Source organism: Streptomyces sp. NBC_00009, from assembly GCF_045040855.1.
Classification (GTDB): domain Bacteria; phylum Actinomycetota; class Actinomycetes; order Streptomycetales; family Streptomycetaceae; genus Streptomyces; species Streptomyces aureus.
In genome coordinates this window covers 5,769,270-5,997,986 of sequence record NZ_CP108312.1, presented here as the reverse complement: position 1 = coordinate 5,997,986, position 228,717 = coordinate 5,769,270, and the positions used below count along the sequence as shown (strand labels likewise).

Sequence of the window (228,717 nt, the reverse complement as noted above, 5' to 3'; positions counted from 1 at the left end):
CCTGCACGGCCCCGGCACAGGCCCGAGCGGCTTCTACGGCCTGCGCGAGGCCGCCATCGCGGAGGCCGACATCCCGTCACAGGGCGGCAAGGAGAAGGAGTACCTCGACATCTTCCTCGACGTCCGCCGCAAGGCGATGAAGGCGAAGAAGCCGGACCGCGACACGACCCGCATCGACACGGCCCAGCGGCAGTTCCTCTACGACGGCAATCTGACCCTGAAGACACCGCTGGTGTGGAAGGTGTACGGGGAGACGTACCGGGTGCCGTAACCGCCGAAGCGGTGGGCCCACGACACAGACGCATATGACGCCCACCCAAGTCCCAGTTCACATGCCCCTCACTGGCACCACCTGCACAGGTGTCACCCCCACCAACTACCCTCGAACGTGCGTATGGGTTGCGCACGCACTGGCGGCCGCACCACGGGGGAAGGCAAACGGGGATGGGCTACACGATTCCGGGCTGGCTTGACGAGGTCCTGGAGTTCATCGGGATCAACTTCCCGAACGTGGACGAGGACGACTACCGCGAAATGGCCACAGCCATGAGGGAGTTCGCGGAGAAGTTCGAGGGCCACGGCGGGGACGCGCACAAGGCTTTCTCCCGGATCCTGTCCACCTCCGAGGGCTGGGCCGTCGACTCCATGGAGAAGCACTGGAACCAGGTGAAGGCCAGTCACCTGGAGAAACTCCCCGAGCTTGCCCGGCTGTTCGCGGACGCCTGCGACGCCCTCGCCGAGATCGTCTTCTGGATGAAGACCAAGGCCGAGGCAGAACTCGCCGTCATGGCCGGCACCGTGGGCCTGTCCATCGGCCTGGCCTGGGTCACCGGCGGCCTGTCCGCCGTCCTCGGCGCCGCCGAGATCGCCGCGATGCGACAGGTCGTCAAGCGCATCATCGACGAGGCCGTGGACCGGATCGTCGACGAGGTGATCGCCAAGGTCACCGAACCGGTCAACGCCAAACTGGAGGCGATGGTCGAGGACATGGTCCTGGACCTGGCCGAGGGTGCGTTCTCCGTGCCGCCCGCCGGCGGCAGCGGTGGCGGTGGCGGTGGCGGGCATGACGGCAAGGGCGGCATGCATCTCGCCTCGGCCGGTGGTGGCGGCGGCGGCGGCGGCGGCGGCGGCCCACAGAAGCGGACCCGTATCGACCACGTCGAGTTCGAGGACGGCGCCGGAAAGGTCTCCCGGCACGGCGGCGAACTGCGCACGGCCGCCTCCGACCCGCTGGGCCGGGTCCGAGGAGCATTCGGTCGCAGCAAAGGCCGCGACCCCTTCACCCAGGTCTTCGACAGCGTGCTGCACGGCGCGATCAAGGGCTCCGAGAAGGCCCTGAAGAAGATCACCAAGCACATCACGGAGACCGTCCCGGAGCGGGTCAAGGGCGCCTCCCGCATCCATAAGGGTAAGGACCACGACGTCCGCGACAAGGTCAACGCCATCGCCGGCGGCAAGAAGGACGGCGGCAAGGACGACGAACGCACCCGCCTGGACGGCACGGGCAAGCGTCGGCCCGGCTCGCTGAAGGACGCCATGGCCAACGCGCGCGAAAGAGCCATCGCCCTGACCCGGCGCCGCTGCAAGACCGACCCGGTCGACGTCGCGAGCGGCGAGATGGTGCTGCCCCAGAACGACCTGGGACTGCCGGGCGTGCTGCCTCTGGTGCTGCGGCGCACTCACATATCCGGATACCGCTACGGGCACTGTTTCGGGCCGAGCTGGGCCTCCACCCTCGACGAACGCCTGGAGCTGACGGGAAGCGGCGCAGTCTGGGCGCGAGAGGACGGCTCGCTGCTCGCCTATCCCCAACTGCCGCGCGAGGCGGGCGAAGAGGTGCTGCCTGCCGAGGGCGAGCGCGTACCGCTCACGTATGTCGACCGGAACGCGCTGGGTGAGATCACCTACGCCACGACCGACCCGTACTCCGGCCGTATCCGCCGGTTCGTCGGCAGCCCCTACACCTCCGGCGGCCTGTACTGGCTCGGCGAGATCGAGGACCGCAACGGCAACACCGTGCACATCGTCCGGGACGACGAGGGCCTGCCGAGCGCTGTCGTCCACAGTGGCGGCTATGACGTGCGGGTGACCTGTGACCGGGCGCTCGGCCGCGTCGCGGCCCTGGACCTGCGAACTGCGGAGGGATCCGTCCGCGTCGCCTCCTATCGCTACGAAGACGGCGACCTGACCGGGATCACGTCCTTCTCGGACACCGCCGCACTGCGCTTCACCTACGACGACGAGCACCGCGTCACCTCGTGGACCGACCGCAACGACCACACCTACGCGTACGTGTACGCCGCCGCGGGCCGGGTCGTGGAGACCATCGGCCCCGACGGTGCGCTCTCCTCCCGCTTCGCCTACGACACCGCCGCCCGTGAGACCCGCTTCACGGACTCCACCGGCGCGGTCACTGTCAACCGGCACAACGCGCTCGGTCAGACCGTCTCCGAGACCGACCCGCTCGGTCACACCGTCCACTTCGTCTGGGACCGCCACGACAACCTGCTGGAACGGACCGACCAACTCGGCCACACCGCCCGCTTCACCTGGGACGAACGGGGCAACCTGACCGGGATCACGTTGCCGGACGGCACCGAGTCGACGACCCGCTACAACGGCCTCAACCTGCCCGTGGAGGTCATCGAGGCCGACAGCACGACCTGGCGCCAGGACTTCGACGAGCGCGGCAACCGTGTCCGGGTAACCGCGCCGGACGGCACGCAGACGCACTTCACCTACGACGCCAGTGGTGCACTGCTCGCCCTGACCGACCCGACCGGCGCGAGAGAGCACCTCACGCACGACGCGGCGGGCCTCGTGCTGTCCCGCACCGATGCCCTCGGCCACGCCGCCTCGGTGGACAGGGACGATTTCGGGCGGCCGATCCGCGCCATCGCCCCCGGCGGCGCGACCACTCACCTGGAATGGCTGCCCCAAGGCTGGCTCGCCCGCAGTGTGGCACCCGACGGCGCCGAGGAGCGCTGGACCTGGGACGCCGAGGGCAACTGCAGCTCGCACACCGGCCCCACGGGCGCCGTGACCCGGTTCGATTACACGCACTTCGACCGGCTCGCCGCCCGCACCGGCGCGGACGGTGCCCGCTACTCGTTCGCGTACGACACCGAACTGCGCCTGACCGAAGTCCTCAACCCGCAGGGTCTGAGCTGGAGTTACACCTACGATGCCGCGGGCAACCTGACCTCCGAGTCCGACTTCGACGGGCGCGCGGTCCATTACGCGTACGACCCGTTGGGCCGGCCCGTCGTGCGCACCACGCCGCTCGGCGCGCGCATCACCAGCGCGTACGACGGGATGGGCCGAGTCACCGAAAAGGTCGTGGCGGGCCGCCGCACCCGTTACACGTACGACGCGGCAGGGCGAATCGGTTCCCTGGACTCGCCGACCTCCACGCTGACGCTGGAGCGGGATGCGGTCGGCCGGGTCGTCGCCGAGACCGTCGACGGGCGCACCACCCGATTCGCCTACGACGCCGCGGGCCGCCGCATCACCCGCACCACGCCCACCGGCGCGGTGACGCACTCGGCCTACGACACGGTGGGCAACCGCACCGGGCTGCTCAGCGACGGCCGTTCCCTGACCTTCACGCACGACGCGTGGGGCAAGGAACTGACCCGTAGCTTCGGCCCCGCTCACGCACCGGTCACGCTCACCTCCGGGTGGAACGAGATGGGCCGGCTCACCTCACAGCAGCTGACCGCCGACGGCCGCACGCTGCGCGACCGCACCTACGCCTACCGGGCCGACGGCTACCTGGAACGGATCTGGGACCAGCAGCTCGGCACGGGTCGCGACTTCGAACTCGACCCGGTCGGCCGCCCGCTGCGCGTCACGGCCGAGAACTGGTCGGAGTCGTACGCGTACGACAGCGCGGGCAACCAGGTCAGCGCCGAATGGCCCGACCGAGCCGCTCGCACCGAGGCCCGGGGAGAGCGCACGTACGAGGGCACTCGCGTCCTGACCGCGGGGCGGGTCCGCTGCGAGTACGACGCCGCGGGGCGCACCACTGTGCGACAGAAGACGCGGCTCTCGAAGAAGCCGGACACCTGGCGCTATACCTGGGACGAGGAGAACCGCCTGGTCGCCTGCGTCACCCCGGACGGCATCCGGTGGGCCTACACCTACGACCCGTTGGGGCGGCGCACCGCCAAGCACCGCATGGGCGACGACGGCCGCACGATCGTGCACTCCGTCCACTTCACCTGGGACGGCACCCGGCTCGCCGAACAGACGGACACCGCCCACCACATCACCACCACCTGGGACTACGAGGGCCACCGCCCCCTGACCCAGCTGGAGCGCCGCATCGGCCCCGGCAGCGGTCCGCAGGACGAGGTCGACTCACGGTTCTTCACGATCGTTACGGACCTGGTGGGCGCGCCCAGCGAACTCGTCGACGAACAGGGCGAGATCGCCTGGCGCGGCCGGTCCACCGTATGGGGCGGCACCGGCTGGAACCGGGACGCGGACGTCTACACCCCCCTGCGCTTCCCCGGGCAGTACGACGACGCCGAGACCGGATTCCACTACAACTGCCAGCGCCACTACGACCCCGACACCGCACGCTACGCCAGCCCCGACCCGCTCGGTCTCGGCCCCGCGCCCAACCCCGTCGCGTACGTCACCAACCCGCACACCCGCATGGACCCCGAAGGCCTGATCGCCAAGGGGTGCACGGAGAGCGGCGGTTGGTACAGCGGCATGAAACCCGCCAACCTCCTGGACGAGGACAAGAAGCGCATCAACCCCGTCGACCAGGAGATCAACCACATCCCCGCGAAGGCGTCCTACTCTCACCTGGACATGGCTGGGTTCCGGACGAACAAGAACGGCGGCGGCGCCGGCATGGGCCCCGCGATCCGTATGAACGCCGAGGACCACCGTGAGCTGAGCAGCACGGGCTCCAGCAAGGAGAGCGACGAATGGCGGGCCAAACAGCGGGAGCTGATCGACGCCGGGCGCTGGGACCAGGCCATGAAAATGGACATCGACGAGATCCGGGAGCTGTACGGCGACAAGTACGACACGCACATCAAGGACATGATCGGCAGCCTGGAGAACAACAAGAAGTTCCAGGCAATGTTGAAGGAGAAGGACTGGAAGATAAACTACGACATCCTCAAATGACCTGTGACGTCGTCGACCGGCCATGTCATGACAGAACGAGAGGCAAGAGGTAACCGATGGATCTGGTACTCGACCCGCCGCGCGGAGTCGCGCCGATCCTGCTGGGCATGACGCTCGACGAAGCGCTCGCCGCGGCGCCCGACAACTGGGGCGAGTCCCGCGTGCTGCGCCGTCCCAGCCGGAACTCGGCGAAGGCTTCCTGGACCCTCGACCACGTCGGTGTACAGGCCCTGGTCGAGGGCGGCACGGCCGTCACCGCGATCGAGCTGTGGTGGCCCGGCGAAGGCCGCACGTCCAGCACCCGCGTCCTGCTTGATGGGGACGAGGTGTTCACCACCCCCGCCCAGAGCCTCTTCACGCGCGCCGCAGAGCGGGGCTGGACGGTCGACACGTCGCAGCCCGAGTACCCGGTGATCCCCGGGGTGTCCCTCGGCTTCACCCGGCAGACCTCGCAGGAGGTCGAGCGGGACGCCGACGGTCTGCCGCGGTGTGTCACCTCGGTCCTGGTCGGCGGCAAGGAGTACTACAACTACCGCTACGAGAATCGCGGTTGAGCGGGTCTCTGATTCGTACGCCCGCCTAGCCGGAAAGGGACGACGTCCCTCTGCCCGTGCGCGACCTGGCGGATTAGCGGCAGACGAGACCCGCTTCACCTGGGACGGCACCTGCCTGGCCGAGCAGGCGGACACCGCCACCGGCATCACGCTCCCCTGGGATCACGACGGCTTCCGGCCGCTCGTCCAGTACGAGCGCAGGCCGCTGTCCGACGGCGAGGTCAACTCCCGCTTCTTCGCCATCGTCTCGGACCTCGTCGGCACCCCCACGGAACTCGTGGACGAGAGCGGCACGATCGCGCCTATGGCAACCAGGGCTTCGAGCTGACCGGCTGGCTGGACAATCCCGCCGCGGGGGTACGCACCGCGATCCCCGGCTGGAAACCCTGAGCGGATCCCGAAGGACAGAGTCCCCTCCGCCCTCGCCGACCGACCGTGACCGACACCCGATGCCCGGGAGCCCTGACCCATGCCGCGCACCACCCCGCCCCGCCCTGTCGACGTCGAAGCGCTCTTCCCCGAGCTGGGTGCGCTGCGCCGCTCGGCGACCCGGCTGCATCCACGGCACGGTACCCCCACGGTGCACGACAGCTCGGTCGGCGGTCCGGTGCTCTGGCCCGCAGGAGAGCCGTGGCCGGTCTGCACGATCCCGCACAAGCGGTCCAGCGGCTACCGCTACGCCTATGTCCTGCGCGAGCGGGAGATCCTGGACCGGGCCTGGCGGCGCGATCCGCGGTCCGGCCCGAACGCCGAGGAGCGCGCCGAACTCGCCGGTTTCAAGCGTGGCCGGCACGCCCCGGACCTGACCGACAGCGAGCCGATCCCGCTGCTCGCCGTCGCCCAGCTCCACCGCCGTGACGTCCCCGGCCTGCCGTTCCCCGAAGAGGGCGATCTGCTCCAGGTGTTCTGGTGCGGCTACGAGCGGCACGGCAAGTCCCGCCACGAGCCGCACGTCCACCTCCGACGGCGTCATGCCGCGGACGTCACCGAGCCGCTCTCCGATCAGCCGGTGCCCGAGGTCGTGGGCCGCGAGGAGCTCGTCCCGAGTGCGTGCGTCCTGCACCCCGAAGTGGTCACCGAGTATCCGTGGTTCGAGGAGCTCGGCCCCGGGCTGCAGGAGCGCATCGAGCGCTGGGCCGCGCCCGACGGCGAGGAGGAGGACGAGGACGAGGTCTACGTGTCGGACCTGTCGACGTCCCCCGGCTGGAAGGTCGGCGGTCACATCGCCTGGAACCTCACGGGGCCGACCCGCCTGAACTGCGCCGCCTGCGACGCGGACCTCTTCCCGCTCCTGACCGCGGCAGCCACCGAGTGGGATCCCAGCAGGACCAGCTGGATCCCGTACGAGGACCGGCAGGACAGTGGTGCCCGGGGCGCCAACACCCCGACCCGCGTCTCCCCCGGCCGCGGCCGCCTGACCATCGCCGTGTGCCCCCGCGACCCGCACCATCCGCTCCGGCTCGTCACGCAGTGAGTGACCGCGGCGCGGCAGAGGACCGACGCACCGCGACGCCCGCCCAGGCGTCCGGTCGGGGACAGTTCGGGCGAGCGTCGCGCTCAGTTCCGTACGCCGTTGTACGGGACGTCTTTTGAGGGGCCCTCAGGCCGCCGTCGCGTCGGTCAGACGGTCAGGGAGCGGTCCGTCGGGCGGATCGGGGCCGGCAGTTCGCTGACGCCGGTCAGGAAGCGGTCGACCCCGCGGGCGGCCGAGCGGCCCTCCGCGATGGCCCACACGATGAGCGACTGGCCGCGGCCCGCGTCACCGGCGACGAAGACGCCGGGGACGTTGGTCTGGAACTCGTCGTCGCGCGCCACGTTTCCGCGCGCGTCGAGGTCCAGGGCGAACTGGGAGACGAGGCCGTTGTCCTGGTCCGTGCCCGTGAAGCCCATCGCGAGCGTGACCAGCTGGGCGGGGATCCTGCGCTCCGTGCCCGGCTTCTGCGTCAGCTTGCCGTCGATGAACTCCACCTCGACGAGGTGCAGGTACTGGACGTTGCCGTCCTCGTCGCCCTCGAAGTGGGTGGTCGACACGGAGTAGACCCGCTCGCCGCCCTCCTCGTGCGCGGACGTCACCTTGTAGAGCATGGGGAACGTCGGCCAGGGCTGGCCCGCGCTGCGGTCCTCGCCCGGACGCGGCATGATCTCCAGCTGCGTGACCGAGGCCGCGCCCTGGCGGTGGGCGGTGCCCACGCAGTCCGCGCCGGTGTCGCCGCCGCCGATGACGACGACGTGCTTGCCCTCGGCGGAGACGGGCGTGGTGACGTAGTCGCCCTCCTGGACCTTGTTGGCCAGGGGCAGGTACTCCATCGCCTGGTAGACGCCCTTGAGTTCACGTCCCGGGACCGGCAGGTCGCGGGCGGTCGTGGCACCGGCGGCGATGACCACGGCGTCGTAGCGCTTGCGCAGCTTCGCGGCGTCTATGTCGCGGCCGATCTCCACGCCCGTACGGAACTTGGTGCCCTCCGCGCGCATCTGCTCGATGCGGCGGTTGATGTGGCGCTTCTCCATCTTGAACTCGGGGATGCCGTAGCGGAGCAGGCCGCCGATGCGGTCGGCGCGCTCGTAGACGGCGACCGTGTGGCCGGCCCGCGTCAGCTGCTGGGCGGCGGCGAGGCCCGCCGGGCCCGAGCCGATGACGGCGACGGTCTTGCCGGAGAGGCGCTCCGGGGCCTGGGGCGCGACATCGCCGCGGTCCCACGCCTGGTCGATGATCGAGACCTCGACGTTCTTGATGGTGACGGCCGGCTGGTTGATGCCGAGCACGCACGCCGACTCACAGGGCGCCGGGCAGAGGCGGCCGGTGAACTCCGGGAAGTTGTTGGTGGCGTGCAGCCGCTCCTGCGCCGCCGACCAGTCCTCGCGGTACGCGTAGTCGTTCCACTCGGGGATCAGGTTCCCGAGCGGGCAGCCGTTGTGGCAGAACGGGATGCCGCAGTCCATGCAGCGGCCGGCCTGCTTGCTGATGATGGGGAGCAGGGAGCCGGGAACGTAGACCTCGTTCCAGTCCCGCACGCGCTCGCCGACCGGACGGGTCTTGGCGACCTCGCGGCCATGGTTGAGAAAGCCCTTGGGATCAGCCATTGGTCGCCGCCTCCATCATCTTCTCGGTGGTCTCGGACTCGGAGAGTCCGGCTCGCTCGGCGGCGTCCTTGGCGGCGAGCACTGCCTTGTACGTGCTGGGGATGATCTTGCTGAAGCGGTCCACCGCCACCGTCCACTCCGCGAGGAGCTTCTCGGCGACCGTCGAGCCGGTCTCCTCGGCGTGGCGGCGCACGACGTCGTGCAGCCACTGCTTGTCGGTGTCGTCCAGGGCCTCGACTGCCGTCTGGGACGAGGCATTTACGTTGTCGAGGTCCAGGTCGACGACGTACGCGATGCCGCCCGACATGCCGGCCGCGAAGTTGCGTCCGGTCTCACCGAGGACGACCGCGCGGCCACCGGTCATGTACTCGCAGCCGTGGTCGCCCACGCCTTCCGAGACGACCGTCGCGCCCGAGTTGCGGACACAGAAGCGCTCGCCGGTGCGGCCGCGCAGGAACAGCTCGCCGCCCGTGGCGCCGTACGCGATCGTGTTGCCCGCGATCGTCGAGTACTCGGCGAGGTGGTCGGCGCCGCGGTCCGGGCGGACCACGATGCGGCCGCCGGACAGGCCCTTGCCGACGTAGTCGTTGGCGTCGCCCTCCAGGCGCAGCGTGACACCGCGCGGCACGAACGCGCCGAACGACTGGCCCGCGGAGCCGGTGAAGGTGATGTCGATGGTGTCGTCGGGCAGGCCCGCGCCACCGAACTTCTTCGTCACCTCGTGGCCGAGCATGGTGCCGACCGTGCGGTTGATGTTGCGGATCGCGACCTGGGCGCGGACCGGCTGGGCGTCGGCCTGCGCGTTCGCGGCGAGCGCGTCGGCGGCCAGCTTGATCAGCTCGTTGTCCAGGGCCTTCTCCAGGCCGTGGTCCTGAGTGATCACCTGGTGGCGCACGGCGCCCTCGGGCAGCTCGGGGACGTAGAAGAGGGGCTCGAGGTCGAGGCCCTGGGCCTTCCAGTGGTCCACGGCCCGCTCGGTGTCGAGGAGTTCGGCGTGGCCGACGGCCTCCTCGATGGTACGGAAGCCGAGCTCGGCGAGGATCTCGCGGACCTCTTCGGCGATGAACTCGAAGAAGTTCACGACGAATTCGGCCTTGCCGGAGAACCGCTCGCGCAGGACGGGGTTCTGCGTGGCGATGCCGACCGGGCAGGTGTCCAGGTGGCAGACGCGCATCATGACGCAGCCGGAGACGACGAGCGGCGCGGTCGCGAAACCGAACTCCTCGGCGCCGAGCAGCGCGGCGATGACGACGTCGCGGCCGGTCTTGAGCTGGCCGTCGGTCTGGACGACGATGCGGTCGCGCAGGCCGTTGAGCAGCAGGGTCTGCTGGGTCTCGGCGAGACCGAGCTCCCAGGGACCGCCGGCGTGCTTGAGGGAGGTCAGCGGCGAGGCGCCCGTACCGCCGTCGTGGCCGGAGATGAGCACCACGTCGGCGTGCGCCTTGGAGACACCCGCGGCGACCGTGCCGACGCCGACCTCGGAGACCAGCTTCACGTGAATCCGCGCCTGCGGGTTCGCGTTCTTCAGGTCGTGGATCAGCTGGGCCAGGTCCTCGATGGAGTAGATGTCGTGGTGCGGCGGCGGCGAGATGAGCCCGACGCCCGGCGTCGAGTGACGCGTCTTGGCGACCCACGGGTAGACCTTGTGGCCGGGCAGCTGGCCGCCCTCGCCGGGCTTGGCGCCCTGCGCCATCTTGATCTGGATGTCGTCCGCGTTGACCAGGTACTCGCTCGTGACACCGAAGCGGCCGGAGGCGACCTGCTTGATGCTGGAGCGGCGCGCCGGGTCGTACAGCCGGTCCGCGTCCTCGCCGCCCTCACCGGTGTTGGACTTGGCGCCCAGCTGGTTCATGGCGATGGCGAGGGTCTCGTGCGCCTCCTTGGAGATGGAGCCGTACGACATGGCGCCCGTGGAGAACCGCTTGACGATCTCGCTGACCGGCTCGACCTCGTCGATGGAGATCGCTTCGCGGCCGCTCCTGAAGCCGAAGAGGCCACGCAGCGTCATCAGACGCTCCGACTGCTCGTTCACGCGGCCCGTGTACTTCTTGAAGATGTCGTAGCGGCGGCCCCGCGTCGCGTGCTGGAGGCGGAAGACCGTCTCCGGGTCGAACAGGTGCGGCTCGCCCTCGCGGCGCCACTGGTACTCGCCGCCGATGTCGAGGGCGCGGTGCGCGGGCGCGATGCCGCTCGCCGGGTACGCCTTCGCGTGGCGGGCGGCGACCTCCTGGGCGATGACGTCGAGACCGGCGCCGCCGATCTTCGTCGCCGTGCCGTTGAAGTACTTCTCGACGAAGGCCTCGTCGAGGCCGACGGCCTCGAAGACCTGGGCGCCGCGGTAGGAGGCGACGGTCGAGATGCCCATCTTGGACATGACCTTGAGGACGCCCTTGCCGAGCGCGTAGATCAGGTTGCGGATGGCCTGCTCGGCCTCGATGCCGGGCAGGAACGTGCCGGCGCGGACCAGGTCCTCGACGGACTCCATCGCCAGGTACGGGTTGACGGCCGCGGCGCCGAAGCCGATGAGGAGGGCCACGTGGTGGACCTCGCGCACATCGCCCGCCTCGACGAGCAGGCCCACCTCGGTGCGCTGCTTCGTGCGGATGAGGTGGTGGTGGACGGCCGCGGTGAGCAGCAGCGACGGGATCGGCGCGTGCTCGGCGTCGGAGTGCCGGTCGGAGAGCACGATCAGGCGGGCGCCGGCCTCTATGGCGGCGTCGGCCTCGGCGCAGATCTCCTCGATGCGGGCGGCGAGCGCGTCGCCGCCGCCGGAGACCCGGTACAGGCCGGACAGGGTCGCGGCCTTCATGCCGGGCATGTCGCCGTCGGCGTTGATGTGGATGAGCTTGGCCAGCTCGTCGTTGTCGATCACCGGGAAGGGCAGGGTGACCGAACGGCAGGAGGCCGCGCTCGGCTCGAGCAGGTTGCCCTGCGGGCCGAGGGTGGAGCGCAGCGAGGTGACGAGCTCCTCGCGGATGGCGTCCAGCGGCGGGTTCGTGACCTGCGCGAACAGCTGGGTGAAGTAGTCGAAGATCAGCCGCGGGCGGGCGGAGAGCGCCGCGATCGGCGAGTCCGTGCCCATGGAGCCGAGCGGCTCGCCGCCGGTCTTGGCCATCGGCGTGAGGATGACGCGCAGCTCTTCCTCGGTGTAGCCGAAGGTCTGCTGGCGGCGGGTGACCGAGGCGTGGGTGTGGACGATGTGCTCGCGCTCGGGGAGGTCCTCGAGCTCGATCTCACCGGCCTCGAGCCACTCGGCGTACGGCTTGTCGGCGGCCAGGCCGGCCTTGATCTCGTCGTCCTCGATGATGCGGTGCTCGACGGTGTCGACGAGGAACATCTTGCCGGGCTGGAGGCGGCCCTTGCGGACGACCTTCGCGGGGTCGATGTCGAGGACGCCGACCTCGGAGCCGAGGACGACGAGGCCCTCGTCGGTGACCCAGTAACGGCCGGGGCGCAGACCGTTGCGGTCGAGAACGGCACCCACCTGCGTACCGTCGGTGAAGGTCACGCACGCCGGGCCGTCCCAGGGCTCCATCATCGCGGAGTGGAACTGGTAGAAGGCGCGGCGGTCGGCCGCCATGGAGGCGTGGTTCTCCCAGGCCTCCGGGATCATCATCAGGACGCTGTGCGGCAGGGAGCGGCCGCCGAGGTGCAGCAGTTCGAGCACCTCGTCGAAGGACGCCGAGTCCGAGGCGTCGGGCGTACAGACGGGGAAGATCCGCGACAGGTCCTCGGCCCCGAACAGGTCGGAGGCGAGCTGCGACTCGCGCGCCTTCATCCAGTTCCGGTTGCCCTTGACCGTGTTGATCTCACCGTTGTGCGCGACGAAGCGGTACGGGTGCGCGAGCGGCCAGCTCGGGAACGTGTTCGTGGAGAACCGCGAGTGGACGAGCGCGATCGCAGATGCGAATCGGCGGTCCGACAGGTCGGGGAAGAAGGGCTCGAGCTGGCCGGTGGTCAGCATGCCCTTGTAGACGATGGTGCGGGCGGAGAGCGACGGGAAGTACACGCCGGCCTCGCGCTCGGCGCGCTTGCGCAGGACGAAGGCCTTGCGGTCGAGCGCGATGTCCTTCGCGGTGCCGTCGGCGTCCGAGACGAAGATCTGGCGGAAGGCCGGCATCGTCGAGCGGGCGGTGGCGCCGAGGAGCTGCGGGGCGACCGGCACCTCGCGCCAGCCGAGGACGGTGAGGCCCTCCGCGGCGGCGATCGTCTCGATCTGTGAGACGGCGGCGGCGTGGTCGGCCTCGTCGACGGGCAGGAAGGCGATGCCGACCGCGTACGCACCGGCGTCGGGCAGATCGAAGGAGACCGCGGCGCGCAGGAAGGCGTCCGGGACCTGGGACAGGATGCCCGCTCCGTCACCCGAGTCGGGCTCGGAACCGGTGGCACCTCGGTGCTCCAGGTTGCGCAGAACCGTGAGCGCCTGTTCGACCAGCGCGTGGCTCGCCTCGCCGGTGAGGGTGGCCACGAAGCCGACGCCACAGGCGTCGTGCTCGTTGCGGGGGTCGTACATGCCCTGGGCGGCAGGGCGAGCATCCATGTACGGCTGGTTCATGGAGTGCTGGGACGGCTGGCGCGGCGTGCGCATCGGCTCTCCCGTCGTCGTTTTTCGTGGCATATGACATCTGCCGAGGGACGACGTTGGCCCTCTGCTGGGGTGCAAAATTTCGTGCAGGTTACATGATGGAACGAGTCTCGGGAACCGGATAGTCCGTTCCAACATGCGGACACCGCGGTCGCGGTGAGTGCCGCTCCCGTGGACGGAACAGGAGCGGAATCAGGAAACCTTCACGGGCAGATCGATGTCCGCGGGTCCATGAGCGAGGCGGGCGTCATTGCCCGCAGCGCTTACGGCTCATGCCCCGCCGTTAAGCAATCGAAACCGCCAGGTAACGGCTACTTATACAGAGACCCGTATAGCCATCACTGGGGCGTCATCCTACGGCCGTACCGAACAGGCTGCCCAGGAGATACGTCACACCCGCCGCGGCACCACCGAGAGCCAGCTGGCGCACCCCGCTGAACCACCAGGACCGCGCCGTCACCTTGGCCACGATCGCCCCACAGGCGAAGAGGCCGACAAGCGCGAGCAGGACCGCGGGCCACAGGGCGCTCGCACCCAGCAGATAGGGCAGCAGCGGAAGCAGGGCGCCGAGCGCGAAGGACCCGAAGGAGGAGACGGCGGCGACGGTCGGCGACGGCAGGTCGCCCGGGTCGATGCCCAGCTCCTCGCGGGCATGGATCTCGAGGGCCTGCTCGGGATCCTTCGAGAGCTGCCGCGCAACTTCCCTGGCGAGCTCAGGCTCGACGCCACGCGAGACGTACAGCTCGGCGAGCTCCCGCTCCTCGTCCGCGGGGTGCTTCCTCAACTCCCGCCGCTCGACGTCGAGTTCGGCCTCGACCAGCTCGCGCTGGGAGGCGACGGAGGTGTACTCGCCGGCGGCCATGGAGAAGGCGCCGGCGGCAAGGCCGGAGAGCCCGGTGATGATGATCGTCTGCTGCGAAACGGCGCCGCCCGCGACACCGGTCATCAGGGCCAGGTTCGAGACGAGTCCGTCCATCGCGCCGAACACCGCGGGGCGCAGCCAGCCACCGTTGACGTCGCGGTGCGTGTGGTTGTCGCGGTGCGCGTCGTGCAGCGTCGCTTCGGTCTCGATGATGGCCATTTCGCCCAGTGCTCCTCTCGTACGGAGCCGATGCCACGCAGCGTTCCCGCGGGCCCGGTCTCCCCCCTCAACAGCATCGAAAGTACGCACGGATTCGGGCCCCCGCCAGCAAGGAAGGCCGTACTTACCAGGGCTTTCGACCGCTTTGCCCACCCGCTCGAACGGCCCTCACCGTCACCCGAGAGATGGATCACATGATCTGAGCGTTGACGGACGGGGGAAACATCGCCGCAACACCTGTAAACGTTTCCAACTGCGGTGAGGAGCGACCCCATGTCTCCGGTGCCGGGCGGCGGCCAGCCGACGATCGTGTCGATCGCACGGCAGGCCGGGGTCTCCATCGCGTCGGTCTCCCGTGTCCTCAACGGCCTGGGCGCGCGGCGGGAGACCGTCGAACGGGTGGAGCGCGCCGCGTCGGAGCTCGGCTACGTACCCAACGCCGTGGCCCGCTCCCTCAAGGACGGCAGGACCCGGCAGCTCACGTTCGCGCTGCCGGACATCGGCAATCCGGCCTACGTGGCGATGGTCCGCGCCGTCCAAGGCGTCACCAAGAACCATGGCTACCGCCTGCTCCTGCACTCCACGGACGCGGTCGTCGACGACGAACTCGCCGTCCTGCGCAGCCTCGGCGACCGCACCAGCGACGGCCTGATCATCTGCCCCATCCGCATCACCGACGACCACATCGACGCGCTGACCTGCGCGGCGGGCCCCGTCGTGGTCATGGGGTCCCTGCCGTCCGGGGTGCCCGTGGACAGCGTCCGCGCCGACTCGGTGACGGGCGCGGCCCTCGCCGTACGCCATCTGCACGACACCGGCTGCCGCCGCATCGCGTTCATCAACTGCCCCTCCGACACGGTCCCCGGCCGGCACCGAGAGGAGGGCTACCGCGCGGCTCTCGCCGAGTGCGGACTCGTGTACGACGACGCGCTGGTCATCGAGACCGGCTTCGGCATCGAGGCAGGCGCCCGGGCCGCCGGAGAACTGCTCGGCCGGCGCCCCGACGCCGTGTTCTGCGCCAACGACCAGCTGGCGCTCGGCGCGGCCCGCGCACTGCACGCGCGGGGCCTGCGCATACCGCAGGACGTAGCGGTCGCGGGGATGGACGACAGCGTGCTCGCCCAGTCCGTGTGGCCCCCGCTGACCAGCGTCGACCTGGGCTCGGCAGAACGCGGGCGGCGCGCGGCCGAACTCCTGGTGGAACGCCTGGACGGCACGGCCCCGATCCCCCGCGGCACCACGGCCACGGCCCCACCGCGCCTGGTGGTCCGCGCATCCACAGCACCGCCGACCGAGAACACGAGGTCCACATGAGTGCCCACCGCACCTCGCAGAGCCCGAACACGCCATGAGCGTCAGCCTCGACCCCGACCCGTCGCCGGGCGCGGAAGGTCCCCGAAGGCTCGGCACGGTCCCGCACCGCCAGCCGCCGGCCGCGATCTCCCTGCGGGACCGCGCCCGGGGAGCCCTGCTCGGCCTCGCGGTGGGCGACGCACTCGGCGCGCCCGCCGAGAACATGAAGCCGTCGCAGATCCGCGAACGATGGGGCCGTATCGAGGGCTTCGTCTCGCCGGACCCGGCGGGCACGGACGACACCGAGTACGCGATCTTCTCGGGCCTGCTGCTCGCGGACCACGGTTCGGCACTCACCGTGGGACATGTCGAGGCGGCCTGGCACACATGGATCGCCGACCGCGACGAGGGCCCGTTCCGGGGCGCGGGCTTCAGCGAGAGAGGAACCCTGGAGAACCTGCGCCGGGGCCTTGCGGCACCCATCTCGGCGCAGCACCGCCACGCGTGGAGCGACGGACTCGCCATGCGGGCGGCCCCGTTCGGGGTGTACGCGGCGGGCCGCCCGGCGGAGGCGGCACGCCTCGTAGCGGTGGACGGCTCGGTGTCGCACGACGGGGAGGGCATCCTCGGAGGCCGGGCGGTGGCGGCCGGGGTCGCGGCGGCGATGGTGAGCCACAACCCGGACACGGTGGTCCAGGCAGCCCTGTCCGCGATCCCCGAGGACTCCTGGACAGCGCGCTCGCTGCACCGCGCGGTGGCGGCGGCCCGCAGCGCCCGCCGCGACCCCGACGGCACCCAGCTCTCCATGGAACGAGAGGTACGCCGGGCCGTGGTGATCGGCGGCTACCCCTGGCCGGACCTGGCCCCCGAGGCGGTGGGCCTGGCCTTCGGCGCGTTCGCCGCGGCCCGGGGCGAGTTCAGGGAGTCGGTCCTGATGGCGGTGAACATGGGCCGCGACGCGGACACGACGGCAGCGGTGGCGGGCGCCCTGGCCGGCGCGCTACGCGGCGAACGCACGATCCCCGCCGACTGGGCGACGACGATCGGCCCGGCCCGGGGCAGCTGCCTCCCGTCGATAACGGGCCGTCACATCCTGGACATCGCCAACACCTTGACCCCCAAACCGCCCCTCCCACCCGAACCCCCAGCGGGGGCCACACCATGACCCCCACCCCCACCCCCACAGCCCACACAGAGCGGCCACCCCACCACCCCGCACCCACCCACGTACACGAGCGGAGGCCCCCGCCCCCCACCCACATAGACCCCGCCCACATCCCCCGCCCACATAGGGGGGTCGACGGACCCCGGCCCCAACGCAGTGGCACCCGCACCCGCACCCGCGACCGAACGGAAGGGGCCGGGCCGGTATGTCCGCCCGGAGCCGGCACACACAACTGACGCCTACGAAATCCGACGCCGAACCATCCAAGCGAGGACGGACATACCGGACCGGCCCCGCACCCACAACGGGCGCGAGCCACAAGCCGAGAACAGGCCCGCACCCACAACGGGCGTGAGCCACAAGCCGAAAACAAGCCCGCACCCGACAGCCCGCCCCAGAGAGGCCCGCATCATGACGCCCCCCACCGTCACCGCCGAAACGAAACCCCGCGCCACAGCACCCCCCACCACCCCCCGCCGGATCGAGGGCCTACTACTGGGCATCGCCGCAGGCGACGCCGCAGGCTGGCCCTCAGGCCGACACCGCGCAGCCCGCCTCCCCGACTGGACCCGCCGCCTGACCCGAGAACTGGACACGTTCGCGGAGCAGAACGCGACCACGACGCTCCCCGTACCGATCGCGCTCAACCAGCCCCCGGAACCCCTGCGCCTGGGCCCGTCGGACGACGCGGAATGGGCGGCGTTCACGGCAGCCTCGATCCTGAACGCCACCAAGGCGAGAGCCCGGAGCACGAACCTCGCCCCGGACGACCACGTACGCACGGCACTCGCCCTCGCCTGGAACACCCTCGCCGCCGAGGTGGCCGAGGCAACGGCCCGAGCGGACGAGATCGAGTCGGCGCGCATGCCGATGCGGGCACGCATCTCTGTAAGAGCGGGCCTGGGCAACCTGGCGGCGGGCCTGAGCCCCCCGGCCACAGGACACGACAACCCGCACTACTTCGACGACGCGGCCTGCGTACGCGCGGCCGTACTGGCCGTGGTCCACCCGGGCGCCCCCGAACTCGCCGCGGAACTGGCGGAGTTCGACGCCCGGTACACCCAGGACGGCGACGGAGTGCACGGCGCCAGAGCCATGGCGGCGGCCGTAGCGACAGCGCTGGGCGGCGCACCGGTGGACGCCTGCGTGAACGCCGCGCTGGCCCAGCTCCCCGAGGGAACCGAGATCCGCCGCAACGCGCTGCACGCGGTGGACCTGGCGCGAAGGGCGGCCGCGGCCCGCCCCGGCCTGCCGGGAAACGCGTTCGCGCTGGTCCCGGTCCTGGAGCACGAGATCGTCGACCACGTCTACAGCTACGGCATCGCGGCGGCGGAAACGGTCCCGGTGGCCCTGGCCGTGGCGACCGCGGCCGGCGGCGACGTGACGGAGGCGGTACCCACGGCGGCGTGCCTCTCGCGGGTGGCGGACTCGGCCCCGGCGCTGGCGGGCGCGCTGACCGGAGCGATCGGCGGAGCCGACACGCTCCCGGCGAGCTGGCGGGACGCGTGCCGCATGCTCGCGGGCTGCGCACTGCCGCGCCTGACAGGAACGGACCTCGTGGCCATCGCTGCAGACCTGACCAGGGCAGCAACCACACCGAAAGGCCCCTGATGACCACCCCCACAACGGCCACCCCCACACCCACCCCGAAGCGAACCCCAAAAGGAACCCCCACCCCCACCCCCCGTTCCCTGGAGGACCGCACCACCGGAGTCCTCCTGGGCGCCGCGGTGGGCGACGCGCTGGGCGGCCCGGTGGAGGGCTGGACGCCGGAGGCGATCGCGGAGCGCCACGGCGGCCGGGTCCGCGGCATCGTGGAGCCGTTCCACAAGGACGACTGGCGTACGGCGCGCCCGATCGCCCCATACCACAAGGGCGACGGTCACGTCACCGACGACACCTTGATGACGCACGCGCTGATCAGGGTCTACGAGAACGTACGGGACCACCTGGACGCGTACGCGGTCGCAGACCACCTCGTCCCCGACCTGATCACCAACACGCGCTGGATCCCGGAGCTGGAGGCGGAGGCGCTCCCGCTGCAACGGATCTTCCTGGCCGAGAAGTGGATCGTGGCGCGCATCCACTACGGCCATGTGGACCCGCGCGAGGCGGGCGTGGGCAACATCGTGAACTGCGGCGCGGCGATGTACATGGCTCCGGTCGGAGCGGTGAACGCGGGCAACCCCGGCAGGGCGTACGAGGAGGCGCTGGACGTCGCGGGCGCGCACCAGTCGTCGTACGGCAGGGAGGCGGCGGGCGTCTTCGCGGCGGCGGTCGCCGCGGCGTTCAGGCCGGATGCGACGCCGGAGTCGGTGGTCGAGGAGGCGCTGGCTCTCGCGAAGGACGGCACGAGGTCGGCGATCGAAGCGGTGTGCGAAGTGGCGCGTGACCACACGGACTTCGAGGACGCGCTGGGACCGCTGCGGGAGGCGGTCACGCCGTTCGACACGGTCGGCCCGGAGTACCGCAAGCCGTCACTCGGGGCGCGCCGCCCGTCTCGGCTGCACGCGATCGAGGAGCTGCCGATCGCGCTCGGGATGCTCCTGGTCGGCCGAGGCGACTTCCGGCAGACGGTCCTCGGCTCGGTCAACTACGGCCGTGACTGCGACTCGATCGCGACGATGAGCGGTGCGATCGTGGGTGCGCTGTACGGGGAGTCGGCGGTGCCGCAGGAGTGGAGCGGGGAGGTGGCCCGCGCGAGCAGACTCGACCTGCACACGCCGGCGGCCTCACTGGCCCGGGTCACGCGCGAGGTCTTCGCCAAGGACATGACCCGCCGCCGGTCCCACGAGGCGGCGTTCGCCGAACTCACCGCGACCGCGGGGTCGTGATGCTGCGCCTCACCTGGGTCCAGCCCGAGGACCTGCTCGGCCACGAGCTGCGCCAGGCGGCACAGGACGGCCGGAACGCGAGCGGGGTGGAGCGCCGCTGGCGCGAGGCGGGCGGCCACCCGCCCCCCGAGCGCGCGGGAGCGTCACCGCCGCCCCAGGACCCAAGACTACGAGCACTGGCGAACACGCTCCTGGACGAACTGGCCTCAGCACAGAGCCCGCTGAGGGCACTTGAGCCAACGCCCCTGAGCGAGATCAAACGACTCACGCCGAACTGGCCGGCGCCCCGGGCCCTCCACCCAGCCCGTCCGGCGCTTGAGGACAAGGGACGCGGGGGCCTGGGGGCAGCGCCCCCAGAAACCCCCGGAACGAAAGGCCTGCATGCATCCTGGCTGGGCAGAGCGGTCGGCTGCCTCCTGGGCAAACCCGTGGAGAAGCTCCCCCTGGACGGCATCCGGGCCATCGCGAAGTCCACGTCCAACTGGCCCCTGAACACCTGGTTCACGCACCGGAACCTCCCGCGGGATGTGGCGGAGCGCTACCCCTGGAACCGCCGCTCCCGCCCCACCTCCCTCGCCGAGAACATCGACGGCATGCCGGAGGACGACGACCTCAACTACCCGCTCCTCGGCCTGCTCCTGCTCCAGCGCCACGGCGCCGAGTTCACCACGGCGGACGTGGCGCAACTGTGGCTCGACGAGTTGCCGGCGGGCCGCACGTTCACCGCGGAGCGCATCGCGTACCGCAATCTCCTTGACGGCATGGAGCCCCCGGACACGGCCGTGCACCACAACCCGTTCCGGGAGTGGATCGGCGCCCAGATCCGCGCGGACGTCTTCGGCTGGACGAACCCCGGCGACCCCGCCCGGGCGGCCGAACTGGCCTACAGAGACGCGACGTTGACGCACACGGCGAACGGCGTCTACGGAGAGATGTTCGTAGCGGCAGCCATCGCCCACGCAGCAGCACGAACCGCCACGACAACCCATACAGCAGCACCAACCGCCACCACGCCCCACACCGCGACACCACACCGCACCACCCCCACCACAGTCACCACCCCCACAACCCCCACCGCCCCCACCATCCACACCACCCTCAACGCCGGCCTCTCCGTGATCCCACCCGACTCGCGCTACGCCCAGGCAATCCGCTTCGGCATCGAGACGGCCCGCGCCGAACCCACCGGCACCCCGGCAGGCTTCGCGTCCGCGGTCGACACGCTCCACGCCCGCTACGCCCACGACCACCACTGGGTGCACGTCCTGCCCAACGCGGCGCTCCTCGCCGCCGCGCTCACCCACGCCGACGGCGACTTCACGGGGTCCGTCTGCCGTGCGGTGTCGGGTGGCTGGGACACCGATTCCAACGGCGCGACGGCCGGTTCGATCGCCGGCCTCCTCGCCGGCTCCCCCGACGCGATCGACGACCGCTGGACCACCCCGCTCAAGAACCGTCTGGCGACCTCGGTCGCCGACTTCGACGGGATCGGCTTCGACGAACTGGCCAGGCTCACTCAGGAGGCCCGCACATGAATTCCGATCACAACCAGCACCCCGCTACCCCCACGCCCACCACCCCCACGCCCAACACACCCACCCCCAGCACCCCCACCCCCCAACACCCCGCCCCCCTGCAGGGCCTACGCGTCCTCGACCTCGCCACCCTCTTCGCCGGTCCACTCGCCGCGACCATGCTGGGCGACTTCGGCGCCGACGTGATCAAGGTCGAGCATCCCCGTAAACCGGACCCGTCCCGAGGCCACGGCCCGTCGAAGGACGGCGTCGGCCTGTGGTGGAAGCTCCTCGGCCGCAACAAGCGGAACATCACCCTCGATCTCTCCACGCGGGGCGGGCGCGAGATCCTCCTCAAGCTGGTCGCGGACACGGACGTACTGATCGAGAACTTCCGTCCCGGCACCCTGGAGAAGTGGAACCTCGGCTGGGAGGAGCTGAACGCCGCCAACCCGCGCCTGGTCCTCACCCGCGTCACCGCCTTCGGCCAGTTCGGGCCGTACTCGCGGCGCCCCGGATTCGGCACGCTCGCCGAGGCGATGAGCGGCTTCGCGGCGCTCACCGGCGAGCCCGAAGGCCCCCCGACGCTCCCGCCGTTCGGCCTCGCGGACTCGATCGCCGCCCTCTCCACGTCGTACGCGGTGATGGCCGCGCTCCAGGGCCGCGAGCGGACGGGGCGGGGCCAGGTCGTCGACATGGCGATCATCGAGCCGATGCTGACGGTCCTCGGCCCGCAGCCCATCTGGTACGACCAGCTCGGCTACGTACAGCCGCGCACCGGGAACCGGTCCACGAACAACGCCCCGCGCAACACCTACCGCACGAGCGACGACAAGTGGGTGGCGGTCTCCACGTCCGCCCAGTCGATCGCCGAGCGCGTGATGCGCCTGGTCGGCCGCCCCGAGCTGATCGACGAGCCGTGGTTCGAGACGGGTTCGGGCCGCGCGGGCCACGCCGACGAACTCGACGCTGCGGTCGGCTCCTGGATCGCCCGGCACTCGCGGGACGACGTCCTCGCGGCCTTCGAGAAGGCGGAGGCCGCCATCGCCCCCGTCTTCGACATCCGCGACGTGATGGAGGACGAGCAGTACCAGGCGCTCGGCTCGATCACCGAGGTGCCCGACCCCGAGCTGGGCACGGTCAGGATGCAGAACGTGCTGTTCCGCCTCTCCGAGACCCCCGGCGCGATCAAGTGGGCCGGCCGCCCCCACGGTGCCGACACGGACGAGATCCTTACGGGCCTCGGTCTTTCCCCCTCGGAGATCACCACCCTCCGCGAGGCGGGCGCGCTGTGACCGCCCAGTCCTACGAGACGTTCCTGACCTGGCTCTACGCACCGGGAGACCGGCCGGAGGTCGTGGCGAAGGCGCTCGACTCGGGCGCCGACGTGGTCCTGATCGACCTGGAGGACGCGGTCGCCCCCGACCGCAAGACGTACGCCCTCGACGCGACCGCCGAGCTGCTCGCCGAGAAGCACCCGGTGCCGGTGCATGTGAGGGTCAACGCGCTGGACTCGCCGCGCGCCGAGTCCGAGGTCAGACGGCTCACCCCGCTCCCGGGCCTCGGCGCCCTGCGCCTCCCCAAGGTCCACGGCCCCACCGACCTGGACCGTGTCTCGGACTGGTCGGTCGAGGTGCCGCCCCTGTACGCCCTCCTGGAGTCGGCGCTCGGCGTCGAGCAGGCGTACGAGATCGCGCGGCATCCCGGCGTACGGGGCATCGCGCTGGGCGAGGCGGATCTGCGGGCGGAGCTCGGCGTGACGAACGGCGAGGGTCTGGCGTGGCCACGCGGGCGGGCGGTCGTCGCCGCGCGCGCCGCGGCGCTGCCCCCGCCGCCGCAGTCCGTCTACCCGGACGTCCGCGACACGGTGGGCCTGGCCCGCTCCTGTTCGCATGGCCGGGCGCTCGGCTTCTTCGGCCGTATGGCGATCCACCCACGCCAGCTCCCCGTCATCGAGGCGGCGTTCCTGCCGACGGCGGCGGAGGTCGACGCGGCGACGGAGGTCGTCGGCGCCGCCGCCACGGAGGCGGGGGCCCTGGCGCTGCCCGACGGCCGCTTCGTCGACGCGGCGATCGTGTCGGACGCGCGCCGGGTCCTCGCGCTGGCGTCACTCCGTCGCGGGGGCTGACCGGGACAGCGCGACGGGGGCGCCGGATCGCATCGATCCGGCGCCCCCGTCGGCGTATGGGTGGTGAGGCTCAGCTAGCTCTTCCGGCCTTCGTGGCCCCTGCCTCACCGTTGGCCTCGTCCTTGTCCGCGGCCTCGTCCTTGTCCGCGGCCTCGTCCTTGTCCGCGGCCTCGTCCTTGTCGGCGGCCTCGGTGGACTCGGCATCGTCACCCGCTGCCTTGTCCTCCGCCTTGACCTCAGCCTTGTCCCGGGGATCGGCGTCGTCACCCTTGGCCTTGGCCTTGGCCGTGTCCGTATCATCGTCACCGGCGCCCGGCTCCACGATCGCTTCGCGGCCGGGGCGCATCTTCGCCGAGATCACGATGTAGATCACCGCGAGCAGGAAGACACCCATCGCGGTCCAGTCGTTGAGCCGCAGGCCGAGGATGTGGTGGGCGTCGTCGACGCGCATGTACTCGATCCAGAAGCGGCCCACGCAGTACGTGGCGACGTAGAGCGCGAAGGCCCGCCCGTGGCCGAGCTTGAAGCGGCGGTCCGCCCAGATCACGAGCAGCGCGACACCGATGCACCACAGGGACTCGTACAGGAAGGTCGGGTGGTACGTGCCCGGCACGCGCCCGTCCGCCGACGACGTGATCTTCAGGGCCCACGGCAGGTCGGTGGGCTTGCCGTACAGCTCCTGGTTGAACCAGTTGCCCCAGCGGCCGATGGCCTGCGCGATGGCGATGCCGGGCGCGATGGCGTCGGCGTAGGCGGGGAGCGGGATGCCGCGCCTGCGGCACCCGATCCACGCGCCCACCGCGCCGAGCGCGATGGCACCCCAGATCCCGAGGCCGCCCTCCCAGATCTTGAAGGCGTCCACCCAGTCGCGGCCCTCGCTGAAGTACAGCTCGTAGTCCGTGATCACGTGGTAGAGCCGGCCGCCGACGAGGCCGAACGGCACGGCCCAGACCGCGATGTCGGCAACGGTGCCGGATCGCCCGCCGCGGGCGATCCAGCGCTTGTTGCCGAGCCAGACGGCCACGAAGACGCCGATGATGATGCAGAACGCGTAGCCGCGCAGCGGAATGGGTCCGAGATAGACCACTCCGTGAGCCGGGCTGGGGATGAAGGCAAGAGTCATGGCAATGTCGACGCTACCGTGCCGGGCCGTGGCGGCGGCAACCAGCCCGGCTACGGGTCCATAACGAGACCCTCGCGTCTGCGGCCGCTCCTACGGCTTGTCGGCCGCCTGCACCATCTGCTTCAGCTTCGCGGGGGTCAGCGGGTTGGCCTGGTCACCGAACACGTTCTTCCCGTTCAGGAGCACCGTCGGCGTGCCCTGGAAGCCGCCGTCCTGGAACGCCTGGTTTGACTTCTTGACCCAGCTGTCGTGGCTGCCGTCGTCGACACACTTCCTGAAGTCCGGCGTCACGAGGCCGCCGACCTTGCCGGCCAGCTCGATCAGCTTGCCGTTGTCGGCGAAGGCGTCGTCGGTCTCCGGGGGCTGGTTCTCGTAGAGGACGTCGTGGAACGGGGGGAACTTCCCGGCGTCCTGGGCACACGCCGCCGCGTTCGCCGCGCGCAGGGAGCCGCTGCCGCCCATGTTCTTGTCGATGAGCGTGGCCAGGTGGTACTCGACCTTGAGCTGTCCGGAGTCGGTCAGCTCGTGGATCGTCGTGCGGTAGGCGTCCTCGAAGGCCTTGCACGCGGGGCAGCGAAAGTCCTCCCACACCGTGAGTGTCGACTTCGCACTGTCCTTGCCGACCGGGATCGCGAGGCTGTCCTTGCCGACCGCACCCTGCGGGGCGACGACGGGAGCCGAGGCGTCACTCTTGTCGTCACCGGAATTCGCCGCGATCACGCCGATCACGGCAGCCAGCGCGAGGACACCCACGACGGCGCCCCCCACGATCACGCCCCTGCGGCGCCTGTCCTTGGCTCTCTGCTTCTCGCGCTCCTCCGCCAGCCGGTCACGGGCGGTGCGCTTTCCCTCACGGTTCTTCTCGCTCACACCCGCCAAACGAACCGGGGAGGCACCAGCGTGCCTCCCCGGTCCCAGTTCCACCCATACGGGTTACGGCCCGATGGGTTACGACGTCATGGGTTACGCCTTGACGCGCACCCCGTCCGCGAGGTCCGCCGCGAGAGCCCGCACGGCGGCGAGTCCGGCGGCCTCATCGTCCGCGTCGAGCATCAGCTTCACGAACGCCGAGCCGACGATGACCCCGTCGGCGAACCCGGCGACCTCGGCCGCCTGCTTCGCGTTCGAGACGCCGAGGCCGACGCAGACCGGCAGGTCGGTGGTGGCCTTGGTGCGGCGCACAAGGTCCTGGGCCTGGTTGCCGACGGACTCGCGGGTGCCGGTGACGCCCATCAGGGAGGCGGCGTACACGAAGCCGGAGCCCGCGGCGGTGATCGTCGCGAGGCGCTCGTCCTTGCTGCTGGGGGCGACGACGAAGACGGTCCCGAGGCCGTGCTTGTCCGCGTGCTCCCTCCAGGTCGCCGACTCCTGGACGGGCAGGTCGGGCAGGATGCAGCCCGCGCCGCCCGCCTCGGCGAGCTCGGCGGTGAACCGCTCGATGCCGTAGCGGTCGATGGGGTTCCAGTACGTCATGACGAGGACCGGCTTGGCGGTCGCCGCGTGGGCCTCGCGGACCGTACGCATGACGTCGGCGATCCGGACGCCGCCGCGCAGCGCGATGTCGTCCGCGGTCTGGATGACGGGCCCGTCGAGGACGGGGTCGCTGTGCGGCAGCCCGACCTCCACGACGTCGGCGCCGCCGTCGAAGACGGCCTTGATCGCCTCGATACCGCCGTCCACGGTCGGGAACCCGGCCGGGAGGTAGGCGATGAGGGCGGAGCGGCCCTCGGCGCGCGCGGCGGCGAGGGTGTCGTTCAACAGCTGGATGTTGCCGCTCACTTGGCGTCTCCCTCGATCTCCGCAGCGGTCCCGGCCGCGTCCGCCGCGACGGCGGCGTCGGTGTCGTACAGGCCGAAGTAGCGGGCGGCCGTGTCCATGTCCTTGTCACCGCGCCCGGACAGGTTGACGATCATCAGCCCGTCCTTGCCGAGCTCCTTGCCGACCTCGATGGCTCCGGCGAGCGCGTGGGCGCTCTCGATGGCCGGGATGATGCCCTCGGTGCGCGACAGCAGGCGCAGGGCCTGCATGGCGGCGTCGTCGGTGACCGCGCGGTACTCGCCGCGGCCGCTGTCCTTGAGGAAGGCGTGCTCGGGGCCGATGCCCGGGTAGTCGAGGCCCGCCGAGATCGAGTAGGGCTCGGTGATCTGGCCCTCGTCGTCCTGGAGGACGTACGACCGTGAGCCGTGCAGGATGCCGGGCTCGCCCGCGGTCAGCGTCGCGGCGTGCTCGCCGGTCTCCAGGCCGTGGCCGGCCGGCTCGCAGCCGATGAGGCGCACGCCGGCGTCGGGGATGAAGGCGTGGAAGAGGCCGATGGCGTTCGAGCCGCCGCCGACGCAGGCCACGGCCGCGTCGGGCAGGCGTCCGGCGCGCTCCAGGATCTGGCGGCGGGCCTCGACGCCGATGACGCGGTGGAAGTCGCGGACCATCGCCGGGAAGGGGTGGGGTCCCGCGACGGTCCCGAAGAGGTAGTGCGTGCGGTCGACGTTGGCGACCCAGTCGCGGAACGCCTCGTTGATGGCGTCCTTGAGGGTGCGGCTGCCGGACTTCACGGCGACGACCTCGGCGCCGAGCATCCGCATGCGCGCCACGTTGAGCGCCTGGCGCTCGGTGTCGATCTCGCCCATGTAGATGGTGCACTCGAGGCCGAAGAGGGCGCAGGCGGTGGCGGTGGCCACGCCGTGCTGGCCGGCTCCGGTCTCGGCGATGACGCGGGTCTTGCCCATGCGCTTGGTCAGGAGCGCCTGGCCGAGCACGTTGTTGATCTTGTGCGAGCCGGTGTGGTTGAGGTCCTCGCGCTTGAGGAACATCCGGACGCCACCGGCGTGCTCGGCGAACCGGGGCACCTCGGTGAGGGAGCTGGGCCGTCCCGTGTAGTTGACGAGCAGGTCGTCGAGCTCGGCGGCGAAGGCCGGGTCGTTCTTGGCCTTGTCGTACTCGACGGCGACCTCATCGACGGCTGCGACGAGCGCCTCCGGGATGAACTTGCCGCCGAACGCGCCGAAGTACCCCTCGCTGGTGGGGACTTGACCTTCGGGGTCGGGAATGAAGAAGTTACTGGGCATGCGAAACCTCATGGTGTGAGCGGTGTGGACACTACGCGCCATGGGGGCAGGGTTACTTGTCGGCAGCGGGCTGCCTGTGGCCGCCCGCGCCGTTCACCGCGCCCCTTATGGGGCGCAGCACCATCGCATCCCGTTGACCTGACCCGGCTCGTCGCCGATGACGTAACGCACCCGCCGCCCGTGCACACGCCGCGCCGGCGCCCGGCAGCCGCGAGGGCGGCAGCCGGGTCCGAGGCGGGCGGCAATGGGCATCGGGAAGGTCAGCTCCTGCCGTGACGCAGGGCCGGGTGGGCGCCCGCGGCGACCAGGTCGGAGACCGCGGTGCGCGGGTCGCGGCCGGTCACCAGGGACTCGCCCACGAGGACGGCGTCGGCGCCCGCGTTGGCGTACGCGATGAGGTCGTGCGGGCCTCGCACGCCCGACTCGGCGATCTTGACGATGTGGTCGGGGATCTCCGGGGCGACCTGCTGGAACGTGTCGCGGTCGACCTTGAGCGTCTTGAGGTTGCGCGCGTTCACGCCGATGATGCGGGCGCCCGCGTCCACGGCGCGCTCCACCTCGTCCTCGTCGTGCACCTCGACGATCGGCGTGAGCCCGATGGACTCCGCGCGCTCGATGAGCGACTCGAGGGCGGGCTGCTCCAGGGCGGCCACGATCAGCAGCGCGAGGTCGGCGCCGTACGCCCTGGCCTCCCACAGCTGGTACGAGGTGACGATGAAGTCCTTGCGCAGGATCGGGATGTCGACCTTGGCGCGCACGGCCTCCAGGTCGGCGAGCGAACCGCCGAACCGGCGCTGCTCGGTCAGTACGGAGATGACGGCGGCGCCGCCCGCCTCGTAGTCGGCGGCGAGGCCGGCCGGGTCGGCGATCGCGGCGAGCGCGCCCTTGGACGGGCTGGAACGCTTGACCTCGCAGATCACCTTGACGCCGTCGCCGCGCAGGGCGGCCACCCCGTCCTTGGCGGCGGGCGCCTTGGCCGCGCGCTCCTTGAGCTCGTCGAGGCTGACGCGCGCCTGCCGCTCCGCGAGGTCGGCACGGACTCCGTCGATGATCTCGTCGAGCACACTCACGCGAGCGGCCCCCTTCCTGACGGTGGAGCGGTGGAAGCTGATTGCCCCGAAGAGCAATCCACTGGTCACAGCGATGATATCCGGAGGAGGGCGAAGGCTCCGCATCTGGTTGACGCCGGTCCCACTACCTGGACAAATACTGTTGATCAAGGATGGAGCCAGCCACCCAGCGGCAGGTTCCGGACAACCGTGAAGACAAGGACCACGGCGCCCACGGCCCACAGGTGGGGGCGTCCGAGATCGATCCGTACGGTCAGTCCCCGTGCCACCCGTACGGCCCATACGGCCCACAGGACGGCGAAGAGGGCGTAGCCCGCCACAGCGAGCGCGTTGTCCCCCAGAGCGGCCGTGAGGTCGCCGTGGACGAGCGCGTGGGCGCTGCGCAGACCGCCGCAGCCGGGGCAGTAGATCCCCGTGTAGTGGAGCAGCGGGCAGGCGGGGTAGTGGCCCGGCTCGTTCGGGTCGACGGACCCGACGTACGCGAAGCCCATACCGACCGCGGCGAGGACACCGGCGGGGACGGCAAGCCGCCGCAGCGAACCGGCGGCGCCGCTGGTCAGGGCGGCCGCGGAGGGGTCCGTTTCGGCGTTCACCCGTGAATTGTGCAACGGGCCCGCCGGGTCCGCCCGTCGGCGCGCAGCGCGTGGAAAGCGTGAGAGGCGGCCCGGCACCAGGTGCCGGGCCGCCTCTCACGACGTGGGTGAAGCTCAGGCCTCCGCGGCGACGGCCTCGGGCGAGACGGCCGGCAGCGACTGCGGCTTCTGCTTGCCGAGACCCGCGGCGCTCATGGCGCCGCCGACGACCGCGGCGATGGCGAGCAGGGCCATGCCCGCCCAGAAGCCGACGGGGTTGGCCATCACCATGAAGGCGCCCGCGACGCAGAAACCGATGAAGGCGATGATGACACCGGTCCAGGCGGCCGGGGTGTGTCCGTGGCTGCTGTCCGCCATGGTTGCTCCTCGTTGCTCAATGCGTGGCTGATGCGTGGCCTCGCACCCCGCGCGTGGCACCGTGCTGGGTGGTGAGCCGGACGCTCGTGCCCATTGTCCCGTACTCGCGGGCATGGGCGGCACTCGGGGTCCGGGGCCCCGCTATGCCTCGTGTGTGGGGTCCTCGCCCCGGTCGAGGGCCTTCCACAGCTCCTCGGGGCGCTCCGGGTCGACGGGACGGGCCGCCTTGCGGGGCCGCGGGGTGCCGTCACGCTCGTAGCGGCCGCCCATCGACGGCCAGGAGCGGCCGTAGCGCAGGGCGAGCAGGCCGGCCAGGAGGATGAGCGCGCCGCCCGCGGCACCGACGTACGGCCATACGGTGTGGCCGAGGGAGCCGATGGTGGCGGCGGTGTTGCCGGAGACCTCGGCGGCCTTCTCGTCGAGGGCCGCGCTGTCGCCGGCGCCGAGGACGGCGGCGACGACGGCGCCCGCGCCGCTGAGCGCGAGGAGCCCGGCGACGAGCGTGCGCCCGGCGCGGCGGACCGCGAAGACGGCGACGAGGGCCGCGAGCCCCACTATGGCGAGGGCCGCGGGCACTCCGGTGACGTCACTGCCCTTGGCGGCGAGCGGGAAGCTGCCGCCGGGCACGGTCGCGGACCCGGAGGCCCACTCCTGCCGCGAGGAGAGCAGGGCCACCGCCGCGCCGACGGCGCCGAACAGGAGCGCGGCGGCGAGGCTGCGGCGGCCGTTGCGCGCGGCGGCCGTCTCCGGGGAGGCGGTCCCGGCTTCGGTTCGGGGGGATGGCACTGCGGAAGTCACCTCACCACTATCCCCCACGTCGTCAGGCGTCGTGCATCCGGTTGGCCGTGTGCACGGCGCGCAGCACCGCCGCCGCCTTGTTGCGGCATTCGGTGTCTTCGGCGACGGGATCGGAGTCGGCGACGATACCCGCTCCGGCCTGCACATATGCGGTGTTGTCGCGCAGGAGCGCGGTGCGGATGGCGATGGCCGTGTCGGAGTCCCCGGCGAAGTCGAGATATCCGACACATCCGCCGTACAGACCGCGCCGGGAGGGTTCGAGCTCGTCGATGATCTGCATCGCGCGCGGCTTGGGCGCGCCCGAGAGGGTGCCCGCGGGGAAGCAGGCGGTGAGGACGTCGAAGGCGGTGGTGCCCGGGGCGACCCGGCCGGTGACGGTCGACACGATGTGCATGACGTGCGAGTAGCGCTCGACGGACATGAAGTCGACGACCTCGACGGAGCCCGGTTCGCAGACGCGGCCGAGGTCGTTGCGGCCGAGGTCGACGAGCATCAGGTGCTCGGCGCGCTCCTTGGGGTCGGCCAGGAGCTCGTCGGCGAGCGCCTGGTCCTCCTGGGGGGTGGCGCCGCGGTGCCTGGTCCCGGCGATGGGGTGCACCATGGCGCGCCCGTCCTCGACCTTGACGAGGGCCTCCGGCGACGAGCCGACCACGTCGAACCCGTCGAAGCGGAACAGGTACATGTACGGCGACGGGTTGGTGGCGCGCAGGACCCGGTAGACGTCGAGCGCGCCGGCCGTGCACGGCGTCTCGAAGCGCTGCGAGGGCACGACCTGGAAGGCCTCGCCCGCCCGGATGCGCTCCTTGATGTCCTCGACGGCCTCCTGGTAGTCCGTGCCGCCCCACAGAGCGGTGAACTCCGGGAGTTCGGAGGGCGGGAGCGCGGCGGGGGCCTGGACGACGGGCCGGGAGAGGTCGGCCTCCATCGCGTCGAGGCGGGCCACGGCGTCCGCGTAGGCCTCGTCGACGCCGGTCTCGAGGTCGTTGTGGTTGATCGCGTTGGCGATCAGCAGGACCGAGCCGTCCCAGTGGTCGAGGACGGCGAGGTCGCTGGTGAGCAGCATCGTCAGCTCGGGGAGCTTCAGGTCGTCGCGCTCGCCGGGGCCGATCTTCTCCAGGCGGCGCACGATGTCGTAGCCGAGGTAGCCGACCATGCCGCCGGTGAACGGGGGCAGGCCCTCGTAGCGGGGGGTGTGGAGGGTCTCGACGGTGGCGCGCAGGGCGGCGAGCGGGTCGCCGTGGGTGGGGACGCCGACGGGCGGGGTGCCGAGCCAGTGCGCCTGGCCGTCGCGGGTGGTGAGGGTGCCGGCCGAGCGGACGCCGACGAAGGAGTAGCGGGACCACGAGCGGCCGTTCTCCGCGGATTCCAGGAGGAACGTGCCGGGGCGTTCACCGGCCAGCTTGCGGTACAGACCGACGGGGGTGTCGCCGTCCGCGAGGAGCTTGCGGCTGACGGGGATCACTCGGCGGTCGGTCGCGAGCTTGCGGAAGGTCTCGAGATCCATAGGAAGAGCTTAGGGCGTGTCCGGACAGGTCCGGTGCGCCGCCCGGTCCGTGGAACGGGCGGCGCGGCGGTGGTCTCAGGCGCCGGTGCCGGTCACCGTCAGCTCGCCCGCGTCGAAGCAGGTGCGGTCGCCGGTGTGGCAGGCCGCGCCGACCTGGTCGACCTTCACCAGGAGGGTGTCCGCGTCGCAGTCGAGGGCGACCGACTTCACGTGCTGGAAGTGACCGGAGGTGTCGCCCTTGACCCAGTACTCCTGGCGGCTGCGGGACCAGTACGTGCAGCGGCCCGTCGTCAGCGTGCGGTGCAGCGCCTCGTCGTCCATCCAGCCCAGCATGAGCACCTCGCCGGTGTCGTACTGCTGGGCGATCGCGGGCACCAGGCCGTCGGCGCTGCGCTTGAGGCGGGCGGCGACGGCGGGGTCGAGGCTGCTGGGCGGGGGCGTGCTGGTCATAGGGACCATTGTGCCGCGCCCCGCGCGCCCTTTCGGGCGGGCGTCCACTGATTGAGAGCAGCGGCGCGGAGCGCCACGTTGAGGGGCGGAGGTCGGGTGACGGGTGGGCGGACCGGTCATGCGGTCGTACGCTGGCCGTATGTCGACCCATGCAAAGCGTGAACGACTCCTCCTCGCCGACCTGTTGGAGGCGGCGGGCCCAGACGCCCCGACCCTGTGCGAGGGCTGGAACGCCCGTGATCTCGCAGCCCATGTGGTGGTGCGCGAGCGCCGTGCGGACGCCGCGGGCGGGATCCTGATCAAGCAGCTGGCGCAGCGTCTGGAGCGGGTGCAGGCCGAGTTCGCCGAGAAGCCCTATGACGAGCTGATCCAGCTGATCAGGACGGGCCCGCCGCGCTTCTCGCCGTTCTCCCTCAAGCAGATCGACGAGGCGTCGAACGCGGTCGAGTTCTACGTCCACACGGAGGACGTGCGCCGCGCGCAGCCGGACTGGACGCCGCGCGAGCTCGACCCGGTCTTCGCGGACGTGCTGTGGTCGCGCCTCGAGCGGATGGCCCGCGTGATCGGCCGCAAGTCGCCGGTCGGCCTGGTTCTGCGCCGCCCGGACGGCCGTACGGCGGTGGCGCACAAGGGCACGCCCGTGGTGACGGTGACCGGTGAGCCCGCCGAGCTGCTGTTGTTCGCGTTCGGCCGGCAGGACGCGGCGCGGGTGGAGACGGAAGGCGAGAAGGACGCGATCGGGAAGCTGCACGAGGCGAAGCAGCTCGGGATCTGATGCGGGTTCAGGCCGGGAGTTCGGCGCGGCGCAGCGGCGTGCGGCACAGGCCGTAGACGCCGGCGAGGGCGCAGATCGCGGCGCTGGCCACGAAGACGGGACCGGTGCCCCACAGGCCGACGGCCGCGCCGGTCAGCGGCATGGTGAGCGGGACGAGGCCGAGGCTGGACAGGCTCGTGACGGCGGTGACCCGGCCGATGTAGGCCGGGTCCGCGTGGGTCTGCGTGAGCGCTCCGCACAGGGCGCCGCTGAGACCGGCGAGCAGCCCGATGGCCAGCGCGACGGCGACCGCGGCGGCGAGGTGCGGTACGAAGGCGAGCGCGCCGATGGCGACGGCGCCGCCTCCCATGGTCGCGGCGAGGACGAGACCCGCGCGCGGTACCCGGCCGCGGACGGCGAGGAGCAGCGAGGCCGCGCCCGCGCCGACGCCAAACCCGGCGAGCACCGAGCCCATCCCTGAGGCGCCCCAGCCGCGCTGGTCGGCGAGGAGGGTCAGGCCGACGTTCAGGGGGCCGACGAAGCCGAGGTCGCTGAGGGCGATGACGACGACCAGCGGGGCGAGGACGCTGTGGCGGCGGATGTAGCGCAGGCCGTCCGCGAGGCCGTTCCTGGCCGGGGCGCCGCTCTTGCCGTTGTCGTCGGGCAGGTCCCGGATGCGCAGGGACATCAGGAGCGGCAACGAGATCGCGAACAGCAGTCCGGCCGCGCCGAACGCCGCCGCCGGGCCGCCGAGTGCGACGCCGAGACCGCCCAGGGGCGCGCCCACGACGTTGGCGAGGCGGACCGCGAGTCCGCGCATGCCCTGGACCCGGGCGAGCTGGTCGCGTCCGGTGACGCGGGCCGGCAGTGCGCCGACGGCCGGCAGGAAGAGGGCGTCGACGATGCCGAAGACCAGGCCGAGGAAGGTGAGCGGCCACAGGCCCGGCTGGGTCGCGAGGAAGAGCCCGGCGACGCCGAGGACCGCGGCGCTGCGCACGGCGTCGCTGGCTATGACGATGCGGCGCGGCCCGAGCCGGTCGGCGATCACTCCCCCGCCGAGCATCAGCAGGGCCCGGGGTGCCGCGCTCACCGCCATGACGAGCCCGGCCTGCGAAGGGCTGCCCGACTGGACGGCCGCCCAGGACAGGGCGACGTAGTAGATGTTGTCGCCGATCATCGAGGCGCCGTAGGCACCGAGCCAGCGCAGCACGTTGCCGTCGCGGTGGGCGGGCTTCCCGGGGGCGGGGGTGTGGGTGAGGGGCGCGGTCACGGTCATGGGAGGTGGTCCTCTCAGGCGCGGAACGGGAAGCCGTACATGTGCAGCGCGACGTTCTCGCGCCCTTGGGTGTCGCCCGCGGCCTGTGCGGCGCGGCCCTGCGCGTCGTACTTCCTGATGACGGCGAGCAACTCACTTGTCAGCTCGGTCAGTTCGGCCGCCGTCAGAGGCATCAGGGCCTCGGAGTCCGAGGACGCGGCGCGCCACTCGGGGGCCCAGGTGGAGCGCTCGTCGAGGTAGCGGCGGTAGAACTCGCTGCGCTGTTCGTAGAAGAGCCGGGTGGCCGCCTGGTGCGCCGCGGCCTTCTCGGGGGCGTCGCCGAAGTCCGCCTCGTGGATGCTGACGCCGTCGGACGCGGGCTGCCACCAGCGCTCGCGGCCGTCCCGCTGCGCCCCGGGCGCCTCTTCGATGAGCCCGGCGTCCGCGAGCTTGCGCAGGTGGTAGCTGACCAGCGAGACAGCCCCGTCGACCTGCTCGGCGAGCTGCGACGCGGTCGCGGTGCGGGCGACGACCAGGGCGCGGTACAGCTGCGAGCGCAGCGGGTGGGCGAGCGCCTTGAGGGTGCCGAGGTCCGTGATGCGGCGGGTCTGTTCGTCGGTCATGGCATGAGCCTAGATACGAAAGAAATATTGCGCAACAGAAATTGCGCAACCGATCCTGTGCATCGGACGGAAGTAAACGGAAGTAAGCCGAGTAAACCGAAGCAAAAGGCCCCGGCCACCCTGAGGGTGACCGGGGCCTGAGAGCGTGCGCTCCCGGTGTCAGCGGACGGGGTGACCCGCCTCGCGCAGCGTCTCCTTGACCTCGCCGATCCGCAGATCGCCGAAGTGGAAGACGGACGCGGCGAGCACCGCGTCGGCGCCCGCGGCGATCGCGGGCGGGAAGTGCTCCAGGCGTCCCGCGCCGCCGGACGCGATCACGGGCACCGTGACGTGCTTGCGGACGGCCGCGATCATCTCGATGTCGTAGCCGTCCTTCGTGCCGTCGGCGTCCATCGAGTTGAGCAGGATCTCGCCCGCGCCGAGCTCGGCGGCCTCGTGCGCCCACTCGACGGCGTCGATCCCGGCGGACTTGCGGCCACCGTGCGTCGTCACCTCGAACGTGCCGGACGGCGTGCGGCGCGCGTCGACCGACAGGACGAGCACCTGGCGGCCGAACCGCTCGGCGATCTCGCGGATCAGCTCGGGGCGGGCGATGGCGGCCGTGTTCACGCCCACCTTGTCCGCGCCGGCCCGCAGCAGCTTGTCCACGTCGTCCGCCGTGCGGACGCCGCCGCCGACGGTGAGCGGGATGAAGACCTGTTCGGCGGTGCGGCGCACCACGTCGTAGGTCGTCTCACGGTTGCCGGAGGACGCCGTGATGTCGAGGAACGTCAGCTCGTCGGCGCCCTCGGCGTCGTACACCTTCGCCATCTCGACGGGGTCGCCCGCGTCGCGCAGGTTCTGGAAGTTGACGCCCTTGACGACCCGGCCGTTGTCCACGTCCAGGCAGGGGATGACCCGTACGGCCAGCGTCATGACGGTGTGTCTCCTCGGTACGCCTCCACCTCGACCTCGACGACCAGGCTCGGGTCGATGAAGCCGGAGACGATGATCATGGATGCGGCGGGGCGGACGGCATCGAACAACTCCTTGTGGGCCCGGCCCACGTCGTCCACATCCCGCGCATGGGTGATGTACATACGGGTGCGCACCACATGCTCGCTCCCGAGCCCCAGAGTCTTGAGCGCGTCGAACGCGACCTGGAACGCGTTGAGCGTCTGCTCGTACGGCGTTCCCGCGTCAATGACGCCGTTGACCACGGACGTACAACCGGACACCAGGACAAGGCCGTTGGGCAGTTCGACCGCGCGCGAGTAGCCCACGGCCTCCTCCCACGGCCCGTCCGAGTTGACCCTGCGTACGCCGTCGATCATGACGCCACCGCGGCGAGGGCCTCTTCCAGCGTGAAGGCCTTCGCGTACAGCGCCTTGCCGACGATCGAGCCCTCGACGCCCAGCGGGACGAGCTCGGAGATGGCGCGCAGGTCGTCGAGCGACGAGACGCCGCCGGAGGCGACAACGGGCCGGTCGGTCACGGCGCACACGTTGCGCAGGAGCTCCAGGTTCGGGCCCTGCAGCGTGCCGTCCTTGGCGATGTCGGTGACGACGTAGCGGGCGCAGCCCTCGGAGTCGAGGCGCGCGAGGGTCTCGTAGAGGTCGCCGCCGTCGCGGGTCCAGCCGCGGCCGCGCAGCGTGGTGCCGCGCACGTCGAGGCCCACCGCGATCTTGTCGCCGTGCTCGGCGATGACCTTGGCGACCCACTCGGGGGTCTCCAGGGCGGCGGTGCCGAGGTTGACGCGGGTGCAGCCGGTGGCGAGCGCGGCGGCGAGCGTGTCGTCGTCGCGGATGCCGCCGGACAGCTCCACCTTGATGTCCATGGCTCGCGCGACCTCGGCGATCAGGGCGCGGTTGTCGCCCGTGCCGAACGCGGCGTCCAGGTCCACGAGGTGCAGCCACTCGGCGCCGGAGCGCTGCCACGCGAGGGCGGCCTCGAGCGGGGAACCGTAGGAGGTCTCGGTGCCGGACTCGCCGTGCACGAGACGTACGGCCTGGCCGTCGCGGACGTCGACGGCGGGGAGGAGTTCGAGCGTGCGGGACATCAGAGGGTTCCGATCCAATTCGTGAGGAGCTGGGCGCCGGCGTCGCCGGACTTCTCGGGGTGGAACTGTGTCGCCCACAGTGCGCCGTTCTCGACGGCGGCGATGAACGGCTCGCCGTGCGTGGCCCAGGTGACCTTCGGCGGGCGCATGTGGACGTTGCCGACCTCGAAGTCCCACTGCTGCACGGCGTAGGAGTGCACGAAGTAGAAGCGGGCGTCGCTGTCGAGACCGGCGAAGAGCTCGGTGTCCTGCGGCGGGCGGACCGTGTTCCAGCCCATGTGCGGGACGATCTCGGCCTTGAGGGGCTCGACGGTGCCGGGCCACTCGTCGAGGCCCTCGGCCTCGACGCCGTGCTCGATACCGCGCGCGAAGAGGATCTGCATGCCGACGCAGATGCCCATCACGGGGCGGCCGCCGGCCAGGCGGCGGTCGATGATCCAGTCGCCGCGCGCTTCCTTGAGGCCCTTCATGCAGGCGGCGAAGGCGCCGACGCCGGGGACGAGGAGGCCGTCGGCGTTGAGTGCGGTGTCGAAGTCGCGGGTGATCTCGACGTCCGCGCCCGCGCGGGCCAGGGCACGCTCGGCGGAACGGACGTTGCCGAACCCGTAGTCGAAGACGACGACCTTCTTGCCGGCTGTACCGGCGGGCTTGGCTGAAGTCATGGCTGGCTGCTCCCTGCCCCTCAGTTCCAGTAGTCGAGCCGCAGGACACCGGCGACCAGACACATGGCCGCGGCGATGGAGAGCAGCGCGATCAGGCTCTTGGGCAAGCCCTGCTTGACGAAGGAGATGACGCCGCCGATCAGGAAGAGACCGACGACGATGAGGACGGTGTTGAGGCCGTTCATGGGTTAGAGGGCGCCCTTCGTGGACGGAAGGATGCCCGCGGCGCGCGGGTCGTGCTCGGACGCGTAACGCAGCGCGCGGGCCAGCGCCTTGAACTGGCACTCCACGATGTGGTGCGCGTTGCGCCCGTACGGGACGTGGACGTGCAGCGCGATCTGGGCCTGCGCGACGAACGACTCCAGGATGTGCCGGGTCATCGTCGTGTCGTAGGAGCCGATCATGGGGGCCATGTTCTCGGGCTCGGTGTGCACCAGGTAGGGGCGGCCGGAGAGGTCGACCGTGACCTGGGCGAGCGACTCGTCCAGCGGGACGGTGCAGTTGCCGAAGCGGTAGATGCCGACCTTGTCGCCGAGCGCCTGCTTGAAGGCGGCTCCGAGCGCGAGGGCGGTGTCCTCGATGGTGTGGTGCGTGTCGATGTGCAGGTCGCCCTCGGTCTTGACCGTGAGGTCGAAGAGGCCGTGGCGGCCGAGCTGGTCGAGCATGTGGTCGTAGAAGCCCACGCCCGTGGAGACTTCGACCTTGCCGGTGCCGTCGAGGTCGATCTCGACGAGGACCGAGGTCTCCTTGGTGGTCCGCTCCACCCTGCCTACGCGACTCATGCGTTCCGCTCCTTCTTGATTGCGCGTACCGCATCGAGGAACGCGTCGTTCTCGTCCGGGGTGCCCGTGGAGACACGCAGCCACCCGGGTACGCCGTTGTCCCGGACCAGGACGCCCCGGTCGAGGATCTTCTGCCACACGGCGTGCGCGGCGCCTTCGCCTTCGAACCGGCCGAACTGCACGAAGTTGGCGTCCGAGTCGGTCACTTCGTAGCCGGCCGCCCGCAACTCGGTCACCAGGCGGTCGCGTTCGTCCTTCAGCTGCTCGACGTAACCGAGGAGCGTGTCGGTGTGCTCCAGGGCGGCGAGTGCCGTGGCCTGGGTGACGGCCGACAGGTGGTACGGCAGGCGCACCAGCTGGACGGCGTCGACGACGGCGGGGGCGGCGGCCAGGTAGCCGAGGCGCAGGCCCGCCGCGCCGAACGCCTTCGACATCGTGCGCGAGATGACGAGGTTCGGCCGGCCTTCGAGCAGCGGGAGAAGGGACTTCCCGTGGCTGAACTCGATGTAGGCCTCGTCGACGACGACCATGGACGGCTTGGCCGCCTGCGCGGCCTCGTACAGGGCGAGGACCGTCTCGGGCGGGACCGCGCTGCCGGTGGGGTTGTTGGGCGTCGTGATGAAGACGACGTCCGGGCGGTTCTCGGCGATGGCCTTCACGGACGCTTCCACGTCGATAGTGAAGTCCGCGCTGCGCGGCCCGGAGATCCAGCCGGTGCCGGTGCCGCGCGCAATGAGGGCGTGCATCGAGTACGAGGGCTCGAAGCCGATGGCGCTGCGGCCGGGGCCGCCGAAGGTCTGCAGGAGCTGCTGGATGACCTCGTTCGAGCCGTTGGCGGCCCAGACGTTCTCGATGCCGACGTGGTGGCCGCCGGTGCGCGTGAGATAGCCGGCGAGCTCGGTGCGCAGCTGGACCGCGTCCCGGTCAGGGTAGCGGTTGAGGTCGCGGGCGGCCTCGCGCACCCGCTCCGCGATCCGCTCGACGAGCGGCTCGGGCAGCGGGTAGGGGTTCTCGTTCGTGTTCAGGCGTACGGGTACGTCGAGCTGGGGGGCGCCGTACGGGGACTTGCCGCGCAGCTCGTCCCGCACGGGCAGATCGTCGATGCCGGTCACTGGCCGGGAACCTTCCATTCGAACCTTGCCTTGATCGCCGCGCCGTGCGCGGGCAGGTCCTCCGCCTCGGCGAGCGTGACCACGTGGTGGGCGACGTCGGCGAGGGCGTCGCGCGTGTAGTCGACGATGTGGATGCCGCGCAGGAAGGACTGGACAGACAGACCGGACGAGTGGCAGGCGCAGCCGCCGGTGGGCAGCACGTGGTTGGAGCCCGCGGCGTAGTCGCCGAGGGAGACCGGCGCCCAGGGGCCGACGAAGATCGCGCCGGCGTTCTTCACGCGCTGGGCGACCGCGGCGGCGTCGGCGGTCTGGATCTCCAGGTGCTCGGCGCCGTACGCGTCGACGACGCGCAGGCCCTCGTCGACCCCGTCGACCAGGACGATCGCGGACTGCCTGCCGCGCAGGGCGGGGACGATCCGGTCGTCGATGTGCTTGGTGGCCGCGACCTGCGGCTCCAGCTCCTTCTCGACGGCGTCCGCGAGCTCCGCCGAGTCGGTGACGAGGACGGCGGCGGCGAGCGGGTCGTGCTCGGCCTGGCTGATCAGGTCGGACGCGACGTGCGCCGGGTCGGCGGTGGCGTCCGCGAGGACCGCGATCTCGGTCGGGCCCGCCTCGGCGTCGATGCCGATGAGGCCGGTGAAGTAGCGCTTGGCCGCGGCGACCCAGATGTTTCCGGGGCCGGTGACCATGTTCGCCGGGGCGCAGGACTCGGTGCCGTACGCGAACATCGCGACGGCCGTGGCGCCGCCCGCGGCGTACACCTCGTCGACGCCGAGCAGCGCGCACGCCGCCAGGATCGTCGGGTGCGGGAGGCCACCGAACTCGGCCTGGGCCGGCGAGGCGAGGGCGATCGACTCGACCCCGGCCTCCTGCGCGGGCACCACGTTCATGATCACGGAGGACGGGTAGACCGAGCGGCCGCCCGGCGCGTACAGGCCGACGCGCTCGACGGGCACCCACTTCTCGGTGACCGAGCCGCCGGGGACGACCTGCGTGGTGTGGGTGGTGCGGCGCTGCTCGCGGTGGACGATGCGGGCCCGGCGGATCGACTCCTCCAGGGCCGCGCGGACGGCGGGGTCCAGCTGCTCCAGGGCGTCCTGGATGGCCTTGGCGGGAACCCGTACGGACTCCAGCTTCACCCCGTCGAACTGCTCCGCGTAGTCGATCAGTGCCGCGTCGCCACGATGATGCACGGCCTCGCAGATCGGACGCACCTTCTCGAGGGCGGCCTGAACATCGAAGTCGGCTCGGGGCAGCAGGTCGCGCAGTGCGGGGCCCTCGGGGAGGGCGTCGCCGCGCAGATCGATTCGGGCCATCGGCAGAAATTGCAGCACGTGCTCAATTCTCGCAGACGTCACATGAGCGACCGACGTCCGTATCAATGGCTGATACGGATCACCGCGCTGGACGGGACGAAGACCTTCACCAGTAGCGTTCAGGCCGTCACTCAGCGGGCATGAACAGTTGTACTAAACCCACGAGTAGCGGAGCCGTACCGGGACGTACGGGCCCGCGGGGATCCGTGGGGTCTACGGGGAGGACGAGAATTCGTGGTCGACGGTACCGGCATCGGTGACCCGCCGGACGGTCTCACGGGCGCCGAGATCGGCATGTGGCAGGCCTTCCGCAACGGCAGTGTCTACGACCTGAGCTCGGGCGACCCGGACGTGGACGACCCGCACGGCGGACAGGCCTGGGGGCCCGGACGCAGCGTGCGGGCGCGGATCGTGGCCTGGCTGCTGCTCGACGGGCCGCCCGCGCTGTCCGGGCGTGTCGCGTCGCTCAAGCTCAAGGGCGTACAGATCACCGACGCGCTCGACGTCTCGGGCGGCGGCGTCGTGCCGTACGTCGAGCTGAAGCAGTGCCGCTTCGAGAAGGAGATCCTGGTTCCCGAGGCCCGGTTCACCACCCTGCGCCTGGTCGACTGCTCGATCCCCCGCCTGGAGGGCGCCCGCGTCCACACGGAGGGCGATCTGCATCTGCCGCGCTGCCGCTTCCACGGCGGTGTACGCCTCACCGACGCGCACATCGGCACAGACCTGCTGCTCAACCAGGCCGTCGTGTACCGCGACCGGCGCGGCAAGTCGATCATGGCGGACGGCATGTCCGTCGGACAGGACCTCCAGGCCGAGATGCTGGAGACGCACGGGGAGCTCAGCCTGCGCGGTGCCCAGATCGGCGTCTCGCTCAGCCTGCGCGGCAGCCGGCTCTCCAACGCGTACGGGAGCCGGGCGCTCAACGCGCCGCAGCTGACGGTCGAACGCTCCCTCTACCTGACCCCCGCCGGTGTCGGCAATCCGCTCCAGACCAGCGGCACGACACCGGCCCGCGGCACCCGCGTGCAGCGCTTCGAGTGCCAGGGCGGGGTGCGGCTCGACGACGGCCGGTTCGGCGACGCCGTCGACCTCGACCAGGCGCGCTTCCACCTGGAGAACGACCAGGAGGTGTCGCTGCGCCGCATCCAGACGCCCGAGCTGCGCTTCCTGTGCGAGCGGCCGCAGCGCGGGCGGATCGTCCTGTCCGGCGCGAAGGTCGTCAACCTCATCGACAGGGCGGCGAGCTGGCCGGGCCCCGGCGGTCTGCGCGTGGGCGGCTTCACGTACGAGAACCTCATTCCCTCCGGCCCGTTCCCGCTGTCGCGGCGCCTCGAGTGGCTGTCGGCCGCGACGCCGGAGTACAGCCCGGAGCCGTACGAGAAGCTCGCGACCGTGCTGCGCAACAGCGGCGAGGACGCCGACGCGCGGGAGGTGCTGCTCGCCAAGCAGCGCCGCCGCCGCGAGACGCTGCCGCCGGCCGCGAAGATCTGGGGGTACATCCAGGACTGGACGGTCGCCTACGGGTACCGGCCCGGGCGGGCCGCGGTGTGGATGGCCGTGCTGTGGGCGGCGAGCACGCTGGCCTTCTCCCACGCGTCGCATCCGGCCATCAAACCGGGTGAGGCACCGCACTGGAGTCCGGCCCTGTTCTCGCTCGATCTCATCCTGCCGGTCATCGACCTGGGCCAGGACGGCTACTGGCAGCTGCGGGGCGGCTGGCAGTGGGCCGCGACCGTGCTGATCCTGCTCGGCTGGATCCTCGCCACGACGGTCGCCGCGGGCGCCACCCGGCTGCTCCGCAGAAACTGACCGGGCACCCTCGCATTTTTTGCCGGACCGCGGGCAACCATGGGCGCATTTCAGCCGTCATCCCAGCGCAACCATCAACCGAGCGACGGGGAGCGGGGTCCACACCTTGGCACTGCTGCGCGCCCTCATCCGCACCGCGCGGATGGTCCGCCACACCTCGGGTCTCGCGGCCGGGCTGCCCGCCGACGACGACGTCCTCCTGGACGTCCCCGACGAACGCCTCGCGCCCGCGCTCGTCGCCGCGGGCCGGGGCGAGTACGAGGCGGCCGCCAAGCTGCTCGCCGCCACCCGCGAGGCCGGCGAGTGGGAGAACCGGGACCGCTACGTCACCCGGCTCGCCGCCTTCGCCAGATCCCGCGGCGAATGGTTCGACGACTGGCGCTTCGCGGCGCCCCACGACCCGGACGCCCTCCTCGTCAAGGCCGAGCTGGAGGTCGCGCGCGGCTGGGAGTCCCCCGCCCGCGCCGAGCTGCTGCGCGAGGTGACACCGCTGATCACCGCCGCCGCCGAGGGCGACCCCGGCGACCCGGTGCCCTGGCGGGTCGCCCTCGACCACGCGCGCGGCACGAACACCTCGCACACCGTCTTCGAGAGGCTCTGGGCCGAGGCCATACGGCGCTCCCCGCACCACTACGGCTGCCATGTGTCGGCGCTCCAGTACCTGTCGGCCGCCTGGTACGGCTCGCACCGCGAGTGCTTCGACTTCGCCGAGCGCGCGGCCCAGGACGCCCTGCCGGGATCCCTGGTGCAGGCGCTGCCGGTGCGGGCCGCGTTCGCGTACCTGACGAGCGGGGAGGGCCCGGGACCGGCCGCCAAGGTGTCCCGCGAGCGCCTTGACGAGGCCGCCGACCTGGCGATCGCCCTGTCCCGCGAGTACGCCGCCGACGACCCCTGGCCCGCCGAGGTCCGCAACCTCCTCACGTACGTCCTGGTCCGCCTGGAACGCTGGTCCGACGCCCTGGAACAACTGCGCCTGACCGGTCCGTACGCGACGTCGTTCCCCTGGGACCGGATCTCGGACGACCCGCTCGGGCAGTTCCTGGAACTGCGTGACGGCGTACGGATCGAGGTGGCCGCGGCCCGTCCGCTCGGCCGCCGCGGGACCGTTCGCGAATCCCTCACCTCCGGCTCCCATTAGGCTTGACCGTCGTGACCACCGTCCGGCTTCCGCTCTTTCCGCTCAACTCGGTGCTGTTCCCGGGACTCGTGCTCCCGCTGAACGTGTTCGAGGAGCGCTATCGCGCCATGATGCGCGACCTGCTGAAGACCTCCTCCGGGGGTTCCGAGGCCTCCGGCGACCCCGCCGACTCCGACGAGCCGCGCCGGTTCGCCGTCGTGGCGATCCGCGACGGCCACGAGGTCGCGCCCAGCGCCCCCGGCATGCCGGACCAGGCGGCGAAGACCGCCGCCGAGGCGGGCCCCGCGGCCGGCTTCGGCGACGACCCGATCAAGGCCCTGCACGGCGTGGGCTGCATCGCGGACGCCGCGACGATCCGGGAGCGCGCCGACGGCAGCTTCGAGGTGCTCGCCACCGGCACGACCCGCGTGAAGGTCCACTCGGTCGACGCGTCGGGCGCCTATCTGACCGCCGAGGTCGAGGAGCTGCCCGAGGAGTCCGGCGACGAGGCGGGCGCCCTCGCCGAAGGGGTGCTGCGCGCCTTCCGCTCCTACCAGAAGCGGCTCGCGGGCGCCCGTGAGCGCTCCCTGGCGACGGGCGCCGACCTGCCGGACGACCCGTCCGTCGTGTCGTACCTGGTGGCCGCGGCGGCCGTTCTCGACGTGCCGACCAAGCAGCGCCTCCTCCAGGCCCCGGACACCGCGTCGCGCCTGCGCGACGAGCTGAAACTCCTTCGCGCCGAGACGGCGATCATCCGTAATCTGCCGTCCTTGCCGGCCGGCGACCTGACCCGGCAGGCGACCAGCCTCAACTGACGTGGCCGGTCCCGACTGACGTAAGGCATGAGGACGTTGGCGAAGAAGTCCAAGAAGCAGCAGTCCGGGGGAACGCCCGCGACCGTGGCGCTCACCGCCGCGGGTACACCCTTCACGACGCACGCGTACGAGCACGACCCGGCCCATCCCTCGTACGGGGACGAGGCGGCGGAGGCGATGGGCGTCTCCCCCGACCGGGTGTTCAAGACGCTCGTCGCCGACGTGGACGGCGAGCTGACCGTCGCCGTCGTGCCGGTGGCGGGCCAGCTCGACCTGAAGGCCCTGGCGACGGCCGTCGGCGGCAAGCGGGCAGCGATGGCCGATCCGGCGGCGGCGGAGCGCACCACGGGCTATGTGCGGGGCGGCATCTCCCCGCTGGGCCAGCGCAAGAAGCTGCGTACGGTCCTGGACGACTCGGCACGGGCGCACGACACGATCTGCGTCTCGGCGGGCCGCCGCGGCCTGGAGGTGGAGCTGGCCCCCACGGACCTGGCGACGCTCACGTCAGCGGTGCTGGCCCCCATCGGCCGCACCTGACCCCGACCGGAATCGCCGCCACCTCTCGACGCACGACATGTCCTCGGCCAAGTACCGAGGACATGTCGAAGAGGACGCGCAAGCGGAAGTGGCGGATCAGGAAGCACAAGGCCAATCACGGGCGCAGGCCCGCCTGAGAGCCCGCACTCAGGGCGCCGGAGGGGTGTCCTGCGGGTAGTGGATGTCGAAGTACGGGTCGGGATCGCGGGGCCCGAACAGGCCGGTCAGGCCGACGTGGACGATCATCGCGGCGAGCGGCCAGGCGAGGAGCGCGCCCTTCGCCTTGAGTTCGAGCGGCGCGTCGAACGTGACGCCCTTGCCGACCTCCTTGGCGTGGGCCGCCACGTCCTGCGTGGGGCCGAGCCAGATCCCGAACCGCCAGGCGAGGAGCCCGCCGAGAAGTCCGCCGACGGCCAGGGCGATGACGAGCGGTACGCCGCCACGCTTGCGCCACAGGAACACGGCGACCGCGCTGACCAGGCCGAACGCGAGGCCGAGCAGCGTGAACGTTCCGTCTACTCCGACGGCCTGCTCGCCCTCGGTGTCCTTGAGATAGACGGCCTGTGCGTCCGCGATGAGCGGCACCTGCGGCGCGAGCCACATCCACAGCGCGCCCAGGAGCAGCCCGCACAGGGCCAGCGCGACCGTGACGACGGCGGCCTCCCGCAGCTCGGTCCTCATCCCTGGCCCGTCCTCCTGGTGCTCGTGAGCGTGAGACGGCACAGCGCCCGCGGGCCCGGAGGCCTGCCAGGGGTCGTGCTGGGGTTGCTGGGGTCGTGGCGTCAGCGGTGCGGTCACTCTGCCATCGTGCCAGGCCCCTGCGACACGCGCGTCACCGGACGGCTGCCCGGCGGTACGCCCAGGTGGCGAGGGCCAGCGAAGCGACGCCGACACCCGCGCAGACACCCAGATCGAGGAGCACGACGCCCCAGTCCGGATGCGCCCCGAAGGTGCGGGCGAAGGCCTCGACGCCGTACGTCGACGGCAGCAGATCGCGCGCGTACTGGATGATGTCCGGCATGCGGTCGGCCGGCAGGACGCCGAGCAGGAGCGCCGCGGACATGCCCAACTGGCCGAGCAGCGTGGCCAGTTCGGGCCGCGGGGCGAGCAGCCCGAGCGCGGCGCCGAGCCCGGAGAGCGCGGCACCGGCGAGCGGGATGACGGCGGCGAGCACCCACAGGTGCGCGAGCGGAAGCTGGAACATGACACAGCCGACGACGGCGGTGACCACGGTCCCGGGCACGGTGAAGGAGGCGTACGCGCCGGCGGCGCCCAGCACCACGGCGGCGGGCGGCACGGGCAGCGTCGCGTAGTGGTCGAGCCCGCCGGCGGCCCGCAACTGCCCGAAATACTGCGCGAGCAGATTGAGAGCAACAAACGCGACAACCAGAACACTCGCCCCGGCGACAACAGCCTGCGCCTCCCGGCCCCCCTCCACCACGCCGCGCATCAGAACCATGATGCCGACGGACTGGAAGGTGGCGACGAAGAGCAGCGGGATCCTGGCGACGCGCGCCCGCGAGAGCTGCGCGCGGTACACGGCAGCGAGGGACGGCAGCAGCCGGGCCCTCGGGGCGAGCTCGCCGACGGCGTCACCCTCGGCGCTCAGCCCGCTCGCGCCCACCCGGGCACCGCCCTGAAGGACCTCAGCGGGTACGACACTCACGGTGCGCGACTCCTGTCGTGACTGTTCCGTCGGGTACTACGTCCATGGGGGCAGCCGTGTTCAAGACTTCACCAGCCCCTTGGCCTCGCCGCCGAGCGCCAGGTACACATCTTCCAGGCTCGGCGTGGTCAGGGAGAAATCGTCAAGGGCGGCGAACGCGGGGCCGCCGGTGACGGCGGCGACGGCGGCCCGCGCCTCGTCGGGGCCGAGCCGCAGCGACCAGCGGCGCCCGGACTCGACAGCAAAAACCCGCAGCGCGGCGACGGCGGGCACGTCCAGCGGCGCCCGCTCCCGCCACACGAGCTCGACGCGCACCTCGCCGGCGACCTTCTCCTTCAGCCCGGCCGGGGTGTCGCAGGCGATCACGCGCCCGCGGTCGAGCACGGCGACGCGATCGAGCACGGTCTCGGCCTCGATGACGTTATGGGTGACCAGCACGACGGTGGCGCCGCTCTCGGCCCGCCGCCGGTCGACGGCGGCCCAGACGGCACGACGGGCGACGGGATCCATCCCCGTGGTCGGCTCGTCAAGCACCAACAACGGCCGCTCCCCCACGAGAGCAGCAGCAAAGCAGGCAAGCCGCCGCTGCCCGCCGGAAAGCTTCTTCAGGGGCCGCGACGCAATCGCCCCGAGCCCCAGCTCCTCCACCACGGCGTCCCGCTCGGCCCGGGCCGCACGCAGATCGAGCCCTCGCAGCCGCCCGGTGGTCTCGGCGGCGAGCGACACGGTCAACTCGTCCAGAGCGCTCGACTCCTGCCCCAGATACGCCAGAATCCGCGAGGCCCGCTCCGGATAGCGCACGATGTCGTGCCCCAAAATCCCGACGCTCCCGCTGTCGGGCCGCATCAGCCCGGTCAGCTGCCGTACGAGGGTGGACTTACCGGCGCCGTTGGGCCCGAGCAGCCCGAAGATCTCCCCGCGCCGGATCTCGAGGGACACCCCGTCGGTGGCCCGGATCGCAGCGCTCCCGGGCGCTCCGCGACGCCCGCGGGTGGCGGGATACGTACGCACGAGATCCCGCACGACGCACACCACATCCCCCCGTCGCCCTCTGGGGGCCGCCTGTGCCGTGCGCGTACTCACGAAGGACGAGACTACGGGGTCGCGCCCTCCCGACGACGCCCGGGTAGGGACATGCCACCGAAAACGGGACGCGCTCCCGCCCCCACGCAGCCGCACCCGCGAACATATGTCCGCCCGGAGCCGACACACGCTGTCGCACCCACCCACATACACGGCCCGACGGACACCGGCCCCCACGCAGCCGCACCCGCGACCGAACGGAAGGGGCCGGGCCGGTATGTCCGCCCGGAGCCGGCACACACAACTGACGCCTACGAAATCCGACGCCGAACCATCCAAGCGAGGAGCGACATACCGGACCGGCCCCGCACCCACCACGGGCGCGAGCCACAAGCCGAAAACAAGCCCGCACCCGACAAGGGGCACCCGGCACCCGCACCCGCACCCGCACCCGCACCCGCCAAGACCACCACCCCGGAGCAAGACCACTCCGCCCCCGACTACTCCGCGGTCACCCTCTCCGCAGCGCTACGCACATCAACCTCCCGCCAGAACCCGGCCCGAATCGCATACCGATCGTGCTCGTCGATCTGATCGTCCTTGTGGGCGAGCAGCCCGAACCGCGCGGCATACCGCAGCAACTCCCCGTCGATACGATGCGGCACCCGCGGATACATGGTGGACAGCTTCTGCAGCTGAACCTGGTCCCCCAGCCGCTCCATCCACCGCCGGGCGAACACCTGCCCCACCTCGAAGGGGTCACCGCCGACGGTGGTGATGTCCTCCTCGCGGTCGGCCCACCGCTGCTCCGCGGTGGTCAGCTGGGCCAGCGTCGGCAGGGACGCCGCGTCCGCCGACTCCCCCACGACCCCGGGCCGCTCGACCCACCCCTTGTCGGACGACCACCGCAAGGTGGCGTTGGCGGGGTGCTGCGCGGGATGAACCTGAGGATGCACCCCAAGCCCAGGAGCGGCGCCGGGTCCGCGCAGGGCGGCAAGGTCCTTGGGCGTGGGGACACCCTTCCCCGCACCACCCCGCTCGTCCTCGGTCCCCCCACCGTCACCCTCGCGCGCGGCCACCCCATGATCGACACCGTCACCGACCGGGGCACCCCCCTGCCCGGCGCCGCCACCCCCCGGCACATCGGAGAGATCCGCGGAGTGCCCCGCCGCGGAGGCAAGCGCCGACTCAGGCAGCGGCGCGGACAGAATCGCCGCGATCTCCGGCCGCGGAGCGGGCTGCGGCGCGCAGATCCCGCCGACTTCCTTGGCCCGCACGGCCTTGGTGATCCAGGCCCGGTCGAGCACGCGCCGCTCATCCGCCTCGGCGACGAGGTCCTCGGACTGGTTGTAGTCGCCGTCGGCGGCCTGCACGGCCCACAGGTGCACGGCGACCCCGTGCTCCTTCGCGGCCATCATGCCGGGCAGCAGATCGCCGTCGCCGGTGACGAGCACGATGTCGGAGCAGGCGCGGTTACGGGCGAGTTCGGTCAGCTCGGCGTGCATCGCCGCGTCGACCCCCTTCTGCGCCCAGCGCCCGTCGCTACGGGTAAGCGCACCGAGTCGCACGGTCACGCGGGGCATCACGCGAAGCCGGCGGTGCTCGGGCTGGGGCACCCGGTCCGGCGCCCCGTCGAACCAGTAGATCCGCAGAAGTGGCCGCTCGGTGTCGGATTCGGCGCGCTCACGCAGCCCTTGGATGAGGGCGACATGATCGACGGTGATCCGGGACCGGGACGGCTCCCCCGCGAGGAGACTCGCGGCGGCCCCGAGCAGGTAACCGGCGTCCACCAGGACGATACAACGGTCCACGCGATCCACCCTCTTTCGCTGAATTACCGGCGTCCGGAGGTCCCACGGTGTCGACGATCGCGGGTTCGCCTCGGGTTTCCTTCGAGTCTGCCCGACCACACGGGGGTTAACGGCCCGAACTCGATCTTCGGCGTGGCGGATCGGACGAATTCCCGAAGCGGCCCGCTCACAGAACTCCCGTCGCGCTCCTAACAACGCCCTGACAGCGCTTATTACGCACGGTAATTCTCTGAAATGCGTGCCTCGTCAGCATATGTGAATCTGAATCCGGCCCTGGCCCCTAGACCCCCCGCAGGAGGCAGTCACCATGGCCAAGAACAAGAACCGCAAGCAGGGCGACCAGCGCAGCCGCGCCTCCGCCTCCGAGCAGGCTTCCGAGCAGGCCAAGTCGGCCGGTATGGAAGCACAGTCGGAGATGCAGTCGCAGGCTCAGGGCACGCCCGCGGATGTTGCCCGTAAGCACCAGCGCCGCTTCGGCCACAACTGACGCCTTCCGTAAGGCAAGTGGCCCTTTGGGCACACAGTGAGGGGCGCTCCCGGAGGAATCCGGGAGCGCCCCTCACTCACGTAATGACCAAATCCTCAGGGCCCTTCAGCCCGCGTCGGCCCGACTCAGCCCGCCAGACAGGACGGCCCGAGCAGCACCTTCAGGTCGCCGAAGAGCGCGGGGTCGGGCTGCACGCGATGCCGGTCGAGCCGCAGCACCGTTGTCTTACGGGCCCCTTGGAGCTTGATCCTCACCTCGCTGTTGCCCTTGTGGTGACTGAGGATCTCGCCGAGCCTGCTGACCATCGGCGGGGTCACCTTCACCGTGGGGATGGTGATCGTCACGGGCGCGTTGGTCCCGGCGTTCGACAGGTCGGGGACCATGAGTTCCATCGCGACGAGGCGCGGCACGTCCTCGCGCTTGTCGAGGCGGCCCTTGACGAACACGACGGCGTCCTCGACGAGTTGGGTCGACACCAGCTGATACGTCGCCGGGAAGAACATGCACTCGATGGAGCCGGCCAGGTCCTCGACGGTCGCGATGGCCCAGGCGTTGCCCTGCTTGGTCATCTTGCGCTGGAGGCCCGAGATGATGCCGCCGATAGTGACGATCGAACCGTCCGAGTAGTCGCCGCCGGTGAGCTGCCCGATGCCGGCGTCGGCCTTGTCGGACAGCACGTGTTCGAGGCCGAACAGCGGGTGGTCGGAGACGTAGAGACCGAGCATCTCGCGCTCCTGGGCGAGGAGATAGGTCTTCTCCCACTCGTCCTCGGAGAATTCGACGTCGAGCCCGAATCCCGGCTCGCTGCTGTCCTCCTCGCCCATGCCGCCGAAGAGGTCGAACTGGCCCTCGGCCTCCTTGCGCTTGACCTGCACGACGTTGTCGATCATCGGCTCGTACTGTGCGGTGAGGCCCTTGCGGGTGTGCCCCATCGTGTCGAACGCGCCTGCCTTGATCAGCGATTCGGTGGTGCGCTTGTTGCAGGCGGCGGCCTCGACCTTGTCGAGGTAGTCGGGGAAGGAGGCGTACTTCCCCTTCGCCTTGCGGCTGCGGATGATCGACTCGACCACATTCGTACCGACGTTACGGACGGCGGAGAGGCCGAAGAGGATCACGTCGTCGCCCTGGGCGGCGAAGTTGTGTTCCGACTCGTTCACATTCGGCGGGAGGACCTTGATGCCCATGCGGCGGCATTCGTTCAGATAGACCGCGGACTTGTCCTTGTCGTCCTTCACCGACGTGAGCAGCGCGGCCATGTACTCGGCCGGGTAGTTCGCCTTGAGGTAGGCGGTCCAGTAGGTGACGAGACCGTACGCGGAGGAGTGCGCCTTGTTGAACGCGTATCCGGCGAACGGCACCAGGACGTCCCACAGGGCCTGGATCGCCGCGTCGGAGAAGCCCTTCTTCTTGGCACCGGCCTGGAAGAGGACGAAGTTCTTCTCCAGCTCCTCGGGCTTCTTCTTGCCCATCACGCGGCGCAGGATGTCGGCCTCGCCGAGCGAGTAGCCGGCGATGATCTGGGCGGCCTTCTGCACCTGCTCCTGGTACACGATGAGGCCGTAGGTGAGACCGAGGGTCTCCTTCAGCGGCTCTTCGAGCTCCGGGTGGATCGGGGTGATCTCCTGGCGCCCGTTCTTGCGCTCCGCGTAGTTCGTGTGCGAGTTCATTCCCATCGGGCCCGGCCGGTACAGGGCCGAGACGGCGGAAATGTCCTCGAAGTTGTCGGGCTGCATCTGGCGGAGCAGCGAACGCATCGGACCGCCGTCGAACTGGAACACGCCGAGCGTGTCACCGCGGCAGAGCATCTCGTACGTCTTGGGGTCGTCCAGCGGCAGGGAGAGCATCTCCAGGTCGATGCCCTTGTTGGCCTTCACCATCTTGACGGCGTCGTCCATGATCGTGAGGTTGCGCAGGCCGAGGAAGTCCATCTTCAGCAGGCCGAGCGACTCGCACTGCGGGTAGTCCCACTGCGTGATGGTCACGCCGTCCGAGTGCCGGACCCAGATCGGGGCGTGGTCGACGATGGGCTCGCTGGACATGATGACGCCGGCGGCGTGGACGCCCATCTGCCGGACCAGGCCCTCGACGCCCTTGGCGGTGTCGATGACCTTCTTGACGTCCGGCTCGTTCTCGTACATCCCCCGGATCTCGCCCGCCTCGCTGTAGCGCGGGTGGGCGGGGTCGGTGATGCCCGACAGGTCGATGCCCTTGCCGAGGACGTCGGCGGGCATCGCCTTGGTGAGGCGGTCGCCCATCGCGTACGGGTAGCCGAGGACGCGCGCGGAGTCCTTGATCGCGTTCTTGGCCTTGATCTTGCCGTAGGTGCCGATCATGGCGACCTTGTCGGCGCCGTACTTCTCGGTCACGTACCTGATCACTTCGACGCGCCTGCGCTCGTCGAAGTCGATGTCGACATCGGGCATGGAGACGCGCTCGGGGTTCAGGAACCGCTCGAAGATCAGGCCGTGTGTGATCGGGTCGAGGTCGGTGATGCCCATGGCGTACGCGACGATCGAGCCGGCCGCGGAGCCTCGGCCGGGGCCGACCGCGATGCCGTTGTTCTTCGCCCACATGATGAAGTCGGCGACGACCAGGAAGTACCCCGGGAACCCCATCTGGATGATGATGTCCATCTCGTACTCGGCCTGCTTCTGCCGGTCCTCTGGGACGCCGCCCGGGTAGCGGCGCTCCATGCCGACCCGGACCTCCTCCTGGAACCAGGTGACCTCGGTGAAGCCCTCCGGGATGTCGAACTTCGGCATGAGGTCGCGCTTCTCGAACATGCCCGTGGTGTCGATCTGCTCGGCGACCAGGAGCGTGTTGGCGCAGCCCTCCTGCCAGGCGTCCGAGGAGTCGACGGCGTACATCTCGTCGGTCGTCTTGAGGTAGTAGCCCGTGCCGTCGAAGCGGAAGCGGTCCGGGTCCGAGAGGTTCTTGCCGGTCTGGATGCACAGCAGGGCGTCGTGCGCGGTCGCCTCGTGCGCGTACGTGTAGTGCGAGTCGTTCGTCACCAGGGGCGGGATGCCGAGCTTCTTGCCGACCCGCAGCAGGTCGTCGCGGACCCGGCGCTCGATGTCGATGCCGTGGTCCATCAGCTCCAGGAAGTACCGGTCCTTGCCGAAGATGTCCTGGTACTCGGCCGCCGCCTTGACCGCCTCGTCGAACTGGCCGAGGCGCAGACGCGTCTGGAGCTCACCGGACGGGCAGCCGGTCGAGGCGATGAGCCCCTCCGACCACTGGGAGATCGTCTCCTTGTCCATGCGCGGCCACTTCTGCAGCCAGCCCTCCGCGTACGCGTCCGAGGACAGCTTGAAGAGGTTGTGCAGGCCCGTGCTGTTCGCCGCCCAGATCGTCTTGTGGGTGTAACCACCCGAACCGGAGACGTCGTCCCGCTTCTGGTGCGGCTGGCCCCACTGGACCTTGCGCTTGTTGCGCCGGGACTCGGGGGCGACGTACGCCTCGATCCCGATGATCGGGACGACCCCGGACTTCTTCGCCGTGTGGAAGAAGTCGTACGCCCCGTGGAGGTTGCCGTGGTCGGACATGGCGATGTGCGTCATGCCCATTTCATTGCAGGCATTGAACATGTCCTTGAGCCGCGCGGCACCGTCCAGCAGCGAGTACTGGGTGTGGACGTGCAGGTGCGTGAACGGCGGCTTTGACACGGTTTCGGCCTCCAACGGAAACGGACGGATACGGACCGGCGACAGGCTGCAGGCAGTCGGGCGGACAGCTTGGAAGTCTACGGGTGGGCACTGACAACCCGCGGGCACTCGGGGGTACGGTCGGGCGTTGGACAGAGCAGGACAGCTGTCCCCCATGGCACGATCCACGGTCACCATCCGTCGTCACCCCCGACGGCACAGCCCGCACCAGGAGGCACCCCGCGATGTCGGTCCCCCAGCCCACCGCAGAGCAGCGCGGCGAGCAGATCCTCAGCGTCTTCGACACCGCGTTCGGCGAGCTCCTGGCCGCCGACCCCGCCGCGTTCCGGGTGAAGTTCCGGAAGATGGCCTCGTCGGCCTTCGCGTTCTACCGCGGGACGGCGTGCCTGTTCTACGCGGACCTGGAGCGCGAGCGGCACGGCGGCCCGTACCTGGACGACCGCACGGGCCGGGTGTGGATCCACGGCGACCTGCACGCGGAGAACTTCGGCACGTACATGGACTCCACGGGCCGCCTGATCTTCAATGTGAACGACTTCGACGAGGCGTACGTCGGCCCCTTCACCTGGGACCTCAAGCGCTTCGCCGCCTCCGTGGCCCTGATCGGCTACACGAAGGCGCTCAGCGACGAGCAGATCACCGACCTGGTGCGCACGTACGCGGGCGCGTACCGCGAGCGGATCCACGCGCTCGCGACGGGCGCCAAGAGCGACGAGGTGCCGCCCTTCACGCTCGACACGGCCGAGGGCCCGCTCCTGGACGCGCTGCGCGATGCCCGCTCCCTGACCCGCTTCGGGCTGCTCGACTCGATGACGGAGATCCGTGACTTCGAGCGCCGGTTCGCGTCCGGCGGCGGCACCATCGAGCTCGACGCGGCGACGCGTTACAAGGTCCTGGCGGCCTTCGACGGCTATCTGGAGACGCTCCCGGAGTCGTCCCTGACGCGTCCGGACTCGTACCGCGTGAAGGACGTGGTGGGGCGGCGCGGCATCGGCATCGGCTCCGCGGGCCTGCCCTCGTACAACATCCTTCTGGAGGGCCACAGCGACGCCCTGGAGAACGATGTCGTGATCTATCTCAAGCAGGCCCAGACGCCGGCCGTGTCGCGGCACATCACGGACGCGGCGATCCGGGACTACTTCGAGCACGAGGGCCACCGCACGGTGATCTCGCAGCGCGCGCTCCAGGCGCACGCGGACCCGTGGCTCGGCTGGACCGAGCTGGACGGCTCGGGGCAGCTGGTCGCCGAGGTGTCGCCGTACGCGGTGGACCTCGACTGGTCGGACATCGACGACCTGGAGGAGATCGCCGCGGTCGTCGCCGACCTCGGCCGGGCCACGGCGACGATGCACGCGGCGGCCGACGACCTGTCCGGGCAGTCCCTGGTGCCGTTCTCCACGGAGCGGGCCATCGACGCGGCCATCGCGGCGGACGAGGACGGCTTCGCGGGTCTCCTGGTCGACTTCGCGCACAGCTACGGGGCACGCGCGCGTGCGGACCACCAGATCTTCGTGGACCTCTTCCGCAACGGCCGGATCCCGGGCCTGTAGGCCACAGGGGCCGACAACGCTCCCGTAACGCACAGCGACCCTTTAGGGGTCCCTTACAGGAACGCATGGCACACTCCTCCGCGATGGACGACATATCCGGAACCCAGCTCAGAGCCGTGCGCGCGGCGCTCTTCACGGCTCTCGTCGTGATGCTCTCCGCCGCGTCGCACGTCCTGCTGTCCCGGGTCCCCCTTCCGGTGGTGACGGTGGCGGCCACGGCCTTCGCCGTCTTCGTCCTCGCGTACGCGCTGGCGGGGCGCGAGCGGAGCTTCGGCCGGATCGCGGCCCTGCTCGTCCCGCTGGAGCTGGCCGCCGACACGGTGTTCACGACGGGCCAGCACGTCTGTTACGGCGCGGCGGGCGGGCCCGTCGCCGGGCCGCTGCGCGCGGTCGGGCTCGACGTCCTGTGCGGCGGCAGCGTCGGTACGCCGCTGGCGCGCATGGCCGGCGGCAACACCGACAAGGCTGCCGCGCTCCTCGCGCACACCGACCCGGCCGCCGCCTGGCTGCTCCTCGGCGCGCATGTCGCCGTGGGCCTCCTCGCCGCCGCCTGGCTGCGCCGCGGCGAGCAGGCGCTGGCCCAGCTGCTGCGCGCGGTCGCCGGGTTCACCTTCCGGCCGCTACTGATCGCCTTCGCCGCTGTACGGGCCCACCTGGAGCCCGCACGCCGCCTGCCGCGGCCCGCGCGCCGGGTCCGGGCCGCGCGTACGCGCCTGTGGGTGCACTCCGTGGGACGACGCGGACCGCCGTGCGTGGCCCTGGCCGCCTGAGGCCCGGGCCCGGCACAGCAGTCCCCCTTTGAAGACTTCGCAGCACCCACACGGAGAACGATCATGAGCCAGAGGAACAGCCAGGCCGCGAAGACGGCGGCCCGCGAGCGGCTTCGCGTCGAGCGCGAGAAGCAGGCCAAGAAGGAGAAGGCGAAGCGCCAGGCGATCGTCGCCGGCGGGATCGTCGCGGTCCTCGCGATAGCCGGCGGCATCGGCTTCGGCGTCATGCAGATGAACAAGCCCACCTACTGGGAAGCGGCGAAGGACGACAAGCTGGTCGCGCCCAAGAACACCACGGGCAAGAACAACACGACGGTGACCCTCGGCGAGGACTCCGCCAAGAAGACGATCATCGCCTACGAGGACTCGCGCTGCCCGGTCTGCGCCGCCTTCGAGCAGACGGTCGGCACGACGGTGAAGAAGGACCTCGACGACGGCAAGTACAAGATCCAGTACATCGGCGCCACCTTCCTCGACAAGAACCTCCAGGGCGAAGGCTCCAAGAACGCGCTCAGCGCGCTCGGCTCCGCCCTGAACGTCTCCAAGGACGCCTTCTGGGACTACAAGGAGGCGCTGTACTCCAAGAAGTGGCACCCGGAGGAGACCACCGACAAGTTCAAGGACGACGCGTACCTCATCAAGGTCGCGAACACCGTCCCGGAACTGAAGAACAACTCGGCCTTCCAGAAGGACGTCAAGGACGGCACCTTCGACAAGTGGGCCCTGGAGATGTCGAAGAACTTCGACAACAACAAGTACGGGGTCGAGGGCACCCCGTCGTTCGTGATGGACGGCAAGCAGCTCACCGGCCCCGACGGCAAGACCGCGCCCAGCACCGTCGCCGACTACAACACCGCGGTCGACAAGGCCCTCAAGGGCTGACGCCGACGCGCTGACGAAGTGTGGGCGAACTCTTCGGAGTTCGCCCACTTTTCGCTTTTACTGGTCAGTAATGTGATCACCTGTGACCAGTCGACTCAACATAGCCAGCCTCAACACCCTTGCGCCGAGCCGCCGTACGGTCGTGAAGGCCGCGGCCGCCACGGCCGGCGCCTCCACCCTCGCGGCGCTCGCCACCGCCCCCGCCGCGCACGCGGCCGACGGCCCCGCCTTCCTGCACGGCGTCGCGTCGGGCGACCCGCTGCCCGACGGCATCCTCCTGTGGACGCGCGTGACGCCCACCCCCGACGCCGTGCCCGGCTCCGGAAAGGGCCCCGACGCGGACGTCCGCTGGGAGGTCGCCCAGGACAAGGACTTCCACCAGGTCGTCGCCCACGGCACCACCACGGCACGGGCGTCCGCCGACCACACCGTCAAGGCCGATGTAAGGGGCCTGCTCCCTGCGAGTGTCTATTACTTCCGCTTCTCCGTAGAGGGCGGAGAAGGCGGAGAGGGCGCCGTCTCCCCCGTGGGCCGTACGCGCACGGCGCCCGCGCTCGACGCGCAGGCCGCGGGCGTCCGGTTCGGAGTGGTCTCGTGCGCCAACTGGGAGGCCGGCTACTTCTCCGCGTACCGCCATCTCGCCGCCCGCACCGACCTGGACGCGGTGCTCCATCTCGGCGACTACATCTACGAGTACAAGACCGGCGAGTACCCCGAGGCCAAGTACGTCGTACGGCAGCACGAGCCGCGCCACGAGATCCTCACGCTCGCCGACTACCGCGTGCGCCACGGCCTGCACAAGACCGACGCCGACGTGATGGCCGTACACGCCGCGCACCCGCTCATCGCCATCTGGGACGACCACGAGTTCGCCAACGACGCCTGGTCGGGCGGCGCCGAGAACCACACGCCCGGCACCGAGGGCGACTGGGCGGCGCGTCAGCAGGCCGCCAAGCAGGCCTACTTCGAGTGGATGCCGGTGCGCCCGTCCACCGCGGGCACCGTCTACCGCCGCCTGCGCTTCGGCAAGCTGGCCGATCTGCACCTGCTCGACCTGCGCTCGTTCCGCTCCCAGCAGTCGACCGTCGGCAACGGCGACGTGGACTCCCCCGAGCGCTCGATCACCGGCCGCGCCCAGCTCGACTGGCTGAAGGCGGGCCTGGCCGCGTCCGACGCCTCGTGGAAGCTCGTCGGCACCTCGGTGATGATCTCGCCGGTCGCCTTCGGCTCGCTGCCGGCCCATCTGCTGGAGCCGCTCGCCGAGTTGCTCGGCCTGCCGACCGGCGGCCTCGCGGTCAACGTCGACCAGTGGGACGGCTACACGCACGACCGCAAGGAGCTGATCGGGCACCTGCGGGACAAGGCGATCCGCAACACGGTCTTCCTCACCGGCGACATCCACATGGCCTGGGCGAACGACGTACCGGTGACGGCCGGAACGTATCCGCTCTCCCCGTCCGCGGCCACGGAGTTCGTCGTCACGTCGGTGACCTCCGACAACCTCGACGACATCCTGCACGTGGCTCCGAACACCATCTCGACGGTGGCGGAGGGCGCCATCAAGGCGGCCAACCGCCATGTGAAGTGGCTGGACATGGACGCGCACGGCTACGGCGTCCTCGACGTCACCGCCGAGCGCTCGCAGATGGACTACTACGTCGTCTCCGACCGCAAGGATCCGGCCGCGACGACCTCCTGGGCCCGCTCCTACCGCACGCTCAGCGGCACGCAGAAGGTCGAGCGGGTGAACACACCGGTGCGCTGACCCGGACCCCAGGTGGCGGACGAGGGGCCAATTCCAGCCACTCGTCGGCGCGTTAAGAACGGATCACAGCACTACGGCGGGTGGTGCTGTCCGCGGACCGAATGCGGACACACCACCCGTCGCGGTAACCGCTCCCGTTACGTATGGATCTCAAACTCCGGACGCCACACGAAAATTTCTTCCTGTTGCCCCGAATTGCCGGAGGAAGAGCGGCAATTGATTGGGCCAGAACACCGCTCTTCAAGGACTGACATGGCCACGTAATCTCCCCGCGGCGGCGAGGAAGTTCCTCCCCCACCCCGTCCGCGAGGAGTCCGCATGACCGCGCTTGCCCGAATATCTCCGCTGATGCGCCGCCGCCTGATCGGCACCGCGCTGGTGGCCGGAACCCTGGCCATCGCCCCGCTGTCCGCCCCGTCGGGCAGCGCCGCGACCGCCAAGGCGTCGGCCTCCGCGCAGAAGTGCGCCGACAGCGGCAACGCCGTGGCACGCGAGAAGAAGCCCACCGGCGCCGACCACGCGCAGGAGCCGAACGAGGTCAGCGCGGCCAAGGCCAAGTCCATGGACGCGGACATGCAGCGCAGACTCGACAAGATGCGCGCCGACGGAACGCTCTCCAGAGGCCTCGCCGCCGCGTCGACCACGATCCCGGTCTACGTCCACGTCATCCACGACGGCGCGACCGGCAATCTCTCGTCGACCGACATCGCCAAGCAGATCGACGTCCTGAACGCGGCCTACAGCGGCCAGGGCACCGGCAACAACGACTCGGGCTTCACGTTCACGCTGGCCGGCACCGACTACACGGACAACGCCGCCTGGTACAACGGCATCACGCCGGGATCCGCCGCCGAGAAGTCCATGAAGTCCACACTCCGCAAGGGCGGCGCGGGCGCGCTGAACTTCTACACCGCCAACCTCGGCCAGGACCTGCTCGGCTGGGCGACGTTCCCGTCCTCGTACAAGTCGAACCCGTCCGACGACGGCGTGGTCGTCCTCGACACCTCGCTGCCGGGCGGCTCGGCCACCAACTACAACGAGGGCGACACGGGCACCCACGAGATCGGCCACTGGATGGGGCTGTACCACACCTTCCAGGGCGGCTGTAACGGCAACGGCGACTACGTCGCCGACACCCCGGCCGAGAAGAGCGCCGCGTTCCAGTGCCCGACCGGGCGCGACACCTGCGTCAACAAGACGGGCGTCGACCCGATCCACAACTTCATGGACTACACGTACGACTCCTGCATGTACCAGTTCACCGCGGGCCAGGTGCAGCGGATGAAGGACAGCTGGACGGCGTACCGCGCGGGCTAGCGGACCGCAGTACGGCCTAGAGCGAATCGAGGAAGCCGAGCGCCACCCGCCAGGTGGCCTCGGCCGCCTCCGCGTCGTAGTCCGGCAGTTCGGGGTCGGTGTAGAGGTGGCCGGCGCCCGGGTAGCGGTAGACCTCCACGTCGGCGCCGGTCCGGCCCATCTGGAGGTACCAGGCGCTCAGCCAGTCGTCGGTCTCGAACGGGTCGGGCTCGGCGACGTGCAGCTGGACGGGCAGTTCGTCCACGGAGGCGTTCTCGGCGATGTCCGAGGTGCCGTGCAGGAGCAGCAGGCCGCGCGCCTTGTCGTCGCCGAGTGCCAGGGTCTGCGCGATCGAGGCGCCGAGGGAGAAACCGGCGTAGACGAGCCCGCGCTCGGAGTAAGGGGCGGCGGCGAGGATGGCGCGCTTGAGCAGCTCGTCCTTGCCGATCTCCTCGTTGAAGGCCATGCCGTCCTCGACGGTGTCGAAGGTGCGGCCCTCGAAGAGGTCCGGGGTCCACACCTCGTGTCCGGCAGCCCGCAGCCGGTCGGCCGCGTCACGGACGGCGGGACGCAGGCCGTGCGTCGAGTGGAAAAGCATGATGTTCATGTGGCCCATGGTGCCATCCGGGGGCGCCCGTGCCCGTCAGCGGCCACGCTCCTCAGCGCAGGCTGCGCACGTCGAGGTGGCGCAGTACGCGGTCCACGATCTCGGGGTCGGCGCCCGGCTCGCTGCGCGCCGCGAGCACCTCGTGGCGGGCGGCGGAGAGCATCTCGTTCTGGATGCGGCGCACGCGCTTGATTCTTGAGACGCGCTTGGCGTGCGCCTCCTTGCGTTCCTCGCTGCCCAGTTCGGGGTCGATGCGCAGTCCGATGTCGTAGGCCCTGCGCGCCATCTGGTCGGAGAGGTCGTCGGGCAGTTCCTCGACCTCCTCGATCTCCTTCAGCCGCCGCTTGGCGGCCCTGGCCGCGCGGAGCGCGAGCTGCTGCTCGAACTCCTTCTCGGCCTCGGCGTCCGCCTTGACCCCCAGCTTCTTCACCAGCCAGGGCAGGCTCAGCCCCTGGAGCACGAGGGTGCCCATGATGACGCCGAACGCGATGAAGACGATCTCGTCGCGGTCGGGGAACGGTGAGTTGTCGTCCATGGTGAACGGGATGGCGAGGGCCAGGGCGACGGAGGCGACCCCGCGCATTCCCGCCCACCACATGATCACGGTCTCGCGCCAGGAGATGGGGATGTCCTCGTCGAGATCCCGCCGCGCATGCAGACGCCGCGTCAGCCAGGTAGCCGGAAGCAGCCACAGCAGGCGTACGAAAATGACGACCGCCACGACGGTGCCGGCCCAGCCGAGCATCTCGCCCCAGCGGCCGGCCGCGGTCCTGATCGCGTTGTGCAGTTCGAGTCCGATGAGGCCGAAGGCGACGCCAGTGACGAGAGTGTCGACGATGTCCCAGAAGGCGCGGCCGGTCAGCCGGGTCATGACGTCGTCCGCGTCGAAGGCGTACTCGGCGAGGAACAGCGCCGTGACGAGTACGGCGAGGACCCCGGAGCCGTGCAGCTCCTCGGCCAGCACGTACGAGGCGAACGGCATCAGGAGCGTCAGACCGATCTGGAGCGTGGAGTCGTCGAGGAAGTCCAGCAGCTTGTTGGCGGTCCAGCCGATCACGAGCCCGACGACGAGCGCGACGACGGCGGACAGGAGGAGCGAGACGACGGCCTCCGGCCAGGAAAAGCTGCCGCTCACTACGGCGGCGATGGCCACGTGGTACAGCACGATCGCGGTCACGTCGTTGAACAGGCCCTCGCCCTCCAGGGTCGACACCAGGCGGCGGGGCAGGCCGAGTTGGCCGGCCACGGCGGTCGCGGCGACGGGGTCGGGCGGCGCTACGAGGGCGCCGAGCGCGACGGCCGCGGCGATCGGCAGGCCCGGCACGATGGCGTTGGCGACGAACGCGACGGCCGCCGTGGTGACGAAGACCAGGGCCACGGCGAGCAGGAAGATCGGTCTCTTGTTCGCCGCGAACTGACGCCATGACGTGCGCTTCACGGCCGCGTAGAGCAGGGGCGGCAGGAGGATCGGGAGGATCAGATCGGGCGGAACCTCGACGTTCGGCACGAACGGGAGGAGGGCCAGACTGATGCCGAGCAGCGTCATCAGGACGGGCGCGGGCAGCCCGAGCCGGTCTCCGAGTGGCACGCTCAGCACGGCCCCGAGCAAGAGCACGAACAGCAGGGCCAACTGATCCACGGTGCGCACCCCGGCGAGTAACGGCGGTCAAGCCATCGGACGATCAAGTCCCCAGCGTGCCACGCACATCGCTCTGTGGTGATTTGTGGCGCGAGTCGGCGCCGTGGAGACCAGGCCCTAGGGGGCGTCCGGCTGCCCCAGCGCCTTCCGCATCGCCCGGTGCGGAATCCCCGCGTCGGGGAACTCCGGCCCGTACACGGCATAGCCGAGGCGCTCGTAGAATCCCAGCGCTTGCGTCTGCGCGTGCAGGTCCACGGCGACGAGCCCACGCTCCGCCGCGGCGTCCTCGATGGCACGCACGAGGGCCGCGCCCACGCCGAGCCCGCGCGCGGCCTTCGCGACCGCGAGCCGTCCGAGCGCGCCGACCCCGGCGTCCCCGCCGTTCTTCGCCACGGCGGCGGCGCCGGTCAGCAGCCGCCCCGTGCCGAGCGGCTCACCGTCGGCGCGCAGCGCCAGCACGTGCACCGTGCCGGCCCCGCCGTCGTGCTCGTCGTACTCGAGCTCCTGAGGAACCCGCTGCTCGATGACGAAGACCTCCTGGCGCACCGCGAAACACGCCTTGCGGTCGGCCTCACTGTCGGCGACCCGCACCACGTATGAGGAAGAGGGCTGCGGCACGGTCACGAGCTCTCCGCCCGGACGCGGTCCAGGGCCGTCTGCAGGTCCTCGGGGTACTCGCTGGAGAACTCAACCCACTCGCCGTCGGCCGGGTGCTCGAAGCCGAGCCGCACGGCGTGCAGCCACTGGCGGGTGAGGCCGAGCCGCTTGGCGAGCGTCGGGTCGGCGCCGTACGTCAGGTCGCCGACGCAGGGGTGCCGGTGGGCCGACATGTGCACGCGGATCTGGTGCGTACGCCCCGTCTCCAGCTTGATGTCCAGGAGGCTGGCGGCGCGGAACGCCTCGATGAGGTCGTAGTGCGTGACGGACGCCTTGCCCTCGGCGGTCACGGCCCACTTGTAGTCGTGGTTCGGGTGGCGCCCGATGGGGGCGTCGATCGTGCCGCTCATCGGGTCCGGGTGCCCCTGGACCAGCGAGTGGTAGCGCTTGTCGACGACGCGCTCCTTGAACTGCCGCTTCAGCGTCGTGTACGCGCGCTCCGACTTGGCGACGACCATGAGGCCGGAGGTGCCGACGTCGAGCCGGTGGACGATGCCCTGGCGCTCGGCGGCGCCGGACGTGGAGATCCGGTACCCGGCTGCGGCGAGGCCGCCGATCACGGTCGTCCCGGTCCAGCCGGGGCTGGGGTGCGCGGCGACGCCGACCGGCTTCATGATCACGACGATGTCGTCGTCGTCATGGACGATCTCCATGCCCTCGACGGGCTCGGCGATGATCTGCACCGGGGCGGGCGCCTGCGGCATCTCCACCTCGAGCCAGGCCCCGCCGTGCACGCGCTCGGACTTGCCGACCACAGAGCCGTCGACCGCGACCTTCCCCGCCGCGGCGAGCTCGGCGGCCTTGGTGCGGGAGAAGCCGAACATGCGGGAGATGGCGGCGTCTACGCGCTCGCCCTCCAGGCCGTCGGGCACGGGCAGGGTTCGGATCTCGGGAATCGTGCTCACCCATTGAGTATGCAGGAGCCCGCCGACACTCCGGACCGCGCAAAGGGAAAGCCCGTGGTCCCTCAGTCCTTGTGGACGGTCCCGTCCGGGTCGAGTCCCCGGAACGAGAGGAGCACGATCAGGATGCCGCCGCACACGATCGCCGAGTCGGCGAGGTTGAACACGGCGAAGCTCTTCGGCGCGATGAAGTCGACCACGGCCCCTTCGAAGACGCCGGGCGAGCGGAAGATCCGGTCGGTGAGATTGCCGAGCGCCCCGCCGAGGAGCAGCCCCAGGGCGATCGCCCAGGGCAGGCTGTAGAGCTTGCGGGCGAGCCGGGCGATCACGACGATCACGGCCGCGGCGATCACGGTGAAGATGATCGTGAAGGCCTCGCCGATGCCGAACGCGGCGCCCGCGTTCCTGATCGCCTCGAGCCGCAGCCAGTCACCGAGGAGCTCGATCGGCTCGTGGTGCTCCAGCCTCGCGACCACGATCATCTTGCTGACCAGGTCGAGGGCGTACGCGAGGGCGGCCACCGCGAACAGCACGGCGATCTTCCGCTTGCCCTTGGGCCGCTCCTGGGCCTCCCCGCCGTTGTCCGGCCCGTCTGCCCCCGCATCCGGGGTGTCCGGAGTACCGATGACGCGCTCCGCCTCTGCCACGTGAGTCCCTCAACCTAGGTACCTGACTGAGGACGAGAGTACGGCACACACGTACGCCCTCAGCAGCCCAGGAGCGACTCCATGACGCCGCGCGCAGCGGGGTCAGTAACGGCGCTCCTGCTTCTGCTTGCACTCGACGCACAGGGTCGCCCGCGGGAAGGCCTGCATCCGAGCCTTGCCGATGGGGTTCCCGCAGTTCTCACAGATCCCGTACGTCCCCGCGTCGAGCCGCTCCAGGGCGCGCTCGGTCTGCTGGAGCATCTCCCTGGCGTTCGCGGCCAGCGACAGCTCGTGCTCCCGCGTGATGTTCTTCGTGCCGGTGTCCGCCTCGTCGTCGCCGGCGCCGTCCCCGGAGTCCCTCATGAGCCCGACGAGTGCCTTCTCCGACGACTCGATCTCGCTGTTCAGGCGCAGCGCCTCGCTCTGGAGCTCCGCCCGCGCCTCCGCGACCTCGGCCGGGGTCCAGGGGTCCTCGCCCGGCCGTACCGCGAGCTCGCCCGGCTCCACGGCCGCGACCCGCGCATTCGGCACCGCGCGGGACTTCTTCGCCGTGGCCGTGCCAGGGGTCTTCTTCGCAACCACAGTCGTGGCTCCCGTCGTCTCCGCGGCCGACGCCGCGCCATCGGCCGCGGACGCGACCGCCTTCTTCTCCGCGGTCTTGTGGCCGGTGGCCTTCTTGACCGCGCTCTTCCTGGCGCCCGTTCTCCCGGCCGCGCCCTTCTCGGCGCCGGCACTCTCCGCTTCCGCGGAAGCCTGCGTGGACGTCGTACTCGTGGCGGCCTTCGCCGCCTTCGTCGACTTGGCCGTCTTGGCCGTCTTGGTGGCCTTGGTGGCCTTGGTGGCCTTGGTTACGGGCTCGGCGGCCGGCTTCGCGGCCTTCGCCGTCTTCTTGGCGGCCGCGTTCTTCGTACCCGCGCTCTTCGTAGTGGTCTTCGTGGCCGCCGTGCTCTTCTTGGCGGCCGTCTCCGTCGCGGTGCTCTTCCTTCCGGCGGCCGGCTTCTTCGCGGCCGGAGCCGCCTTGGCCGCCACCGTCACGGGCACCGCCTCCTCGGTCGCGGCCCTCACGCCGGCGGATGCCTCACACACCCCCGCCAGACTCTTTTTCGCCACCATGGCCGCGGCCCCTTCACATTTTGTGATCTTGCTCGCGAATCGTGCTGGGACGATAAATCGACTTCTGACCCGCGGCAACGGGGCACACCGCCCGATGCGCCCGCCCCGCACGTCCCGCGCGGCAGACTTGCAAGCGTTGTGCCCAGCTCCCCGCCGGGTAATCCGCCGAGGCCCCGGCCCGAGGATCCGCCGCGCCCCATGTCGCCATTCGGGTCAGCCCACGCGGCCGTGACCAGCCCGGCGAAAGCCGCTGACGAGCCCGCCCCGCAGGGGTCCGGAGGAATAAACTGGGGCAGAAGCGGAGAAGGTGCATCATCATGCGCAAAGTAGTGGACTGTCGCGACATGCCGAGCGAGACGAACTGCACGCTCGCCATCACGGGCGAGGAGGACGAGGTGGTCCGCGCCGCGGCCGAGCACGCCGTGTCCGTCCACGGTCACACCGACACCCCCGAGCTGCGGAACATGATCCGCAGCGGACTCAAGGACGAGACCCCTCAGCACGTCTGACACCTGCCGCCCCGGGTCGCCTCGCCGCCCGCCCCAAAACCGGTCGGCCGCGTGCGCCCGGGCCCCGTACACTGGGCGGAGCGAGAAGCGTGGATGGGGCCGAGTAGCGGCGTACGCAGCCATGAGCGACCCGGGGACGGTGGAAGCCCGGGGGCGAGCGCGACGCGAAGATCACCCCGGAGCCGCCGGAAGAAAGCCCCGCTCGCGGGGCGAGTAGAACTGGCATCGCGACCCCAATGAGGGGGCTCACCGGAGCAGTCAGCGCCCCGGAGGGCCAAGGAGGGTGGTACCGCGGGAGCGCGCCGCACACGGCGTATGTCACAGACGAAGCTCTCGTCCCTCCGACGGAGACGGAAGAAACAGTGTCCGCCGGAGGAAGATCGATGACGTACCGCCAGGTGCCCGCCCAGGTCGACCTGCCCGCCCTCGAGCACGCCGTGCTCGACTTCTGGCGCGAGCAGAAGATCTTTGCCAAGAGCTTGGAGCAGTCCGAGGGACGCCCCGAGTGGGTGTTCTACGAGGGCCCGCCCACGGCCAACGGCATGCCGGGCGCCCACCACATCGAGGCCCGCGTCTTCAAGGACGTCTTCCCGCGCTTTCGCACCATGCGCGGCTATCACGTGGCCCGCAAGGCCGGCTGGGACTGCCACGGCCTGCCCGTGGAGCTGGCGGTCGAGACGGAGCTCGGCTTCAGCGGCAAGAAGGACATCGAGGCGTTCGGCATCGCCGAGTTCAACGCCATGTGCCGCGAGTCCGTGACCCGGCACACCGACGCCTTCACCGACCTGACGACCCGCATGGGTTACTGGGTCGACCTCGACGACGCATACCGCACGATGGACCCCGAGTACATCGAGTCCGTCTGGTGGTCGCTCAAGGAGATCTTCAACAAGGGCCTGCTGACCCAGGACCACCGCGTCGCCCCCTGGTGTCCCCGCTGCGGCACCGGGCTCTCGGACCACGAGCTGGCGCAGGGATACGAGACGGTCGTCGACCCCTCCGTCTACGTCCGTTTCCCGCTCACCTCCGGTCCGCTGGCCGGCGAGGCCTCGCTCCTCGTCTGGACGACGACCCCCTGGACGCTCGTCTCGAACACGGCGGTCGCCGCGCACCCCGACGTCCGTTACGTCGTCGCGACGGACGGCAACGAGAAGGTCGTCGTCGCCGAGCCCCTCGTCGAGAAGGCGCTCGGCGAGGGCTGGGAGAAGACCGGCGAGTCCTTCACCGGCGCCGAGATGGAGCGCTGGAAGTACCAACGTCCGTTCGAGCTCGTGGAGTTCCCGGCCGAGGCCCACTACATGGTCAACGCCGACTACGTCACGACCGAGGACGGCACCGGTCTCGTCCACCAGTCCCCCGCGTTCGGTGAGGACGACCTCAAGGTCTGCAAGGCGTACGGCCTGCCGGTGGTGAACCCGGTCCGTCCCGACGGCACCTTCGAGGAGGACGTCCCGCTCGTGGGCGGTGTCTTCTTCAAGAAGGCGGACGAAAAGCTCACCGAGGACCTCAAGGACCGCGGCCTGCTCTTCCTGCACGTCCCGTACGAGCACAGTTACCCGCACTGCTGGCGCTGCCACACGGCGCTGCTCTACTACGCGCAGCCGTCCTGGTACATCCGCACCACGGAGATCAAGGACCGCCTTCTCCAGGAGAACGAGAAGACCAACTGGTTCCCTTCGAGCGTGAAGCACGGCCGCTTCGGCGACTGGCTGAACAACAACATCGACTGGGCACTCTCCCGCAGCCGCTACTGGGGCACCCCGCTCCCGCTGTGGCGCTGTGAGGACGACCACCTCACCTGCGTCGGCTCGCTGGCCGAGCTCAGCGAGCTGACCGGCACCGACCTGGCGAACCTCGACCCGCACCGCCCGTTCATCGACGAGGTCACCTTCGCGTGCCCCCAGTGCGAGAAGACGGCCACGCGCGTGCCCGAGGTCATCGACGCCTGGTACGACTCGGGTTCGATGCCGTTCGCGCAGTGGGGCTACCCGTACAAGAACAAGGAGCTCTTCGAGAGCCGGTACCCGGCGCAGTTCATCTCGGAGGCCATCGACCAGACCCGCGGGTGGTTCTACACCCTCATGGCGGTCGGCACGCTCGTCTTCGACAAGTCGTCCTACGAGAACGTCGTGTGCCTCGGCCACATCCTCGCCGAGGACGGCCGCAAGATGTCCAAGCACCTGGGGAACACCCTCCAGCCGATCCCGCTGATGGACCAGCACGGCGCGGACGCGGTGCGCTGGTTCATGGCCGCCGGCGGCTCCCCGTGGTCCGCGCGCCGCGTCGGCCACGGCACGATCCAGGAAGTGGTCCGCAAGACCCTCCTGACGTACTGGAACACGGTCGCCTTCCAGGCCCTGTACGCCCGTACGTCGGACTGGTCGCCCAGCGAGGCCGACCCGGCCCCCGCCGACCGCACCCTGCTCGACCGCTGGCTGCTCTCCGAACTGCACGCGCTCACCGACCAGGTGACGCAGTCCCTGGAGGCGTACGACACCCAGCGCGCCGGCAAGCTGCTCTCCTCGTTCGTCGACGACCTGTCGAACTGGTACGTGCGCCGCTCGCGCCGCCGCTTCTGGCAGGGCGACAAGGGGGCCCTGCGCACCCTGCACGAGGTCATCGAGACGGTCACGCGTCTGATGGCGCCGCTGACCCCGTTCATCACGGAGCGGGTCTGGCAGGACCTGGTGGTTCCCGTCACGCCGGGCGCCCCCGAGTCGGTCCACCTGTCCACCTGGCCGGAGGCGGACCTCTCCGCCGTCGACCCGGACCTGTCGCGGCAGATGGTCCTCGTCCGGCGCCTCGTCGAGCTGGGCCGGGCCACGCGCGCGGAGTCGGGCGTCAAGACGCGTCAGCCGCTGTCCCGCGCGCTGGTCGCGGCCGCGGGCTTCGAGACGCTCAACCCGGAGCTGCACGCGCAGATCACCGAGGAGCTCAACGTCTCCTCGCTGGCGTCGCTCTCCGAGGTCGGCGGCTCCCTGGTCGACACGACCGCCAAGGCGAACTTCCGCGCCCTGGGCAAGCGGTTCGGCAAGGGCGTCCAGGCGGTCGCGAAGGCGGTCGCCGAGGCGGACGCCGCCGCGCTCTCGCTCGGCCTGCGCGAAGGCACGGCGTCGGTCGAGGTGGACGGCGAGACGATCACGCTGGCGCCCGACGAGGTCATCATCACGGAGACCCCGCGCGAGGGCTGGTCCGTCGCCTCGGACTCCGGCGCGACGGTCGCGCTCGACCTGGAGATCACGGAGGAGCTGCGTCAGGCGGGCCTGGCCCGTGACGCGATCCGCCTGATCCAGGAGGCCCGTAAGAACAGCGGCCTGGACGTCGCGGACCGGATCGCCCTGCGGTGGACGTCCACGGAGCCCGCGGTCGTCACGGCCCTGTCCGAGCACGCCACGCTGATCGCGGACGAGGTCCTCGCCACGGACTTCGCCCAGGGCGAGGCCGACGACACCTACGGCGAGACGTTCACGGACGAGCCTCTCGCGTTCGCGTTCCGCCTCCGCAAGGCGTAACCCACGACCGAAGGCCCGGTCCCGCCAAAGATCTTGGCGGGACCGGGCCTTCGGCGTTTCGTACTCACGCACAGATGAACGTTTCTGCACCGCGCCCGAGGCAGCATCCGCGCGTGGCTCACAGCGGTGTCCGCACCTGACCCACGGCGGTATCTGCCTCTGGTCATCGGCAACTTCTGCACCCTGACCACGGCAAAGGGCCGGGCCCCCGGAAATCCGGGGGCCCGGCCCTTGAACGCTGCCGACGCCTAAGGCGTGGTCACGCCCGTCAGTTGTCGTCCTCGTCGATGAGGAAACCGCGCATCGGCGACGGAGCCTGCTGCATCGGCGCGGGACCCTGCGGCCGCACCGGCGCCATCGGCTGGGTCATCGCCGGCGACATCTGCTGCTGGCCGCCGTAGGACGGACCGGCCGCCTGCTGGTTGCCGCCCATGGTCTGGTTGCCACCGTAGGACGGGGCACCCGCACCGGCCGACGCCATGGAAGGCGCGGGCGACGGCGGCAGCGACGCGGTCGCCGGCGTCCGCGGGGGAGCCAGCGAGTCGTCGGCCTGGGTCTCCAGCTGACGCAGCTGCGACTCGAGGTAGGACTTCAGACGCGTGCGGTACTCGCGCTCGAAGCCACGCAGGTCCTCGACCTTGCGCTCCAGCGTGGCGCGGGCGGACTCGAGGGAGCCCATCGCGACGCGGTGCTTCTCCTGCGCGTCCCGCTCCAGGGCGTCGGCCTTGGCACGGGCGTCACGCTCGAGACCCTCGGCGCGGCTGCGGGCCTCGCCGACGATCTTGTTGGCCTCGGAACGGGCCTCCGCGATCGCCTGGTCGGCGGTCTGCTGCGCAAGGGAGAGGACACGGGCGGCGCTGTCGCCACCGGGGCCCTGACCGGGCTGCGGCATCTGCGGACCGTGACCGCCCATGGGGCCACCCATGGGACCGCCCATCGGGCCGCCCATCTGCTGCTGCATCTGGCCCTGGCCCATCTGGCCCTGACCGAGCTGGTTCTGGCCGGGGTGACCCTGGCCCATCGGACCCTGGCCCATCGGACCCTGGCCCATCGGGCCGGGACCCTGCGGACCGGGACCCTGCGGACCATGTCCACCGGGGCCTGCGGGCAGCTGCGGCGCACCGCTGGGCAGCTGGGGCGGGCCGCCCATGGGGCCACCCATCTGCTGCTGCGGCTGCACCGGCTGCGGGCCCGATATTGCGGCGGGCACCGGCGCACCGGGACCGCGCTGGTCCTGCGGTTCCGGAGGCTTGCGCATACCGCCCTGCTGCTGGTTCTGCGCAGCGGCGCGGGTGGCTGCGGCGAGCTTCGCGCGCAGGTCCTCGTTCTCTCGGAGAAGGCGAGTCAGTTCGCCTTCGACCTCGTCGAGGAAGGCATCGACCTCGTCCTCGTCATAGCCTTCTCGGAGGCGGACGGTCGTGAACTGCTTGTTCCGCACGTCCTCGGGGGTCAACGGCATCTCTTCACCTCAACGTAGTCGTCGGCATTCGGCAAGACCGTATCGTTCACAGCCGGCTCACGACGGAGATCAGGATGTAGACGATGATCATCAGTACGAAGAAGGACAGGTCGAGCGCCACGCCCCCGAGACGCAGCGGCGGAATGAACCGCCGCAGAAGCTTGAGCGGTGGATCAGTGACAGTGTAGGTGGCCTCAAGTACGACCACCATCGCCTTGCCGGGTTGCCACGAGCGGGCGAACTGGAAGACGTAGTCCATGACCAGCCGGAAGATCAGCACGATGAGGAAGCACATCAGCGCGATGTAGACAACATCCAAAAACACGCGCATGTCCGCGGTTCCCTCTCCCCTGTGTCTCGTGACCAGTACTGCACCGGCACTTCACCGGTGCCGCGTCTCAGCTCTGGTTGAAGAACCCGCCCTCTGCGATGCGGGCCTTGTCCTCTGCCGTGACATCGACGTTAGCAGGCGACAACAGGAACACCTTCTGCGTCACCCGCTCAATACTGCCGTGCAGACCGAAGACGAGACCGGCGGCAAAGTCGACAAGTCGCTTCGCGTCGGTGTCGTCCATCTCCGTCAGATTCATGATCACCGGAGTGCCCTCACGGAAGTGTTCCCCGATGGTACGGGCCTCGTTGTACGTCCGGGGGTGCAGCGTCGTGATGCGGTAGGGCTCCCGCTCGGACACAACCTTGGGCATGATCACCGGTGCGTTCTTCTCCAGGCTCTGGCGTTCAGGTGTGATGGATGCCACGGGGGCGATTCGCGCCGGACGTCCGGATTCCGCGGGCAGCGGAACCGGTTCGCGCTGGGCGGGAGGCTGCACCACTCGTACCGATTCGTCCCGTTGGGACTGGTGTGGCTGATGAGTGTTGTGCGACTGATGCGACGGTTCGTGGCGCCTGCGGTCCCGCTCGGGTTCGGGGTCCAGCTCAGGCTCGAAGTCGTCGTCGGGGTCGAACCCCCGGCCGTCGTACCCATCGTCCTCCACGAGGCCGAGGTAGACCGCCATCTTGCGCATCGCGCCGGCCATTGCTCTGAGTCCTCCGCTCTGTGGTGGATCGGCTGACGTCAACCAAAGTGCCTGCGATCCACGCGATCTCCCCGCCCATCAGCGAGAATGACCATATTTTCTGCTGTGGTCCGACTTCTTGGCGACGTTACCCGAGCCTGGGTCGGACTCCGAGTACCGCCGTACCGACGCGCACATGTGTCGCTCCGGCCGCCACGGCCTGTTCGAGGTCCGCACTCATCCCTGCTGACACCATGTTCGCAGCCGGATGAGCCCGGCGCAGGTCAGTCGACAAATCCATCAGCCGCTCGAACGCTGCCTGTTGGCGGTCCGCGTACGGACCGGTGAGCGGTGCGACCGTCATCAGACCGTCGAGGCGCAGACCGGGAGAGTCCGCCACAATTGCGGCCAACTCCTCGATTCCGCCCGGCCCTACGCCGCCGCGCTCGCCCCGCCCGTTCTCCCCGGCGTCGAGTGCGACCTGGATCAGGCAGCCGAGTTCACGCTCCGCGCGCACGGCCGCCGTCGACAGTGACGTGACGAGCTTCGACCGGTCGACGGACTGCACGACGTCGGCATAACCGACCACGGAGCGAACCTTGTTGGTCTGCAGCTGTCCGACAAAGTGCCACCGGAGCGGCAGATCCGCACATTCCGCAGCCTTGGGCGCCGCGTCCTGGTCGCGGTTCTCGGCGACATCGCGCACACCGAGTTCCGACAAGATCCGCACATCGCTCGCGGGGTACGTCTTGGTGACCACGATCAGGGTCACTTCCTCGCGCTTACGGCCTGCGGCGGCGCACGCCGAAGCGATGCGTTCCTCCACCTGTGCCAGATTTGCTGCGAGTTGAGCCTTACGGTCCGTCATGTCCCATCAGTCCAGCCAGACATAGCCGGCGAGCCGACCAGTGGTGCGGTCGCGGCGGTACGAGAAGTGGTCGTGCGACTCCAGGGTGCACACCGGCGACTGCTGCCGGTCACGCACCCCGAGCCGCTCCAGCTGGGCATGCACTCCGGCGGTCACATCGACGGCAGGGGTGCCCCAGCTGGTTTCGGCGTACGCCGCGGGTTCCGCGGCGGCCACCTCGGCACGCATCCCGTCCGGGACTTCGTAGCACTTCCCGCAGACGGCAGGGCCGGTGCGGGCCACGATGCGGGCGGGTTCGGCGCCGAGCTCCACCATCGCCTCGACCGCCGCGGGAACGACTCCGGCGACCATGCCGGGGCGTCCGGCGTGGGCGGCGGCGGCGATTCCCGCGACGGGGTCGGCGAGCAGTACCGGGGTGCAGTCCGCGGTGAGCACCGCGAGAGCGAGTCCGCGCCGTGCGGTGACGATCGCGTCGACGGACGGGATGTCGGCCGCCGGACCCCAGGGTCCGTCGACCACCGCGACATCCGGTCCGTGCACCTGGTTCATCCAGACCACGTGCGCCGGGTCGAGGCCGAGCGACTGCGCGGCGCTGCTGCGGTTGGCGTGGACGGCGGCCGGGTCGTCGCCGACCGCGCCGCCGAGGTTGAGCTCCTCGTACGGAGCGGCGCTCACCCCGCCCCACCGGTCGGTGAAGGCGAAGTGGGCGCCGCTCGCGTGGTCGCGCTGTCCTATCACTTCAGGAGTTCACTTCTGCAGGTCACTTGTGCCGGTCACTTCAGGAAGTCCGGCACGTCCAGCTCTTCGGCCTGGCTGTCCTGGTAGGGACGGGCCGGCGGAACCTGCGGCGGGGCGACCGGGGCGGACTGCATCTCGCTCGCAGGGGTGGCCTCGACGGGCTCCGGAACCTTCGGTTCGTCGCGCGGGGTGACGCTGCCGAGGCTGCCGAAGGACGGACGGGCCTCGGTGGCTCGCGGCGCCGGCTCCTCGCGCTTGGCGGACGCGCCGCCGATCACGTTGTCCCGCTTGGACGGCGGCTGTCCGCCGTCGAAGCCGGCCGCGATGACGGTGACCCGCACCTCGTCACCCAGGGCGTCGTCGATGACGGCACCGAAGATGATGTTGGCCTCGGGGTGCGCGGCCTCACTGACCAGCTGCGCCGCCTCGTTGATCTCGAAGAGACCGAGGTCGGAGCCGCCGGAGATGGAGAGCAGCACGCCGCGTGCGCCGTCGATGGAGGCCTCGAGGAGCGGCGAGGAGATCGCCATCTCCGCGGCGGCCACCGCGCGGTCGTCGCCGCGGGCGGAGCCGATGCCCATGAGCGCCGAACCGGCCTCGGACATGACCGACTTGACGTCGGCGAAGTCGAGGTTGATCAGGCCGGGCGTGGTGATCAGGTCGGTGATGCCCTGGACACCGGACAGGAGGACCTGGTCGGCCGACTTGAAGGCGTCGAGGACGGAGACCTGCCGGTCCGAGATGGACAGGAGACGGTCGTTGGGGATGACGATGAGGGTGTCGACCTCTTCGCGGAGCTCGGCGATGCCGTCCTCCGCCTGGTTCGCGCGGCGCCGGCCCTCGAAGGTGAACGGCCGGGTGACCACACCGATCGTCAGGGCGCCCAGCGAGCGTGCGATGTTGGCGACGACAGGTGCGCCGCCGGTGCCGGTGCCACCGCCTTCGCCGGCGGTGACGAAGACCATGTCGGCCCCCTTGAGGACCTCCTCGATCTCCTCGCGGTGATCCTCGGCCGCCTTGCGTCCGACGGCCGGATTGGCTCCGGCGCCGAGTCCGCGGGTGAGTTCACGGCCGACGTCGAGCTTGACGTCCGCGTCGCTCATCAACAGGGCTTGCGCGTCGGTGTTGATGGCGATGAACTCGACGCCCTTGAGACCGACCTCGATCATCCGGTTGATGGCATTGACACCACCGCCGCCGACACCGATGACTTTGATGACTGCGAGGTAGTTCTGCGGTGCTGCCACGTCGAAGGCCTCTCGCCTCGAGTTACGTGTCGCCGCCTCGCATTGGTACGTTGCGACGACTGATGCCGAATTGGGGCGGCCCGGACTACTTGTCTGCCGACCCGAACCCTAACGCTGAAGTTTAGGGTTACCAGTGTGTCTGTTCCCTGGACTCTTCCGAACAGGACACTAAGTCGACAAGTGGCGCACGTTCAACGAACACGCCGAACCTCCCGTTTTTCTTTTCACCCTATGTGATCAGCCGTAGCAGTGCCCAACCAGGGTGCTGGCCTGCACTGATGTGCGTCAACTCCCCGATGAAGCAGGGGCGGTGGGGACACTTACGTCGAAGTGCCGCGCCTCCGGGGCGGCTTTCATGAGGGCGGTGAGGGTGGTCGCCTTGGTGTCGCCCTTCTCACCACTTCCCCATGCGACGGTGCGGCCACCGCTCAGCTCCAGGGACACGTCGTCGTACGAACGGACCCTGACCGCGCGGGTGTCACGGGCCACGGCCGGGGGCAGATCGCCCGCGACGCGGACCGCCTCGCGCACCAGACGGTCGGGGCCGAAGCGCCGAAGGCTTGCCGCGGCGCCCGACTGATTCGGCGTCAATTCCAGTCGGGGAACGCCGCGAGGGGCCTTCTGTACGGTCGCGAAACGGACACCCTTGGCGTCAATTTCGACGAACTTGCCCGCATTGGAACCACCTTCGCGGTTTTCGCCGTTTTTACCGTTTGCGCCGTTTTCGACAATCAGGACCGGCTTGCGTTCGGTCACTTTCAATCCGATTCCGTGCGGCCAGGAACGCACGACCTCGACCGAGTCGATCCGGGGCAATTTCCGGCGAAGACGGTCCTCAATGTCGCCCGTGTCGACGGAAATCAGCGGGGCACCGACCGGAACGGCGGCGGCCGCGCGCACTTGAGCGGGCGTCAGGACCCCGGTCCCCGAGGTCGTGACGCGCTCCACCCTCAGCCACTGAGAGCCGTACAGGAGCCAGATGGTGGCGGCGCCGAGCAGGAGCGCGACCCCGGCCACGATCAGGACGGGCGGGCGCGGCAGGCGCAGGCGGCGGCCACGAGGGGGCCGGGGCGGGCCGGACTTCGGCTTGTGCCGCTCACCGCGGTCTGCGGTCGTCGGTCCGGCCACGCGCACTCCCTGTCCTGGCTCGGTTCACCTCCGGGGCGCCTCGGCCGGTGTCGGGGGCCCGAGCGTGCTCAGCCCTTCGGACCTCCGCACGCTCGACCTCTCGACACCGGCGCGCCCCTTCGCCTCACTCGCCGGTGTGTTATTAGCGGTGGCGTGAGGCGATCGCCTCGCGCACCATGCCGACGAGCAGCTCGTCGGCGTCCCGGCGGCCGAACTCGGAGGCGGCGCGGGACATCTCGTACAGCCGGTGCGGGTCGCCGAGCACGGGCAGGACATTGCCCATGATCCACTCGGGCGTCAGCTCCGCGTCGTCGACCAGCAGTCCGCCGCCGGCCTTGACCACCGGCTGGGCGTTGAGCCGCTGTTCGCCGTTGCCGATGGGCAGCGGGACGTAGGCGGCGGGGAGCCCGACGGCGGAGAGTTCGGCGACGGTCATCGCGCCCGCGCGGCAGAGCATCATGTCGGCCGCGGCGTACGCGAGGTCCATCCGGTCCACGTACGGTACCGGGATGTACGGGGGCATCCCCGGCATCTGCTGGACGTGCGGCAGTTCGTTCTTGGGGCCGACGACGTGCAGGATCTGGATGCCGGACTGCTGGAGCAGCGGAGCGACCCGCTGGACGACCTCGTTGAGGCGGCGCGCGCCCTGGGAACCGCCGGACACGAGCAGCGTCGGAAGGTTCGGGTCGAGGCCGAAGGCGGCGCGCGCCTCGGGCCGTACGCGCGCCCGGTCGAGCGTGGCGATGGTGCGGCGCAGCGGGATGCCGATGTAACGGGCGCCGCGCAGCTTGCTGTCGGGCGTGGAGACCGCGACGCCCGCGGCGTAGCGCGAACCGATCTTGTTGGCGAGTCCGGGGCGGGCGTTGGCCTCGTGGACGACGATCGGCACACCGAGGCGCTTGGCCGCGAGGTAACCGGGCAGGGCGACATAGCCGCCGAAGCCGACGACGCAGTCCGCCTTGGTGCGCTCCAGGATCTGCTCGGCCGCCTTGATGGTGCCGCGCAGCCGGCCCGGGACGGTGATCAGTTCAGGGGTTGGCTTGCGCGGCAGCGGTACGGCGGGGATCAGCGCGAGTTCGTATCCGCGCTCGGGTACGAGCCGCGTCTCGAGCCCCTTCTCCGTACCGAGGGCCGTGATGCCCACGGTCGGGTCCTGCCTGCGCAGGGCGTCCGCGAGGGCGAGCGCGGGCTCGATGTGGCCGGCGGTCCCCCCGCCGGCGAGTACGACATGCACCGAAATTCACCGCTCTCCGGACGTACGCGCCGTGGCGCGCCGTCGCATCGTGTTCCATCTCATCCGAGGCTGCCGCATGGCCAGGGCCGCCCGCGCCGCGGGTTCCTGCCGCGCGAACGCGATCAGCAGCCCTACGGCGAACATGGTCGGCAGCAACGCTGACCCCCCGTACGAGAACAGCGGGAGCGGGACACCGGCGATCGGCAGGAGACCGAGCACCGCACCGAGGTTGACCACGGCCTGGGCCGTGATCCAGGTGGTCACGCCACCCGCGGCGTACCTCACGAAGGGGTCCTCCGTGCGTCCGGCCACGCGGATACCCGCATAGCCTAGAGCCGCGTACAGGGCGAGCACCGACAGCGTCCCCGCAAGGCCCAGTTCCTCACCGGTGATGGCGAAGATGAAGTCGGTGTGCGCTTCGGGGAGTTGGCCCCATTTTTCCACACTCGCCCCGAGTCCGGATCCGAAGAATCCGCCCGAGGCGAGGGCGTAGATGCCGTGCAGTCCCTGCCAGCAGATGTCGTCGGGGCCCGCGTCGGTGGAGCCGAGGCAGGACAGGCGTGCCATGCGGTTGGGGCTGGTCTTGATGAGGAAGACGCCGATGGCGGTCGCGACGGAGAGCACGCCGACGAACAGGCGGGTGGGCGCCCCGGCCAGCCAGAGCAGTCCGAAGAGGATTGCGGTGAGCAGGATCGCGGTGCCCATGTCGCCGCCGAGCATGATCAGTCCGAGCAGCAGGAAGGCCACCGGGACGAGCGGCACCAGCATGTGTTTCCACTGGGTCAGCAGCCGCTTGTCGTGCTTGCGTGCCATGAGGTCGGCGCCCCACAGGACGAGGGCCAGCTTCCCGAACTCGCTGGGCTGGAGCATGAAGGGGCCGCCCAGCGAGATCCAGTTCTGGTTGCCCCCGATGGAGACTCCTATCCCCGGCACCTGCACGAGGACCATCAGGAAGACGCTGCCGGCGAGCAGCGGGTAGGCCAGCGCGCGGTGCAGCTTCACCGGCATCCGCATGGCCGCGAACAGGAGGGCCCCGCCGATCACCGCCGCGAGGAACTGCTTGCGGAAGTAGTACGAGCTGGGCAGCCCGTTCTGCAGCGCCGTGATCATCGAGGCCGAGTAGACCATCACCAGGCCGAGCACGGTGATCAGGAGGCTGGAGCCGAGGATGAGGTAGTACGCGGTGAGAGGGCGGTCCCAGGCGCGGCGAGCCTGGGTGTAGAGGCGTCGTACGGGGCTGACGCGGGCCGGCCTGGCCGGTTTCTTCGGGGGACGCGCCGCCGGGGGCCGCCGGGCCGCCCGCGCGCTGCTGCCGGGCATCAGCGCACCCCACCGCTGTACGACGATGACGCTGCCACGATCCCCTCCCGAGGGTGCCCGGCGTCACCGGGCACCCGAAGGCCCCCGTCAGACGCTCGTGGAGCCGAGCTCGCGGACCGCTTCCGCGAACGCGTCGCCACGCTTGTTGTAGTTGGTGAACATGTCCATCGACGCACAGGCCGGGGCCATCAGCACGGTGTCCCCCGGCCGGGCGAGCCGCGCGGCCTCCTGGACCGCCTGCGACATCGCCCCAGTGTCGGTCCGGTCGAGGTCGACCACCGGGACTTCAGGGGCGTGTCGCGCGAGGGCTTCCCGGATCAGCGCGCGGTCCTGGCCGAACAGGACGACCCCGCGAAGTCGCTTCGCCGACTTGGTGACGAGCTCGTCGAAGGCCGCGCCCTTGGCGAGCCCGCCGGCGATCCACACGATCGACTCGTAGGCGGCCAAGGAGGCTTCCGCAGCATGGGTGTTGGTCGCCTTGGAGTCGTCGACGTACGCGACTTCGTCGACGTCGGCGACATGCGCGATGCGGTGCGCGTCGGGTGTGAAGGCGCGCAGTCCGTCGCGTACAGCGGCGGGCTCGACGCCGAAGGCGCGCGCGAGGGCGGCGGCCGCGAGGGCGTTGGCGATGTTGTGCGGGGCAGGCGGGTTGACGTCCGCGACCTCGGCGAGCTCCTGGGCGTTCTTGTGCCGGTTGTCGACGAAGGCCCGGTCGACCAGGATGCCGTCCACGACGCCCAGTTGGGAGGGGCCCGGCGCGGCGAGGGTGAAGCCGATCGCGCGGCAGCCCTCCTCGACGTCGGCCTCGCGGACCAGGTCCTCGGTCGACGGCTTGTCGGTGGCATCGACGTTGTAGACGCAGGCGACCTGATTGCCCTCGTAGATACGGCCCTTGTCGGCGGCGTACGCCTCCATGGAGCCGTGCCAGTCGAGGTGGTCGGGCGCGAGGTTGAGGACCGCCGCGGAGTGGGCGCGCAGCGAGGGCGCCCAGTGGAGCTGGTACGAGGAGAGCTCGACGGCGAACACGTCGTACGCGTCGTCGCCTTCGAGTACGACGTCGATGATCGGCGTACCGATGTTGCCGACGGCCGCCGTGCGCAGGCCCGCCGCCTCCAGGATCGACGCGAGCATCTGTGTGGTGGTGGTCTTGCCGTTGGTGCCCGTGATGGCGAGCCAGGGGGCGGCGCCGGGGCCGCGCAGGCGCCAGGCGATCTCCACGTCCCCGACGACGTCCACGCCCGCCTTGGCCGCCGCCGCGAAGAGCGGGGACGAGGGCTTCCAGCCCGGTGACGTGACGACGAGTTCGGTGCCTTCGGGGAGCGTCTCGGCGTCCCCGAGGCGGGCCGCGACGCCGAGCTGCGCGAGCTCGGCCGCCCTGGCGCGGTGCGTCTCGCTGTCGCCGCCGTCCACGACCGTGACCGACGCGCCGAGGCCGGCCAGGGCGCGGGCGGCGCTGATGCCGCTCACGCCGAGACCGGCGACGGTGACCCGCTTGTTCTGCCAGTCGGACGCAGTGGTCACTTGTCGGCTGCCCATCCCGCGTAGAAGAGGCCGAGTCCGACGATCACGCACATGCCCTGGATGATCCAGAAGCGGACCACCACAAGGACTTCGGACCAGCCCTTGAGTTCGAAGTGGTGTTGCAGTGGCGCCATGCGGAAGACGCGCTTCCCGGTGAGCCGGAAGGAGCCGACCTGGATGACCACGGACATGGTGATCAGGACGAACAGGCCGCCGAGCAGGGCGAGCAGGAACTCCGTGCGGGAGCAGATGGCCAGACCCGCGAGGGCGCCGCCGAGCGCGAGGGAGCCGGTGTCACCCATGAAGATCTTCGCGGGCGAGGTGTTCCACCACAGGAAGCCGAAGCAGGCGCCCATCAGGGCCGATGCGACGACCGCCAGGTCAAGTGGGTCTCTGACCTCGAAACAGGCGGCGGGGTTGGTGAGGGTCTGTGCGTTGGCGCAGGACTCCTGGAACTGCCAGACACCGATGAAGGTGTACGCGCCGAAGACCATCACGGAGGCGCCGGTGGCGAGGCCGTCGAGGCCGTCCGTGAGGTTCACGCCGTTCGACATCGCGAGGATCATGAACAGCGCCCAGACCACGAACAGGACCGGGCCGATCGTCCAGCCGAAGTCCTGCACGAAGGAGAGCTTCGTGGAGGCCGGGGTGTTGCCGCGGTTGTCGGCGAACTGGAGCGAGAGCACCGCGAAGGCGATGCCGACGGTCAGCTGTCCCGCCATCTTCGCCTTGGCCCGCAGGCCGAGCGAGCGGCGCTTGACGATCTTGATGTAGTCGTCGAGGAAGCCGACCAGGCCCATGCCGCCCATCAGGCCGAGCACCAGCAGGCCCGACAGGGTCGGCGCGGCGCCGGTGATGATCTTGCTCATGAAGTACGCGATGAACGTCGCCAGGATGAAGGCGATACCACCCATCGTCGGCGTACCGCGCTTGGCGTGGTGCTCGCGCGGGCCGTCGTCACGGATGTACTGGCCATAGCCCTTGCGCGCAAGGAGCTTGATCAGCAGGGGTGTCCCGATCAGGGTCAGGAAGAGCCCGATCACACCCGCGAAGAGGATCTGCTTCATCATCGGGCAGCAACCTCGCCCACGTTGTCGCCGTCGACGGCGAGCAGCGCCTGCGCGACGCTCTCCAGGCCCACCGACCTGGAGGCCTTCACGAGCACGACGTCACCCGGGCGCAGCTCGCTGCGCAACAGGTCGACAGCCGCCTGTGCGTCGGACACGTGCACCGACTCCTCACCCCACGAACCCTCGTTATAGGCGCCCAGTTGCAGCCAGGACGCTTCCCTGCCCCCGACTGCCACGAGCTTGCTGACGTTGAGCCGGACGGCAAGCCGTCCGACCGCGTCGTGCTCGGCCAGCGCCTCGTCCCCGAGCTCGGCCATATGACCGAGCACCGCCCATGTACGGCGCCCTCTGCCCATCGCTGCGAGCGCTCGCAGAGCGGCTCGCATGGACTCGGGGTTCGCGTTGTAGGCGTCGTTGACGACTGTCACGCCGTCCGGGCGCTCGGTGACCTCCATACGCCAGCGGGACAGAGTGCCCGCCTCGGAGAGCGCGAGGGCGATCTCCTCCACGGACATGCCAAGGTCATGGGCGACGGCGGCCGCGGCGAGCGCGTTCGACACGTGGTGCTCACCGTACAGGCGCAAGGTCACGTCGCTGCACCCGGAGGGTGTGCGAAGGCTGAAGGAAGGCTGTCCGTTCTCCGTGAGACGGACATTCTCGGCGCGCACGTCGGCGTCGGCGGCCTCTCCGAAGAGCAGCACCCTCGCCTTCGTGCGGGAGGCCATCGCGCGGACCAGGGGGTCGTCGGCGTTGAGGATCGCGGTGCCGTCGGCCGGCAGGCTCTCGACCAGCTCGCCCTTGGCCTCGGCGATCTGCTCGCGGCCGCCGAACTCGCCGATGTGCGCGGTGCCGACGTTGAGGACGACGCCGATCCTCGGCGGGGTCAGGCCGGTGAGGTACCGGATGTGGCCCTTGCCGCGCGCGCCCATCTCCAGGACGAGGTAGCGGGTGTCGTCGGTGGCGCTCAGCGCGGTCAGCGGCAGGCCGATCTCGTTGTTGAACGAGCCCGGCGTGAAGACCGTGGGCGCCTTGCGGCGCAGGACCTGGGCGATCAGGTCCTTGGTGCTGGTCTTGCCGGCGGAGCCGGTGAGCGCGACGAGGGTGGCGCCGAGCCGTTCGACGACGGTGCGCGCCAGCGCGCCGAGGGCGGCCTGCACGTCGTCGACCACGATGGCGGGCACCCCTACCGGGCGCGAGGCGAGTACGACGGCGGCTCCGGCGTCCACCACGGCGGCCGCGTAGTCGTGGCCGTCGACGCGCTCGCCGACGAAGGCGGCGAACAGGCTGCCGTCCGTGACCTTCCGGGAGTCGATGACGACCGGTCCGGTCACCTGGACGGACGGATCCGGTATGTCGTACGTCTGCCCGCCGACGGCTGTGGCGATCTCGGCGAGGGAGAGGGCGATCACAACTTCATCCCTGGGTTTGCTGGATAGCTTCGCGAAGCACCAGGCGGTCGTCGAAGGGACGCACCACCCCGGCGATGTCCTGGCCCTGCTCGTGGCCCTTGCCCGCGACGAGGACGGTGTCTCCCGGCTGCGCGCGGGCGACCACGGCGGCGATGGCCGCCGCCCTGTCCTCGAAGACCTGGACCTCGGCGCGCTCGTGGGCCGGCACCTCGGCGGCGCCCGCGAGCATCGTGGCGAGGATCGCGAGGGGGTCCTCGGAGCGGGGGTTGTCCGATGTCAGTACGGCGATGTCGGCGAGCCGGGCGGCGGCGGCGCCCATCGGCATCCGCTTGGTGGTGTCACGGTCGCCGCCGCAGCCGAGCACGATGTGCAGCTTTTTCTCGGTGACCTTGCGCAGCGCGCGCAGCACGGACTCGACGGCGTCGGTCTTGTGCGCGTAGTCGACGACGGCGAGGTAGGGCTGGCCTGCGTCGACGCGCTCCAGGCGGCCGGGGACACCCGGCACGGCGGCGACACCGTCCGCGGCCTGCTGCGGGTCGATGCCCGCGACGGCGAGCGCGACGATCGCGGCGAGCGCGTTGGCCACGTTGAACGGCCCGGCCAGCGGGGACTGGGCGGTGATCCGCTCGCCCTTGGGGCCGACGGCCACGAAGGTGGAGTCGAACGGGCCGACCTCGACGTCCTCGGCGCGCCAGTCGGCGTCCGGGTGGCCCTCGGCGGAGAAGGTCACGACGGGCACTTCGGACTCGTCGATGAGCCGGCGGCCGTACTCGTCGTCGTAGTTCACGACACCCTGTTTGCTGCGTGCGCGCGTGAACAGCTGCGCCTTGGCCCGGAAGTAGTCCTCCATGTCGGAGTGGAACTCCATGTGTTCCGGGCTGAGGTTGTTGAAGACCGCCACGTCGAAGACGCAGCCGTCGACCCGGCCGAGCACGAGGGCGTGGCTGGAGACCTCCATCGCGACCGCGTCCACACCGCGCTCGCGCATCACCGCGAACAGCGCCTGGAGGTCGGTGGCTTCGGGGGTGGTGCGCTCCGACTTGATCCGCTCGTCGCCGATGCGCATCTCGACGGTGCCGATGAGTCCGGTGCTGTGCATCGTGCGCAGCCCGCCCTCGATGAGGTAGGCCGTCGTGGTCTTGCCGGAGGTGCCCGTGATGCCGATCTGGAGCAGATCGCGGCCGGGGTGGCCGTAGATCGTGGCCGCCAGCTCTCCCATCCGGCCGCGCGGGTTCTCCACGACGAGGGCCGGCAGACCGGCCGCCGCGACGCGTTCGGCGCCCGACGGGTCGGTGAGGGCGGCGACGGCGCCGAGGCTCGCGGCCTGGGCGGCGAAGTCGGCGCCGTGGAAGCGGGCGCCGGGCAGGGCCGCGTAGATGTCGCCGGGGCGCACGGCGCGCGAGTCGTGCGTGATGCCGGTGCTCCCCGTCGACGCCGCAGGCTCTTCGGGCGCGGGGACACCCAGCTGATCTGCGAGATCGGCAAGTCGTGTCGCGGTGACCTGCACCGGTCGCGGCGGTCCCGGATATGTCACGGGGACGCCCTTCTGGGTGGTTTGGGACTGATCAGCGTGTGGCACGGCGGTGAGCGTACCGGGCTCACCCCCCATGGAGCGAAGCGAGGGGCGTGGCGCGGGCTGGTTCCCGGGGTCCGGGGTGATCGTTGTCACGGGCTGTACCTGGTCACTCTCGGGGCTCGGATCAGGGCTGGTAGCTGACGGGCAGCCGGGCGGGCTCGGCGCCGGTGGGCGGCACCTGGAGCGTCTTGAGGGCGAACTCCATGACCTGCTTGTAGATGGGGCCACAGATCTGGCCGCCGAAGTAGCTGCCCTTGGTGGCGTTCTGGATCGCGCAGTAGACGGTGACGCGGGGCTTGTCGGCGGGGGCGAAACCGGCGAACGACGACGTGTACCCCTTATACCTGCCGGTGGCCGGATCGACTCGGTTGGCGGTGCCGGTCTTGCCTGCGACGCGGTAGCCGGGGATGCGCGCCTTGGCGCCGGTGCCCTCCTCGTCGTCCACGACGGACTCGAGCATCTGCGCGACCTTCTTGGCCGTCTTCGCGCTGACGACCCGGTCCTCCTTGGGCTTCGGGGCCGGGGTGAACCTGCCGTCGGGTCCCTTGGTGCCGCGTACGAGGGTGGGCTCCACGCGTACGCCGCCGTTGGCGATGGTCGAGTAGACGGAGGCCGCCTGCATCGCGTTGATGGAGAAACCCTGGCCGAAAGGGATCGTGTACTGCTGCGAGGTCGACCACTTGTCGGCGGGAGCCAGGATGCCCGGGGTCTCGCCCGGGAAGCCGAGCCCGGTGGGGCGGCCGATGCCGAACTTGCGCAGGTACGACGAGAGCACCTGGTTGGCCTGGGGCTGGGTCTTGCCGAGCTGGCCCGCCGCCAGGATGGTGCCGATGTTGCTGGACTTGGCGAGCACACCGTTCAGCGTGAGATGCCAGGTGGGGTGGTCGATGTCGTCCTGGAAGAGCCGGTCGCCGCGGTGCAGCCGGTTGGGCACCGTGACATGCGTGTCGGGGGTGGCCGCGTTCTCCTCGAGGACGGCGGCCATCGACATGACCTTCGCGGTGGAGCCGGGCTCGTACGCGTCCTGGAGCGCGGCGTTGCCCATGGCGGTGGAGTTGGCCTGCGAGAGGTCGTTGGGGTCGAAGCCGGGCGCGTTGGCCATCGCCAGGACCTCGCCGGTCCTGGTGTCCTGCACCATCACGTAGCCGCGGTCCGCCCCGGACTTCTTCACCTGGTCGGTGATGGCCTTCTGGGCGGCCCACTGGATGTCGCGGTCGATGGTGAGCTCGATCTCCGAACCGGGCACTGCGGGCTGCTCGTTGCTGCCGGCCGTGGGTACCTGTCGGCCGCCTGACTGGGCGTACTTGATCTTGCCGGGCTTCCCCGTCAGATCCTTGTTCAGCTGCTGCTCGATACCGCCGCCGCCCTTGCCGTCGGCGTTGACCCAGCCCAGTATCCCGGCGGCCAGATCGCCGTTCGGGTACACGCGCTTACTGCTGGGGTCGGCGAAGACTCCGGCGATGACGCTCGCCGACTTCTCCCGGTCCGCCTTCTCGGAGAGCGTGCTCCTGAGGTCCTTGATCTGCTTCCAGACCTGGGGGGTCTGGCGGCGGGCCAGCAGGACGTAGCGCGTTCTGGGGGTCCGCAGCTTCTTCGCGACCACGTCGGCGTCCATGCCGAGGATCGGGGCGAGGAGCGCCGCGGCCTGCTCGGGCGCGTCCCGCGGCACCTCCGGGGCCGTGGAGTTCTTGGCGGCCGCGGTGTCCGCCGGCCGGAACATCGTGGGGTCGGCCGTGATGTCGTACGCGTCCACGCTGGTGGCGAGCGCGACCCCGCTGCGGTCCGTGATCCCGCCGCGCTCGGCCGCGAGGACGTGCTCGACGTACCGGTGCTGTTCGGCCTTGGCCGCGTACGCGCTGGCGTCGACGGCCTGCACCTGGAGCAGGCGTACGACGAAGGCGATGAGGACGAGGGTGAGGCCCAGGCTGACCATGCGCAGCCGGGGGCGCGGGCTGCCGAGGCGCAGGGCGGCGGGCGCCTTGACGGGGGCGGGACGCGGGCGCCCGGCGCCGGGGTTCGGGCGCCGGGAGGGGGCGGGGCGGCCGTTCCTCGCGGGCCTCGCGGGGGCTGGGACCCGGCGTCGCGGGGGCTCCCTGTCGGTCATTCCGTCACCTGCCGGAGGTCGAGGGCGCGGGTTTCACCTGCGAGGACGTGGGATTCGGCGTGGCCTTGGGGGTCGCGGACGGGGTCGGCGAGGGGCTCGGAGTCGTGCCCGCGACCGCGGGCGGGGGCGGCGCGGGCCGCCACAGCGTGGAGGGGGCGGCCGCCGCGCCGGGGACGCCGCGCACGGTGCCGTCGGGGTTGAGGAAGGCCGGGTCGCCGCCGGGGACCATGCCGAGCTCACGGGCGCGGCGCTGCAGGGCGTCGGGGGCCGCGTAGGCGTCGACGTCGCGCTGGAGCGCCTGCTCGTCCTCGGTGAGGTCGGTCGTCTGCTTCTTGAGGTCGTTCAGCCTGAACGACCCTTCGTTGAGCGCCGAGTTCAGCATCAGGAGCGTGATCAGCCCGCCGCCGAGCAGGAGCACGACGAGGAGCACGAACGGTGTGCGGGCGGCCTGGCCGGCGCCCGCGGATCCCGAGGGCAGCAGCCGCGCGAGTCGCGCGGCCCTCCCCCGCAGTTCGCCCCTGGGACTCATCGACCCCTCCTCGCGCTCCCGGAACTCACCCGGCGACCTCCTCGCGGATGCGCTGCGCACCCCGCAGCCGCGCCGGGGCCGCCCGGCGGTTCTCGGCGACCTCTTCCTCCGTGGGGAGTTCGGCGCCGCGCGTGAGCAGCTTGAGCCGTGGCTGGTAGCGCTCGGGGACGACCGGGAGTCCGGGCGGCGCGGTCGTCGCGGCGCCGGCCGCGAACACCTGCTTCACGAGCCGGTCCTCGAGCGAGTGGTACGACAGGACGGCGATACGTCCCCCGACGGCGAGCGTCTTCACGGCGGCCGGAATGGCCCGCTCCAGGACGCTGAGCTCGCCGTTCACCTCGATGCGCAGGGCCTGGAAGGTGCGCTTGGCGGGGTTGCCGCCGGTGCGCTTGGCGGCCTGCGGCAGCGCGTCGCGGATCAGCTCCACGAGCCGGGCGCTGTTGCTGAACGGCTCCTTCTCGCGCTCGCGCACGACCGCCGAGACGATCCGCTTGGCCTGCTTCTCCTCGCCGTACGCGCGCAGGATCCGCACCAGTTCGCCCGGGGGGTACGTGTTGAGGACCTCGGCGGCGCTCATTCCGGTCGTCTGGTCCATGCGCATGTCGAGCGGCGCGTCCTGCGCGTAGGCGAAGCCGCGGTCGGCCTCGTCGAGCTGCATGGAGGAGACGCCCAGGTCGAAGAGGACGCCCTGCACGCGCGGGATACCGAGCCGGTCGAGGACCTCGGGAAGCTCGTCGTAGACGGCGTGCACCAGGGTGGCGCGGTCGCCGAACGGGGCGAGGCGCTCACCGGAGAGGCGCAGGGCCTCCTTGTCGCGGTCGAGACCGACGAGGCGGCAGGAGGGGAACGTGGAGAGGATGGCCTCGCTGTGTCCGCCGAGGCCGAGCGTGCAGTCGACGACGACCGCGCCCGGCTCGGCGAGGGCCGGGGCCAACAGGTCCAGGCAGCGCTGGAGCATCACCGGGACATGTCGGGTCTGGCTCAAGGGGCCCTCTCAGTTCCGGCGCGGCGCCCACGCACCGCCGGGGTGCCCGTCGCGCACGTGGTGAAGAGTCCGGTGAAGTGCCGGGATCTTCGGTGTTTCCTGGGGTTTCCGCGTCACTTTAGTCCACGGTGTCGCCCGGTCAATCAACCGGCCTGCGCGTCGCGCGCCGCCTCTTCGCGATGCCTCGGACCAGGAGAAATCACCCGTACGGGCGAGCCGACGCCGCCCCTGTGGGTTACCTCACAACAAGCCGCGATGGCGTTCTTTGTCCGCTCTCACAGCGGGCTTGTCGCAGGAGTGACCATTACCGTCATAGCTATGACGACTTCCGCATCCCTCCCTGCAGAGTCCGAAGGCGCCATACCCGTCGACGGCACCGTGACCGACCGCCTCGTCGAGGCGAACAAGCACTACGCCGCGGCGTTCACCGACCCCGGCATGGACGCCCGTCCCGTTCTGCAGGTGGCCGTGGTGGCCTGTATGGACGCGCGGCTCGACCTGCACGCCGCCCTGGGCCTCGAGCTGGGCGACTGCCACACCATCCGCAACGCGGGCGGTGTCGTCACCGACGACGTCATCCGCTCGCTGACCATCAGCCAGCGTGCGCTCGGCACCCGCAGCGTGGTGCTGATCCACCACTCGGGCTGCGGCCTGGAAGGCCTCTCCGAGGACTTCCGGCACGACCTGGAGATGGAGGTCGGCCAGCGCCCGACCTGGGCCGTCGAGGGGTTCCGCGATGTCGACCAGGACGTGCGCCAGTCCATCCAGAAGGTGCGCACCTCCCCCTTCCTGCTGCACACCGACGACGTACGCGGCTTTGTCTTCGACGTGAAGTCGGGTGGGCTGCGGGAGATCCGGCCCAACTGAGCCACGGACTCGACCATGCTCTCAAAAGGTCGTAAGCCCCGACATATCGCTGCCAGTTATCCACAGTCGAGTGACACGAACCGGTAACGGCAACAAGAATGCGGTGAGGCACCTCGCGCGAGAAGACGGAACTGCTCGCGCGTGGTGTCCGTGTTTCGGGGTGGGCCGGTCCGCAGCCAAGAGCGTCGGCCCGGAAAGTACGGGCCGAGGAGGGCCGGGTGACGACCTATGACGATCGAGCGAGCCTCACTGATCTGACCACCACTGTGGAGCGAGTCCGCAGGTCGGTGGAGGGTGTGATCGAGGGCAAGCCGGAGGTCGTACGGCTTTCGCTGACGGTGCTCCTGGCCGAGGGGCACCTGCTCATCGAGGATGTACCGGGCGTCGGCAAGACCATGCTGGCGAAGGCGCTCGCCAAGTCCATCGACTGCTCGGTGCGTCGTATCCAGTTCACGCCCGACCTGCTGCCGTCGGACATCACCGGTGTCTCCATCTGGGACCAGCAGCGCCGGGACTTCGAGTTCAAGCCCGGCGCGATCTTCGCGCAGATCGTGATCGGCGACGAGATCAACCGCGCGTCCCCCAAGACGCAGTCGGCGCTCCTGGAGTCCATGGAGGAGCGCCAGGTCACCATCGACGGGCAGACGTACGAGCTGCCCAGCCCCTTCATGGTGGTCGCCACGCAGAACCCGGTCGAGATGGAGGGCACGTACCCGCTGCCCGAGGCGCAGCGCGACCGCTTCATGGCCCGGGTGTCGATCGGCTACCCGAGCCCGGAGGCCGAGCTGCAGATGCTCGACATCCACGGCGGGGCCTCCCCGCTGGACGACCTCCAGCCGGTGGCGCACGCGCACGACATCGTGAAGCTCGTCGACGCCGTCCGCTCGGTCCACGTGGCCGACTCGGTGCGGCGGTACGCGGTCGACCTGGTCGCCGCCACGCGCAGCCACCCCGACCTCAGACTCGGTGCCTCGCCGCGCGCCACGCTGCACCTGCTGCGGGCGGCGAAGGCATCCGCGGCGCTGAGCGGGCGTGAGTACGCGCTGCCCGACGACGTGCAGGGGCTCGCCGTGCAGGTCCTCGCGCACCGCCTGCTGCCCACGGCGCAGGCCCAGCTGAACCGGCGCACGTCCGAGCAGGTCGTCCTGGAGATCCTCCAGCACACGTCGGTCCCTGCCGCCTCGGGCCACGGGTCCCCGATGTACGGCCAGCAGCCGCCCGGCGCCCGGAGGCTGTGATGGCCGAGGGGGGAGGCTTCGGGGGTGACGACGACAAGGGCGGCCTTCGGGTCGCGCTCTCGGGGCTGACCACCCGCGGACGTTCGTTCCTGGCCGCCGGGGTGGCGGCGGCGATCTGCGCGTACGTCCTGGGACAGAGCGATCTGCTCCGGGTCGGGCTGCTGCTCGCCGTGCTGCCGCTGGTCTGCGCGTTCGTGCTCTACCGCACGCGCTACCGGGTCGCGGGCAGCCGACGGCTGTCCCCCGCGCGCGTGCCCGCGGGCAGCGAGGCCCGCGTCCATCTCCGCATGGACAACGTCTCGCGGCTGCCCACGGGCCTGCTCATGCTCCAGGACCGGGTGCCGTACGTGCTCGGGCCGCGCCCCCGCTTCGTCCTGGACCGGGTGGAGGCGGGCGGCCGCCGCGAGGTGTCGTACCGCGTGCGCTCGGACCTGCGGGGCCGCTATCCGCTCGGCCCGCTCCAGCTGCGCCTGACGGACCCGTTCGGCCTGTGCGAGCTGTCCCGCTCCTTCGCCACGTACGACACCCTCACCGTCATCCCGCGCGTGGAACCGCTGCCCGCGGTGCGGCTGACCGGCGAGGCCAAGGGATACGGCGACGGGCGGAACCGCTCGCTGGCCCTGGCCGGCGAGGACGACGTGATCCCGCGCGGGTACCGCTACGGGGACGACCTGCGCCGTGTGCACTGGCGCTCGACCGCGCGCTACGGCGAGCTGATGGTGCGCCGCGAGGAGCAGCCGCAGCGGGCCCGCTGCACGGTGCTCCTCGACACCCGGCGCCTCGCCTTCCAGGGCGCGGGCCCCGACTCGGCCTTCGAGTGGGCGGTGTCGGGCACGGCGTCGACGCTGTTCCACATGCTTGAACGGGGCTTCTCCGTACGTCTGTTGACCGATACGGGCAATTCGGTGCCGGGCGAGGGGTCCGACGGGTTCGCGGGCGCCAGCCAGGAGTCGGCGGACGCGGCCGGACTGATGATGGACACGCTCGCCGTCGTCGACCATTCGGACGGCTCGGGGCTCTCGCGCGCGTACGACGTGCTGCGCGGGGGGAACGAGGGGCTGCTGGTGGCCTTCTTCGGCGATCTCGACGAGGAGCAGACCGCGGTCGCCGCCAGGATGCGGCAGCGCAGCGGCGGCGCCGTCGCCTTCGTGCTCGACAGCGAGACCTGGACGCGCGGCGGCCCTTCGGAGCGCTGCGAGGAGCGGCTGCGGATGCTGCGCGAGGCGGGCTGGTCGGCCCTCGCGGTCCCGCCCGGCACCTCCCTGATCGACCTGTGGCGCGACGCCGACCGGCACCGGGCGTCCACCGGCGCGGAGAGCGGACCGGCGGTGACGGGGTGGGGTTCTTGATCATGCGTGATGTCACCGGGGGAGAGGCGCGGTCATGAGTGGAGGCGCTCGGCTGACGCTGTGTGCGACGGCGGCCACGTTCATGGCGGCGTGTGCCCTGCTGCCGCTGGTCGATCTGGCGACCTGGATCTTCCAGGCCGCGTTCCTGCTGGTCGTCCAGGCCGGGGTGGGGGCACTGACCCGGCGCGTGCCTCTCGCGCGGCCGCTCACGGTGGCCGTGCAGGCTCTCGTGACGCTGATGCTGCTCACCCTGCTGTTCGCGAACGCGCAGGCGATCGGCGGGGTGCTGCCGGGCCCGGAGGCGTTCCGCCACTTCGGGGAGCTGCTCCAGGCGGGCGGCGACGACGTGGGTCGGTTCGCGATCCCCGCGCCGCTGTCCGACGGGATCCGGCTGATGCTGGTGGGCGGCGTCCTGGTGATCGGCCTCGCGGTGGACGCGCTCGCGGTGACGTTCCGCAGCGCGGCGCCCGCCGGGCTGCCGCTGCTCGCTCTGTACTCGGTCGCCGCGGGCCTCTCCCACGGCTCCGCCGACTGGCTGTGGTTCCTGCTCGCCGCCGGCGGCTATCTGATGCTGCTCCTCGCCGAGGGCCGGGACCGGCTCTCGCAGTGGGGGCGCGTCTTCGGCGGCACGGCCCGCTCACCGGGCCGCGCGGGCGGCGCGGCCGAGAGCACGGCCGATGCCGTGGCCCCGATCCGCACGGGCCGCCGCATCGGCGCGCTCGCGCTCGGCATCGCCCTGGTGGTGCCGCTCGCCCTGCCCGCGCTGGACGGGGGCCTGCTCGGCACGACGGGTACGGGCGCGGGCGTGGGCTCCGGGGGCGGCGGCACCATCTCCGCCGTGAACCCCCTGGTCTCCCTCCAGAACAGCCTGAACCAGCCCGAGGACCGGGAGGTGATGTCGTACCGCACGAACTCGAAGGACACCCAGGACCTCTATCTGCGGATCGTCTCCCTCGACGAGTTCGACGGGACGACCTGGCGGCCCGCCAAGCGCAGCATCATCGACGTGCCCTCGCCGTTCCCGAGCCCCCGCGGCCTCGGCGCGGACGTCCGCCGGACGGAGATCCGCACGAACATCGCGGCGGCCGGCTGGTACGCCCAGGACTGGCTGCCGCTCCCCTACCCGGCGACGAAGGTCGACATCTCGGGACGCTGGCGGTACGAGCCGGTGGGCCGGACCCTCGTCGGCGACCACAACCAGACCACCCGTGGCAAGAAGTACGGCGTCGAGAGCCTGATCGTGCAGCCGACGGCGGAGCAGCTGGCGAACGCTCCCGCGGCGCCGAACGAGCTGCGGCGGGAGTTCACCAAGGTGCCGTCGTCGCTGCCCGCGATCGTCGAGAAGACGGCGCTGCGCGTCACCGAGGGCGCGGCGAACGACTACCAGCGGGCCGTGAAACTCCAGGACTACTTCGCCGTGAGCGGCGGCTTCACGTACAACACGGAGGTCCAGGCCGGCAGCGGCTCCTCGGCCATCGCCCGTTTCCTGAAGAACAAGGAGGGCTTCTGCGTCCACTTCTCCTTCTCGATGGCAGCGATGGCCAGGACGCTGGGGATCCCGGCGCGGGTGGCGGTGGGCTTCACGCCGGGCTCTCCGCAGGCGGACGGCCGGATGTCGGTCGGCCTGCGGGACGCGCACGCGTGGCCGGAGCTGTACTTCGAGGGCGCGGGCTGGACGCGCTTCGAGCCGACGCCCAACCGCGGCACGGCGCCCGAGTACACCCGTGACGACACCCCGGCGGGCAACCCGAGCAACCCGGCGGCGCCCAGCGAGGCCGCCTCGTCCCAGCCGTCGGCAGGGCAGCCTTCCGCGTCGGACAACTGCCCGGCGGCCGAGCGAAAGCTGGAAGGCTGCTCGAACACGGCGCCCGCGGTGATCGGCGCGTCCGGCGGCGACGGCCCGCCCTTCGGCACGATTGCCCTCGTCGCGCTTGGCGTGCTGTTGGTGGTGCTCGTGCCACTGCTGCCGATGTTGTGGCGGCGGCGGGTACGGGCCGTGCGGCTCGGCTCGTCCGGCCGCACGGACGGGGACGCGGCGGCCCGCACCCTCGCGGCGTGGCTGGAAGTGACCGATACGGCGTGGGACCACGGCATCGCACCGGACGAGTCACAGACGCCACGGAAGGCTGCCGCGCGGATCGTCCGCGTCGGAGAGCTCGATCAGGTGGCCGCGGACTCCGTGCAACGGGTGGCGGCCGCGGTGGAGCAGGTGCTCTACGCGCCGAGGCCGCAGCCGACGGCGGGTCTCGGGGACGATGTGCGCCGCCTTGAGCAGGGCCTGCACGCCAAGGCGAGCCGCTCGGCCCGGCTGCGGGCGACGCTCGCACCGCGCTCGGCCGTTCGAGTGGCGTGGAGCCTTTCGCAGCGCTGGGCGGAGCTCGACTCCCGCTGGACGGCCCGGAAGTCGACGCTTCTGCGGCGGGCGCGGCGGCCTTCCGGCCAGGAGGGCTGACAGGAGGGCTGCGGGGCGGCGCCTCTCGCGCGCAACTGGCCACGCCAGCGCGCGGATAGCCGGCCCGCGCATACGCCGGTCCGCGGATACACCAGCAAGCGGATACGCCTGAGGGGTGACCACTCGTGAGTGGTCACCCCTCAGCTGCATCTGTTCCTGTGAGGACTTCTGATCCCGTGAGGACCTCGTCCGGCGGGGGCTCAGCGGCCGCCCTGGCCGCCCTGTTCGTCTCGGCGCCGCTGCCAGCGCTTCTCGATCCGGTCCATCATCGACCGGTGCTTCTTGCCCTGTCGCCGTGCGGCCGGTGGCGCTCCTGGCGCTGCTCCGGCAGCCGGCTGTTCACCGGGCTTGGGCGCTTTGCGCCATGCGGTCATGGCAAGGACCGCGCAGCCCAGCATGACGAGGAACCCCACCACGCTGATCCAGATCTGCTGTGCGACCATTCCGGCCATGAGGAGCGCGATACCCACCAGGAATCCGGCGACTGCCTGGTAGACCCGACGTCGGGTGTACGTACGCAGCCCGCTTCCCTCAAGCGCTGTCGCGAACTTGGGATCTTCGGCGTACAGCGCTCGCTCCATCTGCTCGAGCATTCGCTGCTCGTGCTCCGAGAGCGGCACGGAGTCCTCCTCATCGTGCAGTCGCCGGGGCGACCGGGGGTCCCCTTCAGGATAGGCAGGGAATCGCCCCCGTGAAACCCGCCCCTCTACGCCAACTTCGCCAACCAGGACCGCCACTCCGCTCCGGCTCGCTGAGGCGTTAATGCCCCGGCGGCCGTCCCGTCATGCCGGTCCGTCTCCCTCGATCATACGGCGCCCGGCGCCGAAGCGGGGGGCCTGTGGCGTACTCCATCCGCCGCTGCGCCGCTGATCAGCGGCGCGTCGCCGGGAGCCCTCAGACCTCCGGGGTCTCCTGCTTCTCACCGAGGATGTGCAGCTGCGTGGCGACGGAGTGGAACGCGGGCAGCTCTGCGGCGGCGGCCTCCAGCTTGAGGAGCTCCTGGAGGGCGCCCGGTTCGGTGTCCACGAGGACGCCCGGCACGAGGTCGGCGAAGACCCGTACACCGTGCACCGCGCCGACCTCGACGCCCGCGGATGCGACGAGCTGGGTGAGCTGCTCGGCGCTGAAGCGGCGCGGCACGGGGTCGCCGTCGCCCCAGCGGCCCGCCGGGTCACCGAGGGCCTGCCTGGCCTCCTTGAAGTGCCCGGCGAGTGCCCGGGCGAGCACGGCGCCGCCGAGTCCCGCGGCGAGCAGGCTGAGGACGCCGGAGGAGCGCAGGGCGCCCACCGCGTTGCGTACGCCCTCGGCCGGGTCGTCGACGTACTCCAGGACGCCGTGGCACAGGACCGCGTCGTATCCGTCGCGCTCGACGACGTCGAAGAGACCGGAGACGTCGCCCTGCACCCCGCGCACCCGGTCGGCCACGCCGGCCTCGGCCGCGCGGCGCTCGAGCGCGAAGAGCGCGTTCGGGCTGGGGTCGACGACGGTGACGCGGTGGCCGAGGGCTGCCACGGGCACCGCGAAGTTACCGCTGCCGCCTCCGGTGTCGAGCACGTCGAGCGACTCGCGCCCCGTGGCCTTGACGCGACGGTCGAGGGCGTCCTTGAGAACGTCCCAGACCACGGCGGTACGGAGAGAAGCGCGGGGGCGCATCGGGTCCGACACGACAGGTGACTCCTCGGCGCGGCTCCGGCTCATGGGCTGCGGAGCGATGGGGGTTCCTCCCCCACCGGCAACGGCGATGGGTGGAGGCTTCGGGCGCCTCCACCCTATTGCCTCGTGAGAGCTGTCCGGTCACCCCACGTCGGGCACCTCCCGGCCTGCCGCCGGGGCCTCGTCCTGCGCCCTGGGCTGGGGCAGTAAGGGCTGGAGCAGCAGCATCCGCTCGACGAGGCGCAGGAACATCGCGACGTCGCGGAGCAGGTCGTCCGCGTCGCGGGTGCCGGCGGCCCCCTGGATGCCCGCTTCGGCGCGCGCCCTGCGGGTGGCGCCGGAGGCGAACAGGGCGCTCCACTCGGTCAGTTCGGGTGCGATCTCGGGGAGCACTTCCCAGGCGCTCCGTATCCGGGCACGGCGTCGTGGCGTGGGTTCGGGGCGGCCGCGGGCGGCGAGTACGGCGGCCGCGGTGCGCAGGGCGGCGAGGTGGGCCGTGGCGTACCGCTCGTTGGGCGTCTCGAGGAGGGCCGCCTCGTCGAGTCCCGTGCGCGCCTGGGCGAGCAGGTCGAGTGCGGCGGGAGGGGCTGTCGCCCGGCGGAGTACGGGGTGGACGTCGGCGGCGGGTCCGGTCAGCGAGGGTGCAGGGCCGGTGGCGCGGGGCCGGCGTGCGGCTGCTGCTGAATGTCCAGCCATGACGAACCTCCTGTCGTCTGCGTGACGGCTCAGTGGCCGTATGTGCCCATCGTGGAGTACGCCACTGACAATCGGCCCTGACCTGCGCCTTTGCTTCGAGCGACAGTTCGGGCTAACTTTTGCACTGACCAGTCAGTTCAAAAAAAGGGGGGGCCCGACCATGGACGGTCCGAACGCGGTCGCCGTCAACGCCGAGGGGTTCGGGCTCAAGGGCCCGCGCGGCTGGGCGTTCCGCGGGGTGGACATCGACGCGGAGCCCGGGGCGCTCGTCGCCGTCGAAGGGCCGTCCGGGTCGGGCCGCACCTGCCTGCTGCTCGCCCTCACCGGACGCATGCGGCCCACCGAGGGCGCCGCGTCCGTCGGCCCCTTCCGGCTGCCGAAGCAGTTGTCCGCCGTCCGCCGGATCAGCGCTCTCGCCCATGTGCCCGGGGTCACCGACCTCGATCCCGCGCTGACGGTCGAGGAGCATCTGCGCGAACGGGGGCTGCTCCAGCGGCGGTTCGACGGTTCCCTGCGGGCGCTGCTGCGGCCACGGGCCGAGTGGGCCGCCGCCTCGCGGCTGCGGATCGACACCGCGCTGGCCGCCGCGGGCCTCGACCGGGAGGCGCTGCCGAAGGGCACCCGCACCGCCGTGCGCGACCTTGAGCGGATCGAGGCGCTCCGGCTGTCGGTGGCCCTCGCGCTGATCGGGCGGCCGCGGCTGCTCGGCGTCGACGACACCGACCTGAAGCTCTCGGACGCCGAACGGACGCAGGTCTGGGACCTGTTGAGGTCCGTCGCCGAGTCCGGCACGACGGTCGTGGCGGTGTGCAGCGAGGCGCCGAAGGACGCGGTCGTCGTATCGACGGCGCCCCGCGACGAAGCGGACGAGCAGAGCCCCGAGAATCCCGAGACCGACAAGAAGGAGACGGCGGATGCGCTCGCCGAAGCTGGCCGCGCTTGAGCTCAGGCGCTTCGGCAGGGGGAAGCTGCCGCGCGCCGCGCTCGCCGCGCTCCTGTTGCTGCCCCTGTTGTACGGCGCCCTGTACCTCTGGTCGTTCTGGGACCCGTACGGGCGTCTCGACAGGATTCCCGTCGCGCTCGTCAACGACGACAAGGGGGCGCGGGCCGCCGGCCAGAAGATCGTGGCGGGCGACGACATCACCGAGGGGCTGCACGACAGCAAGACCTTCGAGTGGCACGAGGTGAGCGCGGAGCAGGCCCGCAAGGGCGTCGAGGACGGGACGTACTACCTGTCGCTGACGATGCCCGCGGACTTCAGCGAGCGCATCGCGTCCAGTTCCGGGGACACCCCGGAGACCGGCGCCCTTCAGGTGCGGACGAACGACGCCAACAACTACATCGTCGGGCAGATCTCGCGGACGGTGTTCTCCGAGGTGCGTTCGGCGGCGTCCACCAACGCGTCGCGCTCCTTCCTCGACCGGATCTTCATCTCCTTCTCCGACATCCACGACGCGACCAAGAAGGCCGCGAAGGGGGCCGACCAGCTCAAGGGCGGTATCGGCAAGGCGAAGAAGGGATCCAAGGACCTGGCGGACGGTCTGAAGGACGCCAAGAAGGGCAGCGGTGACCTGGCCGGCGGGATCAAGAAGCTGAACAAGGGCGCAGGGGATCTGGAGTCCGGCTCGAAGCAGGTCTCCGACGGCACCCAGCTCCTCGCCGACAAGGTCAACGGCATCGACGGCCAGGTGCGGCCGTTCCTGAAGGACAACAAGAAGGCGATCGGCGACACCGCCCGGCTCGTCGCCGACTCCGCGAAGGGCATCCGGCACAACCTTGATGTCCTGGTGAAGACGGCGCCGACGGCCGCCAAGGGCGCGCACGCGGGATCCGACGCCCTGGACGGGGTCTACAAGGCGCGCTGCGAGACGCTGCCGCTGCCCGACCCTGCCTGCCCCGACCTGAAGAAGGCCAAGGTGGCCGCGGCCGACGTGGCGAAGGTCGCCGACGACCTGAACGTCCTGATCGAGGACGACCACGGCGACCTGGACACCCTCGACCGCCATCTCGCCACGCTCCAGCGGCAGTCCGAGGCGCTGGCCAAGCACGCCCCGACGCTCGACCAGGACGTGGCCACCGCCGTCTCGAAGATCAACGCGCTCAACAAGGGCGCGGGTCAGGTCGCCACGGGCGCCAAGCAGCTGCACACCGGGCTCGGCACGGCGAAGACGGGCTCGGCGGACCTCGACACGGGCGTCGGCAAGCTGAAGACGGGCGCGAGCGATCTCAACGGCGGCATGTTCAAGCTGGCCGACGGCTCCGGAGAGCTGGCCGGCGGGCTGCACGACGGGGTGATGCAGATCCCCGACTACGACAAGAAGGACCGCGACCGGCGCACCGGTGTCATGTCCGACCCGGTCCAGCTCGCCTCCCAGTCCCTGCACAAGGCGCCCAACTACGGCACCGGATTCGCCCCGTACTTCATCCCGCTGTCCCTGTGGGTCGGCGCGATGGTGGCCTACATGCTGATCCAGCCGCTCAACCGGCGCGCACTCGCCGCGGGCGCCTCCGCCTGGCGGATCGCGCTGGCGGGCTGGCTGCCCGTGGCCGCGCTCGGGGTGCTCCAGGTGGCCGCCCTGATGTCCGTGCTGCACTGGGCGCTGGGGCTCCAGATGGTCAGGGCGGCCGGAACGGTCGGCTTCCTGTTCCTCGTCACGGCGTGCTTCGCCGCGATCGTGCAGTGGCTGAACGCCCGCTTCGGAGCGGCGGGGCGGATCCTCGTACTCGCCGTCCTGATGCTCCAGTTGACGTCAGCGGGCGGCACGTATCCCGTGCAGACGAGCCCCGGCTTCTTCAACGCGATCCACCCCTTCCTGCCGATGACCTACGTCGTCGAGGCGCTGCGGAGACTGATCTCGGGCGGTGGCCTCGGACCCGTGTGGCAGGCGTGTGCCGTGCTCGCCGCGTTCACGGCCGGCGCACTGGCCCTGACCGCGCTCAGCGCCCGCAGCAAGCAGGTGTGGACACTCGACCGGCTGCACCCCGAACTGAGCCTGTGAGCGCGCCCACACCGCCGCCTGTGAGAATCAGGGGCATGGAAAGCAGCACACGGCGCCAGGCCACCCGGCAGAAGCTGTACGAGGCCGCGGTCACGCTCATCGCGGAGCAAGGGTTCTCGGCCACCACGGTCGACGAGATCGCCGAGCGCGCCGGGGTCGCGAAAGGCACGGTCTACTACAACTTCGCCAGCAAGTCGGTCCTCTTCGAGGAGCTGCTCCGGCACGGAGTCGGGCTTCTCACCGCCTCACTGCGGGAGGCGTCGGAGAAGACGGCCGCGAGCGGCGGCAGCAAGATCGACGCCCTCGACGCGATGATCCGGGCCGGCCTCGTCTTCATCGACCGCTATCCGGCCTTCACCCAGCTGTACGTGGCCGAGCTGTGGCGCACCAACCGCGCCTGGCAGTCCACGCTCGCGGTGGTCCGGCAGGAGGCCGTCGCCGTCGTGGAGGACGTGCTGCGGGACGCGGTCGAGGGTGGTGAGCTGAGCGAGGAGATCGACATCCCGCTGACGGCGGCCGCGCTGGTCGGCATGGTCCTCGTGGCCGCCCTGGACTGGCAGGCCTTCCAGCCGGAGCGCTCCCTGGACGACGTCCACGCGGCGCTGTCACGGCTGCTCCAGGGGCGCGTGACCGGCGGCCGCTGACCGCCCCCGGACGCAAAGCGGAGACAACGGAGACAACAGAGCGCCGGTCCGGCGCGGCCCGAACTCTCAGGCCTCACCGGACCGGCGCCTCCCCCGTTGTCCCCCCGTGTTCCCCGTATCCCCGTGTTCCCCCGTGGGCCCGCCGGACGTGCGGGCCCCCGTGCCTCGCCCCCCGCCGTGGCGGGAGGAGCGGCCAAGGGGGCGAAGCGCTGTTCCGCCGCCCCGTGTCGGCGGTACCGGCGCCGCGCCCCCTTCCGTGTCTCCACTCTCCCGTCCGCGCAGGTCGGACCCCATCCGCGCAGCTACTCATCTCACGCACTAGGTACGGATACTCAGGCCTGGGTGCTCAGGCCCAGGACACGGACTTCGCGACTGGTTACGATCTCGTCCGTGTCCGTACTCCCCCTGGTCTTCACCAGCGGCTGGGCGAGCGGGATCAACGCGTACGCGGTGGTTCTCCTCCTCGGTGTCTTCGGCGCGACCGGGCTGACCGACGAAGTCCCCGAGTCGCTCCAGCGCACGGACGTGCTCATCGCCGCCGGGGTGCTGTTCCTGTGCGAGGCCGTCGCCGACAAGATCCCTTACGTGGACTCGCTCTGGGACACCGCGCACACGGTGATCCGGCCGGTGTCGGGCGCCGTCGTCGGCGCGCTGCTCGCCGGCCAGAGCGGGTCGCTCTCCGACCTGGCGGCGGGCGCGGTCGGCGGGTCGACGGCGCTGGCCAGCCACGCCGTGAAGGCCGGGACCCGCATGGCGATCAACACCTCGCCCGAGCCGTTCAGCAACATCGCGGTGAGCTCGGCCGAGGACCTCGGGGTCGCCGGAATCATCACGTTCGCCATATTCCATCCCGAAGCGGCCGCGATCATCGCCGCCGTCCTGCTCTTCCTCGGGCTGCTCATGCTGTACTTCCTGATCTCGCGGATCCGGCGCTTCCTGCGGCGCCGGGCACAGCGGCGCGAGGAGAGGCGCATCGCCCACCGGACCGGGGCGCCGCCGGGCTGATCCAGCCCCCGGCCGGGCTGTCGGCGGGGGTGTCGGTGGGGGCGGATAAAGTCGCCGTCATGGCACGGATTGCGGTGATCGGCGCCGGGATGGGCGCGATGGCGGCCGCTGCCCGGCTGGCCGTGGCAGGCCACCAGGTGGCGGTGTACGAGCGCGCGTCGACGTACGGCGGGGCGCTCGGCGGCTTCGCTCGGGGCGGCTTCTCGTTCGACACGGGCCCAGGGCTGCTCCAACTGCCCGCGGTCTACCGGGACTTGTTCATCAAGACGGGCAAGCAACCGCTGGAGGACGCGGTCGAGCTGACCCAGGTGGAGCCCGCCGTGCGGCATGTCTTCGCGGACGGCACGGCGGTGGACCTGCCGAACGCGCGGCGCGCGGGCATCGCCGACGCCCTGGACGCGGCGCTCGGCGAGGGGTCGGGGCCTCACTGGTCGGCGTTCATGAACCGGGCGCGTGAGGCCTGGGACCGCACCCGGCGCCCGCTCCTCGAAGAGCCCCTGTGGCCGAACTGGCGGATCCTCGCGGACCGCGAGCCGTACCCCGCGGTGGTCCGCCGCCGGATGCTGCGCAAGGACCTGTCGGCGACGACGCTCTCCGAGGTCGCCGCTCTCGAGCTGGGCGGGGACCCGCGGCTCGTCGCGCTCCTCGAGCAGTACGCGCTCGCGTCCGGTCTCGATCCGCGTACGGCCCCGGCGAGCGCGGCCGTGCTGCCGTACATGGAGCAGACCTTCGGCACCTGGGCGGTGCGCGGCGGGATGCGGGAGCTGGCGCGTGCCGTGTACGAGCGCTGTCTTCAGCGGAAGGTCGCGTTCGAGTTCGACGCGCCGGTGGCGCGGATCGTGGAGAAGGACGGCCGGGCGGCGGGCGTGGAACTGGCCGAAGGCCGGGTCGTGGAGGCCGACTTCGTGGTCGCCGGTGTGGCGCCAGGCGTCCTCGACGAGCTGCTGCCGGGGCGGGCGCTCAGGGCCGAGGACTCGGTGGCACCGCAGTCGGCGCTGCCGAGCCGGCTGACGGTGTTCCTGGCGCTGCGCGGCGCGCGTCCCGGCGACGCCCCGCACCGGACGGTCGTGCACGCCGCGGACCGGGAAGCCGAGCTGGCCTCGCTGTTCGGCGGAGGCACGGCGGTGGCGGAGCGGCCCACGGTCACGGTGCTCCGTCCCGACGACGCCTCGGTGGTGCCGGACCCGGACCATGAAGCGGTGACCCTGGTGGTCACGGTGACGCGCGGCGCGCGCGTGACGGACGCGGACGTGGAGCGGGTCATCGACGCCGCCGGGCAGGCGGTCCCCGGGCTGCGCGACCGTCTGCTGTGGCACGAGGTCCGCACCCCGTCGGATGTCGCCGACGCGACGGGCGCGGACGGCGGTTCGGTGCCCGCACCGGCCCTGGCAGCGGCCTCCGGCCGGCTCCTGCACCCGTCGAACGGCACGCTCGTTCCGGGCCTGTTCGCCGTCGGCGGCTGGTCGCACCCGGGCGGCGGGCTGCCGCACGCGGGGATGTCGGGCGCGCTGGCGGCCGGGCTGATCGTGGAGGGCCCGGACTTCCGCGGCTCGCAGTGACGGGCGGCGCCCGCCAGGATCAGTAGCGGTACTGCTGCTGCTCGTTGTAGCCGGAGCCGCCGTCGTAACCGCCCTGGCCGTTCTGCTCGTACGGGTAGGGCTGCTCCGGGGGCAGCTCACCGCCGTACTGCTGGTGCTGGTCGTCGCCGGTGCGCTGCTGGGGCACCCAGACCCCGCCGGGCGGCGTCTCCATGCCGTAGCCGCCCGCCGCGTACGGGTCGCCGTACTGCTGTCCCGTGCCGTACGCGTCGTCGTACTGGGGCTGCGCCGGGTAGGTCTGCGTCCCGATGTACGGGTCGGAGTAGGCGGCGTACTGCTGCTGGCCGTTGTCGTAGCCGTACTGCTGTTGGTCGTAGCCCGCGTACGCGTCGTAGGCGTAGCCCTGCGCGGCGGAGTCCGTCTGTGCGGCGGCCGGGGTGTAGACGCCGTACTGGCCGGTGTCGTCGGGCATCGGCTGCGGCGCGTAGACCGACGTCACCTCGGCCGCGGACTCGGGTTCCGGGGCGTCCGGGGCGGCGGACTCGTACTCCAGGTCGGAGACCTCGAGGGTCGGGTCCTGGTGGACGGGCTCCTTGATCTTGCGCCGCTTGCTCGCGCCGGGGTTCCCGCCGATCGCCCAGCCCGTGGAGAAGCCCCTGCGGAACGACAGCGTCACGTACGTCTGGCCGACGGCGAACGTGATGGCGCCGATCCCGATGACGATCACCGACGGGATCAGCACACCGAGGACGACGCCCACGAACCCGACAAAGGCGAGCAGCCGGTAGCGCAGCCGCGCCTTGTACTGGAGCAGTACCTCACCGAGCAGCCACAACGCGACGATTCCGAACGCGATGTAGAGGACCGTCCAGCCCATGTACGCCCCTCTCGTACGGCCGCCGCCCCTGGTGGAATACGGCCGGGTCAGGCCCGCTGGTCGTGCAGGCCCAGATTCTCGTAGATCTCCAGTGTCGCCGTGGAGTTGTTGAGCGTGATGAAGTGCAGACCCGGAACGCCCTCGTCCAGCAGCTTCGCGCAGAACTCCGTCGCGAACTCGATGCCAATGGAGCGTACAGCCGCCGGATCGTCTTTGGCTGTGAGGATGCGCTCTTTCAGGGCGGGCGGGAACGTGGCGTTGCTGAGCTGCGGCAGCCGCTCCAGCATGCGCACGCTCGTGACCGGCATGATCTCCGGGATGACCGGGGTGTCGCAACCCGCGGCGGCGACCTTGTCGCGCAGCCGCAGATACTCCTCCGGGTAGAAGAACATCTGAGTGATCGCGTAGTCCGCGCCCGCCCGGCACTTGTCCACGAAGTGGCGCACGTCGGAGTCCCAGTCCTCGGAGCGCGGGTGCATCGCGGGGAAGGCCGCGACGCCGACGCAGAAGTCGCCCGACTCCTTGATGAGCCGGACCAGTTCGGCGGCGTAGGCCAGGCCCTCGGGGTGCGCGACCCAGTCGGCCATGGGGTCGCCGGGCGGGTCTCCGCGCACGGCGAGGATGTTCCTGATGCCGGCGTCCGCGTACTGGCCGATGATGTTGCGCAGCTCGGCCACGGAGTGGTCGACGGCCGTGAGGTGGGCGACCGGGGTCAGGGTCGTGTCGGCGACGATCTGCTCCGTCTCGCGGACCGTGCCGGCGCGGGTGGAACCGCCGGCCCCGTACGTCACGGAGACGAAATCGGGCGCGACCGCCTCGACCCGGCGCAGCGCGTTCCAGAGGTTCCGCTCACCCTTCGGGGTCTTCGGCGCCGAGAACTCGAACGAGAAGGTCGTCTTGCCGGTCGCGAGCATGTCGCGCACGGTGCGTGCGCGATCAGTCCTGGTGGAAGCGGTGCCAAGGGCCATATGGGCAGGTTAGCCACGGGAGCGCCCTGTCCCTAATCCCCGTCCACCCTGCGGACACATGTCCTGGCGGAGCGCGGCCGGGCGGGTCAGGCCGTACGCAGCCGCTTCGCGAAGTCGGCCGCGGCCGCGCCCGGGTCGTCCGCCTCGGTGATGGCGCGGACGACGACGACGCGGCGGGCGCCCGCTTCGAGCACCTCGTCCAGGTTCCCCGCGTCGATGCCGCCGATCGCGAACCAGGGGCGGTCCGTGCCGAGCGAGGCCGTGTAACGCACCAGGTCGAGGCCGGGCGCGTACCGGCCGGGCTTGGTGGGGGTCGGCCAGCAGGGGCCGGTGCAGAAGTAGTCCACGCCGTCCTGGACGGCGGCCGCGGCGGCCTCCGTGTCGGCGTGCGTGGAGCGGCCGATCAGGACGTCCTCGCCGAGGATGGCGCGGGCGGCCGCGACCGGCAGGTCGCCCTGGCCCAGGTGCAGGACGTCGGCGCCGGCGGCGTGGGCGACGTCCGCCCGGTCGTTGACCGCGAACAGCTTGCCGTGGCGGGCGGCGGCGTCGGCGAGGACGGCCAGGTGTTCCAGCTCCTCGCCCGCCTCCATGCCCTTGTCGCGCAGCTGCACGATGTCCACGCCGTTCGCCAGGACGGCGTCGAGGAACTCGGGGAGGTCGCCCTGGCGCTTGCGGGCATCCGTGCACAGGTACAGCCGGGCGTCGGCGAGCTGGGCGCGCTGCGTGGCGGCCATGGCCATGGGTGAGTCCCCCCGTGGTCGGTGGCGCGCGGGCCGCGGTGAGCGCGGCCCGCACGCCGGACGGTTGTCAGGTCAGACGGCGAGCGCCTGGGCGCGGCGCTTCACCTCCGTGCCGCGATTCTCGCTCAGCGCCTGCGCGGGGGTGCCCGGCAGGGTCGGGTCGGAGGTGAAGAGCCACTCGAGCATCTCTTCGTCGTTGAAGCCGTCGTCCCTGAGCAGGGTCAGCGTCCCGGTGAGGCCCTTGACGACCTTGTCGCCGTCGATGAAGGCGGCGGGCACGTGCAGCGCCCTGTTCTCACCGCGGCGTACGGCGATCACCTGGCCTTCCTTCACCAGCTGCCGCACACGCGTCACCTCCACGCCGAACTGCTCGGCGATGTCGGGGAGGGTGAGCCACTCGGGGACGAGAGCATCGATCTTTGCGTCAATCTCGGTCACAGGACAAGCGTGCCATCCCGGACTGACAGTGGGAAACGCGGCCGCGCAAAAGGCCCCTCGCCCGCGCGGGGCGGTTACACGACGGCGGCCTTCAGGGGACGGGCCGGGTCGCTGATGACCTGCGGGTCCAGCGGGACGCCCGACTCGATGAGCTTGCGCCCTTGCGCCAGGTCACGCGGGCGGCCCACGGCGAGGACGGCAACGAGACGGCTCTCGCGCAGCCAGCACACACTCCAGGACGCGCCCTGCGGATCGCCGCGCCACACGGTGGTGTCGGCTGCCGCGTGATGCCCGGCGTACTGCACGAAGCGACCGAACTGCTCCGACCAGAAGTACGGCACCGGGTCGTACGTCGCCGGGCTCTCGCCGATGATGTTGGCGGCGACCGTGCGGGGGCCCTGGAGCGCGTTGTCCCAGTGGTGGACCATCAGGCGCTCGCCGTACCGGCCCGAAGGGAAGGACGAGCAGTCACCGACCGCGTACACATCGGGCTCGGAGGTGCGCAGGCGGTCGTCCGCCACGACCTCGCTGTGGGCGCCGAGCGTGATGCCGGAGCCGGTGAGCCAGCCGGTGGCGGGGCGGGCCCCGATGCCGACGACCACGGCTCCGGCGGGCACCCGGGTGCCGTCGTCGAGGAGGACGGCACCGGGTTCGACGTGCTCCACGCGCGCGTGGGTGCGCAGTTCCGCCCCGGCGTCCGCGTACCAGGCGGCCATGGGGGCGGCGACCTCCTCGGGCAGCGCCCCGGCGAGCGGCCGCTCGGCCGCCTCGACGACGGTGACCGCGCATCCGGCCTCGCGGGCCGCGGTGGCGAACTCGGCGCCGATCCAGCCCGCGCCCACGACGACGATGTCGCGCTGCGCGGCGAGGACGGGGCGCAGGCGTTCGGCGTCGTCGAGCGTGCGCAGCAGATGGACGCCCTGGATGTCCTCCGTACCGGGCAGCCTGATGGGTTCGGCGCCGGTCGCGAGGACGAGGACGTCGTAGGGGGCGGGTCCGGTGGCGGTGTCGAGGGTGTGCTCGGCGGGACGTACGCCGGTGACCTCGCGGCCCAGTTCGAGCGTGATGTCGAGTGCTTCGAAGTCGACGTCGAAGGCGGACCCCTCGGCCTTGCCGAGCAGGACGGCCTTGGACAGCGGGGGCCGGTCGTACGGCTGGTGGGGTTCAGCGCCGATCAGCGTGACAGCGCCGGTGAAGCCCTGTTCGCGCAGGGCCACGGCGGTCTGGACCCCCGCCATCCCGGCGCCGACGATGACGACGTGCCGCCCTGCCTGGGGCACCGGTGCCTGGTTCTGGGTCTGCTCGCTCACCGGATCACCATATGCACCTGACGTTCAGTCAGTCAGCGGGCCGCGGCACTCCGGTCCCGTGACGTCTTCCACACCGGCCGCCGGTTTGACCGCTCCGGCCGCCCGCGCTCCCGCCGTCAGGCGCCGGGGACCTCTTCGACGACGCTCGTCCCGCTGCCCGCCTGCGACTCCCACTCCCACGTCTCGTCCAGCCGCACCCGCCCGTCGGGAAGGTCCACGACGAGCGAGACACAGTGCCCGGAGGAGGTCGTCGCGTCCGTCTTCAGCTGTACGTACCTGAAGTCGATCCGGTCGCCCTCACGGGTGCCCACGAGGTGGCCGCGCACCACGTCCCCGCCCGCGTACTCGGCCCAGATCCGGCCGTCCTCCTCGTGGTACGTGAACCGCGTCCGCGTACCCACCTGACCTGGAGCCTGGTCGGCGACCGGGGCGAGTACGAGTCCGTCGAGCGAGCGGGCCATGCGGGCGGGCTCCCTTACTGAGGGTCGCGGGGACGGTTTAGGGTGGTCACCGTAAAGCACTCGCGGGAGCCCGGACGTACCGGGCTGAGAGGGAGGCTGGGACGGCCTCCGACCGTACGAACCTGATCCGGGTCATGCCGGCGAAGGGAGGGGCTGGACGCCCATGTCGCGTACTTCAGAAGGCTCCGACGTCCTGATCGTGGGCGGCGGGATCATCGGTCTCGTCACCGCGTGGCGGGCCGCGCAGCGCGGGCTGCGCACCGCGGTCGTGGACCCCGAACCGGGCGGCGGGGCCGCTCAGGTGGCGGCCGGGATGCTCGCCGCCGTCACCGAACTGCACTACGGAGAAGCCGAACAGACCCTCCTCGGCCTCAACGTGGAGTCCGCGCGCCGCTATCCGGCGTTCGCGGCCGAGCTCTCCGAGGCCACCGGGCTCGACCTCGGCTACCGCGCGTGCGGCACCCTCGCCGTCGCGCTCGACTCGGACGACCGCGCACACCTTCGGGAACTGCACGCCCTCCAGCACAAGTCGGGCCTGGACTCGGAGTGGCTGTCGGGCCGTGAGTGCCGGCGCCTCGAACCGATGCTGGCCCCGTCCGTGCGGGGCGGCCTGCGCGTCGACGGTGACCACCAGATCGACCCGAGACGCCTCGCGAAGGCCCTTGTCGCGGCCTGCGAGCTGGCCGGGGTGCAGTTCCACCGGCAGTGGGCCGAGCGGCTGACAGTCGTCCGCGAGGGCGCGCGCGGCGTGGTCCTCGCCGACGGCACCGGGCTCGACGCGGACCAGGTCGTCCTCGCCGGCGGCAGCCTCAGCGGCAGGCTCGCCGGGGTCCCGGACGACGTGCTGCCGCCGGTGCGCCCGGTGAAGGGGCAGGTACTGCGCCTGACCGTGCCGAAGGCGTACGCGCCGTTCCTGAGCCGCACCGTGCGCGCCGTCGTACGCGGCGGCAACCTCTACCTGGTGCCCCGGGTCAACGGCGAGCTCGTCGTCGGAGCCACCAGTGAGGAGCTCGGCTGGGACACGACGGTCACCGCGGGCGGCGTCTACGAGCTGCTGCGCGACGCCCACGAGCTGGTGCCCGGCATCACGGAGCTGCCGCTCACGGAGACCCGCGCGGGCCTGCGCCCCTGCTCCCCCGACAACGCCCCGATCCTCGGCCCGACCGCGCTGACGGGCCTGCTGCTCGCCACCGGCCACTACCGCAACGGCGTGCTGCTCACGCCGGTCACCGGCGACTCCATGGCCCACGCGCTCGCCACCGGCGAACTCCCCGAAGTGGCCCGCCCCTTCACCCCGCGGCGCTTCGACGCCGTCCCCGCACCCGTCTCTGTGGAGCAGTCCGTATGACCGTGTCCGTCACCCACGTATCCGTGAACGGCGAGGGCCGCCAGGTCGCCCCGGGCACCACGCTCGACGCCCTCGTCTCCGCGCTGACCAGCGCGCCGTCCGGTGTCGCCGCCGCACTCAACGAAACCGTCGTCCCGCGCACCCAGTGGGCCGTCACCGCACTCACGGACGGGGACCGCGTCGAGGTCCTCACCGCGGTCCAGGGAGGCTGAACCCATGGCTGACGACTCCTTGGTCATCGGCGGTACGTCCTTCTCGTCCCGGCTGATCATGGGCACGGGCGGGGCGCCCAGCCTCGATGTCCTGGAACGCTCCCTCGTCGCGTCCGGCACGGAGCTGACGACCGTCGCGATGCGGCGTGTGGACGCGAGCGTGCAGGGCTCCGTGCTCTCCGTACTGGAGAAGCTGGGGATCCAGGTGCTGCCGAACACGGCGGGCTGTTTCACCGCCGGTGAGGCCGTCCTGACCGCCCGCCTCGCGCGCGAGGCGCTCGGCACCGACCTGGTCAAGCTGGAGGTCATCGCGGACGAGCGCACCCTGCTGCCCGACCCGATCGAGCTCCTGGACGCGGCGGAGATCCTCGTCGACGACGGCTTCACCGTGCTGCCGTACACGAACGACGACCCGGTGCTCGCGCGGAAGCTGGAGGACGTGGGCTGTGCCGCGGTCATGCCGCTCGGCTCCCCCATCGGCTCCGGGCTCGGTATCCGCAACCCGCACAACTTCCAGCTGATCACCGAGCACGCGCGCGTGCCGGTGATCCTGGACGCGGGTGCCGGGACGGCGTCCGACGCGGCGCTGGCGATGGAGCTGGGGTGCGCCGGTGTGATGCTCGCCTCGGCGGTCACCCGCGCGCAGGAGCCGACCCTGATGGCGGAGGGCATGCGGCACGCGGTCGAGGCGGGGCGGCTGGCGTTCCGGGCGGGCCGTATCCCCCGCAGGCACTTCGCCGAGGCCTCCTCGCCCGTGTCCGGGATGGCCAGGCTCGACCCGGAGCGGCCCGCGTTCTGAGGGCCGTACAGCACGGTTACAGCTCTGCTGCAGTACGGCCGCTTGCGGACGACTGCGGAGCCGGGTGTCGGCGGCGGCTCGTACACTCACCTGCGTGGACACGACCCTTCAGGACCCTCTCGTCGGGCAGGTGCTCGACGGCCGGTACCGCGTCGACGCACGCATCGCGGTCGGCGGGATGGCCACGGTCTACAGGGCCGTGGACACCCGCCTCGACCGCGTGCTCGCGCTCAAAGTGATGCACCCGGCCCTCGCCGCCGACGTCTCGTTCGTCGAGCGTTTCATCCGCGAGGCCAAGTCCGTCGCCCGGCTCTCCCACCCGAATGTGGTCGGGGTCTTCGACCAGGGCGCGGACGGCCAGTACGTCTATCTGGCGATGGAGTACGTCGCGGGCTGCACCCTGCGGGACGTCCTGAGGGACCGCGGGGCACTGCGGCCGCGCGCCGCGCTCGACATCCTGGAGCCGGTCCTCGCCGCGCTCGGCGCCGCGCACCGCGCGGGATTCGTGCACCGCGACATGAAGCCGGAGAACGTCCTCATAGGGGACGACGGCCGCGTGAAGGTGGCGGACTTCGGCCTCGTACGGGCCGTGGACACCGTCACGAACACCACGGGCGCCGTCCTCGGCACCGTCTCCTATCTCGCCCCCGAGCAGATCGAGTCGGGCACCGCGGACCCCCGCGTCGACGTGTACGCGTGCGGGGTGGTGCTCTACGAGATGCTCACGGGCGCCAAGCCGCACTCGGGCGACTCCCCCGCCCAGGTCCTCTACCAGCATCTGAACGAGGACGTGCCGCCCCCGTCCACGTCCGTTCCCGGCCTGCCCGCGGAGCTGGACGAGCTCGTCGCGTCCGCGACCGCGCGCACGCCCGACCTCAGGCCGTACGACGCGGTGGCGCTGCTCGCCCAGGTCAGGGCGGCCAGGGCCGCCCTCACGGACGCGCAGCTCGACGCGGTGCCGCCGGCCGCACGCCCCGAGGACCTCGGGGACCGTGACATCTCAGACGACCGTACGAGCGTGATCCCGCGGGCACTGCGGACCAGGGGCGTACAGCTCCCGCTGCCGGCCGACGACCAGGACCCGCAGGCGGAGCTGAACCGCACGAGCCGCTTCGAGACGCCGCCCCCGCCGCCCGCCCCTTCCCGGAGGCGTCGTCCGCGGCGCGGTGTGCTCGCGGCCGTCGCGGCCGTGCTGCTCGCCCTCGGCCTCGGCGCGGGCGTCTGGTACATCAACTCGGGCCAGTTCACGAAGGTCCCGCCGCTGCTCGCCAAGACACAGACGCAGGCCAAGGAGCGGCTCGGCGAGGCCGGCCTCGACCTCGGGCACGTCAAGCGTGCGTACAGCGACACCGTGAAGCGCGGCACCGTGATAGCCAGCGACCCCGAGGTGGGCGCCCGCATCCGGGACAACGGGGCGGTGGATCTGACGGTGTCCCTGGGCCCGGAGACCGTGAAGGTCCCCGACCTCCAGGGCACGCCCCTCGGCAAGGCCGAGCGCCGGCTGAAGGACGCGGGCCTGGAGCCCGGCATGGTCACCAAGGAGTTCGACGAGGACGTCCCCAAGGGGGCAGTGATCGCCACGGACCCGGAGTCCGGCACCACGCGCAAGGCCGGCTCGGCCATCGCGCTCGTGGTCAGCAGGGGCAGCGCGGTGGACGTCCCGGACGTGACGGGCGAGTCCGAGGAGGACGCCATCGCCGACCTGCAGGACGTGGGCCTGAAGGCCGAGATCGCCACGAAGCGGGCGTACTCGGACGCGGACAAGGGCAGCGTCGCCCAGCAGTCCCCCGTCGAGGGCAAGCGGCTCGGCGAGGGGGACACGGTCACCCTGACGATCTCCAAGGGCCCGGTCATGGTCGAGGTCCCCGACGTCGTGGGCATGAGCGTCGACGACGCCCACCAGAAGCTCGAGGCCCGCGGCTTCGAGGTCGAGAACGACCGCGGTCTGCTCGGTATTTTCGGCGACACCGTGAAGAAGCAGTCCGTGGAGGGCGGTGACAAGGCCCCGAAGGGGTCGACGATCACCATCCAGATCCGCTGACGGGACGGCCACGCGCGCGTGCCACCCTTGACGCGTGAGCAGCACCGACACCGCATCCCGTAACCCGGTCGGCGGCCATGTCCCCGTCGCCGGCGGCCTGGCCTCCGTAGGGCTTTCGTACGCGCGCGAGCTCGGCGCCGAGACCGTCCAGGTCTTCGTCGCCAACCCGCGCGGCTGGGCGACGCCGCCCGGCAATCCGAAACAGGACGAGGCGTTCCGCGCGGCCTGCGCCGCCGAGGACATCCCCGCGTACGTCCACGCGCCCTATCTGATCAACTTCGGCTCGCACACCGAGGCGACCGTGGAGAAGTCCGTGGAGTCGCTGCGGCACTCGCTGCGCCGGGCCCGCGAGATAGGCGCGCTCGGCGTCGTCGTGCACACGGGTTCGGCGACCGGCGGCCGTGAGCGTGAGGTGGCGCTCGCGCAGGTGCGGGAGCGGATGCTGCCGCTCCTCGACGAGCTGACCCATGACGACGACCCGTACCTCCTCCTGGAGTCGACCGCGGGCCAGGGCTCTTCGCTGTGCTCGCGAACCTGGGACTTCGGGCCGTACTTCGACGCACTGGACGCGCATCCGAAGCTGGGTGTCTGCCTGGACACGTGCCACATCTTCGCGGCGGGCCACGACCTGACGGGCCCCGCCGGCATGAACCAGACCCTGGACCTGCTGGTGGACACCGTGGGCGAGGGCCGCCTCAAGCTGATCCACGCCAACGACTCCAAGGACGTCGCCGGCGCGCACAAGGACCGCCACGAGAACATCGGCTCCGGCCACATCGGCGCCGAGCCGTTCCGCGCGCTGATGGCCCACCCGGCGACCGAGAACGTGCCGCTGATCATCGAGACGCCCGGCGGCAAGGTGGGCCACGCGACGGACGTGGCCCGTCTGAAGGAGCTGCGGAAGGGCTAGGGGATCACTTGAGGAATACCCCCAGGGGGTATACGGTTCTTGTCAGCGACAGGAACCGCTCTCTGACGTTGGGGGACCTCATGCAGCACGAGACGCACGCCGGACACGCGCACCACGAGCAGCACGACCAGCACGCAGATCACGAACAGCACGAGCACTCCGGTCACACCCACGCCGGGCACGGCCTCGGCAAGGTCAGCTGGTCCATGGCCGCGCAGGCGACCCTCCACTGCCTCACGGGATGCGCCATCGGCGAGGTCCTCGGCATGGTGATCGGCACGGCGTTCGGCTGGGGCAACATGCCGACGATGATCCTGGCGATCGTGCTCGCGTTCTTCTTCGGCTACTCGCTCACGCTGCGCAGCGTCCTGAAGGCCGGCGTCGACTTCAGGACCGCGTTCCGGGTCGCGCTCGCCGCGGACACCCTGTCCATCGCCGTCATGGAGCTGATCGACAACGGCGTGATCGCACTGTGGCCGAGCGCGATGGACGCCCATCTGTCGGACGGCCTGTTCTGGGGCGCGCTTGCGGCCTCACTGGCCATCGCCTTCGTGGTGACCACGCCGGTCAACAAGTGGATGATCGGCCGCGGCAAGGGCCACGCGGTCGTGCACCAGTACCACCACTGACGGACGGTACGACCACTGACGGACCGTACGAGAAGCGCCAGGACTCAGAGCTCGGGGCCGTCCCCGGGCTCTTCCTGGTACGAGTAGCGCTGCTCCCGCCAGGGGTCGCCGACGTTGTGATAGCCGCGCTCCTCCCAGAAGCCGCGGCGGTCGGCCGTCATGTACTCGATGCCGCGGACCCACTTCGGGCCCTTCCAGGCGTACAGATGGGGCACGACGAGGCGGAGCGGGAAGCCGTGTTCCGCGGTGAGGAGTTCGCCGTCCTTGTGGGTGGCGAAGATCGTGCGGTCGGCCGCGAAGTCCTCGAGGCGGAGATTCGCGCTGAACCCGTACTCGGCCCAGACCATCACATGGGTGACGGCGGGCGCGGGCGGCGCCAGCTCGAGAATCGTCGCGGCGGGCACACCGCCCCACTCCGCGCCGAGCATGCTGAACTTCGTGACGCAGTGCAGATCGGCCACGACCGTGCCGTAGGGCAGGGCGGAGAACTCCTCGTGAGTCCAGCAGCGCTTGTCCCCGTCGGCGGTGGCGCCGAAGACTCTGAACTCCCAGCGTTCGGGGCGGAACTTGGGCACCGGGCCGTAGTGGGTGACCGGCCAGCCCCGCTGGAGACGCTGTCCCGGTGGAAGCTCCGACTGCACTGCTCCCCCAGACTCGCGACCCACCGGCTGACCCATGCCTCCATCCTGACAGACCCCGGGCAGTGGCTGTGACCAGCGAGAGCCCGGCCACCTCCGAAAAGGGCAACTCCTACTAAGCATGCACTTACTGGACGGTTTTCGGTGCCGGTGCGAGGATGCGCGAAATCTGCCGAGTCCACCACGTGGAAGGAGCCTCTGCGATGCAGGGCGACCCCGAGGTCATCGAATTCCTCAACGAGCAGCTCACGGGCGAGCTGACGGCCATCAACCAGTACTGGCTCCACTACCGGATCCAGGACAACAACGGTTGGACCAAGCTCGCGAAGTACACCCGTGCAGAGTCCATCGACGAGATGAAGCACGCGGACCGGCTGACGGAGCGGATTCTCTTCCTCGATGCCCTGCCGAACTACCAGCGGCTCTTCCACGTACGGGTCGGGCAGACCGTCACGGAGATGTTCCAGGCCGACCGTCAGGTCGAGGTCGAGGCGATCGACCGCCTCAAGCGCGGCATCGACGTCATGCGGGCCAAGGGCGATGTGACGTCGGCGCGGATCTTCGAGGACATCCTGGAGGACGAGGAGCACCACATCGACTATCTGGACACGCAGCTGGAGCTGATCGAGAGTCTCGGTGAGGCGCTGTACCTGGCCCAGCAGATCGAGCAGCCGGACAGCTAGCAGCCGGACAGCCGGCAGCCGCACCTACCCAGGCGGAGCCTCAGGCGGCGTCCGGAAGGTCCACGAGGGCGTTCGGGTCGGCCGTCAGGGCGGGCCTTCCCTGCTCGACCAGCTCGCGGCGCGGGCAGCTCCCACGGCCGAGCAGCGCCTGAATGCGGCGTACGCACGAGCCGCAGTCCGTGCCGGCCTTGCAGGCCGACGCTATCTGACGGGGGGTGCACGCACCGCCGTCCGCGTGCTTCTTGACCTGGTCCTCGGTCACACCGAAGCAGTTGCAGACGTACACGCGGTTCACCTCCCAGCGATCAGGACCGGTTCGTTGCTCCCGCCCTAATGAACGGTGAGGCTAACCTAACCTTACCCGCCGGGTGCGGAGCACAAAAGTGCCGTGGGGCGCGGATCGATGTGATCCGCGCCCCACGGCGATTTACTGCGGGATCACTGGTCGCGGTACATCTCCGCCACCAGGAACGCCAGGTCGAGGGACTGGCTGCGGTTCAGGCGCGGGTCGCAGGCCGTCTCGTAGCGCTGGTGCAGATCGTCGACGAAGATCTCGTCGCCGCCGCCCACGCACTCGGTGACGTCGTCACCGGTGAGCTCGACGTGGATGCCGCCCGGGTGGGTGCCGAGCGCCTTGTGGACCTCGAAGAAGCCCTTGACCTCGTCGAGCACGTCGTCGAAGCGGCGGGTCTTGTGGCCCGAGGCCGCCTCGTACGTGTTGCCGTGCATCGGGTCGGTGATCCATGCGACGGTCGCGCCGGAGGCGGTGACCTTCTCGACCAGCTCCGGGAGCTTGTCGCGGACCTTGTCGGCGCCCATGCGGACGATGAAGGTCAGGCGGCCGGGCTCGCGGTCCGGGTCGAGGCGCTCGATGTACTGCAGCGCGTCCTCGGCCGTCGTCGTCGGGCCGAGCTTGATGCCGACCGGGTTGCTGATCTTCGAGGCGAACTCGATGTGCGCGCCGTCGAGCTGGCGGGTGCGCTCACCGATCCACACCATGTGGCCCGACACGTCGTACAGCTTGCCCGTACGCGAGTCCACGCGGGTCAGCGCCGACTCGTAGTCGAGGAGCAGTGCCTCGTGGGAGGCGTAGAACTCGACCGTCTGGAACTCGGCCGGGTCGGTGCCGCAGGCACGCATGAAGTTCAGCGCGTTGTCGATCTCGCGGGCGAGCTGCTCGTAGCGCTGGCCGGACGGGGACGACTTCACGAAGTCCTGGTTCCAGGCGTGCACCTGGCGCAGGTCGGCGTAGCCCCCGGTGGTGAAGGCGCGCACCAGGTTGAGCGTGGAGGCGGACGCGTTGTACATCCGCTTCAGGCGCTCGGGGTCCGGGACGCGGGACTTCTCGTCGAAGGCGAAGCCGTTGACCGAGTCGCCGCGGTACGTCGGCAGGGTCACGCCGTCGCGGGTCTCGGTGCCCTTGGAGCGCGGCTTGGAGTACTGCCCCGCGATACGGCCCACCTTCACGACGGGCACGGAGGCCGCGTACGTGAGGACGGCGCCCATCTGGAGCAGCGTCTTGAGCTTGTTGCGGATGTGGTCGGCCGACACGGCGTCGAAGGCCTCGGCGCAGTCGCCGCCCTGGAGGAGGAACGCCTCTCCCTTGGCGACGGCCGCCAGTCGGGCGCGCAGCTGGTCGCACTCGCCCGCGAAGACGAGCGGCGGATACGACTCGAGGTCCGCGATCACATCGCGCAGAGCCTCGGCATCGGGGTACTCGGGCTGCTGCGCCGCGGGCAGGTCTCGCCAGGTGTTGCCAGCGCTTGCGCTGGTCTTAGCGTTCACGGTCACATCCTCAACATTACGGGGTCAGGTCGGCGGTCCAGCCGACCGCTCACCCTTTGAGACGCGTCGTCCACAGATGAGCTGCCCATCGGGTAAGGTGCCGCTCATGTTCGCGCACACGACCCGTAACTGGTGGTGGACCGCTCACCCGGCGGCCCACTGACTGCGCGTACAGCGAAGCGAAGGCCGCCCGAGGGCGGCCTTCAGTGTTTTCCGGGACCTGGCCGTTCCTCTCCGCAACCGGAGTCTGGAAGAGGAATCACACGCCATGGATCTGTCCGAGCTGCTGCACGACGACCGTCCCTTCGCCCTGTTGCGCCGCCGCGCGCCCGGCCACGACCACGACACCGTGGAGCTCCTGGTCGGCCCCGTGAACACCTACGAGCGACTCGCCGACATCCCGGAGGGCCTCGCCCTCGTGCCGTTCCGGCAGATCAGGGAGCGCGGCTTCGACGTCCGCGACGACGGCACCCCGCTCGCGGTGCTCACCCCCGACCAGACGTACGCGCTGCCGCTGGCCGACGCCCTTGCGCAGCTGCCGGCCCATGACGTCCGTGTGTCGGACGGGGGCTTCGACGTGGACGACGCCGCGTACGCGGACATCGTGGAGCGGGTCCTGCGCGAGGAGATCGGGCAGGGCGAGGGCGCGAACTTCGTGATCCGGCGGACGTACGAAGGCGCGATCCGCGGGTTCGGGCGGGCGGACGCGCTCGCGCTGTTCCGGCGGCTGCTCGCCGGGGAGCGGGGCGCGTACTGGACGTTCGTCGTGCACACCGGCGAGAGGACGCTGGTGGGGGCGAGCCCGGAGGTGCATGTGCGGATGAGCGGCGGCACGGTCGTGATGAACCCGATCAGCGGGACCTATCGCTACCCGGCCGAGGGACCGACGCCCGAGCACCTGCTCGATTTCCTCGCCGACGGCAAGGAGATCGAGGAGCTGTCGATGGTCGTCGACGAGGAGCTCAAGATGATGTGCACCGTCGGCGACATGGGCGGGGTCGTGATCGGCCCGCGCCTGAAGGAGATGGCCCATCTCGCGCACACGGAGTACGAGTTGAGGGGCCGGTCCTCGCTGGACGTGCGCGAGGTGCTGAAGGAGACCATGTTCGCGGCGACCGTCACGGGGTCGCCGGTGCAGAACGCCTGCCGGGTGATCGAGCGGCACGAAGTGGGTGGGCGCGGCTATTACGCGGGGGCGCTCGCGCTGGTCGGGCGGGACGCGGGCGGGGCGCAGACCCTGGACTCCCCGATCCTGATCCGTACGGCCGACATCGACGCGGGCGGGAAGCTGCGGGTGCCGGTCGGGGCGACGCTGGTGCGCGGCTCCGACCCGGCGAGCGAGGTCCAGGAGACGCACGCGAAGGCGGCCGGGGTCCTTGCCGCGCTGGGGGTGCGGCCCGGGCGGCCGCGCGGCGAGGGCGTGCGGCCCGCGCTTGCCGACGATCCGCGGGTGCAGGCGGCGCTCGACGGGCGGCGGGCTGCGCTGGCGCCGTTCTGGCTGCGGATGCAGGAGCAGGCGGCGGCCCTGGAGGGGCACGCGCTCGTGGTGGACGCCGAGGACACGTTCACGGCGATGCTGGCGCATCTGCTGCGGTCGTCGGGCCTCACCGTCTCCGTGCGGCGCTACGACGAGCCGGGGCTGCGGGACGCCGTGCTCGCCCACGAGGGCCCCGTCGTCCTGGGCCCGGGACCTGGCAACCCCTCCGACGAGACGGACCCGAAGATGCGTTTCCTGCGCGCGCTGACCGCCGAGGTGCTGCGTGATCACCGGCACGGCGTGCTCGGCGTGTGCCTCGGCCATGAGCTGATCGCGGCCGAGCTGGGGCTTGAGATCGTCCGCAAGGAGGTGCCGTACCAGGGCGCGCAGACGGACGTCGATCTGTTCGGGCGGGCCGAGACCGTCGGGTTCTACAACAGCTTCGTGGCGCGCTGCGACGACGACGCGGCGATGGAACTGGCCGCGCACGGCGTCGAGGTGAGCCGGGACGCGGCGAGCGGCGAGGTGCACGCGCTGCGGGGGCCCGCCTTCGCCGGGGTGCAGTTCCACCCGGAGTCGGTGCTGTCGCTGCGCGGGGCGGACGTCGTGCGGGAGCTCCTTGCTCAGCTCTTGGGCGCGGAGGGCACGAGGACGTTCTCGGAGCGCCGGCCCGCCTGATAGTCGAGGACGTTGGCCACCGTGGTCTCGATGATCTGGTTCACCGCGTCCACGGTGTAGTACGCCTGGTGCGACGTGACCAGGACGTTCGGGAAGGTGACGAGGCGGGCCAGGGTGTCGTCCTCGACGACGTCGAGCGACTTGTCGAGGAAGAAGAGCCCGGCCTCGGCCTCGTACACGTCGAGGCCGACGCCTGTGAAGCGGCCCTCGCGCAGCTCGGAGACGAGCGCCTGGGTGTCGATGAGGCCGCCGCGGCTGGAGTTCACCAGGATCGCGTCGTCCTTCATGGTGCGCAGGGCGGCGCTGCCGACGAGGTGCTCGGTGGCGGGGAGCAGGGGTACGTGCAGGCTGATCAGGTCGGCATCGGTGAAGAGGCGCTCCTTGTCGACGTACTTCATGCCGAGTTCGACGCAGGCGGGGTTCTCGGCGATGTCCCAGCCGAGGAGGTTCATGCCGAAGCCGTGGGCGATCCGGGTGAACGCCTCGCCGATCTTGCCGGTGCCGAGGACGCCGACCGTGCGGCCGCGCAGGTCGCGGCCCATCAGCCCGTCGAGCCTGAAGTCGAAGTCGCGGGTGCGGTTGGAGGCGCGGACGATGCGGCGGTTGACGGCCATCGCGAGGGTCCAGGCGAACTCGGCGACGGAGTACGGCGAGTAGTACGAGACGCGGGCGACGGTCAGGCCGAGGCGCTCGGCGACCTCGAGGTCGATGTTGTTGAAGCCCGTGGAGCGCTGGGCGATCAGCTGCGTGCCGCCGGCGGCGAGGGTCTGCAGGACGCGGTTGTTCAGGGTGGCGTTGACGCTGGTGGAGATGATCTCGTAGCCGGCCGCGATGGGGGCCGTGTCCTCGTTGAGGAAGACGTCCAGGCAGCGGACCTCGTGATGGCCCGCGAACGCCTTCTCCATGAGGGGCTTCTCGTCGGACTGCACGCCGAATGCGAGGATCTCCACGACTGCTCCCGTTTCTTCCGTATCGCGTCGTGTGTGCTGGTTACGGCGAATATACGGGCCGGGCAACCCCGTGACACCCGGGAGTGGGAGGATCTCGCCCCGCCCACCCCCGGCATCACTCCGGGCATCAACCGCGACCTCGCGCCTCAGCCGAAGAAGACACCGACCTCCTCGTACAGCGCAGGATCGACCGTCTTCAGCCGGGCGGTCGCCTCGGCGATCGGCACCCGGACGATGTCCGTGCCGCGCAGCGCGACCATCTTCCCGAAGTCGCGGTCGCGCACGGCCTCGATGGCGTGCAGCCCGAAGCGGGTGGCAAGCCAGCGGTCGAAGGCACTGGGGGTGCCGCCGCGCTGGATGTGGCCGAGGACCGTGGTCCTGGCCTCCTTGCCGGTGCGCCGCTCGACCTCCTTGGCCAGCCATTCGCCGACTCCGGAGAGACGGACGTGCCCGAAGGAGTCGAGCGTCCCGTCCTTGAGGACCATCTGCCCGTCCTTGGGCATGGCGCCCTCGGCGATGACGACGATCGGGGCGTACGAGGCCTTGAAACGGGAGGTGACCCAGGCACAGACCTGGTCGACGTCGAAGCGCTGCTCGGGGATGAGGATGACGTTGGCCCCGCCCGCGAGGCCCGAGTGGAGCGCGATCCAGCCCGCGTGGCGGCCCATGACCTCGCAGACCAGGACCCGCATATGGGACTCGGCGGTGGTGTGCAGCCGGTCGATGGCCTCGGTCGCGATGCCGACGGCGGTGTCGAATCCGAAGGTGTAGTCGGTGGCGGACAGGTCGTTGTCGATGGTCTTCGGTACGCCGACGACGGGCACGCCGTACTCGTCGGTGAGGCGGGCGGCGACGCCGAGGGTGTCCTCGCCGCCGATCGCGATGAGCGCCCCGACCTCCTCCTTGGCGAGGGTCTCCTTGATGCGCCGGATGCCGTTCTCGACCTTGAGGGGGTTGGTGCGCGAGGAGCCGAGGATGGTGCCGCCACGGGGCAGGATGCCGCGCACGGCCGGGATGTCGAGCCGTACGGTGTCGCCTTCGAGCGGCCCGCGCCAGCCGTCCCGGAAGCCGACGAAGTCATAGCCGTACTCCTGCACGCCCTTGCGGACGATGCCCCGGATGACGGCGTTGAGCCCGGGGCAGTCGCCGCCTCCGGTAAGTACTCCGACCCGCATGGAAATGTCCCTTCGCCACAGCACTGTGAGCTGACACGGGTCACGCTAATAGTGATCCACGTCACTTCGGCAGCACGTGAAGGGTGAATTCCGTTGAAGAGTACGGAAGTTGACCTTTGTGTGGTGATCCTTCAGGAGGCGCGGGGGCGATTACGCGTCGTCGAGGCCGCGCTCGATGGCGTACCGGACGAGCTCCACGCGGTTGTGCAGCTGGAGCTTGCCCAGGGTGTTCTGCACGTGGTTCTGCACGGTGCGGTGCGAGATGACGAGCCGCTCGGCGATCTGCTTGTAGCTCAGGCCCTTGGCGACCAGGCGCAGGACCTCGGTCTCGCGCTCGGTGAGCTGCGGGGCCTTGGGCTCGCCGGCGCCCGCGGCGGGCGCGGGTTCGGAGGCCAGGCGCCGGTACTCGCCGAGGACGAGGCCCGCGAGCCCCGGGGTGAAGACGGGGTCACCGGCCGCCGTGCGGCGCACCGCGTCGGTCAGCTCCTCGGTCGACGCCGACTTCAGCAGGTAACCGGTGGCGCCCGACTTCACCGCTTCCAGGACGTCGGCGTGCTCCCCGCTCGCCGACAGGACCAGGACGCGCAGGGCGGGGTCGGCACCGACGAGTTCCTTGCAGACCTGCACGCCGGGCTTCTTCGGCAGGTTCAGGTCGAGTACGAGGACGTCGGGCGCGGCGGCGCCGGCCCGGCGCACCGCCTGCTCGCCGTCGCCCGCGGTGGCCACCACGTCGAAACCCGCCTCGGCGAGGTCCCTCGCCACGGCGTCTCGCCACATCGGGTGGTCGTCGACCACCATGACCCTGATCGCGCCTGCCGCGGCGCCCTCCCGCTGCTGCTCGGTCATCTTCCCGATCCCGCCTTCCCCCGTGAAACCTTCGGAACTCTCAGTTCGACCTCGGTGCCCTGTCCCGGCACCGAGATCAGCTCGGCCGTGCCGCCGATGTCCCGCAGCCGGCCGCGGATGGACTGGGCGACACCGAGCCGCCCCTCCCCCTCGGCCTGCGCGAGACGCCCTTCCGGGATGCCGGGTCCGTCGTCCCGCACCGTCACGATCACGGCGTCGGGCTCGTCCTCGACGAGGATCCAGGACCGGGCGTCCGCCCCCGCGTGCCTGCGCACATTGTCCAGGGCGGCACTGACAGCCGCCGCGAGTTCCTTCGCCGCGGCCGGCGGCAGGGGCACCGGGGCGCCCGGCTCGGCGAAGCTCACCCGCGCCCCGGCGTGCGGCGCGAGCAGCGACCTCAGATCGCAGGGCGTCGAGGTGCCGGGCAGATCGTCCGGCTCTTCCACCGCCCGCACGAGCGCGCCCTGCGAGGCGTCCTCGGAAGCACGCGAGGCGGGCACGAGACCACCGGCGACCAGGGTGCGCAGGGCGACCTCCTGCTCGCCGGCCATCCTGCCGAGCTCGGCGGCCTCGCCGCCCAGCGCGGTGCCGCGGCGCTGCACCATGGCGAGGACCTGGAGCACGCCGTCGTGGATGTCGCGGGCGAGCCGCTCCCGCTCACGGGTGGCCGCCTCGATCTCCAGGGCCCGGGCGAGGGTGCGCTCGGAGGCGCGGGCCACCTCGACGACGTAGCCGATGGCGATCGACGCGATGCACACGAGCAGGACGTTGTGGAGGGTGTCGCGGCTGAAGGCGCCGCGCTGCACCACGTTCGCGACGCCGACGAGCAGCGAGGCGAACGCCGCCCACCGCCAGCCGCCCTTGACCGCGTACGCGAGGACTGCGCCGGCCGTCCAGATCGACGGCAGGGTCGGGCCGCCGGCCACGATCCGGCTGTGCTCGACGGCGACCGGCGTGAGCAGGATGCCGGCGAGCGCGACGATCAGGTCGGCGGTGAGGAAACGCTTGGTGCAGCTCGCGGCGTTCGCGACGCGCGGCAGTGTGGCCAGGGTCCACACGACCAGGACCACGAAGTAGCCGATCGCCACCCAGGGGCGATCGAACCTGTCCTGCGCGGTGACGAACAGGCCGATCGCGTACAGCATCGTCAGCAGCCGGTACGCCGTCAGCGCGCGCCACAGCGGCTGCTCGACGGACATCCTCATCACGCGTTCGCGCCTGGCCACGCACCCACCCCCCGAACTGCGGCTCCCGGTACGACCGCTCCCAGAACGACGACGCGGCTAGGAGGCCGGCCGTTCCACGCCGCCGCCCTTGTTCTCCTTGGCTTCCCTCTCCGCCTTGGCTTCCTTCTCCGCCTTGGCCTCGGCCTTCGCCGCGTCCGCGATCTGCCGCTTGGCGGCGGTCGCGTACATGTCGACGTACTCCTGGCCGGAGAGCTTCATGATTTCGTACATGACCTCGTCGGTCAGGGCCCGCAGCACGAACCGGTCGTGCTCCATGCCCTGGTAGCGGCCGAAGTCGAGGGGCTTGCCGATGCGGATGCCGGGGCGCATCAGCTTGGGCAGGACCTTGCCGGGGGGCTGGATCTTCTCGGTGTCGATCATCGCGACCGGGAGGACGGGCGCGCCGGTGGCGAGCGCCACGCGCGCGAGGCCGCCGGGCTTGCCGCGGTACAGGCGGCCGTCGGGCGAGCGGGTGCCCTCCGGGTAGATGCCGAAGAGCTCGCCGCGCTCCAGGACCTCGATGCCGCTCTTGATGGCGGCCTCGCCCGCGCCGCGCGAACCGGAGCGGTCCACGGGGAGCTGGCCGACGCCCTTGAAGAACGCGGCCGTGAGCTTGCCCTTCACGCCGGGCGTCGTGAAGTACTCGGCCTTCGCGATGAAGGTGACCTTGCGGTCGAGCACCGCCGGCAGGAAGAAGGAGTCCGAGAAGGACAGGTGGTTGCTGGCCAGAATGGCGGGACCCTCGGCGGGAATGTTCTCGAGGCCCTCCACCCAGGGCCTGAAGCCGAGCTTCAGCGGCCCTCCGATGGCCACCTTCATTGCGCCGTAGATCAACCCACTGCCTTCCTTTGTCTGTAGATCAGACCTTAACCCGCGCCGCAGCTCCGAGGCCCGACGACCCTGGTCGGTGTCAGCGCGGTCGCGTACGGTGAAGTACGCCCCGCAGTCCTGGGCGATCCCCCTCTCATGAACAGGAGACCGAAGGTGCCGGTCATTCCTGGAGCCGAGCCGTACCGCCACGAGGGCGGAGAGGTCGGCGTCCTCCTCTGTCACGGTTTCACCGGTTCCCCGCAGTCGCTGCGCCCCTGGGCGGAGTACCTCGCCGAGCGCGGACTCACCGTCTCGCTCCCCCTGCTGCCCGGTCACGGCACGCGCTGGGAGGACATGCAGGTCACCGGCTGGCAGGACTGGTACGCCGAGGTGGACCGCGCCCTGCGCGAGCTGCTGGACCGGTGCTCCCAGGTCTTCGTCTTCGGTCTGTCGATGGGCGCCGCCCTCGCGCTGCGGCTCGCGGCGAAGCACGGGGACGAGGTGGCGGGCCTGGTCCTGGTGAACCCGGGGAACAAGGTGCACGGCCTCGCCGCGCACGCCCTCCCGGTGGCCCGGCATCTCGTGCGCTCGACGAAGGGGATCGCCAGCGACATCGCGAAGGAGGGCTCGTCGGAGATCGGGTACGACCGGGTGCCGCTGCACGCCGCGCACTCCCTGCGGAACTTCTTCCGCATCGTCGACCGTGAACTGCCGCAGGTGACACAGCCGTTGGTGGTCCTGCACAGCACCCAGGACCATGTGGTGCCGCCCGTCGACTCGGCCCGCGTCCTCAGCCGGATCTCGTCCACGGACGTCGAGGAGATCCTGCTGGAACAGAGCTACCACGTCGCGACGTTGGACCATGATGCGGACCGGATCTTCGACGAGAGCTATGCGTTCATCGGCCGGCTCGCGCCCAGTGTCGGTAAGGAAGGGACGGCCACCGGTGGCTGAGCAGGACCGACGTGAACCCGCCGGCGACGAGAGCCGCGAGCCGGAGGACGCGTCCGCCGAGACGGCGGCGTCGGGCACGGCGCTGCCCGGTCCGGCACAGCTCGGCAAGGAGCAGCAGCCCGGCGCAGACGCGACCGCAGCCGCCGGGGGCGCCGGCGAGCCCGTGGACGAGGACGCCGCCTGGGCCGCCATCGTCGCCGGGTACGGCGAGGAGCCGCCGGACCCGCCGGGCGTCAAGCCGTTCAAGTCGATCGAGGACCTGGCCCTGCCCGACCCGGAGACGAACGGCTCGGAGACGGACGGCCCGGAGGCGAGCGGCTCGGAGGCGAGCGGCTCGGAGGCGAGCGGCTCGGAGCCGGACGCCGCAAAGACCGGCAAGCCCGCGACGCCGCTCGGCTCCTCGGTCTCCTTCGCACCCGGCGTCGGCGGCCCCCGCGACTACCGGCCGGCCGAGCCGTCGGACAGCGACGCCGACGACGAGGGCCACTTCGTACCCCCGGAGCCCCCGCCGCTGCCCGAGGCAGACGTCACCGCCAAGTTCGCCTGGCTCGCCGTGATCGGCGGCCCGGTCCTGATGCTGCTGGCCGTGCTGCTCGGCTGGCAGATGACGTGGTGGCTCACGACGGTCTGCGTCGGTGGCTTCCTCGGCGGCTTCGGCACGCTCGTGATGCGTATGCAGGGCGACGATGACGACGACGATCCGGGGCGCGGCGCGGTCGTCTGACCCGCGTCAGCCCCGGGCGGCGGGAACCCTGAGGGCGGCCAGGACCGGCAGATGGTCCGTGGCCGCCCTCAGGTCGTCCTCGCTCACCCCCGGCATGCCCACCGGGACCCCGCAGCCGAGGACCTCGACGCCCTGTGTCGTGAGGATCGCGTCGATGCGCTGATGCGGGTCGGCCGGTGTCGAGGTGTATTCGCCGAGCCACGGCTTCGTGGCCCAGGCGTCCTGGAGAGCCTCCGCGAGGCGCCGGAACGTGCGGCCGCCGGGGCGTTCGTTGAGGTCACCGCCCGCGACGGCGTGGTCGACGCCGAGCGCCGCGAGCCGGTCGAGGAGCATCCCGCCCTGCGCGTACCGCTCGTCCTTCTGCAGGCTCAGATGGCAGCTCAGTACGCCGATCCTGGCGCCGCCGAAACGGACGACGGCGGTCGCGAAGCCGCGCCGGTGCAGTCCGGGGGTGAGGGGCAGCAGGACGTCCTCGGTGCGTTCGACGGTGGCGCGCAGGGAGCAGAGCAGCGCCGGGCCCGCCGCGCTCGCGCCGCCCGAGAGGATCACCAGGTCCGAGGCGGCCGCGAGCCGGGCGAGCTTCTTGCGCCAGCGGAAGAAGCGGGGCGCCTCCTGGATCAGGACCAGGTCGGGGGCGCAGGCCGCGATGACGCGGGCGAGCGCGGCGGTGTCGTCGCGCATCGAGCGGATGTTGTAGCTGAGCACCCGGACGACGGCCGAACCGTCGGGTTCGGTGCGGGAGTTGGGGAGTGATCCGGTGACCATGACGATCAAGATACGACGAACGCCCGCCGTTTCTCCGGGGAAACGGCGGGCGTTCGGTGGCTGAAGCAGCCGGTGTCACATGATCGGGTCGGGCTCCCGCGCCAGGTCCGCCGCCCCGACCATGCCCGCCTTGTTGCCGAGCTGGGCCGCGATGACGTCCGCCACGGGGCGCCAGTTGCCGCCGACCAGCCAGCGCTTGTAGGACTTGCGGATCGGGTCGAGGACGAGCTCGCCCTCGTCCGAGAGCCCGCCGCCGACGATGAACGCGGACGGGTCGAACAGCGAGGCCAGGTCGGCGAGGCCCGCGCCGGCCCAGCGGGCCAGCTCGCGGTACGAGTCGACGGCCACGGCATCACCCTGGCGGGCGGCCATGGAGATGTGCTTGCCCTCGATGCCGTCCGGGGTGCCGTCGCCCAGGGAGAGCAGGAACTCCGCGTTCTCCGGGGTCGCGTTGGCGCGCTGCTTGGCGTAACGGACGAGCGCGCGGCCGGAGGCGTACTGCTCCCAGCAGCCCTGGCTGCCGCAGCCGCACAGCAGGCCGTCCGGGACCATCCGGATGTGGCCGAACTCGGCGGCCACGCCGAAGTGGCCGCGGCGCAGCTTGTTGCCGATGATGATGCCGCCGCCGAGGCCGGTGCCGAGCGTGATGCAGATGACGTTCCGGTGGCCCTTGCCCGCGCCGAACTTGTATTCGCCCCAGGCGGCCGCGTTCGCGTCGTTCTCGACGACGACCGGCAGGCCGACCCGCTTCTCGACCTCTTCCTTCAGCGGTTCCTGGCGCCAGTCGATATTGGGCGCGAAGTAGACCGTGGAGCGCTGGCGGTTGACGTATCCGGCGGCGCCGATGCCCACGCCGACGATCTCGTGTCCTGCCCGTGCGCCCTCGACGGCCGAGGCGATCGCGTCAACGATGGCCTCGGACGTGCTGGGAGTCGGCACCTTGAACGTCGAGAGGATGTTGCCTTCCTCGTCGACCACGCCGGCCGCGATCTTTGTGCCGCCGATGTCGACGCCGATGGTGAGTCCCATGAATCCCTCAGTTCGGTCGAGCCCCGCTACGGCCCACCGTACCCGAGCGGCCTTCAGTCGAGGTCGATGTGTTCACCTTTTGAAGGCCCCTCGGGGCCCTCGTCACGGGGGTCCGTGTCGTCCCCGGCGGCCCGTCCGGCCTGGGCGCCCGATGATCGCTGGGTCCAGCGCTGCTCCTGGCGCTCTACGGCGGAGCGGTAGGCGGCGAGCAGCTCGTTACCCGCGGCCGCGAGATGGTCGAAGACTTCGGGGTTGCGCTCGACGACCGGCTCGACGGCCGCCTTCGCCTGCTTGACGACCTGGCTGACGACCTGCTGCGCGGTGCCCTGGGCGACCGCACCGAGAAGGGGCGTCTGGAGCCCCGACAGCTTCTCGGCGACGGCGTCGACGAGCTTGCGCAGCTCCTCGGCGGCCGAGCCGGGCGGGGGCCCGTACTCGGCACGGCGGCGGGCCTTCTCCTCCGCGAGGTCCTCGGCGCACGCCTTCTCCCAGGCGTCGGCGTCGGCCTCGGGTGCGGGCTGCTCGGTGGCGTCGCTCATGGCGGCTGACTCCTGCGAGAACGTATATGGGTGGGTGCGTACCAGGAGGGGTGCGTACCTTCGACGTTACCCGAACGGCGGTAGTACGTTCACCGTCCCCGGGGCCACAGGTCGGGGTCGGGGGTGAACCTGATGCGCAGGACGCCGTCGCGCAGGCCGGCGCCGGCGACGGTGCAGCGGCGCAGCGCCGACGGCAGGGAGACGATGCGGCGGAGCGGTCCGGCGGTCACGACGAGTTCGTCGCCGCGCCGCACCAGTCCGAGGTCCTCGCGGACGGTGCCGGGCAGCGGCAGGTGCCACACGAGGACGCCCTCGTCGGCGATGCGGTCCTCGACGGGCCAGGCGGTCGGGGCAGGCGCGGGCGGGACCGGCGGTGCGCCGAGCGCGGCCAGGTCGTCGGCGCCGCGCGGGTCACGGCCCAGATGGGGCAGCTCATGCACGTCGTACGTGCCCTGCCAGGTGGCGACGACCTTGCGCTGGCGGGCGGCGGCGTCGGTGAGCCACGGGTCGGTGGAGCCGTCGGGGAGCACGCGGGAGGCGAGCAGCGCGTCGGCGCGCAGGCCGTGCAGGGCGAGGGCGGTGGTCGTGGTGAGCAGGGCGTCGGCCGCGGCGGGCGTGGGCTCGGCGACGAGGCGCACGGTCGTGTGCGGGTCCTCGATGACGGCCTGGGCGGCGGCGAGTTCGGTGTCCCAGCGGTCCGCCGTCTCGTACAGCCACTCCGCGGGCATGGGGACGCCGGCGAGGCGGCCGAGGAGGGGGCGCAGGGCGCGGGCGGCCTGGCGTTCCGGGGGAAGCAGGCGGCGCAGGTAGCGGCGCAGCTGTTCCGGCAGGGCGAGCAGGGCGAGGGCCTGCGGCGCCGGTGGAAGGTCGACGACGACGAGGTCGTAGGGACCGTGGGCGCTGTCGCGCAGGGCGCGGAGCAGGGCGAGCTCGTGGCTGCCGGGCAGCGGGGTGAGTTCCTCGGCGTCGAGGCGGGTGGCGCCCAGGAGGTCGAGGGCGGACGCCGCCTTTTCCTGGAGGCCGGCGAGGTCCTCGCGGAAGCGGTCCGCCGGGGCGAGACGTATCGCGGTGAGACCGGGTTCGACGGACGTCGGCGCCGCGCTCGTAGGGGTGGCGAGGGCGGCGCCGAGGGTGTCCGTGGGGTCCGCCGAGAGCACGAGGGTGCGGGCTCCGCGGCGGGCGGCGGTGAGGGCCGTGGCCGCGGCGGCGGTGGTCCGGCCGGAGCCGCCGGGGCCGGTTACCAGAACGGTGCGCATGGGGTGTGAGGCTACCTGGGGCGCAGGTCGCCCCCGGCGGGCCGCCGGACGGAGACAGCGGGCCGCCGGACGGGGATGCCGGGAGCTACTTCGTCTCCACGCGCTTCTTCAGGCCGGCGAGGGCGCGGTCGATGATGACCTTCTCGGCCTTGCGCTTGATCATGCCGAGCATGGGGATCTTGACGTCGACCGTGAGGCGGTAGGTGACCTCGGTGCCCGTGCCGGACGACTTCAGGAGGTACGTGCCGTCGAGGGAGCGCAGCATCTGGGACTTGACCAGGGTCCAGGAGACCTCGTTGTCCCCGGTCCAGGTGTAGGCCAGGGTCTGGTCGTCCTTGATCGCTCCGGCGTCCATGACGAGTCGCACCTGCTCGGCGCGGCCCGCGTCGTCCGTGGCGAGGACCTCGGCCTCCTTCACCTCTCCCGTCCAGTCGGGGTAGCGGGAGAAGTCGGCGATCACCCCCATGACATCGGCCGGTGCCGCCTCGATCGTGATGCTCGAGCTGGTGTGTTCCGCCATCGCGGTGGCTCCTCCAGATGCGGTCCGTTGAGGGGTGGTGTGTATCGCGTGAAGGCTACCGCGCACCGGCGGCGGCGCTGTCACCACTCCAGGGCCCAGGGCCTGCCCGAACCCGCGAAGTGGCCGACATTGATGCACTCCGTCGCCCCGATCCGCATGCGCCGGGCGAGCGGCTGGTGGACGTGGCCGAACAGGGAGTACCGGGGACGGGTGCGCCGGATCGCCTCCAGGAGGGCGCGGCTGCCGCGCTCGAAGCGGCGCGCGACGGTGTCGTAGACGAGTTCGGGGACGTCCGGCGGGATGTGGGTGCACAGCACGTCGACCTCCCCGACCGCCTCGATCTTGGCGGCGTACTCCTCGTCGCTGATCTCGTACGGGGTGCGCATGGCACTGCGCAGTCCGCCGCCGACGAAGCCGAAGACGAGGCCGCCGATCTCGGCGCGCTCGCCGTCGAGGACTGTGGTGCCGGGGCCGGCGTACTCGGACCACAGGTGCGGGATGTCGACGTTGCCGTAGGTGGCGTACGTCGGTGTGGGGAACGCCGCGAAGAGCTCGGCGTACTGCTTGCGCACCGCGGTCTCGATGGCGGTCCCGCGATCGATCCCGGCCCACAGCCCGGCGCCGAACGCACGTGCCTCCTCGAAGCGGCGGGCGGTGCGCAGCTCGACGATGCGGTGCGCGTTCTCCACGCCGAACAGGTCCGGGAAGATGCCACGCGAATGATCTGCGTAGTCGAGGAAGAGCACCAGGTCACCGAGGCAGACGAGGGCGTCCGCCCCGTCTCCCGCCCGGGCGAGGTCTGTGGAGTTTCCGTGCACATCGCTGACCACATGTACGCGCATGCGATCACCCTAGAACTGTGTGGGAATCGTGGGTAGAGGGGGCCGGACCTGCGGTTACTTCCTATTCGCCGATCGGGTGGACTAGGGTCGGCGGAGCAGTTACACGGCGTGTGACGCAGCGAACATCTGGCCTGGACCCCCTACCGGAAAAGCAGTACCGGTGGGTAACGTCCGGGCAGTCCAGTAGTGCTCAGCATTTCAACCACTGGAACTACCACTGCTTCAGCAGCTGAGCACCTGCCCGATCTTGGACCGCATCGTCGACTCACACAATGCCGTGGCGCCGGTGCCCTATGAGGAGCAGCAGTCTTGCGCGAGTTCAGCCTTCCGGCCCTGTACGAGGTCCCTGCGGACGGCAATCTGACCGACATCGTCCGCAGAAACGCCGCGCAGCACCCCGACGTCGCCGTCATCGCCCGCAAGGTGAACGGCACCTGGCAGGACGTCACTGCCACCACCTTCCTCGCGGAGGTGCGGTCCGCCGCCAAGGGCCTGATCGCCTCCGGCGTGCAGCCGGGCGACCGGGTCGGCCTGATGTCCCGTACCCGCTACGAGTGGACGCTCCTCGACTTCGCGATCTGGAGCGCAGGCGCGATCACCGTCCCGGTGTACGAGACCAGCTCCGCCGAGCAGATCCAGTGGATCCTCGGCGACTCCGGCGCCGTGGCCTGCGTGGTCGAGAGCGCCGGGCACGAGGCCACCGTCGAGTCCGTGCGCGACCGCCTCTCCGGCCTCGACCACATCTGGCAGATCGACGCCGGCGGCGTCCAGGAGCTGGACCGCGCGGGCGCGGGCGTCTCCGACGCGACCGTCGACGAGCGCAGCGCCGTCGCGAAGGCCGACGACCCCGCGACGATCGTCTACACCTCGGGCACCACGGGCCGCCCCAAGGGCTGCGTCCTCACGCACCGCAGCTTCTTCGCCGAGTGCGGGAACGTGGTCGAGCGCCTCAAGCCCCTCTTCCGTACGGGCGAGTGCTCGGTGCTGCTCTTCCTGCCCGTCGCGCACGTCTTCGGCCGCCTGGTCGAGGTCGCCTCGCTGATGGCCCCGATCAAGCTGGGCCACGCCCCCGACATCAAGCACCTCACCGATGAACTGGCCGCGTTCCGGCCGACGTTGATCCTGGGTGTGCCGCGCGTCTTCGAGAAGGTCTACAACTCGGCGCGCGCCAAGGCGCAGGCCGACGGCAAGGGCAAGATCTTCGACAAGGCGGCCGACACGGCCATCGAGTACAGCCGCGCCCTGGACACCCCCAAGGGCCCGTCCATCGGTCTGAAGCTGAAGTACAAGACGTTCGACAAGCTCGTCTACTCCAAGCTGCGCGCCGTCCTCGGCGGCCGCGGCGAGTACGCGATCTCCGGCGGCGCCCCGCTCGGCGAGCGCCTCGGCCACTTCTTCCGCGGCATCGGCTTCACGGTCCTCGAGGGCTACGGCCTGACCGAGTCCTGCGCCGCCACCGCCTTCAACCCGTGGGACCGGCAGAAGATCGGCACGGTCGGCCAGCCGCTGCCGGGTTCCGTGGTCCGGATCGCCGACGACGGCGAGGTGCTGCTGCACGGCGAGCACCTTTTCTCGGGCTACTGGAACAACGAGGCCGCGACCGAGGAGGCGCTGGCCGACGGCTGGTTCCACACGGGCGACATCGGCACGCTCGACGAGGACGGCTACCTCCGGATCACCGGCCGCAAGAAGGAGATCATCGTGACGGCGGGCGGCAAGAACGTCGCCCCGGCCGTCATCGAGGACCGCATCCGTGCGCACGCCCTGGTCGCCGAGTGCATGGTCGTCGGCGACGGACGCCCCTTCGTCGGCGCGCTCGTCACGGTCGACGACGAGTTCCTCGGTCGCTGGGCCGCCGAACACGGCAAGCCGGCCGACTCGACCGCGGTGTCCCTGCGGGACGACGCGGATCTCCTCGCGGCGATCCAGGCGGCCGTGGACGACGGCAACGCGGCGGTCTCCAAGGCGGAGTCGGTGCGCAAGTTCCGCATCCTGCCGACCCAGTTCACGGAGGAGTCAGGCCACCTGACGCCGTCCCTGAAGCTGAAGCGGAACGTGGTGGCGAAGGACTACGCCGACGAGATCGAAGCCATTTACCGGGGCTGAGCCTTGCGGGGGCTCCGCCCCCGCACCCCCGCGTCCCTTGTCCTCAAACGCCGGACGGGCTGGATGATCCATCCAGCCCGTCCGGCGTTACAGCAACCCCCTCAGCCGCTCAGCCAGCAGATCCCACCGCCACCGCTCCTCGACCCACTCGCGCCCCCGCTCCCCCATGCGCCGCCGCAACTCCGCGTCGCCGAGGAGCGTGATGATCCGGTCGGCGGAGTCCTCCGCGTCGCCGCCCTTCACGACCCAGCCCGTCTCCCCGTCGAGCACCGCGTCCGGCGCGCCGCCGGAGTCGCCCGCAACGACCGGCAGGCCCGTCGCCGACGCCTCCAGGTAGACGATGCCGAGACCCTCGACGTCGAGGCCCCCGCGCCGGGTCCGGCACGGCATGGCGAACACGTCGCCCGCCCCGTAGTGCGCGGGCAGCTCCGACCACGGCACGGCCCCCGTGAAGCGCACCGAGTCGGTGACGCCCGTCTCCGCCGCGAGCTTGCGCAGCTCCTTCTCGTACGGGCCTCCGCCCACCACGAGCAGCACCGCGTCCGGGACGGCCGCCAGGATCCGCGGCATCGCGAGGATCAGGGTGTCCTGCCCCTTGCGCGGCACGAGCCGCGAGACGCACACGACGACGGGCCGGTCGGTCAGTCCGAGCCGCTCGCGCACCAGGTCGCCGCCGGAACCGGGGTGGAACGTCTTCTCGTCCACACCCGGCGGCAGCTGCACCATCCGGCCCGCCGCGGCGGGCGTCAGCGCGGCGGCGATCCGCGACCGCGTGTACTCGCCGAGATAGGTGATCGTGTCCGTCGACTCGCCGATGCGGCGCAGGAGTTGGCGGGACGCGGGCAGTTGCGCCCAGCCGGCCTCGTGCCCGTGCGTGGTGGCCACCAGGCGCTGGGCGCCGGCCTTGCGCAGCGCCGGAGCCATCAGGCCGAGCGGGGCGGCCGCGCCGAACCACACCGACGTACAGCCGTGCTCCTTGAGCAGGCCCACCGCGCGCCGGGTGACGCGGGGCGTCGGCAGCAGCATCGTCGTACGGTCGCGCACGACGGTGAAGGGCTGCTCGGCGTCGAAGGCGGCGGTCGCCTCGACGCCTTCGCGGGTGCGCTTCCAGGTGGAGGCGTAGACGACGAGCTGCTCGGGGTCCAGGCGGAGCGCCATGTTGTGCAGGAACGCCTGGATGCCACCGGGCCTGGGCGGGAAGTCGTTGGTCACGAGCAGCGTCTTGTTTGTCTTATGCATCGCCGCCGACAGTACCTAACGCGCCGGTGGGCCGTGCTTCATGGCCCCTGCACAGTTCTGCCCGGCATCATGGCCCGAATGATGCCGAGAATCCCGGTCCCTGCGGTGCTGGTGTGGGCCGCGACCAGGGCGCTGCTCCTCCTGTGCGTCCTGAAGGTGATCACGGTCCCGGGTCCCGACGTGACGAGCGACGTCTCCGTCATCTACCGCAACTGGTACGGGATCCTGCGCACGGGCACGTTCCCGCTGGACGACGTCACCTGGCAGTACCCGCCGGCCGCCGCGGGCGCGATCCTCTCCCCCGCCCTCCTGCCGTTCCTGTCCTACGCCACCGCGTTCTTCGTGCTCGCCCTCCTCGCCGACGCGTTCACCTTCGGGCTCCTCGTGCACGCGGGCGGGCGGCCCGGCAGGTCGTGGCGCGGGGCGTGGGTGTGGGTCGCGGGCGTGCCGCTGCTCGGTCCGACCGCGTACGCCCGCTACGACGTCATGGTCACGGCGGTCGCGGTGGCCGCGCTGCTGGCCGGGGCCCGGCATCCGCGCGTCATGGGGGCGCTCACTGGGCTCGGCGCGCTGCTGAAGGTGTGGCCCCTGCTCCTGCTGCTCGGGACCCGCCGCGGCCGCGTCACGCGGGCTTCCTGGGGCAGCGCGTCCCTCACGGCCGGCGCCCTGGTCGTCGCCTTCGCGGCGGCGATGCCGGGCGCGCTCGACTTCCTCACCTCCCAGCGCGACCGCGGCACGGAGGTCGAGTCGCTCGGCGCGCTGGTGTTCCACGTGGCGCGGCAGTTCGGCTGGCCCGGTTCCGTCGGGCTGAACTACGGCTCGATGGAGTTCCTCGGCCCCTACGTGGACGTCGTGAGCGTGGTCGCGCAGGTGCTGACGCTGCTCGCGTTCGCCTGGCTCCTGATGTGGCGGCTGAGGGCGCGGGCCTGGGCGCCGGGGACGCTCGCGGACGCGGCGTTCGTCGCGGTGCTGCTGTTCACGACGACGAGCCGGGTGATCAGCCCCCAGTACATGCTGTGGCTGACCGGTCTGGCCGCGGTGTCGACCGTGTTCTCCGCGAGCCGGATGACACCGCCGGCCTGCCTGGTCGTGGCGGCGTCCCTCGTGACGTTCCTGGAGTTCCCGCTCGGCTTCGGACACGTCGTGTACGGCGACGGACTCGGCCTCGCCCTGATCCTCGTACGCAACGGCCTGCTGGTCGCCGCCTCCCTCACCGCCGCCCGGCGCCTGTGGCGGCAGACGGTCACGGAGCCGCGGACGCGCGAACAGGCGCTGCCTCCCCGGGCGGCCCGCGACGAGACCCTGCTCACGTCATGACCCCGCCGGCCGGTCAGCCGAGCCGGGCCCGCAGATAGTCCCGCCAGTCCGCCGTGAACTTCTCCTCCGTCGTCCCGAGCACGCTCGCCATCGCCTCCTCGACCGCCCCGGTCCGCCGCTTGTGCTTCCCCACGGCGCGGTAGAAGTCGTTCAGCTTCGCCTCGCCCCAGCGGTCGGCGATCATCCGGCAGGCCAGCCACCCGCCCTCGTACGCCTGCGCGAGCCGCCCAGCGTCGCCGGAGAACCCGAAGTCCGGGTCGGTGGGGAGCGCGGCCGGCAGTTGTCCGAGCTGCACCGCGCGCTCCAGTTCCGGCGCGGCCTGCCCCGCGGAGCGGCCGGTACCGCGGTAGCCGACCCAGTCCGCGTACCCCTCGGACAGCCACAGCGGAGTCGCGCCCGACGTCGCCGCGCGGGTGGCGACGTGGGTCGTCTCGTGCGTGAGGACGACCTGCTTGCCGAAGGAGCCGAGCACGCCGTACGCGTCCGGGTTCACGGTGATCCGGTCGGCCGGTGTCCGCCCCGGCGCCCCCGCCTCGCCGGTCGTCACCGCGGCGATCCCCTGGTACCCGGCGGCGGGGGCCCCGAGCAGCGCCCCCATGCCGTCCAGGGACTTCGGGACGAGGACCACGACCCGCTGGGCCCAGCCGGTCCCCCAGGCGTCGCTCACGGCGGGCACGGCCTCGTCGGCGAGGTCCGCGTAGGCGCTCAGCGCGCCGTGGGACCTGCCGACGCCGAGGACGAGACTGTGCGCACCCCGCTCGACGACGACCCTGCCCTGCTCCCAGAGCTGCTCGCCGGCCTTCGGGGCGGGCCGGTCGGAGGTCACGTACCAGCGGCCCTCGCGCAGTTCGAGCCCTAGGGAGCGCCCGGAGACGACGGGGGCGCTGTCGTAGCCCTTGATCCGGTAGCTCAGTTCCGCGCCGGCCGTGGCATGGCTGCCGGAGCGGTCCAGGCGCGTGAGCCGGTACGTCCAGGAGGTCAGCGGGACGTCGGTGAGGTTCGCCGGGACCGCGGCGTCCGCGCTGCCGGTGGCCCGGTACGCGGCCGGATCCCGGGCGAGGACAGCGTCGGCCCTGCGGTCGAGGGTGTGCTGCACATCGCCCCGCGCGGTGTCCTGCGCAGCTCCCCCGCCGCAGCCGACGAGCCCGGCGAGCAGGGCGGCCACGGACAGCAGGGCGACGCACGCCCCTGCTCCACCCGCACCACGCCCACGACCAGCCATCCTCCCGATCGTACGGCGCCTGCCGCGCCGGGCCCCGCCTGCCTCGACCGCTCAGACCCGTGTCACGGACGACACGGGCATCATGCCCACCGGGTCGTAGCGCACGGGCGCGCCGGGGTAGGGGGCGTGGATGACCTGGCCGTTGCCCACGTACATCCCGATGTGGCTGGCGTCCGAGCGGTAGGCGACGAGATCGCCGGGCCGCGCCTCGGACAGCGGCACCTGCCGGCCCGCGTACCGCTGGGCCTGCGAGGTGCGCGGCAGGCCCACGCCCGCCCGCGCGTACGACCACTGCATGAGGCCCGAACAGTCGAATCCGGAGGGCCCGTTGGCGCCCCACACGTACGGCTTGCCGACCGCGGACATGGCGGCGGCGACCGCCGCGGCGGCCCGGCCGGACGACGGCACGCCCGCGCCCGACAGGTCGGGGACGCCGTCGCGCACGCCACCGCGCGAGGCGCGCTCGTAGGCCTCACGCTGCGAGGCGGGCAGGGAGTTGAGCAGACGGCGGGCCTTGGCGAGCTTGTCCTCGACGGTCCGCTTGTGCCGGGCGACGGCCTTGCGGGAGCGCTCCAGGTCGACGAGTTTGAGGGTGGCCTCGGCGCGTTCCTGGGACAGGTCGCGCTGCGCCCGCTGCAGTTCGGTGAGTTCGCCGGCCTGGCGGGCGGTGATGCGGTTGAGGACGGACGCCTTGTCGAGATAGCCGTCGGGGTCCGACGACAGGAGCAGGGCGAGAGCGGGGTCGATGCCGCCCGAGCGGTACTGGGCTCCGGCGAGCGAACCGAGGGCGCCGCGCATGGTGTTGATGCGCTCCTGCCCGCGGGCGACGCTGCCTTGAAGGTCCGCCAGTTCGTCGCGGAGCTTGTCGGCGCGCTCGTCGGCCTTGTTGAACGCCTCGGTGGCCTGCTCGGCCTGCTCGAGGAGGCGGTCGACCTCGGCCCGGGTGCCGGACGGGCGGTCCTGTGGCGCGGCGCCCGCGGGGGCGGCGGTGAGCCCGGCGGCGGTGGCCGCCACGGCGGACACGGCCGACAGGAGGCTGACAGTGGAGCCGCGCGCGCTCCGGTCGAGGCCGGACTGCGCGGGACGGCGATGGGACCCCACGAGTAGCCGCTCCCCTTCCGCTGACGAACGACCCCCGGCCGGAGAACCCGGTCGGGGGAATGCGGGCCGACAGTAGCCGCGAGGGGCGGGCGCGGCCAACGACCGCTGTGGGCGGAAAACGCGACGCCCCGCCTATGACGCAGGTCATGGGCGGGGCGTGGGGTCAGCGGGTGATGCCGGAATTCGCCCGAACGGGCGCGTTTTTGCGGGGCGCTCGCCCGGCGGCTCCGGACCGGGTCCTCAGCCGGACAGGCGGACGCCGAACATGAAGGATCCGACGGTGCTCATCGACTCGTAGCGGACGACGGCGCCGGGGTGCGGGGCGTGCAGCACCTGGCCGTTGCCGGCGTACAGGCCCACGTGCGCGAGGTTGTTGAAGAAGACCAGGTCGCCGGGCTTGAGCTGGCTCATGCCGATCTTCGTGCCGTCGTTCTGCTGCGTGTACGTGGTCCGGGTTATGCCCACACCGGCCTGTCCGTACGACCACTGGGTGAGCCCGGAGCAGTCGTAGGAGTTGGGGCCCGTGCCGCCGGAGACGTACGGCTTGCCGAGCTGGGTGGCGGCGGCGCTCAGGGCGGCGGCGCCGCGCTTGGAGGCCGGGACCTCGTTGCCGAGGTCGACGCGGGCGCCGGCGGAGCGGCTCGCGCGGGCGTCGTCGGCGGCCATCTTCTGCCGCTCGGCGGCGGTGAGGGTGTTGAGGAGCTTCTGCGCGGCGCTGAGCTTGCTCTGGACCTGCTGCTTCTTCTTGCCGAGTTCCGTGCGGGTGTCGGCGAGGTCCTTGAGCTTGTCGGCGGCCTCCTGGCGCTCCTGCGCCAGCGAACGCTGCTTCTCCTGGATCTTCTTCAGGCCCTCGACCTGCTGACCGCTGAGCTGGTCGAGCGTGGAGGCCTTGTCCAGGAAGTCGTCCGGGTCGGCGGAGAGGAAGAGCTGGACGGAGGGGTCGATGCCGCCGGAGCGGTACTGCGCGCTGGCCATCGAACCGAGGCCGGAGCGCAGCTCGTTGAGGTCCTCCTGGCCGCGGGCGACCTTGTCCTGGAGGTCGCCGATCTCCTTCTCGAGCTTCTTCTGCTTCTCCTTGGCCCCGTTGTACTTGTCGGTGGCCTTCTCCGCCTCTTCGTAGAGCTTGTCGACCTTGGCCTTGACCTCGCTCTTGCTCGGCTTCGGCGCGGCCTGTGCCGCCTGCGACGTAAGGGCCACGGCTGCGGCGGCGGTTGCGGTGAGCACGGTCACACGGGTGCGGCTCGGCTGCTTGGGTCGACGGTGGGACGCCACGAAGGCGAGCTCCTTCTTCCTCCAGCCGCCTACCGACACGCCGGTGGGCGGTGACCCTCTGCCGTCACTCCCGATGAGCGATCACCCGAGCGGAGGTTCGAGGCCAGACCTTAGTGACCTTCCTGTGATCAGTTCAAATCCTGACAGGAAAAAAGTCGGTCACCGAGCGCATTCTTTACACTCAACTCACGTGCGGTAATGCTCGTTTGACACTACGTTGCGTAAACGATCCGCCAATTCGGGCATCAGGCCCAGAGGTTACGTATGAGACCTACGTTGCCTATGTGGCGAAGGGTCGGAACCTGCGCGGCGGTCGGTCAGCCGCGCGAGAGACGCTTCAGGAGCATCACGGAGGCGACGGGACGGGCGCCCGACTTGGCGACCCCGTCGGCCACCTCGCGGTCTGTGGAGACCACCACCACGGGCCGTCCGGAGGGCTCGGCGCGCACCAGCTGGCGGATCAGTTCGTCGGCGGTCACACCCGCCTTCGAGAAGAGCACGCGCACCCCGCGCGGCGGCGCGAGCAGTACGGGCGCGGCGAGTTCGGCCCCGTCGAAGACACAGGTGACCTCGGCGCCGGTCTGCGCGGCGAGCTGGGAGAGCGAGCCGAGCAGCCTCAGCCGCTGCTTCTCCAGCGGCATCGTCGGATAGCCGGTCTTGGTGACGTTGTAGCCGTCGACCACGAGATGGGCCTGCGGCAGGGCGAGCAGCTGGTCCAGGATGGCGGGGTCGTGCTCGGACAGGGCACGGGCCGCGATGTCCTTGGGCGACATCCGCCCGGGTTCGACGGCGTCCACGGTCTCGGCCGGGCGCACGGACACGGGCGGCAGCGCCAGCTCGCGGCGCAGCCCCTGGGCGGACTCCAGGACGGTGTCGAGCAGCAGTCGTACGCGCATGTCCTCGACGCTGCGGCCCTCGCGCGCCGCCTTGCGGGAGGCCTCGAGCGCCGCCTCCGTCTCGCCGAGCCGGGCCTTGAGCCGCCGCGTCTCGCTGTCGGCGGCGGACAGCTGCGCATGCGTCTCGGCCCGCACGGCCTCGGTCTCGCCGTGGACCTTGCGCAGGGCCGCCTCGCCGCGCTTGACGTCACTGAGCGCGCTGCGCAGCTTGCGGTGGAGGGACTCGGCCTCCTTCTTCGCCGACTCCAGCTCCGCGCGCAGCCGTTCGGTCTCGGACCTGGCCTGCTCACGGGCGGCCTCGACCTCCGCGCGCAGCCGCTCCAGCTCGGCCTTCGTCTCCTCGTCGGCACGCTCGGCGTCGGCCCGCACGGCCTCCTCGCCGGCGGCCGCGACGAGCTTCACCCAGCCCGTGGGCCGCAGCACATAGGCCGCGGCGGCCACGTCGAGGGGGTCGGCGGCGGGCGGCGGCGCCCCGGAGTCCAGGGCGCCGGCGAGCTCCGGCTGGGCCTCTCTGAGACGTTCGCCGATGCGCTGGCGGAAGAGCGTGTCGGTCTCCACGGCGGCGGCCATCGCATTGCCGGCGAACTTGGCGCGCCGGGTCGGGGTGAAGCGCGCATACTGCCGCAACTGGGACGGCAGTTCGGCGACCGTCAGCCCGCCGAAGCCGTCCGAGACGATCTGCACGACCCGGCGCCGCACACCTTCGGGCAACGGCCGGTCGAGCACCTCAGCGGCGCCGTCCCCGGCCTCCCCGCCTTCGCTCTCCACCATCCGTCACCCCAATGTCCGTAATTTCTGGGGGGTCCGCTCCCTCTCAGGAGCCGGCACCCGGCCTGTCCACGAGTTCGACCTGATCCACCGCGTTGCACCAGCGGCAGCGGACCGATTCGATGGTCTCACTGACCACCTCGCGCTCCTCGACCTTCGGGTCACCCGCGAGGTCGAGGTGAACGTATTCGACGACCTTCGACGAGCGGGTCACGTCGAAACGCGTGAGGTTGCCGCAGAGAGTGCAGCGCCAACGGGTCTCGGCGGTCGGCAGGGGAACCGTCATCGGGGCTGTTCGCCTTCTTTCGGGGTCGTACGTTTTCCGTGGTGCGTGGTGTCCGTAACCCTACGGCCTGGCGGGGACCCCCCGCGCGGGCGTCCACAGTGGGGAATCCCGGCAGGCCGTCTGGGCAGGTGTGCACCGTTACGTCATGATCTGGCACATGATCGACAATTGGGGTGCGGCGGCGGGCAGGACGGCCAGGTCGGCCGTCAGGAACCAGCCGGCACCGGTGACGTACGGGCTGATCGCGCTGTGCTGCGTGGCCTTCCTGCTGTCCCCGGCGTCCGGGTTCAACCCCGTCTACGGCACGGGCGACCGGCTGCTCGCCGCGCAGAGCGACTACTTCGCCCGCTGGGGTGTGATCCCCTCCCAGCTGCTCACCGGGTCCCCACGCGCCGCGCTCACCACCGTCACGGCCCTCTTCGTCCACGGCAGCTGGCTGCACCTGCTCGGCAACATGCTCTTCCTGTACGTCTTCGGCGCGATGGTCGAGGAACGTATGGGCCACCTCCAGTTCGCGCTCTTCTACCTGCTCTCCGGCTGCGTGGCGCTGCTCGGCTACGCGATCGCGCACGCGGGCTCCGAGCAGACCCTGGTGGGCGCCTCAGGGGCGATCTCCGCGGTGCTCGGGGCGTTCCTCTGTCTCTTCCCCCGGGCGCGCGTGACGAGCCTGTTCCCGTTCCTGTTCTTCCTGCCGCTGCGGTTTCCCGCGTGGGTCGTGCTGCCGTTCTGGGTGTCGCTCCAGTGGGCGGCGGCCCGGCAGAGCGGCCAGGGGCCGGGAGTGGCCTACCTGGCGCACCTGGTCGGGTTCTCCGTCGGGTTTCTCTACGCGTGGGTGCGCTACAGAGGGAAAAGAGGGGTGCGCGAAGCGCTTCTGCGCAAGGGCGGTGGCGGGAGACGGGCGGGCTAGAGTGAAAGCAGCCCCAGCCACGGCCACCGAGGGAGACAGCCAGCCGTGATCACCGCGATCGTGCTCATCAAGACCAGCGTGGACCGGATCCCCGAGATCGCCGAGTCGATCGCCGCCCTCGACAGCGTCAGCGAGGTCTTCTCCGTGACCGGTACGTACGACCTGATCGCCATGGTGCGCGTCGCGCGCCACGACGACCTGGCGGACGTCATCCCCGGGAAGATCAGCAAGATTCCGGGCGTGGAGGCGACGGACACGCACGTCGCGTTCCGCACGTACTCGCAGCACGACCTGGAGGCGGCATTCGCGATCGGGCTCGACTCCTGATCCTGTCCGCTTGACGACCGAAGGCCGCCCCGAGGGGCGGCCTTCGTCATGTCCGGTGCGGTGCGCGGATCACACCGCGGGGACGCAACGCCCGTCCTCCGTGCGGTAGTTCCAGCGCGCGCCGTCGCGGACCAGCTCGGTGACGGCGCGGACGAAGCGCTCGACGTGCTCGTCCGGGGTGCCGGCGCCGAAGCTGACGCGGATCGCGTTGAGGGACTTCTCGCCGGGCGCGGCCTCGGGCGCCCCGCACTCCCCCTGCGACTGCGGGTCGCTGCCCAGCAGGGTGCGCACGAGCGGGTGGGCGCAGAAGAGGCCGTCGCGTACGCCGATGCCGTACTCGGCGGAGAGCGCGGCCGCGAAGTGCGAGCTGTTCCAGCCGTCGACGACGAAGGAGATGACACCGACGCGCGGGGCGTCGTCGCCGAACAGCGAGAGCACCTTGACCTCGGGCACGGCGGCGAGACCGTCACGGACCTTGCCGATCAGGTACTGCTCACGGGCGACGAGCGAGTCGAAGCCCGCCTCGGTGAGGGCCTTGCAGGCGGAGGCGATGGAGTAGACGCCGATGACGTTCGGCGAACCGGCCTCGTGGCGGGCCGCGCTGTCGTGCCACTCGACGTCCACACCGCCGTCGGCGCGCCGCGCGACCTTGCGGGAGGCGCCGCCGCCGGCGAGGTACGGCTCGGAAGCCTGGAGCCAGTCGGCGCGGCCGGCGAGGACGCCGGACCCGAAGGGCGCGTACAGCTTGTGCCCGGAGAAGGCGACCCAGTCGACGTCGAGGTCCTGGATGTCGACGGGGTGGTGCGGGGCGAGCTGCGCCGCGTCGAGGACGATACGGGCGCCATGGGCGTGGGCCGCGGCGGCGAGCTCACGGACGGGCCACAGCTCACCGGTGACGTTCGAGGCGCCCGTGACGCACACCAGGGCGGGCCCGTAGGGGTCGCGGTCGGCGAGGGCGCTCTCCAGGGTCTGAACGGCCTCGCCGGGCGTGCGCGGCGCGTTCAGGTACGTCACGCGGGCGTCGCGCCACGGCAGGAGCGAGGCGTGGTGCTCGGTCTCGAAGACGAAGACCTCGCAGTCGGCGGGGAGCACGGCGGCGAGCAGGTTGAGCGAGTCGGTGGTCGACCGGGTGAAGATCACCTGGTCGTCCGCGCGGCAGCCGAGGAACTCGGCGACGGTCACGCGGGAGTTCTCGAAGAGGTCGGTCGACAGCTGCGACAGGTACCCGGCGCCGCGGTGCACGCTGCCGTAGTACGGCGCGTAGGCCGCCACGTCGTCCCAGACCCGCTGGAGGGCCGGGGCGCTGGCCGCGTAGTCGAGGGCCGCGTAGGTGACCTCGCCACCGGTGACGAGCGGAACGGTGACATCCCGGCCGAGAACCGGCAGAGCCCCGGGAATTTCACTACAAAGCGACTGGTCGGCGGCAGCGGTGGAGACAGACATGGCGAACTCCCGTGAGAGGTAAGCGAATTGACCACGCCGGAGCTGATGGCTCGACGGCGCAGCCGAAAAGGAAAAGGGGTGTGCGGAGGTGGGGCGGAGATGCCCTATCGCATTCGCTTGCTCACGAGACTGCTCCCTTGAGGACCAGGACCCCAGGGTGTGCAGGGGTCCGCGCTTGCAGAGCACCTTGCTGTGCACTGCCTGGTCTTCACCCGGGGCACCCCGCCACGGACGGAGGGTTGCCGGACAGCGAGCCGGGGCCTAATCGCTGTCACTCATGACCTGCCGAGAAGTATGCCAGTTGATCGCTTCGTCGCAACAGCGTGTCCGCATCCCGGACGGAGCGTGGTGGGGAGGCACCGGCCGGCACCTCCCCACCATCCATGCCTACGCGCTCACGCGTTGCTGGCCGCCACCCAGCGCTCCAGCGTCCGCTTCGCCGAGCCCGAGTCGATCGACTCGGCGGCGCGGGCCATGCCGGCCCGGATCTGGTCGGTCAGCGGGCCCTCGCCGGGCGTGAGAGCGACGAGCGCCGCCGCCGAGTTGAGCAGGACCGCGTCCCGTACCGGGCCCCTCTCACCGTCCAGGAGGCGGCGGGCGACCTCCGCGTTGTACGACGCGTCGGCGCCCCGCAGCGCGGACACCGGCACCAGGTCGATGCCGACGTCCCGCGGGTCGAAGGCCTCCTCGCGCACGGCGCCGTCACGGACCACCCAGATCCGCGAGGTCGCCGTCGTCGTCAGCTCGTCCAGGCCGTCGTCGCCGCGGAAAACGAGGGACGAGTGGCCGCGCTCGGCGAAGACACCGGCCACGATGGGCGCCATCCGCGCGTCGGCGACCCCGACGGCCTGGGCCCGCACCTTGGCCGGGTTGGTCAGGGGACCGAGGAAGTTGAACGTTGTGCGGATGCCCAGCTGGCCGCGCGCCGCCGCCACGTGCCGCAGCGCGGGGTGGAACTTCACGGCGAAGCAGAACGTGATCCCGGCCTCCTCCGCGACCTCGGCCACCCGCTTCGGCGTGAGCTCCAGGTTCACGCCGAGCTTCTCCAGGACGTCCGAGGCGCCGGACGCCGACGACGCGGCCCGGTTGCCGTGCTTGACGACCTTGGCGCCCGTGCCCGCGATGACGATCGCCGACATCGTGGAGATGTTGACCGTCTTGGCGCCGTCGCCGCCCGTGCCGACGATGTCGACCGTGTCGCCCGGGACCTCGATCACGTTCGCGTGCTCGTACATGGCCCGTACGAGGCCGGAGATCTCCTCGACGGTCTCGCCCTTGGCGCGCATGGCCACCGCGAACCCTGCGATCTGCGCGTCCGTGGCCTCGCCCCGCATGATGCGGTCCATGGCCCAGGCCGTGTCGTCAGCGCTCTGGTCGCGCCCTTCCAGGAGACCGTTCAGGATCTGGGGCCAGGAACGGCCCGCCGCGGTGTTGCCTCCTGCGGGGGTCACAGCATTCATCTGCCGCTCCTGGTTTTTCGTGTGTATGGGAACAAGGCCACCCTATCCAGCCCTGAGAGCGGCAAAGAGCCCCGTCCAGTGCCTGGACGGGGCTCTCACCGTGGCGACCATGGGGTCAGGTCAGGTGATCAGTGGTGGCCGTGGCCGCTGGTGATCTCCTTGTACTCCTCGACAGTCGGCTTCGGGATCTGGCTCTCCTCGCCGTACATGCCCTCGGAGAGCTTGGCCCGCAGCTTCTGCGTACCGGACACCTTGCGCTCCACACCGTTCTCGTCGACCGTCGGGCCGACCTCGAGCGGCGCGTACTGCTCGTGCGCGGTGAGGGTGTGCAGGGCGTCGGCACCGAGCGGCTCGTGGACCTCGATGAACTCACCGTGCGGCAGGCGCTTGATGATGCCGGACTCGCGTCCGTGCAGCACCTTGTCCTTGTCGCGGCGCTGGAGGCCGAGGCAGATCCGCTTGGTGGCGACGAAGACCAGCACGGGCACGATGAAGAACCCGATGCGCACGAACCAGGTGATCGCGTTGATCGACAGGTGGAAGTGCGTGGCCCAGAGGTCGTTACCACCACCGACGAGCAGGACGAAGTACCAGCTGATCCAGGCGGCACCGAACGCGGTCCGGGTCGGGACGTTGCGCGGGCGGTCCAGGATGTGGTGCTCGCGCTTGTCGCCGGTGACCCAGGACTCGATGAACGGGTAGACCGCGATGGCCACCAGGACCAGCGGGAAGATGATCAGCGGGATGAACACACCCAGGACGAGCGTGTGACCCCAGAGGTTGATCTCCCAGCCCGGCATGAAGCGGATCAGGCCTTCGGAGAAGCCCATGTACCAGTCGGGCTGCGCGCCGGTGGAGACCTGGTCGATCCGGTACGGGCCGATGGCCCAGATCGGGTTGATCGACGCGATCGCGGAGACGGCCGCGATGACACCGAAGACCAGGAAGAAGAAGCCACCCGCCTTGGCCATGTAGACCGGCAGCAGCGGCATGCCGACGACGTTCTTGTTCGTCTTTCCGGGGCCCGCGAACTGCGTGTGCTTGTGGTAGAAGACCAGGATCAGGTGGCCGACCACCAGGCCGAGCATGATGCCCGGCAGCAGCAGGATGTGGACCGAGTAGAACCGCGCGACGAAGTCGCCGCCCGGGAACTCGCCGCCGAAGAGGAAGAACGACAGGTACGTGCCGACGATCGGCACGGACAGGACCGCGCCCTCCATGAAGCGGACACCGGTGCCGGAGAGCAGGTCGTCCGGGAGCGAGTAACCGGTGAAGCCGGTGAACATGCCGAGGACGAACAGCAGGAAGCCGAACAGCCAGTTGACCTCACGGGGCTTGCGGAACGCACCCGTGAAGAACACGCGCATCATGTGCACGAACATGCCGGCGAGGAAGATCAGCGCCGCCCAGTGGTGGATCTGCCGGATCAGCAGACCACCGCGCACATCGAAGGAGATGTGCATGGTCGAGTTGAACGCCTCGGACATCAGCTGTCCCTGCAGCGGGACGTAGCTGCCGTGGTACTCCACCTCGTTCATCGACGGGTGGAAGAACAGCGTCAGGTACACACCCGTGAGGATGATGATGATGAAGCTGTAGAGGCAGATCTCACCGAGCATGAAGGACCAGTGGTCCGGGAAGATCTTGCGCATGTTGGCCTTGGCCAGGGAGTAGATCCCGAGCCGGCCGTCCGCCCAGTCGGCCACCCGCTCACCGGCGGGCGCCTTCTCGCGCGAGGACGCGTCGTTGGACGGCGTGGTCGAAGTAGTGCTCATCCGCGCTCCCAGAAAGCAGGACCGACGGGCTCTGCGAAGTCGCCGAGCGCCTGCAGGTAACCCTCGCCGTTCACGCCGATACGCAGCTGCGGGAGCGCGTGGCCGGCGGGACCGAAGATGACGCGGGCGCCGTCGGAGAGGTCGAAGGTGGACTGGTGACAGGGGCAGAGCACGTGGTGCGTCTGCTGCTCGTACAGGGAGATCGGGCAGCCCACGTGGGTGCAGACCTTCGAGTACGCGACGACGCCCTCGTGAGCCCACTCGAGCTCTTGCTTGTCCTTGATGTTCTCCGGCTGGATCCGGACCAGCATCAGGGCGGCCTTGCCCATGACCTGCTGGAAGTCCTCGTCCGTCTCCTCCACGCCCTCGGGCTTGGCGAAGGTGAGCGAGCCGACCACGATGTCCGAAGGACGCAGCGGCTCGTTCGTGTTCATGTTGACGAGGAGCTTGCCCTTCTTCCACGCGGTGTGCCGGAGCTTGTCCTCCGGCAGCGGACCGAGGTCACGAAGGAGGACGATGCCGGAGAGCGGGACCATCGCGACCGCGCCGAAGAGCGTGTTGCGGATCAGCTTGCGCCGTCCGAACTGCGACTCCTTGGCGCCCTGCTTGAAGTCCGCGAGGACCTTCGCCTTGACCGCGGGCTCGGCCGAGATCTCGTGACGGTCGTCGGCGACCTCCACGTCGGACATCAGGGTGCGGGCCCAGTGGACCGCGCCCGCGCCGATGCAGAACAGGGCCACGCCGAGGGTCATACCGAGCGCGAAGTTCAGCGCGCTGAGGTGCCCGATCGGCCAGATGTAGACGCTCTTGTCGGCCTTGATCGTCACGTACGAGGCGATGAAGGCGACCGTGGCGAGCATCGAGAGCGTGAACAGGAAGGCGACCACGCGCTCGGAGCGCTTGGCGGCCCGGTCGTCGATGTCCTGGACCCGGTGCTCGTGGGGCGGCAGCCCCGGATCGGCGAAGGGGTCGTCCTTCACCGCGACCGCGCCGTGCGGCTGGTCGGCGTCCTGCGCGCTGGGCAGGTTCTCTTCTGGAATCTCTTGGCTACTCATGACTTCTTGGCCTTTGCGGTCCGAGCGGCGACCCAGACGGCGACGGCGACCAGTGCGCCGAGGCCGAAGATCCAGGCGAACAGGCCTTCACTGACCGGGCCGAGCCCGCCCAGGTTCAGACCGCCGGGGCTCTCGGTGTCGTCGCCGTTGACCGCGTTGATGTACGCGATGATGTCCTTCTTGTTCTTCTCCGGCATCGTGGTGTCGGGGAAGGACGGCATGTTCTGCGGGCCCGTCTGCATGGCCTCGTAGATGTGCTTCGGGCTCACGCCCTCCAGGGTCGGCGCGAACTTGCCGTGTGTCAGCGCGCCGCCCTCACCGGTGAAGTTGTGGCACTGCGCGCAGTTGGTACGGAACAGCTCGCCACCCTTGGCGATGTCCGCACCCTCCGGGCTGACCTGGTTCTTCGTCGGGACGGTCGGACCGGCACCGAGCGAGGCGACGTACGCCGCGAGCTGGTCGATCTCGGCCTGCGAGTAGATGACCTTCTTCTTCGGGATCTGCGCGCCGGGCTGCTGCGCAGGCATGCGCCCGGTGCCGACCTGGAAGTCGACGGCCGCGGCGCCCACGCCCGTCAGCGGCGGACCGTCAGAGCTGCCCTGACCGCCGGTGCCGTGGCAGCTGGCGCAGCCGACGGCGTAGAGCTTCTTGCCCTCGTCGATGGCGAGGGACTGGGCGGTTTCGTCGGCCTGCGCCTTGCTCGCGGGTGCGAACGCGGCGTACAGCCCCCCGGTGGCCGCCAGCGCGAGGAGTAGGACGACGACCGCCGCCAGCGGATGGCGTCGTCGTGCGGAGAGCTTTTTCACGGATTACCCCGGTGTCAGGATCTTCTGCGTCGGTGCTTGCTGGACGAGTCGGTGCGTCGGGATCGACGTACCGGCTACTTGATCAAGTAGATCGTGGCGAAAAGGCCGATCCAGACGACATCGACGAAGTGCCAGTAATAGGACACGACGATGGCTGCGGTCGCCTGCTCATGGGTGAACTTCCTGGCCGCGTAGGTGCGGCCGAGGACGAACAGGAAGGCGATGAGGCCGCCTGTCACGTGCAGTCCATGGAAGCCAGTCGTCAGGTAGAACACCGAGCCGTACGGGTCGGAGGACAGCGAGAGGCCGTCCTTCTTGACCAGCTCGGTGTACTCGAAGATCTGACCGCCGATGAAGATCGCACCCATGATGAAGGTGACGATGAACCATGTCCTGAGCTTCTTCACATCCCCGCGCTCGGCGGCGAACACGCCGAGCTGACAGGTCAGTGAGGAGAGCACCAGGATCGTGGTGTTCGTCGCTGAGAACGGAACGTTCAGCGACTCGGCCATTTCCTTCCAGTGATCTGGCCCCGTCACCGATCGCAGGGTGAAGTACATCGCGAAGAGGGCCGCGAAGAACATCAGCTCGGAACTCAGCCAGATGATGGTTCCGACGCTGGTGAGGTTCGGCCGATTGACCGACGGGTGCGCGTGCCCGGTTTCTACTGTCGTTGCTGTCGCCACGACCGACATTATGTCGGTCGCTTATCTCGCGCTCACTCCGGGGGGTGCCGTTCGGAGTGTCTGTGGGGTGTGTCCAGCCCGTATGGCCCATCAAGGCGGTGTCCGAACCGGTGTTGACGGGGTGTCGGGAGGAGTAGGCTCCGCGCAACGCTTCCCCACCTTGATGAGTCAAAGACGCCGAAGTCTCGGAGGAACGATGCAGTCGACCGCGACGGTCCTGGTCTACAGCGACAACGCAAGCACCCGCGAACAGGTCCGCCTCGCGACCGGGCGCAGGCCCGCCGCCGACGCCCCCGAGATCGAGTTCGTCGAGTGCGCCACGCTCCCGGCGGTCCTCAAGGAGCTGGACCACGGCGGCATCGACGTCTGCGTCCTGGACGGCGAGGCCGTTCCCGCGGGCGGCATGGGCGTCTGCCGGCAGATCAAGGACGAGATCTTCCACTGCCCGCCGGTGCTGCTCCTGATGGGCCGCCCGCAGGACGCCTGGCTGGCCACCTGGAGCCGCGCCGAGGCCGCTGTGACGCTGCCGATCGACCCGGTGGAGTTCGCGGGCGCACTGGCCGCTCTGCTGCGCTCGCGGCGCGCCGTGGAGGCGTAGGGCGCTTCGGCACGCCGAAGGGGCGACCCGCAGCGCTGCCGCGGGTCGCCCCTTCCGTGCGTGGTCCGGAGTCAGAAGTCTCACACCTCGGGGCTCAGCCGGGCCGCCTGAACGCCGCTCCGGCCGCCGTCCGTTGCGACCGCCTGTATGGCGCTGCCCTTCTCCCAGTTCTTCCAGCTGAGGTTCCAGTCGCCGAAGCCGTTGCCGAACGGGTCCATTTGCGCGCCGTTGCTGTTGATGACCTTCACGATGTCGCCGGTGCGTACGGTGTTGAAGAACCACTCGGCGTTGCTGGTGCTCATGCCGGTGCAGCCGTGGCTGACGTTGGCGTATCCCTGCGAGCCCGCGGACCAGGGGGCGGCGTGCACGTATTCGCCGCTCCAGGTCACCCGGGTCGCGAAGTACACGTCCATGTCGTACGAGTCCGACGAGCCCTCGGCGATGCCGATGCTGGTGCTGCGCATGCGTACGAAGCGTTCCTTGCCGAGTACGACCTTGACGCCGTTGCGGGTCTCGAAGCCGGGCTTGCCGGTGGTGACGGGGATCGTGTTGATCACGCGGCCGTTGCGGTAGACCTTCATCGAGTGCGAGCCGGCGTCGGTTATGGCTTCTATTCGGTCGCCGATGGTGAGGCGCAGGGGCTTGGAGGCGCCGCCCCAGAGGCGGTCGCCGACCTTTATGCCCTTGAGGGTGCTGTGCGCCTCCACGGTGGCGCCTGCGGGCCAGTACTCCTCGGGGCGGTAGTGCAGCGTCTTGTCGTCCACCCAGGTCCAGGAGCCCGCCACGGCAGGCTCCGACTCGACCTTCAGGGCCCTCTCGACGACGGCCCGTGCGGCCTTGTCCTTCACGGCGGCGCTGAGTACGGCGGTGACGGGCTGTCCGACGCCGTACTTTCCGGCCTCGGGGCCGAAGGTGACCTTCAGGGCCTTGTTCTTGCCCGGGTGGCCCGTGTCGAAGGTGAGGACCTTGCTGCCCGGCGCGCCGTCTTCGTCCTCGGTGCTCACGCGCACCGTGTAGTGGGCGTCAGCGGCGAGCGGGGCGGTGCTGTGCCACCTGCTGCCGTCGGCGGACAGTTCGCCCGCGACATAGCGGCCTATGGAATCGGTGGCAGTGACATCGGTGATGCGTGCTTCGTCGCCCTCCGAGGTGATCTCTATGGGCTTGTTCGGGTCGGCCTTCTTGCCCCCGGACTCCCCGTTGAAGCTGATCTCGCCCGCCGCGTCGTACGGCTTTGCGGCGAGCGGGTGACTGGAGCTGCCGCAGGCCGTGACGCTCGCACCGAGTGCGGTCACCAGCAGAGTGCAGCCCATTACCGTGCGAATTCTCGGTGAGTGGTTCATGAGCAACACGGTATGAACCCTGGCCGCTCGCGGCGCGTCGATTGGGCCGTCCGAGGCACGGCTGGTGCGGGGCATGGGAAAGGGCCCGGACACTCCGTCAGGAATGTCCGGGCCCTTCGGCGTCGGCCGGTCCCTACTGGGTCCGGTTCTCGCCGCGGTAGTACTCGAAGACCCAGCCCCACAGGCCGATCAGGATCATCGGGGCCGAGAAGTACATCAGCCACCAGCCGAAGATGACGCCCATGAAACCGAGCGCACCACCGATGGCCAGGGCGAGCGGCTGCCAGCTGTGCGGGCTGAAGAAGCCCACCTCACCGGCGTCGTCCGCGACATCGGCCTCCTTGTTGTCCTGCGCACCCGTGTCGAGCCGCCGGGCCGTGAAGGCCAGGTAGTAGCCGACCATGATGCACAGGCCGAAGGCCAGGAAGAGCGCCGTGGTTCCGGCGGGCTCCTTCGACCACACGCCGTAGACGATCGCCATGGCGAGCACGAAGACGCTCAGCCAGATGAACATCTTGCCTTGGACCTTCACTTGCCGGCCTCCTTGCCACCGGAGAGAGCCTGGCCCCCGTGGCCACCGTTCTGGAGCTGGTCCATCGCGGCGATCTCCGGGTGGTGCAGGTCGAACGCCGGCGATTCACTGCGAATGCGCGGCAGGGTGAGGAAGTTGTGCCGCGGCGGCGGGCAGGACGTCGCCCATTCGAGCGAACGGCCGTAGCCCCACGGGTCGTCGACCTCGACCTTCTTGCCGTACTTGGCGGTCTTCCACACGTTGTAGAAGAACGGCAGGATCGACAGACCGAGCAGGAACGAGGAGATCGTCGAGATCGTGTTCAGCGCGGTGAAGCCGTCGGCCGCGAGGTAGTCCGCGTAACGACGCGGCATGCCCTCGACGCCCAGCCAGTGCTGCACCAGGAACGTGCCGTGGAAGCCGATGAACAGCGTCCAGAACGTGATCTTGCCGAGCCGCTCGTCGAGCATCTTGCCCGTGAACTTCGGCCACCAGAAGTGGAACCCGGCGAACATCGCGAAGACCACGGTGCCGAAGACGACGTAGTGGAAGTGCGCGACGACGAAGTACGAGTCCGAGACGTGGAAGTCCAGCGGCGGGGCCGCCAGGATGACGCCGGTCAGACCACCGAAGACGAAGGTGATCAGGAAGCCGATCGTCCAGAGCATCGGTGTCTCGAAGGACAGTGAGCCCTTCCACATCGTGCCGATCCAGTTGAAGAACTTCACGCCCGTTGGTACGGCGATGAGGAACGTCATGAAGGAGAAGAACGGCAACAGCACGCCGCCGGTGACGTACATGTGGTGCGCCCACACGGTCACGGAGAGACCCGCGATCGCGATGGTCGCGCCGATCAGACCCGAGTAGCCGAACATCGGCTTTCTCGAGAACACCGGGATCACTTCGGAAATGATTCCGAAGAATGGCAACGCGATGATGTACACCTCTGGATGGCCGAAGAACCAGAAGAGGTGTTGCCATAGCAAGGCGCCGCCATTACTGGCGTCGAACACATGAGCACCGAACTTGCGGTCCGCCTCCAGGGCGAACAGCGCGGCGGCCAGGACCGGGAAGGCCAGCAGGACCAGCACACCGGTCAGCAGCACGTTCCACACGAAGATCGGCATACGGAACATCGTCATGCCGGGTGCGCGCATGCAGATGATCGTGGTGATGAAGTTGACCGAGCCGAGGATCGTGCCGAAGCCGGAGAAGGCCAGACCCATGATCCACATGTCGGCGCCGATGCCCGGCGAGCGGACGGCGTCCGAGAGCGGGCTGTAGGCGAACCAGCCGAAGTCGGCCGCACCCTGCGGGGTGAGGAAGCCGCCGACCGCGATGAGCGAGCCGAAGAGGTACAGCCAGTACGCGAACATGTTCAGCCGCGGGAACGCCACGTCGGGCGCGCCGATCTGCAGCGGCATGATCCAGTTCGCGAATCCGGCGAACAGCGGCGTCGCGAACATCAGCAGCATGATCGTGCCGTGCATCGTGAACGCCTGGTTGAACTGCTCGTTCGACATGATCTGGTTGCCGGGACGAGCGAGCTCGGCGCGCATGAAGAGCGCCATGAGTCCGCCGATGCAGAAGAACGCGAACGACGTGACCAGGTAGAGCGTGCCGATCGTCTTGTGGTCAGTGGTGGTCAGCCACTTGACGACGACATTCCCCGGCTGCTTGCGCCTGACCGGCAGCTCGTTCTCGTACGAGTCTTCAGCTGCGGCGGCACCCTGGGGTTCGTTGAGGATGCTCACAGGTTGTTCGTCTCCCGGTTCTTCTCGTGGCTCGTCTGCGCGATGCCGGACGGGATGTAACCGGTCTGCCCCTTCTTCGCGAGGTCCTTGAGGTGCTGCTGGTAGCGCTCAGGAGAGACGACCTTCACGTTGAACAGCATGCGCGAGTGGTCGACGCCGCAGAGCTCGGCGCACTTGCCCAGGAAGGTGCCCTCCCGGTTGGGAGTCACCTCGAAGGCGTTGGTGTGGCCCGGAATGACGTCCTGCTTCATCAGGAACGGCACCACCCAGAAGTCATGGATGACGTCGCGCGAGGTGAGGACGAACCGGACCTTCTCGCCCTTGGGGAGCCAGAGGGTGGGGCCGGGGTTCTTCGTCTGCGGGTTCACCGATGCCGGCGTACCGGCCTCGTAGACGCCGCCGGCGTTCGCCGGGAAGTCCTCGATGAAGCGGTCCGGAATGCCGGCCAGTTCCTTCGAGGTCTTCGCGTCACCCGTGGAGCCGGGCACGTTCTCGACGTAGTTGAAGCCCCAGCTCCACTGATAGCCGACCACGTTGACGGTGTGGGCCGGCTTGTCGTCGAGGTTGAGGAGCTTCGACTCGTCTCGTGCCGTGAAGTAGAAGAGGACCGAGACGATGATGAGCGGTACAACCGTGTACAGCGCCTCTAGCGGCATGTTGTACCGCGTCTGCGTTGGTACCTCGATCTTGGTGCGGCTGCGCCGGTGGAAGATGATGCTCCACAGGATCAGGCCCCAGACAAGGACGCCCGTGGCGAGCGCTGCCGCCCACGAGCCCTGCCAGAGGGAGAGGATCCTGGGACCTTCTTCCGTAACCGGGGTCGGCATACCAAGACGAGGGAAGTCCTTGTATGTGCAACCAGTAGCGGTTACCAGGATCAGGCCCGCAGTCAGCACCTGCGGCAGCTTCCGCCGCATCGGGCGCCGCGACGAGCGGTCGGAGCCGTTGGGACTCACGTAGCGCCTTCCCGAGAGTCTCGCCCGCGCTGGTTGGCTACGGCCGTCTCGCTGGTCGCTCGCCGCCCTGGCACACGGGCAGGGGTTTGGATGTTTATGCGGACCAAACCCTACTGGACGCTATTTGGGGTCGCGCGGGGAGGGTGCCTAACGCGCCGCGGGTCACTCAGAAGGGGTGGAACTTGCTGTTCCGGGGGGATCTGACGGGGGATCGGGGGGATGTCCGACGGGCGCGGGCGGTCCGACGGGTGCGCGCTCCGGGCGGCGGGTCGCGCCGTTCTCCGCGCCCTGGCCCGACGCCGCGCCCACCCGGGGCTTTACCGTTGCGGTGTGTCCTACTTCGACGCTGCCTCCTCCGCTCCCCTGCACCCCGTGGCCCGGCAGGCGCTGCTCGCCTCGCTGGACGAGGGGTGGGCCGACCCCGCCCGGCTCTACCGCGAGGGGAGGCGGGCCCGGCTGCTCCTTGACGCGGCCCGTGAGGCCGCCGCGGACGCCGTGGGCTGCCGCCCGGATGAGCTTGTTTTCACCCCTTCGGGGACGCGTGCCGTGCATGCGGGAATCTCCGGCGCGCTCGCGGGACGGCGGCGTGTCGGCCGGCATCTGGTGGTTTCCGCGGTCGAGCACTCCTCGGTACTCCATTCGGCTGCCGCGCTGGAGGCGGACGGCGGTTCGGTGACCGAGGTGGGCGTGGACCGGGCCGGTTCCGTCTCCCCCGGCGCGTACGCCGATGCGCTCAGGGAGGACACGGCGCTCGCCTGTCTCCAGTCCGCCAACCACGAGGTGGGGACGGTGCAGCCGGTGGCCGAGGTCGCCGCGGCGTGCCGGGCCGCCGGGGTGCCGCTGCTCGTGGACGCGGCGCAGTCGCTCGCGTGGGGGCCGGTCGAGGGCGACTGGTCGCTGCTCGCGGGCAGCGCGCACAAGTGGGGCGGCCCGGCGGGCGTCGGGCTGCTCGTCGTGCGCAAGGGGGTGCGGTTCGCGGCCCAAGGCCCGGCCGACGAGCGGGAGTCGGGGCGGGCGGCCGGGTTCGAGAACATTCCGGCCGTCGTGGCGGCGGCGGCCTCGCTGCGGGCGGTGCGGGCCGAGGCCGCCGAGGAGGACGCGCGGCTGCGGGAGTTGACGGAGAGGATCCGGGCCCGGGTGCCGGGGCTCGTGCCCGATGTCGAGGTGGTGGGCGACCCGGTGCGGCGGCTGCCGCACGTGGTGACCTTCTCCTGTCTCTATGTCGACGGAGAGACTCTGCTGCACGAGCTGGACCGGGCCGGTTTTTCTGTTTCGTCCGGATCGTCGTGCACGAGCAGCACGCTGACGCCGAGCCATGTGCTCAAGGCGATGGGGGTGCTGAGCGAGGGGAACGTACGGGTGTCGCTGCCGCTCGGGACGGCCGGGGACGACGTCGAGCGGTTCCTCGGGGTGCTGCCGGGGACGGTGGCGTCGGTACGGGAGCGGCTGGGGGCGACGGCCGTGACCGCGCCCGCCCCCGCGCCGGCGAGTGCGCCCTCTCTCGTGGTCGACGCGCTCGGCAAGCGGTGCCCGATCCCCGTCATCGAGCTGGCGAAGGTGATCGGGGACGTGCCGGTGGGCGGGACCGTGACCGTGCTCGCCGACGACGAGGCGGCGCGGCTCGACATCCCGGCGTGGTGCGAGATGCGGAGCCAGGAGTACGTCGGGGAGGAGCCGGCGGAGCGCGGTGCCGCCTATGTGGTCCGCCGGCTCTCCTGACGGGACTACTTCAGGTGCTGCTTGACCTCGGCCGCGGCCTCGTGGCCGTACGCCTTGGTGAAGCGGTCCATGAAGTGGCCGCGGCGCAGCTGGTACTCCTGCGTGCCGAGGGTCTCGATGACCAGCGTGGCGAGCATGCAGCCGACCTGGGCGGCGCGCTCATGGCCGACGCCCCAGGCCAGGCCGGACAGGAAGCCCGCGCGGAACGCGTCGCCGACGCCGGTCGGGTCGACCTTGGCCTCCTCCTCGGCGCAGCCGACCTCGATCGGGTCCTCGCCGACGCTCTCGATGCGGACGCCGCGCGAGCCGAGGGTCGTGACGCGGTGGCCGACCTTGCCGAGGATCTCCTCGTCGGTCCAGCCGGTCTTGCTCTCGATGAGGCCCTTCTCGTACTCGTTCGAGAAGAGGTACGTCGCGCCGTCCAGGAGCGTGCGGATCTCGTCGCCGTTCATCCGGGCGATCTGCTGCGAGAAGTCCGCGGCGAACGGGATGGAGCGCGAGCGGCACTCCTCCGTGTGGCGGAGCATGCCCTCCGGGTCGTCCGCGCCGATCAGCACCAGGTCGAGGCCGCCGACGCGCTCGGCGACGGCCTGCAGCTCGATGAGGCGGGCCTCGCTCATGGCGCCCGTGTAGAAGGAGCCGATCTGGTTGTGGTCGGCGTCCGTGGTGCAGACGAAGCGGGCCGTGTGCAGGACCTCGGAGATGCGGACGGAGTCGGTGTCCACGCCGTGCCGGTCGAGCCAGGCGCGGTACTCGTCGAAGTCGGAGCCCGCGGCGCCGACCAGGATCGGGTCCGTGCCGAGCTGCCCCATGCCGAACGCGATGTTCGCGCCGACACCGCCCCGGCGGACGTCGAGGTTGTCGACGAGGAAGGAGAGGGAGACCGTGTGCAGCTGATCCGCGACCAGCTGGTCGGCGAAGCGGCCGGGGAAGGTCATGAGGTGGTCGGTGGCGATGGAGCCGGTGACTGCGATACGCACGGCGTGGTCACGTCTTCCTGAGCGGAGGGGGTTGACGCTTTACGCTACCGGGTCGCGTCCGTCCGACTGAAGTGGCAAAACTACCCGATAGTAGGGCTTTCTTCGCGGGGCCGGACCTGCATAGCGTTCCTTTATGACGAACCTCAAGGTCCGCACCGCGTCCGCACCGCTCGACCTCGAAGGCGGCCTCGCGTCCCTGCGCGGCGACTGCGCCCGAATGGCCCCGCACTGGACGGCCCCCGCCAAGGACAAGCAGACTCCCGTCGCCCCCTCCCTCCCCCACGGCGTCGTCGTGCCCTCCAAGTCCGCGCGGCTCATCGACTCGATGTCCGAGTACGGGGACTAGAGGGGACCAGAGAGGGGCCCGCGCGGGCCCTGGGGAGCGAGGAGGGAACCGCACGCTCCCCCGCCGCGTCCCATCGCTGTCCCCCGTATAGGGGATACGGCGTACGACGCGGCAGCTGAAGGAGCGATGCGGTGAGCACCGAGCAGACGCAGGATCGACACCGGGGGCGGTCCCCGCTGGCCGTCGCCTCGGTCGCGGCAGCGGTACTCCTCGTCGGTGGCGGTGGCGCGTATTTCGCGGCGACCTCGACCGGCGGCGACGGCCACGGCGGGACTCCGGCGGCCGGCGACGGCTCCACTCCCCCGCCGCTGGCCCTGGACGGCTACCGGGAGGGCGGCACGGGCTCCACCTCGGGAATCGCGCCGGGCGAGCCCGACCCGAACGGCACCCGTTACCGGGCCGACGGCAAGCTCCCCACGGGCCCCGGCGACGCCCCCGTCTACCGGAGCGAGGGCAAGGTGACCGCGGCCGATGTCGCCGCGCTCGCCAGGACGCTCGACGCGCAGGGCACCCCGCGCCTGGAGAACGGCGCCTGGAAGGTGGGCCCGGCGAAGGACGGCTCGGGCCCCTCGCTCCAGGTGACCGCGCGGGCACCCGGCGCCTGGACGTACTCGCGCTACGCACCGTCCGCGGGACACAAGTGCGCGAGCCCCACCCAGTGCACCGAGGCGCCGGGGAACGGCAGCACCAAGGACGCCGTGAGCGAGGACGCCGCGAAGAAGGCGGCCGCTCCGGTGCTCAAGGCGCTCGGCCAGGACGACGCGAAGCTCGACGCGCGCCAACTGATGGGCGCGGTACGGGTGGTGAACGCGGAGCCGCGCGTGGGCGAGCTGCCCACGTACGGCTGGACCACGGGCGTGCAGGTCGGCTCGGACGGTCAAGTGGTCGGCGGCAGCGGCCAGTTGAAGAAGCCGGTCAAGGGTGACACGTACCCCGTGATCAGCGCGCAGAGGACGCTCGATCTGCTCAACTCCGCGGCTGTCGGGGCCGGTCGCGTCGGTATCGGCGGCTGCGCGAGCCCGGTGCCGGTGAGGGAGCGGGACGAGGCGCCGTGCAAGGCGCCGACGAAGCTGCCCGCGGCGGAGCCCGTCCATGTCACGGGGGCCACGTTCGGGCTCGCGGTGCAGTTCGCGCAGGGGCGGCAGATTCTCGTACCGTCGTGGCTGTTCCAGGTGAAGCCGCAGGGCGGGCAGGCGGCCTTCACGGTGACGCATCCCGCGGTGGACCCGAAGTTCCTGACGTCGCCGCACGCGCCGGGGCCGAACGACAAGCCGAGCCCGCGGCCGAGCGTCAGGCCCGGCGACCCGGGGACCGACACCCGCGACGTGCGCCCCGACGGCTACACGGTGGACGGGCGGACGCTGACGGCGCACTTCACGGGCGGCGTGTGCAGCACCTACACGGCCTCGGCGACAGAGAAGGACGGCAAGGTCGCCCTGAAGGTCACGGAGACGCAGAAGAAGGGCACGGTCTGCATCGCGATGGCGAGGTTCTACACGCTGCCGGTGACACTGGACGAGCCGCTGGACGGCCGCAAGGTCGTGGACTCGAACGACAGGGCCGTGCCGCACGCGGACGGCAAGAGGGGGCAGGAGCCGGCGCCGCAGGGCTGACCCCGTAACGAAACACGAAGCGGCGGTTCCCCCTCGAGCAGGGAACCGCCGCTTCGTGTGTCTACGGGTTCAGGCTTAGCTGAACGAGTCGCCGCAGGCGCAGGAGCCCGTGGCGTTCGGGTTGTCGATCGTGAAGCCCTGCTTCTCGATGGTGTCGACGAAGTCGACGGAGGCGCCGCCCAGGTACGGGGCGCTCATGCGGTCGGTGACGACCTTGACGCCACCGAAGTCCTTCACGACGTCCCCGTCGAGGGAGCGCTCGTCGAAGAAGAGCTGGTAACGCAGGCCGGAGCAGCCTCCGGGCTGTACGGCGACGCGCAGCGCCAGGTCGTCGCGCCCTTCCTGGTCAAGGAGGGCCTTGACCTTGGCCGCGGCGGCGTCGGACAGGAGGATGCCGTCGCTCACGGTGGTGGTCTCGTCCGATACGGACATCTGCTTCTCTCCAGGGTTGTACGGAGACTGCTTGCCGACGTTCCAACCGGCGGGGCCGCGGATTCATTCCGGCCCTGGCGCTCGTGTTTCGCCTCTCGGCGAGTTCGGCTTCCTTGCCCTTTCATGCTCGCACACCCCGAGCACGCAAGGCACAGGCCGGTCCACGCGGATTGCGTCACATCGACACGATGGCCATCGTCATTCTGACGTGAAGCAGTTATGATAGATAGCGTCATTTCGACGAGAAGCCTCGCCGCAAGAATGTCATAACAAGAAAGGGTGCGTGACGTGACCACGGCCCAGACCCCCGTTGACCTGGACGTTCAGCCGACTCCGCTGGCGCTCCTGCTGCTCGGCCGCGAGGCCGACCCGCGGAGCGAGCGCGGTGTCGAGTGTCCCGGAGACCTGCCCTCCCCGTCCGACCCGGACCTGGTGGAGCGCGCCCGCGCGGCCAAGGAGAAGCTCGGGGACAAGGTCTTCGTGCTCGGCCACCACTACCAGCGCGACGAGGTCATCCAGTTCGCGGACGTCACCGGCGACTCCTTCAAGCTCGCCCGCGACGCGGCCGCCCGGCCGGAGGCCGAGTACATCGTCTTCTGCGGTGTGCACTTCATGGCCGAGTCCGCCGACATCCTCACCGGCGACGACCAGAAGGTGGTCCTGCCCGACCTGGCAGCCGGGTGCTCCATGGCCGACATGGCCACCGCCGAGCAGGTCGCCGAGTGCTGGGACGTGCTGACAGAGGCCGGCATCGCCGAGCAGGTCGTGCCCGTCTCGTACATGAACTCCTCCGCCGACATCAAGGCCTTCACCGGCAAGCACGGCGGCACGATCTGCACGTCGTCCAACGCCAAGCGGGCGCTGGACTGGGCCTTCGAGCAGGGGGAGAAGGTGCTCTTCCTGCCGGACCAGCACCTCGGGCGCAACACCGCCGTGCGGGACATGGGGATGTCCCTGGAGGACTGCGTCCTGTACAACCCGCACAAGCCGAACGGCGGCCTGACCGCCGAGGAGCTGCGGAACGCGAAGATGATCCTGTGGCGCGGGCACTGCTCGGTGCACGGACGCTTCTCGATCGACTCGGTGAACGACGTGCGCGAGCGGATTCCGGGCGTACGCGTCCTGGTGCACCCCGAGTGCAAGCACGAGGTCGTCGCCGCGGCGGACGAGGTCGGCTCGACGGAGTACATCATCAAGGCCCTCGACGCGGCCCCGGCCGGGTCGAAGTGGGCGATCGGCACCGAGCTCAACCTGGTGCGGCGCCTCGCCAACGCGCACCCCGACAAGGAGATCGTCTTCCTCGACAAGACGGTCTGCTTCTGCTCGACGATGAACCGCATCGACCTGCCGCACCTGGTGTGGACCCTGGAGTCCCTGGCCGAGGGCAACCTGGTCAACCGGATCGAGGTCGACCGCGAGACCGAGCAGTTCGCGAAGCAGGCGCTGGAGCGGATGCTGGCGCTGCCGTAGGCAAAGCGCCCCCGAAGGGGCGCGGGGAACTGCGCGACCAGCCACGACGCGAGCCGCACCCGGCGTCGCACCCCCGCCCACAACGGCGAAGAGCCCGGTGCGGACACCACGCAGGTGTCCGCACCGGGCTCTGGACGTTCAAGCACCCGTCACACGCCGGCAGGCTCCGGCTCAGGCGACGGGGCCTGGGGCGCAGCCCCGGCACCCTCACCCCGCTTCGCGGCCCGCTTCTTGCGGCGCCGCTCCTTGCGGAGCTCCAGCATCGCGTAGAGCGTCGGGACGAGGAGGAGCGTCAGGAGCGTCGACGTGATCAGACCGCCGATCACCACCACCGCGAGCGGCTGGGCGATGAAGCCGCCCTCGCCGGTGACGCCGAGCGCCATCGGGAGCAGGGCGAAGATCGTCGCCAGGGCCGTCATGAGGATCGGGCGCAGACGGTGGCGGCCGCCCTCGATGACCGCCTCGATCGTGCCGTAGCCCTCCTTGCGGTACTGGTTGATCAGGTCGATCAGGACGATCGCGTTGGTGACCACGATGCCGATGAGCATCAGCATGCCGATCATCGCCGGGACACCCATCGGGGTGCCGGTGGCGATGAGCAGGCCGATCGCGCCGGTCGCCGCGAACGGGATCGAGACCAGCAGGATCAGCGGCTGCGCCAGCGAGCGGAACGTGGCGACCAGGAGCATGAACACGATCGCGATCGCGGCCAGCATCGCGAGGCCGAGGTTCTTGAACGCGTCGTCCTGGTCGGACGTGACGCCGCCGATCGTGGCCTTCGCGCCCGCGGGCAGCTTCAGCGCGTTGATCTTCGTCTGGAGGTCGGCGCTGACCGCGCCGGTGTTGTCACCGGTCGGCCTGGCCGTGATCGTCGCGGCGCGGGCGCCGTCGATCCGGGTCATGGAGACCGGCCCGTCGACCAGCTTCACCGTGGCGATGTCGCCGAGCTTCAGACCGCCGGGGCCCATCGGGAGCTTCTTGAGCTCGTCCATGGTCGTGGCGGGCTTCGCCGACTTCACGACGACGTCGCGCTCGGTGTCGTCGAGGATCGCCTTGCCACTGGTCGTGCCGCGCACGGCCTGGCCGACGGCCGCGCCGAGCGTGGTGTCGTTGAACCCGGCGGCCGCGGCCTTGGAGTTGGCCTTGACCGAGATGCGCGGGACCGACTGCGACAGGTCGCTGGTGACGTCCGTGACGCCGTCGAGCTCGGCCACCTCGTCGCGGACCTCGTCGGCCGCCTTGCGCAGGACCTGGCCGTCGGCCGCCTTCACCACGACGCTCAGGTCCTGGCTGCCGAAGCCGTCACCGGCCGCGATGGTGGTGCGGCCGATCCCGGAGAGCTCACCGAGACCCTTCTCGATGCGGTCCTGGGTCTTCTCGTACGACGCCTTGTCCTCCAGCGTCACCTGGTACGACGCCTGGTTGGTGTCGGTGCCGCCGCCGAAGGCCGCCATGAAGCCGGACGAGCCGATGGTGACCTGGTAGTCCTTGACCGAGTCGACGCCGTCGAGCAGCTTCTCGACCTTCTTCGCCGCGGCGTCGGTCGCCGCCAGGCTCGTGCCCGGTTTCAGCTCCTGCTTGATGGACAGGACTTCCTGCTCGCCCTGGTCGAAGAAGTTCGTCTTCAGCATGGGGGCCATGCCGAACGTGCCGACCAGGACCACGACCGCGATGAGGACGCTGGTCAGACGGCGACGGGTCGCGAAGCGCAGGACGGGGACGTAGATCCGCTGGAGCCAGGACCGCGCCTCCTTCTCCTCCGCCTTGCGGCGCGCCTCCTCCGGGTCGACGCCCTTGATCGCCTTGGGCGGGCGCAGGAACCAGTACGACAGGACCGGGACGACGGTGAGCGAGACGATCAGCGAGGCCAGCAGGGCCGCCGTGACCGTCAGCGAGAACGAGCCGAACAGCTCGCCGACCATGCCGCCCACCAGGCCGATGGGCAGGAAGACGGCGACGGTGGTCAGGGTGGACGACGTGACGGCGCCCGCGACCTCGCGGACCGCCTTGAGGATCGCCTCCTGGCGCTCCTCGCCGTAGCCGAGGTGCCGCTTGATGTTCTCCAGGACGACGATGGAGTCGTCCACGACGCGGCCGATCGCGATGGTCAGCGCGCCGAGCGTGAGCATGTTGAGCGAGAGGTCGCGGGTCCACAGGACGATCAGGGCCAGGACGACCGAGAGCGGGATCGAGACCGCGGTGACCAGGGTCGAGCGGATCGACGCCAGGAACACCAGGATGACGAGGACGGCGAAGAGAAGACCGAGCGCGCCCTCCGTCGTCAGGCCGTCGATGGACTTGGAGACGGCCGGGCCCTGGTCGCTGACGACCGTGAGCTTCGCGCCGGTGCCGAGGTCCTTGCGCAGGTCGGGGAGCTTGTCCTTGACCGCGTCGGAGATGGCGACCGCGCTGCCGTCGTGGTCCATGGTGACCATGACCGCGAGGCTGGGCTTGCCGTCGGTACGGGTGATCGAGTCGGCCTTCGCGGGCCGCTGCGCGACCTTGGCGACGTCACCGAGGCGTACGGGCTTCCTGACGCCCTCGCCGGTGACCATCAGGTCCTCGATCTGCTTCAGGGAGGTGAAGCCGCCGCCGACCTGGACGGTGCGGTTGCTGCCGCCCTCGTCGAAGGAGCCGGCGGGCAGGGTCGCGCCGCCCGCCTGGAGGGACTGGCCGAGCGCGGCCTGGCTGATGCCGGCCGCGGCGAGCTTCTTGTCGTCGGGGGTGACGGTGACCTGGAGGTCGCGCACACCGTCGACGGTGACCTGGCCGACGCCGTCGATGTCCTTGAGGGACGGGACGACGGTCTTGTCGAGCTGGTCGGCGAGCGCCTGCTGGTCCTTGTCGGACGTGACGGCGAGGACGACGGTCGGGATGTCGTCCGTGGAGCCGGCGACGACCTGCGGGTCGACGTCGTCGGGGAGCTGGGCGCGGGCCCGGTTCACGGCCTGCTGGACGTCGGCGACGAGCTGCTTGGAGCCGTTGCCGTAGTCGAACTGGGCCATGATCACGGCGTTGCCCTCGCTCGCCGTGGAGGTGATGCCGGTGATGCCGTCGACCGAGTCGAGGGACGACTCGAGCGGCTCGATGACCTGCTTCTCGACCACGTCGGGAGACGCGCCCTGGTACGGGGCCAGGACGGACACCATGGGCAGTTCGATGGAGGGCAGCAGCTGCTGCTTGAGCTGGGGTATCGCGATGGCGCCGAAGACGATCGCGATGATCGACATCAGCCCGATCAGGGCCCGTTGAGCGAGGCTGAATCTCGACAGCCAGGACATGGTGTGGGTCTCTCTCTGTGGCAGGCGCGGCAGGAGGAGGCCCCGGGCGTCCGGGGGACGCGGGTGCGTCCGAAGTCACGTGCGGGGCCCCCTACACCCTCAGTCATGCGCGAGGGCGGATCCGTCGCTCCCAGGTCCCGTTCTTATGCGCCGCATACTGCGCCCGTAGTACGCGGAGACCCCGGCTCACTCCACCCTTGGACGGACCAGGCCCGATTCGTACGCGATTACTACGAGTTGGGCACGGTCCCGGGCGCCGAGCTTGGCCATGGCGCGGTTCACATGGGTCTTGACCGTGAGCGGGCTGACCTGGAGGCGCTCCGCGATCTCGTCGTTCGAGTGGCCGCCGGCGACCTGGACCAGGACCTCGCGCTCGCGGGTGGTCAGCGCGGCCAGACGTTCGCCGTGGGCGCCGCCGGGACGCGCGCCGTCCTCCCAGTCGCCGTACCCCTCGCCCTGGGCGAGGAACTTGGCGATCAGGCCCTTGGTCGCGACCGGCGACAGGAGCGCCTCGCCCGCGGCGGCGATCCGCACGGCGCCGAGCAGCTCCTCGGGTTCGGCGCCCTTGCCGAGGAAGCCTGAGGCGCCCGCGCGCAGCGACTGGACGACGTACTCGTCGACCTCGAACGTCGTGAGCATCACGACGCGTACGTGTGCCAGTTCGGGGTCGGCGCTGATCAGACGGGTCGCGGCGAGTCCGTCGGTGCCGGGCATCCGGATGTCCATCAGGACGACGTCGGCCTTCTCGGACTTGGCGAGGCGGACCGCCTCCGCGCCGTCCGAGGCCTCGCCGACGACGAGCATGTCGGGTTCGGAGTCCACGAGGACGCGGAAGGCGCTGCGCAGCAGGGCCTGGTCGTCGGCGAGCAGTACCCGGATGGTCATCCAGCGTCCCCCGTGTCCGTGGCGAGGCCCGCGGTGGCGTGGGCCTGGACGGGCAGGATCGCATGGACGCGGAACCCGCCCCCGTAGCGCGGTCCCGCCGAGCAGCTGCCGCCGATCGCGGCGACGCGCTCGCGCATGCCGAGGAGGCCGTGGCCGCCGCTGTCGGGCGAGGGCTGCTCGGTGCCGGGCCCGTTGTCGAGGATCGTGACCTCGATGTTCGGGCCTACGCGCACGACGCTGACCTCGGCCTTGGCCTCGGCGCCCGCGTGCTTCTGCACATTGGTCAGGGCCTCCTGGATGATGCGGTAGGCGGCCAGGTCGACGGCGGCCTGCAGGCCGGTGGCCCGGTCGGCGCAGGCGACCTCGACGGGCAGGCCGGCGTTGCGGAACGTGCCGACGAGGTCTTCGAGGCGGTCGAGCCCCGGTGCCGGTTCGGTGGGCGCCTCGGGGTCGCCGGACTGCCTCAACAGGCCCACCGTGGCGCGGAGTTCGTTGAGCGCGGAGCGGCTCGCCTCGCGCACGTGCGACAGGGCCTCCTTGGCCTGGTCGGGGCGCTTGTCCATGACGTGCGAGGCGACGCCCGCCTGGACGTTGACCAGGGCGATGTGGTGCGCGACGACGTCGTGAAGGTCGCGGGCGATGCGCAGGCGCTCCTCGGCGACCCGGCGCCGGGCCTCCTCCTCCCGTGTGCGCTCGGCCCGCTCGGCCCGCTCGCGGATCGCGTCGACGAACGCGCGCCGGCTGCGCACGGCGTCCCCGGCCGCGGCGGCCATGCCGGTCCAGGCGAAGACGCCGAGGTTCTCCTGCGCGTACCAGGGCAGGGGGCCGGCCAGCATGGCGGCGCCGGTGAGGACGGCCATGGTGGCGAGGCCGACGCGCCACGTGGTGGGGCGGTCGGTGGTGGCGGCGACGGTGTAGAGCGCGACGACGGCGCTCATCGCGACGGGCGCGCGGGGATCGCCGGTGACGAGTTCGGCCAGGGTGACGGCGGAGGTGGCCGCGAGGACCGCCATGGGGGCGCGGCGGCGCAGGACGAGGGCGGCCGCGCCGAGCACCATGAGGACGATGCTGAGGACCTGGGGGCTGCGGGTGCCCCAGGTGGGGGTGCCGTCACGGCCGCCGTTCGGATCGGCGAAGGAGGCGGCGATCATGCAGAGCAGCACCGCCGCCGCGAGGGCCGCGTCCATGGCCCGGGGGTGAGTCCTGGCCCAGCGTACGAAGGGGGTCACCGGCGTCACGGTATCGCCCCCTCGTCCGTGCGCGGCAGGCCCGTCCATCAGCGGTACGCGCGACGGGCCGCGTACTGGGGGCAGCGGCTCAGCCAGGGATCAGACCGTCGTCGCTGAGCATCTCCCGGACCTCTTCCAGGGTCGCGTCCGGGGACGGAAGAATAAGTTCCGAAGGTTCGAGTGACGCGTCGGGCAGCGGGGTGCCGACGGAGCGGACCGTTTCGAGCAGGGCGTTGAGCGTGCGGCGGAAACCGGGGCCGTCCCCGTTCTCCATCTCGGCCAGGAGCTCGTTGTCGAGCTTGTTGAGCTCGGTGAAGTGGCTGTCGGCCAGCTCCACCTGCCCCTCCCCCATGATCCGTACGATCATGACGCCCTCCTCGGCGTGGGACTACTGCTTGTCGAAGCGCGGTGTGTCCTGCGGCTGCTGGTTCGCGGACTGCTGGCCCTGACCGCCCTCGATGGCCTGCTGCGAGGAGGACGAGCCGCCCGACAGTTCGGCCTTCATCCGCTGGAGTTCCAGCTCTACATCCGTACCACCGGAGAGGCGGTCCAGCTCGCTCTGGATGTCGTCCTTGGCGAGGCCGGACTGGTCGTCGAGGGCGCCGGAGGCAAGCAGCTCGTCGATCGCGCCGGCCCGGGCCTGGAGCTGCGCCGTCTTGTCCTCGGCGCGCTGGATGGCCATGCCCACGTCGCCCATCTCCTCGGAGATGCCGGAGAAGGCCTCTCCGATCCGGGTCTGCGCCTGGGCCGCGGTGTACGTCGCCTTGATCGTCTCCTTCTTCGTACGGAAGGCGTCGACCTTGGCCTGGAGGCGCTGCGCCGCGAGGGTGAGCTTCTCCTCCTCGCCCTGGAGGGTCTGGTGCTGCGTCTCCAGGTCGGTGACCTGCTGCTGGAGGGCCGCCCGGCGCGAGAGCGCCTCGCGGGCCAGGTCCTCGCGGCCGAGCGCGAGCGCCTTGCGGCCCTGGTCCTCCAGCTTGGACGACTGGGTCTGGAGCTGGTTGAGCTGCAGTTCCAGGCGCTTGCGCGAGGTCGCCACGTCGGCGACGCCGCGGCGCACCTTCTGGAGCAGCTCCAGCTGCTTCTGGTACGAGTAATCGAGGGTCTCGCGCGGGTCCTCGGCCCGGTCAAGGGCCTTGTTCGCCTTCGCGCGGAAGATCATCCCCATACGCTTCATGACACCGCTCATGGGCTTCGCGCGCCCCCTTCTGACAGATCCAGCAGACGTCCAGCACCAGCACTGCGACAGAACCCACAGTACGGGTCCTGCCTCTATTACCGCACTGTTCAGGTGCGGATGCGCTCATCCCCAAGGACGACTGCGTCCGGTCCCGCTCCGGCACAGGGAGTAGGTGTCCCCCTGGGGAGGCCGGATCTACGAGCACGCGGTGCAGCTGCCGGGAACGCTCAGCAACACTGACGCAGGGTGTTGCCGGATCGTTCCCCACTCGCCTCTGGTCCATGCGCCGGCACCACGTACCCTTGGGTTTTGTGTTCCGTAGCCGATCCAAGGACGAGAAGGCCCAGGCCGCCAAGGCGCCGGTGACCGACTCCACGCAGACCCGTGACCCGCAGGCCCCCAAGGGCCGCCCCACGCCGAAGCGCAGCCAGGCCCAGACCCAGCGCCGCAGCGTGGCCAATACGCCGACGACCCGCAAGGAGGCGTCGAAGCGGCAGCGCGACGAGCGCCGCACCGCGATGGAGAGGCAGCGCCAGGCGCTCGCCAGCGGTGACGAGCGTTATCTTCCCGCCCGCGACAAGGGTCCGGTGCGAAAGTTCGCGCGCGACTTCGTCGACTCGCGCTTCTGCATCGCCGAGTTCTTCCTGCCCCTGGCGGTGGTCATCCTCGTGATGACCATGGTCCGGATCTCGAGCCTCCAGAACATCGCGCTGCTGCTCTGGCTCATCGTGATCGTGCTGATCGTGCTCGACTCGGCCGTGACGGCGTTCCGCCTGAAGAAGCGCCTGGCCGAGAAGTTCCCGAACGAGCCGAAGAAGGGCGCCGTCGCGTACGCCCTGATGCGCACGCTCCAGATGCGCCGGCTCCGTCTGCCCAAGCCCCAGGTCAAGCGCGGGGAGCGGCCCTGAGCACGGAGGCCTTCTCCGGCGGCGCCGCGGCGTCCTGGCTCGGCAAGCTGAGCGGTCTGCGCAATTCCGTACGCCAGGAGCTCGTGGCCCGGCAGCTCGACGAGCAGCTGGCCGCGCGCTACCCCGTCGGGCAGCGGCTGCGGATCCTCGACGTCGGCATGGGCCAGGGCACGCAGGCCCTGCGCCTCGCGCGCGGCGGACATCAGGTGACCGGGGTCGAGCAGGATCCCGGGATGGTCGCCGCCGCGCGGGCCGCACTCGCCGAGGAGCCCGAGGGCATCCGCGGCCGGGTACGCCTCGTGGAGGGTGACGGCCGGGAGACCGGGGTGCACTTCCTGCCCGGCAGCTTCGACGTGGTCCTGTGCCACGGGGTCCTGATGTACGTCGAGGACCCCGACGCCCTGCTCGCGGGCCTGGCGCGGATGCTGGCCCCCGGCGGCCTGCTCTCGCTCCTCGTGCGCAACGGTGACGCGCTCGCCATGCGGCCCGGCCTCGCCGGGGACTGGCAGGCGGCGCTCGGCTCCTTCGACACGCTCTCGTACCGCAACCGGCTCGGGCTCGACGTGCGGGCCGACCGGCTCGACGCGCTGACCGCGACGCTGGCCGGGATCGGGGCTCCGCTGCACGCCTGGTACGGGGTGCGGGTCTTCACGGACACGGCGGGGGACGACGTGCCCGTGCCGCCGCCCGGCGAGTTCCACACGCTGCTCGCGGCGGAGGAGCGGGCGGGCCGCACGGAGCCGTACCGCCGGGTGGCGGCGCTGCTGCACCTGTGCGGCGTGCGGGGCTGACGGCCCCGGCGCGCGCCCCCTGTTCGGCGGTCTACCGCAGGCAGGAACAACGGGACGACGGCGACAATCCGGTCATGGATGCTTTCCGTTCCCGTTCCCGCGCCCGCTCTCTTTCCAGATCCCGTACGCGTACCCGCGCCACTCGTAGCGGGCGTGCCCGCGTTCTGCGGTTCGCGCTGCCACTGACCGCCGTCGTCTGCTCGGTGGCCCTGGCAGGCGGCTGCTCCGGCTCCGACTCCTCCGGCCCGTCCGGCCCGTCGACGAAGCCGTCCGGCACCACGGAGCAGGCCGCGCCCGTCTCCGGCAACGCTCTGCAGGCCGACTTCCAGAAGGTGATCAAGGACGTCCTGCCGTCGGTCGTCCAGATCCAGGGCTCGTCCGAGCAAGGCTCCGGGATCGTCTACGACGACAAGGGGCACATCGTCACCAACGCGCACGTGGTCGGCAACGAGAAGACGTTCAAGGTGACCACGTCCAACAGCGAGACCGAGCTGACCGCGACGCTCGTCTACGCCTACCCCGACCAGGACCTCGCCGTCATCAAGCTGGACAAGGTGCCCGAGGGGCTCAAGCCTGCGAGGTTCGCGAACTCGTCCAAGGTCGAGGTCGGCCAGATCACCCTGGCGATGGGCTCGCCGCTCGGCCTGTCCTCCAGCGTCACGCAGGGCATCGTCTCGGCGACCGGGCGGACCGTCAGCGAGAACCCCGCGGGCGGCGGGACCGGCGCCACCATCGGGAACATGGTGCAGACGTCCGCGGCGATCAACCCGGGCAACAGCGGCGGCGCCCTCGTCAATCTCGACGGGCAGGTCGTCGGCATCCCGACGCTCGCCGCGACAGACCCCAACATGGGCGGCGGCGCGGCGCCCGGCATCGGGTTCGCGATCCCCTCGTCCATGGTCACGACGGTCGCCGGCCAGGTCGTCAAGAAGGGCAAGGTCACGGACTCGGGGCGGGCCGCGCTCGGCATCACGGGCCGTACGGTGCTCGGCAGCTCCTACCAGCCGGACGGGGTCGCCGTCGTGGACGTCGAGGACGGCGGGGCCGCGCAGAAGGCCGGGATCCAGTCCGGGGACATCATCACCCAGATCAGCGGCACAGACGTCAACACGATGGTGGCGCTCGCGGAGCAACTCGCCGCCCTCAAGCCCGGCGACAAGGTCGCGGTCGCGTACGCGAGGAACGGGGCCGAGAACACGGTCGAAGTCACGCTCGGCGAGATCTAGGACGGACGTACCGGGAGACAGCGGAAGACAGAAGGGCGGCGACCGTGCGGGTCGCCGCCCTTCTCGGCGTTCCGTCCGGACCTACAGACCTACGCCGGCGCGTCCTCCGCGTGCAGGCCCATCGGACCGTAGATCACCGCGTCGTCCTCGAAGAGGGTGACCTGGTCGGCGCCGCCTTCGGCGAGGGCCTTCCAGTTCTCGCCGATCCACGACTCCGCGTCGCCCTGAGTCGTGAACTCCTCGGGCTGCACCGCCGGCTGGACCTCCGTCCCGTCCGACTTCTCGAACCTCCACGTCCACGCCGCCATGTCAGCCTCCAGGGAGTCAACGGACCAGCTCACCGTCTTACTACTGCCCGGAAGCCTAGCCGGGCGAGCGCCACTCGCGGTGGCGCGGGAGGATCTTCCCGTGGAACTCACTCTGCTCGGCACCGGCGCACCCACCGGACTGCCCCGCCCGGACTGCCCCTGCGCGGCCTGCGCCACCGCCCTCGGGCCGGGTGGCGCGCGTGCCGCGACCGCGCTCCTGATCGACGGCATGCTGCTGCTCGACCTGACGCCGGGGGCGGCGTTCGCCGCCGCCCGCTCGGGGCACAGTCTCAGCGGCGTACGGCAGGTGCTGCTCTCCCATCCGCACGACGGGCCGCCCGTCGAGGTGCCGGCGGGGCTCGTGTCGCCGGTCCGGGTGCCGGACGGGAGCGAGCTGGCGCTGCTGACCGGGCACCGGGTGCGGGCCCTGCCGACGGACTCGCCGGGGACGGGCTACGAGGTGACCGGGCCGGACGGCGAGCGGCTGCTGTATCTGCCGCCGGGCGCGGCGCCCGCCGGCTTCGCGGAGGCCGAGCGGCCGTACGAGATGGTGCTCGCCGACATCGTGGACCGCCCGGACTCGGCGGCCAGGCTGCGGGCCGTGGGGGCGATCGGCCCGACGACCGATGTGCTCGCGGTCCACATCGACCACGACGTGCCGCCGGGTCCGGAGCTGACGCGCCGTCTGGCGGCGGCGGGCGCGCGGGCCGTGCCGGACGGGACGACGCTCGTGGTGGGGGCGTACGAGGACGTGCCGGACGTGCCGCGCAGGACGCTGGTCCTCGGTGGGGCGAGGTCCGGGAAGTCGGTCGAGGCCGAGCGCCGCCTCGAGGCGTTCCCGGGCGTGCTGTACGTGGCGACGGGCGGCACGCGGGGCGGGGACACCGAGTGGTCGCAGCGGGTGGCGCTGCACCGCGAGCGGCGCCCTGGCTCCTGGAACACGACGGAGACCTGCGACCTCGTGCCGCTCCTCGCGCAGGACGGTCCCCCGCTGCTCATCGACTGCCTGTCCCTGTGGCTGACGTACGCCATGGACGAGGTGCAGGCCTGGGACGACGCGGAGTGGGCGGGCGGCGGGGAGCGGGCGCTGCGCGAGAAGGTCGCGGCGCTGACGGAGGCTGTGCGGAACACCTCGCGCACGGTCGTCGCCGTGTCGAACGAGGTGGGTTCCGGGATCGTCCCGGCCACCGCGTCGGGCCGCCGCTACCGGGACGAACTGGGGCGCCTGAACACGGCGTTCGCCGCCGAGTGCGAACAGGTACTGCTCGTGGTGGCAGGGCAGGCGCTCGTGCTGCGCGGCTGACGCGGGGGCGTTCGGCGGGGTTCGGTCAGGGCCGCGGGTCCCGGCCGGGCCCTGACGTGTTCTTGCGGGCCACGACCCGGTAGGCGTTGGAGAAGCGGGTGCGGCCCGCGAGCGGGGCGAGCAGTTGGTCCGCCGCGTAGGCCGCGGCGACGAGGGGCACGACGGCGTATGTGAGGGCCGTGCGCAGCCTGCGCTGGAGCGAGGTGGGGGCCTTGCTGCGCCAGGGGGCGTCGGCGCTCGGCAGCCAGTGGCCGAGGAACAGGGCGAGGCCGGCGGTGAGGTCGAGCGGGACGTGCGCCTCGCGGCGGTCGGTCGCGACGACGGTGTAGCCGAGGCGCTCCAGCTCGCGGCTGAGGTTGTCCATCGGGATGAGGTGCAGGTGCTGGGGCTGGAAGTACGACACCCACCACTTGCCGAGCAGCTTCGCGTAGCGGCTCTCGGGGTCGGGGACCTCGACGAGGAGGTGGCCGCCGGGGCGCAGGACGGTGCGGGCGGCCTTGAGTTCCTCGCGCGGGTCGGTGGCGTGCTCCAGGTAGTGGAACATGCTCAGCGCGTCGTAGCGTCCCGCGAGCGCGGGGGCGAGTTCGGTGAGGGTGCCGCGGTGGGCCTCCTCGACGCGGCCGGCCCTGCGGCCCTCCTCGACGGCGGCTCCGGCGTCGAGCCCGTCGAAGGCGGTGTACGGGTGGACCTCCTTGGCGGCCGCCGGGAAGTGGCCCTGCCCGGTGGCGACGTCCAGCCAGCTCTCCGGCTCGATGAGGGCCAGCAGGGTGCGGGCGGCGGCGCGGTGGCGCCGGGCCGAGCGCCGCGCGGAGTGCTGGGCGTTCAGGAGCCGCGCGGAGTGGCCGGCGTTGAGCCCGTCGTAGAAGTCCCGGTAGTAGAAGGCCAGGCCCTCGGGGGTCAGGCGCGGGTTCTGGAAGGAGTGCGAGCAGGCGCGGCACTGGTCGACGACGAAGCTGCCGGGCTTGTGCTGGAGGAGGTCGGTGGTCCGCAGCCGGGTGCGCAGGCGGCCGGAGCCGCACCAGGGGCAGTCGGTCCTGCGCGGCTCGTGGAACCGGTCGGTGCCCTGGGCGAGTTCGGTGAGATAGGCGGGCCGCCGCTCGGCGACGGCCTCGGTCGTGGGGGTCATCACGAACTCCTGTGGGACGGTCCGAGGGGCGCCACACCACCCTGGGGCGATACGACAATCCGGGGCATCCTGGAACGTAAAGGATCACGGAGAGACCCGCAATGACGCTGCGGATCCGATGCATCGCATGGCGTAACACCACGTCATGCCCCGGGTTGGGGAACGGCCGGTACTGTTCGGCGAATGAGCTCGCTGAATCTCGACGACTTCACCGATCTGATCGAGCGCCCCGACGGCGGGACGCGCCGCGACGCCGAGGAACGCCGCGCCCGCTTCGCGGTGCCGCCCGGCGCGCTCGGCCGCCTCGACGAGCTGGGCGAGTGGCTGTCGGCCGCCCAGGCCGCGGTGCCGGTCAAGCCGCTGGAGCGGCCGCGCGTGGTGCTGTTCGCGGGTGACCACGGGGTCGCGGAACTCGGGGTGTCGGCGCGGCCCGCGGGAAGTGCCGCTGCGCTGGTGCGCCAGGCCGTCGAGGGCGCGAGCGCGTCGGCGATCCTCGCGCGGCGCCTGGGTGTTCCGGTGCGGGTCGTCGACATGTCGCTGGACTGCGAGCCCGACGAGCTGCCCGCCGAGGTCGTACGGCACCGGGTGCGCAGGTCGTCCGGGCGCATCGACATCGAGGACGCTCTGACGTCCGAGGAGGCGGAGGCCGCGTTCCGTGCGGGCATGGCCGTCGCTGACGAGGAGGCGGACTCCGGCACGGATCTGGTGGTACTCGGCGATCTCAGCGTGGGCGGGACGACGGCGGCCGCGACGCTGATCGCGGCGCTGTGCGGGACGGACGCGTCCGTGGTGACCGGGCGCGGCGGCTCGCCGATCGACGACCTGGCGTGGATGCGTAAGTGCGCGGCCGTGCGGGACTCCCTGCGGCGGGCCAGGCCCGTGCTCGGCGACCAGCTGGCGCTGCTCGGCGCGGTGGGCGGCGCGGACCTCGCCGCCGCGACCGGGTTCCTGCTGCAGAGCGCGGTGCGGCGTACGCCGGTGATCCTGGACGGCGTCGTGTCGGCGGCGTGCGCGCTCGTCGGGCAGCGGATCGCGTTCCGGGCGCCGGACTGGTGGCTGGCGGGCCAGTCGAGCGGGGAGCCCGCGCAGGCGAAGGCGCTGGACCGGATGGCGATGGAGCCGCTGCTCGACCAGGGCGTGACGGTGGGCGAGGGAGCGGGGGCGCTGCTCGCGCTGCCGCTGGTACAGGCCGCCGCGGCGCTGGCGGCGGAGCTGCCGGAGGCCCCGCAGGCCGCCGAGGAGTCGCCGGGCGCCGAGGAGACGGAGACCGCCGACGCGACCGAGTAGGGCACCGGGCGCGCCTTTTTGACGGCGGGTCGCGGCGGGTTCGGTCCCGCCGCGACCCGCCGTTTCGCACCCCGGCGATGCTCGACCTGTATCACCTCAAATGACCCATATGCTCCCTGCCTATGGCAGATGAACACACGAGCGCTCCACCCGCGCGCCCCGCCCACGCCTCCACCCCCACGACGAAACGGGCGGCCGCCTTCCTCGTCTGGTACCTGCGCGTCGTCACGTTCATCAACTTCCTGAGCGCGGTCTGGGTCTCCCTCGGCCAGGACCTGCAACGGCACAACACCGACAACTACTTCACCCCGTACCTGCTGACGGCCGGCTTCGCGTCCGGGGTCTTCACCTGGTTCCTGGCGATCACGATGCGCCGCCGCAAGCGCGCCGCGTGGATCCTCAACCTCGTGCTCAGCGGGCTCTTCCTGCTCCTGTTCATCGTCGTGATGTTCTTCCCCGAGGTGCGCCGCTACGCGCAGAACTGGATCTCGCTCGTCCTGACCGCCGCGTTCGTCGCCGCGCTGCTGCTCGGGCGGCGGGAGTTCTACGCGAAGGGGGACCGCTCGAACGCGAAGCTCGCGGCCGCGGTCGGGATCGGCGGACTCCTCGTGACGTCCCTGTTCGCGACGTTCCTTGTGACCGTCACCAACCAGGCGCACGACGGGCACCACTCGACGTTCCTGGAGCGCTGGCGCTACGGCACCCTGCGCCTCATCTCGGTCGCCACCGACGAGTCCCGCTACCCCGGCATCACGTCGCCGAACTGGGTCAACGTCGCCATCAACATCCTGAGCACCCTCCTCCTGCTCGCCGTCGCGTACGCCGCGTTCCGCTCCCGCAAGGCCGTCGACCCCATCACCCCCGACGACGAGGCGAAGCTGCGCGCGCTGCTCGACAAGGAGGGCGACCGGGACTCGCTCGGCTACTTCGCGCTGCGCCGCGAGAAGAGCGTCGTGTGGTCGCCGACGGGCAAGGCGGCCGTCGCGTACCGCGTCGTCGGCGGGGTCTCGCTCGCGTCGGGTGATCCGATCGGCGACCCCGAGGCCTGGCCCGGCGCGATCGCCCCCTGGCTCATGGAGGCGCGCGAACACGGCTGGATCCCGGCCGTGATGGGCGCGAGCGAGGAGGCGGGCACCATCTACGCCCGGCACGGCCTCGACGCCCTCGAACTCGGCGACGAAGCCATCGTCGAGATCCCTGAGTTCACCCTGGAGGGGCGGGCCATGCGCACCGTCCGGCAGGCCTACAACCGGGTCAAGCGCGCGGGTCACGAGGTGCGGATCCGGCGGCACGAGGACATCCCGGCCGACGAGATGGCGTACTTGCTCCAGCGCGCCGACGACTGGCGCGACGGGGCGACCGAGCGCGGCTTCTCGATGGCGCTCGGGCGGCTCGGCGACCCGGCGGACGGACGCTGCGTGATGCTCGAATGCACTGATGGGAAAGGCGAGTTGAAGGCCGTGCTCTCCTTCGTCCCGTGGGGACCGGAGGGGCTCTCGCTCGACCTGATGCGGCGCGACAGGGACTCCGAGAACGGGCTGATGGAGTTCATGGTGATCGACCTGCTCCAGCGTGCCGGAGAGATCGGGATCACGCAGGTGTCGCTGAACTTCGCGATGTTCCGGTCCGTCTTCGAACGTGGCTCGCGGCTCGGCGCGGGCCCGGTGCTGCGCCTGTGGCGCTCGCTGCTCAGCTTCTTCTCACGGTGGTGGCAGATCGAATCCCTCTACCGGGCCAACGCGAAGTACCGGCCCATCTGGGAACCCCGCTTCCTGCTCTTCGAGAAGAGCGCCGACCTGCCGCGGATCGGCCTCGCCTCCGCGCGCGCCGAGGGCTTCCTGGAGGCGCCGGGCCTGCCGAACTGGATGCACCGCAGACATCTGGAACCGCGCCCGTGAGATCCCCGGCCGCCCTGGCCCGCGCCGAGTGGGGCCCGCTGTGGTCGACGGTGCACAGGGGGCTCGTCGCCAAGAGGTGGCGGGCGGCGCCGATGACGCTCGGCGCGGTCTGCCTCACGACCGTGTTCCAGTACGTACAGAACCAGTCCTGGGGCTATCGGTTCGTGCAGGACGTCGGCTCCGTACGGGCCGAGGACCCGTTGTGGCTGTCCGTGCTGCGCACCCCGCTGTCCCTCTTCGTGCCGGCACTCGACCTGCCCGTGTGGGGCGCGCTCGCACAGGTCCTGATCGTGTCCGGCATCGCGGAGATCTGCCTCGGCTGGAGGGGCACGCTCGCCATCGGATACGTAGCCACCCTCGCCGGCACCCTCTACGCCCGTCTCGGCATCGCCCTCGGCCCCGACGGTCCGCTCGGCCTGCCCGCGTCGGACGCGCAGATCGTCGACAACGGCCCCTCCGCGGCGGTCGTCGGCCTCGCCGTGTACGTGTGCTGGCGCCATCGTGCCTGGTGGACGGCGGGCGTGGTGGTCGCCCTCATGGTGATCGAGGCGGCCATGAAGCCGAACCTCGCGGCCAAGGAGCACCTGGCGGCGATGGCCGCGGTCGCCCTGGTCGTCGTGGCGCGGTGGGCCTTCGGCACCGTGCGTCACCGGGACGCCGAGCGCTCCGGGTCGGGTGTGCCGCCGATCAGGTCCTGAAAGCCCCGGCTCAGCTTCGACCAGCGCCGGTCGTGCCGGTAGGCGCGCAGCCGCGATCTGGCCCTGGCCTTGGGGCGCCGCCGGTACCAGCGCTTGGCCCACGCCGATCCGGGCCGCGCGAGCCTGATGGCCCCGAACAGCGCGACGAACGGCACGAGTACGCCGACGATCGCGAGCCGGGGCTTCCCCTTGAACATGGCCAGCACGACGAACAGGAGGTTGATCAGGACCGTGAGGATCGCGGTACCGCGCCCCTGCTCCTCCTGTCCCGTCACGTCGTTCACGCCGAGCGGCGAGAAGCCGCTGAGGACGAGCAGCCCGAGCGCCGCCGCGAGGACCACCACCTCCACGCTCTGCCGGCCCTGTTCGGTCCAGTACACGTCGGCGAGGTGCAGGATCAGCGCGAACTCGTCGAGGACCAGGCCCGCGCCGGTCCCGAAGATCACCGCGCAGATCGAGGCGGCAACTCCGTGCCGCCCGCTGCCGACCGCGCCGAACCCGCCGATGACGGTGAGGATCACGCCCGGCACCACGTGATGGATGTGCATGCCGCCCGGCGTGACGTTCCGGAACGGCCCGCGCCCGGCTCGGATGAGGCGCGTGATCGTACGGGTCGCCGCGAAGGTCAGCAGGAACGCTGCGAGGGCGAGCAGCAGCGGCAGCTTCCCCGGCTCGACGATGTTCCGGTACCACCAGTCGCCCATACGGCCATCCTGCCGCCGGGGCACGGGCGCCGCCCGCTGTGCTGCGCCCCCCGGGTAGCCTGCCGGGATGCCCGCAACCCCGGCCGACGGCCTCCGCTTCGCCTTCGGCACCCTCACCGTGCTCCCGGTCAAGGTCACCCGATGGGACCGCGAGGCGGCCCGCGCCGGAATGCTCTGTGCCCCCGTCGCCGGGCTCGTCGTGGGCCTGGCCGCCGCCGCGCTCGGCGCGATCCTGACGCTGCTCGGCGCCGGACCGCTGCTCGCGGCCGTGGCGAGCGTGAGCGTCCCGGCCGCGCTGACCCGGGGACTGCACCTGGACGGGCTCGCCGACACCGCCGACGGCCTCGGCAGCGGCAAGCCGGCCGAGGACGCACTGCGCATCATGAAGCAGTCGGACATCGGCCCGTTCGGCGTCATCACGCTCGTGCTCGCGCTCCTCGCCCAGGTCGCCGCGCTCACCGAGCTGTACGCGGATTCGTGGGCCCGCGGCGCGCTCGCCGCCGTCGTCTCGGCACTCATCGCCCGGCTCGCGCTCACCCTGGCCTCGCGCGCCGGTGTCCCGCCGGCCCGGCCCGAGGGCCTGGGCGCCGCCGTCGCCGGAACGGTGCCGGTGCGCGGGGCGCTGCTCGCCGCCGCCGTGACGGTGTGCGCCGCCGGTGCCGCGGGCGCCGTCACCGGCTCGGCGTACGGCGCCGTGCGCGGCGCGGCGGCCGCCGTACTGGCCTGCTGCGCGGCCGAACTCCTGCTGCGCCACTGCGTGCGCCGCTTCGGCGGAGTGACCGGTGATGTCTTCGGCGGCATCGCCGAGACCGCCGCCACCGCGGCCCTCGTCGTCCTCACCTTCGGCTGACACGGCCGCGGTCGCATACCGCGAAGCGCACCCTCGCGCACACGGGCGTAGGCTCCCCAAGGGGCCATACACCCCACGGCCCGTCAGAACTCGTTCAGACACCATGAAAGTAGGGACCTCACCACCGTGACTGCTCTGACTCTCAGCACCGCCGCCGCGTCCGGCCTGCGTGCCGACGCGATCGTCGTCGGTGTGGCGAAGGGTGCCAAAGGACCCGTCGTCGCCCCCGGCGCGGAGGCCGTGGACAAGGCCTACGACGGCAAGCTCGCCGCCGTTCTGGAGACCCTCGGCGCTTCCGGCGGTGAGGGTGAGGTGACGAAGCTCCCCGCCCCCTCCGGCTTCAAGGCCCCGGTCGTCCTGGCTGTCGGTCTCGGTCCGGTGCCGGAGAAGGACGAGGCGTACGACGCGGAGGCCCTGCGCCGCGCCGCCGGTGCCGCCGCCCGCGCGCTGGCCGGTGCGAAGAAGGCCGCGTTCGCCCTGCCCGTCGAGGACTCGGGTGACGCGGGCGCGATCGCGGAGGGCGCCCTGCTCGGCGCGTACTCCTTCGACGCCTACAAGGAGTCGGCCGAGGACGGCAACACGAAGAACGGCAAGGCGCCGCTCGCCGAGATCGCCCTGCTCGGTGCCAAGCCCCGCGACAAGGCGTTCAAGGCCGCCGTGGAGCGCGCCCTCGCCGTGACCGAGGAGCTCAACCGCGCCCGCGACCTCGTCAACACCCCGCCGAACGACCTCACCCCGGAGGCCTTCGCCGCCGTCGCCTCGGCCGCGGCCAAGGAGCACGGCATCAAGGTGCAGATCCTCGACGAGAAGGCGCTCGTCAAGGGCGGCTTCGGCGGCATCCTCGGCGTCGGCGCCGGCTCGGAGGCCCCGCCGCGCCTGGTGAAGCTCTCCTACACGTCGTCCAAGGCGGACAAGCACCTCGCCTTCGTCGGCAAGGGCATCACGTACGACTCGGGCGGCATCTCCCTCAAGCCGGCCGGGCACAACGAGACGATGAAGTGCGACATGGCCGGCGCCGCCGCCGTGTTCGCCGCCGTCGTCGCTGCCGCGCGTCTGGGCCTCAAGGTGAACGTCACCGGCTGGCTCGCGCTCGCCGAGAACATGCCGTCGGGCTCGGCCACCCGCCCTGGTGACGTCCTTCGCATGTACTCCGGCAAGACCGTCGAGGTCCTGAACACGGACGCCGAGGGCCGCCTGGTCCTGGCCGACGCCATCGCCAAGGCCTCCGAGGAGACCCCCGACGCGATCGTCGACGTCGCCACGCTGACCGGCGCGATGATGCTGGCGCTCGGCAACCGCACGTTCGGCATCATGGCGAACGACGACGCTTTCCGTACGTCGATCCACGAGGTCGCCGAGGAGGTCGGCGAGCCGTCCTGGCCCATGCCGCTCCCCTCCGACCTGCGCAAGGGCATGGACTCCGCCACCGCCGACATCGCCAACATGGGCGAGCGCATGGGCGGCGGCCTGGTGGCCGGCCTCTTCCTCCAGGAGTTCGTCGGCGAGGGCATCACGTGGGCCCACCTCGACATCGCGGGCCCGGCCTTCAACGAGGGCGGCGCGTCCGGCTACACGCCCAAGGGCGGCACCGGTTCCGCGGTCCGTACGCTGGTGCGCCTCGCGGAGCGCACGGCCGACGGTGACCTCGGCTGACGCGTAAGGCACGGCTCGACAGCCCCCGGGTGCGACGGCACCCGGGGGCTGTTCGCTTTCGACGAAATCCGCAGCCTCCTGGACCCCCGCACCCTGGTTTCAGGTGTAACCGCCGTCTCACCCCCGGGCCCGGCGTCCCGTCCGCCGTCGACAAGTGCGAGGATGGCCCCGGCAGGATAGGGCCCCCACCACAGGGCCGAAGCATAAAAAGCGGCCGGACACCAGCCGCCGCCCGGTCACTGCAGACCGGCGTACGGCGCACATGCATGGAGGACGTGACGTGGCGAACGACGCCAGCACCGTTTTCGACCTAGTGATCCTCGGCGGTGGCAGTGGCGGTTACGCCGCGGCCCTGCGCGGAGCGCAGCTGGGCCTGGACGTCGCCCTGATCGAGAAGAACAAGCTCGGCGGCACCTGCCTGCACAACGGCTGCATCCCGACGAAGGCCCTGCTGCACGCCGGTGAGATCGCCGACCAGGCGCGCGAGGCCGACCAGTTCGGTGTCAAGGCCTCCTTCGAGGGCATCGACATCGCGGGCGTCCACAAGTACAAGGACGACGTGATCTCCGGCCTGTACAAGGGCCTGCAGGGTCTCGTCGCCTCCCGCAAGGTGACGTACATCGAGGGCGAGGGCCGCCTGTCGTCCCCGACCTCCGTGGACGTGAACGGCCAGCGCGTCCAGGGCCGCCACGTGCTCCTCGCGACCGGCTCCGTGCCGAAGTCGCTGCCGGGCCTGGAGATCGACGGCAACCGGATCATCTCCTCGGACCACGCGCTGAAGCTGGACCGCGTCCCGCAGTCCGCGATCATCCTCGGCGGCGGCGTCATCGGCGTCGAGTTCGCCTCCGCGTGGAAGTCCTTCGGCACCGACGTCACCGTCGTCGAGGGCCTGAAGCGCCTCGTGCCCGTCGAGGACGAGAACAGCTCCAAGCTCCTGGAGCGCGCGTTCCGCAAGCGCGGCATCAAGTTCAACCTCGGCACCTTCTTCGAGAAGGCCGAGTACACGCAGGACGGCGTCCGCGTGACCCTCGCCGACGGCAAGACCTTCGAGGCCGAGATCCTCCTGGTCGCCATCGGCCGCGGCCCGGTCTCGGCCGGTCTCGGTTACGAGGAGCAGGGCGTCGCGATGGACCGCGGTTACGTCCTGGTCGACGAGTACATGCAGACCAACGTGCCGACCGTCTCCGCCGTCGGTGACCTCGTCCCGACGCTCCAGCTCGCGCACGTCGGCTTCGCCGAGGGCATCCTGGTGGCGGAGCGTCTGGCCGGTCTCAAGACCGTCCCGATCGACTACGACGGCGTGCCGAAGGTGACGTACTGCCACCCCGAGGTCGCCTCCGTCGGTATCACCGAGGCCAAGGCCAAGGAGATCTACGGTGCGGACAAGGTCGTCGCTCTGAAGTACAACCTCGCGGGCAACGGCAAGTCCAAGATCCTCAAGACCGCGGGCGAGATCAAGCTCGTCCAGGTCAAGGACGGTGCCGTGGTCGGCGTCCACATGGTCGGCGACCGTATGGGCGAGCAGGTCGGCGAAGCCCAGCTGATCTACAACTGGGAAGCGCTGCCCGCCGAGGTCGCCCAGCTCATCCACGCCCACCCGACGCAGAACGAGGCACTCGGAGAGGCCCACCTGGCCCTCGCGGGCAAGCCGCTGCACTCGCACGACTAGGTCAGGCCGCAGGCTGGACCCAGTCGTCCCTGTCGTCCCCTGGGCGCGACGACCGACCACAGACTTCCGCACTCCCCCAAGCTCTCAACATCGCTCGAGCAGGGGAGACCCCACTAAGGAGCAACAGAAACCATGTCGGTTTCCGTATCCCTTCCGGCGCTCGGTGAGAGTGTCACCGAGGGCACCGTCACCCGCTGGCTGAAGGCCGAGGGCGAGCGCGTCGAGGTCGACGAGCCGCTGCTGGAGGTCTCGACCGACAAGGTCGACACCGAGATCCCCTCGCCCGCCGCCGGCATTCTGGCCTCCATCAAGGTCGCCGAGGACGAGACCGTCGAGGTCGGCGCCGAGCTCGCCGTCATCGACGACGGCACGGGCGCGCCCGCCGCCGCCCCGGCTCCCGCCGCTGCCGAGGCCCCGGCCCCGGCCGCCGCTCCGGCCCCCGTCGCCGAGGCCCCCGCGGCCCCGGCCGCCGCCCCGGCCGCTCCGGCCGCCCCCGCCGGTGCCGCTTCCGGCACCGACGTCGTGCTGCCCGCTCTCGGCGAGTCCGTCACCGAGGGCACCGTCACCCGCTGGCTGAAGGAGGTCGGCGAGGAGGTCGCGGAGGACGAGCCCCTGCTCGAGGTCTCCACGGACAAGGTCGACACCGAGATCCCCTCCCCCGTCGCCGGCGTTCTCCTGGAGATCTCCGTCGCCGAGGACGAGACCGCCGAGGTCGGCGCCAAGCTGGCCGTCATCGGTGCTCCCGGCGCCGCTCCGGCCGCCGCCCCGGCTCCGGCCGCCGCCGCGCCCGCCGCCCCGGCTGCTCCGGCTCCCGCTCCGGCCGCCCCCGCGGCTCCGGCCGCCCCGGCTCCGGCTCCGGTTGCCGCTCCGGCCCCGGTCGCCCCCGCGGCTCCGGTCGCCCCGGCCCCGGTCGCCCCGGCCCCGGTCGCCGCTCCCGCTCCGGTCGCCCCCGCCGCCCCGGCCCCCGCCGCGGTCGCCGGTGACGAAGGCGCGTACGTGACCCCGCTGGTCCGCAAGCTCGCGTCGGAGAACGGCGTGGACCTGGGCACCGTCAAGGGCACCGGCGTCGGTGGCCGTATCCGCAAGCAGGACGTCATCGCCGCCGCCGAGGCAGCGAAGGCCGCCCCGGCCCCCGTCGCCGCCGCTGCTCCGGCCGCCGCGAAGGCCCCGGCCCTGGAGGTCTCCCCCCTCCGCGGTCAGACGGTCAAGATGACCCGCATGCGCAAGGTCATCGGCGACAACATGATGAAGGCGCTGCACTCGCAGGCCCAGCTGACCTCGGTCGTCGAGGTCGACATCACCAAGCTGATGAAGCTGCGCGCCAAGGCGAAGGACGCGTTCGCGGCCCGTGAGGGCGTCAAGCTCTCCCCGATGCCGTTCTTCGTCAAGGCCGCAGCTCAAGCGCTGAAGGCCCACCCGGTCGTCAACGCCCGGATCAACGACGCCGAAGGCACCATCACGTACTTCGACTCGGAGAACATCGGCATCGCCGTTGACGCCGAGAAGGGTCTGATGACGCCGGTCATCAAGGGCGCGGGCGACCTGAACATCGCCGGGATCTCCAAGAAGACCGCCGAGCTGGCCGGCAAGGCCCGCGGTGGCGGCCTCACGCCGGACGACATGTCCGGTGCGACCTTCACGATCTCCAACACGGGCTCGCGCGGTGCGCTCTTCGACACCGTCATCGTGCCGCCGAACCAGGCCGCGATCCTGGGCATCGGCGCCACGGTGAAGCGTCCGGTCGTCATCAACCACCCGGACCTCGGCGAGACCATCGCCGTCCGGGACATGACGTACCTGTCGCTCTCCTACGACCACCGTCTGGTGGACGGCGCGGACGCCGCCCGCTACCTGACCACGGTCAAGGCGATCCTGGAGGCGGGCGAGTTCGAGGTCGAGCTCGGCCTGTAGTCCTACCGCCCCGTAGGGCTGTAACTCTCGTCTCATCAGCGCGTACGCCCCCGTCCGGAGGTCTTCCGGACGGGGGCGCCGCCGTATTGTCTAGAGGTCAACGCACCTTGGGGTCTGCCCGCCCGTCTCCCGACCACCGCCCCTCAATGAGGCCCTTCGGGCCGCACCTTCCCATCGCTGGAGGAGCCATCATGACCGCGCCCGTCGTCCACTCGCTGCGCGAACAGATCCGCGAGCACATCGTCGAGGGGATCGTCAGCGGGCGCTGGAAGCCGGGCGAGCGCATCGTGGAGCGCCGCATCGCGACGGAGCTCGAGGTCAGCCAGACGCCCGTGCGGGAGGCCCTGCGGGAGCTGGAGAGCCTGCGCCTGATCGAGTCCGCCCCCAACAAGGGCGTCCGGGTGCGGAATCTGACGGCGGCCGACCTGGAGGAGAGCTACCCGGTCAGGGCCGGCCTGGAGGCCATCGCGGCGGAGCTGGCGGCCGGAAAGCTGGCCGAGGACTGCTCGGCCCTCGAACCCCATGTGGCGGCCCTCTACCGCGCCGACCAGGAGGCCGACGGGACGGGCCAGGTGCGGCACACGGTCGCCTTCCACCGCGAGCTGGTGCGTGCCGCGGGGAACTCCGTGCTCCTGCACACCTGGGAGGGCCTCGGCATCGAGGTGTTCACGGCCCTGTCCATCCGGTGGCTGGGCACCGTCCAGCAGTCGTACGCGGAGGAGCACGAGGCGCTCGTGGCCGCGTTCCGGCGCCGGGATCCCGCGATCGCGGAGCTGGTGAAGGCGCACGTGCTCGGCTGCGCCCCGCGCGCCTGAGCCACACCCCGCTCAGACGTCGTCGCGTCACCCCTCCCACCTGCGCATATCCGGCGTTCCGCCTTCGAAATCAAGGCACCCGGTGCCCTGTTCAATGGCACCGGATGCCCACTTTCTCCGTCTGAGGAAGTTTTCTCCTTCAACCCTTTGATCGATCATCGATCAGGGAGTTAGAGTCGCCGACGGGTCTCCACCAGAGACCCACGCCCTGTCCTGCCAAAGACCTAGGGCACCCCCACCCTTTCCGCTAAGGGAACCCCCCTCCGACTCAGGAAGGCGGCGCAATGACCGACCCCTCCGCAATCCAGCCGAGCGAGCTCGACCAGCTCCCGGACCGCGACCCCGAGGAGACCGCCGAATGGCAGGCCTCCCTGGACGCCGTTACCAAGGCGGCCGGGCCGCACCGTGCCGCGTACCTGATGCGCCGCACGCTGGAGCGCGCCGAGGGCTCGGGCCTGGCGCTGCCGAAGCTCCTCGAGACCGACTACGTCAACACCATCCCGACCGCCGCGGAGCCGGCGATCGAGGGTGACGAGGCGCTGGAACTGAAGATCGCCGCGTGGAACCGCTGGAACGCGGCCGCGATGGTGACCCGTGGTTCCAAGTACGGCGTCGGCGGCCACATCGCCACGTTCGCCTCGGCGGCCTGGCTCTACGAGACCGGCTTCAACCACTTCTTCAAGGGGAAGGAGGGCGACGGCTCCGGTGACCAGCTGTACATCCAGGGCCACGCCTCCCCCGGCATCTACGCCCGCGCCTTCCTCGACGGCCGCCTGAGCGAGCAGCAGCTCGACCACTTCCGCCAGGAGTCCGGCGGCGACGGCCTGCCGTCGTATCCGCACCCGCGGCGCCTGCCCTGGCTGTGGGAGTTCCCGACCGTCTCCATGGGCCTCGGCCCGCTGTCGGCGATCTACCAGGCGCGGTTCAACCGCTACCTCACCAACCGCAAGATCAAGGACGTCTCCGCCTCGCACGTGTGGGCGTTCCTCGGTGACGGCGAGATGGACGAGCCCGAGGCCACCGCGGCCCTGGCGCTCGCCTCGCGTGAGGGTCTGGACAACCTGACCTTCGTCATCAACTGCAACCTGCAGCGCCTCGACGGCCCGGTCCGCGCCAACTTCCGCGTGGTCCAGGAGCTGGAGGCGCAGTTCCGCGGCGCCGGCTGGAACGTCATCAAGACGCTCTGGGGCTCCGCCTGGGACGAGCTGTTCCAGCTCGACACGACCGGCGCGCTCGTGCGCCGGCTGCGCGAGGTGCCGGACGCCCAGTTCCAGACGTACGCGACGCGCGACGCCGCGTACATCCGCGAGCACTTCTTCGGCTCCGAGCCCGCGCTCGTCGAGCTGGGCCGGCTGCTCACGGACGACAAGATCGCCGAGTGCTTCAAGGTCTCGCGCGGCGGCCACGAGCCCCGCAAGGTGTACGCGGCCTACCGTGCGGCCCTGTCGCACGAGGGCGCGCCGACCGTGATCCTGGTCCAGACGGTCAAGGGCTTCACGCTGGGCAAGGGCTTTGAGTCCAAGAACGCCAACCACCAGATGAAGAAGCTGACGGTGGACGAGTTCAAGGACATGCGTGACCTCCTTGAACTGCCCATCTCCGACAGCCAGTTCATCGACGGCCAGGTCCCCTACGGCCACCCGGGCGCCGACTCCCCCGAGGTCCGCTACCTCCAGGAGCGCCGCGCGGCCCTCGGCGGCCCCGCCCCGGCCCGCCGCACGCACGCGATCGCCCCGCTGCCGGCCCCGGCCGACAAGGCGTTCGCGTCCTTCGACAAGGGCTCAGGATCGCAGTCGGTCGCGACGACCATGGCGTTCGTACGCCTGGTCAAGGACCTCGTACGCGACAAGGAGACCGGCAAGCGCTGGGTGCCGATCGTCCCGGACGAGGCGCGCACCTTCGGCATGGAGTCGCTGTTCCCGTCGCTCGGCATCTACTCCCCCAAGGGGCAGACGTACGAGCCGGTCGACCGCGACCAGCTGATGTACTACAAGGAAGCCACGGACGGTCAGATCCTCAACGAGGGCATCACCGAGGCCGGCTCCATGGCGGACTTCATCGCCGCCGCCAGCGCGTACTCCACGCACGGCGAGGCGATGATCCCCTTCTACATCTTCTACTCGATGTTCGGCTGGCAGCGCACGGCCGACCAGATGTGGCAGCTCGGCGACCAGCTGGGCCGCGGCTTCCTGGTCGGTGCCACCGCGGGCCGTACGACGCTGACGGGTGAGGGTCTGCAGCACGCGGACGGTCACTCGCCGGTCATCGCGGCGACCAACCCGGCCGCGCTGTCCTACGACCCGGCGTTCGCGTACGAGATCGGCGCGATCGTCAAGGACGGTCTGCGCCGCATGTACGGCGAGGCGGCCCCGGGCGAGGACCGAGACGTCTTCTACTACCTGACGGTCTACAACGAGCCGATGCCGCAGCCGGCCAAGCCCGCGGGCGTGGACGAGGGCATCCTCAAGGGCCTGTACCGCTTCAACACCGCCGAGTCGGCCGGGGTGAACGTCGCGGCTGTCAACGCCCCCCGCATCCAGCTGCTCGGCTCGGGCACGGCGATCCACTGGACCCTCGAGGCGCAGAAGCTGCTCGCCGAGGAGTGGGGCGTTGCCGCCGACGTGTGGTCCGCGACCTCCTGGACCGAGCTGCGCCGCGACGCCCTGGAGGCGGACGAGGCGATCCTGCGCGGCGAGGAGCGCACTCCGTACATCCGTACGGCGCTCAGCGGCGCCCAGGGCCCGGTCCTCGCGGTCTCCGACTACATGCGCCAGGTCCCCGACCAGATCGCACAGTGGGTCGAGCAGGACTACACCTCGCTCGGTGCGGACGGCTTCGGTCTCTCCGACACCCGTGAGGCGGCCCGCCGTCACTTCGGCATCGACGCGCAGTCGATCGTCGTCGCGGCCCTGGCCCAGCTCGCCCGCCGCGGCGAGGTCAAGGCCTCGGCCGTGAAGGAGGCGCGCGAGCGCTACGGCCTGTAGTTCCTCGTCATGCGTGCCCCGTCCCGATTGCCGGGGCGGGGCACGCGTGCGTGAATGAGGAGGAGCCCAGGGGGGCGCCGTTCAGGGGAGATGTACGTCCATGAAGATCTCCAAAACCCCGTCAGCGCCCTGCTGGGCGGACCTCTCCACGCCCGACACCGACGCGGCACGGCTCTTCTACCAGGGACTCCTCGGCTGGCGCAGCGAAGTGGTGTCCGATCCGCAGTCGCAGGCCTACGGCCTCTTCAGGTCCGGTGACGAGCTGGTCGCGGGCATCGGCCCGACCAGGAGCCCGAAGGAACCGTCGGCGTGGCTGCCGTACTACCAGTCGGCCGGGGTCGACGCGGTCATCGCGCGCGTGAAGGGCAACGGCGGCACGGTGGTCACGGGCCCGGAGACCATCGCGGAGGACGGCGTCTTCGCGGTCTGCCAGGACCCGTCGGGGGCCGCGTTCGGCCTGTGGCAGCCGATCACGAACACGGGCTTCGGCGTCGTGAACGCGCCGGGGAGTTTCTGCTGGTTCGAGCTCCTGACCCGCGATCCGGACGGGTCCAAGGACTTCTACCAGTCCGTACTGGGCTGGGGCGCGAAGCGGCACCCCTACGGGGGCGGCGGCACCTACACCGAGTGGAGCGTCGACACCGAGCCCTTCGGCGGCATGCTCGACACGGCGTCGGACTCGTTCCCCGAGGATCTGCCGGCGCACTGGATGGTGTACGTCGCCGTCGGGGACACCGACGCGACGACGGCCCGCTGCAAGGAGCTCGGCGGGCAGATCCTGGTGCACCCGACGACGATCGAGCCGGGCCGGTTCGCGGTGCTGGCCGATCCACAGGGCGCCTCGTTCGCGGTCATCACGTACACCCCGCGCTGAGGCCCGCATCATGGGCGTATGCGTGCTGCCCGCCTGATCAAGATGGTGTTGTTGCTCCAGTCCCGGCCGTCGATGACGGCGGGTGAGCTGGCGCGCGAACTGGAGGTCTCGGAGCGGACGGTGACCAGGGACGCGCAGGCGCTGTCCGAGGCGGGCGTGCCGGTGTACGCGGACCGGGGCAGGGCGGGCGGGTACCGGCTGATCGGCGGGTACCGGACGCGGCTGACCGGCTTGGCGCGCGGCGAGGCGGAGGCCCTGTTCCTGTCCGGGGTGCCGGGCGCGCTGCGCGAGATGGGCCTTGAGGACGCGGCGTCGGCCGCGCGGCTGAAGGTGTCGGCGGCGCTGCTGCCCTCGCTGCGGGACGCCTCGCGCACGGCGGCGCAGCGGTTCCATCTGGACGCGCCGGGCTGGTTCAAGGAGCCGCGGACGCCCGAGCTGCTGCCCGCGGTGGCGGACGCGGTGTGGGACGACAGGGTGGTGCGCGCCCGCTACCGCCGTGACGAGGCCGGTGCCGAGGTCGAGCGGGAGCTGGAGCCGTACGGGCTCGTCCTGAAGGCGGGCGTCTGGTATCTGTGCGCCCGCGTCGCGGGCGGCGGGACCCACCGGGTGTACCGGATCGACCGGTTCACCGGCATCGAGGCGGGCGAGGAGCGCTTCGTACGGGACGAGGAGTTCGACCTGCCGGGGTTCTGGGAGGAGCGGGCCGAGCAGTTCGCGCGGTCCATCCTGCGCGCGGAGGTCGTCCTGCGGCTGTCCCCCGCGGGCCTGCGGCAGCTTCCGTACGCGACCGAGCCCGTGTCCGTGCGTGCGGCGCGGGAGTCGGCGGGCGAGCCCGACGAGGAGGGGTGGGTGACGGTGACTCTGCCGGTCGAGTCGGAGGACGTCGCGTACGGCCAGCTGTTCGCGCTCGGGCCCGAGGCGGAAGTCCTCGCTCCCGCTGGTCTGCGCGAGCGCTTCGCCGGCGCGGCGCGGCGGATGGCGGACCGCTACCGGTGACCTGCCGGGCGCCGTGCCCTCGGCATGTGCGCGCATAACGAACTGGCGCAGCTCCGGCACTCGGCGTGCGTCCCCGACCCCCAAGGCAGATGCTTGTCCCGTGATGGACGAGACGGAGTTCTGGGAGATCGTGGACAGCACCCGCGAGGCCGCCGAGGGCGACCCCGAGGACCATGCCGAGCTGCTCGTCGACCGGCTGCTCCAGGCCGACCCCGACGCGGTGCTCGACTTCGCCCGTCACTTCGAGTCCCGCTACCACCGCGCCTACCGCTGGGATCTGTGGGGCGCCGCGTGGGTGCTGCTCCGCGGGGCGAGCGACGACGCGTTCGACTACTTCCGCTGCTGGCTGATCGGCCAGGGCCGGGAGGTCTTCGAGGGCGCGCTGCACGAGCCGGACTCGCTCGCCGATCTGCTGGGCGAATTCGACGAGGAGATCGACGGTGACGGCGAGGAGCTCGGCTACGCGGCGGACGAGGCGTACGAGGAGCTGACCGGCGCGGTGGCGCCCGATCTCGGCATCCCGCCCGCGCCCGCGGAGCCGGAGGGCACGCCGGTCGACTTCGAGAACACGGCGGAGCTGGAGCGGCTGTACCCGAAGCTCTCGGAGCGTTTCGGGTCGTAGGCGTCCGAGAGGTCCGGGGGGTCATCGCCTGGCTGCCCGGATCGTCTCCTCGATGCCGGGGAACGCGAACGTGAAGCCTGATTCCAGGAGCCGGGTCGGCACGGCCCGCGTGCTGCCGAGGACGTCGCCCGCCATCTCGCCGAGAACCAGGCGCAGGGCGGGGGCGGGCGCCGTGAACAGGGTGGGGCGGTGCAGCACGCGCCCCATCACGGCGGTCACCTCGCCGTTCGTGACGGGGTGCGGGGCGGTGAGGTTCACGGGGCCCGACAGCTCGTCCGTGGCGAGGATGTGGCGCAGGGCCGCGATCTCGTCGTACAGCGCGATGTACGACCAGTACTGGCGGCCGTCGCCCATGCGTCCGCCGAGCCCGGCCAGGAACAGCGGGAAGAGCCGCGCCCAGGCCCCGCCGCCGCGGGACACGACGAGCCCGGACCGCGCGAACACGGTGCGGATTCCGGCCTCCTGGGCGGGCGTCGCGGCCTCCTCCCACTCCACGCACAGCTGTGGCAGGAACCCGTCCCCGGGCGGCGCGCTCTCGTCGACGGCGCGCGTGCCGGTGTCGCCGTAGTAGCCGACGGCGCTGCCGTTGACGAAGACGCGGGGAGGCTGTTCGAGCGTGGCGACGGCCTCGGCGAGCGTCGCGGTGCCGAGGACCCGGCTGTCGCGGATCTTCTTCTTGTACGCGTCGGTCCAGCGGTGGTCGCCCACGCCCGCGGCGGCGAAGTTGAGGACCGCGTCGCACCCGGAGAGCCCGGCCGCGTCGACGGACCCCCGCTCCGGGTCCCAGCGGACCTCGTCCGGTGCCGCCGGCTCCCTGCGCACCAGGCGGACGACGTCGTGCCCGTCGGCGCGCAGGGACCGGGTCAGGGCGGAACCGATGAGGCCGGAGGCGCCGGCGACGGCGAACCGGGAGCGTCGTGCGGGTGCGGAATCGCTCTGGGTCATGGGTCCATCCTGCCGCGTGAAACGCCCGGCGGCCGGTCGTGGGCCGGTCGTACAGTGGCCCCCATGTCACCGCCGCACATACGTCTCGCCCGCCCCGACGACGAGGACGGGCTCGCCCGGCTCGACCGTGCCGTCTGGTCGACGCTGCACTCCGTCCAGCCGCAGCCGCAGCCGCCGTACGACCCGTTCTTCTCGGAGCGGTTCGGGCCGCGGGACCATCTGGTCGCGGAGCTCGACGGGCGGCTCGCCGGTTACGTACGCATCGCCTATCCCACGTCGCTCGCCGCCAACACCCATGTCCGGCAGATCCAGGGCCTCGCGGTCGCCGCGGAGGCGCGGGGCGCCGGGGTCGGCCGGGCACTGGTCCACGCGGCGGTGGAGCACGCACGCAAGGCCGGTGCGCGGCGCATGACGCTGCGGGTGCTCGGGCACAACGGTCCCGCGCGGGCGCTGTACGAATCCGAGGGGTTCATGGTCGAGGGCATCCTGCCGGAGGAGTTCCTGCTCGACGGGAAGTACGTGGACGACGTCCTCATGGGCCAGGCCCTGTGAGCGGGGCGCGGCGGTTCTGACGGACCCGCCCGGGGTGCGGTGACGGCCCTCCCGTAGGAACGTGAAAGGGTCCATGGGAAGGAGCCCGCCGATGACCGGGGCGTTGTCGCGTCGCCGGGACGGCGAGGAGCGGGCCTGGCTGCGCGGGGCACCGCCGCCTCGCTGGGTGCGATGGCTGCCGATCGCGCTGCTCCTCGCCCTGTGCACGGCCCAGCTGGTCACCGAGGAGAAGCTGGAGCTCGGTTTCCTGCTGGGGGCGATCCCCCCGCTCGCCGCCCTCACCTACGGGCCCGCCGCCACGGCGCTGCTCGGCGGCATCGTGATCGTCCTGCTGAACGTGCCCTTCATGGATCTCGGGCGCCCCGGCAACAGCGATGTGCTCACGGTCTCCTTCGTGGCGCTGCTCAGCGTGCTGATCGGCTGGGTCCGCAGCCGGCGCGACGACCAGCTCGTCACCGTGCGCACGGTCGCCGAGGCGGCCCAGTTCGCCGTCCTTCCGCCGCTCGCCGATCGGGTCGGCACGGTGCGCTGCGCGGGCCTGTACCGGGCGGCCGAGCGCGGGACGCTGGTCGGCGGCGACCTGTTCGACGTGCGCAGGAGTCCGGCCGGGGTGCGGGCGGTGATCGGCGATGTGCAGGGCCACGGGCTGTCCGCGGTGGGCACGGTGGCGGGGCTGCTCGGCGCGTTCCGTGAGGCGGTGCTCGACCAGCCGGACCTGGAGGGCGTCGCGGCGCGCCTCGACCGCAGGCTCGTGGTCGACTCGGCCGAGGACGAGCACGCTGAGCTGTTCGCGACCGCGCTGCTCCTGGAGTTCCCCGACGACTCCCCGGTGGTACGGGCCCTCTCGTGCGGCCATCCGCGGCCGCTGCTGCTGCGCGGGCAGGAGGTCTTCGAGGTGCCGGTGCCGTCCGGAGCGCCGCTCGGCCTCGGGATCGCGGGCCTCGCGCCGCCCGAGCAGTTCACGGTGCGGCTGCGGCCCGGAGACCGGCTGCTCGGGCTGACCGACGGACTGACCGAGGCGCGGGACTCGTCCGGTGCCTTCTATCCGCTGGCGGAGCGTCTGGTCCGGTTCAGCGCGGACGACCCGGCGGAGCTGACGGACGCGCTGTGGCGGGACGTGCTGCGGTTCGCGGGGACGGTACGGGACGATCTGACGCTGCTCGTGTTCGCGCCGGAGATCGACCCGTCGGACGACTGAGGCCCTTATCGGGGCCCGCCCCGATCTGCCCCCAACAGGCTGATCCCGCCCGTCAGTTCGCGCAGGCAGCGGAGCGCGAGGACCGCCGGTGAGCCGGTCGCGCCCGTCGCGGGTACGTCGGTGGCGGCCCAGGACTCCAGGGCGATCCGGATGGCGTCGGTGGCCGCGGCGGCGGCGAGCCGTACGTCGAGGGGGTCCGCCCGCTCGCCCGCGAGCCGCGCGAGGACCGGCACGAGGCGCTCCTCCGACTCCTGGTTGACCCGGTACCAGACGGCCCGCAGCGCGGCGTCGTCCTGGGCCGCGCGCAGCAGTCCCCTGGTCGTCTCCAGCTGTTCGGGGCCGTGGTCGCCGGGGGCGGAGAGCGTGGCGGTGACGGCCCTCTCCAGGGTGAGCCGCAGGTCGGCGCCGGGCTCGGCGTCGGCGAGGAGGGCGCGCCAGGCGTCGCCGCCCGCGGCGAGGAGGGGGCCGACCGCGTCCTGCTTGCCCCGGAAGTAGCGGTAGAAGGTGCGCAGCGCGACGCCCGCACGGTGGGCGATGTCCTCGGCCGTCGTGCCGTCGGGGCCGTGTTCGGCGAAGAGTTCGGCGGCGGCGCGGGCGATGTCCAGCTGGGTGGCGGCCTTGCGCCGCTCGGTCAGGGAGGGCTGCGGACTGCGCTGATCGTTCGTGGGGCTCACCGGGGAAGCCTATGCGTCCGGGAACAAACCTGCACGTTCTGACGTTATGGCAAAACGTGCCACCCAGGCGTACGGTGGACAGCGAATCCGGCGATCCCGGTGACGCGGATCGTGAAGAGAATGAAGTGGAGCAGCACATGAGCCCGAACCTGAACCGCTACGAAGGCCGTCGTGTACTCGTCACCGGCGGTGGCTCCGGCATCGGCCAGGCCACCGTGCTGCGGGTCCTCGCCGAGGGCGCCCGCGCGGTCGCCGCCGACGTCAGCGAGGCGGGCCTGAAGGACACCGTCGAGAAGGCGACCGCCGCGGGCACCGCGGACCGGCTGACCACGGTCGTCGTGAACGTCGCGGACGAGGCCTCCGTGCGCGCGGGCGTCGCCGCCGCCGTCGAGGCGCTCGGCAGCCTCGACGTGCTGGTCAACGCGGCCGGCATCCTTCGCTCCTCGCACACCCACGAGACGTCGCTCGCCGACTTCAACCAGGTGCTCCAGATCAACCTGGCGGGCACGTTCCTGATGATCCGCGAGTCGATCCCGGCGCTTCTCGCGGGTGACGGTTCCGCCGTCATCAACTTCAGCTCGACGTCGGCGACGTTCGCCCACCCCTACATGGCGGCGTACGCGGCGAGCAAGGGCGGCATCCAGTCCATGACGCACGCCCTGGCGAGCGAGTACAGCAAGCAGGGCATCCGCTTCACGTCCGTGCAGCCGGGATCCATCTCCTCCGGCATGACCGACGGCTCGGGCGCCAGCAAGCAGAGCGTCGGCCCCGGCCTGCCCGAGGACGCCGACATGAGCCTGTTCATGAAGCTGGCGCCGGCGATAGGCCAGGGCTTCGCGGGGCCGGAGAGCGTGGCGTCCGTCGTCGCGATGCTCGGCTCGGAGGACGGCAAGTTCATCACCGGTACTGAGGTCAGGGTCGACGGCGGCACGCACTTCTGATCTGCGGCGAAGGCGGGTCTGACCTGCGGCGGGGCCGCGATCACTCGCATGGCGCACCGTGCGGGGCGAGCCCCCGGCGCGCGGCGGAGAGTGTCACGTATGCGCGTCTTCCGTATGACGTTGTGCTGCGCACCGGGGGCCACGGTCTTCGGCCTGCTGCTGATGTGTGCCGTGACCGTCGGGCCCGGGGACGGCGGTTCAGCGGCGAAGTCGGCCCGGGCGGCGGGCCTCACCCCCGCCGACCGGGCCGCGCCCGTGCTGCCGCCGGCCGCCGTACCGGTGCGCCGGCCGCCGGTACTGTCGCTGGCCGCCCTGGCGGTGCACCGGCCGCACACCGCCGCGCTGCCCCGGATCGTGCCGCGGGCCAAGTGGCTGGCCGAGGGCGCGTACCGCAGGCCGCCCGCCCGGTACGCCGACCGCGTCACGGCGGTCTTCATCCACCACACGGACTCGCCGAACGGCTACGACTGCGCCGACACACCCCGCATCATCCACGACCTGTACGTGGGCCAGGCGGGCGGCCGGAATTGGGACGACATCGGCTACAACTTCCTCGTCGACAAGTGCGGCACGATCTACGAGGGCCGGGCGGGCGGCGTCGACAAGGCGGTCGTGGGGGCGCACGCCCAGGGCTTCAACCAGGGCACGGCGGGCATCGCCGCCATCGGCACCTTCATCGCGGGCACCCCGGTGCCGCCTTCCATGGCGAAGTCCATCGCGGCGCTCTCCGCCTGGAAGCTGGGCCTCGCGAACATCGACCCGCGCTCCCGCGTCCGCCTCACCTCGACGAACAGCCTCAGCCGCTTCCCCAAGGGCAGGACGGCCGAGTTCAACGCCATCGCCGCGCACCGGGACGAGTACGAGACGTACTGCCCGGGCCAGGCCCTGATGGCCGCGCTCCCGGAGATCAGGCAGCGGGCGGCGGAGCTCCAGGGGCGGTAGGGCTTCGTTCGGATCAGGCCGGGCTCGCGTCCGGCGGCCCCGGGCGCCCCCCGTGCGACCGTGCCCGGGCTACGCGCGACTCCCTGTGCCGGGGCCCGGACCTACCCTCGACGGACTCGGGTACAGCCCGGGTGTTCCGGAGCCGTACGCGGGTTCGCCGGGGGGTAGGACGCCTTCGGGGCCCGCCTTCGTGCGCCGGCCGGACGGCCCGGGGTACGAGCGACGGCTCTCACCAGCCGCACAACCGCCAGGGAGGCGCACGTGCCTGAGCCCGCACAGCACGCGGACGTCGTCATCGTGGGAGCCGGGGTCGCGGGACTCCTGGCCGCCCACCGCCTGACCAGGGCGGGCGTCCCCACCCTGGTCCTGGAGGCCGGCCCCTGTGTGGGCGGCCGCATGTCCACCGAGAAGGTCGACGGGTTCCGCCTGGACCGGATCGGCCGGCTCCTGTGCACCTCGTACCCCGAACTGCGCCGCAACCCGGGCCTGGACGCCCTCGTCCTGCGCTCCTTCTCGCCCGGTGTGCTGGTGCACAGCGACGGCCGCCGCCATCGCGCCGGGGAGCTCCCGGCCCCACGGCGCGCAAAGGGCGCACTCACGACGGCACGCGCCCTCGCGAGCGCCCCCAGGGTGCCCCGCCCCCGCACCGCCAGGAGTCCGCGCCCCACCGCTCCGCTCGGCAGCCCCCTCGACCACGCCCGGCTCGCCAGGGCCCTGGCCCGCCTTGCCGCGACGCCCGTCCCCCGTCTCCTCGCGCGCCCCGAACTCCCCGCCGCCGACGCGCTGATCGGCCGCGGGCTGCCCGCCCGTACCCTCGACGGCTTTGTGCGCCCCCTCCTGTCGGCGCTCCTGTGCGACCCGGACCTGACCTCGTCGAGCCGGTGCGCGGACCTCGCCCTGCACGCCTACGCGCGCGGCCGCCTCTGCGTCCCCGAGGGCGGCGCCGACGCGCTGCCCGAGCTGCTCGCCGCCGGGCTCCCGCCGGGCACGGTCCGCACCGGCGTCCGCGTCAGCGCCGTCTCCGCGAACTCGGTGACGACCGAGGAACACGGTGAACTCCGATGCCGTTCAACGCTGTTGGCGACCGGAGCGCGCGCCGCGGCCGGCCTGCTCCCGGGACTGCGCGTGCCGGACTTCCACCCCGTCACGGTCGTCCACCACGCGGTCCCCGAGCCACCGCTCGCCGACCCGGCGCTGCTCCTCGACGCCGACCGGCTGGGCCCCGTCGCGTACACCGCGGTGATCAGCCAGGTCGACCCGACCCGCGCCCCGGCCGGCCGCGCGCTCGTCTCCTCGACGGTCCTCGGCCCGCCGCCGCCCGAGCGCGCGCTGCGGGCCCAACTGGCCGCCCTCTACGGCACGTCGACCTCCGACTGGGAGACCCTCGCGGTCCACCACGACCCGGAGGCGGTGCCCGCGATGCCGGCCCCGCACGACCTGCACCGCCCGGTGCGACTCCTCGACGGGCTCTATGTGTGCGGCGACCACCGTGGCGCGAGCACGGTGCAGGGCGCCCTCCACTCGGGCCGCCGGGCGGCGCACGCGATCCTCGCGGACCTGGGCGTCCAACTGACCCCGCCGGCAGGCAGGTTGACGGCGGCCGCCTGACCCGCACCCTCACCACACATCCGACCTCTATAGGGTCCCTCTTACGCGCCCGTCTCCGTGGCACATTCCGGAGGCGGGCGCCCTCATTCCCTCACGCGCACTCTTGCCTCCACTGCAACTCCCCCCTACGGTCCCCACGTCCGCACCCTTGTCCCTGGAGGCCGCAGTGCGAAGAACGGCGTCAGCCCTGCTGTTCGTCCTAGCCCTTGTCACCGGATTCATCGGAGCTATAGTGCCGTCGTCCGCAGCTCGGCCCGAGGAGCAGATCCCCGAACTGCTCGCCGGGCAGCCCTCCGTGGTCCCCCGCCCCACCGACTGGACCTCCCTCGGCGGCACGGTCGCCCTCACGCCCCGCACCCGCGTCCTGGTCGACCCGCGCGCCCGCGCCCTGACCTCCGAGCCGTCCGGCCGCGCCGAGTTCCCCGGCCCGGCCCGCCAGAGCGTGCAGCAGCTCGCCGACCAGCTGCGCACGGAGCTCGGGCAGGTCTCCGGCGTCGAGCCGCGCGTCGCGAGCGACGTGGCCCATGCCGGGCCCGGCGACATCGTCCTCGGCCTCGCCGACGACCGTGAACTCGGCGCGGAGGGCTACCGGTTCGACAGTTCGGACGGCGCCGTCCACATCCGGGCCGCCTCCACGCACGGCCTCTTCTACGGCACCCGTACGCTCCTCCAGCTCCTGCGCTCCACGGACGACGAGCACCGCACGCTCCCGCGGGCCCGCGCCACCGACGTCCCGACGCAGGCGATCCGTATGGTCCACCTCGACGCGGGCCGCAAGTACTGGAAGATCCCGTACCTGGAGAACCTGATCCGCAGGATGGGCGACCAGAAGCTGAACACGCTCATGTTGCACCTCTCCGAGTCGGAGGGCTTCCGCCTGTACAGCCCGAAGTTCCCGGGCCTCGCGGACCCCGCCCACAGCTACAGCCGCGCCGACATCGAGCACCTCAAGTCCTTCGCGGCCCGCCACCACGTACAGCTGATGCCGGGCCTGGAGATGCCCGGCCACGCGACGGCGATCAGTGACGCGTTCGGCATCGGCTTCGGCTCCGGTACGAACCCCTGCACGGCCGCGCACACGCACTCGCACCTCACGCCGGACTGGATCATCGACATGACCAGTGAGAAGGCGGTGGCGAAGACGAAGCAGATCGTCGACGAGTTCGCCGGCTGGTTCGACGCGCCGCTGTTCTCGATCGGCGGCGAGGAGGTGCCGGGCCAGCTCGCCAACTGCCCCCGCGTACAGGACTACTTGGCCGCCTCGCCCGATGTGTCGACGCTCGGCGACCTCCTCAACCGGTACATCAACACCCTGGACGATGTGATCGCCTCGCACGGCAAGCGCACCGCCGTCTACAACGGCTCGGAGCACCTGGCCGCGCCCCAGCAGACCGTCCACGGCCCGGTCGTCTTCCTCACCTGGGAGGGCACCGGCGCCGAGCCCGCCGTGCCGGGCCACGACGAGATCGCCATCGGCCCGTTCTACGACACCCCGAACAACTACCACCACCTGTACCCGAACGAGCCCTGGATGTACGACAGCTGGACCGTCAGCACGGCGCCCGACATGCTCGGCTCCGGCCTGACCAACTGGGCCGACTACAACTTCTGGGCCGACGACGCGTACTTCGAGCAGTCGATGGCCGGCGCCCGGGCGATCCTCGCGGACCGCGCCTGGAACGGCACGGCGACCCCGGACACCCTGGCCGACTTCCGGGCCCGCGCGGCCCGTATCGGCGACCCGCCCGGCATCACCGCGACGCCGGTGAAGCCCCGGGTGAACGACGGCCGGCCGAGCCACCAATGGACCTTCGACACGGCCGCGTACCCGAAGGGCTGGACGTACGCGGGCAGCCCCGGCAACACGATCTTCGCCGAGGACACGGCGGGTGACCTGCCGGGCACCTCGTACATCATCAACAACCCGGCACCGGTGGACGACGGCGTGCGCGGGCAGGCGTGGCGCTTCGACTCGGACCGGGACGGTGTCGGCTTCGGTGGCATGGACGTAGCCGAGCCGTGGACGGTGTCGGTGCAGGTCCGCCCCACGGCCCGCACCGCGGACCAGGTGCTGCTCAGCTCGAGGGCGGGCGCGCTCAAGCTCATGCAGTACGGCACGGGCAAGGTCGGCTTCACCCGGTACGGCTCGGCCGACCTCAGCTTCGACTACACGCTGCCGCTCGACCGCTGGACCCGGCTGACGTGGGTGGCGACACCGGGCCACACCACGCTCTACGCCGACGGGAAGCGGGTCGGCACGGTCGACGCGTCGATCCCCCTGCCCCTGCGCTCGATCGGTACGGAGAAGGTGAGCCTGCGCGGCGACCTCGACGAACTCACCACCTGGGACGAGCCGTTGACGGCCGACCGGGTCGCCGGTCTGTCCGGGAAGGACACCCAGTAGTACGCGCCGGACCCCGCCCCCGTCCCGTCAGTGGCTGAGGGCGGCGATGCGGTCCCGGTATCCGCGTACCGGGGCCGCGTCGCGGTAGGGCTCCAGCCGCCGCTCGAACTCCCGCACGTACTCGTGCGCCCGCACGGAGCGCATCTCGGAGGCGGCCTGCGCGGCCTCTGCGCCGAGGGTGCACGCCTGGTCCAGCTCGCCGAGCCCGAGCCGCGCGGAGGCGAGCACCACCCGGCAGAACAGCCGGCTGCGCGCGAAGCCGGGCGCCCGCAGCTGGAGCGAGCGCTCCGCGTGCTGCGCGGCCGCGCGGTACTGCTGGAGATCCCGGTGGCAGTGCCCGAACTCGTCGGCCAGCTGCGCCTCGTCGAAGAACCGCGCCCAGTGCGGCACGTCGTCCCCGGTCCGCACCGCCTCCAGGGTCCGCTCGGCCCGCACCAGCGACGCCGTGCACGCGCGCACCTCGCCGAGCACGCCGTGCCCGCGCGCCTCGGCCGCGTGCAGGAGCGCCTGGACGGCGGGCGGCGCCGAGGACCCCACGCCCTGCTGGGCGACCCGCGCCAGCTGCACGGCCTCGCGCCCGTGGCCGAGATAGACGGCCTGGCGGCTCATCGTGACGAGGACGTACGACCCGTACGTCCGGTCCCCCGCCGCCTGCGCGAGCCGCAGCGCCTGCACGAAGTACCGCTGCGCGAGCCCGTGCGCGGCGATGTCGTACGAGGTCCAGCCCGCGAGCCGGGTCAGATCGGCGGTGGCCGCGAAGAGCCGCCGGCCGGTCTGCTCCCCGTAGGTGCCCCGCAGCATCGGCTCGGCCTCGTGCTCCAGGTAGCGCACGAGCGCCTGGCGGGCGTGGCCGCCGCCGTACGCCTGGTCCAGGGAGCGGAAGAGTTCGCCGACGGAGCGCAGGGCCGCGATGTCGCCCGCGGTGACCCGCTGGCCGGGCCCGCGCTCGGCGTGGCCGCGCTGCCGGGGCAAGGGGGGCGGCCCCTGTTCGGGCCCGGACGGAAGTTTGGCCGAAGAGCGTCCCTGGGCGGGGATCCGTACGCCGCCGGGACCGCCGTGGTCCCCGTGGGCGACCCGGTCGTCGGCCCGCCCGATCAGCCAGTCCCGGCTGGGCACGACGAGCCCCGCCGGGGTGAACGCGATCTTGCGGAGCTCGGCATGGCTGCCCGAGTCCTTGCGCCACAGACCGCTGACGATGTCGACGGCCTCCTCGGGCGAGGCGGCGAACTCCAGGCCCGCGTAGACCGGGGAGCAGGCGTCGAGCCCCAGGTCCTGGGCGGAGAGCCGGCGTCCCAGGCGCCGCGTGAAGACCTCGGCGATCAGTGCGGGTGTGGTGCCGCGGGGCTGCTGGCCGCGCAGCCAGCGCGTCACGGATGTCTTGTCGTAGCGCAGGTCGAGACCGTGCTCCAGGCCGAGCTGGTCGACTCGGCGGGCCAGTCCGGCGTTGGAGAACCCTGCCTCCGCGATGAGCGCGGCTAGCTGGCGGTTGGGCGTGCGCTGCGGAGGTCGTTCCGTCATGCTGTGCGATTGCCTTCCGGGCCCTAGGAAGCCGTAGAGGGGGGCCGTGGTGCACCCCCCTCTGCACTGCTCCCACATGGAACGGCGCGAATGTGACGTCCTTCCCCGCAAGCGGAGAACTTCCTGCCGCCCCGCTCGCACGGGACCTCGGTGGGTTCCTGCTTCACAGGCCCTGCCGGACCGGAATCCGGTCTTGCACAGCCTCCACAAGCCTGACTTCCCGCCCGCCCGGCGGTAGGTCCACCAGCGGCTCCCCGCTCACGGACGGCGCCGAAGCTATCACTCAGCGCGCACAGGAGCCCCCGATCAGGCCAGCAAGCACCCCCTTTCATCCGATCGTGTGAGGATTCCCCGAACGGCTGGCGCAGAGACCCTGCCCGTACAGTGGCTGGGGCGCGATATGTGCACGCTGAAGGTTCTAGGGAGGCACTGACCGTGAATGAGTTGCGGTTCGTCCGCTTGGGTTTCGGAGCGGACTCGGTCGACTACCAGGAAGCCTGGGACGAGCAGCGCCGTGTGCACGCCGCCCGTTTCGCGGACGAGGTCCCCGACACCTGCCTGCTTCTCGAACACCCGCCGGTCTACACTGCGGGCCGCCGCACCGCGCCCGAGGAGCGCCCGCTGGACGGCACCCCCGTCGTGGACGTGGACCGGGGCGGCAAGATCACCTGGCACGGCCCGGGCCAGCTCGTCGGCTACCCGATCCAGAAGCTGCCGCGCCCCGTGGACGTGGTCGCGCACCTGCGCCGTCTGGAAGACGCGATGATCGCGGTCTGCGCCGAGTTCGGCGTGGAGACCTCCCGCGTCGAGGGCCGGGCGGGCGTGTGGGTGCTCGGAGACGCCAAGAACGCCAAGGACGCGGCCGAGGAGCGCCCGAAGCTCGGCGGCCTGTCCCTGGACTTCGACCCCCGGGTGAACGACTCCGAGTTCGACCCCCGTCTCAATGGCCCGGAGTACGCGCCCTCGAACGCCGGCCAGCGCCGCGAGGACCGCAAGATCTGCGCCATGGGCATCCGCGTCGCCAAGGGCGTCACGATGCACGGCTTCGCGCTGAACGTGAATCCGGACACCTCGAACTTCGACAAGATCATCCCGTGCGGCATACGTGACGCGGGCGTCACCTCGCTCTCGTACGAGCTGGGCCGCGAGGTCACGATCGACGAGGTGCTGCCGGTCGTGGAGCGCCACCTGCGCGACGTCCTGGAGAACGCGGCGCTCGCCCCGCGCGTCGTCGAGAGGGCGACCGCGTAGGGGTTCGCACAGGGGACCCGGTTCCGGGAATGCACCCCGCCGGCCGCAGGTTGGCCACACGTAAGGCCCATCAAGACCACGGGCGTACCCTGAGGTACGCCGAAGAATCAAAGCTGTAGGGAGCCGGTCGTGTCCGCAGTCGCACCCGACGGACGCAAGATGCTGCGCCTGGAGGTCCGCAACAGCCAGACCCCCATCGAGCGCAAGCCCGAGTGGATCAAGACCCGGGCGAAAATGGGTCCCGAGTACACGAAGATGCAGAGCCTCGTGAAGAGCGAGGGCCTGCACACGGTCTGCCAGGAGGCGGGCTGTCCGAACATCTACGAGTGCTGGGAAGACCGCGAGGCCACCTTCCTCATCGGCGGCGACCAGTGCACGCGACGGTGTGACTTCTGCCAGATCGACACGGGCAAGCCCGAGGCGCTGGACCGTGACGAGCCCCGCCGCGTCGGCGAGTCCGTCGTCACGATGGACCTGAACTACGCCACGATCACCGGCGTCGCGCGCGACGACCTGGAGGACGGCGGCGCCTGGCTGTACGCGGAGACCGTGCGCCAGATCCACGCGATGACGGCGGAGCGCGCCGAGGGCTACACCAAGGTCGAGCTGCTCATCCCCGACTTCAACGCCGACCCGGACCAGCTGGCCGAGGTCTTCTCGTCCCGCCCCGAGGTTCTCGGGCACAACGTCGAGACGGTGCCGCGCATCTTCAAGCGGATCCGCCCCGGCTTCCGGTACGAGCGGTCCCTCGAGGTCATCACGAAGGCCCGCGAGGCCGGCCTGGTCACCAAGTCCAACCTGATCCTGGGCATGGGTGAGGAGCGCTCCGAGGTCAGCGAGGCGCTGCGCCAGCTGCACGAGGCGGGCACCGAGCTCATCACCATCACCCAGTACCTGCGTCCGACGCCGCGCCACCACCCCGTCGAGCGCTGGGTGAAGCCGGCCGAGTTCGTGGAGCTGAAGGAGGAGGCCGAGCAGATCGGCTTCTCCGGCGTCATGTCGGGCCCCCTGGTCCGCTCCTCGTACCGCGCCGGACGCCTCTACCAGATGGCGGTCGAGAAGCGCGGCGCGTACGTGGCCTCGCAGGCGGTCTGATCCGGTCCCACCCGCACGGCCCGCCAGCCGTGTGAAATCACGCACAAGCAGCTACCTGCCAGTAACGGCTGGGAGAACGCGGCCCTGACAGTCCCCCCAGATGGGGGGCACCGTCAGGGCCGCGTCCTCGTTCGGCCCTCCCCCATCAAGGCTTCATGGGCGTTTGACCCTTCGGTCATGCCCTGGTAACACCAAACAGTGACGCTGTACTCACGCCACGTACCCACCGTCAGAGCCGCTCCCGAGGGGGACCTCCCAATGCAGGCCGCGCCCGTACGCGCCACCGCCATCCCGACCTTCACCGACGCCCTGCGCGCGGTCGAGTCGCTGCTCATGAGCAGCGGACAGCGCACCGCACGCCGCAACGCCTGGACCTCTGTACTCGAGGACCGCCGCCGCGCCAAGGACCGGGTGGAGGCGCAGCGGGTGCTCGAGAAGGCTGTGGCCGCCCGCACGTCGTAGGCACTTGCCCGGACACGTAGACTTCAAGGCATGGCGAGGAAGGAAACCGCAGCGGACGCTGCGAACCCCGGGCGACTCAAGCAGATCGCTCTGACCTTTAAGATGACCCGCAAGGCCGATCCGATGATCGCCCTTGTACTCGCGGGTGTGGGAATCGTCACCTTTGGTGTGTTCCTCGCGATCGGTTTCTTGATCGGTCACCCGGTATATCTCGGAATTCTCGGCTTCCTGCTCGCCTTCCTCGCGATGGCGATCGTCTTCGGACGCCGTGCCGAGCGAGCAGCCTTCGGGCAGATGGAGGGCCAGCCCGGCGCGGCTGCCGCGGTACTCGACAACATCGGCCGTGGCTGGACCACGACCCCGGCCGTGGCGATGAACCGCAGCCAGGACGTCGTCCACCGGGCGGTCGGCAAGGCCGGCATCGTCCTGGTCGCCGAGGGCAACCCGAACCGGGTGAAGACGCTGCTGGCGGCCGAGAAGCGGAAGATGGCCCGCATCGTCTCCGACGTGCCGGTCAACGACATCCTCGTCGGCAACGGCGAGGGCCAGGTGCCGCTCAAGAAGCTCCGCACCACGATGCTCAAGCTCCCCCGCGTTCTCACGGGCCCGCAGGTCACGACGACCAACGACCGCCTCCGGGCGATGGGCGACCTGATGAGCAACATGCCGCTCCCCAAGGGCCCGATGCCCAAGGGAATGCGGATGCCGCGCGGCGGCGGCAACAAGGCGCGCTGACCCTTCTACTACGAGAGGCCCCGGAACCGATCGGTTCCGGGGCCTCATCGTCGTAGTAGGTCGCAGTAGAGCGTCCCGGCGGGCCGGTGTCAGGCGCGGACCTGGACCGCGCGGGCCAGGCGGTCGTGCAGGCCGCGGCCGTCACGGTCCCAGATCAGCGCGGGGACGGCGACGCACAGGAGCACCGTGCGGACCAGGACACGGCCGAGGCCGAGGCGGCCGGAGCCGTCCTCCGCGACGACGCGCAGCCCCATGATCCGCTTGCCCGGCGTGAAGCCGACCGTGCCGACGGTGAGCAGGCCGAGGACGAAGAAGATCCCGAGGGCCCAGTTCCCCGTCGCCTGGTTGTAGCCGTGCGTGAGGAGCCCGTATGCGATCAGCATGCACAGGGCCCAGTCGATGACGAGGGCGGCGATACGCCTGCCGGGGCGGGCGATGGAGCCCGGCCCCTGCTCGGGCAGCCCCAGCTGCTCACCGCGGTACCCGAACTCGACACCCGCGTCCTCTGCGGCCGCGCGCGGCCCGGAGAGCCACGATCCGATTGCTTGCCTGTTGTCCACCCGACCACGGTACTGCGCTCGGCCACCCGGCCCGCTCCGGCCCCCGGCCCGGTTAACTTCGGCGAAACAAATGGGTCATGCTTGAGAAATCCCCCGTCCCTATGGTCGGGTCCCAGCGTGTGCCACCGCACTGGCCGCACCACCGAGCTGCAACCCCGCCCCTCCCCGGGTGGGAGTAGGAGGAGTTGGATGTTCCAGAACGCCGATGACGCCAAGAAGTTCATCGCGGACGAGGACGTCAAGTTCGTCGACGTCCGGTTCTGCGACCTGCCGGGTGTGATGCAGCACTTCACGGTGCCGGCCGCGGCGTTCGACCCCACCGAGGAGCTGGCCTTCGACGGATCCTCGATCCGTGGCTTCCAGGCCATCCACGAGTCCGACATGGCGCTCCGCGCCGACCTGACCACCGCGCGCATCGACCCCTTCCGCCGCGACAAGACGGTCAACATCAACTTCTTCATCCACGACCCGATCACGGGCGAGCAGTACTCCCGTGACCCGCGCAACGTCGCGAAGAAGGCCGAGGCGTACCTGGCCTCGACCGGCATCGCCGACACCGCGTACTTCGGCCCCGAGGCCGAGTTCTACGTCTTCGACTCGGTCCGCTTCGAGACCTCCGCGAACCGCTCGATCTACGAGATCGACTCCGAGGCCGGCGCCTGGAACACCGGTTCGGAAGAGAACAACCGCGGCTACAAGGTCCGCTACAAGGGCGGTTACTTCCCGACCCCGCCGGTCGACCACTTCGCCGACCTGCGCGCGGAGATCTCCCTCGAGCTGGACAAGAACGGCCTCCAGGTCGAGCGCCAGCACCACGAGGTCGGCACCGCCGGCCAGGCGGAGATCAACTACAAGTTCAACACGCTGCTCGCCGCGGCCGACGACCTGATGCTCTTCAAGTACATCGTGAAGAACGTCGCCTGGCGCAACGGCAAGACCGCGACCTTCATGCCGAAGCCGATCTTCGGCGACAACGGCTCGGGCATGCACGTCCACCAGTCCCTGTGGGCCAACGGCGACCCGCTGTTCTACGACGAGCAGGGCTACGCCGGCCTCTCGGACATGGCGCGCTACTACATCGGCGGCATCCTGAAGCACGCCCCGTCGCTGCTCGCCTTCACGAACCCGACGGTGAACTCGTACCACCGCCTGGTCCCGGGCTTCGAGGCGCCGGTCAACATGGTCTACTCGCAGCGCAACCGCTCCGCCGCGATGCGCATCCCGATCACGGGCTCGAACCCGAAGGCCAAGCGCGTCGAGTTCCGCGCGCCGGACCCGTCCTCGAACCCGTACCTCGCCTTCTCGGCCCTCCTGATGGCCGGCCTCGACGGCGTGAAGAACAAGATCGAGCCGGCCGAGCCGATCGACAAGGACCTGTACGAGCTGGCTCCCGAGGAGCACGCGAACGTCCAGCAGGTCCCGACCTCGCTCCCCGCGGTCCTCGACGCCCTCGAGGCGGACCACGAGTACCTTCTGGCCGGCGGTGTCTTCACCCCCGACCTGATCGAGACGTGGATCGACTACAAGCGCACGAACGAGATCGCCCCGATCCAGCTCCGCCCGCACCCGCACGAGTTCGAGCTGTACTTCGACATCTAAGAACGCCACAGGCCGGAGCGGATTCCGCTCGCCTGGGACGTCTGTAGGCCGTCGGCCGTGTTCTTCCACCCCTGGAAGGCACGGCCGGCGGCCTTTTCCGTGGGGGCTGATCAGGCTGCGAGACCGAAGGCTGCGCCTGCGCCTCCGGCGGCATGGCGAGGCCGGCGCACCCGTCGTTCCGTGACATCAGCCACACAGACTTTTGGCTCTCAGGTCGTCGAATAGTAGATCGAGGCTTGACGGCATGGTGCGTTTTATCCGTCTTGATGCAGACACTCCCCGAGCCGGATCGAGCGGTGTTCGGCCCGCTCAACACTTCCGCCCGTTCGGCTGGCGAGCAACGGCTTCTGACGGACCGACGGATTCCTTCGCGGCCCGGAGAGCCGGAACAGCACGGCTGCGCGCCCGTTTCAAGCGCCGTCCGCGGCTACGAGCCGAGGTAGTACCGCCGCGTGTTGCCGCGCCCCGACACCAGTTCCAAGAATGTCGGCCGCAAGGCGTCTCCGCGGCCCTGGTGCAGGAACTGGGCAGAGTCGGATCCCCTGGGGGCGCTCCGCGATCACCGAGCGAGGTCATGCATGAGTAAGCACCGCAGGAAGTCGTACCGGCGGCCGATAGCCATGGCGGTCATCGCCGCAGGAGCCGTGGGTGTGCCCTCCGTGGCCATCGCCTGCATGCAGACTCAGGGTGATGCGAGCGGTCGCCCCTCCGGCCACAGGGAGAACGTGAGCTCCCACCAGCGGTGGACGGGCTCGCCCTCGGGGCACGAGCCGACTGCGGGAGCGTCGAAGAGCCCCACTGCGACTCCCAGCGCAACGCGGACCACCGCGTCCCCCAGCGCACCGCGGACCACCGCGACTCCCCGCGCACCGCGAACCACTGCCACTCCCCGCGCACCGCGGACCACCGCGGCTCCCAGCGCACCTGCCACGACCGCACCGGCATCCGGGTACGCGGCTCGCGTACTGGCTCTCGTCAACAACGAGCGCAGCAAGGCCGGATGCTCTCCGCTGACCATGAACGCGAAGCTGACCAAGGCCGCTCAGGACCACAGCCAGGACATGGCATCCCACCGGAACATGTCCCACACGGGCTCCGACGGGTCGTCGCCCGACGACCGGATCACGCGTGCCGGTTACAGCTGGAGCTCCTACGGCGAGAACGTCGCCTACGGCTACTCCACGCCCGAGAAGGTCATGGCCGGCTGGATGTCCAGCCCGGGCCACAAGCGCAACATCCTCGACTGCTCGTTCAAGGAGATCGGCATCGGCCTCGCGCAGCCCAACAGCTACTGGACCCAGGACTTCGGCACGGCCCGATAGGGATCCCGCGGGGACCGTCGCCTCCCGTCGCCTCCTTCCGGAGGGGCGGGACTTCGTTCTGCGCGCTGTCACGAACGCTCATAAACTCGGGCGAAGTTGCACAGACTTCCGAGGAGTGCCGTATGAGCAATCTGTTCGTCGTCGCCTACAACGACCTCGCCACGGCCAATCAGGTGCGCGAGAAAATGCTCGAGCTGTCCAAGCAGCACCTCGTCGAGCTCGAGGACATCGTGGTCGTCGAGCGGCGCGAGGACGGGAAGATCAAGCTGCATCAGGCCGTGAACTACACGGCGACGGGTGCAGCGGGCGGGGCGTTGTGGGGCGGTGTCATCGGGCTGCTCTTCCTCGTGCCGCTGCTCGGTGCGGCCGTCGGTGCCGCGGCCGGGGCCGCCGGGGGTGCCGCGACCGACACCGGCATCAACGACGACTTCATGAAGGACCTGAGCCAGAACCTGCAGCCCGGCGCCGCCGCGCTGTTCGTCCTGGTGAAGCAGGCCTCCCCGGACAAGGTCATCCCCGAGATCGCGACGTTCGGCGGTCAGCTCGTCCAGACCTCGCTGAGCAACGAGGAGGAGGAGCATCTGCGGGCGGCCCTGGAAGCGGCCCGGGGTGGCGCGGCAGCGCAGGAGGCCCCGCAGGGGGCCTGAGACATCCGTACGGTCCTGTGGGGTGCGGCCGTTCCCGTCCGGGAGCGGCCGTACCGGCGTTCTCAGACGCCCGGTGCCACCGTGATCAGGCCCTCCGACGCCGCCCTGCGCAGGGCCGTGTGGTCGGTGGCGTTCTGGTCGGTGTAGCGCAGCGCGAAGTCGGCCACGGCGTGGTCGAAGGTGTCGGCGCGGCCGAGGTAGCCGGAGATGGCGATGCGGTCGCCGGAGCGGGCGTGGGCGCGGGCCAGGGTGTTGCCGCACAGTTCGGCGTAGAAGCGCAGTTCGTCCGGGCCCATGCCGCCGACGTCGGCGGAGCCCTTCATGTCGCGCAGCTGGCGCCAGTAGAAGGCGCGGCCCTGGGGGCCGGTCATCCAGCCCAGGAAGATGTCACCGGTGGCCTGGAGCAGGCGCTGGCCGGCGACGATGCGGTGGCCCGGGTGGACGTAGGGGCCGTGCGGCAGGTGTTCCTCTATGACGGACCGGGTGGCCTCCTTGATCTGGAGGAACAGGGGGTCGTCGGCGTCGCGCCCTTCGAGCAGCACGATGAAGCAGCGGGTGCCGACGCTGCCGACGCCGACGACCTTGCGGGCGGCATCGACGAAGTGGTAGCGGTCGAGGAGGCGGCGGCGTTCCTCGGCGAGGGTGGAGCGGTAGTCGCCGAACAGTTTGCGCACCGTGGCCGTGTCGGGGGTGCTCGCCGGTTCGAGGAGCGGCGGGTCGTTGATGATGCGGCGGCGCCCGTCGACGACCTCGGTGAGTTTGCCGAGCGCGTGGAGGCTGGTGCGGCGGGTGGCGTGGGCGAGGGTCGCCTGGACGCGGCGGCGGTTGCGGCCGGAGCGGATGAGGGGCAGCAGCTGGTGCGCGTCGATGTGCTCGTACCAGACGGCGAGTTCGCCCATCCCGGCGAGCCGGCGCATCGTCGTGCGGTACGCGGCCGCGGCGGCGCGGGCCGATCTGACGGCCTGGGCGTCGGTGTGCCCGTTGTCGCGGGCTGCGACGGCCACGCTCGCGGCCAGCCGTTTCACGTCCCATTCGAAGGGGCCCGGGCTGGTCTCGTCGAAGTCGGTGACGTCGAAGAGCAGGGACCGTTCCGGGGACGCGAAGAGGCCGAAGTTCAACAGGTGGGCGTCGCCGCAGAGTTGGACCGTGAGGCCGGTGGCGCGCTGGGTGGCCAGGTCGCCGGTCATGACGGCGGCGGCGCCGCGCAGGAACGCGAACGGGGAGGCCGCCATCCGTCCGTACCGGATGGGCAGCAGTTCCGCGACGCGGTCGGCCGCCTGCCGTTCCAGTACGACGACGGGGTCGGCGCGGTCGGCGGCGGGGATCCACGCACCGTGCGAGGAGCGTGAGGCGCGCTTGCGGGCCGCCCTGCCCAGGGCGGCCCTGGCCTGGGGAGTGGTCATGCCGCACCGTCCGCGTGGCCTGCGGAGCCGGTCACGGCTAGTGCCGCAGCGCTCGGCCGACGTCCGCTTTCACGTCGCCGGTGAGGTTGCGGTTGCTGCGGGCCGTCGCCTTCTTGGACTTGCCCTTGTCCACGTCGTCGACCGTGACCACGACCGTGTCGAGAAGATTGCCGCTGCTGTCGCGGAAGTTGACCTGTACCGCGTACGAGGCCTGGGATCCGGAGCTGTTGGTGGCGGTGACGGGGACCGTCAGCCGGTCGCCGTCCTTCGTCACGTCGCCCAGCGCGATGTCGCCCTTGGCGTTCACGCCGCCCTTGATGCGGTCCAGTTCTTCCTGGGCCTTCGCCGTGGCCGAGGCGACGACGTCACCGCCCCGGGACGCCGCGGACGACGCGGCGGACGCGGCCTTGGACACCGCGTCGGAAGGGCTGGTGTCGCTGTCCGAGCACCCGGCCGCCACGAGCAGCACCGCCGCCACGAGCAGTCCGGCTGCCGCTCCCCGTATGCCACGTCCCGACATCACGCCTCCCGCTGCCAGTTCCGCTCACCCGTCACCTCAGTCAAGGCGGCCGGGGCCCGGGCGGCATGCCGGGTACGGCAAACAGGTGAATGCGCTCCCGGGCCCAGGCAGGATGGGGGGCACGGTCGGCGAACAGTCCTGGGAGGACCTCGTGAGTGGTGGGCGGCGGCACATCGGGGCGCCGGAGCGGCGGGCCAGGCTCGCGGCCGGGCAGCGGCTCGCGCCCGCCGCGCGGGCGGGGTCCGCCGAGGAGGTCGCCGGGTCGCTCGTGGCGCTGCACGGCACGGACCCGGCCACCGTGTACCTGGCGGTGGGCGCGCGCCTCAGAGACCCCTCGAAGACCGTCGCCGATGTCGAGCGCGCCCTGTATACGGACCGCTCCCTGGTGCGGATGCACGGCATGCGGCACACGGTGTTCGTGTTCCCCGCCGCGCTCACGGCCGTGGTGCACGCGTCGACGGGTGTGGCGGTCGCCGCGCGGGAGCGCGCCTCCTTCGTCAGGCATCTGGAGGCGGGCAGCGAGCACGACGCGGCGTGGCTCGCGGACGTCGAGGCGGGCACTCTGGCGGCGATCGGGGCGCGCGGTGAGGCGACCGCGGCCGAACTCGCCCAGGACGAGCCCCGGTTGCGTACGCAGCTGCTGTACGCGCCGGGCAAGAAGTACGAGGCGTGGCAGTCGATCTCGACGCGGCTGCTGCGGGTGCTCGGCATGGAGGGGCGCGTCGTGCGCGGGCGGCCCCGCGGGTCGTGGACGTCCAGCCAGTTCAGGTGGGCGCTCACGCCCGCGCATCCCGAACTCCCCGCGGCCGAGGCCCAGTCGGAACTCCTTCGGCACTGGCTCGGCTCGTGCGGTCCGGCCACGGAGGCCGATCTGAAGTGGTGGACGGGATGGAAGGTCACCGACGTACGCAGGGCGCTCACGGCCGTCGGGGCCGTCGAGGTGGAGCTGGACGAGGGGGCCGGGTTCGTGCTCCCCGACGCCGTCGAGCCGGTGACCGCCGACGCGGAGCCGTGGGCGGCCCTGCTCCCCGGGCTCGACCCGAGTGCGATGGGCTGGCAGCAGCGCGACTGGTATCTGCCGCCGGAGCTGCGGGCGCCGCTCTTCGACGGGGCGGGCAACATCGGGCCCACCGTGTGGTGGGACGGGCGGATCGCCGGCGGATGGGCTCAGGGCAAGGACGGCGTCGTCCGGTGGCGGCTGCTCGCGGACGTGGGCCGGGACGCCGCGGCCGCCGTCGAGGCGGAGGCCGCGCGGCTCCAGGAGTGGGTGGGCGAGGCGAGGGTCACTCCCCGCTTCCGCACGCCTCTGGAGAAGGAGCTGGCGGGACCGGATCCAGCGAAGAAGTGAGTGAACTGCCGTGCACCGCCCGCCCGTTGAGGGACACACGGGCGGGCGGTGCACCTGGCCGTCAGCGGCTGTAGCGCATCAGCGCGCGCACCATGTGGCAGGTGACGTCCGACGGCGGATGGATACCGACGCGCTCCGCCGTGCTCCGTATCGTCCGGTTGTGGGCCTGGTTCGGAAGGTAGACGCCCGAGTCGAGCAGGGCGATCGCGAGGCGCATGGCCTTGAGGCGGCGGTTGTGCGTGATGTACCAGTCACGCGGCCGTCCCGCGGGCAGGGCCTTCTTGTCGAGTGGCTTGCCGGGCAGGTCGATCAGCATCGGTGCGGCAGCGGGCACAGACATCCTCCTGTCGCGGGAGGGAGACCTTCCGAGGCCCTCCGCGGCCCCGGACGCTCCCTCGAACACTGCTTCAATTCTACTGCCGGGCACTGACAATAGCCGCTGGCCACAAGGCCTTTCCCGTACCTTTGACCCCATGGAAATCTGGATCAACCCCGCCTGTTCGAAGTGCCGCAGCGCGCTCTCCCTGCTCGACGCGGAAGGCGCCGACTACACGGTGCGGCGCTACCTGGAGGACGTGCCGTCCGAGGACGACATCCGCGCCGTTCTGGAGCGGCTCGGGCTCGAGCCGTGGGACATCACGCGGACGCAGGAGGCCGACGCGAAGGAGCTCGGCCTGAAGGACTGGGCGCGGGAAGCGGGTTCGCGCGACCGGTGGATCGCGGCGCTCTCCGCGCACCCGAAGCTCATCCAGCGGCCGATCATCACGGCGGAGGACGGTACGGCCGTGGTGGCGCGCAGCGAGGACGCGGTCCGGGACGCGCTCGGACGCCACTGAGCCGCGACGGGCTCACCCCATGGGCCCAACTTGCCTGTGACGTAGGTTACTTGAGCTCCCCTTGGGTCAGTTGAGTTCCGCCCTCCAGTTACCCGTACGTAACGGTGCGCGCACCGACGTTCGTAACGACGACAGGAGGCGGACATGTCCCGCAGGAGAAGGATGGGCCCCCGGAAGAAGGCCGCACTCGCGGTGAGCGCGGCCCTCGTCGCCGGAGGCGCGGCGTTCGCGCTCGCGAGTACGGGCAATGCGGCGCCGGTCGCGCAGAACGCCCAGGTCTGCCAGGGCCTGGAGACCGCGATCGCCAACAACCAGAAGTTCATCGACGGACAGCGGGCCGCCCCGGACGCGCAGTCCGAGGCCCGCATCGCCAACCGGGAAGCGGTCATCGCCGAGATCCGGCGCAAGGAGGCGGCGTCCGGCTGCGAGGCCGGGGACGGAGCCGGGGCGCAGGCCGGGGCCGGGGCCGGTGCTGATGACGCGGCCGGAGCCGGGGCGCAGGCCGGGGGCGGAGCCGATGACGCGGCCGGCGGCATGGAGACCGTGACGGCCGCACCGCCGGACACCGTCACTGCCGAGCCCGAGCCCGATCCCGCTGACGCCGCCGGTGGCGCCGGAGGGGACGGCGCCGGTGAGCAGGTCTGTGCCGGTTCGACCGTCACGCTGTCCGGTGAGGGCGGCGCGCCCGCCGCGTCCAGCGGGCAGTTTCCGGCCGGGACGAAGCTCAAGGTCACCAACCTGGACAACGGCAAGTCCACGTCCGTCGAGGTCACCTCCGTCTCCGGGAGCTGTGTCCTGCTGAACAACTCGGCGTTCGAGCAGGTTCGCGAACCGGGCAAATTCCTCATCCGCAACGCACGTATAGAGAAGGTGGGCTGACGCCACAGGCCTACGGCCCCGGCCCGCGCGCGTGCCCCCATGACGTGCGCGGGCCGGGGCCGTCCGGCGAAACGTGACTCCAGCCACAAAGGGCCCGGGTAACACGGGGTTCACATACGGGCAACGGACGGGAAATCGCCTGTTGACAGTCTGCGGAGCAGCACACCGAGGCGCCGCACCCGCACATGACTGCGCCGTACAGACCCACCCGAAGGATGTGGCCCCGTGACGTTCAAGGCTGAGTACATCTGGATCGACGGCACCCAGCCGACGGCCAAGCTCCGTTCGAAGACGAAGATAATCGCGGGTTCCGCGCCGGCGCTCGAAGAGCTGCCGATCTGGGGTTTCGACGGTTCGAGCACCAGCCAGGCCAAGGGTCACGCCTCCGACCGTGTGCTTCGCCCCGTCGCCTCCTACCCGGACCCGATCCGCGGCGGCGACGACATCCTCGTCCTGTGCGAGGTCCTGAACATCGACATGACGCCGCACGAGTCCAACACGCGTGCCGCGCTCGCCGAGGTCGCGGAGCAGTTCGCCGCGCAGGAGTCGATCTTCGGTATCGAGCAGGAGTACACGTTCTTCGAGGGCGAGCGCCCGCTCGGCTTCCCCGTGGGCGGCTTCCCGGCCGCGCAGGGCGGCTACTACTGCGGCGTCGGCGCGGACGAGATCTTCGGCCGTGACGTCGTCGAGGCGCACCTGGACAACTGCCTCAAGGCGGGTCTCGGGATCTCCGGCATCAACGCCGAGGTCATGCCCGGCCAGTGGGAGTTCCAGGTCGGCCCGCTCGCCCCGCTCGAGGTCTCCGACCAGCTGTGGGTGGCCCGTTGGCTGCTGTACCGCACCGCCGAGGACTTCAACATCTCCGCGACCCTCGACCCGAAGCCGGTCAAGGGCGACTGGAACGGCGCGGGCGCGCACACCAACTTCTCCACGAAGGCGATGCGCGAGGGGTACGAGGCGATCATCACCGCGTGCGAGTCGCTCGGCGAGGGCTCGAAGCCGATGGACCACGTCAAGAACTACGGCGCGGGCATCGACGACCGTCTGACGGGTCTGCACGAGACCGCCCCGTGGAACGAGTACAGCTACGGCGTCTCCGACCGCGGCGCCTCGGTCCGCATCCCGTGGCAGGTCGAGAAGGACGGCAAGGGCTACATCGAGGACCGCCGTCCGAACGCGAACGTCGACCCGTACGTCGTGACGCGGCTCATCGTCGACACCTGCTGCACCGCTCTGGAGAAGGCCGGTCAGGTCTGATCCGCGGCACCTGCTTCCCGAAGGGCGCCCACCGGTCCGGTGGGCGCCCTTCGCGCTGCCTGCCCGGAGAGCGGCCCAGAACGTCAAGTTCACGCCAAGGTGCCGTCCGACCGGTGAGAGGGGGGTCCTGCCCCGCGAGCCCGTCTGCTTCAATGGAGCCATGGCCAGCTTCCAGAACACCGCGACGGGTCGCCACGACCTCGAGCCCTTCTGGCCTTCCCGTCAGCACCATGACTTCGACCGGGTGTGTTGCCGCGCGGAGAACGCGCAGGCCCTCTAAAGCCGACTCACCCCGGCGTTCGGCCCGCGCGCACGACGTAGGTCCTTCTGCGGCCTCGCAGTTCTCGACGATCTCGATGACTCCTCGCGCGAAAGAGTTGACCACTCATGGCGAACACCCGTTCCTTCTCCACCGCTTCCTCCGTGACCGCCGCCCCCTCCCCCGCCGTCTCCGGCCGCCACCGTCTGCGCGCCGTCGACCGGGACGAGGATTGGGGCCTCCCCCGCTCGAACGCAGTTGAGAGCTTGGGGAACGATGTCGCGGACTTCCTGCCGCCGGGCGCGACCTGGCTGCCCGCTCCCCCGCACACCCTGCCCACGCTCCCCGGCCGGCCGCCGATGATCGGCTACCTGGTGCTCGTACCCGCGGACCAGCAGCCGCTACTCCCGGTGCCCGACGAGCCCGGTCCTCGGCCCGAAGCCGCGTCGCAGAACAGCGGCATCAGCACCGGCACCGGCACCGGCACCGGCACCAACGCCGACGCCGACGCCCTCGTCAGCATCGACGGCGGGCAGCGCACCGCGTGGGTCGACGGGCGCCAACTCGACCTGACGTACCTGGAGTTCGAGCTGCTCGCGCACCTCGTCGCGCATCCGCACCGGGTGCACACCCGCGACCAGCTCGTGACCACGGTGTGGGGCTACGGGCACGTGGGCGACGGACGGACGGTCGACGTCCATGTCGCGCGGCTGCGGCGCAAGCTCGGGGCCGAGCACCGTCAGGTGATCCAGACGGTGCGGCGGGTGGGGTACAAGTACGCCCCGCCGGCGACGCGGTGACCGACGGGCCGTGACCGACGGGCGGGGTAGGTGCCGTCCTCCGGCCTCCCCAGGCCTCCTCCGGCCACCCCAGGCCGAATCGTTCTCCCACGGGCAGAAACCGATTCCCTGACGCGCCGCGAGCGGGCAGAGTCACCGGCATGAGACTTCTGGTGCTGGGTGGTTCGGAATTCGTGGGGCGCGCCGTGGTGGAAGCCGCGGTCGCCCGGTCCTGGGACGTGACGGTGTTCCATCGCGGGCGGCACGCGGCGCCCGAAGGGGTGCGGTCCCTGCACGGGGACCGCACCGCGGACGGCGGGCTCGCCGCGCTCGCGCAGAGCGAGGGCGAGTGGGACGTCGTCGTCGACACCTGGGCCGCGGCGCCCCGCGTGGTCCGCGACTCCGCCCGGCTGCTCGCGGGGCGTGCGGGCCGCTACGTATACGTGTCGAGCTCGTCCGTGTACGAGTGGGCGCCCCCGCCCGGCTACACCGAGGACGCCCCGGTCGTCGCCGGTGCCTCGCCCGACGCGGAGCAGACGGACTACGCGCGGGACAAGCGGGGCGGCGAGCTCGCGGCGGTCGACGCGTTCGGCGCGGACCGCTCCCTGCTGGTGCGGTGCGGTCTGATCCTCGGGCCGTACGAGAACATCGGCCGGCTCCCGTGGTGGCTGGCCCGGATGGCGCGGGGCGGCCCCGTACTCGCCCCCGGCCCCCGCGAACTGCCGCTCCAGTACATCGACGTGCGCGACCTCGCCACCTGGGTCCTCGACGCGGCGCAGGCCGGACTGAGCGGCCCGTACACCCTGATCAGCCCCTCCGGGCACACCACCATGGGAGGGCTGCTCGACGCCTGCGTCCGGGTCACCGGGGGTGACGCCGACCTGCGCTGGACCGCTCCCGAGGTGATCACCGCGGCCGGGATCGAGCCGTGGATGCAGCTGCCGGTGTGGGTGCCGCCGGGCGGTGACATGCATGCCGCGCTGCACAGCGCCGACGTGGCGAAGGCGGTCGCGGCGGGGCTTCGGTGCCGGCCCGTCGAGGAGACCGTCGCCGACACCTGGGCCTGGCTGGAGTCCATCGGCGGGACGGCCCCGCAGCGCCCGGACCGGCCGGCCCTCGGCCTCGACCCGGCGACGGAGGCCAAGGTCCTGGAGGCCTGAAGCCTGAGGTGCCTGGGGTGCCTGAGGTGCCTGGGGTGCCTGGGGGTGGTGCCAGATACACCCCCGGACGGGTGCCCGGCCCCATGCCCCGTACGGCCCCGGCCGGGGAGACTGGGGGCGTACGGGTCGGGCGGTGGACGGAGAGCGGGATGGACGCGTCGGGTGCGGACGGCGGGCGGGCGCACCGCGCCCTGGTGGCAGGGGCGCGTGGCCTCGTGCTGGCGGTGGCGGGGTTCGCCGGGTCGCTCACCCTCTTCGTCCTGTCCGTCCTTTCGATCGTGTTCATCGTCCTGGGTGTCGGTGTGCTCACCACGCCCGCGGTGCTCTCCCTGGTCAGGTCCTGGGCGAACAGGCGGCGCGTCCTCGCCGCCGAGTGGTACGGGATCCGCGTCCCGGCGCTGTACCGGCCCTTCCCCGCCGATGCGCGGACCGGGCTCGTCGGGCAGGCGGAGCGCTGCCGCCTGATGCTCGGCGACCCGGCGACATGGCGGGACCTGCTGTGGCTGCCCGTCGACATGACGGCCGGGTTCGCGACCGCGCTCCTGCCGGCCGCGGTCATCTTCTATCCGCTGGAGGGGTACGCCCTCGCGGCGGGCCTGTGGCGCGTCTTCACGGACGGCACGCATGTCGGCTGGTGGTACGGGTTCGTACCCATCAGCGGCCAGGGCTCCGCGTTCCTGGCGGCCGGCCTCGCCACCGCGCTCCTCGTGGCCGGCTACTTCACGGCCCCGCTCCTGCTGCGTGCCCACTTCCAGCTGACCCGCGCGATCCTCACCCCGGACGAGGGCGAACTGGCCGCCCGCGTCGAGGTGTTGACGCAGACGCGGCGCGACGCGGTCGACACCTCGGCCGCGGAGCTGCGCCGCATCGAGCGCGACCTGCACGACGGTGCGCAGGCCCGTCTCGTCGCCATGGGCATGGACCTCGGCACGATCGAGGCGCTGGTCGAGAAGAATCCGCAGAAGGCCAAGGAACTGCTCGCGCAGGCCCGGAAGTCCTCGGCCGACGCCCTCACCGAGCTGCGTGACCTGGTCCGCGGCATCCATCCGCCGGTCCTCGCCGAGCGCGGCCTCGGTGACGCGGTGAAGGCGCTCGCGCTGCGGCTGCCCGTCACCACCGACGTCGACGTGGACCTGCCGGGCCGCGCCGGGGCGCCCGTCGAGTCGGCGGCGTACTTCGCCGTCAGCGAGGTCCTCACGAACGCCGTCAAGCACTCGGGGGCCGACCGCGTCTGGGTCGACGTGCACCACACCGGGGCGACGGGCATGCTGCGGATCGCCGTCACCGACAACGGGAAGGGCGGCGCGAGCATCGGGGCGGGGTCGGGGCTGAGCGGGGTCGAGCGCCGGCTCGGTACATTCGACGGCGTCCTCGCCGTCAGCTCCCCCGCGGGCGGCCCGACCATGGTGACGATGGAGATTCCTTGCGCGTTGTCCTAGCCGAAGATCTCTTCCTGCTCCGCGACGGTCTGGTGCGGATGCTGGAGGCGTACGACTTCGAGGTCGTCGCGGCCGTCGAGAGCGGGCCCGAACTGACCAAGGCGCTCGCCGAGTTGGAGCCCGACGTCGCCGTCGTCGACGTACGGCTGCCGCCCTCGCACACGGACGAGGGGCTGCAGTGCGCGCTCGCCGCGCGGCGGGCGCGGCCCGGGCTGCCGGTCCTCGTCCTCTCACAGCACGTGGAGCAGCTGTACGCGCGCGAGCTGCTCGCCGACGGGACCGGCGGGATCGGCTATCTGCTCAAGGACCGGGTGTTCGACGCGGACCAGTTCATCGACGCGGTGCGCCGGGTCGCCGCGGGCGGGACCGCGATGGACCCCCAGGTGATCAAGCAGCTCCTTTCGCGGCGGGCCGCGCAGGCGCCTCTCGGCGGTCTGACACCGCGCGAAATGGAGGTTCTGGAACTCATGGCGCAGGGCCGGTCGAATGCGGCCATCGCGGGCCAACTCGTCGTCACGGAACGGGCGATCGCGAAACACACCTCCAATATCTTTCTGAAGCTGGGACTTCCGGTGTCGGACGACGACAACCGGCGCGTTCTCGCCGTCATCGCCTATCTGGATCAGGGCCGTTGAGAATCCGCCGGGAAATCACCGGCGCTCTCTTTGAACAAGGGACCCTCGTGTTGCGTACGTAGCCCCATGGGACGCACATCACGAAAACGGCGCTCGTCACTCGCGACGCGCATGACGGTCGCGTCGGCCGCACTGCTCCTGGGTGGAGGAGGGCTGGTCGCGGTGAACGTCTACGCGTCCGCCCACGAGGAGAACCCGGCGCAGCGCGGCGACGGAGCGCAGCAGCAACAGCAGCAGGTCGCCACGATCGACTGCCCCGACGTGGGCAACGGGCTGTCCGACGTGCCGGACGCCGCGCGGTCGGAGGTCGACGGCGAACTGGCCACGATGGACAGCCAGATCACCGAGTCGTACCAGCGCCTCGCGGCCTCGCGGGACGCGGCGGCGCGGGACCCCAACTTTGTGCAGAACAGCATTCTGCAGCCGTTGAAGGAGCGGCGTTCGACCCTCATCGACCGGATCAGCCTGGAGATCAGCCGGGCCGGCGGGACGTCGCCCGAGGGCATGAAGGACCTCGCGGCCTGCACGGCCAGGTCGGCCGGCACCGACGGCAGCCCCCCGGCGGGCACGGCCGCGCCGTCCGCCCCCGCGGACGGAGGCCAGCAGGACGGCGGTCAGCAAGGCGACGGCGGTCAGCAGGGGGACGGGCAAGGCGACGGCCAGCAGGGGGACGGCGGTCAGCAGAACGGCAACGGCCCCGACGCCTCCGACTTCGTCGACATCAACTCCGTCCAGCCCAACGTCAAGACGCCGCGCAACCAGCGCGCCGCCTCCCGCGGCACGTTCACCACGAAATGCGGGCGGAACGAGAACGGCAAGTTCAATCCCGACAACGTCATCGTGGCGCCCGGCGTGAGCAATGGCGCGCACCATATGCACGACTACGTGGGAAATCAGGCGAACGACGCCTTCGCCAGTGACGACGATCTTGCGAATGGCGACACGAGCTGTCGTAATCAGGGTGACAAGTCGACCTATTACTGGCCTGTTCTGCGCCTCCAGAACGGAAAGGACGAGAACGACGCGCAGGCCGACGGCGGCGGCAAGGACCAGAATGTCGGCGAGATCCAGACCCCTGCCTCGGTCACGCTGAAGTTCGTCGGAAATCCGGCCGGCAAGGTCGTCGCCATGCCGCGGTTCCTGCGCATCATCACAGGTGACGCCAAGGCCTTCACCAACGGCGACGCGAACGCGAACGCGTCCTGGAGCTGCACCGGCTTCGAGGACCGCCAGCTGAAGGACAAGTACCCGATCTGCCCGGAGGGCAGCAAGGTCGTGCGGTCGTTCAAGTTCCAGAGCTGCTGGGACGGGCGCAACACCGACAGCGCCAACCACCGAACGCACGTCGCCTTCGCCGACCCCAACAGCGGCGCCTGCCCGCAGGGCTTCCAGGCGATCCCGCAGCTGCAGCAGCGCATCGTGTACGACGTCCCGCCCGGCCCCGGCTTCGCCGTCGACTCGTTCCCCGAGCAGCTGCACAAGCCCGTGACCGACCACGGCGACTTCATCAACGTCTTCGACGACGGCCTGATGCAACGCGTCGCGAGCTGCATCAACCGGGGTCAGCGCTGTACCTGACGGCCTGACCCCCCGTCGACTGCTGCGCGGTCAGCTCGCGCGGTGACCGTAGTGCCCGGAGTGCCCGTCCTCCTCGTGACCCCCACCACCGCTACTCCCCGTGTGGTGCGAGGAGGACTTCTCCACGGTCCCGCCGAGCCGGCCGCGCAGCGCTGTGACCGCCTTGTCGTCGCCGACCGCGATCCAGCGGCGGCCGACCAGATACGTGCCGCCGTAGTCGTCGGCCTGGTCGAGCCACTCGGCCTGGCCGCGGTCGGTGGCGAAGGTCGCGAGGATGTAGCGGTCGGCGCCGTCGCCGCAGGTGGCCTGGCGCAGCTCGTCGGCGTCCGTCTGGATGTCGGGCCTGCATTTCGCCCTGGCCGCGAGCTGTTCCAGGCTGCCGGTCGCGGTCTTCGGCACGGTGTCGCCGTGCGATCCGCAGCCGGTCAGGACCGCCAGCGAGACCATCGCTCCCGTCACCCATATGGGCCGCATGCGTCGCGTCATTCCCATCGTTTCCTTCCGTCCCGTGCGGCGACACGAACTCGCCGGCTCCGTACACACCGTTGAGTGAGGGGGGTCACAGGGTTACCGTGCGCCGCATCATCCGACGCAGGGGGCACACCTATGACCGCACCGTCGCGACGTTCCGTCCTCGGCACCGCTGGTGCCATCGGCCTGGGAGCCGCCGCGGGGTTCCCCGTCACGGCTCACGCCGCCGAGGGCCCTGCCTTCGATACGGCTCCCGTACGCTCCGCACTCAACAGACTGCTCCCCGGACACGCGGACCAGTTCAGCCTCAAACTCCTCTCCCCGCAGGGCGGCGACCGGTTCCGGGTGACCGGCAGCCGGGGAAAGATCGCGGTGTCCGGTACGACACCGGCCGTGCTGCTCACGGGAGTTCACTGGTATCTCAAGTACGTCTGCGGGGCGCACATCGCGTGGAACGGCAGCCAGCTCGACCTGCCGAAGACGCTGCCTGCGCCCCCGCGCCCGCTGGAGAGATCCACCGCGCTCCCCCACCGGTTCGCGCTCAACGACACGAACGACGGCTATACCGCGCCGTACGCCGACTGGCCGTACTGGGAGCGGATGATCGACGTCCTCGCGCTGCACGGCTGCAACGAGGTCCTCGTCATCGCGGGCACCGAGGCCGTGTACGAGCGCGTCCTGAAGGACTTCGGGTACAGCGACGCGGAGTCGCGCGCCTGGCTGCCGGCGCCCACGCACCAGCCGTGGTGGCTCCTGCAGAACCTGTCGGGGTACGGCGGACCGCTCTCGTCCGAACTCATCGCGAAGCGCGTGGAGCTGGGCCGGAAGATCACCGGCAGGCTGCGCGAGCTCGGCATGTCGCCCGTGTTCCCCGGTTACTACGGGCATGTCCCCGACGGCTTCGTGGAACGCAACGGCGGCGACGCGCACGTCGTGCCGCAGGGCACCTGGCACGGCTTCGACCGGCCCGACTGGCTCGACCCGCGCACCCGGTCCTTCGCCGACGTGGCCGCCTCGTTCTACGGGCATCAGCGGGACCTGTTCGGCGCGGCCGGGCACTTCAAGATGGACCTGCTGCACGAGGGCGGCACCGCCGGTGACGTGCCCGTGCCGGACGCGGCGCGCGGCGTGGAGAAGGCCCTCCAGAAGGCGCACCCTGGAGCCACGTGGGTGATTCTCGGCTGGGAGGCCAACCCGCTGCCCGCGCTCATCGACGCGATCGACAAGAAGCGCATGCTGATCGTCGACGGCGTCTCCGACCGCTTCACGACCGTCACCGACCGCGAGAAGGACTGGGGCGGCACGCCGTACGCCTTCGGCACGATCCCGAACTTCGGCGGGCGGACCACCATCGGAGCCCGCGCCCACATCTGGAACGAGAAGTTCTTCGCGTGGCGCGACAAGGCGGGCAGCGCGCTCACCGGCACGGCCTTCATGCCGGAGGGCACCGACCGCGACCCTGCGGCCTTCGAGCTGTTCTCCGAACTGGCGTGGACCGAGCGCAAGGTGGACCGGGCCGCCTGGTTCGCCGGGTACGCCGACTTCCGCTACGGCGGTCAGGACGCGGACGCGCGGGCCGCCTGGCGCGCCCTGCACGACACCGCGTACCAGCACACCGCGGTGGAGCGCAGCGACGCGCACGACTCGCTGTTCTGCGCCCGGCCCGACCTGGCCGCGAACCGGGCCGCCGAGTACGCGCCCCGCGCCCTCACCTACGATCCGGGGCGCTTCGACGCGGCCCTGAGCGGGCTGCTCGGCGTGGCCGGCGGGCTGCGGAGCTCCGCCGCGTACAAGTACGACCTGGTGGACGTGGCGCGGCAGGCGCTCGCGCACCGCTCGCGGCAGTTCCTGCCGCAGCTGCGGGCCGCGTACGCGAGGAAGGACCGGGACACGTTCCGGGCCCTGGCGACGCTGTGGCTGAAGTTGATGCGGCTGTCCGACGACGTGACCGGGACGCATCCGGCGTTCCTGCTCGGGCCGTGGATCGACGACGCGCGGCGGCTCGCGGCGAGCGACGCCGAGCGCGCCGAGTTCGAGCGCACGGCGAAGGTGCTCATCACGGTGTGGGGCGACCGCGCGACGTCCGACCCGGGGAACCTGCACGAGTACGCCAACCGCGAGTGGCACGGCCTGATGTCCGACTTCTACGTGCCGCGCTGGCAGAAGTGGCTGGATGCCCTGGAGGACGCGCTCGCCACGGGGTCGGCGCCCGCGGCCGTCGACTGGTTCGCGTTCGAGGAGCCGTGGACCCGGGAGCGCAAGGACTATCCGCTGCGGCCGATCGGGGACGCGTACAAGACGGCCGCGCGCGTGCGTGACGTGCTCGCGCGGGCGCCCTACCAGGGCTCGCTGACCGTCACCGCCCAGCCGGCCGCGTTCCCTCCCGGCGGGCACGCGCGCGTGGAGGCCGCTTTCCGCAACGTCAACGGGCTGCGGGCGACCGGCCGCGTGGACTTCACCCTGTCGGGCATCGACGCCGCGCCCGAGGGCCCCACGTCCCTGTCGAGCGTGGCGCCCGCGGGCACGGGCAAGGTCCGCTGGCAGGCGAGCGCCCCCGGCACGCCCCTGGACCGGCCGCTGCGTCCCCTGCCGTACGAGCTCTCCGTGCGGTACGGGCCGCAGGGCGAGGACCGGGTGACGTCGGTCCACGCGGGCACGCTCTTCGAGGCCGGGCCGCTCGGCGGCGCCTGGCGGACCGTTACCAACAATGCCGCTGTCTTCGGGCAGTTGGGCGACCGGTATGCGATCGACGGGGCCGGCGCCGACCTGTGGAAGGGGACCACGGAGTTCGGCTCGATGTACCGCGAGGGTGCGTTCGCCGGCGGGTCGTCGGCACAGGTGAAGGTGACGTCGCAGGCCGCCACGGGCGCGTGGGCACGGGCGGGCCTCATCGTCCGCAACTCCCTGGCGACGCCCGGCTCCCCAGGGTTCCTGAACCTGTCCGTGACGCCGTCCAACGGGGTCGTGCTGTCGTACGACACGAACGGGGACGGGACGCTCGACACGTACAAGCGCATCACCGGGATCAAGGCGCCGGTGACTCTGAGGCTGACGCGGTCCGGCGGCTCGTACACGGGTGAGTGCTCGACGGACGACGGGGCGACCTGGCGGACCGTGGCGACCGTGGCGGTGCCGGGGGCGGCGGCGACACAGGACGTGGGGCTCTTCATGACGGCGACGAACGGGGGCGGCGGGGCGCGCGGCACTGTGGCGTTCGACGGCTGGCAGCTCGGGTAGGGCTTGGAGCTGGGCCAGAATGGGCGGGACAAAAGCCGTGTATCCGGTCACGGCTGCGACCTCTGGAGTCCCGCCCATGCCCGCGATCCCCTCCACCACCGTCGCCAACCTCCGTGACCTCGGCGGGATCCCGCTGTCCGGCGGCCGCACCGTACGCCCGGGCCTCGCCCTGCGGTCCGGGCAGCTCGACCGGCTCGACCCCGCCGCCGATCCGGAGTTCTCCGCGCTCGGCATCCGCACGATCGTGGACTTCCGCACGAACGCCGAGCGCGCCTCCTATCCGGACCACGTCCCCGACGGCGTCCATGTCCTGGTCGCTGACGCGCTCGCCGACACGATCGCCCAGACCGGGGCCGCGCCCGCCGCCGCGCGGCTCAAGCAGGTCCTGTCCGACCCGGCGCTCGCCGACGAGAAGCTCGGCGGCGGGCGCGCCGAGGCGCTCTTCGCCGACACCTACCGCGCCCTCGTCTCGACGAAGTCCGCGCAGGCCGCCTACCGCACGCTCCTGACCGAACTCGCCGACCCCGACACGGGTCCGCTGCTCTTCCACTGCACCGCGGGCAAGGACCGCACCGGCTGGGCCGCGACGGTCGTCCTGACGCTCCTCGGCGCGGACGAGGCGGCCCTGGAGGCGGAGTACCTGTCGGTCAACTCGGCGGTACGGGAGGCCTTCGCGCCGCTCGTCGAGGGGTTCACCGCGCAGGGCGGCGACCCTGAGATCGCACTCGCGCTGATCGGCGTACGGGCGTCGTACCTGCAGGCCGCGCAGGACGAGGTGGTGGTGCGGTACGGGGACTTCGAGAGGTACGTGCGCGAGGGGCTCGGGGTGCCGGACGAGGCGGTGGAGCGGATCCGGCAGCGGCTGACGGCCGGGTGACGCGGGGCGCGGGTGGCGCGGGGTCCCGGAGAAACCCCTGTGCCGCGTGGGCGCATCCGTGCCATGGTGACCCGATGAGCAGCGAAGACTGGGAAGCGCGCCTGGCCGCGGCATGGGCGGGCATCGACGGCTACGACGAGTCCACCGCGGGCGACTTCCGCGCCGTCATCGACGACCTCGTCGCCGAGCTGCCGGACGGCAGCCCGGCCGGCCCGTTCGAGCGCGGCAGCGCCTTCGACTCGACCGGCCACTCGGACCGTGCCGTGCCGCTGTACCAGGAGGCCCTGAAGCTCGGCCTGTCCGGCTACCGGGGCCGCCGCGCGAAGATCCAGCTCTCCAGCTCCCTGCGCAACATCGGCCGGCCCGAGGAAGGTGTGGCGCTTCTCACGCCCGAACTCGACGCTCCCTCCGACGAGTTGGACGACGCCGTGCGCGCCACGCTGGCGTTGTGCCTGTCCAGCCTGGGCCGGGACCGCGAGGGCCTGTCGCTCGCACTCGGCGCGCTCGCGCCCCATCTGCCCCGATACCAGAGATCGATGGCGAATTACGCCCGCCTGCTGGTCGAACCGGAGCCGGAGCCGGGGTGACACCGTGAAGTGACCATCCGACGATTCGCTCGTTCAGCTGAACGTGCAGTCGAAGGTGCAGTCACAGGATGTCGTCCCCCGTCCCGGTCCGGTCGTCGACGTGGAGCAGGCCGAGGCCGCTCTCGTCGAGCACTACCCGCGGCTCGTCCGGCTCGCCTATCTGGTGCTCCCGCCCAGCCTCGGCCGCAACCGCCGGGTGCTCACGGCGCACTCCCTGACCCAGCGCGCCCTGCCGCGCGCGCGTACCTCGGCCGACGCCGCGGCCGTCCCGGCGCCCCGCACCGCCGAGGGGCGCAACGGCGATCCGGGCTACGGATTCGTACGGCTCAGGGTCCTGCGCACCGCGCTCGACGCGGGCCGCCCGCTGCGGCGCAGGGCCTGGCCGCGGCGCTCGCAGCTGCCGCCACTGCTCCCCCAGGTGTGGGGCCTGCGGCTCTTCCCGCGCTCGGGCGGTGCCGACGAACTGGCCCTGGACCAAAGGCTGTCCGCGCTCAGCGGCCCCGGCCGCGCCGCCTTCGTCCTGCGCGGTCTCGAACGGCTCGACGACAGGGCCGTACGGAACATGCTGGGCGCGGCCGGCGCCGAGGACCCGGACGCGGCGCTCGCCGAGGCGGACGGCGTGATCACGCCCGCGGGCAAGGACACGCTCGCCCTGCTGGAGTCGACCGAGTTCGACCCGTGCTCGCTCCAGGCCAGGCCGCCCGACCTGATGCGGCGCAGGCAGCATGTGAAGGCCGTGATCGCGGCCGCCGCGGCGACGCTGGTGTGCGGGGCGCTGCTCGGCCTGCCGGGCGGCGGCTGGGCCCCGGACGGGGCCGCGGCGCCCTCGTACGCGCAGAACCCGGCGGGCCTGGCCGCCCTGGATCCGGGCAGGCTGACGAAGGTCCCGGCCACGGCGTGGCAGACGTCGGCCCGCACGGACTTCTCCGTCTGGCCCGCGCGCGGCTCCCTGGCCGGCGACCGGCCGCTGCTGCGGCGCGCTCTCGCGGTCTGGGCGCGGCCCGGCGGCTCCGTCCAGGTCTCTGCGACACCGGGCACCCAGGCCGGCGCCCCGCCCGGACCCCCTCAGCTGCTGTACGCGGGCGAGGTCGACCAGGCGCGGATCGTGCTGTTCTACGACGGTCTTCGCATCGTGCGGTACGCGGAGCCGAAGGACGGTACGAGCGGCGCCGCGCTCGACTTCGCGCGGGCGGACGGCGCCACGGCCCCGGAGGCGGGCGCCCTGGTCGTGGACCGGGCCGACGGCAACGTGCGCTATCTGACGGCGCCCTGGGTGCGCAGCGCCTCCGTGCGGAACCTGCTGAAACCGTCGGCGGCACCGATGCCGCTCGACCGCGCCCCCGACGGCGTGACGGCCCCGTTCGCCAGCCCGGCGCTCGCCCGCGACTGCACGTCCTGGAACGCGCTCGCGCTGCGGGACGACGCGGGCACGCGGCTCTCGACCGACCTCGGCGAGCTGGTGCCCGCGCATCTCACCGCGGGACGCCCCGGCGCGCCGCGCGAGGCGGTCGCGGCCGACTGGCAGCACTCGGCGTGCTCCCTCACCGCCGTACGCTCGCACGGCGTGCGCACCGTCAACTCCTGGGCGTACGCGCGCCAGCAGCTCCCCGAGGGCAGCGGCGCGGCGGACTGGGCGTGCGCGCGGGCCGACACCTGGCGGGGCGGCGGAGCGCGGACGCTGGCCCTGTTCACGGCGCCCGGCGGGACGGCGGCGGCAGTCGCCGCGAAGTCGGAGGGGACCCCGGCCTGCGGCAGCCGGGACCCGCTGGTCCTCGCGGGCGTGCTGTGGAAGTCGCGGGGCGGCACCTGGTACGTGGTGGCCGCCGCGAGCAGGCAGGTCACGTCGATCGCGTCGTCGGGCGGCGCCCGCGCCACGGACAACGTCCTGGCCGCGCCCGCCCGGCAGGGAGCCAGGACGAAGCTGACCGGCCGCACGGCGACGGGCCGCGAGGTGGGCGCCCTGCGCTGAACCCCCGGCGCCCCGACGGGAACAGCCGGCCGGAGCCCTCGGGACACCCCTTGCTGACACGTCCGTAAAGAAATCGGTGCACGAGGGGTGTACCCGTCCCCTACCCGTCAGTACATTGACGCCATGTCTAATACGCAGAGCCGGGCACCGCGGCCCGTCGCTGACGAGCGCGTCGCGCTCAAGGCACGCAGGGTCTCCTTCTCCTGGGACAGGACACCGCTGCACTGGATACCGGACGACCCGTTCACCACGCACACGATCAACGTGCTGCATCTCCTGCTGCCCGCCGGAGAGCGGTGGTTCGTGCACGTCTACAAGCAGGTCCTGCCCTACATCCGCGACGACCGGCTCCGCGAGGACGTGATCGGGTTCATCGGGCAGGAGGCCATGCACTCGCAGGCCCACGACGAGGTGCTGCCGCACCTCAAGGAGCAGGGGCTCGACCCGACCCCGTACACCGCTCAGGTCGACTGGTTCTTCGAGAAGCTGCTCGGTGACCGGACGCTGCCGCCGGGGCGGGCGCGCGAGTGGTGGCTGATGGAGCGGGTCGCGCTCATCGCCGCGATCGAGCACTACACCGCGTTCCTCGGCGACTGGGTGCTGAACGCGGACGAGCTGGACCGCAAGGGCGCGGACCCCACGATGCTGGACCTGCTGCGCTGGCACGGCGCGGAGGAGGTCGAGCACCGCTCGGTCGCCTTCGAGCTGTTCGAGCACGTCGACGGCGGCTACCGGCGCCGGGTGCGGACCTGGGCGCTCGCGTTCTCGGCGCTGATGTTCCTGTGGCAGCGCGGGGCGCGCTTCTTCATGGAGAACGACCCGACGGTGCTCGACGGCAAGGCGTCGTTCAAGGAGTTCTACCAGGGCGGGAAGCGGGGCGTCCTGCCCACCACGGGCGCCATGGTGAAGTCCATCCCGCGCTACCTCAGCCGCTCCTACCACCCCTCCCAGGAGGGCAGCACCGCGCAGGCGGTCGCCTATCTGGCCACCTCCCCCGCCGCGACGGCGGCGGAAGCCCGGACCTCGAACGGAGCCGTCTGACCATGACCCGCCTCCGCACCCCACGGCTGCGTACCGTCCTGCTCGTCACCGGCACCGCGCTGCTCGCGCGCCGCGCCCTGCGCCGCCGCATCCAGGCGTCTCCGCTGTGGCCGATGCCCGCGCTCGACGAGCCCGTCTCGGGGCGTCCGCGCGCGCGTGCCCTGCGGCTCCTCGTCACCCGGCACGAGTCCGTCGCCGACGGTGTCGTCCAGCTGCGCCTGGAGGGTCAGGACCTGCCCGCCTGGGAGCCCGGCGCGCATCTCGACCTCGTCCTGCCGTCGGGGCTGATCCGGCAGTACTCGCTGTGCGGCGACCCCGAGGACACCTCGTCGTACACCGTCGCGACGCGCCTCATCGCGGACGGCAGGGGCGGTTCGCGCGAGGTGCACGAGCAGCTCCAGGAGGGGTCGGAGGTCGAGGTGCGCGGGCCGCGCAACCGCTTCCCCCTCACCGCCGGCGCCCCGTCGTACGTG

207 protein-coding genes and 2 riboswitches (2 of these 209 running past the window's edge) are annotated in these 228,717 nt (G+C 71.0%); of the genes, 98 read left to right on the top strand and 109 right to left on the bottom strand.

Translation table 11 applies throughout. From position 1 onward, the window contains the following. From OHA58_RS27040 to OHA58_RS27030, 3 genes are all read left to right on the top strand, one after another. Positions 1-271, top strand: partial view of a chitosanase gene (locus OHA58_RS27040; RefSeq protein WP_405481964.1) — the 3' portion only. 635 nt of this gene lie to the left of the window's left edge; 271 of the gene's 906 nt are visible here — the last part of the coding sequence; the start codon falls outside the window, past its left edge; its stop codon occupies positions 269-271. A 173-nt stretch (positions 272-444) separates the two neighbouring features. After that, on the top strand, positions 445-5,148 hold the full coding sequence (locus OHA58_RS27035; protein ID WP_405481962.1) for a DUF6531 domain-containing protein: 4,704 nt from the start codon (positions 445-447) through the stop codon (positions 5,146-5,148). A 56-nt stretch (positions 5,149-5,204) separates the two neighbouring features. Continuing rightward, positions 5,205-5,702 carry a hypothetical protein gene (locus OHA58_RS27030; RefSeq protein ID WP_326776218.1) on the top strand — a complete coding sequence of 166 codons (498 nt, stop codon included), beginning with the start codon at positions 5,205-5,207 and terminating at the stop codon, positions 5,700-5,702. Positions 5,703-5,864: 162 nt separating this feature from the next. Here the strand turns inward: OHA58_RS27030 and OHA58_RS27025 are convergent, their stop codons facing one another. Further along, positions 5,865-5,996 (bottom strand): hypothetical protein, encoded by a 132-nt coding sequence (locus OHA58_RS27025; RefSeq protein ID WP_405481960.1) that lies wholly within the window; start codon positions 5,994-5,996, stop codon positions 5,865-5,867. 175 nt (positions 5,997-6,171) lie between these two features. Between OHA58_RS27025 and OHA58_RS27020 the strand changes: the two genes are divergently transcribed. Continuing rightward, a complete protein-coding gene (locus tag OHA58_RS27020) occupies positions 6,172-7,176 on the top strand; it encodes a hypothetical protein (protein WP_405481958.1) in 1,005 nt (334 codons plus the stop codon). 146 nt (positions 7,177-7,322) lie between these two features. Here the strand turns inward: OHA58_RS27020 and OHA58_RS27015 are convergent, their stop codons facing one another. The 3 genes from OHA58_RS27015 to OHA58_RS27005 all read right to left on the bottom strand — a co-directional run bounded on the left by OHA58_RS27015 (position 7,323) and on the right by OHA58_RS27005 (position 14,449). Further along, positions 7,323-8,783: a glutamate synthase subunit beta gene (locus OHA58_RS27015; RefSeq protein ID WP_266565336.1), complete on the bottom strand. Its 1,461-nt coding sequence runs from the start codon at positions 8,781-8,783 to the stop codon at positions 7,323-7,325. Next, on the bottom strand, positions 8,776-13,371 hold the full coding sequence (gene gltB / locus OHA58_RS27010) for a glutamate synthase large subunit (RefSeq protein WP_405481956.1): 4,596 nt from the start codon (positions 13,369-13,371) through the stop codon (positions 8,776-8,778). Before gltB ends, OHA58_RS27015 begins: the two co-directional genes overlap by 8 nt. A 346-nt stretch (positions 13,372-13,717) precedes the next feature. Next, on the bottom strand, positions 13,718-14,449 hold the full coding sequence (locus OHA58_RS27005; protein ID WP_405481954.1) for a VIT1/CCC1 transporter family protein: 732 nt from the start codon (positions 14,447-14,449) through the stop codon (positions 13,718-13,720). A gap of 273 nt (positions 14,450-14,722) precedes the next feature. Here OHA58_RS27005 and OHA58_RS27000 point away from each other — a divergent pair, with 273 nt between their 5' ends. The 7 genes from OHA58_RS27000 to OHA58_RS26970 all read left to right on the top strand — a co-directional run bounded on the left by OHA58_RS27000 (position 14,723) and on the right by OHA58_RS26970 (position 23,383). Next, positions 14,723-15,763: a LacI family DNA-binding transcriptional regulator gene (locus OHA58_RS27000; RefSeq protein ID WP_405481952.1), complete on the top strand. Its 1,041-nt coding sequence runs from the start codon at positions 14,723-14,725 to the stop codon at positions 15,761-15,763. Positions 15,764-15,797: 34 nt separating this feature from the next. After that, a complete protein-coding gene (locus OHA58_RS26995) occupies positions 15,798-16,907 on the top strand; it encodes an ADP-ribosylglycohydrolase family protein (RefSeq protein ID WP_405481950.1) in 1,110 nt (369 codons plus the stop codon). A gap of 411 nt (positions 16,908-17,318) precedes the next feature. Further along, positions 17,319-18,518 (top strand): ADP-ribosylglycohydrolase family protein, encoded by a 1,200-nt coding sequence (locus OHA58_RS26990; protein ID WP_405481948.1) that lies wholly within the window; start codon positions 17,319-17,321, stop codon positions 18,516-18,518. Further along, a complete protein-coding gene (locus OHA58_RS26985; protein WP_405481946.1) occupies positions 18,518-19,741 on the top strand; it encodes an ADP-ribosylglycohydrolase family protein in 1,224 nt (407 codons plus the stop codon). The genes OHA58_RS26990 and OHA58_RS26985 overlap by 1 nt, the downstream gene beginning before the upstream one ends. After that, positions 19,741-21,276, top strand: a complete 1,536-nt coding sequence (locus OHA58_RS26980; protein ID WP_405481944.1) for an ADP-ribosylglycohydrolase family protein — start codon at positions 19,741-19,743, stop codon at positions 21,274-21,276. The genes OHA58_RS26985 and OHA58_RS26980 overlap by 1 nt, the downstream gene beginning before the upstream one ends. Beyond that, complete coding sequence (locus OHA58_RS26975) at positions 21,273-22,550, top strand: CaiB/BaiF CoA transferase family protein (protein ID WP_405481942.1); 1,278 nt, start codon at positions 21,273-21,275, stop codon at positions 22,548-22,550. Before OHA58_RS26980 ends, OHA58_RS26975 begins: the two co-directional genes overlap by 4 nt. Continuing rightward, positions 22,547-23,383, top strand: a complete 837-nt coding sequence (locus tag OHA58_RS26970) for an HpcH/HpaI aldolase/citrate lyase family protein (RefSeq protein WP_405481941.1) — start codon at positions 22,547-22,549, stop codon at positions 23,381-23,383. Before OHA58_RS26975 ends, OHA58_RS26970 begins: the two co-directional genes overlap by 4 nt. Before the next feature lie 70 nt (positions 23,384-23,453). Here the strand turns inward: OHA58_RS26970 and lgt are convergent, their stop codons facing one another. The 11 genes from lgt to hisI form a co-directional block, all read right to left on the bottom strand. Then, the gene (lgt, locus tag OHA58_RS26965) at positions 23,454-24,506 is read right to left on the bottom strand and encodes a prolipoprotein diacylglyceryl transferase (RefSeq protein WP_405481939.1); all 1,053 of its coding nucleotides are present in this window, start codon (positions 24,504-24,506) and stop codon (positions 23,454-23,456) included. A 90-nt stretch (positions 24,507-24,596) separates the two neighbouring features. Then, a complete protein-coding gene (locus tag OHA58_RS26960) occupies positions 24,597-25,376 on the bottom strand; it encodes a DsbA family protein (protein WP_405481937.1) in 780 nt (259 codons plus the stop codon). A gap of 93 nt (positions 25,377-25,469) precedes the next feature. After that, positions 25,470-26,285, bottom strand: coding sequence for a tryptophan synthase subunit alpha (gene trpA / locus OHA58_RS26955; protein ID WP_405481936.1), 816 nt, complete (start codon positions 26,283-26,285; stop codon positions 25,470-25,472). Beyond that, the gene (gene trpB, locus OHA58_RS26950; RefSeq protein WP_405481934.1) at positions 26,282-27,568 is read right to left on the bottom strand and encodes a tryptophan synthase subunit beta; all 1,287 of its coding nucleotides are present in this window, start codon (positions 27,566-27,568) and stop codon (positions 26,282-26,284) included. The genes trpA and trpB overlap by 4 nt, the downstream gene beginning before the upstream one ends. 105 nt (positions 27,569-27,673) lie before the next feature. Beyond that, complete coding sequence (gene trpM / locus OHA58_RS26945) at positions 27,674-27,820, bottom strand: tryptophan biosynthesis modulator TrpM (protein WP_389475073.1); 147 nt, start codon at positions 27,818-27,820, stop codon at positions 27,674-27,676. 8 nt (positions 27,821-27,828) lie between these two features. Next, entirely contained in the window at positions 27,829-28,638 is an 810-nt protein-coding gene (gene trpC / locus OHA58_RS26940) for an indole-3-glycerol phosphate synthase TrpC (RefSeq protein ID WP_405481932.1), read from the bottom strand. Positions 28,639-28,784: 146 nt separating this feature from the next. Continuing rightward, positions 28,785-29,231, bottom strand: coding sequence for a DUF2752 domain-containing protein (locus OHA58_RS26935; RefSeq protein ID WP_405481931.1), 447 nt, complete (start codon positions 29,229-29,231; stop codon positions 28,785-28,787). A 114-nt stretch (positions 29,232-29,345) separates the two neighbouring features. Further along, positions 29,346-29,588: an HGxxPAAW family protein gene (locus OHA58_RS26930; protein WP_405481929.1), complete on the bottom strand. Its 243-nt coding sequence runs from the start codon at positions 29,586-29,588 to the stop codon at positions 29,346-29,348. Between the two features lie 141 nt (positions 29,589-29,729). Beyond that, a complete protein-coding gene (locus tag OHA58_RS26925; RefSeq protein ID WP_116502609.1) occupies positions 29,730-30,386 on the bottom strand; it encodes a TIGR02234 family membrane protein in 657 nt (218 codons plus the stop codon). A gap of 22 nt (positions 30,387-30,408) precedes the next feature. Next, complete coding sequence (locus tag OHA58_RS26920; RefSeq protein WP_405481928.1) at positions 30,409-31,890, bottom strand: anthranilate synthase component I; 1,482 nt, start codon at positions 31,888-31,890, stop codon at positions 30,409-30,411. Positions 31,891-31,965: 75 nt separating this feature from the next. Continuing rightward, positions 31,966-32,340 (bottom strand): phosphoribosyl-AMP cyclohydrolase, encoded by a 375-nt coding sequence (hisI, locus tag OHA58_RS26915; RefSeq protein WP_100592257.1) that lies wholly within the window; start codon positions 32,338-32,340, stop codon positions 31,966-31,968. 139 nt (positions 32,341-32,479) lie between these two features. On the opposite strand from hisI, the gene OHA58_RS26910 reads away from it, so the two are divergent. Continuing rightward, positions 32,480-33,115 (top strand): TIGR03085 family metal-binding protein, encoded by a 636-nt coding sequence (locus OHA58_RS26910; protein ID WP_405481926.1) that lies wholly within the window; start codon positions 32,480-32,482, stop codon positions 33,113-33,115. 7 nt (positions 33,116-33,122) lie between these two features. On the opposite strand, the gene OHA58_RS26905 is transcribed toward OHA58_RS26910, so the two are convergent. The 10 genes from OHA58_RS26905 to hisD all read right to left on the bottom strand — a co-directional run bounded on the left by OHA58_RS26905 (position 33,123) and on the right by hisD (position 40,882). After that, entirely contained in the window at positions 33,123-34,370 is a 1,248-nt protein-coding gene (locus OHA58_RS26905; protein ID WP_405481923.1) for an MFS transporter, read from the bottom strand. A 14-nt stretch (positions 34,371-34,384) separates the two neighbouring features. Further along, a complete protein-coding gene (locus tag OHA58_RS26900) occupies positions 34,385-34,972 on the bottom strand; it encodes an ArsR/SmtB family transcription factor (protein WP_405481922.1) in 588 nt (195 codons plus the stop codon). Positions 34,973-35,131: 159 nt separating this feature from the next. Continuing rightward, on the bottom strand, positions 35,132-35,887 hold the full coding sequence (gene hisF / locus OHA58_RS26895; protein WP_100592253.1) for an imidazole glycerol phosphate synthase subunit HisF: 756 nt from the start codon (positions 35,885-35,887) through the stop codon (positions 35,132-35,134). Continuing rightward, the gene (locus OHA58_RS26890; protein WP_405481920.1) at positions 35,884-36,285 is read right to left on the bottom strand and encodes a RidA family protein; all 402 of its coding nucleotides are present in this window, start codon (positions 36,283-36,285) and stop codon (positions 35,884-35,886) included. The genes hisF and OHA58_RS26890 overlap by 4 nt, the downstream gene beginning before the upstream one ends. After that, entirely contained in the window at positions 36,282-37,010 is a 729-nt protein-coding gene (gene priA / locus OHA58_RS26885; RefSeq protein ID WP_116502603.1) for a bifunctional 1-(5-phosphoribosyl)-5-((5-phosphoribosylamino)methylideneamino)imidazole-4-carboxamide isomerase/phosphoribosylanthranilate isomerase PriA, read from the bottom strand. Before priA ends, OHA58_RS26890 begins: the two co-directional genes overlap by 4 nt. Beyond that, complete coding sequence (gene hisH / locus OHA58_RS26880; RefSeq protein ID WP_100592250.1) at positions 37,010-37,672, bottom strand: imidazole glycerol phosphate synthase subunit HisH; 663 nt, start codon at positions 37,670-37,672, stop codon at positions 37,010-37,012. Before hisH ends, priA begins: the two co-directional genes overlap by 1 nt. 20 nt (positions 37,673-37,692) lie before the next feature. Beyond that, on the bottom strand, positions 37,693-37,857 hold the full coding sequence (locus OHA58_RS26875) for a hypothetical protein (protein ID WP_405481918.1): 165 nt from the start codon (positions 37,855-37,857) through the stop codon (positions 37,693-37,695). Between the two features lie 3 nt (positions 37,858-37,860). Further along, positions 37,861-38,454 carry an imidazoleglycerol-phosphate dehydratase HisB gene (hisB, locus tag OHA58_RS26870; protein ID WP_266565282.1) on the bottom strand — a complete coding sequence of 198 codons (594 nt, stop codon included), beginning with the start codon at positions 38,452-38,454 and terminating at the stop codon, positions 37,861-37,863. Beyond that, a complete protein-coding gene (locus OHA58_RS26865; RefSeq protein WP_206301912.1) occupies positions 38,451-39,584 on the bottom strand; it encodes a histidinol-phosphate transaminase in 1,134 nt (377 codons plus the stop codon). Before OHA58_RS26865 ends, hisB begins: the two co-directional genes overlap by 4 nt. After that, positions 39,563-40,882, bottom strand: a complete 1,320-nt coding sequence (gene hisD, locus OHA58_RS26860) for a histidinol dehydrogenase (RefSeq protein ID WP_405481917.1) — start codon at positions 40,880-40,882, stop codon at positions 39,563-39,565. The genes OHA58_RS26865 and hisD overlap by 22 nt, the downstream gene beginning before the upstream one ends. Positions 40,883-41,116: 234 nt before the next feature. Here hisD and OHA58_RS26855 point away from each other — a divergent pair, with 234 nt between their 5' ends. The 4 genes from OHA58_RS26855 (at position 41,117) to ybaK (ending at position 45,160) form a co-directional block, all read left to right on the top strand. After that, positions 41,117-42,691 carry an oxidoreductase gene (locus OHA58_RS26855; RefSeq protein WP_405481915.1) on the top strand — a complete coding sequence of 525 codons (1,575 nt, stop codon included), beginning with the start codon at positions 41,117-41,119 and terminating at the stop codon, positions 42,689-42,691. A 142-nt stretch (positions 42,692-42,833) separates the two neighbouring features. Then, positions 42,834-43,829, top strand: coding sequence for a hypothetical protein (locus OHA58_RS26850; protein ID WP_405485199.1), 996 nt, complete (start codon positions 42,834-42,836; stop codon positions 43,827-43,829). A gap of 11 nt (positions 43,830-43,840) precedes the next feature. Next, positions 43,841-44,623 carry an LON peptidase substrate-binding domain-containing protein gene (locus OHA58_RS26845; RefSeq protein ID WP_384000610.1) on the top strand — a complete coding sequence of 261 codons (783 nt, stop codon included), beginning with the start codon at positions 43,841-43,843 and terminating at the stop codon, positions 44,621-44,623. A 36-nt stretch (positions 44,624-44,659) separates the two neighbouring features. Further along, a complete protein-coding gene (gene ybaK, locus OHA58_RS26840; RefSeq protein ID WP_100592244.1) occupies positions 44,660-45,160 on the top strand; it encodes a Cys-tRNA(Pro) deacylase in 501 nt (166 codons plus the stop codon). Between the two features lie 147 nt (positions 45,161-45,307). Here ybaK and OHA58_RS26835 read toward each other — a convergent pair whose 3' ends face one another. From OHA58_RS26835 to OHA58_RS26820, 4 genes are all read right to left on the bottom strand, one after another. Next, complete coding sequence (locus OHA58_RS26835; protein WP_405481913.1) at positions 45,308-45,958, bottom strand: AAA family ATPase; 651 nt, start codon at positions 45,956-45,958, stop codon at positions 45,308-45,310. Between the two features lie 34 nt (positions 45,959-45,992). Next, on the bottom strand, positions 45,993-46,826 hold the full coding sequence (locus tag OHA58_RS26830) for an ABC transporter permease (protein WP_405481912.1): 834 nt from the start codon (positions 46,824-46,826) through the stop codon (positions 45,993-45,995). A gap of 60 nt (positions 46,827-46,886) precedes the next feature. Next, the gene (locus OHA58_RS26825; protein WP_405481911.1) at positions 46,887-47,909 is read right to left on the bottom strand and encodes an ABC transporter ATP-binding protein; all 1,023 of its coding nucleotides are present in this window, start codon (positions 47,907-47,909) and stop codon (positions 46,887-46,889) included. Between the two features lie 440 nt (positions 47,910-48,349). Continuing rightward, complete coding sequence (locus tag OHA58_RS26820; protein ID WP_405481910.1) at positions 48,350-49,660, bottom strand: NYN domain-containing protein; 1,311 nt, start codon at positions 49,658-49,660, stop codon at positions 48,350-48,352. Between the two features lie 307 nt (positions 49,661-49,967). Between OHA58_RS26820 and OHA58_RS26815 the strand changes: the two genes are divergently transcribed. Next, positions 49,968-50,147: a hypothetical protein gene (locus OHA58_RS26815; RefSeq protein WP_116502594.1), complete on the top strand. Its 180-nt coding sequence runs from the start codon at positions 49,968-49,970 to the stop codon at positions 50,145-50,147. A gap of 125 nt (positions 50,148-50,272) precedes the next feature. Here the strand turns inward: OHA58_RS26815 and dnaE are convergent, their stop codons facing one another. After that, positions 50,273-53,812 (bottom strand): DNA polymerase III subunit alpha, encoded by a 3,540-nt coding sequence (dnaE, locus tag OHA58_RS26810; RefSeq protein WP_405481909.1) that lies wholly within the window; start codon positions 53,810-53,812, stop codon positions 50,273-50,275. 224 nt (positions 53,813-54,036) lie between these two features. Here dnaE and OHA58_RS26805 point away from each other — a divergent pair, with 224 nt between their 5' ends. The 5 genes from OHA58_RS26805 (at position 54,037) to OHA58_RS26785 (ending at position 60,096) form a co-directional block, all read left to right on the top strand. Further along, entirely contained in the window at positions 54,037-55,362 is a 1,326-nt protein-coding gene (locus OHA58_RS26805; RefSeq protein ID WP_405481908.1) for a DUF2252 domain-containing protein, read from the top strand. Positions 55,363-55,445: 83 nt separating this feature from the next. After that, positions 55,446-56,132, top strand: a complete 687-nt coding sequence (locus tag OHA58_RS26800) for a hypothetical protein (RefSeq protein WP_405481906.1) — start codon at positions 55,446-55,448, stop codon at positions 56,130-56,132. Between the two features lie 63 nt (positions 56,133-56,195). Next, positions 56,196-57,014 (top strand): thioredoxin domain-containing protein, encoded by an 819-nt coding sequence (locus tag OHA58_RS26795; RefSeq protein ID WP_405481904.1) that lies wholly within the window; start codon positions 56,196-56,198, stop codon positions 57,012-57,014. 82 nt (positions 57,015-57,096) lie between these two features. Further along, entirely contained in the window at positions 57,097-58,779 is a 1,683-nt protein-coding gene (locus OHA58_RS26790) for an alkaline phosphatase D family protein (protein ID WP_405481903.1), read from the top strand. A 318-nt stretch (positions 58,780-59,097) separates the two neighbouring features. Then, positions 59,098-60,096: a zinc metalloprotease gene (locus tag OHA58_RS26785; protein WP_405481901.1), complete on the top strand. Its 999-nt coding sequence runs from the start codon at positions 59,098-59,100 to the stop codon at positions 60,094-60,096. 16 nt (positions 60,097-60,112) lie between these two features. Here OHA58_RS26785 and OHA58_RS26780 read toward each other — a convergent pair whose 3' ends face one another. From OHA58_RS26780 to OHA58_RS26755, 6 genes are all read right to left on the bottom strand, one after another. Further along, positions 60,113-60,682 carry a dienelactone hydrolase family protein gene (locus OHA58_RS26780; RefSeq protein WP_405481899.1) on the bottom strand — a complete coding sequence of 190 codons (570 nt, stop codon included), beginning with the start codon at positions 60,680-60,682 and terminating at the stop codon, positions 60,113-60,115. A 52-nt stretch (positions 60,683-60,734) separates the two neighbouring features. After that, a complete protein-coding gene (locus OHA58_RS26775; protein ID WP_405481898.1) occupies positions 60,735-62,321 on the bottom strand; it encodes a Na+/H+ antiporter in 1,587 nt (528 codons plus the stop codon). A gap of 117 nt (positions 62,322-62,438) precedes the next feature. Next, positions 62,439-62,945: a GNAT family N-acetyltransferase gene (locus tag OHA58_RS26770; protein ID WP_405481897.1), complete on the bottom strand. Its 507-nt coding sequence runs from the start codon at positions 62,943-62,945 to the stop codon at positions 62,439-62,441. Beyond that, a complete protein-coding gene (locus OHA58_RS26765; protein WP_405481895.1) occupies positions 62,942-63,883 on the bottom strand; it encodes an RluA family pseudouridine synthase in 942 nt (313 codons plus the stop codon). The genes OHA58_RS26770 and OHA58_RS26765 overlap by 4 nt, the downstream gene beginning before the upstream one ends. A gap of 62 nt (positions 63,884-63,945) precedes the next feature. Next, positions 63,946-64,527 (bottom strand): signal peptidase II, encoded by a 582-nt coding sequence (gene lspA, locus OHA58_RS26760; RefSeq protein WP_405481894.1) that lies wholly within the window; start codon positions 64,525-64,527, stop codon positions 63,946-63,948. A gap of 102 nt (positions 64,528-64,629) precedes the next feature. Beyond that, on the bottom strand, positions 64,630-65,640 hold the full coding sequence (locus OHA58_RS26755) for a TraR/DksA family transcriptional regulator (RefSeq protein ID WP_405481893.1): 1,011 nt from the start codon (positions 65,638-65,640) through the stop codon (positions 64,630-64,632). A gap of 317 nt (positions 65,641-65,957) precedes the next feature. Here OHA58_RS26755 and OHA58_RS26750 point away from each other — a divergent pair, with 317 nt between their 5' ends. Together OHA58_RS26750 and ileS are read left to right on the top strand one after the other, a co-directional pair. Next, complete coding sequence (locus OHA58_RS26750; protein ID WP_266565245.1) at positions 65,958-66,149, top strand: DUF1059 domain-containing protein; 192 nt, start codon at positions 65,958-65,960, stop codon at positions 66,147-66,149. A 383-nt stretch (positions 66,150-66,532) separates the two neighbouring features. After that, the gene (gene ileS / locus OHA58_RS26745) at positions 66,533-69,661 is read left to right on the top strand and encodes an isoleucine--tRNA ligase (RefSeq protein WP_405481891.1); all 3,129 of its coding nucleotides are present in this window, start codon (positions 66,533-66,535) and stop codon (positions 69,659-69,661) included. Positions 69,662-69,929: 268 nt separating this feature from the next. Here ileS and OHA58_RS26740 read toward each other — a convergent pair whose 3' ends face one another. The 16 genes from OHA58_RS26740 to rsmH form a co-directional block, all read right to left on the bottom strand. After that, positions 69,930-71,120, bottom strand: a complete 1,191-nt coding sequence (locus tag OHA58_RS26740) for a DivIVA domain-containing protein (protein WP_405481889.1) — start codon at positions 71,118-71,120, stop codon at positions 69,930-69,932. Between the two features lie 46 nt (positions 71,121-71,166). Further along, positions 71,167-71,451, bottom strand: a complete 285-nt coding sequence (locus tag OHA58_RS26735; RefSeq protein ID WP_127832996.1) for a YggT family protein — start codon at positions 71,449-71,451, stop codon at positions 71,167-71,169. 67 nt (positions 71,452-71,518) lie between these two features. Next, positions 71,519-72,157 carry a cell division protein SepF gene (locus OHA58_RS26730; protein WP_227294226.1) on the bottom strand — a complete coding sequence of 213 codons (639 nt, stop codon included), beginning with the start codon at positions 72,155-72,157 and terminating at the stop codon, positions 71,519-71,521. A 127-nt stretch (positions 72,158-72,284) separates the two neighbouring features. Then, entirely contained in the window at positions 72,285-73,004 is a 720-nt protein-coding gene (locus OHA58_RS26725; RefSeq protein WP_116502585.1) for a YggS family pyridoxal phosphate-dependent enzyme, read from the bottom strand. Positions 73,005-73,010: 6 nt separating this feature from the next. Beyond that, the gene (gene pgeF / locus OHA58_RS26720) at positions 73,011-73,742 is read right to left on the bottom strand and encodes a peptidoglycan editing factor PgeF (RefSeq protein ID WP_405481886.1); all 732 of its coding nucleotides are present in this window, start codon (positions 73,740-73,742) and stop codon (positions 73,011-73,013) included. Between the two features lie 35 nt (positions 73,743-73,777). Next, positions 73,778-74,989, bottom strand: coding sequence for a cell division protein FtsZ (gene ftsZ / locus OHA58_RS26715; RefSeq protein WP_405481884.1), 1,212 nt, complete (start codon positions 74,987-74,989; stop codon positions 73,778-73,780). Between the two features lie 285 nt (positions 74,990-75,274). Then, positions 75,275-76,117 (bottom strand): cell division protein FtsQ/DivIB, encoded by an 843-nt coding sequence (locus OHA58_RS26710; protein ID WP_405481883.1) that lies wholly within the window; start codon positions 76,115-76,117, stop codon positions 75,275-75,277. A 142-nt stretch (positions 76,118-76,259) separates the two neighbouring features. Further along, complete coding sequence (murG, locus tag OHA58_RS26705; RefSeq protein ID WP_405481882.1) at positions 76,260-77,351, bottom strand: undecaprenyldiphospho-muramoylpentapeptide beta-N-acetylglucosaminyltransferase; 1,092 nt, start codon at positions 77,349-77,351, stop codon at positions 76,260-76,262. A gap of 6 nt (positions 77,352-77,357) precedes the next feature. Continuing rightward, positions 77,358-78,671, bottom strand: a complete 1,314-nt coding sequence (gene ftsW / locus OHA58_RS26700; RefSeq protein WP_405481880.1) for a putative lipid II flippase FtsW — start codon at positions 78,669-78,671, stop codon at positions 77,358-77,360. An 87-nt stretch (positions 78,672-78,758) separates the two neighbouring features. Then, entirely contained in the window at positions 78,759-80,207 is a 1,449-nt protein-coding gene (gene murD, locus OHA58_RS26695; protein ID WP_405481879.1) for a UDP-N-acetylmuramoyl-L-alanine--D-glutamate ligase, read from the bottom strand. Continuing rightward, entirely contained in the window at positions 80,189-81,262 is a 1,074-nt protein-coding gene (mraY, locus tag OHA58_RS26690; protein ID WP_100592220.1) for a phospho-N-acetylmuramoyl-pentapeptide-transferase, read from the bottom strand. Before mraY ends, murD begins: the two co-directional genes overlap by 19 nt. Then, the gene (gene murF, locus OHA58_RS26685; protein ID WP_405481878.1) at positions 81,259-82,671 is read right to left on the bottom strand and encodes a UDP-N-acetylmuramoyl-tripeptide--D-alanyl-D-alanine ligase; all 1,413 of its coding nucleotides are present in this window, start codon (positions 82,669-82,671) and stop codon (positions 81,259-81,261) included. Before murF ends, mraY begins: the two co-directional genes overlap by 4 nt. A gap of 4 nt (positions 82,672-82,675) precedes the next feature. Further along, positions 82,676-84,340 carry a UDP-N-acetylmuramoyl-L-alanyl-D-glutamate--2,6-diaminopimelate ligase gene (locus OHA58_RS26680; protein ID WP_405481877.1) on the bottom strand — a complete coding sequence of 555 codons (1,665 nt, stop codon included), beginning with the start codon at positions 84,338-84,340 and terminating at the stop codon, positions 82,676-82,678. A gap of 31 nt (positions 84,341-84,371) precedes the next feature. Continuing rightward, positions 84,372-86,351 carry a peptidoglycan D,D-transpeptidase FtsI family protein gene (locus OHA58_RS26675; protein WP_405481876.1) on the bottom strand — a complete coding sequence of 660 codons (1,980 nt, stop codon included), beginning with the start codon at positions 86,349-86,351 and terminating at the stop codon, positions 84,372-84,374. A gap of 4 nt (positions 86,352-86,355) precedes the next feature. Then, positions 86,356-86,880, bottom strand: coding sequence for a hypothetical protein (locus OHA58_RS26670; RefSeq protein ID WP_405481875.1), 525 nt, complete (start codon positions 86,878-86,880; stop codon positions 86,356-86,358). 25 nt (positions 86,881-86,905) lie between these two features. Further along, positions 86,906-87,865, bottom strand: coding sequence for a 16S rRNA (cytosine(1402)-N(4))-methyltransferase RsmH (rsmH, locus tag OHA58_RS26665; protein WP_405481874.1), 960 nt, complete (start codon positions 87,863-87,865; stop codon positions 86,906-86,908). 255 nt (positions 87,866-88,120) lie between these two features. Between rsmH and OHA58_RS26660 the strand changes: the two genes are divergently transcribed. The 4 genes from OHA58_RS26660 (at position 88,121) to OHA58_RS26645 (ending at position 93,771) form a co-directional block, all read left to right on the top strand. After that, a complete protein-coding gene (locus OHA58_RS26660; protein ID WP_405481873.1) occupies positions 88,121-88,732 on the top strand; it encodes a beta-class carbonic anhydrase in 612 nt (203 codons plus the stop codon). Between the two features lie 218 nt (positions 88,733-88,950). Continuing rightward, entirely contained in the window at positions 88,951-89,970 is a 1,020-nt protein-coding gene (locus tag OHA58_RS26655; protein WP_405481872.1) for an AAA family ATPase, read from the top strand. Then, on the top strand, positions 89,970-91,319 hold the full coding sequence (locus OHA58_RS26650; RefSeq protein ID WP_405481871.1) for a DUF58 domain-containing protein: 1,350 nt from the start codon (positions 89,970-89,972) through the stop codon (positions 91,317-91,319). Before OHA58_RS26655 ends, OHA58_RS26650 begins: the two co-directional genes overlap by 1 nt. Before the next feature lie 34 nt (positions 91,320-91,353). Beyond that, positions 91,354-93,771: a DUF3488 and DUF4129 domain-containing transglutaminase family protein gene (locus tag OHA58_RS26645; RefSeq protein WP_405481870.1), complete on the top strand. Its 2,418-nt coding sequence runs from the start codon at positions 91,354-91,356 to the stop codon at positions 93,769-93,771. 200 nt (positions 93,772-93,971) lie between these two features. Here the strand turns inward: OHA58_RS26645 and OHA58_RS26640 are convergent, their stop codons facing one another. From OHA58_RS26640 to OHA58_RS26630, 3 genes are all read right to left on the bottom strand, one after another. Continuing rightward, positions 93,972-94,391 (bottom strand): DUF3040 domain-containing protein, encoded by a 420-nt coding sequence (locus OHA58_RS26640; protein ID WP_405481869.1) that lies wholly within the window; start codon positions 94,389-94,391, stop codon positions 93,972-93,974. 274 nt (positions 94,392-94,665) lie between these two features. Continuing rightward, complete coding sequence (locus OHA58_RS26635; protein ID WP_405481868.1) at positions 94,666-95,436, bottom strand: methyltransferase; 771 nt, start codon at positions 95,434-95,436, stop codon at positions 94,666-94,668. 129 nt (positions 95,437-95,565) lie between these two features. Continuing rightward, the gene (locus OHA58_RS26630) at positions 95,566-96,120 is read right to left on the bottom strand and encodes an SAV_6107 family HEPN domain-containing protein (protein ID WP_405481866.1); all 555 of its coding nucleotides are present in this window, start codon (positions 96,118-96,120) and stop codon (positions 95,566-95,568) included. A 160-nt stretch (positions 96,121-96,280) separates the two neighbouring features. Between OHA58_RS26630 and OHA58_RS26625 the strand changes: the two genes are divergently transcribed. The 5 genes from OHA58_RS26625 to OHA58_RS26605 all read left to right on the top strand — a co-directional run bounded on the left by OHA58_RS26625 (position 96,281) and on the right by OHA58_RS26605 (position 102,327). Continuing rightward, positions 96,281-97,063 carry an ATP-binding cassette domain-containing protein gene (locus OHA58_RS26625; protein WP_405481864.1) on the top strand — a complete coding sequence of 261 codons (783 nt, stop codon included), beginning with the start codon at positions 96,281-96,283 and terminating at the stop codon, positions 97,061-97,063. Continuing rightward, entirely contained in the window at positions 97,035-99,119 is a 2,085-nt protein-coding gene (locus tag OHA58_RS26620) for a YhgE/Pip family protein (RefSeq protein ID WP_405481862.1), read from the top strand. The genes OHA58_RS26625 and OHA58_RS26620 overlap by 29 nt, the downstream gene beginning before the upstream one ends. Positions 99,120-99,154: 35 nt before the next feature. Beyond that, a complete protein-coding gene (locus tag OHA58_RS26615) occupies positions 99,155-99,763 on the top strand; it encodes a TetR/AcrR family transcriptional regulator (protein ID WP_100592205.1) in 609 nt (202 codons plus the stop codon). A 390-nt stretch (positions 99,764-100,153) separates the two neighbouring features. Further along, positions 100,154-100,768: a DUF4126 domain-containing protein gene (locus tag OHA58_RS26610; protein ID WP_116502562.1), complete on the top strand. Its 615-nt coding sequence runs from the start codon at positions 100,154-100,156 to the stop codon at positions 100,766-100,768. 59 nt (positions 100,769-100,827) lie between these two features. After that, complete coding sequence (locus OHA58_RS26605) at positions 100,828-102,327, top strand: phytoene desaturase family protein (protein WP_405481861.1); 1,500 nt, start codon at positions 100,828-100,830, stop codon at positions 102,325-102,327. A 19-nt stretch (positions 102,328-102,346) separates the two neighbouring features. Here OHA58_RS26605 and OHA58_RS26600 read toward each other — a convergent pair whose 3' ends face one another. The 6 genes from OHA58_RS26600 to OHA58_RS26575 form a co-directional block, all read right to left on the bottom strand. Further along, positions 102,347-103,183: a hypothetical protein gene (locus OHA58_RS26600; RefSeq protein WP_405481859.1), complete on the bottom strand. Its 837-nt coding sequence runs from the start codon at positions 103,181-103,183 to the stop codon at positions 102,347-102,349. 47 nt (positions 103,184-103,230) lie between these two features. After that, on the bottom strand, positions 103,231-104,151 hold the full coding sequence (gene metF, locus OHA58_RS26595) for a methylenetetrahydrofolate reductase [NAD(P)H] (RefSeq protein WP_405481857.1): 921 nt from the start codon (positions 104,149-104,151) through the stop codon (positions 103,231-103,233). Positions 104,152-104,237: 86 nt separating this feature from the next. Next, positions 104,238-104,885: a thiamine phosphate synthase gene (gene thiE / locus OHA58_RS26590; RefSeq protein WP_227300302.1), complete on the bottom strand. Its 648-nt coding sequence runs from the start codon at positions 104,883-104,885 to the stop codon at positions 104,238-104,240. Positions 104,886-104,963: 78 nt separating this feature from the next. Next, positions 104,964-105,329, bottom strand: coding sequence for an Rv2175c family DNA-binding protein (locus OHA58_RS26585; RefSeq protein ID WP_405481856.1), 366 nt, complete (start codon positions 105,327-105,329; stop codon positions 104,964-104,966). A 74-nt stretch (positions 105,330-105,403) separates the two neighbouring features. Then, the gene (locus tag OHA58_RS26580; protein ID WP_405481855.1) at positions 105,404-106,639 is read right to left on the bottom strand and encodes an NAD(P)/FAD-dependent oxidoreductase; all 1,236 of its coding nucleotides are present in this window, start codon (positions 106,637-106,639) and stop codon (positions 105,404-105,406) included. A 116-nt stretch (positions 106,640-106,755) separates the two neighbouring features. Further along, on the bottom strand, positions 106,756-107,100 hold the full coding sequence (locus tag OHA58_RS26575; protein ID WP_266565179.1) for a hypothetical protein: 345 nt from the start codon (positions 107,098-107,100) through the stop codon (positions 106,756-106,758). 52 nt (positions 107,101-107,152) lie between these two features. Beyond that, positions 107,153-107,266, top strand: a riboswitch (TPP riboswitch). Between OHA58_RS26575 and thiO the strand changes: the two genes are divergently transcribed. The 6 genes from thiO to OHA58_RS26545 all read left to right on the top strand — a co-directional run bounded on the left by thiO (position 107,264) and on the right by OHA58_RS26545 (position 113,039). After that, positions 107,264-108,448 carry a glycine oxidase ThiO gene (gene thiO / locus OHA58_RS26570; protein ID WP_405481854.1) on the top strand — a complete coding sequence of 395 codons (1,185 nt, stop codon included), beginning with the start codon at positions 107,264-107,266 and terminating at the stop codon, positions 108,446-108,448. (Overlaps the previous riboswitch by 3 nt.) After that, the gene (gene thiS, locus OHA58_RS26565; protein ID WP_227294254.1) at positions 108,445-108,660 is read left to right on the top strand and encodes a sulfur carrier protein ThiS; all 216 of its coding nucleotides are present in this window, start codon (positions 108,445-108,447) and stop codon (positions 108,658-108,660) included. Before thiO ends, thiS begins: the two co-directional genes overlap by 4 nt. Before the next feature lie 4 nt (positions 108,661-108,664). Next, positions 108,665-109,459, top strand: a complete 795-nt coding sequence (locus OHA58_RS26560) for a thiazole synthase (protein WP_116502554.1) — start codon at positions 108,665-108,667, stop codon at positions 109,457-109,459. A 94-nt stretch (positions 109,460-109,553) separates the two neighbouring features. Continuing rightward, the gene (gene pknB / locus OHA58_RS26555; RefSeq protein ID WP_405481851.1) at positions 109,554-111,500 is read left to right on the top strand and encodes a Stk1 family PASTA domain-containing Ser/Thr kinase; all 1,947 of its coding nucleotides are present in this window, start codon (positions 109,554-109,556) and stop codon (positions 111,498-111,500) included. 34 nt (positions 111,501-111,534) lie between these two features. Then, positions 111,535-112,410, top strand: a complete 876-nt coding sequence (locus tag OHA58_RS26550) for a deoxyribonuclease IV (RefSeq protein WP_405481850.1) — start codon at positions 111,535-111,537, stop codon at positions 112,408-112,410. A gap of 80 nt (positions 112,411-112,490) precedes the next feature. Next, positions 112,491-113,039 carry a DUF4396 domain-containing protein gene (locus OHA58_RS26545; protein ID WP_405481848.1) on the top strand — a complete coding sequence of 183 codons (549 nt, stop codon included), beginning with the start codon at positions 112,491-112,493 and terminating at the stop codon, positions 113,037-113,039. Positions 113,040-113,083: 44 nt separating this feature from the next. Here OHA58_RS26545 and OHA58_RS26540 read toward each other — a convergent pair whose 3' ends face one another. Beyond that, the gene (locus OHA58_RS26540; protein WP_227294259.1) at positions 113,084-113,716 is read right to left on the bottom strand and encodes a sulfite oxidase-like oxidoreductase; all 633 of its coding nucleotides are present in this window, start codon (positions 113,714-113,716) and stop codon (positions 113,084-113,086) included. 164 nt (positions 113,717-113,880) lie between these two features. Between OHA58_RS26540 and bfr the strand changes: the two genes are divergently transcribed. Next, entirely contained in the window at positions 113,881-114,360 is a 480-nt protein-coding gene (bfr, locus tag OHA58_RS26535) for a bacterioferritin (RefSeq protein WP_116502549.1), read from the top strand. A 40-nt stretch (positions 114,361-114,400) separates the two neighbouring features. Here bfr and OHA58_RS26530 read toward each other — a convergent pair whose 3' ends face one another. After that, a complete protein-coding gene (locus tag OHA58_RS26530) occupies positions 114,401-114,655 on the bottom strand; it encodes a bacterioferritin-associated ferredoxin (protein ID WP_405481847.1) in 255 nt (84 codons plus the stop codon). A gap of 143 nt (positions 114,656-114,798) precedes the next feature. Next, positions 114,799-116,151: a class II 3-deoxy-7-phosphoheptulonate synthase gene (locus OHA58_RS26525; RefSeq protein WP_405481846.1), complete on the bottom strand. Its 1,353-nt coding sequence runs from the start codon at positions 116,149-116,151 to the stop codon at positions 114,799-114,801. 70 nt (positions 116,152-116,221) lie between these two features. Between OHA58_RS26525 and OHA58_RS26520 the strand changes: the two genes are divergently transcribed. After that, complete coding sequence (locus OHA58_RS26520) at positions 116,222-116,308, top strand: trp operon leader peptide (RefSeq protein WP_355886181.1); 87 nt, start codon at positions 116,222-116,224, stop codon at positions 116,306-116,308. A gap of 105 nt (positions 116,309-116,413) precedes the next feature. After that, positions 116,414-118,300, top strand: a complete 1,887-nt coding sequence (locus OHA58_RS26515; protein WP_405481845.1) for an anthranilate synthase family protein — start codon at positions 116,414-116,416, stop codon at positions 118,298-118,300. Here the strand turns inward: OHA58_RS26515 and OHA58_RS26510 are convergent. The 5 genes from OHA58_RS26510 to OHA58_RS26490 all read right to left on the bottom strand — a co-directional run bounded on the left by OHA58_RS26510 (position 118,246) and on the right by OHA58_RS26490 (position 123,328). Next, the gene (locus OHA58_RS26510) at positions 118,246-119,250 is read right to left on the bottom strand and encodes a 2-hydroxyacid dehydrogenase (protein ID WP_405481844.1); all 1,005 of its coding nucleotides are present in this window, start codon (positions 119,248-119,250) and stop codon (positions 118,246-118,248) included. The genes OHA58_RS26515 and OHA58_RS26510 overlap by 55 nt on opposite strands. Positions 119,251-119,396: 146 nt before the next feature. Next, positions 119,397-120,425 carry a 6-phosphofructokinase gene (locus OHA58_RS26505; RefSeq protein WP_116502543.1) on the bottom strand — a complete coding sequence of 343 codons (1,029 nt, stop codon included), beginning with the start codon at positions 120,423-120,425 and terminating at the stop codon, positions 119,397-119,399. Positions 120,426-120,575: 150 nt separating this feature from the next. Beyond that, positions 120,576-121,271, bottom strand: coding sequence for a response regulator transcription factor (locus tag OHA58_RS26500; RefSeq protein ID WP_327577366.1), 696 nt, complete (start codon positions 121,269-121,271; stop codon positions 120,576-120,578). Further along, positions 121,268-122,497 carry a MacS family sensor histidine kinase gene (gene macS, locus OHA58_RS26495; protein WP_405481842.1) on the bottom strand — a complete coding sequence of 410 codons (1,230 nt, stop codon included), beginning with the start codon at positions 122,495-122,497 and terminating at the stop codon, positions 121,268-121,270. The genes OHA58_RS26500 and macS overlap by 4 nt, the downstream gene beginning before the upstream one ends. A 57-nt stretch (positions 122,498-122,554) precedes the next feature. After that, entirely contained in the window at positions 122,555-123,328 is a 774-nt protein-coding gene (locus OHA58_RS26490) for a lysophospholipid acyltransferase family protein (protein ID WP_405485196.1), read from the bottom strand. Between the two features lie 153 nt (positions 123,329-123,481). On the opposite strand from OHA58_RS26490, the gene OHA58_RS26485 reads away from it, so the two are divergent. Together OHA58_RS26485 and OHA58_RS26480 are read left to right on the top strand one after the other, a co-directional pair. Beyond that, positions 123,482-124,261: a carboxylesterase gene (locus OHA58_RS26485; RefSeq protein ID WP_227294266.1), complete on the top strand. Its 780-nt coding sequence runs from the start codon at positions 123,482-123,484 to the stop codon at positions 124,259-124,261. After that, entirely contained in the window at positions 124,254-124,985 is a 732-nt protein-coding gene (locus tag OHA58_RS26480; RefSeq protein WP_405481840.1) for a hypothetical protein, read from the top strand. Before OHA58_RS26485 ends, OHA58_RS26480 begins: the two co-directional genes overlap by 8 nt. A gap of 6 nt (positions 124,986-124,991) precedes the next feature. Here OHA58_RS26480 and OHA58_RS26475 read toward each other — a convergent pair whose 3' ends face one another. The 6 genes from OHA58_RS26475 to OHA58_RS26450 form a co-directional block, all read right to left on the bottom strand. Then, positions 124,992-125,750, bottom strand: a complete 759-nt coding sequence (locus OHA58_RS26475; protein WP_405481838.1) for an endonuclease/exonuclease/phosphatase family protein — start codon at positions 125,748-125,750, stop codon at positions 124,992-124,994. A gap of 75 nt (positions 125,751-125,825) precedes the next feature. Then, complete coding sequence (locus OHA58_RS26470; protein ID WP_100592179.1) at positions 125,826-126,779, bottom strand: ROK family glucokinase; 954 nt, start codon at positions 126,777-126,779, stop codon at positions 125,826-125,828. 53 nt (positions 126,780-126,832) lie between these two features. Next, a complete protein-coding gene (locus tag OHA58_RS26465; protein ID WP_382517962.1) occupies positions 126,833-127,318 on the bottom strand; it encodes a DUF5304 domain-containing protein in 486 nt (161 codons plus the stop codon). A gap of 89 nt (positions 127,319-127,407) precedes the next feature. Next, on the bottom strand, positions 127,408-128,574 hold the full coding sequence (locus OHA58_RS26460) for an ArsA family ATPase (RefSeq protein WP_405481836.1): 1,167 nt from the start codon (positions 128,572-128,574) through the stop codon (positions 127,408-127,410). Positions 128,575-128,659: 85 nt separating this feature from the next. Then, positions 128,660-129,094, bottom strand: a complete 435-nt coding sequence (locus OHA58_RS26455; protein WP_405481835.1) for an SRPBCC family protein — start codon at positions 129,092-129,094, stop codon at positions 128,660-128,662. A gap of 80 nt (positions 129,095-129,174) precedes the next feature. Beyond that, the gene (locus tag OHA58_RS26450; protein ID WP_405481834.1) at positions 129,175-129,936 is read right to left on the bottom strand and encodes a metallophosphoesterase; all 762 of its coding nucleotides are present in this window, start codon (positions 129,934-129,936) and stop codon (positions 129,175-129,177) included. A 309-nt stretch (positions 129,937-130,245) separates the two neighbouring features. Here OHA58_RS26450 and OHA58_RS26445 point away from each other — a divergent pair, with 309 nt between their 5' ends. Then, on the top strand, positions 130,246-132,042 hold the full coding sequence (locus OHA58_RS26445) for an AMP-dependent synthetase/ligase (protein ID WP_405481833.1): 1,797 nt from the start codon (positions 130,246-130,248) through the stop codon (positions 132,040-132,042). Positions 132,043-132,129: 87 nt separating this feature from the next. Here the strand turns inward: OHA58_RS26445 and OHA58_RS26440 are convergent, their stop codons facing one another. Next, positions 132,130-133,281, bottom strand: a complete 1,152-nt coding sequence (locus tag OHA58_RS26440; protein ID WP_405481832.1) for a glycosyltransferase family 4 protein — start codon at positions 133,279-133,281, stop codon at positions 132,130-132,132. Positions 133,282-133,359: 78 nt separating this feature from the next. Between OHA58_RS26440 and OHA58_RS26435 the strand changes: the two genes are divergently transcribed. Further along, complete coding sequence (locus OHA58_RS26435) at positions 133,360-134,598, top strand: glycosyltransferase 87 family protein (RefSeq protein WP_405481830.1); 1,239 nt, start codon at positions 133,360-133,362, stop codon at positions 134,596-134,598. Positions 134,599-134,611: 13 nt separating this feature from the next. Here the strand turns inward: OHA58_RS26435 and OHA58_RS26430 are convergent, their stop codons facing one another. The 5 genes from OHA58_RS26430 to OHA58_RS26410 form a co-directional block, all read right to left on the bottom strand. Beyond that, the gene (locus OHA58_RS26430; RefSeq protein WP_405481829.1) at positions 134,612-135,820 is read right to left on the bottom strand and encodes a hypothetical protein; all 1,209 of its coding nucleotides are present in this window, start codon (positions 135,818-135,820) and stop codon (positions 134,612-134,614) included. 51 nt (positions 135,821-135,871) lie between these two features. Then, positions 135,872-136,921 carry an NlpC/P60 family protein gene (locus OHA58_RS26425; protein ID WP_405481827.1) on the bottom strand — a complete coding sequence of 350 codons (1,050 nt, stop codon included), beginning with the start codon at positions 136,919-136,921 and terminating at the stop codon, positions 135,872-135,874. 240 nt (positions 136,922-137,161) lie between these two features. Then, positions 137,162-138,193, bottom strand: a complete 1,032-nt coding sequence (locus OHA58_RS26420) for an NlpC/P60 family protein (protein ID WP_405481825.1) — start codon at positions 138,191-138,193, stop codon at positions 137,162-137,164. 317 nt (positions 138,194-138,510) lie between these two features. Then, the gene (locus tag OHA58_RS26415; RefSeq protein ID WP_405481824.1) at positions 138,511-139,860 is read right to left on the bottom strand and encodes an NYN domain-containing protein; all 1,350 of its coding nucleotides are present in this window, start codon (positions 139,858-139,860) and stop codon (positions 138,511-138,513) included. A 43-nt stretch (positions 139,861-139,903) separates the two neighbouring features. After that, on the bottom strand, positions 139,904-140,143 hold the full coding sequence (locus tag OHA58_RS26410) for a hypothetical protein (RefSeq protein WP_100592168.1): 240 nt from the start codon (positions 140,141-140,143) through the stop codon (positions 139,904-139,906). A 145-nt stretch (positions 140,144-140,288) separates the two neighbouring features. Between OHA58_RS26410 and OHA58_RS26405 the strand changes: the two genes are divergently transcribed. Further along, positions 140,289-141,050: a rhomboid family intramembrane serine protease gene (locus OHA58_RS26405; protein WP_405481823.1), complete on the top strand. Its 762-nt coding sequence runs from the start codon at positions 140,289-140,291 to the stop codon at positions 141,048-141,050. Positions 141,051-141,095: 45 nt separating this feature from the next. After that, the gene (locus OHA58_RS26400) at positions 141,096-141,377 is read left to right on the top strand and encodes an Lrp/AsnC family transcriptional regulator (RefSeq protein ID WP_100592167.1); all 282 of its coding nucleotides are present in this window, start codon (positions 141,096-141,098) and stop codon (positions 141,375-141,377) included. Between the two features lie 69 nt (positions 141,378-141,446). Here OHA58_RS26400 and OHA58_RS26395 read toward each other — a convergent pair whose 3' ends face one another. The 6 genes from OHA58_RS26395 to OHA58_RS26370 all read right to left on the bottom strand — a co-directional run bounded on the left by OHA58_RS26395 (position 141,447) and on the right by OHA58_RS26370 (position 148,611). After that, complete coding sequence (locus OHA58_RS26395) at positions 141,447-142,820, bottom strand: aminotransferase class V-fold PLP-dependent enzyme (protein WP_405481821.1); 1,374 nt, start codon at positions 142,818-142,820, stop codon at positions 141,447-141,449. A 166-nt stretch (positions 142,821-142,986) separates the two neighbouring features. Then, a riboswitch (SAM riboswitch) is annotated at positions 142,987-143,103 on the bottom strand. A 112-nt stretch (positions 143,104-143,215) separates the two neighbouring features. After that, entirely contained in the window at positions 143,216-144,280 is a 1,065-nt protein-coding gene (gene trpD, locus OHA58_RS26390; protein WP_405481820.1) for an anthranilate phosphoribosyltransferase, read from the bottom strand. Between the two features lie 128 nt (positions 144,281-144,408). Then, positions 144,409-146,055, bottom strand: coding sequence for a cytochrome bc complex cytochrome b subunit (locus OHA58_RS26385; protein ID WP_405481819.1), 1,647 nt, complete (start codon positions 146,053-146,055; stop codon positions 144,409-144,411). Then, positions 146,052-147,110, bottom strand: coding sequence for a Rieske 2Fe-2S domain-containing protein (locus OHA58_RS26380; protein WP_405481818.1), 1,059 nt, complete (start codon positions 147,108-147,110; stop codon positions 146,052-146,054). Before OHA58_RS26380 ends, OHA58_RS26385 begins: the two co-directional genes overlap by 4 nt. After that, a complete protein-coding gene (locus tag OHA58_RS26375) occupies positions 147,107-147,916 on the bottom strand; it encodes a c-type cytochrome (protein ID WP_405481817.1) in 810 nt (269 codons plus the stop codon). Before OHA58_RS26375 ends, OHA58_RS26380 begins: the two co-directional genes overlap by 4 nt. 74 nt (positions 147,917-147,990) lie before the next feature. After that, the gene (locus OHA58_RS26370; RefSeq protein WP_100592161.1) at positions 147,991-148,611 is read right to left on the bottom strand and encodes a heme-copper oxidase subunit III; all 621 of its coding nucleotides are present in this window, start codon (positions 148,609-148,611) and stop codon (positions 147,991-147,993) included. Between the two features lie 187 nt (positions 148,612-148,798). Between OHA58_RS26370 and OHA58_RS26365 the strand changes: the two genes are divergently transcribed. Then, a complete protein-coding gene (locus OHA58_RS26365; protein WP_405481816.1) occupies positions 148,799-149,200 on the top strand; it encodes a hypothetical protein in 402 nt (133 codons plus the stop codon). Positions 149,201-149,280: 80 nt separating this feature from the next. Here the strand turns inward: OHA58_RS26365 and OHA58_RS26360 are convergent, their stop codons facing one another. The 4 genes from OHA58_RS26360 to coxB form a co-directional block, all read right to left on the bottom strand. Further along, entirely contained in the window at positions 149,281-150,540 is a 1,260-nt protein-coding gene (locus tag OHA58_RS26360) for an Ig-like domain-containing protein (RefSeq protein ID WP_405481815.1), read from the bottom strand. A gap of 133 nt (positions 150,541-150,673) precedes the next feature. Then, positions 150,674-151,072, bottom strand: a complete 399-nt coding sequence (locus tag OHA58_RS26355; protein ID WP_405481814.1) for a cytochrome c oxidase subunit 4 — start codon at positions 151,070-151,072, stop codon at positions 150,674-150,676. Continuing rightward, positions 151,069-152,805 carry a cytochrome c oxidase subunit I gene (ctaD, locus tag OHA58_RS26350; protein WP_405481812.1) on the bottom strand — a complete coding sequence of 579 codons (1,737 nt, stop codon included), beginning with the start codon at positions 152,803-152,805 and terminating at the stop codon, positions 151,069-151,071. The genes OHA58_RS26355 and ctaD overlap by 4 nt, the downstream gene beginning before the upstream one ends. Then, positions 152,802-153,761 carry a cytochrome c oxidase subunit II gene (coxB, locus tag OHA58_RS26345; RefSeq protein WP_405481811.1) on the bottom strand — a complete coding sequence of 320 codons (960 nt, stop codon included), beginning with the start codon at positions 153,759-153,761 and terminating at the stop codon, positions 152,802-152,804. The genes ctaD and coxB overlap by 4 nt, the downstream gene beginning before the upstream one ends. Before the next feature lie 330 nt (positions 153,762-154,091). On the opposite strand from coxB, the gene OHA58_RS26340 reads away from it, so the two are divergent. Then, positions 154,092-155,480: a cysteine desulfurase/sulfurtransferase TusA family protein gene (locus OHA58_RS26340; protein WP_405481810.1), complete on the top strand. Its 1,389-nt coding sequence runs from the start codon at positions 154,092-154,094 to the stop codon at positions 155,478-155,480. A gap of 5 nt (positions 155,481-155,485) precedes the next feature. Here OHA58_RS26340 and OHA58_RS26335 read toward each other — a convergent pair whose 3' ends face one another. Next, positions 155,486-156,460, bottom strand: coding sequence for a carbohydrate kinase family protein (locus tag OHA58_RS26335; RefSeq protein ID WP_405481809.1), 975 nt, complete (start codon positions 156,458-156,460; stop codon positions 155,486-155,488). Positions 156,461-156,593: 133 nt separating this feature from the next. Here OHA58_RS26335 and OHA58_RS26330 point away from each other — a divergent pair, with 133 nt between their 5' ends. Together OHA58_RS26330 and OHA58_RS26325 are read left to right on the top strand one after the other, a co-directional pair. Beyond that, positions 156,594-156,806 carry a hypothetical protein gene (locus OHA58_RS26330; protein ID WP_326713372.1) on the top strand — a complete coding sequence of 71 codons (213 nt, stop codon included), beginning with the start codon at positions 156,594-156,596 and terminating at the stop codon, positions 156,804-156,806. A 131-nt stretch (positions 156,807-156,937) separates the two neighbouring features. Beyond that, positions 156,938-158,419: a hypothetical protein gene (locus OHA58_RS26325; protein WP_405481808.1), complete on the top strand. Its 1,482-nt coding sequence runs from the start codon at positions 156,938-156,940 to the stop codon at positions 158,417-158,419. 75 nt (positions 158,420-158,494) lie between these two features. Here the strand turns inward: OHA58_RS26325 and OHA58_RS26320 are convergent, their stop codons facing one another. After that, entirely contained in the window at positions 158,495-158,851 is a 357-nt protein-coding gene (locus tag OHA58_RS26320; RefSeq protein WP_100592151.1) for an iron-sulfur cluster assembly accessory protein, read from the bottom strand. 279 nt (positions 158,852-159,130) lie between these two features. On the opposite strand from OHA58_RS26320, the gene nadA reads away from it, so the two are divergent. Beyond that, on the top strand, positions 159,131-160,321 hold the full coding sequence (gene nadA / locus OHA58_RS26315; protein ID WP_266669752.1) for a quinolinate synthase NadA: 1,191 nt from the start codon (positions 159,131-159,133) through the stop codon (positions 160,319-160,321). 149 nt (positions 160,322-160,470) lie between these two features. Here the strand turns inward: nadA and OHA58_RS26310 are convergent, their stop codons facing one another. From OHA58_RS26310 to OHA58_RS26290, 5 genes are all read right to left on the bottom strand, one after another. Continuing rightward, positions 160,471-163,602 (bottom strand): efflux RND transporter permease subunit, encoded by a 3,132-nt coding sequence (locus OHA58_RS26310; RefSeq protein WP_405481806.1) that lies wholly within the window; start codon positions 163,600-163,602, stop codon positions 160,471-160,473. Positions 163,603-163,788: 186 nt separating this feature from the next. Then, positions 163,789-164,487: a response regulator transcription factor gene (locus OHA58_RS26305; protein ID WP_100592148.1), complete on the bottom strand. Its 699-nt coding sequence runs from the start codon at positions 164,485-164,487 to the stop codon at positions 163,789-163,791. Next, positions 164,484-165,674, bottom strand: a complete 1,191-nt coding sequence (locus tag OHA58_RS26300; protein WP_405485194.1) for a sensor histidine kinase — start codon at positions 165,672-165,674, stop codon at positions 164,484-164,486. The genes OHA58_RS26305 and OHA58_RS26300 overlap by 4 nt, the downstream gene beginning before the upstream one ends. 130 nt (positions 165,675-165,804) lie before the next feature. Continuing rightward, a complete protein-coding gene (locus tag OHA58_RS26295; RefSeq protein WP_116502508.1) occupies positions 165,805-166,083 on the bottom strand; it encodes a PspA-associated protein PspAA in 279 nt (92 codons plus the stop codon). A 21-nt stretch (positions 166,084-166,104) separates the two neighbouring features. After that, the gene (locus OHA58_RS26290) at positions 166,105-166,902 is read right to left on the bottom strand and encodes a PspA/IM30 family protein (RefSeq protein ID WP_405481804.1); all 798 of its coding nucleotides are present in this window, start codon (positions 166,900-166,902) and stop codon (positions 166,105-166,107) included. 272 nt (positions 166,903-167,174) lie between these two features. On the opposite strand from OHA58_RS26290, the gene OHA58_RS26285 reads away from it, so the two are divergent. The 3 genes from OHA58_RS26285 to OHA58_RS26275 all read left to right on the top strand — a co-directional run bounded on the left by OHA58_RS26285 (position 167,175) and on the right by OHA58_RS26275 (position 169,818). After that, the gene (locus OHA58_RS26285; protein WP_405481802.1) at positions 167,175-167,801 is read left to right on the top strand and encodes a DUF3043 domain-containing protein; all 627 of its coding nucleotides are present in this window, start codon (positions 167,175-167,177) and stop codon (positions 167,799-167,801) included. Between the two features lie 83 nt (positions 167,802-167,884). Beyond that, entirely contained in the window at positions 167,885-168,592 is a 708-nt protein-coding gene (locus OHA58_RS26280; RefSeq protein ID WP_382762968.1) for a class I SAM-dependent methyltransferase, read from the top strand. A 74-nt stretch (positions 168,593-168,666) separates the two neighbouring features. Then, positions 168,667-169,818, top strand: a complete 1,152-nt coding sequence (locus tag OHA58_RS26275; protein WP_405481800.1) for a S1C family serine protease — start codon at positions 168,667-168,669, stop codon at positions 169,816-169,818. Positions 169,819-169,907: 89 nt separating this feature from the next. On the opposite strand, the gene OHA58_RS26270 is transcribed toward OHA58_RS26275, so the two are convergent. Further along, positions 169,908-170,126 (bottom strand): hypothetical protein, encoded by a 219-nt coding sequence (locus OHA58_RS26270; protein ID WP_355886112.1) that lies wholly within the window; start codon positions 170,124-170,126, stop codon positions 169,908-169,910. A 100-nt stretch (positions 170,127-170,226) separates the two neighbouring features. Here OHA58_RS26270 and OHA58_RS26265 point away from each other — a divergent pair, with 100 nt between their 5' ends. After that, on the top strand, positions 170,227-171,429 hold the full coding sequence (locus OHA58_RS26265) for a bifunctional adenosylcobinamide kinase/adenosylcobinamide-phosphate guanylyltransferase (RefSeq protein ID WP_405481799.1): 1,203 nt from the start codon (positions 170,227-170,229) through the stop codon (positions 171,427-171,429). A 25-nt stretch (positions 171,430-171,454) separates the two neighbouring features. Here the strand turns inward: OHA58_RS26265 and OHA58_RS26260 are convergent, their stop codons facing one another. Further along, positions 171,455-172,555, bottom strand: a complete 1,101-nt coding sequence (locus OHA58_RS26260) for a class I SAM-dependent methyltransferase (protein WP_405481797.1) — start codon at positions 172,553-172,555, stop codon at positions 171,455-171,457. A 183-nt stretch (positions 172,556-172,738) separates the two neighbouring features. Here OHA58_RS26260 and cobT point away from each other — a divergent pair, with 183 nt between their 5' ends. The 3 genes from cobT to OHA58_RS26245 all read left to right on the top strand — a co-directional run bounded on the left by cobT (position 172,739) and on the right by OHA58_RS26245 (position 176,438). Then, a complete protein-coding gene (gene cobT, locus OHA58_RS26255) occupies positions 172,739-173,842 on the top strand; it encodes a nicotinate-nucleotide--dimethylbenzimidazole phosphoribosyltransferase (RefSeq protein ID WP_405481796.1) in 1,104 nt (367 codons plus the stop codon). 122 nt (positions 173,843-173,964) lie between these two features. Then, positions 173,965-175,740: a phosphatidylglycerol lysyltransferase domain-containing protein gene (locus tag OHA58_RS26250; protein ID WP_405481794.1), complete on the top strand. Its 1,776-nt coding sequence runs from the start codon at positions 173,965-173,967 to the stop codon at positions 175,738-175,740. After that, positions 175,737-176,438, top strand: a complete 702-nt coding sequence (locus OHA58_RS26245) for a hypothetical protein (protein ID WP_405481792.1) — start codon at positions 175,737-175,739, stop codon at positions 176,436-176,438. The genes OHA58_RS26250 and OHA58_RS26245 overlap by 4 nt, the downstream gene beginning before the upstream one ends. Here the strand turns inward: OHA58_RS26245 and OHA58_RS26240 are convergent. Continuing rightward, positions 176,387-177,142, bottom strand: coding sequence for a hypothetical protein (locus tag OHA58_RS26240; RefSeq protein WP_405481790.1), 756 nt, complete (start codon positions 177,140-177,142; stop codon positions 176,387-176,389). The two genes, OHA58_RS26245 and OHA58_RS26240, sit on opposite strands and share 52 nt — an antisense overlap. Positions 177,143-177,209: 67 nt before the next feature. Here OHA58_RS26240 and OHA58_RS26235 point away from each other — a divergent pair, with 67 nt between their 5' ends. The 9 genes from OHA58_RS26235 (at position 177,210) to OHA58_RS26195 (ending at position 189,516) form a co-directional block, all read left to right on the top strand. Continuing rightward, the gene (locus OHA58_RS26235; RefSeq protein WP_405481789.1) at positions 177,210-177,992 is read left to right on the top strand and encodes an adenosylcobinamide-GDP ribazoletransferase; all 783 of its coding nucleotides are present in this window, start codon (positions 177,210-177,212) and stop codon (positions 177,990-177,992) included. 126 nt (positions 177,993-178,118) lie between these two features. Then, complete coding sequence (locus OHA58_RS26230) at positions 178,119-179,645, top strand: leucyl aminopeptidase (RefSeq protein ID WP_405481787.1); 1,527 nt, start codon at positions 178,119-178,121, stop codon at positions 179,643-179,645. A gap of 280 nt (positions 179,646-179,925) precedes the next feature. After that, a complete protein-coding gene (gene lpdA / locus OHA58_RS26225; RefSeq protein ID WP_405481786.1) occupies positions 179,926-181,314 on the top strand; it encodes a dihydrolipoyl dehydrogenase in 1,389 nt (462 codons plus the stop codon). 132 nt (positions 181,315-181,446) lie between these two features. Beyond that, positions 181,447-183,225: a 2-oxoglutarate dehydrogenase, E2 component, dihydrolipoamide succinyltransferase gene (gene sucB / locus OHA58_RS26220; protein ID WP_405481785.1), complete on the top strand. Its 1,779-nt coding sequence runs from the start codon at positions 181,447-181,449 to the stop codon at positions 183,223-183,225. Between the two features lie 191 nt (positions 183,226-183,416). Next, positions 183,417-184,040 carry a GntR family transcriptional regulator gene (locus OHA58_RS26215; RefSeq protein WP_100592131.1) on the top strand — a complete coding sequence of 208 codons (624 nt, stop codon included), beginning with the start codon at positions 183,417-183,419 and terminating at the stop codon, positions 184,038-184,040. 284 nt (positions 184,041-184,324) lie between these two features. Continuing rightward, complete coding sequence (gene aceE, locus OHA58_RS26210) at positions 184,325-187,024, top strand: pyruvate dehydrogenase (acetyl-transferring), homodimeric type (RefSeq protein WP_405481784.1); 2,700 nt, start codon at positions 184,325-184,327, stop codon at positions 187,022-187,024. Positions 187,025-187,124: 100 nt separating this feature from the next. Next, the gene (locus OHA58_RS26205; RefSeq protein WP_405481783.1) at positions 187,125-187,898 is read left to right on the top strand and encodes a VOC family protein; all 774 of its coding nucleotides are present in this window, start codon (positions 187,125-187,127) and stop codon (positions 187,896-187,898) included. Between the two features lie 18 nt (positions 187,899-187,916). After that, positions 187,917-188,894 carry a helix-turn-helix transcriptional regulator gene (locus OHA58_RS26200; protein WP_405481782.1) on the top strand — a complete coding sequence of 326 codons (978 nt, stop codon included), beginning with the start codon at positions 187,917-187,919 and terminating at the stop codon, positions 188,892-188,894. A 103-nt stretch (positions 188,895-188,997) separates the two neighbouring features. Next, positions 188,998-189,516, top strand: a complete 519-nt coding sequence (locus OHA58_RS26195; protein WP_405485192.1) for a DUF4240 domain-containing protein — start codon at positions 188,998-189,000, stop codon at positions 189,514-189,516. Positions 189,517-189,537: 21 nt separating this feature from the next. Here the strand turns inward: OHA58_RS26195 and OHA58_RS26190 are convergent, their stop codons facing one another. Continuing rightward, the gene (locus OHA58_RS26190; protein ID WP_405481781.1) at positions 189,538-190,461 is read right to left on the bottom strand and encodes a TIGR01777 family oxidoreductase; all 924 of its coding nucleotides are present in this window, start codon (positions 190,459-190,461) and stop codon (positions 189,538-189,540) included. Positions 190,462-190,524: 63 nt separating this feature from the next. Here OHA58_RS26190 and OHA58_RS26185 point away from each other — a divergent pair, with 63 nt between their 5' ends. Beyond that, positions 190,525-191,013, top strand: a complete 489-nt coding sequence (locus OHA58_RS26185) for a GNAT family N-acetyltransferase (RefSeq protein ID WP_405481779.1) — start codon at positions 190,525-190,527, stop codon at positions 191,011-191,013. 91 nt (positions 191,014-191,104) lie between these two features. Beyond that, entirely contained in the window at positions 191,105-192,211 is a 1,107-nt protein-coding gene (locus tag OHA58_RS26180) for a PP2C family protein-serine/threonine phosphatase (RefSeq protein WP_405481777.1), read from the top strand. A gap of 5 nt (positions 192,212-192,216) precedes the next feature. On the opposite strand, the gene OHA58_RS26175 is transcribed toward OHA58_RS26180, so the two are convergent. Continuing rightward, complete coding sequence (locus OHA58_RS26175) at positions 192,217-192,885, bottom strand: TetR/AcrR family transcriptional regulator (protein WP_405481775.1); 669 nt, start codon at positions 192,883-192,885, stop codon at positions 192,217-192,219. A gap of 137 nt (positions 192,886-193,022) precedes the next feature. Between OHA58_RS26175 and OHA58_RS26170 the strand changes: the two genes are divergently transcribed. The 4 genes from OHA58_RS26170 to OHA58_RS26155 all read left to right on the top strand — a co-directional run bounded on the left by OHA58_RS26170 (position 193,023) and on the right by OHA58_RS26155 (position 198,780). Beyond that, entirely contained in the window at positions 193,023-193,826 is an 804-nt protein-coding gene (locus OHA58_RS26170; RefSeq protein WP_405481773.1) for an SDR family NAD(P)-dependent oxidoreductase, read from the top strand. A gap of 99 nt (positions 193,827-193,925) precedes the next feature. Beyond that, the gene (locus OHA58_RS26165; protein WP_405481772.1) at positions 193,926-194,768 is read left to right on the top strand and encodes a peptidoglycan recognition protein; all 843 of its coding nucleotides are present in this window, start codon (positions 193,926-193,928) and stop codon (positions 194,766-194,768) included. Between the two features lie 261 nt (positions 194,769-195,029). Continuing rightward, a complete protein-coding gene (locus tag OHA58_RS26160) occupies positions 195,030-196,376 on the top strand; it encodes an NAD(P)/FAD-dependent oxidoreductase (RefSeq protein WP_405481771.1) in 1,347 nt (448 codons plus the stop codon). Positions 196,377-196,608: 232 nt separating this feature from the next. After that, positions 196,609-198,780 carry a family 20 glycosylhydrolase gene (locus OHA58_RS26155; protein WP_405481769.1) on the top strand — a complete coding sequence of 724 codons (2,172 nt, stop codon included), beginning with the start codon at positions 196,609-196,611 and terminating at the stop codon, positions 198,778-198,780. A 27-nt stretch (positions 198,781-198,807) separates the two neighbouring features. Here OHA58_RS26155 and OHA58_RS26150 read toward each other — a convergent pair whose 3' ends face one another. Further along, complete coding sequence (locus tag OHA58_RS26150; RefSeq protein ID WP_405481767.1) at positions 198,808-200,298, bottom strand: regulator; 1,491 nt, start codon at positions 200,296-200,298, stop codon at positions 198,808-198,810. Between the two features lie 435 nt (positions 200,299-200,733). On the opposite strand from OHA58_RS26150, the gene lipB reads away from it, so the two are divergent. The 4 genes from lipB (at position 200,734) to OHA58_RS26130 (ending at position 203,841) form a co-directional block, all read left to right on the top strand. Then, positions 200,734-201,549, top strand: a complete 816-nt coding sequence (lipB, locus tag OHA58_RS26145) for a lipoyl(octanoyl) transferase LipB (RefSeq protein ID WP_405481765.1) — start codon at positions 200,734-200,736, stop codon at positions 201,547-201,549. A gap of 129 nt (positions 201,550-201,678) precedes the next feature. After that, positions 201,679-202,644, top strand: a complete 966-nt coding sequence (locus OHA58_RS26140) for a lipoyl synthase (protein ID WP_405481763.1) — start codon at positions 201,679-201,681, stop codon at positions 202,642-202,644. Between the two features lie 258 nt (positions 202,645-202,902). Continuing rightward, the gene (locus OHA58_RS26135; protein ID WP_326713343.1) at positions 202,903-203,106 is read left to right on the top strand and encodes a hypothetical protein; all 204 of its coding nucleotides are present in this window, start codon (positions 202,903-202,905) and stop codon (positions 203,104-203,106) included. A gap of 30 nt (positions 203,107-203,136) precedes the next feature. Further along, positions 203,137-203,841 carry a DUF4191 domain-containing protein gene (locus OHA58_RS26130; RefSeq protein ID WP_227294321.1) on the top strand — a complete coding sequence of 235 codons (705 nt, stop codon included), beginning with the start codon at positions 203,137-203,139 and terminating at the stop codon, positions 203,839-203,841. Between the two features lie 89 nt (positions 203,842-203,930). On the opposite strand, the gene OHA58_RS26125 is transcribed toward OHA58_RS26130, so the two are convergent. After that, on the bottom strand, positions 203,931-204,401 hold the full coding sequence (locus tag OHA58_RS26125; RefSeq protein WP_405481761.1) for an RDD family protein: 471 nt from the start codon (positions 204,399-204,401) through the stop codon (positions 203,931-203,933). Positions 204,402-204,590: 189 nt separating this feature from the next. Between OHA58_RS26125 and glnA the strand changes: the two genes are divergently transcribed. The 3 genes from glnA (at position 204,591) to OHA58_RS26110 (ending at position 207,969) form a co-directional block, all read left to right on the top strand. After that, on the top strand, positions 204,591-206,000 hold the full coding sequence (gene glnA / locus OHA58_RS26120) for a type I glutamate--ammonia ligase (protein ID WP_366118885.1): 1,410 nt from the start codon (positions 204,591-204,593) through the stop codon (positions 205,998-206,000). 578 nt (positions 206,001-206,578) lie between these two features. Continuing rightward, positions 206,579-207,322, top strand: coding sequence for a CAP domain-containing protein (locus OHA58_RS26115; RefSeq protein WP_405481759.1), 744 nt, complete (start codon positions 206,579-206,581; stop codon positions 207,320-207,322). Between the two features lie 122 nt (positions 207,323-207,444). Beyond that, complete coding sequence (locus OHA58_RS26110) at positions 207,445-207,969, top strand: DUF1269 domain-containing protein (protein ID WP_405481758.1); 525 nt, start codon at positions 207,445-207,447, stop codon at positions 207,967-207,969. A gap of 62 nt (positions 207,970-208,031) precedes the next feature. Here OHA58_RS26110 and OHA58_RS26105 read toward each other — a convergent pair whose 3' ends face one another. Both OHA58_RS26105 and OHA58_RS26100 read right to left on the bottom strand, forming a co-directional pair. Continuing rightward, entirely contained in the window at positions 208,032-209,372 is a 1,341-nt protein-coding gene (locus tag OHA58_RS26105; protein ID WP_405481757.1) for a DUF2252 domain-containing protein, read from the bottom strand. Positions 209,373-209,409: 37 nt separating this feature from the next. After that, entirely contained in the window at positions 209,410-209,892 is a 483-nt protein-coding gene (locus tag OHA58_RS26100) for a hypothetical protein (RefSeq protein ID WP_405481756.1), read from the bottom strand. A gap of 151 nt (positions 209,893-210,043) precedes the next feature. Between OHA58_RS26100 and OHA58_RS26095 the strand changes: the two genes are divergently transcribed. Further along, positions 210,044-211,240: a winged helix DNA-binding domain-containing protein gene (locus OHA58_RS26095; protein WP_405481755.1), complete on the top strand. Its 1,197-nt coding sequence runs from the start codon at positions 210,044-210,046 to the stop codon at positions 211,238-211,240. 61 nt (positions 211,241-211,301) lie between these two features. On the opposite strand, the gene OHA58_RS26090 is transcribed toward OHA58_RS26095, so the two are convergent. Further along, positions 211,302-211,580 (bottom strand): hypothetical protein, encoded by a 279-nt coding sequence (locus OHA58_RS26090; RefSeq protein WP_405481753.1) that lies wholly within the window; start codon positions 211,578-211,580, stop codon positions 211,302-211,304. Positions 211,581-211,713: 133 nt separating this feature from the next. On the opposite strand from OHA58_RS26090, the gene OHA58_RS26085 reads away from it, so the two are divergent. The 9 genes from OHA58_RS26085 (at position 211,714) to OHA58_RS26045 (ending at position 220,062) form a co-directional block, all read left to right on the top strand. Further along, positions 211,714-212,076, top strand: a complete 363-nt coding sequence (locus tag OHA58_RS26085; protein ID WP_405481752.1) for an arsenate reductase family protein — start codon at positions 211,714-211,716, stop codon at positions 212,074-212,076. Between the two features lie 144 nt (positions 212,077-212,220). Next, on the top strand, positions 212,221-212,955 hold the full coding sequence (locus OHA58_RS26080; protein WP_405481751.1) for a hypothetical protein: 735 nt from the start codon (positions 212,221-212,223) through the stop codon (positions 212,953-212,955). Between the two features lie 225 nt (positions 212,956-213,180). After that, complete coding sequence (gene glnII / locus OHA58_RS26075) at positions 213,181-214,212, top strand: glutamine synthetase (protein WP_405481750.1); 1,032 nt, start codon at positions 213,181-213,183, stop codon at positions 214,210-214,212. Between the two features lie 55 nt (positions 214,213-214,267). Continuing rightward, positions 214,268-214,492, top strand: coding sequence for a hypothetical protein (locus OHA58_RS26070; RefSeq protein WP_405485190.1), 225 nt, complete (start codon positions 214,268-214,270; stop codon positions 214,490-214,492). 107 nt (positions 214,493-214,599) lie between these two features. Then, complete coding sequence (locus OHA58_RS26065) at positions 214,600-215,271, top strand: winged helix-turn-helix domain-containing protein (protein ID WP_405481748.1); 672 nt, start codon at positions 214,600-214,602, stop codon at positions 215,269-215,271. 140 nt (positions 215,272-215,411) lie between these two features. Then, positions 215,412-216,410, top strand: coding sequence for an NAD-dependent epimerase/dehydratase family protein (locus tag OHA58_RS26060; protein ID WP_405481747.1), 999 nt, complete (start codon positions 215,412-215,414; stop codon positions 216,408-216,410). Positions 216,411-216,559: 149 nt separating this feature from the next. Beyond that, entirely contained in the window at positions 216,560-217,849 is a 1,290-nt protein-coding gene (locus OHA58_RS26055) for a sensor histidine kinase (RefSeq protein ID WP_405481745.1), read from the top strand. Further along, positions 217,834-218,484 carry a LuxR C-terminal-related transcriptional regulator gene (locus OHA58_RS26050; RefSeq protein WP_405481743.1) on the top strand — a complete coding sequence of 217 codons (651 nt, stop codon included), beginning with the start codon at positions 217,834-217,836 and terminating at the stop codon, positions 218,482-218,484. Before OHA58_RS26055 ends, OHA58_RS26050 begins: the two co-directional genes overlap by 16 nt. A 66-nt stretch (positions 218,485-218,550) precedes the next feature. Then, on the top strand, positions 218,551-220,062 hold the full coding sequence (locus tag OHA58_RS26045; RefSeq protein ID WP_405481742.1) for a DUF1996 domain-containing protein: 1,512 nt from the start codon (positions 218,551-218,553) through the stop codon (positions 220,060-220,062). A gap of 30 nt (positions 220,063-220,092) precedes the next feature. Here the strand turns inward: OHA58_RS26045 and OHA58_RS26040 are convergent, their stop codons facing one another. Continuing rightward, positions 220,093-220,554: a hypothetical protein gene (locus OHA58_RS26040; protein ID WP_405481741.1), complete on the bottom strand. Its 462-nt coding sequence runs from the start codon at positions 220,552-220,554 to the stop codon at positions 220,093-220,095. A 114-nt stretch (positions 220,555-220,668) separates the two neighbouring features. Between OHA58_RS26040 and OHA58_RS26035 the strand changes: the two genes are divergently transcribed. The 6 genes from OHA58_RS26035 to OHA58_RS26010 all read left to right on the top strand — a co-directional run. Further along, on the top strand, positions 220,669-223,770 hold the full coding sequence (locus tag OHA58_RS26035; RefSeq protein WP_405481739.1) for an alpha-N-acetylglucosaminidase: 3,102 nt from the start codon (positions 220,669-220,671) through the stop codon (positions 223,768-223,770). A gap of 76 nt (positions 223,771-223,846) precedes the next feature. Further along, positions 223,847-224,647 (top strand): tyrosine-protein phosphatase, encoded by an 801-nt coding sequence (locus OHA58_RS26030; RefSeq protein ID WP_405481738.1) that lies wholly within the window; start codon positions 223,847-223,849, stop codon positions 224,645-224,647. A gap of 74 nt (positions 224,648-224,721) precedes the next feature. Continuing rightward, positions 224,722-225,234 (top strand): tetratricopeptide repeat protein, encoded by a 513-nt coding sequence (locus OHA58_RS26025; RefSeq protein ID WP_405481737.1) that lies wholly within the window; start codon positions 224,722-224,724, stop codon positions 225,232-225,234. A 55-nt stretch (positions 225,235-225,289) separates the two neighbouring features. Next, on the top strand, positions 225,290-227,203 hold the full coding sequence (locus OHA58_RS26020) for a hypothetical protein (protein ID WP_405481736.1): 1,914 nt from the start codon (positions 225,290-225,292) through the stop codon (positions 227,201-227,203). A gap of 123 nt (positions 227,204-227,326) precedes the next feature. After that, positions 227,327-228,244 carry a metal-dependent hydrolase gene (locus OHA58_RS26015; RefSeq protein ID WP_405481734.1) on the top strand — a complete coding sequence of 306 codons (918 nt, stop codon included), beginning with the start codon at positions 227,327-227,329 and terminating at the stop codon, positions 228,242-228,244. A 2-nt stretch (positions 228,245-228,246) separates the two neighbouring features. Next, a protein-coding gene (locus OHA58_RS26010) for a PDR/VanB family oxidoreductase (RefSeq protein WP_405481732.1) crosses the window boundary here: on the top strand, positions 228,247-228,717 show its start. Its footprint extends 606 nt past the window's final position; 471 of the gene's 1,077 nt are visible here — the first part of the coding sequence; it begins with the start codon at positions 228,247-228,249; its stop codon lies beyond the right edge, outside the window.

Excerpts from the sequence above, each read along its gene's own strand:
- OHA58_RS27035 (WP_405481962.1), top strand. The coding sequence starts at position 445 with ATGGGCTACACGATTCCGGGCTGGCTTGACGAGGTCCTGGAGTTCATC.
- OHA58_RS27030 (WP_326776218.1), top strand. The coding sequence starts at position 5,205 with ATGGATCTGGTACTCGACCCGCCGCGCGGAGTCGCGCCGATCCTGCTG.
- OHA58_RS27020 (WP_405481958.1), top strand. The coding sequence starts at position 6,172 with ATGCCGCGCACCACCCCGCCCCGCCCTGTCGACGTCGAAGCGCTCTTC.
- OHA58_RS27015 (WP_266565336.1), bottom strand. The coding sequence starts at position 8,783 with ATGGCTGATCCCAAGGGCTTTCTCAACCATGGCCGCGAGGTCGCCAAG.
- gltB (WP_405481956.1), bottom strand. The coding sequence starts at position 13,371 with ATGCGCACGCCGCGCCAGCCGTCCCAGCACTCCATGAACCAGCCGTAC.
- OHA58_RS27005 (WP_405481954.1), bottom strand. The coding sequence starts at position 14,449 with ATGGCCATCATCGAGACCGAAGCGACGCTGCACGACGCGCACCGCGAC.
- OHA58_RS27000 (WP_405481952.1), top strand. The coding sequence starts at position 14,723 with ATGTCTCCGGTGCCGGGCGGCGGCCAGCCGACGATCGTGTCGATCGCA.
- OHA58_RS26995 (WP_405481950.1), top strand. The coding sequence starts at position 15,798 with ATGAGCGTCAGCCTCGACCCCGACCCGTCGCCGGGCGCGGAAGGTCCC.
- OHA58_RS26990 (WP_405481948.1), top strand. The coding sequence starts at position 17,319 with ATGACGCCCCCCACCGTCACCGCCGAAACGAAACCCCGCGCCACAGCA.
- OHA58_RS26985 (WP_405481946.1), top strand. The coding sequence starts at position 18,518 with ATGACCACCCCCACAACGGCCACCCCCACACCCACCCCGAAGCGAACC.
- OHA58_RS26980 (WP_405481944.1), top strand. The coding sequence starts at position 19,741 with ATGCTGCGCCTCACCTGGGTCCAGCCCGAGGACCTGCTCGGCCACGAG.
- OHA58_RS26975 (WP_405481942.1), top strand. The coding sequence starts at position 21,273 with ATGAATTCCGATCACAACCAGCACCCCGCTACCCCCACGCCCACCACC.
- lgt (WP_405481939.1), bottom strand. The coding sequence starts at position 24,506 with ATGACTCTTGCCTTCATCCCCAGCCCGGCTCACGGAGTGGTCTATCTC.
- trpB (WP_405481934.1), bottom strand. The coding sequence starts at position 27,568 with ATGCCCAGTAACTTCTTCATTCCCGACCCCGAAGGTCAAGTCCCCACC.
- trpM (WP_389475073.1), bottom strand. The coding sequence starts at position 27,820 with ATGCCCATTGCCGCCCGCCTCGGACCCGGCTGCCGCCCTCGCGGCTGC.
- OHA58_RS26930 (WP_405481929.1), bottom strand. The coding sequence starts at position 29,588 with ATGGCGGACAGCAGCCACGGACACACCCCGGCCGCCTGGACCGGTGTC.
- OHA58_RS26920 (WP_405481928.1), bottom strand. The coding sequence starts at position 31,890 with ATGGATCTCGAGACCTTCCGCAAGCTCGCGACCGACCGCCGAGTGATC.
- hisI (WP_100592257.1), bottom strand. The coding sequence starts at position 32,340 with ATGACCAGCACGCCCCCGCCCAGCAGCCTCGACCCCGCCGTCGCCGCC.
- OHA58_RS26910 (WP_405481926.1), top strand. The coding sequence starts at position 32,480 with ATGTCGACCCATGCAAAGCGTGAACGACTCCTCCTCGCCGACCTGTTG.
- OHA58_RS26905 (WP_405481923.1), bottom strand. The coding sequence starts at position 34,370 with ATGACCGTGACCGCGCCCCTCACCCACACCCCCGCCCCCGGGAAGCCC.
- OHA58_RS26900 (WP_405481922.1), bottom strand. The coding sequence starts at position 34,972 with ATGACCGACGAACAGACCCGCCGCATCACGGACCTCGGCACCCTCAAG.
- hisF (WP_100592253.1), bottom strand. The coding sequence starts at position 35,887 with ATGACGCTGGCCGTACGGGTCATCCCCTGCCTGGACGTGGACAACGGC.
- OHA58_RS26890 (WP_405481920.1), bottom strand. The coding sequence starts at position 36,285 with ATGATCGACGGCGTACGCAGGGTCAACTCGGACGGGCCGTGGGAGGAG.
- priA (WP_116502603.1), bottom strand. The coding sequence starts at position 37,010 with ATGTCCCGCACGCTCGAACTCCTCCCCGCCGTCGACGTCCGCGACGGC.
- hisH (WP_100592250.1), bottom strand. The coding sequence starts at position 37,672 with ATGACTTCAGCCAAGCCCGCCGGTACAGCCGGCAAGAAGGTCGTCGTC.
- OHA58_RS26875 (WP_405481918.1), bottom strand. The coding sequence starts at position 37,857 with ATGAACGGCCTCAACACCGTCCTCATCGTCGTCGGTCTCTTCCTGATC.
- hisB (WP_266565282.1), bottom strand. The coding sequence starts at position 38,454 with ATGAGTCGCGTAGGCAGGGTGGAGCGGACCACCAAGGAGACCTCGGTC.
- OHA58_RS26865 (WP_206301912.1), bottom strand. The coding sequence starts at position 39,584 with ATGGAAGGTTCCCGGCCAGTGACCGGCATCGACGATCTGCCCGTGCGG.
- hisD (WP_405481917.1), bottom strand. The coding sequence starts at position 40,882 with ATGGCCCGAATCGATCTGCGCGGCGACGCCCTCCCCGAGGGCCCCGCA.
- OHA58_RS26850 (WP_405485199.1), top strand. The coding sequence starts at position 42,834 with ATGGTCCGCCACACCTCGGGTCTCGCGGCCGGGCTGCCCGCCGACGAC.
- OHA58_RS26815 (WP_116502594.1), top strand. The coding sequence starts at position 49,968 with ATGGCCAAGAACAAGAACCGCAAGCAGGGCGACCAGCGCAGCCGCGCC.
- OHA58_RS26805 (WP_405481908.1), top strand. The coding sequence starts at position 54,037 with ATGTCGGTCCCCCAGCCCACCGCAGAGCAGCGCGGCGAGCAGATCCTC.
- OHA58_RS26800 (WP_405481906.1), top strand. The coding sequence starts at position 55,446 with ATGGACGACATATCCGGAACCCAGCTCAGAGCCGTGCGCGCGGCGCTC.
- OHA58_RS26795 (WP_405481904.1), top strand. The coding sequence starts at position 56,196 with ATGAGCCAGAGGAACAGCCAGGCCGCGAAGACGGCGGCCCGCGAGCGG.
- OHA58_RS26785 (WP_405481901.1), top strand. The coding sequence starts at position 59,098 with ATGACCGCGCTTGCCCGAATATCTCCGCTGATGCGCCGCCGCCTGATC.
- OHA58_RS26780 (WP_405481899.1), bottom strand. The coding sequence starts at position 60,682 with ATGAACATCATGCTTTTCCACTCGACGCACGGCCTGCGTCCCGCCGTC.
- OHA58_RS26755 (WP_405481893.1), bottom strand. The coding sequence starts at position 65,640 with ATGGTGGCGAAAAAGAGTCTGGCGGGGGTGTGTGAGGCATCCGCCGGC.
- OHA58_RS26750 (WP_266565245.1), top strand. The coding sequence starts at position 65,958 with ATGCGCAAAGTAGTGGACTGTCGCGACATGCCGAGCGAGACGAACTGC.
- ileS (WP_405481891.1), top strand. The coding sequence starts at position 66,533 with ATGACGTACCGCCAGGTGCCCGCCCAGGTCGACCTGCCCGCCCTCGAG.
- OHA58_RS26740 (WP_405481889.1), bottom strand. The coding sequence starts at position 71,120 with ATGCCGTTGACCCCCGAGGACGTGCGGAACAAGCAGTTCACGACCGTC.
- OHA58_RS26735 (WP_127832996.1), bottom strand. The coding sequence starts at position 71,451 with ATGCGCGTGTTTTTGGATGTTGTCTACATCGCGCTGATGTGCTTCCTC.
- OHA58_RS26730 (WP_227294226.1), bottom strand. The coding sequence starts at position 72,157 with ATGGCCGGCGCGATGCGCAAGATGGCGGTCTACCTCGGCCTCGTGGAG.
- OHA58_RS26725 (WP_116502585.1), bottom strand. The coding sequence starts at position 73,004 with ATGACGGACCGTAAGGCTCAACTCGCAGCAAATCTGGCACAGGTGGAG.
- ftsW (WP_405481880.1), bottom strand. The coding sequence starts at position 78,671 with ATGCCCGGCAGCAGCGCGCGGGCGGCCCGGCGGCCCCCGGCGGCGCGT.
- murD (WP_405481879.1), bottom strand. The coding sequence starts at position 80,207 with ATGGGCAGCCGACAAGTGACCACTGCGTCCGACTGGCAGAACAAGCGG.
- mraY (WP_100592220.1), bottom strand. The coding sequence starts at position 81,262 with ATGATGAAGCAGATCCTCTTCGCGGGTGTGATCGGGCTCTTCCTGACC.
- OHA58_RS26675 (WP_405481876.1), bottom strand. The coding sequence starts at position 86,351 with ATGACCGACAGGGAGCCCCCGCGACGCCGGGTCCCAGCCCCCGCGAGG.
- OHA58_RS26670 (WP_405481875.1), bottom strand. The coding sequence starts at position 86,880 with ATGAGTCCCAGGGGCGAACTGCGGGGGAGGGCCGCGCGACTCGCGCGG.
- OHA58_RS26660 (WP_405481873.1), top strand. The coding sequence starts at position 88,121 with ATGGCGTTCTTTGTCCGCTCTCACAGCGGGCTTGTCGCAGGAGTGACC.
- OHA58_RS26650 (WP_405481871.1), top strand. The coding sequence starts at position 89,970 with ATGGCCGAGGGGGGAGGCTTCGGGGGTGACGACGACAAGGGCGGCCTT.
- OHA58_RS26645 (WP_405481870.1), top strand. The coding sequence starts at position 91,354 with ATGAGTGGAGGCGCTCGGCTGACGCTGTGTGCGACGGCGGCCACGTTC.
- OHA58_RS26630 (WP_405481866.1), bottom strand. The coding sequence starts at position 96,120 with ATGGCTGGACATTCAGCAGCAGCCGCACGCCGGCCCCGCGCCACCGGC.
- OHA58_RS26625 (WP_405481864.1), top strand. The coding sequence starts at position 96,281 with ATGGACGGTCCGAACGCGGTCGCCGTCAACGCCGAGGGGTTCGGGCTC.
- OHA58_RS26620 (WP_405481862.1), top strand. The coding sequence starts at position 97,035 with ATGCGCTCGCCGAAGCTGGCCGCGCTTGAGCTCAGGCGCTTCGGCAGG.
- OHA58_RS26615 (WP_100592205.1), top strand. The coding sequence starts at position 99,155 with ATGGAAAGCAGCACACGGCGCCAGGCCACCCGGCAGAAGCTGTACGAG.
- OHA58_RS26605 (WP_405481861.1), top strand. The coding sequence starts at position 100,828 with ATGGCACGGATTGCGGTGATCGGCGCCGGGATGGGCGCGATGGCGGCC.
- OHA58_RS26600 (WP_405481859.1), bottom strand. The coding sequence starts at position 103,183 with ATGGGCTGGACGGTCCTCTACATCGCGTTCGGAATCGTCGCGTTGTGG.
- metF (WP_405481857.1), bottom strand. The coding sequence starts at position 104,151 with ATGGCCCTTGGCACCGCTTCCACCAGGACTGATCGCGCACGCACCGTG.
- thiE (WP_227300302.1), bottom strand. The coding sequence starts at position 104,885 with ATGGCCGCCACGCAGCGCGCCCAGCTCGCCGACGCCCGGCTGTACCTG.
- OHA58_RS26575 (WP_266565179.1), bottom strand. The coding sequence starts at position 107,100 with ATGGCCCGCTCGCTCGACGGACTCGTACTCGCCCCGGTCGCCGACCAG.
- thiO (WP_405481854.1), top strand. The coding sequence starts at position 107,264 with ATGTCGCGTACTTCAGAAGGCTCCGACGTCCTGATCGTGGGCGGCGGG.
- thiS (WP_227294254.1), top strand. The coding sequence starts at position 108,445 with ATGACCGTGTCCGTCACCCACGTATCCGTGAACGGCGAGGGCCGCCAG.
- OHA58_RS26560 (WP_116502554.1), top strand. The coding sequence starts at position 108,665 with ATGGCTGACGACTCCTTGGTCATCGGCGGTACGTCCTTCTCGTCCCGG.
- OHA58_RS26545 (WP_405481848.1), top strand. The coding sequence starts at position 112,491 with ATGCAGCACGAGACGCACGCCGGACACGCGCACCACGAGCAGCACGAC.
- OHA58_RS26540 (WP_227294259.1), bottom strand. The coding sequence starts at position 113,716 with ATGGGTCAGCCGGTGGGTCGCGAGTCTGGGGGAGCAGTGCAGTCGGAG.
- bfr (WP_116502549.1), top strand. The coding sequence starts at position 113,881 with ATGCAGGGCGACCCCGAGGTCATCGAATTCCTCAACGAGCAGCTCACG.
- OHA58_RS26520 (WP_355886181.1), top strand. The coding sequence starts at position 116,222 with ATGAGCTGCCCATCGGGTAAGGTGCCGCTCATGTTCGCGCACACGACC.
- OHA58_RS26515 (WP_405481845.1), top strand. The coding sequence starts at position 116,414 with ATGGATCTGTCCGAGCTGCTGCACGACGACCGTCCCTTCGCCCTGTTG.
- OHA58_RS26505 (WP_116502543.1), bottom strand. The coding sequence starts at position 120,425 with ATGCGGGTCGGAGTACTTACCGGAGGCGGCGACTGCCCCGGGCTCAAC.
- OHA58_RS26500 (WP_327577366.1), bottom strand. The coding sequence starts at position 121,271 with ATGACCGAGCAGCAGCGGGAGGGCGCCGCGGCAGGCGCGATCAGGGTC.
- OHA58_RS26475 (WP_405481838.1), bottom strand. The coding sequence starts at position 125,750 with ATGGTCACCGGATCACTCCCCAACTCCCGCACCGAACCCGACGGTTCG.
- OHA58_RS26470 (WP_100592179.1), bottom strand. The coding sequence starts at position 126,779 with ATGGGACTCACCATCGGCGTCGACATCGGCGGCACAAAGATCGCGGCC.
- OHA58_RS26465 (WP_382517962.1), bottom strand. The coding sequence starts at position 127,318 with ATGAGCGACGCCACCGAGCAGCCCGCACCCGAGGCCGACGCCGACGCC.
- OHA58_RS26460 (WP_405481836.1), bottom strand. The coding sequence starts at position 128,574 with ATGCGCACCGTTCTGGTAACCGGCCCCGGCGGCTCCGGCCGGACCACC.
- OHA58_RS26455 (WP_405481835.1), bottom strand. The coding sequence starts at position 129,094 with ATGGCGGAACACACCAGCTCGAGCATCACGATCGAGGCGGCACCGGCC.
- OHA58_RS26450 (WP_405481834.1), bottom strand. The coding sequence starts at position 129,936 with ATGCGCGTACATGTGGTCAGCGATGTGCACGGAAACTCCACAGACCTC.
- OHA58_RS26440 (WP_405481832.1), bottom strand. The coding sequence starts at position 133,281 with ATGCATAAGACAAACAAGACGCTGCTCGTGACCAACGACTTCCCGCCC.
- OHA58_RS26435 (WP_405481830.1), top strand. The coding sequence starts at position 133,360 with ATGATGCCGAGAATCCCGGTCCCTGCGGTGCTGGTGTGGGCCGCGACC.
- OHA58_RS26430 (WP_405481829.1), bottom strand. The coding sequence starts at position 135,820 with ATGGCTGGTCGTGGGCGTGGTGCGGGTGGAGCAGGGGCGTGCGTCGCC.
- OHA58_RS26415 (WP_405481824.1), bottom strand. The coding sequence starts at position 139,860 with ATGGTGGAGAGCGAAGGCGGGGAGGCCGGGGACGGCGCCGCTGAGGTG.
- OHA58_RS26410 (WP_100592168.1), bottom strand. The coding sequence starts at position 140,143 with ATGACGGTTCCCCTGCCGACCGCCGAGACCCGTTGGCGCTGCACTCTC.
- OHA58_RS26405 (WP_405481823.1), top strand. The coding sequence starts at position 140,289 with ATGATCTGGCACATGATCGACAATTGGGGTGCGGCGGCGGGCAGGACG.
- OHA58_RS26395 (WP_405481821.1), bottom strand. The coding sequence starts at position 142,820 with ATGTCTGTCTCCACCGCTGCCGCCGACCAGTCGCTTTGTAGTGAAATT.
- trpD (WP_405481820.1), bottom strand. The coding sequence starts at position 144,280 with ATGAATGCTGTGACCCCCGCAGGAGGCAACACCGCGGCGGGCCGTTCC.
- OHA58_RS26385 (WP_405481819.1), bottom strand. The coding sequence starts at position 146,055 with ATGAGCACTACTTCGACCACGCCGTCCAACGACGCGTCCTCGCGCGAG.
- OHA58_RS26380 (WP_405481818.1), bottom strand. The coding sequence starts at position 147,110 with ATGAGTAGCCAAGAGATTCCAGAAGAGAACCTGCCCAGCGCGCAGGAC.
- OHA58_RS26370 (WP_100592161.1), bottom strand. The coding sequence starts at position 148,611 with ATGTCGGTCGTGGCGACAGCAACGACAGTAGAAACCGGGCACGCGCAC.
- OHA58_RS26365 (WP_405481816.1), top strand. The coding sequence starts at position 148,799 with ATGCAGTCGACCGCGACGGTCCTGGTCTACAGCGACAACGCAAGCACC.
- OHA58_RS26360 (WP_405481815.1), bottom strand. The coding sequence starts at position 150,540 with ATGAACCACTCACCGAGAATTCGCACGGTAATGGGCTGCACTCTGCTG.
- OHA58_RS26330 (WP_326713372.1), top strand. The coding sequence starts at position 156,594 with ATGACGAACCTCAAGGTCCGCACCGCGTCCGCACCGCTCGACCTCGAA.
- OHA58_RS26320 (WP_100592151.1), bottom strand. The coding sequence starts at position 158,851 with ATGTCCGTATCGGACGAGACCACCACCGTGAGCGACGGCATCCTCCTG.
- OHA58_RS26310 (WP_405481806.1), bottom strand. The coding sequence starts at position 163,602 with ATGTCCTGGCTGTCGAGATTCAGCCTCGCTCAACGGGCCCTGATCGGG.
- OHA58_RS26305 (WP_100592148.1), bottom strand. The coding sequence starts at position 164,487 with ATGACCATCCGGGTACTGCTCGCCGACGACCAGGCCCTGCTGCGCAGC.
- OHA58_RS26300 (WP_405485194.1), bottom strand. The coding sequence starts at position 165,674 with ATGGACGCGGCCCTCGCGGCGGCGGTGCTGCTCTGCATGATCGCCGCC.
- OHA58_RS26295 (WP_116502508.1), bottom strand. The coding sequence starts at position 166,083 with ATGATCGTACGGATCATGGGGGAGGGGCAGGTGGAGCTGGCCGACAGC.
- OHA58_RS26290 (WP_405481804.1), bottom strand. The coding sequence starts at position 166,902 with ATGAGCGGTGTCATGAAGCGTATGGGGATGATCTTCCGCGCGAAGGCG.
- OHA58_RS26285 (WP_405481802.1), top strand. The coding sequence starts at position 167,175 with ATGCGCCGGCACCACGTACCCTTGGGTTTTGTGTTCCGTAGCCGATCC.
- OHA58_RS26275 (WP_405481800.1), top strand. The coding sequence starts at position 168,667 with ATGGATGCTTTCCGTTCCCGTTCCCGCGCCCGCTCTCTTTCCAGATCC.
- OHA58_RS26270 (WP_355886112.1), bottom strand. The coding sequence starts at position 170,126 with ATGGCGGCGTGGACGTGGAGGTTCGAGAAGTCGGACGGGACGGAGGTC.
- OHA58_RS26260 (WP_405481797.1), bottom strand. The coding sequence starts at position 172,555 with ATGACCCCCACGACCGAGGCCGTCGCCGAGCGGCGGCCCGCCTATCTC.
- cobT (WP_405481796.1), top strand. The coding sequence starts at position 172,739 with ATGAGCTCGCTGAATCTCGACGACTTCACCGATCTGATCGAGCGCCCC.
- OHA58_RS26250 (WP_405481794.1), top strand. The coding sequence starts at position 173,965 with ATGGCAGATGAACACACGAGCGCTCCACCCGCGCGCCCCGCCCACGCC.
- OHA58_RS26240 (WP_405481790.1), bottom strand. The coding sequence starts at position 177,142 with ATGGGCGACTGGTGGTACCGGAACATCGTCGAGCCGGGGAAGCTGCCG.
- OHA58_RS26235 (WP_405481789.1), top strand. The coding sequence starts at position 177,210 with ATGCCCGCAACCCCGGCCGACGGCCTCCGCTTCGCCTTCGGCACCCTC.
- sucB (WP_405481785.1), top strand. The coding sequence starts at position 181,447 with ATGTCGGTTTCCGTATCCCTTCCGGCGCTCGGTGAGAGTGTCACCGAG.
- OHA58_RS26215 (WP_100592131.1), top strand. The coding sequence starts at position 183,417 with ATGACCGCGCCCGTCGTCCACTCGCTGCGCGAACAGATCCGCGAGCAC.
- aceE (WP_405481784.1), top strand. The coding sequence starts at position 184,325 with ATGACCGACCCCTCCGCAATCCAGCCGAGCGAGCTCGACCAGCTCCCG.
- OHA58_RS26205 (WP_405481783.1), top strand. The coding sequence starts at position 187,125 with ATGAAGATCTCCAAAACCCCGTCAGCGCCCTGCTGGGCGGACCTCTCC.
- OHA58_RS26200 (WP_405481782.1), top strand. The coding sequence starts at position 187,917 with ATGCGTGCTGCCCGCCTGATCAAGATGGTGTTGTTGCTCCAGTCCCGG.
- OHA58_RS26195 (WP_405485192.1), top strand. The coding sequence starts at position 188,998 with ATGGACGAGACGGAGTTCTGGGAGATCGTGGACAGCACCCGCGAGGCC.
- OHA58_RS26190 (WP_405481781.1), bottom strand. The coding sequence starts at position 190,461 with ATGACCCAGAGCGATTCCGCACCCGCACGACGCTCCCGGTTCGCCGTC.
- OHA58_RS26185 (WP_405481779.1), top strand. The coding sequence starts at position 190,525 with ATGTCACCGCCGCACATACGTCTCGCCCGCCCCGACGACGAGGACGGG.
- OHA58_RS26180 (WP_405481777.1), top strand. The coding sequence starts at position 191,105 with ATGACCGGGGCGTTGTCGCGTCGCCGGGACGGCGAGGAGCGGGCCTGG.
- OHA58_RS26170 (WP_405481773.1), top strand. The coding sequence starts at position 193,023 with ATGAGCCCGAACCTGAACCGCTACGAAGGCCGTCGTGTACTCGTCACC.
- OHA58_RS26165 (WP_405481772.1), top strand. The coding sequence starts at position 193,926 with ATGCGCGTCTTCCGTATGACGTTGTGCTGCGCACCGGGGGCCACGGTC.
- OHA58_RS26150 (WP_405481767.1), bottom strand. The coding sequence starts at position 200,298 with ATGACGGAACGACCTCCGCAGCGCACGCCCAACCGCCAGCTAGCCGCG.
- OHA58_RS26135 (WP_326713343.1), top strand. The coding sequence starts at position 202,903 with ATGCAGGCCGCGCCCGTACGCGCCACCGCCATCCCGACCTTCACCGAC.
- OHA58_RS26130 (WP_227294321.1), top strand. The coding sequence starts at position 203,137 with ATGGCGAGGAAGGAAACCGCAGCGGACGCTGCGAACCCCGGGCGACTC.
- glnA (WP_366118885.1), top strand. The coding sequence starts at position 204,591 with ATGTTCCAGAACGCCGATGACGCCAAGAAGTTCATCGCGGACGAGGAC.
- OHA58_RS26115 (WP_405481759.1), top strand. The coding sequence starts at position 206,579 with ATGAGTAAGCACCGCAGGAAGTCGTACCGGCGGCCGATAGCCATGGCG.
- OHA58_RS26110 (WP_405481758.1), top strand. The coding sequence starts at position 207,445 with ATGAGCAATCTGTTCGTCGTCGCCTACAACGACCTCGCCACGGCCAAT.
- OHA58_RS26105 (WP_405481757.1), bottom strand. The coding sequence starts at position 209,372 with ATGACCACTCCCCAGGCCAGGGCCGCCCTGGGCAGGGCGGCCCGCAAG.
- OHA58_RS26100 (WP_405481756.1), bottom strand. The coding sequence starts at position 209,892 with ATGTCGGGACGTGGCATACGGGGAGCGGCAGCCGGACTGCTCGTGGCG.
- OHA58_RS26090 (WP_405481753.1), bottom strand. The coding sequence starts at position 211,580 with ATGTCTGTGCCCGCTGCCGCACCGATGCTGATCGACCTGCCCGGCAAG.
- OHA58_RS26085 (WP_405481752.1), top strand. The coding sequence starts at position 211,714 with ATGGAAATCTGGATCAACCCCGCCTGTTCGAAGTGCCGCAGCGCGCTC.
- OHA58_RS26080 (WP_405481751.1), top strand. The coding sequence starts at position 212,221 with ATGTCCCGCAGGAGAAGGATGGGCCCCCGGAAGAAGGCCGCACTCGCG.
- OHA58_RS26065 (WP_405481748.1), top strand. The coding sequence starts at position 214,600 with ATGGCGAACACCCGTTCCTTCTCCACCGCTTCCTCCGTGACCGCCGCC.
- OHA58_RS26060 (WP_405481747.1), top strand. The coding sequence starts at position 215,412 with ATGAGACTTCTGGTGCTGGGTGGTTCGGAATTCGTGGGGCGCGCCGTG.
- OHA58_RS26055 (WP_405481745.1), top strand. The coding sequence starts at position 216,560 with ATGGACGCGTCGGGTGCGGACGGCGGGCGGGCGCACCGCGCCCTGGTG.
- OHA58_RS26045 (WP_405481742.1), top strand. The coding sequence starts at position 218,551 with ATGGGACGCACATCACGAAAACGGCGCTCGTCACTCGCGACGCGCATG.
- OHA58_RS26040 (WP_405481741.1), bottom strand. The coding sequence starts at position 220,554 with ATGGGAATGACGCGACGCATGCGGCCCATATGGGTGACGGGAGCGATG.
- OHA58_RS26035 (WP_405481739.1), top strand. The coding sequence starts at position 220,669 with ATGACCGCACCGTCGCGACGTTCCGTCCTCGGCACCGCTGGTGCCATC.
- OHA58_RS26030 (WP_405481738.1), top strand. The coding sequence starts at position 223,847 with ATGCCCGCGATCCCCTCCACCACCGTCGCCAACCTCCGTGACCTCGGC.
- OHA58_RS26025 (WP_405481737.1), top strand. The coding sequence starts at position 224,722 with ATGAGCAGCGAAGACTGGGAAGCGCGCCTGGCCGCGGCATGGGCGGGC.
- OHA58_RS26015 (WP_405481734.1), top strand. The coding sequence starts at position 227,327 with ATGTCTAATACGCAGAGCCGGGCACCGCGGCCCGTCGCTGACGAGCGC.